The organism is Williamsia sp. Y712, assembly GCF_059445525.1.
In genome coordinates this window covers 967,196-1,197,881 of the sequence record NZ_JCAIUN010000001.1, presented here as the reverse complement: position 1 = coordinate 1,197,881, position 230,686 = coordinate 967,196, and the positions used below count along the sequence as shown (strand labels likewise).

The window sequence follows — 230,686 nt, the reverse complement described above, 5'->3', positions numbered from 1 at the left end:
TATGGTCACCGCAGTCAGCAACGCTGCGGCGCAGATCGACTTCTCGGCGCGCAAGGGACTGCTGTAGGACCGAAAGGCGCGATCCATGGAGACGGTGACGCTGGAAACCGGAGTTGTCCTGGGCTGCAAGCGGGTCGGCGAAGGTCCAACTGTGCTCCTCAACGGCGGGCTCGGGATGCCGTCGATGGTGTGGGACATCTGCGGTCTCGTTGACTCACTGGTCGGTGCCGGATTCAGCGTGATCTCCTACCACGGCCGGGGCCTGGCTCCCTCGTCCGCGCCACCCTCACCGTATTCCGTCGCCGACCTTGCCGAGGACGCCTGCGGACTCCTCGATCACTTCGACGTCCCACAGGCGATGGTGGTCGGATTCTCGATGGGCTGCTACACAACTCAGATGATGTTGCGCACTCGACCCGAATTGATCAGTGCGGCAGTATTTTTCGCCGGCCTACAACCGAGCCCAATCGGCGCCCTGGTCGGCGAGATGGAACTGGCCCTCATCGAGCAGATCGGTGAGATTCCGCGCGCGGTACTGGTTTTCGAACAACTGATGACCACGTTGCACACCACCCTCCTGCAAGATCCGGATACGGTGGCCGGCTGGCGGGACGCGCTCACCAACTCCGACGGCGGCTGGACGAGCCCGGAGGGATTTGCCGGCCAACTCACCGCCTCGCATGCCTGGATCAAGGCCGGTGAACCGCTCGCCGAGCATCTGGCCGCGATCGACATCCCCACCCTGGTGCTCGCTTTCGAACACGACCTGTTCTTCCCACCGGAGCAGAGCGAGGCGACCGCGAGACTGATCCCGGGCGCGCAGTTCGCCCAGATCGACGGGGCCGGTCACGGTGGACTCTTCACCGGACCGGGCGACAGTGTCGAGCGCATCACCGAGTTCTGCACCCACCAACGCTGAGTCAGCTCAGAGCGGCTGACCATCCCACTCGTGGTCGTGCATGAATCCTTCGGCCAGGCCCACCCGGTACCGCACAGAGTTCTGCAGGATGTTTCCCAGGGCAAACGGAATACCCAGAAATGGGCCGATGTCGTCCCTTCGGGTGATGATCTCGTCGGTGTTCCGGAAGTCCCGGATGAAGCCTCGCAACGTGTTGCCTTCGTACGCCGACTTGCGCCAGCCGTAGAGCAGCATTCCAGGGCCGACCATCTTCCGGACACCGGCGTCAGGCGTGATGACCTCCTCGTTCTCACCGAAGAACGCGCGGTCGACGCGGTTGTGCGGCTCGAACATGAGGATCCCGCTGGTGGAACGCGGATTACATTCGATGGTGAACAAACCGCCCGACGAATCTTCGATGAAATCGAATCCGATTTGTCCGGTAAAATTCGTTTCTTTCACCCTTTTTGTCACCCACTCCGTGATTCCCGGGTGCTCAACCGACTCATAGGTAAGACATGAGTGTCCATCGATCGCATAACGAACCGGATAAATCGCGTGCGCGTAAATCCGTCCCTCATGACATATCGAATACGTACAATATTTGTCGCCTTTGAGCCACTCCTGGGCCAACCATGGATTGGCGGGGTCGAATTGGATACCTTCCGGCATCTGCCCCGGTGTCACCTTGTACACCTGTTGCGAACCCCGCGAGTAGACCTGCTTCAGCGCGAAGGGCTTGTCAAAATCCAGCGCCGCGAACTCTTCAGCAGATCCCACCTGTGCGTACTTCAGCGTCGGAACACCGAGGGCATCGAGCATGACCTGATATTCAAACTTGTTGTGTAGCCGGAACTCGGTCTCGAAATCCGACAACAACAGACGGCACTGCGGCGGGAACTGATCACGCGCCATCGCCAGGATGTCGGTCTCCTCGTGCACGGGTATGACCATGTCGATGGATTCAGCTCGAACCAGTCGCGCTATTTCCGCGACATACTCTTTCGGCTCGAACTTCGGCCGCGGCACCCGAAACACTTTTTGCACCGAATTGGAGAAACGAGCAATCGGGAATGGCACCGAATCGGCGATGTACACATCGTGTCCACCGGCATTCATCAACCTGGCGAGATCGAGTGTGAGAAACGACCGACCAAACGTTATGAGGACCTTTTTACCGCTACGATCGGGCATCGAACCTCGCAGGGAAACCGAGAAATGGCTGCACTCGCAGCATGGTAGCTTAAAATTCGCTGCATAACAGTCGCATGGTGTATGCCGCCGTGCCGTGAGGGAGAGGTGTCCGAATGTTCCTGATCGGCGTCCTCTTCGCGAGCGCTGCCGCTGTCGCGTATGGCGTATCGACAGTCCTGCGGGCCTTCGGCGCCCGCAAAGCAGCTGTCGCCGCCCGCGATGCCAACAAGCAAGATCAGCTCACCAGCGAAGGCGGCCCCTCGGTCGCCTCCACCCTGGACACCTTCAAGACACGTGAGTTCATCATCGGAACATCCCTGGTGGTGCTCGGCTTCGGTGCCGGAGCGGTGGCGGCCCGATTCCTCCCGCTGTTCCTGTCTCAGACGATCGTCTCGGCCAACTTGATCGTGACCGCCCTGCTCGGGACCGCCATCCTCGGCATCGGTTTGCACGGCCGCGATTGGGTTGCCATCTGCCTGGTCGTCTTCTCGCTGTGCGCCCTGGGCGTGTCGTCGTCACACCAGAGTGGCGGCGACGAGGAAAACAGCTTCCACTGGGGCCTGTTCGCTGCCACCTGCCTGCTGGCGATCGTGGCATTGCTGGCCGTGTACCGCCTCGGTAAACGCGGAGCCATCGTCGGGGGAGCTGCTGCCGGACTCCTGTTCGGCATCATTGCGATCTCGGTCCGCATCCTGCGCGGGGTCCATCCGTTCGACATCGTCGCACTGCTCACCGATCCGGCCGCCTGGACGATCGCGGTCGCGGGTGCGGTGGGCTTCTACGTCCAGACCGTGGCCCTGCAGCTCGGCCAGGTCAACGGGGTCACCGCCCTTCTGGTGGTCGGCGAGACCGCAGGCCCCGGGATCATCGGCGTGATATTCCTCGACGACACCGCCAAACCCGGCCTCACCTGGCTCGCGTTCCTCGGATTCATCGGTGCCGTGGTCGGGGCCATGTTGGTGGCGCTGTACAGCTCCGTGGACGCCGACCACTTCGGCGAAGCCGAGCCGGACACGGGCGGCTGGAGTCTGCGACGATCCAAACCCGCCGCTTCCTCGGGGTCCGGCAGCACAACCTCGTCTACGGATTCGGGCACCGATGCCCCGGATGCCCTACGCGATCAGGGCACCTGACTCAGGCGCCCGAGAAATTCCTCTTCTTTGTTCATTTTCCGGGCTGCCAGATATTTGTCACCCAAACCGACCACAGCAACTGCGAAAACGGCGAGCCCCCAGCCGAGCAGGATATCGATCACAAAATGCTCGGCCGTGTAGACCAGCGTGAATGCCATCGCAAATGCGTAGCCCACAAACAATGTTCGGGCCAACGCGCCCACCCTTGGCCACATGAACAGTGCGAGAAACATCGTCAGGCCGGCGTGCAGCGAAGGTATGGCCGCCACCAGATTCGCTTTTGCCTGACCGAGTTGCAGCAGCCCGGACGCCGCGTGGATGTCGAGGACGTCCCAGCCCCTGGCCGAGATCCGCTCCACGTACGGCTCTGCGCCCTCGTGTGCGGGCGTCACATCGCCCAGCATGCCGCCACCCTCATACGGGGCGCGGTCCATACAGTCCGGATGCCGAGGATTGTCGGTGACCTCAACTGCCGAGCACTGGGCAGCGGCCCACGGCGGCGCGGCGGGCACCAGCGTGTAGCCGACGAGCGCCAGAAACGTCGTCAGCAGAAATCCCACCGCATACCGTCGCCAGGCGTGACGGTCTCTGAGCCAGAGCAGCGCGGCCGCCGCGTACGGGACGATGAAATACGACATGTAGACAACGCTGGTGATCACCTCCCACCACGGCGGCTCGGCCTGTTTGAGGTGACTCTGCAGAAACGCCGTCGGGTTGACCCCGAACATCCAGTGATCGAAGTCGACGGCCAGCGCCCATTGGGTTGGCATGTCCAGCCACTGGGCGATATTGCGGGTGAAGTCGTAGAGCAGCAGGATCAGCGCAAACGGCAGCCAGTCGATGACCACCGTGATGACGCGCCTGCGTCCGATGCTGGCCGCTGCCAGCCCGGCACACAGAAGCAGCAACAGCCGGGTCCGGTCGAAGGCCAACCCGAGGTAGGCGATGTGCCAGATCACGACCGCCAACCACACCGCCAGCGCAACCGCACGCCACAGCCTCAGATCGCCCAGGCGAATTCGCCTCACCTCGCGCAACCGCGTGCGCCACGACCGTTCGGCGAGCGGACCACGGGCCATTGCCACGTCGGACCGATCGGCCTCCTGCGTGCTCATGAAGCCACGTTGTCACCAGAGGCCGACTGTTGGCCAAGAATTCGCGAAAACGTTCCTGCCCGGAAACAGACGTTCATCTCCAGGATTGGCTCGGCCCAAACCGGCCAACACCAGAAGTGGCGTGAGTCACACTGATTGCACACGCAACCGACTCGACTCCGGAGGCAACGTGCCCAACAAGTATCTGCGATATGGCGACCGGCGCTACATCATCAACAACGAGGCCGAGGCACGCCTGAACCGGACCTTGGAGGCGGTCTACGCCGATGGCAGCCGGGGCCACCAGTGGCTGAGCCTGTACCGCGACTCCGAGGCCCCGTGCCGGCTGCTCATCGCCACCGGCGTTCCCATCACCATCGAAACCGAGATCTGCCTGGACGACTGAACCGGCACAGTGGACGCCTGTTCGATGTGCGAACCGTCCTCGATACGCTCTGCAGTTGTGGACACGGCTGACGCGGAAGACCCCGAAGCCGCCTACCGCACGTCGCAGCTGATCACCTACATCGGCAACAAACGCCAACTCCTGGTCCTCATCGACGAGGCGTTGGCCCAGGTACAGCGGCAGATCGGCAGGCCGCTCGTCACGCTCGACGCGTTCTCCGGCAGTGGTGTGGTCTCGCGGCTCGCGAAGGCACGATCGAGCACGGTGATCGCGAACGACCTGGAGAGCTATGCCCGGGTGATCAGCGACTGCTACCTGACCAATGCCTGCGAGATGGATCCGGAGTTGCTCGCCAAGACCGTCTACGAGATCAATCAGGTCGTCGAATCAGGCCACCGGACAAATGGTTTCATCGCCGAGCACTACGCGCCCGCGGACGACGACCAGATCGCCCCCGGGGAACGGGTTTTCTACACCAGCGACAACGCGCGGCGCCTGGACTCCTACATCCACCTCATCCACGAGCTCGATGAACCGCTGCGCACCTTGCTGCTCGGACCGCTGCTCTCGGCGGCCTCGGTCCACGCCAACACCTCCGGAGTGTTCAAGGGTTTCTACAAGGATCGCGAAACGGGGATCGGACGATTCGGCGGCAGTGGCGCAGACGCACTGGGCCGCATCACCGGAACGATCACGCTGCGCCCGCCCGTCCTGAGCACGCACCACTGCGAGCGCCGGGTACTGCAGACCGACGCCGCGAAGCTACCGGCACTGGTCGGGGGCGTCGACGTCGCATACCTGGACCCGCCGTACAACCAGCATCCCTACGGGTCGAACTACTTCATGCTCAACCTGATCGCCGACAATCGCGTGCCCACGGCCATGAGTCCGGTCTCGGGTATCCCGGGCGACTGGAACCGCTCGGGCTACAACGTGCGTTCGATTGCCGCCGGGCTGTTGCGGTCACTGATCGACGAACTCGACGCCAGGTATCTACTGATCTCGTTCAACGACGAGGGTTTCATCGCACCGGAACAGATGCGCGACATGCTCGAGCCCATCGGAGTCGTCACCGAATTCACCCAGCGCTACAACACCTTTCGTGGCAGCCGCAACCTTCGCGGCAGGAGCGCACACGTCACCGAGCACCTCTACCTCGTGGAGCGGTTCTGAACTACAGCGGATAGCGGGCCCGGTACACCGCGTGATCTCGCCGCGCCTCGATGGCGTGGGTGTGCTCGTCGGAGATCCGCGGAATCGCACGCAACGACACGATCCCCAGCACGACGAGGCCCACCAAACAGATGCCGGCGACAGCACCTTCCACATAGTGTTCACTCGCCATCGCGAGAAGCGTCAGAGCCGCGGCCCCCGCCCCGGCCAAGCCGGAGAAGTAAGCAAGCCAGCCGGCCGGCCAGACCGCAAGCCTGCGGACGTGTAGTGAGGTTCCTGAATGCATGGACATCTCCCATCTCTGCCCGACCGTGATCCACATCACTTTTTTCTGATCCTACGCTTCGTGCAGAAGCGGCGGCAGGACCATTTCCCCCGTACCGTCGAACAGATGGAGAGTTCTTTGGTCAGGGTTCGCAATGCGATCTTGCGCCGGGTCGAGCGCGTCATCGACCCCTATCCGGTCCGCGACCTCCCCGACGGCCGCATGGTCTACCTGCCCGGACGCGGTTCGACGTACGTCACCGACTCCGGGCCGAAGGACAAACCGGCGATATTCCTGCTGCATTCGGTCATGACCAACGGGCTGCTGTGCTGGTATCCGCTGATCCCCGAGCTCAACAAGGAGTTCCGGGTCATCACGCTGGACCAGCGGTGGCACGGGCGCGGCATCCGCGACGGTCGGTTCGATCTCGACGACTGCGCCGACGATGTGGTCGCACTCGCCGACGTCCTGGGTATCGACACCTTCACCGCTGCCGGGTTCTCGATGGGTGGCGGTGTGGCGCAGCTGGCCTGGCGGCGGCACCCGGGCCGCGTCAACGGTCTGATCCTGTGTTCCACCGGCCCGTTCTTCGGCAGCCACGACCCGAAACGCCAGACCAGCATGTCGAACATCGGCCGGATGATGAAGGTCATCCATCCGCCCCATGTGCAACCGAATGCCGCCAAGCTCGACGATCGAACGGTCCCCGACTCGTTGTGGGCTATTCGGCAGTTCCTGGCGACGCCGCTCTCTCGGCTCGGACCGCTCGGCGACGGCATGGGCAGGTTCGATTCACGCCCCTGGCTGTCCGAGATCGACGTGCCCAGCGCGGTCCTGATCTCGGTCAAGGATCGGGTCATCCCCCCGTCGCGCCAGCATCTGCTTGCCGACAACATTCCCGGCATCAAGGTCTTCGAGGTCGACGGGGGCCACGCCTGCTGTGTCCTCGAGGCCCCCAAATTCATCCCGGTCTTCATGGAGGCCGCGCGCGAGGTCTCCGCGCTCGTTCTCGAGCCCGCCGAGAGCTAGTCGCAGGCTTCCAGGAGCGCCTTCACCTCGTCTTCGAAGGCCTGCACCAACGGCCACGGATCGGGGACGAGTTCTTTGCAGCCGATGACGCCGACGTTGAGGTGGCCGTCGAGGGAGAACACCGTGATGTTCATGCCTGCACCGTGGAACACCGGCCCCAGCGGGTACATCCCCTCGATCTTCGCGCCGAGGTAATACATCGGGAAGTCGGGTCCGGCCACGTTGGAGATCACCAGGTTGTAGATCACCGGATGCCGATCTGCCAGCTCCTGTGAGGCATACAGTCGCATCGCCATGCCGATGGTCGCAGGCGGCACGAATTGTGCCCAGCCCCGGAACAGGTTCGAGTCCATCGAACCATGGTGTTCCTTGGACTTTCGAACCTGATCGCCCACCGTGGTGATGCGCTCGACCGGGTCGGCGATATCGGTGGCCAGCTTGGTGAACATGCCGGTGACCTTGTTGGTGCCCTGTGTCACGAGGTCGTCGTCGTTGTCGCCGTGGACCGACACCGGGACCATCGCGACCAGCGGCTGGTCCGGGAGTTCACCCAGATCGTCGAGGTAGCTCCGCAATGCCCCCGCGCAGACGCTCAGGACGACGTCGTTGATCTTGACGCCGTAGTGATCCTTGATGCGTTTGACGTCCGTCAGCGACACCTGCGTGTACGCCAGGCTCCGGTGGCCCGTGATCGACTTGTTGAACGGTGTCCGCGGTGCCCGGAACGGCAGCGGCATCGCCTCGTTGCGGCGGGCCCGCGAGATCCAGTCGAACGGCACCTGGGCAGTCTTGGGGAGCAATCGCGCGAAGCTCAGCGGCCGACGCGCCACCTGAAGCGCACCGTCGACCGCCAGGCCGACGAGCGAGGCGTCCCCGGCGGATTGGGCCAGGTCCTCCTCGTCCAGCTCGGGTTCGTCGGGACCGATGGTGCACAGTTTGGCCAGCAGATCCGCAGCGCTCACCCCGTCGACGCTGGCGTGATGCATCCGGAGCAACACCGCGATCTTCCCGTCGAGCAGCCCTTCGATGACCCACATCTCCCACAGCGGTTTGCTGCGATCGAGCGGCACCCCGGCGATGTGTGCACAGAAATCTGCCAATTCGTGGCGTCCGCCCGGAGGCGGGACGGCCACCCGGTGGACATGACTTTCGATGTCGAAATTCCGGTCTTCCACCCACACCGGATGGTCGATGTTCAGGATCGAATCCCGGAGTTTCCGACGGAATGTCGGGAGTCCGGCGATCCGCCGGTCGAGTACATCGCGCATCTTCTCGAACGAATATCCGCCCTCGACGGTGTCCGGGTCGAGTTCGATCAGCCCGACGATGTGCATCAACTGCGATCGTGATTCGAGATAGAGAAATGAGGCGTCGAGACCGCTCAAACGTTCCACGTTTACTCCCCCAAAAACAGTTCGTCCGACAGAGTCTTACGGATCTCCACTCTGCCCCTAATTGTCGCCAAATACCTCGGGATCGCCGATGAAAAACACTCTGACAGCCCGAGCCTCCTAAGCTGTGTTCATGCGCACAGGTGCCCACGTACGACAAGACAGCGATCCAATCGGCCGCGCCGAGGAGCTCGGCGCCGAATTGCTACAGATGTTTGTGACAGATCCACAGGGTTGGGAAAAGCCGAAACCCCATCCGTTGGCAGAACAAATCCGCAACTCCCCGATCGATGTGGTGGTGCACAGCTCGTACATGATCAACGTGGCCAGCCTCAACAACCGGCTCCGGATGCCGTCACGTCAGGCAGTGATCAACCAGGCCATCGCCGCCGCGGAACTCGGCGCGTTCGGACTGGTGGTGCACGGCGGACACCTCCGAGACGACGAAGACGCCAAGGACGGATACGAGAACTGGCGCAAGCTCTTCGAGCGGGCGAACGACAAGGGCGGCTTCCCCGTCCCGATCCTGATCGAGAACACCGCAGGCGGCGACCATGCGATGGTCCGCACCCTGGAGAACATCGAACGGCTGTGGGAAGCGGTCGGCGACTACGAGAACGCAGGCTTCTGCCTCGACACCTGCCACGCGTGGGCGGGCGGAGAAGATCTCGTCGACATCGTCGAGCGGGTCAAGGCCATCACCGGGCGGATCGACCTGATCCACCTGAACAATTCACGCGACGAGTTCGACTCCGGCCGCGACCGCCACGCCAACCTCACCGATGGCCACATCGACCCCGATGTCCTGGTCGCGGTGGTGAAGGCGGCGGGTGCTCCGGTGATCCTCGAGACGCCCGAGGAAGGTCTCGCCGACGATCTGATTTATCTGCGTAAGGCGCTGGCCTGACACATCGTCAGAGCTCGCGATTTCCGCTGCCGTGGATCTCCCGCCGGATCGCCTGCATCCTCTGATCGAGGATGTTGGCGGTTTCGGCGGCCTCGGTCAGCTCGTCGAGGAGATGGGCGGGCACGGTGCGGTCGTATTTGTAGTAGATCTTGTGCTCGAGGCTGGCCCAGAAGTCCATCGCGATGGTGCGGATCTGTAGTTCGACCTTCACCGGCAACTGGCCGGTGCTCAGGTTGACCGGCGTCTCGACGATGGTGTGCAGTCCGCGGTATCCGTTCGGTTTCGGATGGGCGATGTAGTCCTTTGTGTGCAGGGTTTTCACGTCAGGTTGGGCGCATAACAGCTCGGTGAGCTGATAGGCATCGGCGATGAACGTGCACGACACCCGGACTCCGGCAATGTCGTCGATCTGGCCCTGGAGGGCTTCGGGGTTCACCGGGATGTTGCGGCGACTGGCCTTGGCGAGCAGACTCTCGGGACTCTTGACCCGGGCGCTGATGTGTTCGATCGGGTTGTAGTCGTTGAGGTAGGCGAACTCATCGCGCAAGATCTCCAGCTTGGTGACGATCTCTTTGATCGCGAACTGGAACGGCAGCATGAACTTCTGCATGCTCTGACCGATCCCGACGATGTCGGCGGGCCCGAGATCGCGTTCCGGTCCGGCCTCGGCCAACCATTGCACCAGGGGGCCGGAAGGTTCGCTCTGGACACCTTCACTGCTTTTCACCGCGTCAGACATGCCATCCATGGTGCCCGACCTGCCGGACACGCCACCGGTGAGTCATCACCCCATCCAGCCCCTGAAGTGCTGCGCATCACAATTACTGACTCACCGAGCGTTTGTGCGACGTGGTAAGCGGATGTATATTCGGGTTGTTACTGGTGAGTAACTTACTGTGCAGTCCACCCACCGAGTACTCACCACAATCAAAAGCAGTTCGACGATTGCAAAGGATTCTGCAATGGGGCATTACAAGAGCAATCTCCGCGACCTCCAGTTCAACCTCTTCGAGATGTTCAAGCTCGAGGAAGTCCTGGGTAGTGGAGATTTCGGCGATCTCGACAAAGAGACCGCCATCGACATGCTGCGCGAGGTCAACATCCTCGCCCAGGGCCCGCTGGCGGAGTCCTTCGCGGACGCCGACCGCAACCCGCCCGTCTTCGATCCGGAGACCCACAGCGTCACCGTCCCCGAGTCGTTCAAGAAGTCGTACAAGGCTCTGACCGACGCCGGCTGGGACAAGCTGGGCATCGATGAGGAACTCGGCGGCCTGCCTGCCCCCCGTTCGCTGTACTGGGCGATCGGCGAACTGCTCCTCGGCGCCAACCCGGGCACGTTCATGTACGCCGCCGGAGCCGGTTTCTCCAACATCTTCTACAACAACGGCACCGACGAGCAGAAGAAGTGGGCCGTCATCAGTGCCGAGCGCGGCTGGGGCGCCACCATGGTCCTGACCGAGCCCGACGCCGGTTCCGATGTCGGCGCCGCCCGCACCAAGGCGATCAAGCAGGAAGACGGCACCTGGCACATCGACGGTGTGAAACGCTTCATCACCTCGGCCGACCAGGACATGACCGAGAACATCATCCACCTGGTGCTGGCCCGCCCCGAGGGCGCGCGCCCGGGCACCAAGGGTCTGTCGCTGTTCTTCGTTCCGAAGTTCCACTTCGACCACGAGACCGGCGAACTCGGCGAGCGCAACGGCGCATTTGTCACCAACGTCGAGCACAAGATGGGCCTGAAGGTCTCGTCCACATGTGAGCTGACATTCGGCCAGCACGGCGTCCCGGCCAAGGGCTGGCTCGTCGGCGAGGTCCACGACGGTATCGCGCAGATGTTCGACGTCATCGAGCACGCTCGAATGATGGTGGGCACCAAGGCAATCGCCACGCTGTCGACCGGCTACCTCAATGCGCTGGAATACGCCAAGGAGCGCGTGCAGGGCGCCGACATGACGCAGATGACCGACAAGGCCGCACCGCGCGTGACCATCACCCACCACCCGGATGTACGCCGGTCGCTGATGACCCAGAAGGCTTACACCGAGGGTCTGCGGGCGGTCTACCTGTACACCGCATCGCACCAGGACGCCGCGGCCGCACAGCTCGTGTCCGGTTCGGACAAGGAAATGGCGTACCGCGTCAACGATCTGCTGCTGCCGATCGTCAAGGGTGTCGGCTCCGAGCGGGCCTCCGAGCAGCTCATCGGCTCGCTGCAGACGCTCGGCGGTTCGGGCTTCCTGCAGGACTACCCGATCGAGCAGTACATCCGCGACGCCAAGATCGACTCGCTGTACGAGGGCACCACCGCCATCCAGGCGCAGGACTTCTTCTTCCGCAAGATCATTCGCGACAAGGGCCAGGCCCTGGCTCACGTCGCCAGCCAGATCAGCGCCTTCATCGAGTCCGATTCGGGCGACGGCCGCCTCAAGGCAGAGAAGGCGCTCCTGAAGACCGCCCTCGATGACGTCCAGGTCATGGCCGCCACCCTCACCGGCTTCCTGATGAACGCGCAGGAGCAGCCGACCGAGCTGTACAAGGTCGGCCTCGGCAGTGTCCGCTTCCTGATGAGCGTCGGCGATCTGCTCATCGGCTGGATGCTGCTGCGGCAGGCAGAGGTGGCGCAAGCTGCTCTCGATGCCGGTGCAAGCGAAGCCGACACCGCCTTCTACAACGGCAAGGTCGCCGTGGCGACGTTCTTCGCGAAGAACATGCTGCCCGAGCTCACCGCCGTCCGCGGCATCGTCGAGAAGGTCGACAACGACATCATGGAGCTGGACGAAGCCTCGTTCTAGTCAACTGACGAGAGAGTGGGTCGCTCCACAGGTCAGGGGCGGCCCACTTTTCTGGCAGCGAAACGATGAACGTATTGCACTGACCGCCGGCGTGCTCGATCGGCTACGGCACACTGGGCTCCATGGCACAACCCGATCTGCAGTCCCGCCCTCGCATCGACGCAACTATCGCACGTTCATGGCTCCTGGTGAACGCGTCGGTCCCGGCGGCCTACATGGCCGCCGCCCGCTCGCAGGCCGACCAGATCATCCTCGACATCGAAGATGCCGTGGATCCACGCAGCAAGGACGCGGCCCGCGACAGTGTCACCGCGTGGCTGCGCGCCGCAGAGGCATGGGTGCGGATCAATGACCGGACCACGCCTTTCTGGTCCAACGACGTCGATCACCTCCGGGCGGCACCGGGCCTCGGCGGAGTCATGCTGGCCAAGACCGAATATCCCGACCAGGTCGACGAGACCTACGACCGCCTCGGCGGACGCGTGCCCGTGATCCCGCTCATCGAGTCCGCGATGGGGATCGAGAACGCGGTCGACATCGCCCGGCGCCGCGGCGTCCTGCGTCTGGCCTTCGGAAGCGGTGACTACCGTCGTGACACCGCCACCGACGCAGACGATCTGGTGATGGCCTACCCGCGATCGCGCCTGGTCGTCGCCAGCCGTGTGGCCGGTCTGACCGGACCGATCGATGGACCGGCGGTCACCGACGACGAGACGATCCTCCGCGAAAAGACCGCCACCAGCGTGTCATTCGGACTCACCGGCAAGCTGTGCCTGAATCCGGCCCACACGGGAGTCATCAACACCGTCATCAGTCCGAGCCCGGCCGACGTAGCGTGGGCGACCGGGTTCCTCTCCGACTTCGAAGCCCGTGGTCGCTTGGTGCGGGACGGCAGCGACCTCCCCCGCCTCAAACGCGCCGAGCGAATTGCCGAGCTCGCAGGCGAATTCGGTATCTCACCGGTGTGATGCCCGCGGTTCATCTGGCCGGGATAGATTCCCGCCGTGAGCGACTCTCTCCTGGCAATAGTGTGCGCACTGGGCGCGGCACTGTGTATTGCGATCGGCACTGTGGTGCGCCAACGGTCGGCGTCGGTGATCAGCGACGACGACGTCGGGGCGCTCGGGCCCATCACCACCCTGGTGCGCCGGCCGGAGTGGTGGCTCGGCACCCTGGTCGGGTTCGGCGGCTACGCACTGCAGGCCGCTGCACTCGGACTCGGGTCGCTGTTGCTGGTCCAGCCCGTTCTCGTGCTGTCTCTGTTGTTCGCGCTCCCGCTCAGCGCACGCTTCTCCGGTCGGACGGTTCGCGCCCGCGACTGGGTGTGGGCGGCCGCCTTGACGGTGTCGATCGCGATTCTCGTGGTGGTAGGTGACCCTCGGCCGGGTGTCGAACGCTCGGAGACCACGCACTGGATCATCATCTGCGCCATCGGGCTCCCGTTCGTCGCAGCATGTCTGCTGCTGTCCCGCACCGGTTCGCGGTCGCGCCGCGCACTGCTGCTCGGTCTCACCGGCGGGTCACTTTTCGGTGTCGCAGCGGTACTGACCAAGGGCGTCGTGCACCTGGCCGGCCGCGGGATCGTCCCGCTCCTGACATCGGTCGAGCTGTACGCCCTGATCGTGGTGGCGGTCGTCGCGATCGCCGTGCAGCAGTCGGCCTTTCAGATCGGCGCCTTGCAGGCCTCGCTTCCGGCGACCACCGTCATGGAACCGATGGTCGCCGCCCTGCTCGGATTTGTCGTCCTCGGTGAATACCTCCACGCCGATCACGCCGTCGCTGCCGTCCTGGTGGTGGCCCTTGCCGCCACAGTCGCCGCCGCGGTCGCTCTGGCTCGCAGTACCGCCGACGAGGAAGAGGTTCCCGAGCCGGCAAACGCAGTGTGAGCTGATTTGTCAGCTGGGGATATTCCGTGCGATCGCGCGGCGGCAACGTGCGGATGATGCTGCCCGACAACGTCTCTGTCGACCTGGAGATCGTGCGTCGACTGTGCCGGTCCGTGATCGATCAGCTCGAGCAGGTGGCCTCAGCTGCTACCAAACGCTCCCTTGAGGCCGCCGAGAACATCGTCGAAGAAATCGCCTGGATCAAGACCTTCGCCAAGTGGAGCCGTCACCACCAATTGGCCGCGCAGGTAGAAGTCAACCCACCGGTCACCGGTGGTCGACCCGTTATCGGTGGTCTCCACGTCCAAATACAACTTCTGCGTCACTCGGGCCAAGGTGCCGAACGCCGGGGAATTGAAGCTCGAAATGGTGAAATCGCCCGATCCGCGCGACGGGATGTTGCCCTCCACCACCTCGCCGGCGGTGGTGTAGAACTTCAGGTAGGTCCCACCCTTGCCGTCACTGTCGTAGACAACCCCGCCATTCACATTCCGGAAGCCCACGGGTGAGCTGTCGTCGTAATATCCTGTTGCATCGCAGCGACTGCCGTCGCGCCCGAAAGGCTGATTCTTCACGCAGTGCACTCCGCCGGCACCGCCGTCATTTGAGCGAATGTGGATATTGAACCGTTTCCACTCCGCACCCAGGACGGGTTCCGCCGACGCAGTGGCGGTAGACACAACGAGACCGGTCGATACGGCAGCGCTGATCACAGCGACGACGGCGAGCCGTCGGAGACGAGAAATTATCATGCGCTCACCCTGGCATTGCTCCGCATGACTTCTGCAACTCTCGGGTAGCCACGCACCGATCAGGTTGCGTTGCAAAAAACTTGCACTCCTTTCCTACGGTTCGGAGCAGGTATGGCCGTCGTCATCCCTGCACGCCGTGAAGGAGTCAGACAGTGTTCTCAACCCGCAGCAATCGTGTCCGGGCTCGAACCGGCACGTTGCTACTCGTCGCGGTTATTGCCGTCGCCTCTCTCAGCAATGCGGGGACGGCAAGTGCAGAACCTCCGTTCTCCATCGACCTTCCCGGCGCCGGATCGTCGAACTCTGGGTCATCCGACAGTGGCTCCTCGGACTCGGGTTCCTCCGACAGCGGATCGTCGGAAGGCGGCTCATCCGACGGCGGTTCGTCCGGTCCCACACCGAACCCGAATGAACCCGGCTCCACCGGCCCTGGCGGGTTGCAGTTGTTGTCGCCGAATGCCGGTGAGCCAGTGCTCGGTGTGCCGATCGAGACCCTCTCCGACAACCCTGGAGCCGCGATCATCGTCAACGGCGATGGCATGCCGTTCGCGGCCGATCGCCAGAATCTGCTCATCGCTGTTCTGGACGCCACCACCCGACAGCGCCTCGAGTCGGGGACCCGACCCAACAACGCCGGCGGCGTGCGAGACCTCATCAACATCACGAACGCCTACCGGACCAGGGCTGACACGATCGTGATCGTCAGCGGCTACCGGGGTATCACCAATGCCAGTCGCGACTCCGGTGTCAGCGAACTGTTCCGCACCCTCGGATCGAGTCCGATCACAGCCGGTGACCTCAACCGGATGGAGACCGGAACACCGTTCTCGGTGGTCGGCAAAACCGGTGCGGCCGAGGGCACGGCATACACACGGGTCGGCACCGATACGGGCGACCGCGCCGGGGCCAATATCACCGGACTGCTCCGGTGGAGTGCCGCTGGTCAGCGTTACGACTTCACCCCACCCGCACCCCTGTCGTTCACGACTCGTCAGGAGACCACTGACGGGCCCACAGTGACCATGCGACTCGGGGACGCCACCTACCCGTCGACCGCAAGTGGCCCGGACGGCTTCGTCATTCGCGGCTTCGACGGTCAATCTCTCGAACCCACGTTCAACGCCACCGTTGTCACCAACAACGATGCCGGCGGTAGCGAGTTGACCACCAAACTCGTCGCGGTCGCGAACCAGGTCGACGCGGCCGGGCGACCGTACCTGGTCATGATCCAGAGTTTCGGCCGGCCCAAGCCGTCCGCAGCCTGGCAGGACGGCGCCGCCGCGATCGTCCGACTCGGCGGGTCCAGGCTCGCCTTCCTCAGTCTCGACGGTACGAGCGACTACACCCTCATCGGCGGCGCGGCCGCCGGGTCATCCGTCGTAGAGAGGGGATCGATCCTCGGCAAGCCCGGTCCCGCCATGGGATTGATCGCGCGGAGCCATGACTCGTCGTTCCTGCCTTTACAATCGGGTCCGCTCGGCGGTGTGGACCTTCGACAAAGCGAGATCATGTACCAACCCGCGTACCAGGGCGGGTCCGGTAGTGCCCCGAACTTCCCGACGATCAACAACGCCGCGGAGACCTATATCGGGTGGAAGGCGAACGTTCCCGGGTGCAACTGGCCCACCGGCACCATGTGTAGCGTCCGCGACAAGTACCGAACCAACTACAACGCCGTGTGGACATCCATCAGGCAGGACCTCATCAGCACGGTCACCATGCCGACCGACGGGGCCACATATCCCTTCACAGCAGCGGAGTTCGACGCGACCCTGGTGCAACTCCGCAGGGAAGTCACCTCGTTCGTCTCCGTCAAGAACTACTACGACAACTTGCAGAAATCAATGGGACTCATTCGCGGCGACGCGAAGTTGAGCGTCACCAAGATCGGCAACGACATGGCCAACGAGGTGGCGCCACCGGCGACCAGCACCGCCTTCGCCGACGGGATGAAGCTGACGAATGTGGTCATGAGTGTGGTGACGCTGGCAGCTCCGGCGTTGAAGGCGGTGTGGGGCCCGATATCGACACTCCTCGGACTCGTCTCCTACGCCAGCGGTGAGGCCGACTCGAACACCAATGCGCTGGCGAACAAGACCCGGGTCAGATCCGATCGACTTGCGCAGCAAGTCGAAGATTCACTCGCGGCTGCGACGAACGCATTCTCCACAGTCGCCCTGATCATGGCCTCCGACTACGGCAAACTTGAAGCCGCCAACACGGAGATCGCGACCGAACGCTGGGTCGCGCCAACCGATCCCGGTGAACTGTTGAACAAACTGACGACCGGACTGCGCACGTGGTTCGCCACCACGTTCGTTTCGACGACGTACCCCTGGCTGATCCGAGGCACTCCCCCTCCGGTTGGTCCCGGCGACGTGAACGGTCTGAGCTGTGGCAACTACACGGACTGGGGAGTGAGGATGGAACAGCACCGTCCTTGGAGTTCAATGCCCTCCAACGCTCAGATGCGTGCGACGTGGAGTTTCGGCAGCGACGGAGCCCCAGTGCGGTGGAACATGTTCATCACCGTGGAAAGGCCGACGACCGATAGAGACAATTGGACCCCTCACTTCATCAAGCCGGGTGTCGCCAACACCATGTTCGGTACCGGCTCGAACCAGCTGGGTATGAACTTGTACGAGTTCATGAGCCCCCGGAACTTCGGCCCGACGATGCATCAGGCGAACGATGCCGCCGAGAGTTGCGACCTCTTTCGATCGTGAGCGAACGCCATCTCTGACCGGGTGTTAAATGCGTTGACCGGGCCCCTATTTCGACCGATCAGGCCGTAGGACTACGGTTTCGGGCGATGAAAAGCAATGTCGGACCCCGCATTTAGACTAGGAGCATGTTCGAACCGTGGCCCAGCGTGGACCCCGCTATCACCGGGATACAACCGGCGATGTTGTTGGGCGTCAACGATTTATTGGGTTCGGTGGAGCGTGCGATGGCCGGGCATGGGTATCTGGAGTGGGCCCGGTACGCCTATGCGGCGGAGTTGCATCGGCAAATGGATACCCAGAGCCTCGACGCCTCGGACTTCCTGAAGGACGCCTACACCCAGTGCGCGGCCCGGTTGGCGTTGGCGCAGCGGATGAGTCAGACGGTCGCCGAAAATCATCTGACGTGTGCGTTGGCGTTGCGCGATCGCCTTCCGCACGTGGCCGAAGCTCTCAAGTACGGCCTGGTGGCAGCGCATCACATTGCGGCGATCGTCGCCCGCACGGATTTGATCGACGGCACCGATCACGCCGCCGACATCGATCGGGACATCGCCGAGAACCTGCGTCGTCGCGGATCCTGGTCGTCGAAAGCGTTGCGGGACATGATCGACGCCACCATCTTTCGCCGCGACCCCACCCTGGTCCGCGAGGAACGCGAGGACGCCAACAACAACCGCGGAGTCTGGGCAGACGAGAAACAAAACGGTATGGGTGTCCTGACCGCGACGATGGCAGCTGAACACACCGCGATGATCATGCAACGCCTCGAGAAACTCGCCGCGTCCACCTGTAAACGTGACCCGCGCCGTAAACCGCAACGGATGTCCGACGCCTTGTTCGCGATCACCATGGCCCGCGAGTTCACCTGCCAATGCGAGGAGGATGCGGAACACCCCTGCCTGGCCGAAATCCTTTCCGTACCCAGCAGACACGTCGTCTCCGGGATCGATGTGAAGATCGTGCTGCACGCCATCGTCAATCAATCGACCCTTGACGGCGACGACGAGCAACCCGGCTACCTCGAAGGCCACGGCGTCATCACCGCCGACCACGCCCGCGACCTGGCCGACCACGACGCCACCACCGTCCGACCGCTCGGCAACAAGACCAAACCCGCACCAGCACCTGAGTCGGCACCCGCACCGGCCGGCGATTCCGAAGCCAACGATGCTGTGGCACAGCAGTGCCCGACCCCACCGTCCGGCCCGAACCGCAAGGCTCGCCGCGCAGCGAAGAAGACAGTGCCGATGCAGGGCCCACCCGATCCACGACTGGCCGGGATCGACTCCGACGACTGGGCGCGGGTCAAAGAACCACGGCTGCAAACAATTCCACTACCGGTCGTCAAACCCGGTGACCACTACCGACCGTCCGCAGTCCTTGATGCCTTCATCCGCATCCGTGATTGCTACTGCACCTGGCCCGGCTGCAACAAACCCGCCTGGACCGCTGACCTCGACCACACCACCGAATACAACCACGCCGACCCCGACGCCGGCGGCCGCACCCATCCCACCGGACTCAAAGCGCTGTGCCGTTTTCACCACCTGCTCAAAACCCACACGGCAGAGACGAAGCGCAGCGAAGCTCGACCAATCGACTGGCTCGACGACCAATACGTCGACGACAACGGCCGCACCACCACCGTTGTGATCACCCCCGAAGGCCGCATCTATCACGGACCAGCCTGGACCGGCGACGACCTCTTCCCAGCGATACGACACATCACCTGGGACGAGCCATCACCGTCAGCACCACAGCGGGCACCGGACAGACCTCCGAAAAGAAGACCCCGCACCGAAGCCAAACACAAACGCCGACAACAGGAGCGAGAACGCAACCGGAACCGGGTTCGTTCACGGGCCGATCATGGCGCCGACGAATCGCCGGCGCCATGATCGCAGCGTCCCTTCAGAAGTCCGCTTGCTACTTCGGTGGGAGCCGCACGCCGCCGTCGACGCGGACGACCTCGCCGTTCATGTAGGAGTTCGTGATGAGTTCGATGACCATCGACGCGAGTTCGTCGGGGGTGCCGAGACGGCACGGGTACAGCACGCTCTCACCGAGTTTGGCCTTGAACGCCTCGGACTCGGGCCCGCTGCCGTAGATCGGGGTCTCGATCAGACCCGGGGCGACGGTGTTGTTGCGAATGCCTGCGGCCGCGAGGTCGCGGGCGACGGTCAGGGTCAGGCTGACGATGCCGCCCTTGGACGCCGAGTACGCGGCCTGGCCGATCTGGCCGTCAAACGCGGCAACACTGGCCAGGGACACGATCGCGCCCTTCTCGCCCGTTTCCGTCGGCTCGCCACGGCTCATCGCGGTGGCGGCCAACCTGGTGGCGTCGAAGCTGCCGATCAGGTTGATGTTGATGACCTTCCGGAAGACATCGATGTCATGCGCGGAGGAGAACTCACCGTCGCGCCCGATGGTGCGCTGCGCCGATCCGATACCCGCCGAGTTGACCAGCGCTCGTAGCGGTCCGAGCTCGAGTGCCTTGTTGACCGCCGCTTCGATCTGCTCGGTCTTGGTGACATCGACGCTGACAAAGGCTCCGCCGATCTCTTTGGCCAGGGCCTCCCCCTTGTCCGCCTGCACGTCGGCCACCACCACCTTGGCCCCCAGTGCGGCGAGTTGCCGCGCCACTGCAGCACCGATACCCGATGCCCCACCCGTCACAATTGCGCTTGCTCCGTTGATTTCCATCCTCGCACCCTATGACCGAGCGCTTGTTCGGTTCAAGGGTCAATCGCGATCAGTACAAATACGAGCGGTACAGCTCCTGCCGGCGGGGCTCGTCGGCAGGCACCGTCTCCGCGTGCTGTTCGGCGTAGATGTCGCGGACAGTCGGGACGTCGTCCGGATCGGCGAACCGCTCGGGATTCCACAGATCCGACCGCAGGATCGCCCTGGCGCAGTGGACGTAGACCTCGTCGACGTCGATGACGACGGCGAGTGTCGCCGCCTTGCCCTTGATCGCCATGGCATCCAGCAGATCTGGGTCGGTGCGCAACCTCGCCCGACCGTTGACCCGGACCACCTCGTCGATTCCCGGAACCATGAACAACACCCCGACGTGGGGATTCGCCAGGATGTTGCGGTAGGAGTCGACCCGGCGATTGCCCATCCGATCGGGCAGCACCAGGGTGTGCGGGTCGGGGACGAGTACCGCCGAGTCGACGTCGCCGCGCGGCGAGCAATCACAGTTGCCGTCGGCGTCCGCCGTGGCCAACACGAAAAACCTTGCGCGCTCGAGGTACTCGACGATCAACGGCGTCATCGACGATGTGTGCTTATTCAGGACACCTTCGTGGGCCACTCCGAGCACCCGCTCGAGGTCCGCCGGGGTGGTGATCGCGTGGGTGTCGCCTGAGCTCGATGCTGGATGGGTCGTCACACTCCCATCAGACACCAGGTCTGCCAGTGCCCGGCAGCGGCCCCCACCATCGTGTGAGACACGCGTGAGCGCAATGATGCGGCGAAGGAGTTTCCGACGCGCTGCCGTTTCGAAAGTCGTGAAGTAACCTCACGACATGAATCTGCGCCGCTCATTGTCGACCAATTCGTCCGAGAAGACGCGGCGCGGGAAATGGGTTCCGGCAGCGGTGGCAGTGTGTGCGTCACTGACACTCGGTGGCATCGTCGCACCGGCCGCCAACGCGGTGCCCACCACCTTCAACCCTGGTTCTCGTCCCGGCGACGCCGCAGAAGTGGCGGCGGTCGTCGCCGCTGTCGGTTCGCAATTGACCGACACGACAGGGGCCGCGATCGCGATCGTGAAACCGGCTCCGGGCAACCCGAGCGCATCGATCACGACCACCTACTACTTCGGCGACGCCGACAAGGCACAGTCGTTGCCCGTGGGACCGCAGACTCAATTCGAGATCGGTTCACAGACAAAGACTTTCACTGCCTCGCTACTTGCCTTGCGGGTTCAGTCCGGCGCGGTGGCGCTGAACGACCGCGCTCAGGGTCGCCTACCCGCCACGGCCGACCTGACCCTGCCGGGAGCGGACGGCAAGTTCATCACCATGGGCGAGCTGGTCACCCATCGGTCGGGGTTGAAGCGGGATGCGATGAATCTCGGGCAGGGTTGCTATGCCGAGATGAACTACGACATCACCAAGCTCGCAGCGGGTTTGAACAACAACTACGACGCCCTTGTCCACACCCCGGGTACGGACTGGCTGTATTCGAATTGGGGGTTCGGGCTGCTCGGGTCGATTGTCAGCGGCGGGTTCAAGCCGGGCGCGGGTGAGCCCTACGGACACGTTGTGGCAAACGAACTGACCGGCCCGCTCGGGATGTCCGCCACGGAGTTGGAGCCGGGGCCGAATGCCGATCTGGCCGTGCCGTACAGCGACGGAAAGCCCGTCTGCTACCACAACAACACCGAGGCATACGCCGGCGCCGGCGGTCTGGTCAGCACCGCCGAGGACATGGCGACGTGGGCCGAAGCGACGATGGGCAAAGGCGGGAACCCGCTGGCCGCGACCCTGAACACCACCCTGGATCGGGTGGCGCCCGGAGGTTCCGGCGGCATGCAGATGGGCATGGCCTGGCAGCTGTATCCGACGTCGGATGCCAACCCGCTGCCCTACGCCTACAAGGACGGCACAACCGGCGGGTCCCAGAGTGTCACCGAGCTCGTGCCATCGACGGGGTGGGCGGTCACGGTGTTGACCAATGAGAACTCGGCGAATCCCACCGCCGTTGCCGATCAGTTGCGCCTGGCGTTGGCCGCGGGTACCGCCCCGGCGCCCGGCTCGTCGGTCACCGGGTCGTCGGGCCAGACGCGATAGCGCCGTCACGGTCCCGGGACCAGGCGGACCACAACCGTGCGTAGCGGCCACCGGCCGAGGCCAGGTCCGCGTGGGTCCCGGACTCGACGATGCGACCCTTCTCCATCAGCAGAATCCGGTCGGCCATCGCCGCCTGACTGAGCCGGTGGGCGATGATCAGGGCCGAACGTCCCGCAATGGCGGCCTGCGCGGACCTCTCGAGCGTCTCGGCACCGTAGCTGCCCGCGTCGGCTGTCGCCTCGTCGAGGATCACCACCTCCGGGTCGAGCAGAACCAACCTGGCCAATGCGACCTGCTGAACCTGCACGGGTGTGAGCCTGACCCCGGCCGCGCCGACCACCGTGTCCATACCGTCGTCGAGCGCACTGACCCAGTCCCACGCGAGCACCGCCTCCAGCGCCGACCTCAGCGCCGAATCGCTTGCCTCCGGCGCGACCATCCGCAGATCCGCGGCCAACGGTCCGGCAAAGATGTGGACGTCCTGGGTCACCATCGCGATCCGGCGGGCCCGATCGCAGCCTTCGAGATCGCGAACGTCGGTCCCGCCGAGGCAGATCCGGCCAGAGGTGACCGGATGCACGCCGGCCAGCAACAATGCCAACGTGGTCTTGCCCGCACCGGACGCCCCCACCACCGCCACCTTCTCGCCCGGCACCAGGCGGATGGAGATGTCCTGCAACACCGGATGTTCCGCCGAGTATCCGAAGCTCACCGACTCCGCAGACAATTCGGTACCACCGGTGGCGTTCGGTGCCACCGGCGCCGGTGACACAAATCCTTCGGCCTCCTCGATGACGCCGACGATCCGTCCCAGCGACGCCGCACCGGACTGCAGATCGTCGATCACCAGGAGCAGGGCCGAGATCGGCCCGAACAGCCGCAAAAAGAACAGCATGGCGGTGGTGGTGGCACCCACCGTCGACATCCCGGCACCCACCAGGTTGTAGCCCACGATCAAAATCGTTGCCATTCCCAGGAATTCGCCCAGGTTGATCTTGCCGAAGAACCGGTTCTGAACGATCCGGGCACGCAGTGCCCAGCGCACGACGTCCCATGACCGGTACGCTATCCGCCTGCTGAGCCCGGCCGACAACCCGAAGGCGTACACGGTTTCCAGGCCGCGGATTGCGCCGAGGACGTGATGGGCGCGTTCTGCCATCGCCACCCGTTCGGCCGCGTAGACCTGTGGCGCCTCGCGCAGATACATCCGCACCCCGACCACGTAGACCGGCATCAACACCACAAAGACCACGAGGTAGCGCCAGTCGAGTACGGCAAGACCGATGCCGGTCAGCACGATCGTGAAACCCGAGGTCGACAGTGCGGGAACAGCTCTGGAGATCGCCTCGCTCACCACGCTGACATCGTCGGTGGCCCGGGAGACGACATCGCCGCTACCGGCCGACTCGACCCGGGCCAGCGGCAGGCGGAGCACCGCATCGAGCATCTGTTCACGCAGCCGCGCGAGCATCGTCTCGAAGAGCTGTGACGACAGTGCCACGCCGAGTCCGGTCAGCACCGCATACCCGAATGCGGCAACCAGCATCAATCCACCGAGTTGCCACACCTGACGAAACCCGCTGTCGTCGATGGCGATGTCGACGATTCGACCGAGAGCCCACGGCGTGACGAGACCGAGCGCGGCCGCGCCGATCAGCACCACGACCACTGCCGCCAGGAACCACCATCGGCCCCGCACGGTTGCGGCCATCCGGCCACAGACCGCCTTTGGTCCGGCCACGGTCATCGGCACGGTTGTCGGCGCGCTCATGCCTGCCCACTCTCATCGAGGACGATGATCTGATCGGCGACCGCAAGCAGTGCCGGAGATCGCGTGAAGACGATCGTCGTCTGGTCGGCGCGCGCCTTCACGATGCGTTCGGCGACAAGGGATTCGGTGACGGAATCCACCGCCGTGGTCGGATCGACCAGTACCAGCACCGCCGATTCCGCGGCCAGAGCCCGGGCCAGTCCCACGCGCTGACGCTGACCACCGGACAGTCGGCGGCCTGCCTCACCGACCGGGCTGTGCAGGCCCTGCGGCAGGACCTCGGCGATGTCGTCGCAGGCCGCGGCGAACACCGCCCGCGCGATCGCCGCCTCCCGGTCCGGGGACTCGGAGACATCGGCGGTGATGTTCTCCAGCACCGAGCCCTCGAACAGATCGGTGGCGTGCGGGACGACGCGAATACTGTGCCGTGCGGCAACATCATCAAGGTCGAACAGGTCGACACCACCGACCCATACGGACCCGGCTCGGGGTCGGCGCAGCCGCGCCAGCACCGCGGTCAACGCAGCTGTCGTCTCGTGATCGGCGACCACGGCAACAAGCCCGCGGTCGGGCAGTTCGAGGTCGAGCGCCTTGATCGGATCCACGGTCAGCCCGTCGCAGCGCACCGAGACGCCCTGTGCAACAACCACTTCTCCAGCGGATGACCGGGGTGCAGGTGTCACGGTCGGTGCCTGCAGCACCTTGAGAACGCGTTCGGCCGATGCGATCCCCGCCGACCAGATTTTCCCGAAGCCGGTGCCCAGATCGCTCAGTGGTTCCATCACGAACTGCGTCAGACCGACCACCGTGATCAGCTCGCCCACGCTGAGTGATCCGTCGACCGCCATCAATCCGGCCGCGACGGCGACAGCGACCACGAACAGGCCGGACACCCACTCCATCGCACCGAGGTACCAGCCCTCGGATCGACGGGCCGCCAGAACCCCGGCGAGTGCGCGCGAACTGGCCTCGTCGTACCGGTGCCGCGCCTGCGCCTCGGCGCCGATACCTTTGACGACGCGGAACCCGGCGATGAGATCCTCAGCCGTGGCAGCGGCTTCGCCCGCCAATTCCTGCTGATGCTCGCTCCGCCGGCGCAACGGCCCACCGGACAGGTCCAGGGCCAGCAGGATGACCGGGGCGCCGATCAGGATCGCCAGGCCCAGTGGCCACGAGATCCACAGCAGCACAACGCCACAGAACAGGACCGCGGCGAGCTGTCCGACCGGATATACCGCCACCGCGACCGCCGCCGACAACTTCGCCACGTCCGCGGTCGCGATGGAGAGCAGCATGCCGGACATCGCAGGCGGACCCTCCATCCCGGCCGGATCGAGGATCCGGTCGGTGACCCGGCTGCGCAGCTGATGCTGGATCGATTGCATGCCGAGGAATCCGATCCGGGAACCGAAGCGGAAGGAGAACGACAACATCGCGAAGATGCCACCGAGGACCATCAGCCAGATCACCAGAGCGGTCAGGTCGTGGTCGGTGATCGCCTGATCGATCGCCAGACCCATCACCACCGGGACAAGCGCCTCACCCACCTGGTGACCGATCATCAGCCCGGCTGCGGGCAGGGTGCGCCGTTTCGCCGCGAAGATCGTCCGCAGGGTGAATTGCCGCGGGGTCGTTGTGGCATCGACCTCGATCCAGGTCGAGTCGACCGGTTCAGTTGGCGCATCGAAGAAGACCGGTAACCGGCGCCGAGTGGGTGGTCTGGGGGGCGCGAGGGAGGACACCTATCAAGAACTACATCATTCGGATAGGCTATTTCTACTAGCGTCCGACCGGAAGCACTAGGCTGTTCACAGCCGACAAGCGTTTAAGGGGTTAGTCAGACCATGTCCACCACATCCGCCGGTACACGCTCGAAGCCGGAGGCCACGACCACAAGCGCCACGGCAGAAACCACTCCGGCGTTTGTACTCTCGCGCCCGGGCTATCACCTGCTGGCGACCGGTGTCAGCGCCCACTTCGACAGCATCGCAGCGGCGCGCGAGGCACTCGAACGTGGTGGCCACAACTACATCGTGGGCGCACTCCCCTTCGACACCGACCAGCCCGCCGCCCTGTTGGCGCCTGCCGAGGTGACCCACACCGCACAGCAATGGCAGTCGCGGGCCAAGCCGCTCCCGCCGGTGGAGATCGTCTCCACGGTGCCTGCACCCGAAGAGCACGTCCGACGCGTTCGTCTGGCCCTGCGCGCTCTGACCGATCCGGCCACCGAACTGTCGAAGGTGGTTCTGGCCCGAACACTGTTGTTGCGGGCGAGCGCGCCGATCGACCCCCTCGCACTACTCGGCCGATTGGTCGACGCCGACCCCACCCACAACGGTTTCCTCGCCGACCTGACACCCGCGGGGCCCGCCTACGACGGCCATCTCCTGATCGGATCGAGCCCGGAATTGCTTGTGCGCCGGACGGGTTCAACGGTGACCTGCCATCCGCTCGCCGGCTCGGCACCGCGGTCGGCTGATCCGGACACCGATCGAGAGCAGGCTCAGCGACTGACCGCCTCGGTCAAAGATCAGCACGAGCACGCCTTTGTTGTCGAGGCGCTGGCCGAACGGCTGCGTCCACTGTGCGGCGAGGTCATCGTGCCCGCCACACCCTCACTCACCAAGACGCCTGCGATGTGGCATCTGGGAACGGAGATCTCCGGCCAGATCCGCGATCCGTCCATCACGGCGCTGGACCTGGCCCGCATCCTGCACCCGACGCCCGCCATCTGCGGCACACCCACCGCACAATCTCGCGACCACATCCTGCGCACCGAGGAAGACCGGCGCTTCTACGCAGGCGCTGTCGGCTGGTGCGACGCCACCGGCAACGGAGAATGGCTGGTCAGCATCCGGTGCGCCGAACTCGACGCCGACCGTCGCACCATCCGCGCTTCGGCGGGCGGCGGTATCGTGGCCGATTCCGACCCGGATCAGGAACTGGCCGAGACCTCTGCAAAATTCCGCACCATCCTCTCGGCGTTGGGTGTCGGTTAAACTGCGGTGTCGCGGCTTGAGTTGTCCACTCTGCTCGATATACCCGCTGCACCCGAAAGGTCGTCTTGATGCCCGCCGCGAATGTAGTTCGCCCGCTGGCACACCGCCGTTGGGGTGAGCTCCTGCCGTGGCTCGATGACTATCGGTCCGGTCCGCCGATCCTGTCCGAGAACGAACTGATCCCGAACGCATGGATCGGCACCACTCCGGCGGAGAGCCTGACCAGCGAGAACTTCGACGCGTTCTGCGCCGTTGTTGCGGCCCGATACGTCGCCGACCGGCCCGATCACCGGCTCGCCTCCGACTTCCCGAATGCCGCTCACACCGGCCAACCTCTCGATCGGACAGTGAACCAGCTGCTCGAATCCCCCGGCATCGACCGCGACGCGGCGACCGAGATCGTCCGGAACCTGGTCGCGGCCACAGCGGTTGCCGGCGATCCATCGGCCACCGATGACGTACTGCCGGTCCCGCTGACCGAAGACCGACGCGTCAGGGAGTTCGTCGACGGTCTCGATGACCGCGACCGTCTCATCCTCGGCGAACGCATCGTCGCCTCGCGGCCTCGCACGCAGGCCCACCTGGCCACCCAGATAGGCCTGTCCCGCGAACGGGTCAACCAGCTCGACCGGAGCCTGCGCTTGCAGTTGGCCGAGATGGTCGAGGCATCGGCCACATTGCGCCCGCTGCTCTCGGAGATGATCGCTCGGGCCAACCCGATCGCCGACATCTCCGATGTGATCGCGGACATCCCCGAGCTGGGACTGCCATTCCCCACCCTGGAGATCCCACTGTGGCGCATCCTCGGCGCCGGGTCCGGCGAACTCCACATCACCGACGACTGGATCGTCAAAGGTAGTGTGCAAGAGGCGAATACCCGGGTGCGGGAGATCCTCGACGAACATGCCGGACCGGAGTCGGTGGTACCGCTCGCCCCGGTGGCGAAGGCGTTGATGCTCAGTGCCGAGACCACCGCCCGCTGGTTGGGGCGCAATGGTTTTGCCGTGATCGGCGATCATGTGGTGACCGCGTCGACCGCGACCGGCGATCTGGTCGCGGCCACGTTGTCCATCGCAGGCACCTCGCTGACCTTCGACGAGATCGTCGACTCCATGGCGGACACACCGCGGTCGCGGTCGAGCATCCGCAACGCCATCGCCACCGACGACCGGATCGTGAAAACCGACCGCGCGACGTACGGCCTGGCCCGCTGGGGTGGGGAACGCTACCTTCCCGTCCACCGGCAGATCGGCGCGATACTCGACGAGGTCGGCGGGCAGATCGGCATCGAGGACCTGATCAGCCGGATCATGGCCAAGTACAACGTCACCGAATCATCCATCCGCGCATACGCCGGGGCCGGTGAGTTCATCACGCGCGACGATGTCGTCACCCGGCGTGAAAAGCGTTACGTGAACCGAAAATCGCCGACGAAGACCCGGAATCTGTACCGCGACGGCGACATCGTCCGCTGGCGTTCTGTGGTATCCAAGGCGCACATCAAGGGGTCGGCGTTCAACATCCCGTCCGCACTGGCCGGGCATCTGGGCGTCGGGCCGGGGACGCCGTTGCAGCTACCGTCGAGACTCGGTCCCCAATCGATCATCTGGGTGTCGGTGCAAGGCCGGCTGGGCACCGTCAAACGGTTCATCGACGACCTCGGCCTGACCGAGGGTGACGAGATCTTCCTGGAGTTCGCGCCACAGCACTTCGATATCCGGCCCTACCGGCCCCAAGTCGGAGCCGAACCGGCGCAACAGATCCTGGCCATGCTCGGTCGTGCGGACAGGTCCGCGGACGTTTCGCACCTGCGAGAGACCCTGGTGTCGGCCCTGTGGTTGCCGGAAGACGCGGATATCGCGGCGGTGATCGACACACTCCGGCACCGCAGAGAAGACGCGTTGGCCGACCTGGTGAACATCGCGACCGGGCCCGCGGGCACAGACACTACGAAACCGACCTCAACCTGATCGGGCAGTTCTCCACCTCGTAGATCGCAACGTTCCCGACGCACTGGTGAACCAGCCCGTACCGGCGTTCGACCACCTCCGGCACCGCGTCCCGCAACGCCAGTGCCACCCGAAGGTTGCGCCAAAGCTGTTGTGGTGCTTGCTCGATGAATGCGCACACAGATGCGGACGGCGCAAAAAGGACCGACGTCTGACCGCTACCGATGCCCGGCCAGGTGTTCGCATCCACCGCAGGCGGCGCGATCTGCAGGCAGGATCCGGCGCTGGCACAGGCGAGAATCACCATGACCGCCGCTGCACTCTCGCAACTTCCACAGAGCATCACCTGGGCCTGCGAATCCAGATCGAGCCCCCTGCGGACCTCGTCGACCGCTTCGACACACCGGGGCCAGCTCCACATCGACCGATCGGACCCGCCCAGGACGAATCCGCCGTTTCGGTCGATGGGCCCGTCCCCGACGCCGATCAGTGTGAACTCATCGGCGACGCTGAACATCGGGGCGCAATCGCGTTCACCGACCAGCACGGCCACGTCCTCGACGAGGTCGTCTTCCAGCACATGGGACACGACGTAGTGAAGGTCGAGATCGCGCGCGCCGACAAGCGCTTCGTCGTCGAGAGGATTCAGCGGGACGATGACGGCGTCCATGCGCATCAAGGCGTGCAACGCGAGCACGAATTGCCAGCCCTCGCGGATACAGAGCCCCACCCGATGGCCCGAGCGCATGCCGCATGCGGACAGATCCTCACAGAGCCAGTCGACGGATTCGTCCAGTCGCTCGAAATCCACCACGTCATCACCGCAGACCATGGCCTCCAGCTGCGGATCGTCACATACAACGTGATCGAATATCGCATTCGGCGCAACAGCGAGCATGCGGCAATTTCCTCCCGTCGGTATGGCGTCGGCGCACTCGGCGCCGTGCCAACCGGACACGGGCCACTCACCAACTTCATGAGGGTAGCCTTATCTTATCTGGGGCGCCAGCCTCCCTATTCGATTTGCACGGATGCCTTATCTCTGTTTAGTGACCTCAAAAATCAATATCGGACATATCTGATGTGCGGTTTATGATGGCGGATGCCCACATGTCCAGGAAATGGGCGCCGAATTCCTTCTGATCTCCACAAACCCGGAGGTCAACCGATTCTTCTCGGATGCGATAGCTGAACACCAATTGGTAGAAGAGTTCGTAACTCTCGCGCATATTCGGCCGCGCGCTCGCCCCGTATTTTCTGGTGAGCAATATCGGCAAAGCCGCATATCCCTTCGCCTTCTTGCGACCCTCACGTGTTCCGAAGCGGACCAACGGATCCCAGGCCCGGGCTGCCGGGTCCGCGGGCACGCCGCCGCACGCGGCCGGTCCGGATGCCGTCCACCAGCCGAATGCGTCATGGCACTCCCGGTCGTCGCCATCGACGAGTAGTCGCAGATCGGCATCGACGTCGACTGCCGAACCGAACTCGACCCGGTCCGCCGCCTGCAGGAATGCCGCCTCCACCGCTGCGGCGTCAGCGTTGGCCGGCACCTCGCGGGTAAAGGTCTGCACCCGGTCGCCGGTAGTGATCGACGAAAGGTCCACCACAGCGGCGGACCCGGGGTCGCACAGATCGTCGATCGCCTCTGTGGCCCGCTGTGACCGGGACAGGTCGTTCAACGCAGCAGCCATGTCCACCACGGAGATCCCGGCATCGCCAGGCTCGACCACCCGCGACCCGGTGGCGAGTCTGGTCGCCAGCGTGTGCAAGGACCGGTTGTCGGCGGCCGTCCCGTGCACCGCGACCACCAGGTGGTGTCCGGCAGAGGAGGCGACCACTGCCACCCTGCACATCACGCCCTCGGCGGCGTCGAGTTCGCCACACATCTGATGCGCGACATGGGCGATGGCGGCATCGGCGGACATGTCGAGGGTGTGGAAGGAGATGGCGTCGGCAACGGCAGCGGCAGAGACCGGCAGCACCTCGGCGAGCAATACCCGGCCCCGGGCCCGAATCCGTTGGCGCAGCGCATCATATCGGTGCACCTGATCCAGTAGCGCTGCTTCGAGCTGGCCGCGGCCGGGGGCCTGCGCGAGGTCGATCACCTCGGTGAGGGCGAATCCGGCGACATCCACAGCGGATGCCCGGAGCCGATGCTGATTTGCCGTCGGAACCACGGCCGCCGCGGCTTCATCACGCGCCGCGGGACGCTCGAGATCCGTCACGGAGATCAGCGCCAGGACGGCCTGTTCCCAGAGTTCGGCGATCTCGGTGAGGGCAGATCCGTACTCCACCCGATCGGATTCCAGTGAATAGTGGAACTCCACGCCACCGGCGGTACGGCGGCCCACGATGTTGACCACCAACGGATGCGCCGGCCGTGCCGGATCTGTTGCGATCAGGCGTGGGAGCCCCGGCGGTGTCGTCCATACCTGCGCCTGCGGCGACGCGTTTGTGATCCCGCCATAGTTGAATTGGACCTCTGCAGTGGGCAATTGGTCGAACACCTCCCGGCTCTGATTGTCCAGGTACCGCAGGATGCCGTAACCGAGTCCGTCGTCGGGAACCTGATCCAGAGCCCGGTCGACGGCATCGAGCGCATCCAGTCCCACGATCGGCGAATCGAACAACCGCCCCGACACGTCGTCCGGAACCCGAAGGGCGATCGGCTTGACGGTGGTGAACCACCCCACCGCGCCCTCTGACGGTGGCGCGTCCGGTCGGCTCACCCGGCCGTGTCCTTCGACGTCGACCAGCAGACCGGCCCAGGGCTCCTGCCCGACGCGTTGGCGCCGGATCCCCAGTGCCAGTGCCAAACCCGCCAGGAGCACCGAGTTGACGAACCCGTCGCGCCCGGCCACACCTCCGGCGACCGCAGCCGAGGCCGCCTCGCCGAAGGTTCCGGTATGTGCAACCCTGTCGATCCGGTCCGGTTCTGCCACCGCCTGATTCGAACCGACCGCCCCGACGCACTCGATCCAGTACGGCAGCTGGGGACGAAACTGATCGAGTGTCGATTCGGTGTTGAGGTATTCCATCCACTCGAAATACGACAGATCCACCTCATCTGCGAGCTCTGGACGCTCGTACATCTGAGACAGGTCGGCGACCAAAATTTCCCAGGAGACGAAGTCGACCGCAAAGTGGTTGACCAGCCAGGCCACCACACCCTCGCCTCCGCCACGATCGAAGTGGACCATGGTGGTCAGGGCTCCGCCCCCGAGATCGAGTTCCTGCGACGCCTTCTGCTCTTCCGCACGGATCAGGTCGGTGAACTCGTCCTGCGAAAGACCCCGGGCATCAACGGTTCTGATATCCGGAAGTTCTGGGTACGCATCCCCCGCATGCACCGTGGGACGCCCATCATCACAGGTGACGCGGAGCGACAGTGCCCCGTGGATCGCGATGGTCGCGGACAGTGCCTCCCGCAACCGCACGAGATCGACATCGGTGGGTGCGGTGAGCAGAAGTGTTTGCCGTACCCCCGACTGATCACCTCCGGCACCATCGCCACCGGAGGCAAGCTGCCGGTGCATGATGGGCATCAACGACGTCGGACGGTGGGTCAGGTGCACCCGATCCGTTGCCGCATCGGCACCGTCGACCGGGTCGGCATGTGCTGCAATGTCTTCGACCGTGCGGTGTTCGAACACCTTCCGAAGACTGGTGTGGGCGCCGTGGGTCCGGGCATGACGGACGATTGCCAGCGCAGAGATGCTGTCACCACCGAGATGGAAGAAGTCGGCGTCCACCGCCACGGCGTCGAGTCCGAGGACGGTTTCGAAAGCCTTGGCCACCGCCACCTCCATCGGCCCCTCCGGTCCGCGCGCATCGGTGCCGACCCGCAGCACGTCCTGCGGGTTCGGCAATGCCCGGCGATCGAGCTTTCCGTTGGTGGTGAGCGGCAACGCATCCAGACCGATCACATGACCGGGCACCATGTGCGCCGGAAGTGAGGCCTCCAGGTGTTCGCGCAGCATCCTGCCGATGTCGCCGGTCAAATCGCCTGGGTCCTGATCAGCGCCAACCCAATACGCGGCGAGGTACTTCTCCGGCGCGTATTCCACCGCCGACCCGCCGCGTTCGCGCTCGCCGACAACGACAACCGCCGACTTCACCAGCGGGTGCGCTTCGAGCGCCGCCACGATCTCATGGAGTTCAATGCGGTATCCACGAATTTTGACCTGTTCGTCCGCACGCGAGGCGTATTCGAGTAGTCCGGCGGAATTCCAGCGCATCAGGTCGCCGGTGCGGTACAGACGACTACCTCCGCCATCAAATGGATTGGCGACAAATCTGGTCGCGCTGAGTCCGGGGCGATTCCAATAGCCCTGTGCCACCTGATCACCGGCGACATATAGCTCACCGACAACACCCGGTGGAACCGGGACCATACGGTGATCCAGTACGTACGTGTTCAGGTTGTCGAGCGGTCGGCCGATGACACTGGCCCCGGGTTCGGAGTCACCGCTGAGCCGATGGACGGTGGTGTGCACCGTGGTCTCGGTGATACCGAACATGTTGATCAGGTTCGCTGCGCTCTCCGGATGCGTGTCGTACCATCCCCGGAGCTTCCGGAAATCGAGTGCCTCACCCCCGAAGATGATGGTGCGCAGGGCAAGTGAGGTCTCACCGTCACGTTCGCGCTCGGCGTCGACAAACGCGTAGAAGGCCGAGGGTGTCTGATTGAGTACGGTCACCTGTTCTCGGCGCACGAGATCCCCGAATGCCGCCGGATCCCTGGACGTCTCCTGATCGACCACCACAAGATGCCCGCCGGTGCACAGCGCGCCCCAGATCTCCCAGACCGAGAAGTCGAAGGAGTAGGAGTGGAACAGCGTCCAGACATCCTGCGCGCCGAAGTCCATGTCCCTGGTTGCATCGAGCAGTGCAACCACGTTGCGATGCGGGACCACAACACCTTTGGGCGTGCCGGTGGAACCGGAGGTGTAGATCATGTACGCCGGATCCGTGTTCACGTGCCGGCGACGGCGTTCGGTGTCGGCAACCGGATCCGCCGACCGTTTCTGAAGTTGCTCCGCCACTTCGGTATCGGTCAGAACGATGCACGGTGCTGAGTGATCGGCAACGAGCAGGCGCTCGTCCTCGCCGTGCACCAGTAGTACCGAAGGATCACTGTCGGTGAGCAGGTGATCAATCCGGGCTGCGGGATAGCCCGGATCGACCGGCGCGTATGCGGCGCCTGCCGTCAGCGTCGCCAGCACCATGACCACCAAATCCGGCCGCCGTGGCGCGAGTACGGCCACGCGGTCCCCGGCACCGACGCCCCTGGAGATCAGCAGCCGGGCCAGGCGGTTAGCGGCCTGCGACACCTCGCGATACGTCCACCGGGCCTCCCCTTGTGACAGCGCCACCGCGTCGGGGTGCGCGGCGGCCTGCTCGGCGAACAACCCGTCGATGGTGTGTGCGCGCACGTCTACCTGCGGTGCACGTGACCACTTCTGCACCATCTCGCGCTCGCGATGGTCGACGATGTCGAGGTCGCTGATCCGTTCGGTGGTGGCGCGGGCGAGCTGCTCCAACACCCGCATCAGGGTATCGACGTAGCGCTCGCCGGTACCACGATCGAAGAGGTCCGCGGCAAAGACGACGTCGGCGCTCAACGCACCCGAATCAAGTTCCACCAGTTCGAATTCGAGGTCGAACTTGGCGGTGGTTGCCTGCGTCTGGATCAGCTCGATCGGTACGTCACCGATGTCGGCGGGCAGTCCACGCGCGTTCCGGTAGACGACCATCGTCTGAAACAGCGGGTGGCGCGAGGCGATCCGCTCCGGATTGAGTTGGTCCACCACCCTTTCGAACGGCACATCCTGGTTGTCGAACGCGTCGAGAACGAGCGTTTTTGTCCGCTGCAACAGGTCCTCGACGGTGGGATCACCGTCGAGGTTGTTACGGACGACAAGCGTGTTGACGAAAAAGCCGATCAGATGCTCGACCCCTGGTTGTCCGCGACCGGAGACCGGTGTACCGATGGGGACATCGGCGCCCGCGCCAAAATGGCCGAGCACCAGGGCAACCGCGGTCTGCGCAAACATGTATTCGGTGATCTCGTGCCGACCGCAGGCCGACTTGATCGCGCGCACCACCCTCGGGTCGAGGACCCGGCTGACGGTGAAACCCTCTTGGCCCGCAACGACCGGCCGTGACCGGTCGGTGAGGATCGGCAGTTCATCCGGCAGATCTGACAGGAGCGTTGCCCAGTGGCCCAGTTGGCGCCGGATCATCTGCGCCGGTTCGGTGCCGCTCGCTCCCCCACCGAGCATTGCCTGCTGCCACTGGGCGTAATCCGCGTAGTGAACCGGGAGTTGTTCGGGTTCTCCAACACCCTCACCCCGGGACCGCCGGTAGGCACGGTCGAGGTCGGCGAACAGGATCGGTACCGACCACTGGTCGAAAGCACTGTGGTGCACAACGATGCACAACACCGATTCGCCGTCGGAGCGTTCCAGCACCGACACCCTGATGGGAATCTGCAATCCGAGGTCGAAGCGGTGCCCACGGCAACGATCCACGAAGTCCGGGTCGTCGTCACCGTCGGTGAACGCCACACCCGGATCCGCCTCGTCGACGGTGAGCACCTTCTGAACCGGGCCCGTCTCCGTGTCCAGGAAGATCGTGCGGAGCGGTTCGTGCCGGGACAGCAACTCGCGCAGCCCGGTACGGAGCGCATCGGCATCGAGCCGACCGTGCACCCGTAGCGGGATCACGATGTTGTAGACCGGGCTCGGGCCTTCGAGCTCGTAGAGGAACCACAGGCGCGCCTGCGACGCCGACAACGGCGCCGAGCCCGATTGCGCTCGGGGCAGGATCGGCGGTGCGGCGTCAAAGCCCCCGGCATTGCGCTTGCGCTCGACCACGACGGCCAGGGACCGGATGGTCGGGTTGTCGAAGACATCCCGCAACGACAACGGAACGCCGGTCTGACCCGCGATCCGCGCCAGCACCCGGGTTGCCGACAGCGAGTGACCGCCGAGGGCGAAGAAGTTCTCGGTGGTTCCCGGATCCGCAACACCGAGAGCGTCTGAGAAGTACTCCGACAGCAGTGTTTCCGTCGGGGTGGACGGTGCGGTGGTCTCGGCATGCCGGGGCCGGAAGTCACGGAGCGTCAATGCGGCCCGGTCGAGCTTGCCCGATGCGGTGACCGGCAACTCGTCGAGTACCACCACTGCTGCCGGGACCAGATACGCGGGCAGGGCCGACGACAGGTCGGCGATCATCGCGGCGGGTTCGAGATCTCCGACACCTTCGGCGGTGACGTATCCGACCAGAACACGGCCACCGTCGCTGTGGGGATGTGCGACCACCACTGCGGTCGCCACCCCATCGAGTCCGCCGAGCACCGACTCGATCTCACCGAGTTCGATCCGGAAGCCACGGATCTTCACCTGATGATCGGCGCGCCCCAGATAGACGAGTTCACCCTCGGAGGTCCAGCGCGCGAGGTCACCGGTGCGGTATATCCGGGTGCCGGGGTTCCCGTGCCGCGCGGCAACGAATCGCTCCGCACTCAGGCCGGCACGGCCCCAGTACCCGCGCGCCAACTGCGTGCCGCCGACGTAGACCTCCCCAACGGCATCCGGGGGCACGGGCGCCAGCCAGCGGTCGAGGATTTCGATGGTGGTGTCCGGGACCGGCCTGCCGATCGTCACCGACCCGGACCCGCGGAGTTCGGCGTAGGCCACATCTCCGGCCACCTCCGATGATCCGTACGAATTGATGACCACCGAATCCGGCGCCACCCGAAGAAGATCCACCATCAGCGATTCCGGCAGATCTTCACCGCTGGATATCCATCGCTCGACACCGGCGAGCTTGTCGGCGGCCACATCGACCATCGAGCGCAACAGGGAGGGCACCGCGGTGAGCTGGGTGATCTGATGCGTGTCCACCGCCTCGGCGAGGGCCCGCGGGTCGGATGCGATCTGATCGTCGGCCAGCACCACGGTGGCCCCCGCGACCAACGCGGCAAGCAACTCCGTGGTGCCGTCGATGAAACCGGCCGAACTCTTGGCTATCCGGACGTCGCGGCGACCGGGATCGACCGGCCCCCAGTCCGTGGTCGCCCATCCGATCCGATGGGCCAGCGCTCCGTGTGTTCCGGCGACACCTTTTGGCTGCCCGGTCGAACCCGATGTGTAGATGAGGTAGGCCATGTCGGCGGGTTCCACCGGCCGCCCGAGTTCACCCACCTCGATCCTCTCACCCGCGAATTCCGAGATGCGCGAGAGTGTTTCGGGGTCGTCGAGCACGATGACACGGGTGCTGCGCGAACCCACCAGGTCTGCCCATTGCGCCAACAGCGACCCGCTGGTGACGATCACGTCGGGCTGCGCATCATCGAGCACGTACCCGATCCGGGCTCGGGGATAGGTCGGATCGACCGGGACGATCGCTGATCCGACGGTCAGTGCACCCAGCAGCGCGGTGACGTGTTCGGTTCCTCGGTTCAACAACAACGCAATTCGGCTTTCCGGGCCGGCCCCTTCGGCAGACAGCAGCCGTGCCATCCGGGCGACGTCACGGGCCAGCTCGGAGTAGGTGAGCTCTCCGGTCCTGGTGATCAGTGCCGTGCATACGGAGCACTCGCCGGCGCGTGAGGCGAATTGGTCGGCAACGGCGGAGTGCTCGGTCGTCGGCCGGGGGCCGGTTCCGGACCAGTCTGCGATACAACGGGTTTCCGCCTCGGTGACCGTGGTGACGTCACCGGTTCGGGTCGCCGGACCTGCAGCCGCGATCCGGCTGAAGTAGTCCGCGAACCGGTCGAGCAGGGCTTCGAGTGCTTCCTGTGTGTAGAGGTCCGGGTTCGCGTCACACTCGAACACGAAGCCGTGGATCGGGTCGTTGTACACCGACAACGCCACATCGGTGACCGGTCCGGTGGCTATGCTCTCCGGGACGACGTCGAGGGCGCCGAACTCATATCGATAGTCGAAGGCCTTGATGTTGACGAGCGAGCCGACCGGTTGCATGTCGGTGCCGACGAGTCCGTTGTCGCGGGCGACGTCCTCGACCCGGTACTCCTGGTGTGCCCGTAGCTTCTTGAGCCCTGCCACAACCGCTTTCACCGAATCGGCGATGGTTGCCCCGCCGGGAAGGTCGAGATGCAGGGGCAAGATGTTGGCGGCCAACATCGGCGTGCGCAGCGCGGCCGGGCCACGTCGCCCCATCATCGGCATACCCACGATCACCTGGTCGGACGCCATCAGGTGCCGGGCATGGGCCGCCCAACCGAAGACCACGACCTCCGCCCATGTGGAACGCGTGGCCTTGCAGAGGTTTTCGATGTCGGAGATCACCTTGTCGGCCACCACGCGGCGCGCATGCAGCGGGAATCTCGGGTTGACCGGTGCCAGCGCCACCGATTCACCGGCCAGTGACCGGCCGACACCACGCCCGCCAACCGCCGTCGACCAGAATTCCCGGTCGGCGGCAACAGCATCGGGCGATCGTCGGGCCGCCTCCGCGACCGCGGCCAGAGCAGCGAACGACGAATCCTCCACGGGCTTGCCGGCAACGAGCGCGGTGTACACCTGTGCGACGCGCTTCGACACCAGCGACAGGCCATAGGCGTCGATGAGGATGTGATGGATGCGCAAGAACCAGACCCACCGGTTCTCACCGAGATCGAACAGTATCGAGCCGACCAGGTCGTCACCGTGCAGGTCACGGGCGACCGCCAGTTCTGCCTCCATCGCGCGACGGACCCGGCCGTCGGATGCCTCTGTGCCGGACGGATCGGACGACAGGTCGATGACGGTCCACGGCGCATCCCGATCGGCGGGGTAAGCCATCACGCCGTCCCCGTCGGCAACAAAGCGAGAACGCAGCACTTCTGCGTCGTGCCATGTTCGCCGCCATGCGCCTTCGAGCGCCCGCGCGTCGAGCTCCCCGTGCAACCACATCGCCTGGCCGATGTTGAACACGGCGCTGTCCGGTATCAGCTGCTGTGCAAACCACACACCCTGCTGAGCTCGGAACAGTTCGATTCCGGTGACTGTCGACGTTGACATGTTCATATCTCCTAGATCGAATTACGAGTTCAGCGAAGGTGCTGCGCCCACCACGGCGCCCATTCGGTGACACCGGTGGCTGACACCATGTCCTCGTGGTCGACGTCCACCCAACGCACCTCGACGCCTTCGTGGAAGTGACGGCTCCACTGCTCTGTGGTCTGGCGGGCCGAGTCCGCGTGCTCCCGGCCGAGGACGAGCAGACCCCGGGCCTTGAGCGCACCCCTGGTAGGCAGGGCCTCCATCAACCGCAGGCACCGATCGAAGGAATCCATGAACGCGAATGCCTCGCGGTCACCGAGATTCGAGAGCGGACCGGTTGTTGCGGTGTTGAGCTCCTGGATCTCCGCGCGGGACAGTCCGGTGACATCGGGTAGTTCGGCGAAGCGTGCGAACGAGGTCCGCACCTCGTGTTCCCGTTCCCGCTCGTCCCAGATGATCACGCTCGACCCGGTCACCGGTGGGGTATCCAGGATCGTCACGGTCGCAACCTCTTTGCCCATCGCCTCGAGTTCACGCGCGATACCGAAGGCGATGTGACCTCCGTACGACCAGCCCACCAGGTTGTACGGTCCCTCGGGTGCACACGCCAGCACAGAACCGGTGTAGAAATCGACCAGCTCGTCGAGGGTCTCGAAGTCGCGCTGATCACCCGCATGGGACGGATCCTGCAGCGCCACAAGACCCCTCCCGGGTTCGACGTACGACGCCAGCGTCGAATAGACGGTCCCGAAGCCCGAGCTCGCATGCACGGCGATGACCGGCTGCTGCCCGGCCTCGGTATCGGTCAGGCGCAGGAGCAACGGATCGGTGTCCGACCCGACGCCGCGATCAGGATCGAGGGCCTGCGCCAGAGCCCCGACCGACGGATTGGAGAACACACTCTGCATTGTCAGTGAACTGCCGAGGTCCCGGTTCAGCCGTGTGACGAGGCGCGCGGCCAAGAGTGAATGCCCACCGAGCCGGAAGAAGTCGTCTTCCAGCGAGAGCGTCTGATCGGCATCGAGACCCAGGATCTCCTGCACCACTTGTGCCACAGCCCTTTCGAGATCCGTGGTCGGCTCAGTGCCGCCTTCGTTCGAGGTGCCCGGCTCCGGCAGCGCTTTCACATCGAGCTTGCCGTTGACGGTCACCGGAATGGACTCCAGCGCGACGTATGCCGACGGCACCATATAGTCGGGCAGTCGCGCCGACAGATGCGCTCGCAGTGTGCGTTCGATTGCCACCGGATCAGCGGCGACGAACTCGGGTCCGCCGGATGCCTCGACACAGTAGTACGCGGCCAGGTATCGGTCCGAAGAGCCGACACCGGTCCGGTCACGGGCCACCACAGCCGCCGACCGAATACCCCGATGCTGTTCGAGAACTGTTCTGATCTCGTCGACCTCGACCCGGAACCCACGGATCTTGATCTGATCGTCCACTCGTCCCAGGTACTCCAACGAGCCGAATTTGTTCCACCGCACCAGGTCTCCGGTTCGGTAGATCCTCTTCCCCGTGGCGCCGGGCACCGGGCTCGCCACGAACGCGGTGGCCGTCAGATCAGCTCGGCCATGGTAGCCGCGGGCCAACTGCGGACCGCCCAGGTACAACTCGCCGACCACACCGACCGGGACGGGCGAGAGGTACCGGTCGAGCACCAGGGCCTGCGAATTGTGTGCGGGCACGCCGATCGGCAATCCTCCGCCGAACCGTGCACCCGATTCGAGCAACGACGAACTGACCTTCTGCGAGGTGATTCCCACCGTGGTCTCGGTGGGCCCGTAGAGGTTGAACAAGATGTCACCGAATCTCGCCAATGCCGCGGATGCGGTGGCCACCGAGAGTGCCTCACCACCGCAGAAGATCCGCCGCAGACTCGACATGTCCACGTCGTCGACACCGTATTCGAGGAGGGCGTCGAGCATCGACGGGACGAACTCGATGGTTGTCAATTGCTCGTCGGCGATGATCCGCGCCAGGTAGGCCGGATCCCGATGTCCATCCGGATCCGCCATCACCACCGTCGCACCGATCATCAACGGCACGAAGAACTCCCAGAGGGAAGCGTCGAATGATATCGGGGTCTTCTGAAGCACTCGTTCGTCGGGTTCGATACCGGTGACCTGTTGCTTCCACCGCAGGAAGTTCACGAACCCGTGGTGCTCGATCACCACGCCCTTGGGCCGGCCGGTCGATCCCGATGTGTAGATGACGTAGGCCGCGTCGGATCCCAGTATCCGACGAGGACGCTCTTCGTCTTCGATCGGGGCACTGCCGAACTGCGCGAGTTGCACCTGAACGTCCGGACTTCCGAGGTCGATGACCGTGACGTCGTCTCCGATCGCGACCCCGTCGAGCGCGGAGCGCGTGGCGGATTCGACGAACACGATGGTCGAGCCACTTTGTGTGAGAACGTATTCGATCCGGTCCGCCGGGTTCGACGGGTCGATCGGAACGAATGTCGCACCGGCACGCACGATTCCGCTCAGCACCGATGGAAGTTTCACGGAGCGATGCAGCAGGACAGCCACCCTGGCCTCCGGTCTCACACCCCGCGCCAGCAGGAACCGAGCCAGCCTGTTCACCGCGCCATCGAACTCCGCATAGGACAATTGCTTCCCACCACCGCGAACCGCGGGCACGGCGGCATACGTCCGCGCGGCCTCGGCCAGCAGCACGTCCACGGTCACATCGTGATCAAGGGGTACCACCTCACCGCGCGACCAGCCGTCGATTTGCGCCAACTCTGCGGAACCGATCACCGCGACGTCCGACAGTCGGCGATCCACGTCTCCGGCGAATGCCGCCAGCACCTGACGCATTCCATCGGCCAACCGTTGTGCGGTGACCTCGTCGAACAACGAGGACGCGCACGAGATGGTGCCGACGAGACTGTCACCGGCTTCGCCGATGTCGACCTCGAGGTCGCTCTTGACAGCACCGATCCCCACCCTGTCGGGAAACGGCGAGAAGCCCTCTGCCAGCAGTGACTCCACACTCGAGTCGAGCACTCCGGCAACCCGATACGTCACGAGCGTCTGGAACAACGGGTTGTGGGCGCTACTCCTCCTCACGCCGGAGTCCTGCACGATCTGGCCGAACGGCACGTCCTGATTCGCGAAACCACTCAGGACAACCTCCCGAACGCGGGCCAGCACCGTGGCCAGGGTCGGGTTCCCATCCAGCCGATGACGCAACGGCAGAGTGTTGACAAAATAGCCGACAACGTCATCCAGATCCTCATCACCACGGCCACCTACCGGCGACCCCAGCACCACGTCGTCACCGGCGCCGAATCCGAACATCATCACTGCGACAGCGGCCTGGACCACCATGTACATCGACACGTCCGACGACGCACACAGTTCCCGAAGACCCTGCGTCACAGTGTCATCGACGTCAAACTCGAGCGAGAATCCGTCAAACGCCGCGACCACAGGGCGCGGCCGGTCCGTCGCCACCATCGACACCTCCGGCGCACCGGTGAGATGTTCGCGCCAATGACCCAACTGCTCGTGACCGACTGAGCCCGGATTATCGCAGTCGCCCAACAACTCCCGTTGCCACACCGCGTAGCGTCCGTATGGCACCACCGGACGGTCCCAGACCGGAGCGCGGCCATGGCGACGGGCCGAGTACGCCATACCCAGGTCACGCAGCAATACCGGCAGCGACCACTCGTCAACCGCGACATGGTGGATCGCCAGCGCCACGATGACCACCCAATCATCCGCGCTGCTGTCGACGTTCGCGAACACAGCAGCACGCACTGGGAAGTCGCGACCCACGTCGACGGGGCGCTGCACCCAGGATTCGACCCGCGCATGAGCATCAGTGCTCGCGGCACCGTCGATATCGGAACCCGAAAGAGCCAGCCGTTCAACGCCGAACCATGAACCGAGGCCATCGGTAGGGACAACCCGCTGCACCAACACACCCTCACCGGAGTCGACGAGCAGGGTTCGCAACGCCTCCTGCCGGATCAGCACATCGGTCAACGCCGCCGACCATGCATTCTCGTCGAAATCAGCGCCAACCGTGAGGACCACCGGAATCGTGTAGACCGAGCCCGCACCGGTCACCTGCCCGATCAGCCACAGTGCTTCCTGACCGAAGGACGCAGGCACGACCTCGCCACACGCCACATCGGCGAGCCGAATCCGGCCCGCCCCACCAGCGGTCGAATCGAGGACGCCGGCAAGCCCTGCCACCGACGGACGGTCGAACACATCTCGCAGCGACAACGCCGACCCGAGCGCGCCATTGATCCGCGACACCACCCGCATCGCCAACAGTGAATGACCGCCAAGGCCGAAGAAGTCGTCGTCGGCCGCCACCCGATCCACGCCCAGCACATCAGCGAACGCGGTAGCGATCAGCTGCTCGGTCGGGGTCTCGGGAAGCCGCCCGGTACCCGCTGAATCCTCCGGTGCGGGTAGCGCACTGAGATCGAGTTTTCCGTTTGCGGTGCGCGGCAACGTCTGCACCACGATGACCGCTGCCGGAACCATGTGCGCCGGGATGTGATCGAAGAGTGCGGTCCGGATCGCCGACGGGTCGAGGTCGTGGGTCGTCCGGACCCCGGCCGGGGTCGCGTATGCGATCAGGCGGGACACTCCGTTCGGCGTATCCAGAACGGTCACCGCGCAGTTCGCGACGCCGGCGATGGACCTGAGTGCGCCCTCGACGTCACCGAGTTCGACCCGGGACCCGTTGATCTTCACCTGGTTGTCGGCCCGGCCGACAAAGACCAGATCCCCGGTTTCGGTCCATCGCACGAGATCACCGGTGCGATAGACCCTCTCGCCGTCGGCACCTGCCGGGGAGGCGATAAATCGTGCGGCGGTCAGGTCGGGGCGATCCAGGTAGCCGCGGGCCAGTTGCTCTCCACCCACGTAGAGCTCGCCCGTCACCCCTGGGGCAACCGGCCGCAGGAGATCGTCGAGCACCAGTACGTGGGTGTTCCAGACGGGCGAGCCGATCGGGATCGCACCCCGGCTGTCGGTATCGCCGCTGAAGCTGGTGACCTCCACCGCGGCCTCGGCCGGACCATAGGTGTTCCAGACCGGCACACCCCAGGCCTGTGCGATGCGTTCACGGAGGGCCCCGGACAACGCCTCGCCACCGGCGGACAGGTATTTCAGACCGGAGCCGGACAGGTCGATGCCCTGTTCGAGCATCGCCGCGATCACCGACGGGACGAGTTCGACAAAGGTGATGCCGCCCGAGTTCAGCTCCCGGCCGAGATAGGACAGGTCCTTGTCCCCGCCGTCATCGGCGAGGACAACCGTGCCTCCGACGACCAAGGGCCACAGTATTTCCGGGATCGCCGGATCGAATCCCACCGACGTCTTCTGCAACACACTCTCACCAACGCCGAGGGGGAACTCCGACTGCCGCCACCGGATCAGGTTGATGATCGCCGCATGGTCGACGACGACGCCCTTGGGACGGCCGGTGGACCCGGACGTGTAGATGACGTAGGCGGCGTTGGACGAGCGCAGCGCCGGTAGCCCAGCGCCGAGACCGGCAGTCTCCGAAAAACTCTGGTCGGTTTCATCCAGACAGATCACCCGTGCACCGAGTCTTCCGGTGATCTCCGAGATGGCCTGGGCCAATGCGGATGTGGTCAACACCATCGCCGGACGGCAGTCGTCCAGAATCATCCGGATGCGTTCGGTGGGATACGACGAATCCACCGGCACCACGGCCGCGCCGGCCACAGCCGCACCGACGAACCCGGTCACCATCTCGATCGATCGCGGAACGAACACTGCGACACGGTCTTCGGGTGCGATCCCATCGGCGATCAGGCGTCGCGCCAGGCGCGTGGTGGCCTCACCCAACTCCCGGTAGGACAGCTCCCTGGCGCCGCCGCGAACCGCAGTCGCGTCCGGCTGCGCGCGGACCGCGTCGGCCACCAGGACATCCAGCGTCGCGTCACGATCGGCGGGTACAGCTTCACCCTGCGACCAGCGTTCGATGTGTCCGAGATCCGATGACGTCACCACCGCGAGGTCCGAAAGACGACGGGTGAGATCGCCGGCAAATGCGGCCAGCACTCGCGACAGACCGTCTGCCAATCGCCTGCCCGTCGACTCATCGAACAGCGCTGCCGCACAGGCGATGACACCGGTCAGTCCGTCGACCCCATCTGCGATGTCGATCTCGAGGTCACTCTTGGCCGTGCCGATCTCGACCCGCTCGGCATAAGGTCCGAATCCTGCTGCCGCAAGCGAATCAGCACTCGACCCGACCACACCAGCGGCCCGATAGGTCACCAACGTCTGGAACAGGGGGTTGTGCGCGCTGCTGCGCGTGACCCCGGAGAACTTCACGATCTGGTCGAACGGCACATCCTGGTTCGCGAAGCCGCCGAGTACCACCTCACGCACCCGATCGAGCACCTCGACCAAGGCCGGGTTGCCGTCCAGTCGATGGCGCATCGGCAAGGTGTTGACGAAATAGCCGACCAGATCATCGAGATCCTCGTCACCGCGGCCACCCACCGGCGATCCCAGCACCACGTCATCGCCGGCACCGAAGGCACTCATCGTCACCGCGACAGCCGCCTGCACCAGCATGTACATCGACACATCCGACGACGCTGCCACTGCCCGGAGCCCCTGCGTCACAGCATCATCAACCGAGAACTCCACCGAGAAGCCGTCATAGGACGCCAGTGCCTGCCGGGGCCGGTCCGTCGCCACCATCGTCACATCCGGCGCATCCGCCAGATGTGTCGTCCAGTAGCTCAGTTGCTGCGCGGCAACCGAACCCGCCGCGTCGCCGTCACCCAACAGCTCCCGCTGCCACAGCGCGTACTGCCCGTACGACACCGCCAACGGCTCCCATACCGGATTCCGTCCACGGCTACGTGCCGAGTACGCATCACCGAGGTCACGCAACAACACGGGCAACGACCACTCGTCCATGAACGCGTGATGTATCGCCAGCGCCGCGACCACGGGTGCGCCCACAGTGATTCCATCGGATCCGCCCGAGAACACCGCCGCCCGCACCGGAAAGTCGCGGGCCACGTCCATCGGTTGCCGCACCCAGGCCTGCACCCGCTGCGGCACCGCCGAGCCCGCCGTGCCGGTCACGTCGATGTTCTCGACAACAAGCCACGAATCGATCTCGTCAGCGGTAACAAGCTGCTGTTGCAGGACGCCGTCACCGACATCGACCAGCAAGGTGCGCAACGCCTCTTGGCGTGTCACCACATCCGTCAACGCCGCAGACCACACCGCCTGATCGAAGTCGGGACCAACCGAGAGCAGCACCGGAATCGTGTAGACCGAGCCGGCGCCGGTCACCTGCCCGATCAACCACAGGGCCTGCTGGCCGTACGACGCGGGCACCACATCTGCGCGCGCGACGTCGGCCACCCTGAGCCGTCCGACACCGGAGGTTTCCGAATCGACCACCGCCGCGATGCCAGCCACCGATGGACTGTCGAACACGTCCCGCAACGACAACGCCGAGTTCACTGCCCCGTTGACCCTCGACACCACCCGCATCGCCAACAACGAATGGCCACCCAACGCGAAGAAGTCGTCATCCACCGACACCCGGTCGAGACCCAGGATCGAGGCGATGACCTCGGCGACAACCTCTTCGGTCGCCGTGCGTGGCGCCACATGGACGTCCTCGCCGGTGTCCACTGCCGGTAGCGCCCTGGTATCGACCTTGCCGTTGATGGTCAGCGGTATCTCGGTGATCACGCCGAACGCCGACGGGATCATGTAGTCCGGCAGTCTTTGTGCGACGTGCGAACGAAGGGCATCGGTGTCGATCTGTCGATCATGCTCGGCAGCAACCACATACGCGACCAGGATCGGGCCCGCGGCACCCTCCCGGACAACCACCGTCGCCTGCGCGATCGACGGTGCATCGAGCAGGACGTTGACGATCTCCCCGAGCTCGATGCGATGGCCCCGGATCTTCACCTGGTCATCGACCCGGCCCAGGTATTCGATGCTGCCGTCGGCACGCCACCGCGCCAGATCGCCGGTGCGGTACATCCGCTCACCATCGCCCCAGGGGCAGGCGACAAATCGGTGGCCGGTCATCGACGGCTGTTCGAAGTAGCCACGCGCTGTCCCCGCGCCTGCAAGATACAGTTCACCGGCAACACCGGGCAGAGCCGGATTGAGTCCGGAGTCCAGGATGTGTGCACGCGTGTTGAAGATCGGGTTCCCCACCGACGACACGGTGCTGTCCGCGACGTCGGCCCCCAGTGCGTTGATCGTGTATTCGGTTGGGCCGTAGAGGTTGTAGCCCTCCACCCCGGGTGCGTCCCGCAGCGCGGTCCAGAGCACATCCGGTACCGCTTCGCCGCCGAGTGAGACGAACACGACGCCGGGAGCAGTCTCCGACACGGACAGACCCCGCGGACGATCCCGCTCCAGGAGTCCCTGCTCGATCAGATACATCGCATACGACGGCGTCACGTCGAATCCGTCGATCACCTCGCGGTCGTAGTAGGCCAGCAGTGCGGTCGGATCCCGGCGCATGTCCTCGTCGATCACGTGCACCTCGTGTCCGGCGAGAAGCCAGAACAACTGCTCCCACGACGCATCGAAGGAGAAGGAGGTGGTGTGGGCGATCCGCATTCGGCGTCCACCCTGCCCGGCGACCACACGATCGAAGATGCGCTCGGCATGGTTGAAGTACATGTTGGTCAGGCCGCGGTACGGCACCGCAACACCTTTGGGACGACCGGTCGAGCCCGAGGTGAAGATGATGTAGGCGAGATTGTCCAGATGTACCGGCGTACCGAGTTCGGCGGCCGACAGTGGTCCGGGTGCGTATGCACCGAGTTCGGTGATCACGTCCACATCGTCGAGATCGAGGACGGCGCAGTCCACAGAGCCCAGTCGGGCCGCGAGATCGGTGGTCGTCACGATCAGGGTCGGCGCGGCGGCATCGATCATGTATCCGATCCGTTCGACCGGATAGTCCGAATCGACAGGCACGTATGCCGCCCCGACCGCAAAGGTCGCGAACATCGAGATGATCATCCGTTCGTCCCGCGGAAGCATCAGGATCACCCGGGATTCCGGGGCCACACCGCGGACGCGCAATGCGCGAGCGTATTGGTGGACCCGAGCGCTGAGTTCGGCAAACGTCAGACTCGTCCGGCCGGAGCGCAGAGCGACCTCATCCGGCGTCCGGGCCACACCGGCATCGAAAAGCTCTGCAACCGTGACGGGTTCGACCGCCCGCGTGGTCGCATTCCATTCGGAGGTGACCTGGGCGTATTCGCTGTCGGTGGCCACCGCGATACTGCCCACCGACGACGCGGTGTTCGCGGACATGTCCTGCAGAACTCCCCGCAGCCGATCCACCAGCACGGCAACCTGTTCGGCGGTCAACAGGTCGCCCCGATAGGCGCACCGCACATGGATCTGTTCACCGGGATACAACGCGAAGGAGACGGGATAATGGGTTGAGTCCGTCAGCTCGGCATCGGCGACCCGCACCTCGCCTGCCGGACCGTAGGTCTGTCCCTCGCGGCGTCCCGGATGATTCTGGATGATGAACAGGGTGTCGAACAACGTACGCAGACCCACCATGGCCTGCATGTCACCGAGCCCGATGTACGGGTGTTCGAGGACATCCATGTTGCGCGCGTGAAGGTCAGCCAGCGCCTGGGCCACCGTATGATCCGGCTGCAGCGTCATCCGCACCGGAACAGTGTTGAACAGCAGTCCCACAATCGATTCCGCACCCTCGAGATCTGCGGGGCGACCGGAGACGGTGGTACCGAATACGACGTCATCCTTGCCGACCAGCCGCGACAGGGTGATACCCCAGGCCGCCTGCAGGAACGTGCTCACGGTGACGCCGGTGGCCGCGGCAGCGCTCCGGATGTCATCACTGAGCGATCGGGAGAGGTCCTCGTGGTGGTCTCTGGCCATCGCCGTGGTCGCCGCGATCGCCGCGGCGTCCGGACGCAGCAGGGTCGGCTCATCGAATCCGGACAGTTGACGGCCCCAGATCTCGCGGGCCACCAACAGATCCCGTCCGGCCAACCATTGCAGGTAGGTCCGGAAAGAGACCACCTCGGTCAGCGAACTCCCCGACGGGTCGGTGTAGAGGTCGAGGAGCGTATCCATCATCAGGCCCGCGGACCACCCATCGGCCAGGATGTGCTCGAAAGTCACACACAGAACCGAACTGCGCGGCGCGAGCTCGATCAGCACGAATCGGATCAACGGTGGTGCGGTGGCGGAGAAAGGTTGTGCACGTTCATGTTCGAAGACCTGTGCCACAGTGTCGAAGTCTCGCTTCCACACATCGCAACGCAGGTGGCGGAAGGGGACCTCGATGACGGAAGGGACCACCGACAACGTGCGGTCACCGAGTGTGACGAAGCCTGCTGCCAGGTTCGGGTAACGCAACAACAACGCACGCACTGCGTCCCGCATCCGGGCCGCGTCGATCTGGCCCTCGATGGTCAGATGGAACTGTGACGCATACAGGTCGCCTGCCTGCGAGGCCTGCGCGGACTGCAGGTGAAAGAGCAGACCCTCTTGAAGTGCCGAGACGGGCAGCACATCTCGCGGTTGCCCGAACAATGCCTCGATGCGCGCGCCGGTCTCGTCGTCGACGGACACCAGCGGCGCCGCCGCAGGTTCGGCGGCAAAAGCAGACCCCACGCCTTCCACGTCACCGAGATGTCCGGCACCCCAGACACCCAGCGAAGCCGCCACGGACGTGGCCAGATCGCCTGCACCGGGCTGGGCGTCGGGGCGAACCGCCACGTCGACGACCACCGGTTGTTGCCCGTTGATCGCCGTCGCACCGATCCAGACCGTCACCACCACCGCGTACCGCCCGAACGCCGTCTGATCGCCTTCGGACCGATCTGAGGCAGGCAGTGCGTCACCGAAGCGGATCGAGGCCAGGACGTCGGCTTCGGCAAGGTCGTCGAACATGCCTTCGGCCAAGGGATTCGCGAACCGCAGCGCGCCATGCTCCGAAGCGGTCGGGCCGTCGATGTCCACCACCGCTGCCAGGACGGCGAGGTACTCGGCCGTTGGACCGACCATGGAATCGCCCGTGGGATCAACCGGGGCAAAGACGAGTTCGTCGGGGATCAAGAGCGGGAACCGACGACGGATCCGGCCAGGGATCAGTGCCCAGCGCTGCGTTCGGGCGGGCTCCTCGACGTCGATGAGCACGCCGTCGGCGGTGTCGCCGTCGAGCACGCCGCAATCCACGAGTGCCCGCAGCACCGATCCGACCACCAGAACCCTCGAGGACAACCCGGAATCCGTCACCGGAGCGTGGATTCGGAGGCGATGGCAATCGGCGTGCGCCGCACCGGTCTCACGGGCCGTCGGGTCGTTCCCGATGGTGGCCGGCTCGAGTTCTTCGAGCTCGGTGCCGAATTCGGCCCAGTGATCACGTTCGAGCAGTTCGGGCGACGCTGCTTCGAGGAGGTACTGCGCGAGCACGGCCCGGCCATCGCCGAGAGCAACGGAACTCTCCCGGTTCTCGAGACGGTCGTGGGCGAGTCGACGGATGACGTCGGCGGCGCCTGCGATCCATACCTCGTCGAGATCGTTGGTGGTGACGTCGACAGTCAGTTCCAGGACACCGCCGGTGGCGTCGACCAGACAGGTCATGTCCACGACGGCGCCGGGGTGCGGGGTGCTCAGATCTTCATGGTCGCTGCTCACCCGGTATGCGGGCTGCGGCGAGTCTCCCGACGCGCGCAGCAGGCCCGAGTAGTCACTGAACCACCGCCGAGCGGCCCATTCGACAGCGGATTCCGGCAGACCGCGCACGCCCGGTATTGCGATCGACAGACGGACCGGCGGTTGACCGAGGCCCGCATCGACATCCGCATCGGCGAGCAGATCGACAGTGCCACCGTCATATTCACCGACGGGCGCCGCTGGGCCAACGCCTGCATTGGTTGTTTCGAACGTGTCAGTCATGTGAACCGAACCCTCCGTGACACCCCGGTCGGACTATCTGCACGACCTCACGCATACTCGCCTGTCAGTTTAGGCTATATGAAGTGTCAGGGGTTGTTCGGATGCCCCGAAAACGCCGTGAGCCACCCCGGCAGGGCCGGGGTGGCTCATATGGATTCAGACTGACGCGAATCGCCTATTTGCTTGCAGCAGCTGCCAATTGCGGTGCCAGCTGGTTCACGCCCCACTCGAGGCTGAGCGGCGACGGGAACGCCAGGGCGAACGGCACGCCCTCGGTCTTCGGCACCACGGCCACCGCACCCTTGGACACTGCGGTCAGAGTCGGCCACAGCGGCTGCGACTCGAGGACCTGGACCTGATCGGGGGTATCGGGGATCACCCACAGCAGATCCGCGTCGAGATTGGGCAGGTTCTCCCAGGAGACCTCACCCTTTCCGCCGTCACATTCGACGGTCTGCGCGTAGTCGCTGAGCACGAGCCCGAGGTCGGCCATCGCGCGTGCCATGTTGTCTTCTGTCGAACACAACACGTACACACCATCTTCGGACGGCGAGATGATCGCGTTGTAGGTCTTGCCCGCCAACGCCGGGTTGTCGGACTTGGCGGTCGCGACGGCCGCTTCAGCGGACTTGATGCTCGCCTCGGCCCCGTCGACGCGATCGACGACCTGGCCGACCTTGCGCACGTTGTCCTGCCACGGATCAGCGTTGGCCTCGGTGTCGAAGTGCAGCACCGGAGCGATCTCGGACAGTGCAGCGAAGGACGTCTCGTCGAGGCCCCAGAACCCGGTCGCCACGATGAGATCGGGATCGAGCGCCGCAACGGCCTCGATGCTGAAATCGGTGGCAGGCGCAGCGATCTTCGGTGTATTGGCCGGGTACTTACCCTCTGCCCAGGGGTAGATGCTCGTTCCGTTGGTCGCCGCATCGGTTTGCGGCATGCTCGGGATCGCGATCGGCGTCACGCCGACGGAGAGCAGGAAATCGGCATCGGTGGCCGACATCGCGACCACGCGCTGCGGCGTCTCTTCGACGACGGTCTCGCCGTATGCACCGGTGACCGTCACGGCCGATTCGTCCGACGAACTGGCATCGGAGTCGCTCGAGCATGCGGCCGGGAGCAGGAGAGCGATGGCCAGGATCGCCACCCGCCCCGCCATTCCCGTGGCTCGACTATTGGATTTCACTTTGTGCGACTTCCTTTACTTGCAGGCAGAGCCAGTCGTGCCCTGCGCCATCCAGATGATCCTTGCGATAGTACCTTTTTAGGCACTCTCTGTATAGGTTCAAATGATTGACGCGGGGACGCCGCCGGTTGATCTATGCGTCGTCCGACAGGTACCCGCCACCGTGCGGGAAGAAGTCCAGTGCGTTGTGTTCGACGTCGTCATCGGTGCGGACCCGTTCGAGCACCAGGCCATGGTTCTGGCCCCGATGCGCGTTCGGGCCGGCCACGATCACCATGCCGTCACCCTCCTTGATGAAGATCCGGCCGGGTGTACCCCCGTAGATGCCCCGCGACACCCGTGCCTTGGTGATCCGGATGCGCTGACCACGCGCAAACGTGTACGCGTTCGGGTAGGGGTCGGACAACGCCCGGACGAGCCGATCGAGATCCTCTGCGGGCCAGGACCAATCGATCAGGCTGTCACGCTCGGAGCGCTTGTGGAAGAACGTCCGGTCGTCCAGGTTCTGTGGGCTCCATGTCGCCGTCCCGGACTCGATCTGCGAGAGCGCCTCGAGCAGCACCTCGGGGATCAGATCGATCGTGGCACCGACGAGTTCGGTCGCGGTGTCGGTGGGTCCGATCGGAACCGACCTCTGCACCAGGACATCGCCGGTGTCGAGATCGTCGTCCATCCGGTGTGCCGTCAGCCCGGTTTCGGATGCCCCACTGATCATCGCCCAGATCACCGGGGAAAAGCCGGTGAATCGCGGCAGCAACGAATCGTGGAGATTCAGGGTTCCGTGCGGCGGGAGGTCGAAAAGCTCCCTGGGCAACCAGGTTCGCCAGTTGTTGGCCACGATGATGTCGGGCTCCGCGAGCTTCACGCGCTCGATCAGCTCCGCCGTCGGTCGGGTGGCGAGCTCCACATCGACCCCGTTCGACCGGGCCAGGTCCTCCACGGAATCGGCCCAGATCGACTCGTACCGCTGCTCACTCACCGGGTGGGTCACCACCAGGGCAACCTCGTGATCGGATCCGATCAGCGCCTCGAGGGTCTTGTGCCCCCACGTCTGATATCCGAACATCACGACACGCATCGTTCACCTTCCATAGAGTTCGCCCCGGCCGCTTCGCCGTCGGACGGGTATCACTGCGGGTACCACTGTGTCACCGTGACGAGCGCTGATCAACTGCCCCCGGAACCGGCTGTGCCACATCATTTCCCAGCGCCACAATCGAGTTGTTCCCATCGACGTGGACGACCTTGGTCTCGTGTAGCAGGACCTCGGCCTCGTCGAGTTGCACGTAGGACATGATGATCACCAGATCACCCGGGTCCACCAGGTGGGCCGCCGCACCATTGATACAGACGACCCCGCTGTCGGCAGCGCCGGTGATGACATACGTCTCCAACCGCGATCCGTTGGTGATGTCCACGATGCTGACCATCTCGCCCTCGACGAGATCGGCCGCCTTCAACAGGGTCTCGTCGATGGTGACGGATCCGACGTAGTGCAGATCTGCCTGGGTGACGGTGGCGCGGTGGATTTTTCCGTTCACCAGAGTGCGCAACATCAGATCTCCTGACTCGATGCGACCTGCGCGGGCGCGAGGTCCATGGCGTCCCGAAGACTCTTCGGTCGCATATCGGTCCATTGCTGTTCGACGTGGTCGAGACACGACTGCCTCGACGTCATCCCATCACTCCCGTGCACGATTGCCCAGCCTGTCGGAACCGTCGCGAAAGTCGGCCACAACGAGTACTGCTCCTCGTGGTTCACCAGGACATAGAACTTTCCGTCTTCGTCATCAAAAGGATTTGTCGACAAGAGTGGGCACCCCTTCCGTTTCCAGGTCACCGACACGCGCTCTACCGGCCAGTGAGTTCACCAATTCGCCTGATCGCACAGCAAGATTCGAGAGCAGGGTCGATGTCAGTCCGTGCGTGTGTTCGGTATTGCCCTGAAGGTAGATGTCACCTTCGACCCCATCATTGGTCACGATGCGGTATTCGCGATCGATGAGCGGCCTGCCCTGATCGTCGATATGGCATTCACCCGCCAGCGGTCCGAGTAGGTCCACAAGGGCCACCGGCTGAAATCCGGTTGCGAATATTATCGCATCACAATCGATTTCGGTGTGGTCCCGGGTCGTCCGGTGCCCGATCCGCACGGTGACACCGTCCCCGTAGTCCGCCACGTCGGCAATCTCGGATGCCCCGTGGACGAACAAGCGCCGACTATCGGAGACCCGCTCGGAATACTCCCGCCGATAGAGCTCCTCGATCAGCGGCAGATCCACCGCGGAGTAGTTGGTGGCGCGGTGATAGTCGAGCAGCTGCTGACGGAGTTCGGCCGAGGCACTGTGGAACTCGACCACCGCCTCCGGATCGAAGATGCGATTCGCATAGGGGCTGTCGTCGGCCGGCGTGTACCCGTACTTCCCGAAAACGGCGTGAACTTCCGCCTCCTGATATGAATCATGCAGGTAAGCAGCAACTTCCGCGGCGCTCTGCCCAGCACCGACCACCACGAACCGGTGGTGCGTTGACGTCGGCAGCACGCGCAGATGGTCCAGCAGCCGATGATTGTGGAAGACCCGGGCGCTCGAGGCGATGCCATCCGGGAGCTTGGCCCGCAGGCCGCCCGCGATCACGACGTTGCGTGCGGTGACCGGCGCGCGGTCACTCATGCACACTTCGAACGTGTTCGATATCTGGCGCACGCCCGTCACCTCGGCCCCGTACAGAACCGGGACATCGACCTGCCCCGCCGCCCATTCGAGGTAGTCGTGGAACTCGATCCGAGTGGGAAAGAAGCTCTGCTGGTTGATGAAATGCGTCAACCGGCTGCGCTCGGACAGATAGTTGAGGAAGGAGTAGCGACTCGTGGCATCGCGCTGGGTGACGAGGTCCTTGAGGAACGAGATCTGCATCGTGGTCCCCGGCAACAACATTCCCCGGTGCCACCCGAATCGGCTCTGCTTCTCGATGAAGCACGAGGTGATCCGGTCGGCGGGATCCAGATTTCGGTTGTGCTCCTCGAGCGCGATCGCAAGGGCGAGATTCGAAGGACCGAAACCCACGCCAACGACGTCGAAGTCGGTGGTCATGAACCGGCCACCCATCCCCGCGCGGCCGGCATCTGTTCCCCCCTCGCGAGATCCCGTCGGGTACCGGTGCGTGTGCTGCGCACGTCGTGGACCATGAGCACTCTCCTACCTGTGGCGTCTGCTGATCGATCTACATGGGCCGTATCGGCCAATAGATCTACAAAGTTAGCCTAGCCTGATATTTCTACCAATGGTAATTGAGTTCATATAGGCTTTTTGGTCAACTGGCTTGATCCGCACTCGGAATTCCTAGTTGTTCGACACCCCACGTCCCCGCGACCAGGCATTCCAGAGCTCGCAGTAGCGCCCTCCTCGCGTCACCAGATCTGCGTGCGTGCCCACCTCCACGATCCGGCCGCGCTCCATGAACACGATGCGGTCGGCACGGGCCGCCTGGCTCAGACGGTGCGCGACGATCAGCGCGGTCCGCCCCTTCAGGGCGGCCTGCGCCGACTCCTCGAGTACCCCCGCGCCCACACTGCCCGCGTCGGCGGTCGCCTCGTCGAGGATCGCAACCTTGGGGTCGAGCAGTACGAGTCGCGCGAGCGCGAGTTGTTGCGACTGCATCGGAGTGAGCTGATGTCCCTCCGAGCCCACCTCCGTCCGAATGCCATCGGACAGGTTGCGCACCCACCCGCCCGCACCGACGAGTTCGAGTGCGGCGGACAGCTCCTCGTCGGTGGCATCGGGCGCGGCCATCCGCAGGTCGGCAGCCAAGGTGCCGGCGAAGACGTGGACCTCCTGGGTGACAAGGGCAACCGAACGGGACAGCTCCGACGGTTCCATCGACGCGATGTCCACACCCTCGAGCAGGACCCGGCCTGCCGTCGGCCGATGGACACCGGCCACGATCGTCGCCAATGTGGTCTTTCCGGCACCTGAGGGTCCCACCACCGCGACATGCTCACCGTCGACCAGGGTCAGCGAGATGTCGTGCAGCACCTCGTGTTGGGCCGAATACCCGTGGCTGATGCCCTCCAGCTCCAGCAGCGGTGCCGATGGTTTCGGCGAGCCAGGCGCGATGGGGTCGTCCACCGATTTCGACTCTTCGATCACCCCGACGATCCGGCCGAGCGCTGCCGCACCGGACTGCAGGTCATCGACAACGAACAGCAGCATTCCGATCGGATCGAAGAGCAGCAGGAAGAACAACATCGCCGCGGTGACGGCACCGATGGTCAGGGAGTTCCCGTCGACCAAGAAGAATCCCACGATCAAAATGGTTGTCATGCCGACGAATTCGCCCGTGTTCACCCGGACACCCAGACGACTGAAGAGCACACTCGCCCGAATCGACCAGCGGACCACTTCCCATGAGTGCCGATCTATCCGCCGATTCAGCAGAGCCGACAACCGGAATGCGTGCACGGACTCGAGCCCATGGATCGCACCGAGCACGTGATGCGCCCGGTCCGCGGTGGCCTCGCGCTGCGCCGCATACAGCACAGGGGCGTGCCGCAGATACATCCGGATCCCGTTGACGTACACCGGGATCACCAACAGGATCACGATCAGGAATCGCCAGTCGAGGGCGGCCAATCCGACAAATGTGACGCCGATGGTGAAGACCGCGGTCAGGACCGCGGGCACGGCTTTGCTGATCGCCTCACTGACGGTACTGACGTCCGCCGTTGCCCGCGACACGAGGTCACCACTGCCTGCACCCTCGATCCGCGAGAGCTTCAACGTCAGTGACGCCGCGATCATCTCCTCGCGCAGATCGGCGAGGATCGATTCGAAGATCTTGGCCGACAACAGGACTCCGATTGCCGCGAAGATCGCGGCACCGACCGCGGAGGCCGCCATGATGGCGGCCAGCCGCCAGATCTCGGCAGCGTCACCATTGCCGCTGTCGCCGTTCACGATGTCGATGATCGTGCCAAGCGAGCGCGGGGTGACCAGACCCAGGCCGGCGGCCAGGGTCATGACCACCGCAAGCAGCAGCAGTTGCGCGGTATGCCGGCGCAACTGCGCCCGCAGATACCGCATCGTCATCGAGAAGTCGGTGACCAGGAGTTTCGGGTTCGACATCGGAGTACTCACCGGCCCCCTCCGAGCGCTCCGGCGAGCATCGACTCGGCGTCGGCCAAGACACCCTGATAGCGCAATCGCCCGTCTTCGATGATGATCACCTGATCGGAAACCTCGAGCAATGCAGGCGAATTGGTGAACACCACGGTCGTCCGACCGGCTCGCGCCTGATGCAGGCGGGAGACAACAGTCGCTTCGGTGACCGAATCGACCGCGGTGGTCGGATCGTTGAGCACCAGGATCGCCGAGTCCGCGGCCAGGGCCCGTGCCAGGCTCACCCGCTGGCGCTGACCACCCGACAACATCCGGCCCGCCTCACCGACCGGGGTGTCCAAACCGTTCGGCAGCACGTCCGCGACATCGTCGCAGGCCGCCGCGAAGATCGCCCTTGTGATCCGCGAATCGCGGTCGGGCCCGTCCGGCACCCCGGCGCCGATGTTCTCCAGCACCGTGCCCTCGAACAGGTCCGGGGTGTGCGGCACGGTCCGGATCAGCTCGCCGCTCACGTCGCCGTGCAGATCGAACAGATCGATGTCGCCGACCGCAACCTGCCCGGAGTCGGGATGGGCTTTCCTGGACAGCACCGCACCGATGGCCTCGGTGACCTCGGGAGGACAGACGACAACGACCACACCGTCGGTGGGCAGCGTCAGGTCGAGATCCTCGACCGGACCGATCGTGACGTGGTGGAACGACAGCGCCCCGGCAGCATCGCGGACGTCGCCGGTTCTGGTGGCCGGTTCCGCCTGCAACACCGACAACACCCGCTTTGCGCAGGGAACCGCGCTGTTCCAGACCCGGCCGAAGTTGGTGCCCAAGTTGTTCAGCGGCCCCATCATGAACTGGGTGAGGCCGACCACGGTGATGAGTTCACCCAGACTCATCTTCCCGTCGAGTGCCATCAGCCCCGCCGCGATGCACACACCCACCACGAACAAGGCCGAAACCATCTGCATCACACCGGTATATGCACCCTGTGTGCGTCCGGCACGGATGGCGGCGTCGCGGGCACGCGAGCTGGCTGCCCGGTAGCGGCGTCCGGCCTCGGCCTCGGCGCCGAGACCCTTCACGATGCGCAGGCCTGCCACCAGATCGGTGGCGGTCCCGGCCGCTTCGCCTGCCACCTCCTGTTCCTGCTCGGTCCGCGCGCGCAGCGGGCCTCCGGTGAGATCGAGAATCCACAGCAGCACCGGGGTTCCGACGAGGATCGCCAGGCCGAGCGGCCACGAGATGAACAGGAGTACACCGCCTGCCACCAGCACCGCGGCCATCTCGCCGATCGGGAACACCGCGATGAAGACCGCCATCGACAACCGGTTCACGTCGGAGGTCGCGATGTTGAGTGACACACCCGGCAGGCGGGCCGGGCCCGCCATCCCCTTCGGATTCAGGATGCGATCGGTCACGCGCATCCGGAATTGGTGCTCGACCATCGTCTGCCCATAAACGGCGAGTCGTTCACCGAACCGCCAGGTATAGGACAACAGGACGAAGTCGGCGGCCAACGCGATCAGCCAGATCACCAACGATCCGACGTCGCCGGTGGACACCGCCCGGTCGATGGCGATACCCATGATCACCGGCACGAGCGCCTCACCGACAAAATGACCGACCATCAGGATCGCGGCCGGGATCGTGTACCTACCCGCACCGAAAATCGTGCGGAGGGCAAACTGTCGCGGCGTCGTGTCCGCGTCGACCCGAATCTCTTTGCCCCGAACAGGTTCCGCGGGTGGTACGAGGAACACCGGCAACCTGGTACCGGGGTCATACCTGTCAGAATCCACCCGAAGCCTCCGGCCATTGTCGTCGCGCAGATCGGTCGTCGCGCAGATCAGTCGTTTCGCAGATCGGACAGCAGCGCTGGTGAGTCGTCCGCGCCCGTGAGATGCCGATCTGCACTCGAGGCGACACCCTAGTACCACCCCGCGGCGCACAATCGTGCCGGGGCGCAGGGAGAACGTGCGCTGTTACAGCCCGACCCGCTCGAGCGCATCGTCGTATATCTCGTTGGCCACCTTCGGGCTCTTCCCTTCGGCGAGCGCCTGCGTGTACACCTCGAGCGCCTGCGCACCCTGTTCGGAGAACTTGCGCGCCCATTTCTCACCGTCAAAACGCCAGTAACCGATGATGTCGCACTGCTCGGTCTTCCAGCCGAACCGGCGACGCAGATATTTGCGTACCGCCCTCGACGCCTTTGCCTCTGCGGCGAACCAGCAGTAACCACGGCCTTCGGGATGCTCGAACTTTTCGACGGCCACGTCCAGGCGGCTGTCACCGTTGCCATTGCCGCTGCCGATCAGCGTGATGAGCTCGACGCCGTCGCGCGACGGCAGGTAGTCGAGATCGCTCTCGTCGACCACTTCCACGATTGCCGTGGCTCGCGCGCCGCCGGGCAACTCTTCGATGATGCGTGCCAGCGCGGGCAACCCGGCCAGGTCGGCAACCAACAGTTGCCATTCGGTGGTCGGTTCGGGGCAGTACCACCCGCGGCCATGTGCCATCGCCACCTGGTCACCGACCTGCGCACGCTGCGCCCACGTCGTGGCGACACCGTGGTCGTGAACCACGAAATCGACGGTCATCACGTTGGTACCGGGTTCGATGCCGCGGACCGTGTAGTTGCGTCCCTCGGGCATCGGATCGACGTCGTAGTAGCCCCAGACACCGTCCCGGCACTCCATGTCGGGAGGTGAATCCTGGCCGTCGACCGGGAAATAGATGCCGACGACCTCGTCGGCGAGCCTGGGTAGTTCAATGCCCGCCAGGTTCGGAACATCGAACCGAATCCTGAGCAGTCGAGGATTCAGGATCGTGGTCTCGACCACCATTGCGCGTGAATAACCCATGAAACGAAGGCTAGCCTAAGCAGTGATGGATGCGACAGACCCAAACAACTTCAGGCAGGCTTGGATTCATGGACGCAGACACTCAGCCACGGATCGGGATCATCGGCGGATCCGGCTTCTATTCGTTCTTCGAACCCGGTGCTCGGCAAGTCATTGTCGACACCCCGTACGGCGATCCGAGCGCCGCGGTCACCATCGGTGATGTGGACGGCGTGCCGGTGGCATTTCTACCCAGGCACGGCCTGTCCCACGAATACGCACCGCACACCGTTCCGTACCGGGCCAACGCGTGGGCTCTGCGGTCGGTGGGTGTACGCCGGATCTTCGCGCCCTGCGCGGTCGGTGGGCTGGACCCCGAGCTGGAACCCGGGACCATGGTGATCCCCGACCAACTCGTGGACCGCACCTCCGGCCGGGCGCAGACCTTCTTCGACGGACCTGCCGTCCACGTCGCATTCGCCGACCCCTACTGCCCGGCGTTGCGCCAGGCAGTGGCCACCGCCGCACCCGAAGCCGTTGTCGACGGAACGATGGTCGTGGTCCAGGGGCCGCGCTTCTCGACGCGGGCCGAGAGCCGGGCGTACGCGGGCCAGGGATTCACCCTGATCAACATGACCGGTCAGCCCGAAGCGGTGCTGGCCCGTGAACTACAGATGTGTTACGCCGCGGTCGCCTTGGTCACCGACACCGACGCGGGCGTGGTGGCCGGCGAAGGAGTGATGGCCTCACAGGTGTTCGCCGTCTTCCAGGAGGGGCTGAGCCTGATGCGGGACGTGCTGACCGCAGCGATCGGTGAGGCCGCCCGCCAACCGGAATGCCGTTGTGCGCAAGGCGAACACGAGATCGCGTCCGTGATGAACCCGATCTCCTGACCCCGCGCTGAACGCTCGGGATAAAGCGACGCCGGTTGAGCTACAGGGTCGGGGGTCATGTAGCTCAACCGGAGTCATCAGGTTCATCGCCGGGGTTCTGTGAGGCGTTACACAGTCGTCGAGCAATTCTCAAAGACCCGCTCGCGGGCGTCTGACTACGGGATTTCAGGCCTCGATGATGGCCGTGACGCCCTGTCCGCCGGCGGCGCAGATCGAGATGAGGGCGCGACCGCCACCGTTCTCGCTGATCTGCTTGGCAGCCTGGGCCACGATCCGGCCGCCGGTGGCGGCGAACGGGTGACCCGCGGCCAGCGACGAGCCGTTGACGTTCAGCTTCGACCGGTCGATGCTGCCCAGCGCGCCGTCCAGACCAAGGCGCTCCTTGCAGTACTCGTCGGACTCGAAGGCGGCCAGCGTGCACAGCACCACCGAGGCGAATGCCTCGTGGATCTCGTAGAAATCGAAGTCCTGCAGGGTCAGGCCGTTGCGCTCGAGCAGACGCGGGATGGCGTAGGTCGGGGCCATCAGCAGGCCGTCGGGGCCGTTGACGTAGTCGACCGCAGCCGTCTCGACGTCGACCAGGTGTGCCAGTACCGGCAGCTTCTGCTGTGCGGCCCACTCGTCGGTGCTCAGCAGCACCACCGAGGCGCCGTCGGTCAATGGGGTGGAGTTGCCCGCCGTCATGGTCGCGTCACCGAGCGAGACCCCGAACACGGGCTTGAGGGTGGCCAGCTTCTCCACGGTGCTGCCCGGACGCAGGTTCTGATCGCGGGTCAGGCCCTGGAACGGCGTGATCAGGTCGTCGAAGAACCCGCGGTCGTAGGCGGCGGCCATCTTCTGATGGCTGGCCGCGGCGAGTTCGTCCTGGTCTTCGCGCTTGATGCCGAATTCTTTGGCCGTGATCGCGGCGTGGTCGCCCATCGACATCCCGGTGCGGGGTTCCCCGTTGCGCGGGATCTCGATACCGAGTGAGGTCGGGAGCTTGGCGATCGCCTTGAGCCGTGCGCCCGTGCTGCGGGCCCGGTTCACGGCCAGCATCGCCTGTCGCATGCTCTCGGAGACCCCGATCGGGGCATCCGATGTGGTGTCGACACCGCCACCGATACCGGCGTCGAACTTGCCGGTGGCGATGCCGTCGGCCACCGCCGAGATCGCCTGTAGTCCGGTACCGCAGGCCTGCTGGAGGTCGAACGCCGGCGTGTACGGCGACAGCGCCGATCCCAGGACGGATTCCCGGATCAGGTTGAAGTCGCGGGAGTGTTTGAGCACGGCTCCGCCTGCAACCATGCCGAGACGCTGACCCTGCAGGTTGAAGCGGCTGACCAGCCCGTTCAGCGTTGCGGTGAACATGTCCTGGTTGCTCGCCTTGGCGTAGGCGCCGTCCTGACGGGCAAACGGGATCCGATTGCCGCCGACGATCGCCACCGGCCGCACGCTGCGGGCCTTCCGTGATGTGGCGCCGGCACCACTGGTATCTGCGGAGCCGTTGCTCGCCCCGTTGTTCGTTGCACCGTTGTTCGTTGCCACTGCGGATCTCCCAAGTTGTGGATGGCTCTTATGGCGTATTCTTACTCCCGAGTAAGTTCGTTGTCGACTCCGCCCCGGGGGTTACCCCCGATCGGGTGGCGCAAACAACACCGATGCCGTCTGACACCAAGGAGTGCACGTGCCTTCCAACGGAACCACCGACCTGTATTCGACGTTTGTGAACTCCGGCCCGGGGTCATTCCTCGCCGGAAAGATCGGCTTGCCACAACCACCCCACCTGCGTCGATACCGTGCAGGCGAACCGGCACTCACCGGTCCGGTCCTACTCGGCGGAAACGGCCGGCTGATCGAGCCGCTGCGCGAGATCCTCGGCGACCCGGACAGCGGCTACGAGCTGATCACGAACAACACCGCAGGCCGGGGAGCCGACAAGCTCGGCGCCGTGGTCCTCGACGCCACCGGGATCACCAAGTCGTCCGAGCTGTCGCTGCTCTTCGAGTTCTTCGGTCCGGCGATGCGCGCCAGCGGAAGCTGCGCCCGGTTCGTGGTCATCGGCACCACCCCCGAACTGGCGAAGACACCCGACGAGCACATCGCCCAGCGAGCCCTGGAAGGCTTCACCCGTTCGCTTGGCAAAGAGCTGCGCAAGGGCTCGACCGCCCAGCTCGTCTATGTCTCGCCCGATGCCAAGACCGGACTGTCCGGGCTCGAGTCGACACTGCGCTTCCTGCTCTCCGCCAAGTCCGCGTTCGTCGACGCCCAGGTCATCCGGGTCGATGAGAAGGACGCCGTCGCCCCGGCCAGCTGGGACAAGCCGTTGCAGGGCAAGGTCGCGCTGGTGACCGGAGCCGCCCGTGGCATCGGCGCCACGATCGCCGAGGTCCTCGCCCGCGACGGCGCCCACGTCATCGCCGCCGACATCCCGGCCGCTGGTGATGCCCTCTCGCAAACCGCGAACAAGGTCGGCGGCACATCGCTGCCGCTCGACGTCACCGCCGACGATGCGGGCAAGCGGATCGCCGAGCATGTGCTGGCGCGCCACGGCGGCCTCGACATCATCGTCAACAACGCAGGCATCACCCGCGACAAGTTGCTCGCCAACATGGACGACGCACGCTGGAGCTCGGTCATCGGTGTCAATCTCATTGCGCCACAAAAGCTTGTCGACGATCTCCTGGAAGCCGGCGCGTTGCGCGAAGGCGGCTCGGTCATCGACGTGTCGTCGATCGCCGGTATCGCGGGCAACCGCGGCCAGACCAACTACGGCACCTCCAAGGCCGGTGTCATCGGCCTGGTGGACACCTACGCACCGATCCTGGCCGAGAAGAAGATCACGATCAACGCCGTGGCCCCCGGATTCATCGAGACCGCGATGACCGCCGCGATCCCACTGGCCACCCGCGAGGTGGGACGCCGGATCAGCTCGCTGCAGCAGGGCGGGCAGACCGTCGACGTCGCCGAGACGGTGGCCTACTTCGCCAACCCGGCGTCGAGCGCTGTCACCGGCAACGTGGTTCGCGTCTGCGGTCAGAGCATGCTGGGAGCCTGAGATGCCGAATACCGTTACCCTGCATGAGTTCCCATCCACCGGCGATATCTATCGCCGGGCCGTGACCGCCATGCTCCCGGTGGTCGGCAAGTCCGGCCGGGTGTCCGCTGATGCCGTTCTGCCCGACACCACGCTGCGGTTACCGGACGTGAAGGTCGACCTCGACCAGCTGCGCGACTACTGCGCGTGCACCGGTCAGCAATACGGCGACACCCTGCCGCTGACCTTTCCGTTCGTATTGCAGTTCCCGCTCGTGATGAAACTCCTTGTGGCCAAGGACTTTCCGTTGACCGCAATCGGTTCGGTGCACATGGAGAACAACATCGAGCGGTTCCGCCCGATCAACGTCCGTGAGCCACTGACCATCGAGACCCACGCGGAGAACCTGCGGGAGCATCGCAAGGGCATGCTCGTCGACGTCATCTCCGAGTTCTCGGTGGGCAATGAACTGGTCACCCGACAGACCGCGACGTTCCTGAGCCAGCAGCACACCAGCCTGTCCGATGGTCCGCGTCCACCGGCACCGGCCGAGCACCGGCCACCGCCGCCGGACGCCACCCTGGTGGCCAACCTGGGCCTGATCCGGAAATACGCCGCGGCCAGTGGCGACCGGAACCCGATCCACACCGGCAACCTGAGCGCCAAGGCCTTCGGATTCCCGCGGGCCATCGCCCACGGGATGTGGACGGCGGCGCGGGTGGTGGCGAACACCGAGGGCCAACTCGCCGACCGGGTCACCTACAACGTGAAGTTCGGCAAGCCCCTGATCCTGCCTGCGAAGGTGAACGTCTACACCAAACGGTCAGAGAGCGGCTTCGACATTTCGGTCCTGAACCCGAAAAAGGGCTACCCACACCTCACCGCCACCCTCCGCTAGGTACCGAAATTGGTGGGTTTTGGTGAGCATTTCCCCAGGTGAGACTCACCAAAACCCACCACTTTGGGCTCGCGGGGGGGTTAGGGGCGGTCTCCGGCGAGGCCGCGCCAGCCCATCGAGACCATCAGGTCGGCGGCTGAGTCTAGGTCGATGTCGCCTTCGGAGATCCGGTCGGCAACGGCCTCACCGGCGCCGACGAGCGCCACGGCCATGAGTTCGAAATCGGTGTCACTGGGATGCGGGACGGTGGTGCCGCGGCGGAGAAGGTCGGCGACCATCTCGATCAGCCGAGCCCGGCTCGCGGCGACAAGACCGGCGAACTTGGCCTGTCCGGTGGCCAGGCGATAGAGCACCCGCCACGACTCCCGGTTGTTGTGGACATAGTGCAGAAAGTCGTAGATGACCGTGCGGGCCTGATCGTGCTGCTTGAGATTCGGATCGAAGCCGGCGGTCATCGCCTCGATGAACCGGGCACCCTCACGATTGATGCAGGCGCCGAAGAGTTCATCTTTGGAGCCGTAATAGAGATAGAGCATCGGTTTGCTGATGTCCGCCTCGGCGGCAATCGCATCCATCGACGTCTCTCGGAAACCGTTTGCGGCGAAGACGTGCACCGCGGCGTCGAGCATCTGCTGCTCGCGGACGGCGCGCGGCAAGCGTTTGGTTCCTCCGGCCACGACACCAACTTTCTTAGACCTTCTGATCCCGACCACCTTACCAGCCGGTAAGTTCATTCGCGGTCAGCGCACGCCCGGTCTCAACAGTCGAGGACACCCTTGGCGCGCAACACCCGGACCACCGAGTTGTCCACCTGATCGGCCGAGAGCTCACCACTGTCGACCGCCGCGGTCAACGTGTCCAGGACTGCCGGGACGTCGTTCGTCGAGAGCCACAGGGCGATGTCCGCGCCTGCCGACAACGCCAACGTGGCCGCCTTCTCGATGCCGTACTTCGCCGAGATCGCCGCCATCCCCGACAGATCGTCGGTGAAGATCGGCCCCTCGAAAGGTGGTGCGCCATAACCGGTGCCGTCACGCAGCAGCGAGATCGCGGCCGGGCTGATGCTGGCCGGGGTGTCCGGTCCGGTCAGCCCAGGGACGATGAGGTGTCCCATCATCACACCGGCCCCCGGATCCGTGACCAGGGTGCGGTAGGGCACCAGATCGGTGGTCTGGAGCTCCGCGATCGGCGGTGTGGCCACGGTGCCGGTGTGCGAGTCGCCCGAACCGCTGCCGTGGCCGGGGAAGTGTTTGAACACCGGCATGATGCCCGCGTCCTTCAGTCCCTGCGCGAACGCCTCGGCGTAGATGGTCACCGTCTCCGGGTCATCGCTGAACGAGCGGTCGCCGATCACCTCGTTGGCAGACTGCGCACTGACGTCGACCACCGGGGCGTAGTCGACCGTGATGCCCAGTTCACTCATCGCCTGCCCCTGAGATGTCGCCAGCTCCTGAACCTGCGCCGGGGTCATCGTCTGTGCCATCTCGCGGGCCGAGGGGAAATCGATGCCGAGCGACGACAGCCGTGAGACCCGGCCACCCTCCTGATCCACCGAGACCATCACCGGGAAGTCCGCGGCCTGTTGCATCGCGCTGACGCCGCCGGGAAGAATCGACAAGTCGGTCCAACTACCGATGAATACCCCGCCGATCTGTTCGGTGGTGACCACGTTCACCGCATCGTCGGTGCCGGTGACACCGACCATCAGCAACTGGGCCAGCTTGCGACGCAGCGGCATGGACTCGAGCTCGGATGCCCCGCAGGCGTCCGGGGTCACCATCGGCGTTCCCGACGTCGCCGGGGGCGCGACCGCACTCGTCGGCGACGTCCCGGAATCCGAGCTCAGGAGCTCCTCGGGTTTGTCGTCCGACCCGCTACAGGCGGCCACCATCAGCCCGACGGTGATCGTCAGGGCGGCCAGGGCACGGCGGGGGCGGTGTTCGACATACATAAACCGAGTCTTGCACGGTATTGCTGTGTGATGTCCGTTACATTCAGGCGGTATCCTCGACAGCGGAGGACCTTGCACAGGAGGCAACCATGTCCGGGCAGCAAACCAACGTGAAACCGGGACATACCGGACAAGACACGATCATGATCGCCTACGACGGCAGCGAGAACTCAAATCGGGCGATCGACTACGCAGGCAGATTCCTGCAGTCACACATGGCGTTCGTGGTGACCGCCTGGGAGTCGGGCATACACCAGAGCGCACGGCTCTCGGCACTCTCGGGCGGAATGCAGCCCGTGTTGCACTCCGTGGTCGATCAGGGCATCGACGACGCACTCCACGACGAGGCCCGCGACCGGAACACCCAGGGCGTCCAGCGCGCCATCGCCGCCGGCCTGCAGGCGCAGGGCCGCCTCGCCGAGGTCGACTCGACCGTCTGGGCCGCACTCGTCGACGCCGCCGACACACTCGAGGTCGACATCCTTGTCACCGGCACCAGCGGCGCCTCCGGACTGCGGGCCCTACTGCACAGCAGTGTGTCCGAGCACGTCCTCAAGCATTGCCATCGCCCGGTACTGGTGGTCCCGGCCGGATGCGATCGGCGGAACGAAGATGCACGGGCGCTGCGAAGGTCCAAGGCCAGGATGGTAACTTCGCACACATGATGAACAACCGCCTGATTGCGGGCGCTGTCGCCGGAGTTCTGGGCGTTGTATTTGCCATTGCCGCTGTCTTCCTTGGCGGCGTGCTGTCGTCCGAAGATTCGCCGGCCACTGATGTGAACAGCTTCAACGCAGAAAACGGCTTTGTCGAGGGAACTGTCGACTACGGCACCCGCGACAACGCCGGAGTCACAAACTGACCAAACGAGGACTGCTGTATGCAGCTCTCGTGGCGCTGTTCGCGTCGTTCCTCCAGTCCCCTGGCCTGATATCGGCTGACACCAAGCTCGACCTGACCGGAGATCCACTCGGATTCCTCGGCCGGGCGGCGCATCTGTGGTCGTCGATTGCACCTCTCGGGCAGGTACAGAACCAGGCCTACGGATACTTCTTTCCCCACGGCGCATTTTTTGCTCTCGGCGATCTGCTGTCGCTGCCGGCCTGGGTCACCCAACGGCTGTGGTGGGCACTGCTGCTCTGGGCCGGTTTCGTGGGGTTCGTGCGCCTCGCGGACGCACTCGGGGTCGGCTCGCGGTGGTCCCGGATTTTTGCGGCCCTCGTCTTCGTGACCAGCCCCCGTGTCCTGACCACCATCGGCTCGATCTCTTCCGAGACACTGCCGATGATGTTGGCGCCGTGGGTCCTCGTCCCGGTGGTGATGGCACTCAATCAAGCGGTTCCGACGAAAACGCCACGTCGCCTGGCCTTCGAATCCGCCTGTGCCCTCGCCCTGATGGGCGCGGTCAATGCAGTGGCGACCCTGGCGGCGGCGTCGGTGGCCATCATCTGGTGGCTGTTGCACACACCGTTGCGCACAAACGCCGCGCGCTGGTGGCGTTTCGGACTGTGGTGGCTGCTCGGCAGCGTGATGGCCTGCCTCTGGTGGGTCGTACCGCTTCTCATCCTGTCGCGGGTCAGTCCCCCGTTCCTGGATTTCATCGAATCATCACGTGTGACAACCGAATGGGTGTCACTGACCGAGGTCCTCCGCGGCACCAGCGCCTGGACCCCATTTGTCTCACCGGAACGGGTCGCCGGAGCCGGTCTCGTCTCGCAGCCCGCCGCAGTCGTCGCGACGGGGGTCCTGGCCGCCGCCGGACTCACCGGACTTGCGATGCGGGCGATGCCTGCCCGCGGACGTCTGACCGTCATCCTGCTCATCGGACTGCTGCTGATCTGCCTCGGCTACCCGGGGCAACTCGGATCGCCCATCGGTGAATCGGTCCGCACCTTCCTGGACGGCGCCGGTGCTCCGCTACGCAACATCCACAAGTGGGAACCGCTGATCAGGATCCCGCTGGCCTTGGGTATCGCGCACCTGCTGGCCCGGGTCCCGACCCCGCAGACCGTCGGATGGCGTGGCATGCGGGTGGCGTTCGCGCACCCCGAGCGGTCGAAGCCGGTCGCGGCCGCGGTGGTGCTTCTGGTTGCCTTGCTCGCTGCCGGTTCGATGGTCTGGACCCGATCGCTCGCCGCACCGGGCAGTTACAGCGCCATCCCGTCGTACTGGAAAGACACGGCCGACTGGCTCGACGACAACGGCGCGGACGAAAACCGTCGTGCCCTGGTGGTTCCGGGATCACCATTTGCCAACCAGACCTGGGGGTTGACCCGCGACGAGCCGCTGCAGGTGCTCGCCGACGAGCCCTGGGCCGTCCGCGACGCCATCCCCCTGACCCCACCGGGGGCAATCCGGGCGCTGGATTCGGTGCAGCGGGCGATCGCCGCGGGCAGGCCGATGCCCGGTCTGGCCGCAACCCTGGCGCAGCAGGGGATCTCGTACGTGGTCGTGCGGGCCGACCTCGATCCGTCCACCTCCCGTTCGGCCCGTCCGGTGTTGGCGCAGCACGCAATTGCCGGATCGCCCGGCATGACCCCGGTGGCGACCTTCGGCCCGGAGGTCGGCGCCGCCACCATCGACGACGACATCGTGTCCGACAGCGGCCTGCGACCGAAACTGCCCGCGATCCAGATCTTCGAAGTCGACTCGAGCGTCGCATTCCCGGGTACCCGGGCCGCAACCGTCCCCTCGGACTCGATGCCGCGCGTTTCCGGCGGCCCCGAATCCCTTGCCCAGCTTCAGAACAACGCGGCGATCGCCGACGAGCCGCCTCTGGGTCCGGTTGTCCTGCAGTCCGATGCGCAGGAGGCAGGCCTGCCCGAGGTTCCGATGGTCGTCACCGACACCCCCACCAACCGGGAGGTCGACTTCGGCCGCGTCGACGACCACAGCTCCGGCATCCGTACCCCCGACGATCCCCGTCTGACACAGAACGCCGTTGCCGACTATTCGGTCGACGGTCAGCCCCTGGTGCAAGGCGAATGGCTGCTCGACGGCCAGCCCGATCAACTTTCGGTCAGCGCATCCGGATCGGCCTCCGATGCAACACAATTGGGGCAGAGCTCCCCTGGCAGCTCACCCGCCGCCGCCTTCGACCAGAATCCGAACACCAGCTGGGTCAGCCGCGGCCTGGACTCCGCGGTTGGACAGTGGCTACAACTCGACTTCACCGAGCCCCGCGAGCGACTCGCCCTCGACATCACGCTGGGCACAGCCCTGGGTCCGGGCGTCTCCACGCTACTGATCACCACTGAAGCCGGCAGCACCGTCGCCTCCGGGGTCTCACCCGGAACCGTGACCAGAGTCGTGCCGCCGAGCGGGCCGACCCGATGGATTCAGATCCGTGCCGTCGACACCGAGAACCACACTGCCGGAAATCAATTCGTGATCTCCGAGGTCGAGTTGCGCGATGCCGCGGCCGATCGGGTGCTCCCGATCCGTCACCGCATCGTTCTCCCGGAGTTAATTGCCGGACAACAGGTCTCACAATGGGATCTCGGACCCGAACTACCCGGCCGCGCGGCCTGCGTCCCCGACGGCGATGTGACGGTCTGTTCGGATTCGCTGAGCCTGCCCACCGAAGAGCCGGGCACCTTCGGCCGGGTGCTGTCGGTCCCGTCCCCGGTATCGGTCGAACCGTCGGTGACGGTCACCGCCCGGCCGTCAGAAGCATTGACCGCCTTGCTCTCCGACCCCACCGAGATCACCGCGACCGGCGAATCGTCCATCGTCGATCCACGCGGTGGATCCTCTGCCGCCGTCGACGGCGACCCGGGTACCAGCTGGATCGCCCGCACCGGCGAGAGCGGCGACGCCGACCCCACGCTTCGTTTGCAATTGCCCACACCGCAGGTCGTCGACGGCCTGAAGATCACCGTGCCACCCCGGCAATTCCCCGCCGATCCGCTACTGGTCGGCGTCGACCTCGGCAACGGGCGGCAGGTTCGGGAGGTCGGCGACGACGGCGTCATCCGGCTCGATCCCCATGAGACCTCCGCGATCACCATCGTGATCCTGGAGAAGCAGGAGATCCTCGACGCGAACAGCCTCGGATTCGCCGACCTGGCCCCGACCGGCATCGCAGAGGTCGAGGTCCTGGGCACCGACATACCCCAGGCAGACCCGGACCGGCCGATCGTGGTCGATTGCTTCGACGGCCCCGGTCTGACCATCGCCGGGTCCGCCGCGCGCTTCTCGGTGAAGACCACCGCGGCAGCGCTGCAGTCCGGCGCGCCGATCCCGGCCACACTCTGCGGCTCTGCGGCGTTGGCACTCCCGGCCGGCGAACAGGAGCTCGCGGTCAACCCCGGCGACGCGTTCTCGGTCTCGGCGGTGACGCTGACCGCAACGGGCGCACAGATCCCGCGCGCCGTCCCGCAGCCCACCACCGTCACCCGCTGGGACGCGACCGATCGTCGGGTCGAGGTGGCCGCCGCATCCGAAGAGCGGGTCCTGATCGTTCCCGAGAGCGAGAATTCCGGGTGGGAGGCGCAGGCAGGCGACATCACGCTCAAGCCGCTGACCGTCAACGGCTGGCAACAGGGCTGGATCATCCCGGCCGGGTACGCAGGCGCCATCTCGCTGACGTTCCCGCTCGATCAGCCATATCGGTGGTCGATCGGGATCGGCCTGGCGCTTGTCGCGCTGCTCTTCGTCGCCACGCTTCTGCCGATCCGTCGCCGACCCGCGCCGATTTCCCCTGCGCTCATCCCAGCTGTGGCGCAGCCCATCCGGGCAGGCGTCGCGGCTCCATTGCTGCTGGCCGGCGCCGTCTACCTGCTGACCGGGCCGATCGGGCTGGGCATCTCGGCCGTTGTCGCCGCCGCGGTGACCGCGTCGACGTTACGTGTGCGCCGTCCACGACGGCGGAACAACGGTGCGGCCCTTGTCGCGATCATGATGTTGCTCGCGACCTTTGGTCTGGCTTCGGGCCCGTGGCGGTCGTCGCTGGGTTACACCGGCTGGGACTGGTGGGTTCAGCTACCGGCTCTGCTGGCGGTCGTATTGGTCGCGTGGCTCGCGATCGACGTGCCGCGATGGCTGATCCGCCTGACGTCCCGGCTGCGCCGGTAGCGCCTTGCGCTGGGATTGTGCCAGTGCCGCCCGAGCCTCACTGTCGCGCAACCACTGCCGGGTCGGCTCCTCGATCCAGGCGTAACTGGCCGCCGACACCCCGATGGTCAACAGCACGGTCAGTGTGAACACGACGAACATGGACCCGGAGAACGGGACGATCCCGCCCAGGGGAAAGACCCAGGCGAGCACCACCAGGTGCCAGATGAAGATGGAGTACGACCATCGGCCCAGCGCCTGCATCGGCGCCGAGTCCAGGAACCGGTGGCTCCGGGCGGGATTCAACGTCAGGGGGGCGATCAACGCGAACCCGATGATGACGCCCAACACCATCTTGACCGCGAACTGCCATGGCTCGAGCGGCGCCAACCCGGTAGGTCCGGCGAGTTCTGTGCACGAGAGCGCGAAGGCCACCGCGGCCACACCGGCCATCAGCCACTGCCGACCACCCAGGCGTACGAGTCGCCCGCGGAGCCCGACGGCACTCGTTGTTCCCAATTCGGCCAGGACCAGGCCGCACACGAACCACGGCAGGTGCCCCGGCAGCCAGTTCTTGGCCTCCACCCCGGCAGCCAGTGGCAGCGCATCGGCGACCCAGGCCCAGCCCAGGGCGATCACTCCGGTACTCACGAGCACCGGGATCCGCCATCGCGCCGAACCCCCGCGCAGACGCACCATCAACCAGGCGATCAACGGCAATGCCAGATAGAAGCTGACCTCCACCGACAGGCTCCACATCTGGGTGAGGCCTGCGGTCAGTGTCAACGGCACGTAGACCTGGGTCAGCGTCAGGTTGGCGATCCAGACGGTGAAACTCGCCGGCCGCGCATCGGGCAGCAGGCACAGGACCACCACCACGACCACCACGTAGGCGGGCCAGATCCGGACCACCCGGTGCCGCAGATATCGCCAGGTCGAGGCCACCTTCCGGTGCGGGTCCCCGGCGGCCTCGGCATGCGGACGCCACAGGAGATAGCCCGAGAGCGCAAAGAACAGGGCCACCGCCATGTCGAACCGGCCCCAGACCGCTCCCAACACGCTTCCGTCCACCGAGCCGGTCTGGAAAGCGACGTGCGTGACGATGACACCGACGGCGGCGAGTGCACGCATGCCTTCGAGTGCTCTGTTGAAACCGGCGACCGGCCGCGAAGAGCTCATGATGAGCCCAAAGTACCCGGCGCACCGGCGACCGCGGCTTCGAGGCACTGAAGGTCAGGTCCGCGACTGTTAGTCTCGCTGTGCCGTAAGCGTTGCCGCTCAGATCTGAAGGAGAACCGCCGGATGGCACCTCAGCCACGGATGTCAGCCAAGGACCTCGCCGGTCCGGTCGCGATCTTCTTCGGAGCATTGTTGCTGGTGGCCGCCATCGCGCTGCCGCTCTATTTTGTCGACACGCTCAAGAAGACCCCGATGGACCTCGACATCACCAGCGTCGCGACGAGCCAGCCGCAGCCCACGGTGTCCGGAAGTGACTCCCAACCGGCCAAGATCTTCAACAGCTGTTCGGTCGACGAGGCCCGCGCGGAGGTCTCGGACGCCCGTCTCACGCAACAGCAGCGTGTAATCGTGGTCGATCCGGCCGACAGCAACATCGCCACGTTCCAGGCCGGCCAGTCGACCAGGATCGACTCGTACACCAGCGGCGACGAGACGATCACCCCGTCCGCGGCCGGTGGTGCCGGCGGTTGCATGTCCTCGTTGCTGACCGCGACGCGCGACCTCGTCACCACCAACCGGGAGACTGCCGAACCGGCGATCTCCGGCGGCGGACAATCCGAGGTCAAGGTCGACGCCAGCGACAACAGCGTCAGCCTCCCCGATCGCACCGGCCTGCAGTACCGATTCCCGTTCGGTGTCGAGAAGAGCGACAAGTATCAGTACTTCGATCTGACGACCCGGACCACCAACCCGCTGACCTACGTCGACGACAAGACCGAGATCCACGGCGTGAAGACCTACCACTTCACCCAGGAGGTTCCGGAAGTCGACCTGAGCACGCTCGTCGATGCCAATGACCAGCAGCTGCCCGGTACGTCCCTCGATCAGACGGCGGGTTGGTACGGCGGATTCCCCGACTACCGCAACAATGACAAGTTGCCTGCCTCGCTGGTGCAGTCCAGCACCCGCGACCTCTACGTCGACCCGGCCAGCGGCACGATTCTCAATGAGCAGCAACATATTCGGCAGGACTTCAAGCTGAACGTGAGCGATGATTCGCCGAAGGAAATGCTCGACTACCGCCTTACCGCGCTGGACGTCGTGTTCTCGTACGACCAGGCCACCCAAGAGGAATTGGCTTCGGACGCAAAGAGTTTGAGCGATCCGATCACACTGTGGGGCCGCTGGATCCCGATCATCTTCGGCATCATCGGCGCTGTCCTGCTCGCGCTGGGCGTGTGGCTCCTGTTCCGTTCCGGCGGTGGCCCGAAGCCGGCCGTGGCAACTGACGGACCCACCGATTCAGGTGATCAGCCCTATCAGCCCGGCCCCGGCGATTCCACATACCCGCAATCGACGTACCCGGAGCAGCAGTACGAACAGCAGCCCTACGATCCGGATCAGACCCGGCAGATCCCGGTCGTGCGGGACGACGGTGACGGGTTCACCGACTGGTCCCCGCCCCGCCGCTCCTGAGACAAAACCACACGGCCGCGCCATCTCCAGCTGTTGCAACTGTTGGAAATGACGCGGCCGTGTGGTTTTGCGGGAAGCTCAGTTCACCAAGGGGGACAACGCGTTCCCCGCCAGGGTGATCATCCCCGGGACATGTCCGTTGGAAATCATGTTGATGGTGATGCCGTCGATGCCGACCTCGAGCACCCGGGTCTTGATCTGCACGGCGACTTCTTCGGGTGAGCCGACAAAGAACCGGTCCGTGGCCTCGGCCCACTTTTCGGCGCCGACATCTTCGGCGTCGAGTCCGCGGGCTTTCATCATGTCGACGAGGGACTCGCGGGCCTTGTCGCCGTCCGGGTCGAGGATCACCGTCGCCAAAAAGCTCGTCTTGAGCGTGCTGCGATCACGGCCGACCTCTTCGCAGCGCTTGGCCAGCGCCTCCAGCTTGCGCGGTAGTTCATCTGCAGCCGCAATGATGTTCAGATGCTGGGCATAGCGCGCCGCCAGCCCGAACGTCTTCTTCTCGCCACCACCACCGAGCATGATCGGCAGGTCGGTACGTAGTTGTGGGTGGTTACGGGTGCCGTGGGCCTGGTACCACTTGCCGTCGAGTTCGGGCTTGTCGCCGCGCAGCATCGGCTCGATGATCTGCAGTGCCTCCTCCAGACGCTCGAACCGCTCGGTGAACGTGCCGAACTCGTAACCCATCTCGTGGTGCTCGAGTTCGTACCAGCCGGCACCGATTCCGAGGATCGCGCGGCCGCCGCTGATCACGTCGAGCGTGGTGATCGTCTTGGCGAGCATCGCCGGATTGCGATAGGTGTTGCCGGTGACCAGGGTCGACAGATTGATCTTCGACGTTGCGGTCGCCAGGGCACCCAGGGTGGTGTACGCCTCGAGCATGGGTTCGTCCGGATCTCCGATACCCGGCAATTGGTAAAAATGGTCCATCACCAAAACCGTGTCGAAACCGGCACTTTCGGCTTCCTGGGCCTGCGCGATGACCGTCGGGAACAATTCGTCGACGCCACCGGGGTAGGTGAAATTGGGGATTTGATAACCGAGTCGAATGCTCATGCATCAACAGTACGACTAGCGCCGATCCTCCGATGGGTTACGAGCGCAGCAAAGGTGAGAGCGGTCCCGGCCACCGCGCAGGTCGCGGCGGTCACCGCCAGCGTGGTGATGCTATGGGCCCACACCACGATGATCACGATCTCGGCCACCAGGACCACCCAGCTCAACGCGGCCACCAGGGTGCGGTCGGCGGCGATGGCGGCGAGCAGGCCCACCTGCAGAATCGACAGGGCGCTCCCGGTGAGCGCGAACACCCACAGAATCGGGACCACCGGGCGGTACTCGTCGCCGACGAGGACCGGGACCAGTGGCGCGCAGATGGCGGCGCCTGCCACCACCACCGCCCCGATCCCGGCCAGCCAGATGACCGCGGTCTTCAACGCGTCGCGGGACTTCGCGGAATCGGCGAACTGCGGGAACAGCACCACCCCGATCGCCTGCGGTAGCCAGAATGCAGCTTTGGTCGCGATGGTTCCGAAGGCATAGACACCGGCATCCTGCTCCCCGAGCACCGGCCGGGACAGCAGCAGGTCGGCGGACGACAGTGCGATGAGGACCAGCTGTACCTGGGAGGCCCGCAGCACCATGCTCAGTGCCAGCGCCTGGGCCGACTCGCCAGGTGATGCCGGGACCGCGTCGGTCCGCGTCACCGCAAACCAGACCCCCGCGGCGGCGAGCGCGGCGCCACCGGCGGTGGCGGTCAGCGCTCCGGCAGCGCCACCACCGGCCGCCAGGATCACGATGCCCGGCACGGTCCGCAAGATGCCCACCGCGGCCAGCACCCAGGACAAGATCGAGAAGTGTTGCCGCCCTTGCAGAATCCCCTGGCCGGCGGCGATCAGGACCAGCAGCGGGGCGGTGGCGAACGCGGCGATGGTGGCGGCGAGTCCGGTATCGGCGATCGCCATCATCACCGGAACCGCGATCACAGCTGCGATCAGCACCGCGGCGGTGGTCCGCAGCGTGATCGAGACCAGATCGGCAGTTGCCCGGCCCCGCACCACTTCCCGGGCGATCACCACCTGCAGTGCCAACGCCGGGACACCGAGGATCAGCATCGCCTGGAGCAGGACCGCGAACTCGCCGTAGTCGCTCTCGGTCAGCCAGCGGGCAGCAGGCAGGTGGATGAGGTATCCGCAGATGTTGGCGACCATCGTGCCGACCGCAACACCCCCGACACCAGCCATCCGATTCGCCATGGCGTTCAGTGTCTCAGGACCACCTCGACCCGCGACGAAGGGCCGGTCTCATGCGTCTTCGGAGGAATTCGCGCCACCTGCCTGCATACGCGCCGGTTGCAACGGGCGCGAACGCAGGTAAGTGGCGCGGATTTGCGGTCGAGCCGTGGTCCGCAGCCGGGCCCGCTGGGCGATCCAGACGAGCAGACTCAACACGACTGCGACCAGGTAGATCCAGGCGTCGAGTCGCTCGCCGAGCAGCAATGCCGACCACACGATCGTCAGGAGGGGCTGGATCTGCTGGATCTGCCCGATCCGGGCGATGCCGCCACGGGCCAGACCGCCGTACCAGGCGAAGAATCCGAGGAACTGCGAGATCACCGTGATGTAGACCATCCCGGCGACGACGGACGTCGTCAGCGAGATCGATGCGCTCATCACCGCGACGAGCGCGACGGGTATCGACAACGGCAACAACAGGACGAGCGACCACGAGATGCTCTGCGCGCCACCGATCCGCTTGGCCACCGACCCACCGACCGCATACCCGAATCCGGCGCTGACGGCGGCCAGGAACATCCACAGGTGACCCCAGCCCAGAGCGAATCCGGCCAGGCCAGATGGACTGGTCGCGAGAAGATAGGTGATCAAGACGAGCACGCCGGCACCGGTGGCCGACCAGAACAGCCACGGCAAACGTTCACCACCCAGGAGCGCGGCAAATACCGCGGTGAGCGCGGGCAGCAGGCCGATGATGACCGCGCCGGTGGCCGAATCCATACGTTCCAGTGCCAGCGAGGAGAAGAGCGGGAACCCGACCACCACGCCCAGACCCGAGCAGACCAGCGCGGCCAGATCGCGGCGACCCGGCACGGACGCCCGCACACAGAACAGATAGGCCAACGCCAGTAGTCCGGCGAGGGCCGCGCGCAGCGCGGTCACGGTGAACGCGTCCATGCCGGCAACCGCAAGTTTGTTGGCAGGTAACGAGAAACTGAAGGCCAGAACACCCAGACCGCCGAGCAGCACTCCGGCCGGGAGAACGCCAGGTCGGCGTGCGTTATCCGATATCGCCATATCTGCCGGACTGTTATCCTTGGTTCTCATGTTCAACGATAGCGGAGTATCAGTACTTCGCGATAGTCTGCGCACGCTGATCGCCGGTAGCGGCCCCGGCACACAGTTGCCCTCGGTGCGGTCACTGCAGCAGGAACATCGAGTCTCTCCCAACTCGGTGCAGCGGGTGCTCCGCGAACTGGCTGTTGAAGGTCTGGTCGACGTGCGCCCCGGCGCCGGATCGTTCGTGGCCGCCGCCTCACCACCGCGCGCTCCCGCCGACACCTCCTGGCAGGAATCGGTGCTCGGCAGCCGCATCCCACCGGAACTGACGCGGACGCTCGACCTATGGCGCATCCCCGGCTCCGACGTCATCCGTCTCAAAGGCGGATATCTCGACGACGAGCTGCTCCCCCGTGCCGCGCTCGACGCCGCGATGGCCCGGGCGATCAAACGAACCCCGAGCTGGGGCCGTTATCCGATCGAGGGCAGCGAAGACCTACGCCGATGGTTCGCCTCCGAGATCGACGGCGTGCACGCCTCCGAGGTGATCGTGACCGCGGGCGGGCAGAGCGCGTTGTCGGTCGCCATCCGCGCACTGGTCCGTCCCGGTGAACCCGTCATCGTCGAAAGCCCCACGTACACCGGCACGATCGCCATCGCGCGCAGCCACGGCGCCGAGGTGATCCCGGTGCCGACCGACGCCGACGGGATACGGACCGACCTTCTCGCCGACGCCATCGAACGCACCGGCAGCCGACTTGTGGTGCTGCAGCCCGCCTTTGCCAATCCCAGTGGTGTCACGCTGTCCCGATCCCGGCGCGAGGACGTTCTGGCCCTGGCACAACAACATTCGCTGTTTGTCCTGGAGGACGACTACGCCCGCTACCTGGGCATCGACCACGAGCCACCGCCGCCGCTGATCAGCGCGGATCGGGGCGGCCATGTGGTGCATGTCCGTTCACTGTCCAAACCGGTGGGACCGGGCTTACGGGTTGCCGCACTGTGTGCCCGGGGTCCGGCGCTGGCCCGGCTGCGGGCGGCGAAGACCCTCGACGACTTCTACGTCTCGGGCCCGATCCAGGAGACCGCCGTCGAGTTCCTGAATTCTCCGGCCTGGCCGCGGCACAATCAGCTGGTCCGCCGCACTCTCGGGCAGCGCCGGGACGCCCTGGTCGCGGCCATGACCCGGCTGATCCCGCAGGTCGGCATTCCCGCCGTCCCCCATGGCGGCATCCACCTGTGGGTCCGTCTGCCCGCAGGCATCGACGATCGCGACGTCGCGGCCGCCGCGTACGCCGAGGGTGTCCTGGTCGGCGAGGGAACCCCCTGGTTCCCGGCCGGGTTCGATCACTCCCATCTGCGTCTCACCTATGGCGAGACACCGGCTCCGATGATCGGCGAGGCGGTGACCCGATTGGCCCGGGTGCTGCCCCCGTCCTGATCTGGTGTCACCCGATCCGGTGTCCGCTCATGGGTCCGTTAGGGTCCGTTCATGACCCGCCGGCACTGGATCACGCTGTGGCTGACCAGCGCCACGCTTTCGCTGGCGATCACCGCACCCAGCTTCCGACCCGGCTACCTGTTGATCGCGGACATGGTGAGCACGCCCCGTTCCCATCTCACCGATTCGGCGATGGGTCTCGGTGTCGGTGCCCCGCGGGCGGTGCCGCAGGACTGGTTCATCGCGATGGTCTCCCACGTGGTCGACGGCGGGATCGTCGTGAAGGTGCTGACCACGCTGGCACTGGTACTTGCCGGCGTCGGCTACGGCCGGCTGGTGCGGCTTGCGCTGCCGGGGGCAGGTCTGCCCGGCATGCTGGTCGGCGCCACGATTGCCGTCTGGAATCCCTATGTCGCAGAACGCCTTCTGCAGGGACACTGGAGCTTATTATTCGGCTACGCGGCGGTGGGCTGGATCTTTGTGTGCGCCAACCGGGTTCGTCGTCGCGCAGATTTCACCGGCTGGTCGATGCTTGTCGCCTGGCTGGCCGTTGCGGGGCTGACGCCCACCGGCTCGATGCTCGCCCTGTTCACCCTCGTGGCGGCGTTGGTGGTCCCCACCGCGATCGGTGACCCGGGTCGGCGTGCTCTGCGAACCGGGGCGGTGGCACTGGCACTGTGGGTCTGCTCGGCATTGCCCTGGATCATGGCGTCGCTACTGGGATCCGGCACTGCCACAGCCGATCCGGGATCGGTATCGGTGTTCGCCGCCCGAGCCGAACCCGGCTTGGGCACGGCGGGTTCGGTGCTGGGGCTCGGCGGTATCTGGAATGCGGACGCGGTTCCGGCCAGCCGTACCTCCGCCTGGGCCGCGGTTGCCACGGCACTGCTGTTGATCGTCGTCGCCGCAGGGCTACCGACGCTGTATCGCCGTCGGCGTAATCCGGTGGTGTCAGGCGCTGCCTGGCTCGCCGTGACGTCGATCGTGTTGATCAGCCTGGCCGCGACGGATCCGGGTATTGCGGTTTTGGAGTGGGCGGTCGACACCGTTCCGGGCGCGGGATTGCTCCGCGACACCCAGAAGTGGGTTGCCCTGGCCGTGCCCTTCTATGCGTTGGCCGCAGCGGCAGCGGTACAGGCGTTGGGCCGATGGGTCCCACGGGCTTTCGCGGCGGTGGTGGTCGCAGTGCTCATCATCGCACCGCTGCCCGACCTCGCGTGGGGAGTGGGCGACAAGCTCAGCGTGAGCACCTATCCCGATGATTGGCAGCAGGTCGCCGACCTCATCGGAGCCGACGAGGGTGACGTACTGCTGCTGCCGACCGGCATGAACCGGCTCTACGACTTCACCGGCCACGTCTCGCTCGACCCCGCGCCCCGGCTGCTACGCGCCGACGTGTTGCAGACCGGCGAACTGGTCGTCGGCGGCGCGGTTGTCGACCGCACCGAGTCGCGGGCCACCGACGCGGAATCGGCGTTGCGAGCGGGTGCCCCACCCGAGGAACTCGCAGAACTCGGTGTCGGATGGGTGCTCGTCGAGGGGCAACTCGACGCCGACGCAGCGGCGCAGCGGACACTGGCCGCTGCGACCGAGGTCTTCTCCGGTTCCGACCTGCAGCTCTACCGGATCGACAATCCCCGGACGTTCTCCGCCTCGACCGTGGACCGGCTACTGGTCTGGAGTGCCCACCTGTTGTGGATTGTGCTGATCGCCAATGGCTTTGTGGTGATTGTGTTGCAATGGGCGCACCGATCAAGCCGCCGGAAGAAGGTCAGCCAGTGAACGACATCGAAGCCATCAAGCAGGTCAAGTACCGCTACCTGCGGGCACTGGACACCAAGGCGTGGGACGACTTCGAAAGCACCCTCACCGACGATGTCACCGGCGAATACGGCGAGAGCCTGTCGTTCAGTGACCGCACCACCCTGGTGGACTTCATGCGATCCTCGGTAGGGCCGGCGGTGATCACCGAACATCGCGCCGATCACCCGGAGATCACGGTGGACGGCGACGAGGCGACCGGTCAGTGGTACCTACAAGATCGGGTCATCGTGGCCGACTTCAACTTCATGCTGTTCGGCGCGGCCTTCTACAGCGACCGGTACCGTCGGACCGCGCAGGGCTGGAAGATCTGCGCCACCGGATACAAGCGCACCTACGAGGCGACACTCTCACTCGAAGACATCCCGAGCTTCAACTGCAAACCTGGAGCGGCACTCAATCTTTGACGAGTCCGGAGATCGGCTTGCCTGCCACTGCCGCGGCGAGTACCTGATCGACACCGGCTGCGGCCGCCGCCCACGAGTATCCGCCTGCGCGCTCGCGCGCCTTGTTGCCGAGATCGTGGCACCACGCCGGTTCGTCGAGTAATCGCTTTGTCACAGTGCCGAGTTCGTCGATGTCGTCGACCAGCACCCCGGTGACGCCATCGACGACAGAGTCCGTCAGACCACGCGACGACCGGTAGCCGATGGTCGGGACGCCGTATCCGGCGGCCTCGATCACCGCCAGACCCCAGCCCTCGGTGCGCGAGGGCATCAGGTGCACCGCGGCGCCGGCCAGGAGTTGATGCTTGCGCTCCTCGCTGACATGTCCGTGGAACACCACCCGATCGTCGATACCGAGTTCGGATGCCTTGGCCCGCAGTTCTTCCGACCACCATCCGTCGCCGATCACATCCAGCATCACGTCGGGGTGGGTCACCGAGATCCGGGCCATCACCTCGAGGGCGTGTTCGATCTGCTTGTGCGGCACCAACCGCGACAACACACAGAGGCGGCGCGCATCGGTGTCGACCTGATCATCAGGCACGGCAACGGGCGACGGATCGGTTCCGGCACGCACCACGGCCACCCGGTCGGCGTCCACACCCATCGACACCAGATCTTCCGCCGACGGCAGGGAGACCGTCAGATATTGCGCGTCACGATGGACCCGCGGCGACAACCACGACTCGATGAACCAGCCGACCTTGCCCATCAACGCACCGGCCACCGGCCACTGCCGCTTGTGGCAGTGATGCACCAGCACCACAACCGGCGCCCGGCTCACCAGGCGCGCGAAGAACGGGATCCCGTTCTGGGTGTCGATCACCACGTCAGGGTTGATCCCGGCCAGCGGGCCACGGCCGATACGTGCGGCCAGGATCGCCGCCATCGCGCTCGGGTACACACTCAGGCGCCCACCACCCCGCGACACCGTCATCCCGGCCCGCGACTCGGTGGCCGGAGCCCCCGGATAGCCCGCGGTCCGCAGCGTCACCTTCACGCCGCGACCGGCCAGTTCGGCGCCGACCCGTTCCAGGTAGCGCTCACTGCCCCCACCCTGCGGATGGTCGCTGTCGCGCCAACACAGCAACAGCACCTCACGCAGAGGTGCAACAGGTGTGCTGTCGTCGTTGGTTTTCACTTCAAGACAGGGTAGCGGCCGCGCCCGGCAACCCACCACCCGTATCCTTTGGCCGGTGAACGCTGCCACTTCCCGAGCGCAGAAGCGGGCAACGTTGCCGCGGTCGGCTGCTCTGCTGAATCATTTCCGGTACGAACAGCCCGATCCGGACCGGTTCTACGGTGCACTCGCCGACGACTCCGTCGAGCTCATCGAAGCTCTGCATCAGGACGTCAACCACGCCGGACTCGATGGACTGACCGTGCTCGATGTCGGCGGCGGCCCCGGTTACTTTGCCGAGGTCTTCCGATCACGCGGTGCCGATTACGTATCGGTCGAACCGGACCCCACGGAGATGCACGCGGCCGGGCTCCCCCAGCGGGCCAGTGTCCGGGGCTCGGGCATGGCGTTGCCGATCTTCGACGACAGTGTCGACATCTGCTACTCGTCGAACGTGGCCGAACACGTGCGTGATCCGTGGACGATGGCGCAGGAGATGCTCCGGGTCACCAAACCCGGCGGACTGGTGCTGCTGAGCTACACACTCTGGTACGGCCCGTTCGGCGGCCACGAGATGGGTCTGACCCACTATTTCGGCGGAGCGCGGGCAGCTCGCCGGTACACCCGCAAACACGGGCATCCCCCGAAGAACCTCTACGGCACGTCGCTGTTCAAGGTCACCGCGGCCGACGGCCTGCGCTGGGCCCGGTCGGTTCCGGCCGAGCAGGCCACCCTGCTCGCCGCGTTCCCGCGCTACCTGCCCGGCCGGATGTGGTGGGTGATGCGGGTACCGCTGGTACGAGAGTTGTTGGGCAGCAATCTCGTCCTGATGCTTCGGAAGAACTGACCGGACTGTCGCCGGAAAATGCACCAAGCCCCCGCACCGGGATACGGCACAGGGGCTTGGGCACAGCGGATCAGTGATGACCCACTGCCCGAGATGGCTATTCGGCGATCGCCTCCAGCGGTTTGGTCTTGGCCGCCCGCGACGCCGGCCACAACGCGGCCGCCACACCAACGAAGGCCGCCCCGATCAGGGTGATGATGATCAGACCCGTCGGCAGAACCGGATCTCCCAGGCCCCAGTACCGCAGGGTCCGCACCAGCGCCCAACCGAACGCGACACCGAGCACCACACCGAGTACCGCACCGAAGATCGCGATGAGCAGCGATTCGACGTAGATGGTGCGGCGCACCTGCGAGCGGGCCATACCGATCGCCCGCAACATACCGATCTCCCGTTTGCGTTCGATCACCGACAACGCCAGGGTGTTCACGATGCCGAGCACCGCGATCACCAGCGCGAGGCCGAGCATCGCGTACAGCACGCTCAGCATCTGATCGATCTGCGACGACTGCTCGCCCTTGAACTCCGACGGCGTCTGGACCTTCACCGTCAGGTAATCGGCGGTGACGTCCTCGATCCGATCGCTGATCTGGTCGACGTCGGCGCCCGGCGCTGTCTTGATCGCCGCGAACACGTCCTGCCGCAAGGCTTCCGGGACCAGCCTTTGATAGGCGTCACTACCCATGGCCCACGGATCGATCAGTGGGTTGTCTTCGAAGATGCCGGTGACCGTCACCGGGACAACGGTTCCGTCATAGTTGCTGAACTCTATGACGTCACCGACCTCGAAGCCGTTCTCCTTGGCCACGCGCTCACTGAAGATGATGCCGTCCGGCTCGATCGTGGTCGGACCCTCCACCATCTTGTAGGGCGTCACGGAGTACATGTCACCGATCGGCGAATAGCCGAACACCGAATCGCCGTCGGCCTCCGCCTGGATCGCACCGAACGACACCACGGACTCGACGCCATCGATATCTTGGATCGCCTCACTCACCAAGGGAGAGAAGCCACTTCCCTGCGAACCCGAGACGATCAGGTTTGCGGTCAGTCCGGTGTCGATCGCGTCGTCGATGGTGCCCTTGAAAGTCGAACCGAGGGTACCGATCACCGCAACCAGCATCAGCCCCAGCGTCAGCGCGAAAGCTGTTGCCGCAGTGCGCCTCGGGTTGCGGACCGCATTGGTCCGGGCCAGCTGCCCGATCTTCCCGAACGGCCGGGCGAGCACCGCGCCGAGGACCCCGACCACCGGCCGCGACAGCGCCGGAGACGCGAAGACCACCGCGAAGATCATCACCAAGGCGCCGAGGCCGACCGTGGCGGCCGCATTGCCGCCCTCACGGGAGGCGCCGACGGCCAGCAGCACGATCGCGATGATCCCCAACACTATTCCGATGATCGTGCGCACCTTCAGCGATGCCTGACCGTCGGTCGCGCTCTCCCGCATCGCCTCGACCGGCGACACCTTGGAGGCCCGTCGGGCCGGCGCATAGGCACTCACCATCGTCACACCGATACCCACCACCAGGCAGGCGATGATCGACGACGGGCCGACCTGCAGCGACGTGCTGGGCAGACCGGTGGATGCCGTCAGTGCCCGCAGCAACGCCGCGATACCGATGCCGGCGGCCAACCCGACCAGCGCGCCGATCAAACCGACGACGAACGCCTCGAGCAACACAGACCGCGTGACCTGTTTCCGGCTCGCGCCAATCGCCCGCAGCAGAGCCAACTCTCGCACCCGCTGCGCCACGATCATCGAGAAGGTGTTGTAGATGATGAACGTTCCCACGATCAGACCGATGGCAGCGAACGCCAGCAGGATGTAGTTGAAGACATCGAGGAACTGGTTGACGTTGTCTTTCTCGTCCTGCCGTACCTGGTCGCCGGTACGCAGCTTGTAGTCGTCGCCGAGGAGACCGGCGACCCGCGACTTGAGTTCGTCAGCACTGACCCCTGGCACCGCCTGCAGATCGATCGCCTGCACGTGCGAACCATCCGTGAACAAATCCCGCGCCGTCGACTCGAGGAACTGCACATTCGTGAAACCACTTGTGGCGCCGGGAACATCGAGGATTCCGACGATCGTGACCTCCATCGGCGCATCGCTACCCCGGCTGGTCGCGACCTTGGTGGTCGAACCCACCTCGAGGTCGGCGTCCTCGGCGGACGACTTGTTGAGGGCCACCTCGTTCGGCGCCTCGGGTGCGCGCCCCTCGATGAGGTCGCTCTCGACATCCGACAACCGCTGATCCGGCGGCACGAAGGCGCTGCCGATACTCGGCGCACCTCCGGTCTGCAACGCCTTGCCGTCTTTCTTGGCGATGGTTGCCGGCCCCGAATACGTGGGCAGGATCTTGGCGATACCGAGTTCGGACGTGTTGTCCTGCAACTGGGTCAGCACTGAATCCGGGACGCCGGAGGAGTTGGAATCATTGGGCGAGACCTGGGTGTCCACCCCGAGCGCGACCTTGTCGAAAATGCCGTCGAAGGCCGACGAGATCGTCGCGGTGAAGACCATCGACCCGGCCACGAAGGCGGTACCGAGAACCACCGACAAAACTGTCAGGACGAGTCGGAGCTTATGTGCCGCAAGATTTCTCAACGACACCTTTTGCATGGTGTTCGAGGCCATCACAGCTCCCGGGGAGCTTGCGCGAAGCCTCCGGTCGACGGGGTCTCGTCGAGGTTCTTCATGTATTCGAAGATCTCGTCGGCGTCGGGGTTCCGCAGTTCCTGCACGATCTGACCGTCGGCGAGAAAAATGACGCGATCGGCGTAGGAGGCCGCCCGCGGATCGTGGGTCACGATCACCACGGTCTGGCCGAACTCACTGACCGAGGCCCTCAGGATGCTGAGCACCTCGCCGGACGAACGGGAGTCGAGGTTACCGGTCGGCTCATCACCGAAGATGATCTCCGGGCGGCCGACCAGTGCACGCGCACAGGCGACGCGCTGCTGTTGCCCACCGGACAGTTCGCTGGGACGGTGGTCGAGGCGATCGCCGATGCCGAGGCGACCGATGACGGTGTCGAACCACTCCTGGTCGGGCTTGCGACCGGCGATGTCGATCGGCAGCGTGATGTTCTCCCTGGCGGTCAGGGTGGGCACCAGGTTGAACGACTGGAACACGAATCCGATCCGATCGCGACGCAGCATCGTCATCTGCTTGTCCGAGAGTCCGGACAGATCGGTGTCGCCGATGCTCACCGAGCCGCTGCTCGCGGTGTCGAGGCCGGCCAGGCAGTGCATGAGCGTCGACTTGCCCGAACCCGATGGGCCCATGATCGCGGTGAACTCACCACGTACGAAGTCCACGGAGACGCCCGCGAGCGCGACCACCTGGGTGTCGCCGCTGCCGTACACCTTCCTCAAATCGGTCGCGCGGGCTGCAACTGCAGTCGGTGGGGCAGTCATGTTCTGGCCTTTCTCGATGTCGGTCAGTGGTGCACAAGCTCTGGCGTCGCAGGTGCCGAGACGGGTGGACACGTGCGGAAATGATGCCGGTAGGTCGGGCAGTACAAATAGTGACTGCTGCGGCGCCTCCGAATCATCGGGGACCACCCTGATCTTTCCCCCCACATCCTCACCCGGCCCGCCGTCGCGTCCGACCTCGATGCGTCCTGACAAGTTAAGGACGACCCGATCATCACACGCAACCGATTAACGATCCACCCCAATAATGCACAAGCACCTACAGGCTGTGCCTGTAGGTGCTTGTGCGAAAACAAAAGCGTCTGAGGAATCCTCGGACTACTTGGCGCCCAATCGCTGCTTGAGGGCGTCGAACTCATCTTGGAGACCGGTGGGCAGCTTCTCGCCGACGAACTTGAACCACTCCTCGATCGACGGGATCTCGCCGAGCCATTCGTCGTTGTCGACCGCAAGGGCCTCGGCGACATCGGCCGCGGAAACGTCGAGTCCGTCGAGGTCGAGCGACTCGGGGGTTGCCACGATCCCGATCGGGGTCTCGACACCACCTGCCTTGCCCTCGATGCGTTCGACGATCCACTTCAGCACGCGGCTGTTCTCACCGAATCCTGGCCACAGGAAGCGCTTGTCGTCGCCACGACGGAACCAGTTGACGTAGAAGACCTTCGGCAGCTTGGACTCATCGGCGTTCTTGCCGAGGTTGATCCAGTGATTCAGGTAGTCGCCCACGTTGTAACCGAGGAACGGCAGCATGGCCATCGGATCGCGGCGGATGGCACCGACGGTGCCCTCTGCCGCTGCGGTCTGCTCGGAGCCGACCGTGGCGCCCATGAAGACACCGTGCTGCCAGTTACGGGCCTCGGTGACCAGCGGAACCGTGGTCTTGCGACGACCACCGAACAGAATCGCCGAGATCGGCACACCCTGCGGATCGTCCCACTCGGGAGCCATGATCGGGCACTGCGCCATCGGCGTGCAGTACCGCGAGTTCGGGTGCGCCGCCGGGGTGTCCGAATCCGGGGTCCAGTCGTTGCCGCGCCAGTCGAGGAGGTGCTTGTGCTCGCCTTCGAGACCCTCCCACCAGATGTCACCGTCGTCGGTCAGCGCCACGTTCGTGTAGAGCGTGTTGCCTTCTTCGATGGTCTTCATGGCGTTCGGGTTGGAGCTGTAGTTGGTGCCGGGTGCAACACCGAAGAAACCGAACTCTGGGTTCACGGCGTACAGCTGGCCGTCCTCGCCGAAACGCATCCAGGCGATGTCGTCGCCAAGGGTCTCGGCACGCCAGCCCGGGATCGTCGGCTGGATCATCGCGAGGTTCGTCTTGCCACAGGCGCTCGGGAACGCGGCCGCGATGTAGTAGGCCTTGTTCTCCGGGCTGATCAGCTTGAGGATCAGCATGTGCTCGGCGAGCCAGCCCTCGTCGTGCGCCATCGCCGAGGCGATCCGCAGCGAGTAGCACTTCTTGCCCAGCAATGCGTTGCCGCCGTAACCCGATCCGAAGGACCAGATCTCGCGGTCCTCGGGGAAGTGGGTGATGTACTTTTCCGAGTTGCACGGCCACGGCACATCGTCCTGACCGGCTTCGAGCGGTGCGCCAAGCGAGTGCAGCGCCTTGACGAAGAACCGGTCCTCGCCGAGGGCGGCAACCACGTCGGGGCCGACGCGGGTCATGATCCGCATCGAGAGCACCACGTAAGCGGAGTCGGTGATCTCGACACCGAGCTTCGGGTCGTCCGAGCCGAGCGGGCCCATGCAGAACGGGATGACGTACATGGTGCGACCGCGCATGCTGCCGCGGTAGAGGTCGGTCATCGTGGCGCGCATCTCGGTCGGATCGACCCAGTTGTTCGTCGGGCCGGCGTCGACCTCGTTCTTCGAGCAGATGTACGTCCGGGACTCGACCCGCGCGACGTCAGCGGGGTCCGAGTGGGCCAGGAACGAGTTGGGCTTGCGCTCTTCGTTCAACTTGGTCAGGGTGCCCGCCGCCACCAGCTCTGCGGTGAGGCGATCCCACTCGGCGTCGGAGCCGTCAGACCAGACAACCTGGTCGGGCTGGGTCAGTTCGGCGATCTCCCGCACCCAGGCCAGAAGCTCTGAATGCGAAGTGGGAGCGCTGTCGGGGTCCAAACCAGGAATTGTCGCTGAAGTCATTGTTATCTCTCCTGCTGGTGACCGGCCGGTGTCGGTAACGCCAAGGTGTGCGTCTGCGCCGGTCAGCCCCTCCGTGGGGTGCGTTGTCAGGGTACTTCGACCGCACCCGATCTGGTCAATCGGGTGCGTGCGTTACGGCACATCTCATCACGCGAAGTGATCAAATACTTAGTCGAAGTCCAAGTTACAGCTGTGACAATAATCGCGAAATCGGCTATTCGAGCGTACCGCTGTCCGCAAGAATTCACGGGCCGCTCGGTAATTTCGCACGTTAGGCGTGGTCTCGACCACCTGGCGCCGGTTTTGTCCATCATCACCCCGGCCACTGTCATCTGGTTTTCGTGAGCGGAAGTCGTCAGGTAACCGTCGCACCGACGGTATGCGGGAGTCGCCGCCAGGAGTTGAAAAAAACAGCAATCGGAACTTACTTCATGCAACTAAACTTATTTAGTTTTTATGACCCGGATATCAACTTTTCCGCACACCGAACAATGCCTTTGTTGCACAAATGACCTATTCGAGCCGACCGCTGTCGGTGGCCGTCCATTGGCCGCTGGCCGGATCAAGTCTCGACGTCCGGTAACCACCGTCGCGGTGGACCTCGGTGATCAGATCGACCTGCCCGTCGCGATCGCTGTCGGTGTACACCGTCATCCCCTCGGGTCCGGTGCGCGTCAGCGAGTCGGCCACACCGTCGGCGTCGGTGTCCAGATCAGCGGGACCGAGGTCCCACACCCTGTCGTTTTCGACGATCCACAGGTTGTCGTAGGCGTCGCTACTCACATCGAGGTCGGGTGTGATCGCGGCGACCGGGTGAAACGCCGGTCCCCGATCCACCGGATCGTCACAGAACTCGGATCCGAACTCGCCGTCCATCTCATCCACCCCCGTTGTAGTGGTCTGCGTGTAATCGTCTTGGGGTCCGGACCCTTGGACGTATCTGACCGGTCGCTGGTTCCGTGGCGGTGAAATCAGTGACCGATGGCGACCAGAACCTCGTCGAGCCGGTCGCGAGCATCCACCGCCGCAGCGAGTCGACGCAGGTCACGCTCGCGCGCTTCGGGTGCCGCGCGGCGTCCGGCCCGAATCTGTGCGTCGAGTTCGGACACCCGGTCGGAAACCGTCTGCGCGCGACGCTCGTAGAAACGCGCCAACCGGCCGCCTATCACCGATTCGGCGGCCTGCACCTGCCGCGAGACATCCTGTTCGATACGACCCCGCGTGGTGGCAATCGCTTCACCCGCCCAGCCGGCCATGGACGTGCGTAGCGCCGACAGGCGGCGCAACCGCACCAATCCGACCGCGATCGCCGCCCCGAGCAGCAACGTCAGCGGCATCGCAATCCACTGCAACGTGTGGACGGCAGAGAGCGGCATGACAAGCAGTCGCCCCAGGCCGAGTCCGGCCGAGGCACCGAAGACCACCAACAACGCCTCTTCCACACCGCGGCGCTTCGGAGGAGTCGGTGGCAACTGAAGGGACAGGGGAGGTCGGGCCGGCGGCGGTCCCACCTCTTCGAGTCCGAGAAACGCCCGATGTTCGAGTGCACTGCGGTCCTCGTCGAAGCGCTGTTGTGCCCGATCCCGCAGGGCCGTCAGCCGGCCCGAGAGCCACTGCGCGAAATCTTCGGTTTCCGATCGGCCCAGCGCGGCCGCGCGGGCGGTCGCATCGCTCGACAGGTCGCGGGCGGCTCCATCGAGTTCGGTGAGCACCGCGGCCCGGATCTGATTCGCGCCTCCGCGTACTGCCGCCAACCTGTCGGACCGGCCACGATCGCGGGACGCGATCACACTCGTGCGCTGCACCAGCAGATTCGCGGCCGGATCGGCGCGCTCTGTCGCGAGTTCGGAGATGAGGTGGTCGAGGTGACGTTCGGCTTCGAGGGATTCGAGTCGTTCCGGACGGGCCGGGCCGTTGATCTGGTCGTGCAGCCACTCGATCAATTCGTCGAAACCGGATTCGGCCCGGTACCCCGCCAGCGCCGCGGCCGCCGACACGGCGAAGATCGGCATGCGGCCATCGGGGTCGACGATGCCCCGATTGACCTTCAGCAGGGTCGGCCAATCCCAGTGGGCGTCGATCTTGTTGCAGACCACGGCCACCAACGGCGCGAACTCACCCAACCGGCGCACCACCTCGACCTCTGTGTCCGATACCCCGGACGACGGATCGAGGATCAGCAAAGCCACCGCTGCCCGTCGTCCCGATTCAGACCACTCCCGCGCCGATACACCGTGGTCACCGAGCACCCTCGTCACCGATGTGACCCCGACTTTTCCGGTGCCCCCGACCACCACATCGGTCGCGTCGATGCCGGCAAGGCCGCTTCCCGTCAGCTCGGCGACCTCGGCGATCACAGATCGCATCTGCATCACGTCCATATGAATTCCTCCCCTACCGCACCGGCGAGCACCGACCCCGACAACAGATTCTCGATCTCGTCGCGCAGAACACCCTGCGCGGCAAGGATTTCCAGCTCTGCGGCCACCCGGCGTAACCGCACCGCCGGAGCGGCTGACGCAAAGGCCCCGAGCGGCCCCACCAGCGCGTCGAGCCCGCTGCGCTGTGTGAGCAGCTCGGAGAGTTCTTCAGCCGAGCAGCGCGCGTTGGTCAACACCGCGATCGTGGCGGCGATGCCGTAGGCGTCGAGACGACGCAGCAGCGCCATCCGCTGCAGCCGCTGACCCGGTCCGCCTGCGTCGATGAACGTGGCCTGCATCGGCGGCACCTGTTCGCCCGCCGCGGCCATCGCCGCCAACTGGTCGATCTCCTCGTCACCGAGGTCGGCGATCGCCAGCAGCGGCATCACCGGTATCACCGGCCTGCGCAGTTCCTGTGCGCACTCGGCGGCCCGGGCACGCGCAGCAGGCCACGACCCCAGACTGTCCGCCTTGCCGAGCAGCACCAGGCTGCGTCGGGGATCGTGACCCGCCAGTGCCGCCACATCATCGGCCCGGGGCCAGCCCGCAATCACGTGGAGCCAGGCGTCGGCGTCACCGGCGTCATCGCCGGGGCCGATCGGGCTGACGTCGAAGCGGCGACGCAGCGCCCCGGCGAGCGTGTCGCGGCCGGTACCGAAGCGTCCGGCGACCGCGACCCGCAGCGGACCGCGCAGTTCCGAGACCGCCCGATTCAGGTCATCGGCTCCCGATACCCGCGCAGACAACGCCTCCAGCCGAACCGTCAGATCGGCATACGCCGCATCCCCGACTCGCAGATCTGATTGATCCAATTCACCCTCCCGAGGAAAAACCCGCCGCCAACAGGTCAGACGCGCCCCGCGACGCTATGGTTCCGGTCACTTGCAGATAACAATCAGCAGGTGGTTGGTCAACCCCTGCTGTCACATCCGTGCCGAATGCGGGACTATGGGCCGGTGACCAGCCCACGCTCGAACCCGAATGCGGACACCGACCAGGGCGTCGATACCGAATCCGACGTCGCCGCCCTGACCCGATCGGAGCTCGCCGAGACCTCCGACTCGGCTGCCGATGACGCCCAGCTCCGCGAACGCGCCCGGCTCTATCCCCGCGTGACCAGCTTCCGGACGCGGCGCGGCAGTCTGACTCCGGCACAACAGGCCAACTGGGAGCGTCTGTGGCCAAGCGTGGGTCGTGACGTCAGTGAAACCGACCAGATCGATCCCGTCGCCTGGTTCGGCCGCAGCGCACCCCTCATCCTGGAGATCGGGTGCGGAACCGGCACCTCGACAGCGGCGATGGCGGCGGCGGAACCCGAGAACGACGTCATCGCGGTCGATGTCTACCGACCGGGCATCGCCCAGCTCGTCGGCGCGGTCGGCCGGGATGAACTGGAGAACATCCGGATCATCCGTGGCGACGCCATCATCGTCCTGAAGAACATGCTCGCACCGGCATCGCTGACCGGGGTCCGGGTGTTCTTCCCCGACCCGTGGCCCAAGGCCCGGCATCACAAGCGACGACTACTCCAACCGTCGACCATCGAACTGATCGCCGACGTCCTGAGGGACGGTGGAGCACTGCACATCGCCACCGACCACGCCGATTACGCGGAATCGATCGCCGAGGTCCTCGCCGCGCAGAGCCTGCTTGTCCCGACCGACGAGAAGGTGCCGTTCTCCACGCAGCGCCCGGTCACCAAGTTCGAGGGACGAGCCGCAGTCGAAGGTCGCCCGGTCACTGAGTTCGTTCTCACACGGGTGCCCCGATGAGCCCCGCGTCGTACGGCGATGACGCCGCCCGCGGACCCGACAATTCGGTTGCTCACACCATCTCGGGGGCCAGCCAGGAATCGCGGGTCCTGCTGATCTGGGATGCGCCGAACCTCGACATGGGGCTCGGTTCGATCCTCGGTGGTCGTCCCACCGCAGCTCACCGCCCCCGCTTCGACGCGTTGGGCCGGTGGCTGCTCAATCGAACCGCGGAGATCTCCGCATCGGTGCCACGGATTGCCGCCGAAGGTGAGGACCGCCCCAAGACCGGGTACTCCCCGATCCCCGAAGCAACCGTCTTCACCAATATCGCCCCTGGTACCGCCGAAGTGGTCCGCCCGTGGGTCGAAGCGTTGCGTAATGTTGGTTTTGCTGTTTTTGCCAAGCCCAAGGTCGATGAAGACAGCGACGTGGACTCGGACATGCTCGACCACATCGAGCTGCGTAGGCACACTGTGGGGCTGGCCGGTCTGATCGTCGCATCGGCGGATGGACAGGCCTTTCGGGAGCTGCTGCTCGATGTTGCCTCCGATGGTGTGCCTGTTCAGGTGCTCGGGTTCCGGGAGCACGCCGCGTGGGCACTGACGTCGGAGAGTTTGGAGTTTGTAGACCTAGAGGACATCCCAGGTGTGTTCCGCGAGCCCTTGCCGCGGATCAATCTGGATTCGCTTCCCGAGGAAGGCGCCTGGTTGGCTCCCTTCCGGCCGCTCACAGCGTTGCTGTCCGGCCGCCAGAACTGAAAGCAACTATCCACAGTGGTGTGCAAGCCCGGTCCGCGATGTGACCAACTATGTGCCGATGAGAATCTGCGCGACCACAATGACGGCCTGAGTACAGAAAGGACGCTGCGGTGTTTGGTGCCATAGGCAACTTCGTGTACCGGATGCGCTTTGCGGTCATCGCGGTGATGGTCGCGTTGATGGCCGGTCTCGGTCTCTACGGCCTCGACCTGAACAAGCATCTGAGTCAGTCCGGCTGGTTTGATCCCGGCTCCGAGTCCGTCGCGGGTTCGCAGCTGCGTGACGAGATCCTCGGCCGCGACCACAAGTCGGACGTGATCCTTCTGGTCACGCCGCCTGCCGGGACCACGGTCGACGATCCCGCCTTAGGGGCCAAGGTCGAGCAGATCGTCGAAGATCTGGTGGCGCAGTATCCGGACATCATTGATCGCAACGATCCCGGCATCATCGATCCGTTCACCGCGACGACCAACGAGTTCCAGAAGGGAGCTCAGCAGCAGATCCGGGACCGTCTGTTCGATGATTCTCTGCAGCACGCCTTCGTCAGCATCGGCATCCGCGGTGACGATGACACCACGATCCTGAACAACTACAAGACCGTCGCGCCGTTCTTCGACGATCTTGCGGAAAAGTACGACCTACCGGGCACCACCTTCGAGCTGGCCGGGTTGCAACCGGTTTCCGGCGCGATGTCGGCAGGCATGGACGAGGACATCAAACGGGCGGAGATCATCGCGCTGCCGCTGGTTGCGGTCATGCTGTTCTTCATCTTCGGCGGTGTCATCGCCGCCTGTCTACCGGTGGTGGTCGGCGGTCTGACGATCGCCGGCTCACTCGGCATCATGAAAATCCTGGCCCAGGTCACCGAACTGAACGTCTTCGCCCAATCGGTGGTGACGCTGATCGGGCTCGGCATCGCCATCGACTACGGATTGTTCATAGTCAGCCGGTTCCGGGAGGAACTCGCGGAGGGCTATGACACCCCGAGCGCGATCCGGAGAACCGTGATGACCGCCGGACAGACGGTCGTCTTCTCGGCGACGATCATCGTGGCCGCGCTGGCCTGTCTGCTGATATTCCCGCAGGGCTTCCTGAAGTCGGTGGCCTACGGTGCCATCGCGTCGGTCACCCTCGCCGCGGTCTGTTCCCTCACGGTCCTGCCCGCGATCCTGTCGATCCTCGGTCCGCGGATCGACATGTGGGGCTTCTCCTTCCTGCGCCGGACCAAGACCAAAAAAGAGGTCGAGGACGGTTTCTGGGGCAAGCTCGCCAGTTGGGTCATGCGGCATCCGCTCAAGACCGCGATCCCGGTGGTCTTACTGCTCCTGGCCCTGATCATCCCGTTCGCAGGCATCCAGTTCGGCGGCATCACAGAGAAGTACCTGCCGCCGAACAACGACAACCGCATCGCGCAGCAGCACTTCGACGAGTTCTTCCCCACCGAACGCACCGAAGAGATCAAGCTCGTCGTCCTCTACGACCCCGAGAGCAACGACGACGCGGCCAAACTCCAGTCAATCGCCGACCAGGCCAACGAGATACCGGGATTCACCAAGGAGTTCACCCTCGACGGGGCACTCGCCGAAGGCAATCTCGTCGAGATGTCGGCAGGCCTGATCGACATGAACACCGCCGGTGAGGCCGTCGAAGAACTCCGGGCGATCGACACCCAGGGGCTGCAGATGTACGTCGCCGGAACCCCGGCGCTGACCCAGGATTCGATCAACGCGTTGCTCTCCGATCTGCCGTTGATGGTGGTGATGCTGATCCTTGTGACCAGCCTGCTGATGTTCCTGGCGTTCGGCTCTGTGGTCTTGCCGATCAAGGCAGCGCTGGTCTCGGCATTGGGACTCGGTGCCACGCTGGGCATCCTGACGTGGATCTTCATCGACGGGCACGGTTCATCGCTCGCGAACTTCACTCCTGGGCCGCTGATGTCGGCCGTCCTGGTGTTGATCATCGCGATCATCTACGGCCTGTCCACCGACTACGAGGTGTTCCTGCTCTCCCGCATGGTCGAGGAGAGACAGAAGGGCGCCAGCACCACCGAGGCGATCAGACGGGGCACAGCGCACACCGGGCGCATCATCACCGCTGCCGCCGCGATCCTGGTGGTGGTGACCGGAGCGTTCGGTTTGTCGGAGATCGTGATGATGAAGTACATCGCATTCGGCATGATCGCCGCGCTGATCCTGGATGCCACCATCATTCGCATGCTGCTCGTCCCGGCGATCATGAAGCTGCTGGGCGACGACTGCTGGTGGGCTCCACAGTGGATGAAGAAGGTGCAGGAGAAGATCGGGCTCGGAGAGACGATCCTCGACGACGACATCGGTGCCGGACGGTCGGCTCAAGTCGCCCGCGGCGACCGCAGTGCGGGAACCGTTGTCGCCGAAGCACCGACGTCGGCCTTCCGTTCGCAGTCGACCACCGACCGCAAACAACCGGTCGCGGTTGGTGCCGCTGTCGGCCCCACCCGGGCGTCCGGCCCCATCAATCGGCCACCGCAGAGCCCGCGTCCACCGGTCCCACCGACCGGTGCGGGACGTGGTGGCAGCCAATCCGATCCGGATCGGCCGTCGGGTCCCCGACAGCCGCAGGCACCTGGGTTCAGCACCGTGACACCCATTCGGAGTGGCCCGAATCCGGCGTCGATACCCACCGGCCGGATGCCCGCACCGCGGACCGACTCCGGTCCGGTACACCGCCCCGAGCGGCCGTCGGAGCCTCCGGTCAGCGGACCGATCCGGCGTTCACCGAGTCGTCCGGCACCCAATTCCGATCCGGTGGTCCCCCGGACACCCAGTCGGGGTGATGCCCGCAGGAACGGGCCCGACACCGGCGGCTGGAGTCTGGGTGCAGGCGGTATTCGTTTGGGCGGCACCGATGGCCCGGCCACCAACGGTTCCGGAGCCGGCCCGTCCGTGCCCACAAACGGCACTGCTGTCGGGGGGTCCGAACCGAGCCGTCAGCCGGGTCGTCCACCCCGTCCGCAGCCGATCCAGCCCGGTGGCACGACCGGGCCGAACAGTCGGCCCGTCGAGCCGCGCAACCCGAGTCCGGGTCCGCGCCCGGTTCCGGCAGGCAGGCAGGATCCTTCAGGTCGTGGACCCACCACGACGAGCCCGTACGACGGCGAGCAGAGCAGCCCGTTGCGGCGTCGGCCGGAGCTGGGATCGCAGAGCGGAGCACCACTGATCGCGTCGCTCAATCCGGAGCAGTCGGTACCGCCGAGGAACCCGGAGCAGTCGGCTCGGCCACGGAACCCTGAGCAGCCGGTACCGCCGAGGCGGAACGGACAGCCGCCAACTCCGGCACCGCAACAGCCGCAGCCGCAGCCGGAAGACGCTGAGTCGCAGGACTCTTCATCGAGTGGACGGCGGCGCGCCCGCGGTCGGGGTGACGGACAGATCAGCGTCCGCGATCTTCTCCGTCGCGGCAACGACTCCGACAACTGACCGAAACCCAACGACAGGCCGGCCGTTCATCGAACGGTCGGCCTGTTCTGGTTTTTGCGATGTTCTCCGCCATTCCTACGGCGAGATTCCCTAGTGCGACAGTCGTTTCGGCAGCAGTAACCCAATCAACCCGGCAGTGCCCGCAACAGCGGCGAGGACACCGAAGTTCAAGGCCCAGTTGGTCGACGACTCCGACAGCAACAACCCCATCAGGGTCGCACCGGTGGCCGCAGTCAGTTGGACCGTGATGAACAGCGACGTGGTGGCCTGCGGCACCGCGCTTTCCGGAACCACCCGGTAGACGTTGGAGAAGGTCGGTGAGGCAACCGACCCGAAGGTGACGCCGATCAGCACGTACAGAACCAGCAACACCGGCAGCGCGATCCCGTCGATGGTCAACGCCACCAACAGCATCAGCGCCGCCGTGAGCACACCACCGGCGAACACCAGCGGGCGCGGGCCGATCCGATCGCTCAGTGCGCCGGAGACACTCATGCCGAACAACAGTCCGATGCCAAGGGACGCGACGATGATTCCAGCCATCGCCCCGTCTCGCCCGAACTCGCTGCGGGCCAACTCTGGCAACATCACCAATTGCGAATACATGATGAAGCCCACCATGGCCATCACGCCGAGACTCGCCGCGTAGCCGCGCGATCGGGTGAGCATCCGGAGGTCGATCACCGGCTTGGGTGTACGAAGCGCGTGCCACACGTAACCCGCCAGCAGGACGACCCCCACAAGCGCGGGAACCATTATCCGCCAGGGCGATCCGCTCCCCGACTGCTCTACCGCCAGGAGCAGGGCGGCAAAGCCCGGAGACAACAGCAACAGGCCACGGATATCGGGTCGGCCGGCGGCGCCCACGTCCCCGGGAACCCGTTTCGGAAGCAGCGTGACCGCACCCACCAGGATCACGGCACCGATCGGTACGTTGATCCAGAAGATCCAGTGCCAGGTCTCCGGATCACTCAGGAAGCCACCGAGCAGCGGGCCCGCGATGGGCGCAAAATTGATCACCAGCGAGAGCAAGCCCATCACCTTGCCCATGCGTTCCTTGCCGGCAACCGCCGCCGCCAGGCTCAGCGACGTGGGTTCGAGGAGCCCACCACCGAAACCCTGGATCACCCGGAACGCGATCAGGCTCTCGATCGACCAGGCCGCTGTGGTCAACACCGAACCGGCAACAAAGAGCATCAGCGCACCGACGATCAGCTTTCGCCCGCCGATTCTTTCCAGCAGCCAGCCCGAGATGGGCAGCACCAGCGCGGCCGCCAGCAGGTAGCCCGAGACGACCCACACCACCGACGTCATCGGTGCATCAAAAGACTCGCCGAACTGGTCGAGAAGGGTGGTGACGGCGGAACCGTCGAGTACGGCCATGAAGGCGGCGAGCGCCAACAAACCGATGATCAGCATCGGAGCCTTTTCAGGCGTCCCGACCTCAGGCTTCTCCACGTTGACGGTCATGCCTGCCAAACTAAACTACACCGTTTAGTGTAGTCAAGAGTTCGGTGCAGGTAGAATCTGGAACCATGACATCCACGCAGGTCACCGGCGAGCAGTCCGGGGCCCGGCGGCTGCGCCCAGACAAACGTGAGGCCATCCTGCGGGCTGCGGGTGAGATCTTCGACATCGAGGGATACGAGCGCACCAGCATCGACGCGGTTGCGGCCAAATCAGGGGTATCGAAGCCGACGATCTACAACCATTTCGGCAGCAAAGAACAGCTGTTTCGTGATCACATCGCCTTCACCGCCCAGGTACTGAACGTCCGGGCCACCGAAGCCGTCCACGAGATCGATCCCGACTGCAGGCAGTGGCGGCAGGTCCTGACAAGGGCCGCCCTCCAATTGGCCGAATGCCAGCGCAGCCGCTGTTCCATCTCACTCAACCGACAGCTGCACGCGGCGGTCGGCCGAGACCCGTCGGTTTATCAATACGTTCTCGACAATGCCGCCGCGCCGGTGCTCGCCTTACTGGCGGACAAGCTCGCCCGGCTCGGCGAGGCCGGCCACCTGTCGGTCCCCGACCCTGACCTTGCCGCCCGGCAATTCCTTGCCCTCATCAGCGCCGAACTACCCGAGATGAGCCGACTGGGGACAGCCCCGATCAACGACGACGACTTCACGCGGGCAGTGACTTCCGGCCTCGATGCATTCTTGCGGGCCTACGCGCGCTGACCGGTATCCTCCACCGGGGCAGAGCGATCCCTCGTGCCGAGCAGTTTGTCGGAGAGCCTGGTGATCGGCCCGGCGGCGATCAGGCTCAGGACCGGCCACAGCCCGAGGCGCGGGATCGCGATCGCGACTCCCATCGCCAGGAGAATGACGATGACGGGCAGCACTTTCGACAAGACCTGACTTGCGGTGACACCTGGGCCTGTCAGCAATCCGGCACGCGCCAGAATCATCTCTTCGACGCGCGTCATGATCATCGTGAACGCAACCGTGCCGAGGTAGTAGGCAATCGCCCCCCGATCACCCGAGGATGCGGACACATAGAGAACGGTGGCCAGCGGTATGTTCACCACACCCGCCAGCCACATCAGGTTCACCCGCAGGAGCAACGGCGTGTATCCGGTCGCGCGTTCGAACAAACGGTGGTGATCCCGCCAAAAGGCACCGATCACCGCGAAGCTCACGGCGGCGGCGATGAGCCGGGAATGGTTGTCGGCGAGAAAGTCTGCGACCGACGCCCCGTCGAGGTCGCGCACTTCGTCGACGAGAGGCAGCACCACGAGGGTGATCGCGATGGCCAGGACGGCATCGGTGAAGAACACGAGGCGGTCAAGCCCCTTGTCGGTCCCTACTGGGTCGGCAGTCACCTTCTCGAAGCTAGTCGCTTCTCCGGGCGTTCGCAGGGGGCCTTCTGACCACAAAACCCCACCCGCTCCAACCACATCCACATCCACATGATGCAACGTGTGGTTCGGGCTGGAACGGGTGGATTCACGGATTCCGCAGGATCAGTGTTGCGCACCCACAGGGTTGCGGGGCTGATCGCCCGCAGAGGTCGCAACCTGCCCCAGAGCTCGGGCGTATCCGGAACCCAGCGCCAGCAGGATCAGGCCTACCACGATGAACACGGTGACCCGGAAGATCCCGTTCAGCGTGGCCAGATCGAAGATGAACAACTTTGTCACTGCTGCCGCGGTCAACAGCAACCCGGCCCCGACAACAATGTTTCGACTGATACCACCGAACATCCTGCGGCCCTTCGCAATCGAGATCGACGTGACCAGAAGTCCGGCCGCGACCATCATCCAGCAGATGGTTGCGGCGACGTGGCCGCCGAGGAATCCCCCGGCGGGTCCACCGAGAGCGACGCCGGCGCTCACCGTCAATGCGGTCACGGCGTACAGCGAGGCCAGCGCGCCGAGGATCCCGAAGATCTGAACATTCTCCGGCGAATGGCGTTCGGACGCCTGGTACCACGACAACATCAGGGTTCCGATGGCCGCGACCACCAAGACGCTGGCCACGATCACCGAAAGGGCGTCGGACACAGCCAATTCAGAAGGTTCGAACAGTTGCTCCGGCGGCGAGATGGCCAGATAGTTGACACCTCCGAGAACCCCGATCGTCGTGGCGATCACCCGACCGACCAGATCGCGTCGAGCGGCCATGGCGATCACGATCGACATCGCGAGCAACACCGGCGCGATCACCGGCCCTTCGAAGGCCACCACCACTCCGATGACCGCTACCAGTGCAGCACTCGTCACGTAGATGTACCGGATGGTGTTCTGCTGCCCACGATCAATCAGCGCCACCGCGAGCAACAGTGCCGCCACACCCCAGATCAGGCCCGCGGCGACCGGACGGTCGAACACCATGGGCGACAACAGGACCGGAAGAACCGTTGCACAGCCGAGCAGCGCCGTCAGCGACGGAAGTCTGGTGCCGCGCACCAGGACCACCGACGTGATGACACCGAACGCGGCGTTGACAGCCATTGCGACGGCCCCGAGCACCAAGTGCGTGTCGTCACCGACGACGCTCGCCGCAACCCAGGCGAGCAACACGAACGTGCTTGCGGTGACCCGCACCCCGTGCAACCAGATCCAGTCTCTTCCGAGCTGGATCGGGAACGATCCGATTGCCATGGCCAGCATGAATCCGACCAGCAGCAGCGACGGTCCGGCGGTGAGCACCGGAGCGAGGACAAAGACCGGCACGAGTACCAGCAGCCCCAGATGCTCGGAATCCCAACGACGGGCCAACAACAGACCGGCGAACGTGACCAGGCCGGCAAGCACGAGGCCGCCGTAGTCGGGTAGCCAATCGTAGATCCGGGTGACCGCAACAACATCGAGGTAGGCGGCCGCAATACCCGTGGCGGACAGGGCGATTGCACCGACCCGACCACCAGGACGCTCGGCCATCCGAATCGCGATCACAATGAGCGCGATCGCCAGCGCGCCACCGGCTGCGACCCTGATCTCCGGCCGCAGGATGCCGGCCTGCGCGGCCAGTACCAGCATCATCACAACGCCGATCAGTGTCACCGTGACACCTGCGACAGCGAGGATCTTGCCGATCAGACCGCCCCCGGATTCGGCGGTCATCCGCTGCCACAGTGTCGGTTTGGACGGTGGAGGAGGTCCGGCCCGACGAGGCGCAGCGGCACCGTACTGGGATGGGTAGGGACCGTACGGTGCGTGCTGGGGTGTCGGGGCCTGCTGAGGTTTCGGGGCCTGCTGGGGCTTCGGGGCCTGAGGTGCGCCATATCCATGCGCCGCGGGCCCCATCGGATGCGGTTGCCGGGCCTGTGGCGGCACAGTCGGCGCAGGCATCGGCGGAAACTGTGCCGCAAACGGCGGGACCGGCTGCAGCTGTGGCCGAGGTGGCTGCGGAGTCGGCTGAGGGGTGGTGTGCGGTGGCGGCACTGGGTGCTCTTTGAGCTGCGTGAGCACAGTGTGCAGTTCATTCAGATCGCCCGACACACGAGCAAACTGATTCGACAATGAGTGGAACTCAGTGGACAGCCGGCTGATGACAGCTTCGTTCGGTTGGGTCATGTATCGATCGTCGCGGGACGGGCGTCCTCGCGGATGAGTAGCACTACTCACTTCACCTAGGGACTTACCGCGGGGGGACTTACCGCGAGGGGACTCACCCCGGTTCGGTGTCGAGACCGTGTTCGATGGCGTAGCGGGTCAACTCGACCCGATTGCCCAGCTGCAGCTTGCGCAGTGTCGCCTGGACATGGTTCTCCACGGTGCGGTGACTCAGCGTGAGTTTCGAGGCTATCTGCTTGGCGCTGAGCCCTTTTGCGACATACCGCAACACCTCGGTTTCGCGGTCGGTGAGAGCAGGCGCGTCGATGGCCCGATCGGGGTCGCGGGCAATGCGCCGATACTCGCCGAGCACCAGGCCGGCCAGACCCGGGGTGAACACCGCCTGCCCCGCTGCCGTCGACCTCACTGCCTCCAAAAGTTCTTCCTTCGACGCGCTCTTGACCAGGTAACCGCTGGCGCCCGCCTTGACCGCCTCGAGTACGTCGTCGCGCTCGTCCGACGCCGAGAGCACCAACACCCGGGTGTGGGGCGAGGTCTCGAGGATTTCTGCGGTGGCCTGCGCCCCGTTACCGTCGGGCAGCTGCATGTCCATCAGCACCACGTCCGGTCTAACCGCCCGCCCGCGTGCGATCGCAGCGGCCACGCTGTCGGCGACAGCCACGACGTCGAACCCGGCATCGGCCAGGTCGCGTGCAACACCGTCGCGCCACATCGGATGGTCGTCGACCACCATCACCCGCAGAACTCCCGGATCTCCCACATCGGCCATCAGATCCGCCCCTCATTCTTGTTGCCCGCGCTCTTGTCGAAATCCGGCTTCCCGGAACCCGTCTGCTTTGACACCGTGAGTTCCCATTCGGTTCCCTCACCGGGACCGGTGTCGAGTTTTGCGGTACCGCCGAGTGCCTCGATCCGTTCCACGATCGACCGCGACACACCCATTCGGCCCTGCGCGACGGCCTCACGCAGCCGACCGTCCTCGATGCCGGGGCCGTCGTCACGGATGCTCACCACGACCTCGTCACCGAGATCTTCGACGAGGACGTACGTACGCGCCTTCGGCCCGGCGTGTAACCGTACGTTGTCGAGCGCGTTGACGACCGCGGCTTCGATTTCCATCGCCCGAAAGTGGTCCAGCAGCACCGCCTCCCCCGGTTCGCTGACCGTCACCAGGTCATCGGCGTGGGGGCGTAGCAGCATGCGCAGATCCACTTCGGCCGTCTGCTGGTCGGGCAGGGGCGGTTCGATGTCGGCGATCAGTCGGCGCAGCGAGCGCTCCTGTTCGCCTGCCATCTGCGCGAGCCGGGCTGTCTCTCCGCCGATCTCGGCTCCCCGCCTGCTGATCAAGGCCAAGACCTGCAGTACCCCGTCGTGCACCTGCCTGCTGAGGCGATCCCGTTCCGAGGCCGCCGCAGCCAGACGCAGGGCGCCGGTGATCCGCACATGATTACGACGGGCCGAGTTGGCGGCCAGCCCAACCCCCACACCCACCGCCAACAGCACAACCACGGTCGCGTCGCGGCCGACGTTCAGATCGTAACCACCCTTGGCCACCGCACTGGCCACCCGGACCGCCAGCCCGAAGACCGCGCCCACCACCGGACCACCCAGGATCGCCGCGGAGACAACAGCATTCGTCGCCCACAACGTCGTCGGAAAGGACTGGTTGTCCGCGGCCCACTGCGCCGATGCCAGCCATCGGGTCATGGCGATCAGCCCGCAGGCCACCACCAGGTCGGTGATGACCCAGAACCAGCGGCGCCCAGGACCTTTCAAATAGAGAATGGTGCTGGCACCCGTCCACAGCGTCAGCAGGGCGAAACAGAACCAGCTCCAACCCACACGTTCGTAATCATCGCGGACAGCGAGCTGAAAGCCCAAGGCGTAGAGGTAACTCAGGAGACGAAAGACCTGCGCACCACGCCACAGCGGCGCCACCGGATCGTCGTCGGTGCCGGATGACCTCAGGGGCGCACTCGATGATCGGGTCACGGTCACCCTCAGCTGGGATCGCCGGTATGGTCCTGGTTGTTGTCCGGTATCGGATCAGAGGCGCCGGCATCGAGTTCGTCCCACTTCGGCTTGTCCGGAGCAGCCTCGTACATCCGATCGTGTCCGCCGCCGGTGACGGTGGCGAACTCTGCAAGATCTGGATCGGATTCGACCAGATGCGATTTCGCCACCAACGTGCGAACCGCGGTGTTCACGAATGCGATGACCGGAACGGCCAGCAGACCACCGACGATGCCCGCCGTGATCAGTCCCGCGGCGATACCGAGCACCACTGCCACCGGGTGCAGCCGCACGGACCGTCCGAGCAAGAACGGCTGCAGCACATGACCTTCCAGTTGCATCACGCCAACCACCACAGCGAGTGCGATCAAGGCGGCAACCCAACCCTGCGTGACCAGGGTGACCAGCACCGCGAGGCCGCCGGTCGCCAGCGCACCCACGATCGGGATGAATGCGCCGATGAACACAAGTGAGGCCAGCGGTAATGCCAACGGAACCTGCAGGATTGCGAGTCCAGCGCCGATCGCGATCGCGTCCGTTGCCGCGACAACCACGGTTGCGCGCACATATCCGACCAGTGAACCAAACCCGTTTTGCCCGGCCTCCCAGACCTTTTCGCGAGACTTCACCGGTACTGCCAAAGTCAGAAAACGCCAGATCTGACCACCGCCGTAGAGGAAGAAGATCATCAAGAAGAGCATCAGGAATGCGCCGGTGACGATCTCACCTACCGTGGTGGCGGTCGACAACGCGCCCGAGGTCACCTTGTCCTGGTTGTCTTTGACAACCTTGATCGCATCGTCGCCGAGATGCGCGATCTGATCTTCAGCGAGATTGAGTGGTCCGTCGACCAGCCAACCGCGGCTCTCGTTGATGGTTTTGGTGATCTGCTCGGTCAGTTCCGGAAGCCCGTCGATGAACTGCTCGACGACAAAGGCCATGATCCCGACGAGCAATCCGATGGCCACGAGCAACGTCCCGAGAACCGCGAGCGCGCGTGGGATGCCGCGACGGTTCAGCCAATCGACCACCGGGACAAGGAACGCAGTACCCAACACGGCAAGGCCGATCGGAACGAACACCTCTTCGTATTCCGAGACGACCATCGACAGCACGAACAGCCCGGCCGCAATTGCCAACAGCCGCCAGGCCCATTCGGCCGCTGCGCGGACAACGGGGTGCACATTGAGGCGGTCGGCCGGGTGACTATCGACTACGTCACTACTACTCAAGTTTTTCGCCTCGCTCACCAGCGCAACATTAGACTGAACGTGCCCGGTGCGCGCTCGACAACACCGTCCGCCTGAGTGTCAGTTGAGAACTTCATGCCTCCTGGTCACCAAGTCGGACACTCTGGACCGATAGGCTGCAGACCATGACGGCGACGAACAGGACCCGCCGCCGCTTTTGGTGGGTGCGATGGCTGACACTCGCACTCGTTTTGGTGATCCTGGGCGTCGAGGCCTATCTGGTCTGGCCCAAGCTCAAAGAGACCTGGTTCCACCTCGACGAGATCGAGTGGGAGTGGGTTGCGCTGTGCATTCTGGCCGCCATGCTGTCGATGGACAGTTTCGCCCAGGTTCAGCGCGCTTTGCTGCGATCGGCAGGCCTCAAGATCAAGCAGTGGCAGTCACTGTCGGTGGTACTGGCCGCGAACTCGCTGAGCCAGACCATGCCCGGCGGTCAGGTCCTCTCCCCCGCCTTCACCTACCGCGAAACCCGTAGGTGGGGCGCCTCTCCAGTGGTCGCCTCCTGGCAGGTGGTGATGTCCGGGCTGCTCATGGGCGTCGGGCTCGCCGTCCTCGGCCTCGGTGGCGCGCTGCTCGCCGGAGCCCAGACCAGCCCGTTTTCGATCATCTTCTCGATCAGCGGCTTCCTGGCCTTTGCGGTCGTGGCCCAGTACATCGCCCGCCACCCGCACTCGATCGAGGGCCTCGGTGTCACACTCCTTCGCTGGATCAACAACACACGCGACAAAGCTGCCGACCACGGCGTGGAGCGCTGGCAGGAGATCCTGCGACAGTTGAAGGCCGTCCAGCTCAAACCCAAGGAAACGAGCACAGCCTTCGGTTGGTCGCTGTTCAACTGGGTTGCCGACGTGGCCTGTCTGGCGTTTGCCTGTTACGCCGTGGGAGGTCAGCCGAGTATCTCCGGGCTGATGGTGGCATATGCCGCGTCGAAGGCCGTTGGTACCGCCATCCCGTTGCTCCCCGGGGGCCTGGGCGTGGTGGACGGGGTCCTGGTGCCCGCACTCACCTCGGCGGGCATGGGCGCCGGCGAGGCGGTGACCGCTGTGTTGGTGTACCGGATGATCAGTTATCTGCTGGTGTCGCTGGTCGGCTGGGTGGTGATCTTCGTGAAGTTCCGCACCACGTACCGCTCCCTGGAGAGTCCCGACGAGGTCGAAGAAGTGATCGAGGCCGAGATAGATGCAGAACTCGGCCGCAACAAGTCGGCGTCGCCAGAAGGCGAGAGCTCCGATAAGGGCGATACGCCGCCCGACGCGGTTCGCTGAACGGACCGCGTGACCGCTAACGTGGCGGGTATGCGCCGATTGTTCACCGCCTTTGCAGATCTCTTGGCGGTGGTTGTCTTCGCCTTCATCGGCCGGATGAATCATGATGAAGGACTCTCGGTCCAGGGCGTCTTCAGCACCGCATGGCCATTTGCACTCGGTGCTGCGATCGGCTGGTCGCTGGCCTACCTCTACGCACACATGCGTTCCGACCACGGTCACACCTACGATTTCCGGCCCGAACGCCTGTTTCCGGACGGGGTCCTGGTCTGGATCGGGGCGGTGGCCATCGGCATGCTGTTACGTCAGCAGTTCCATCAGGGTGTGGCGCTGAGCTTCATCATCGTCGCCACCATCGTGCTCGGCATCTTCCTGCTCGGATGGCGCGGTGTCCGGATCAGGATGATCCGCCGGTCCGTCACCGCCTGAATCGGCGGCTTCACACCGATTCCGGGCCTCGTTCTCACCGGATCAGCGTCCGTAACCGTTCGAGCTTGTGCGGATTGCGGACGAACAGCAATCTGCTGATTCCCTCGGGCCCGACCTCGAACGCCAGCAGCGTGTCCGGCGCACCGTCACGCACCGTCAGGACTGCCGGGTTTCCGTTCACCTCCACCAGCATCGGGCGTGAACCCGCTCCGAACTTCGCGATCGTCCCCAGCACAAACCTGGCGACCTTGGCCCGGCCGACCACCGGCACCCTGGCCGCACTGACAACGCCACCGCCGTCACTGACCGAGATGACATCTCGGGTCAACACCGATTCGAGTGCGGTGAGGTCTCCAGAGGTCGCTGCGGCGGCAAATGCCGTCATGATGCGGTTTCGTTCACCCGGATCGATCTCGGTTGCGCGCTCCCGCCCGATATGGCCGCGGGCGCGATGCGCGAGCTGACGGGCGCCCGCCTCGCTGACCGCCAGCACCTCCCCGATCTTCCGGTATGGGTAGTCGAAAGCTTCTCGGAGCACATAGGCCGCCCGCTCGGCGGGTTCGAGCCGCTCGAGCAACATCACCACTGCAAGTTCGAGTGCCTCGGCCCGTTCGGCGCCGAGAGTCGGGTCGTCGGCGGTCGAGACCGGTTCGGGAAGCCACGAGCCGACGTAGGTTTCGCGGGTCGCTCGTGCGGATGTCAGTGCATTGAGCGACAGTCGGGTGACCGTCGTGGTGAGGAACGCCTCCGGACTGCGCACCGAATCCTTATCGGTCCCCTGCCATCGCAACCAGGCGTCCTGCAGCACGTCATCGGCTTCGGTGACCGACCCCATCATCCGGTAGGCGACACCGAACAGTCGTGGGCGGAGCTTTTCGAATGCGATCAATGCCGTGTCCTGCATCACTTCGACCCTATTCTCGTCACATACGCGGTCCGTCTTCGGTCTCAACTATCACCTGGCAACGCAGTCGGCGAGAGGATCGAACGATGACGACCTATTTGATCACCGGGGCCACCGGGACGATCGGAGCCCCCACCACCGCAAAATTACGGGCCGAGGGCCACGATGTCCGGGCGCTGAGCCGCCGGAGCGGGCCGGGACTGGCCACCGGAGACCTCCTGAGCGGCACCGGCATCGCCACTGCGATGTCGGATGTCGACACCGTCATCCACCTGGCGACAACCAACGGCGCCAAAGACATTCAGATCGCCGAGAATCTCTTGACCGCCGCAGCGAACGCTCGGGTCCGGCACGTGGTGCTGCTGTCGATCGTCGGTATCGACAAGATCCCCATGGGCTTCTATCGGCAGCGTCTCGAGATCGAAGCGCTGGCACTGGATTCCGGCGTGCCGTTGACGTTGCAGCGCTCCACCCAGTTCCACCCGTTCGTCGAGCGCCTGTTCAACGCCCAGCGCTTCATGCCGGCGCTGATCACCCCGTCGATCCGGTTTCAGCCGATCGACCCGCACGACGTCGCGGCGCGGCTGGTAGACCTCGCCGCCGAAACGCCGTCAGGCCGGGTCGATGACATCGGCGGACCGGAGAAACGGACTGCCGCCGATCTACACGCCGCATGGAAGGACGCCCGCGGTTCCCGCCGACCTGCAGTACCACTGCGGCTTCCCGGAAAACTCTTCAGAGCAGTTGCCGCAGGCGAAAACCTGGTTCCCGGAACGCCGTTCGGACAGAAGACATTTGAGCAATACCTCAGCGAGAATTATCGCTGACAGGTCGGGTCGGGCCGATGCACCGGCCCGACCCGACCCGCCGTCCGAACTCCTTCAGCGCGCCAGGAACTTCAGCAACACGGCGTTGATCTCATCCGCATGCGTCCACAGCAGACCGTGGGGCGCACCCTCGATCTCGACATACTCCGCCTCGGGCAACAGCCGCGAGAACGGACGTCCGGTGGCGTCGATCGGCAGGATGTTGTCTGCGGTGCCGTGGACGATCAGCGTTGGCACGTCGATTTTCGGGAGGTCCTCGCGGAAATCGGTGAACCACGTCAACGGCGCAGCAGCCGATGCGAAGGCCCCTGATCCGGCGGCGACATTCCAGCTGTTTCGCAGCGCTTCCTCGCTCAACCGGGTACCGAGGAACTCCTCGGTGTTGTAGAAGCCGGCGTAGAACTCGGTGAAGTAGGCGTAACGGTCCTTCTTGATGGACGCGACGATGTCTTCGAAGAACTCACGCGGAGCGGCCCCGTCGGGATTGTCGTCGGTCTTGAGTAGGTAGGGCTCGAGCGAAGCCAAGAACGCGGCCTTGGCGACCCGTCCCGAACCATAACTGCCGATGTAGCGGGCAACCTCCCCGGTACCCATCGAGAATCCCACCAGCACAGCATCTTTGACGTCAAGCGTTTCCAAGACGGTGTTCAGGTCGGAGGCGAACGTGTCGTAGTCGTATCCGACGGTCGGCTGGCTCGACTGCCCGAAGCCGCGACGATCGTAGGTGATCACCCGGTATCCGGCGTCGAGCAGCGCAGCACTCTGCTTCTCCCAGGAGTGCCCGTCGAGGGGAAACCCGTGGATCAGCACAACCGGCTGCCCGGTGCCGTGATCTTCGTAGTAGAGGTCGATGTTCGTGGTGTTCTCGGTTCCAACAGTGATGTACGGCATGTCATCGCCTTTCAGCGTTTCGGTGAGACGAGCAGGGTCGAAGCGGGACAGTCGGTTTGGAGCTCACGCCCAATGGAGAATGCATATTCTCCGGCGTTGTTGCTACTGTAGAGAATATTCGTTCTCCACGCAAGGCGGTACCGATGAAAGACATTGCAGAGTCCCGCGAGCAGATCGTCGAAGCCGCGGACCGGCTCTTCTACAGCCATGGGATCCAGGCTGTGACGATGGCGCAGATCCGGGCGGAAGCCGAGGTCTCACTGAAACGGCTCTACGCCACCTTCCCGTCCAAGGACGATGTGGTGCTTGCGGTCCTCGATCATCGCCGGAAGATGTGGGAGTCCGGCGTTGCCCGGGCAACCGACCAGGTTCCGACTCCCCGCGAAAAGATCCTTGCGATCTACGACTTCTTGTTCGACTGGTTCGGCCAGGACGACTACCGGGGATGCGGTTTCATCAACGCCTTCGGTGAACTCGGTGCGACGTTCCCGGCCGTTGCCGCCGCGGCCCGCGAGCACAAGCAGGCATTTCAACAACTCATGTCAGATCTCGTCGCGCGGGCCGGAGGCGGCGGATCACTCGGCGTCCAACTCACCATCCTTGCCGAAGGGGCCCAGGCGATGTCAGCGATCTGCGGTGATCCCGAAGTCGCACACCACGCTCGCGCCGCCGCCGCGGTCCTCATCGACCAGGCCATACCCGCTTGACGACCGACCCGCGGTAGCCCACCGAACTGTGACGCCGCCACCGGGTTCAGTGTGGTGAACACTCCCGCGCAGAATCCCGTCGTCTCCCGAAATCGTCTGCGGGCGAACCTCGAAACCCGCTACGGTCGCTGGTGAACAATTGTTCACCGGAAGCCGTCAACGGGAAGGATCCAACCATGGACTATGCCGTACCCGAGGCGATCACCACCACCCTGCGCGAGATCGACGACTTCATCGACACTCAGATCCGGCCACTCCAGGAGGCCGACGACAACATCCGCTTCTTCGACCACCGTCGCGAGTGGGCGCGCACCGATTTCGATGGTGGTGGTGTGCCACGTCCCGAGTGGGAAGATCTGCTCGGTCAGATGCGCCGCCTCGCCGACGAGGCCGGCTGGCTGCGGTATGCACTACCCACCGAGATCGGCGGCCGCGGTGGCAGCAACTTCGACATGGCGGTGATCCGCGAACACCTGGCGCACAAGGGACTCGGACTACACAACGACCTGCAGAACGAATCGTCGATCGTGGGCAATTTCCCGTTTGCGCACATGCTGCTCGGCCATGGCACCAAAGAGCAGCAGGACGAGTTCCTCGAGCCGATGATCCGCGGCGAGGCCCGGATCGGCTTCGGGCTGACCGAACCCGATCACGGCAGTGACGCCACCTGGATGGAAACCACCGCCCACCAGGTCGGCGACTCCTGGATCATCAACGGCGGCAAGCGCTTCAACTCTGGTATGCACAACGCCACCCACGACGTGGTGTTCGCTCGGACATCGGGCAAAGACGGCGACGCACGGGGGATCACCGCGTTCTTCGTACCCACCGCCACCCCCGGATTCTCAGTCGACTTCCAGTGGTGGACGTTCAACATGCCCACCGACCACGCCGAGGTCACCATCACCGACGTCGAGGTACCGGAGTCGGCGATTTTCGGCGAAGAGGGCGAAGGGCTCGCCGTCGCGCAGACGTTTGTGCACGAGAACCGGATCCGGCAGGCGGCCTCGGGGGTCGGGGCGGCCCAGTACTGCATCGACCGTAGCGTCGAATACGCCAGGGAAAGGATCACTTTCGGGGCTCCACTGTCGAGCCGACAGGCGATCCAGTTCCCCCTGGTCGAGCTGCACACCGAGGCCGAGATGGTCCGCGGACTGGTCCGCAAGACCGCATGGGAGATGGACCGTACCCCGCATACGGAGATCAGCGACCGCGTGTCCATGTGCAACTATCGCGCCAACCGGCTCGTCTGCGACGCCGCAGACCAGGCCATCCAGGTCCACGGCGGCATGGGTTACACCCGGCACCTGCCCTTCGAACACATCTATCGACACCACCGCCGATACCGGATCACCGAGGGCTCCGACGAGGTACAGATCCGCAAGATCGCGGGCTACCTGTTCGGCTATGCCGGTCCGCGCCGCAACCGACCCGTGAACCAGAGCTGATGTCGGAGAACGATATCGGTGATCTCCTCGCCGCCCGGCTCAGTGTCGTCTTCGACGACGACGTTCGGGTCGAGGATCTGCGCCGGCTGACCGCAGGCGCCAACATGCAGACCTGGTCGCTGACCTGCCATCACGGAACGGATGTGCAACGACTGATCTTGCGACGTCAACCCGATGCCATACATGGACCACTGGGTATGAGCCGGGAATCCGAGGCGATCTCGGCCGCCGCGAAGGCCGGTGTCCCGGTACCCCGGGTGATCGACTTCTCCGACGACACCGAAGCACTCGGCGCGCCCTACCTGGTCTGCGAGTACATCGACGGTGAGACGATTCCACGAAAGTTGTTGCGCGACGAGCGCTACGCGCAGGCGCGCGCGTGCATGGCCACCGAACTCGGCCGCACCCTTGCCCGTATCCACTCGATCCCGCTGTCGACGGTACCGACACTGCAGAGCGGGGTCCGCAGCGGACTCGACGAGCTGCGGCAGTCGTACCTCGACCTCGACACCCCGTCGGCGGTCACCGAGATCGCACTGGCCGCACTGGCGCTGTACCAACCGGATCCGGTGCCGGAGACTGTGGTGCATGGCGATTTCCGCAACGGCAACCTGCTCATCTCCGACACCGGGCTCGAGGCGGTCCTGGACTGGGAACTCACCCATATCGGTGACCCCCGAGAAGATCTCGGCTGGCTGCTGGTCAAGTGCTGGCGATTCGGAACCGCACCGGAGGTCGGTGGATTCGGTACCGTCGACGAACTGCTCGACGGTTACGCGGAAATCGCCGGAACACGACCGGACATCGAGGCGGTGCGGTGGTGGCAGCTCTATCGCACCGTCTGGTGGAGCATCGTCTGTGCGCAGATGGCCGAGAGGCACCTGTCCGGCAGGCAGCGGTCGGTTGAACTCGCGGCCATCGGCAGGCGCGTCTGCGAACAGGAACACGACATCCTGCTCGCGCTCGGCCGTCCTGCCGCCATCCCCGATTCACCCGATCCCACAACACAACCCGGTCTTTACGGGCGTCCCACCGCCGCCGAGTTGGTCAACGCGGTGTCCGAGTTCCTCCGCACCTCCGTGATGGCCGGGGACGACGCCGGGGACGCAACGCGATTTCAGGCCCGCGTTGCCGCGAACGTCCTCGACATCGTCGAACGTGAACTCCATGCCGGCCCTGCCCCTTTCGATCGTCAACGGGCCGCATTGGCAGAGCTGGGATTCGACTCCGAGACCGAGCTGGCACTGGCGATCCGATCAGGTGAGGCCAACCCACAGGACCCGCGGATCGTTGCGGTGGTGCGGACCGCTGTCACCGATCGACTTATGGTCGCCAATCCGCGGTATCTGGAGCTGTGATAGCGGTTCTACTGCGGCTGCGGCCGCGGGGTCAGGAAACGTTGCGCCACAGCAAGTGCGGCACTACCCGACCGCTCGCCTTCGCAGTAGACGACGAACACCCGGTCACCTTGGATCCCGACAAACCAGCCGGGGCCCTGGGGGCCATTGGTTCCCACCAGCGCTCGTAGACCAGGGGCATTCACCAGGTCACTGGCATCGCCGTCGGCGGCGGTGGCCTTCATGGCACCCTCGACCGCAGCGAGAACCTCGGGATCGACGGCACCGAGTTCACCGCCTTCGACCTGTCCGGGAACACCGGCGATGACGGACGGGGCCACCGAGCTCGTGCGGGCCACGGCCACACCAAGTGTCGCCATGTTCAACGCCGACACCCGAAGATCCTCGGACCGGAACGTCATCGGCTTGACGGTCGGCTGCTCATCACCGGTGCCCGCCGGGCGAACACCGGCAACCGTGAAGTCGACGCCAAGACCCAGCGGGCCCAGCAGCTGCCTGGCCTTGGCGTCATCGGACCCGGCTGCCCGGTTGATCACGTCGGCCACCGGGCCAAGGGTTGAGCCCGGGGTGTACTTCTTGTCGATCTTGATGTCCGAGGCTTCGGCCTGGTCGTTGCGCATCGACGCCCGGATCTGTCCGGTGTTCGCATCCACCACCAGAATCGAGGCGGGTTGCGCCACCTCGACCACGGCGTCGAGGGCATCGAGCTGGATCTTCGGATCGATGTGCGTGGTCACGTCGGGTCCGGGTGGTCCCTGCTCTCCGGCGAGCTGCACCGGCGCCTGTCCGGGTGCGACACTCTGGACTGCCCAGCCCGAGGTGGCGTCGAGAATTGCCTGCCAGTAGTCGCGCACACCGTCGAAGACGGGTGAATCGAGTCGCCGGTCGAGCAGGACCAGCTTGGGTTCTTTGCTGATCGTCACCCCCGGGATCGACGCTGGGTCGCCGGCCAGTGCGATCATGTCCGACTCCCGGACCGACACAACCGTCACCGGCTTGTTACCGGCGTCGGCCAGCTGGCGGTTGATGACCTCCGGCGTGACCAGTTGCGCCAGCGGTTCGATCGTCGTCGCCAGCTTCGCGACGGAACCTGCGACATCACCGGTCGCGGCCGGGTCGAGGACGACGTTGTTGATCGTCTGCAGCGTGAGCATCCGCTTGCCGAAACGGTCGAGGACCGCAGGCGCCGGAGTGGCATCGGTGCGGACTTGGCGCAGGCTGCCGCCGGTCGGCAGGTCCTCGGTGAGCAGACCCGGTTCCCATTGCACACGCCAGCCGGGAGTGAGCTTTCGGGCCGAACCCTGCGTGGTCGTCTTGAACTCGCGATCCTCCCCGAGGGTCCAGGTGGTCTCGACCTCAAAGGTGGCGGTGCCGTCGGCGTATTCCTCGGCACGTTGAACGTCGACGTCGACCTTCTCCGCGGCCATCCCGTCGAACGTCGCCTCGTAAGACTTCATGGCCAATTCCGGCGACGATGTCAGCAGGGCGGTTGCACTCGGATCCTGGTCTTCGATCGCCTTGGCAAAGTCACTCAGCATCGCCCCGGCTCCCGTGTCGGTGGACTCGCCGAAGTTGCCACAGGAAGCAACGGCGAGCGCGCATACAAGCGCTAAAACGGAAGTGGCCGCAAAGCGGCCGGGGGAACGACGCATAGTCACAATTTTCACTCCTGTAACAGGGTGAACGTCACCAATGTGGTTTTCAACTTGCTTACGAGGTCGTCACGATCCTGTAACTACCCTTAATCCTTGGCATCCCGGCTGTGTCAGATGCCTTCTGCCATTTTTGCACCATCGCGGATTGGGGGTGGAGTATTGGAAAGGTGAGCTCCAGATATTTTCCTTTTCGCGCGGGCGACCGACCTTCCACCGCTCTCGACTGGCTCGATTCGCGGCACGGATTTTCCTTCGGCGACCACTACGATCCGGACAACACCCACCACGGAGTCCTGATGGTGCACAACGACGAAACCGTTGCGCCACAGCAAGGCTTCGACACCCATCCTCATCGCAACATGGAGATCGTCACCTGGGTGCTGTCGGGGTCACTGGTCCACCAGGATTCGATGGACCACTCCGGCGTGATTTATCCGGGTCTGGCACAACGGATGAGCGCGGGCAGCGGCGTCACACATTCCGAGCGCAACGACACCTGGCGCAGTGGGCTGGTCCGCGCCGGCCGTCCGGTACACACCGGCGCCGACCCCGTGCACTACATCCAGATGTGGGTCCTGCCCGACGACCCCGACACCGAACCCGGCTACGAGCAACGCGACGTCGCCGACGAGTTGCGGTCCGGTTCGCTGGTGACCGTGGCCTCGGGAATGCCCGCCTATGACTCGGCGATCCGGATCGCGAACAGCTCGGTCGCCTTCCACGTCGCCAGGCTCGAGGCCGGGCAATCGGTTACCTTGCCCGATCTCCCCTGGGGTCATGTATTCGTCGCCTCCGGATCAGCCCGGCTCGAAGCCATCTCCGACGACCTCCACCCCGGAGACTCCGTCCGGATCACCGGCGGTGGCGGCGAACGACTCACGGCGATCACCGCCACCGAGGTCCTCATCTGGGAGATGCACCGGACGTTGGGTGGATGACCCGACAGCAACGTCACCGGTGGGGCACAATCTGATCGGCAGATCTCGGCAGGGCTGAAGGGAATCGGCGTGGCGGACGAACTCGTGAATGTCGACAACTTCACGCGGATCGAATCAGATCGGATGTTCGCGGCGATGGCGCACGATGCCGGCGGGGTGAACCAGTGGCTTCACTTCTTGCTGCCCACGCCACTCGAATACCAGCCGATCATCCGGCTCAATCGTGACACCCTGTACAGCGCGAGTGTTGTGGACGCATCGGACGGCTTCTCCCTGACCCTGCCAGATTCGGCGGGCCGTTACATGTCGGCGATGGTCGTGAACCAGGACCACTTCCTGCCCGCGGTCTGGCACGGCGCCGGAACCTATTCGCTGACCCGCGACGAGGCCGGGACCGATCACGTCCTTGTCGGCGTCCGCGCCCTGGTGGATCCGGCCGACGCCGATGACGTGGCCATCGTCAACACCCTGCAGCAACAACTGCGGATCGAGACCCAGGCGACAACCCCGTTCGAGCCGACCGCCGTCGACGAGGCCTCCTATACGACGACGCGAGAAGCGCTGCTCGAACTGTCACGCGGGATGGCCGACTACAGCGCAGCATTCGGCAGGCGCGAAGACGTTAACCCGGTGCATCATCTCCTCGGCACCGCCTCGGGCTGGGGCGGACTCCCCCAGACCGAGGCCTTCTACATCAACGTCGATCCCGGCCTGCCTGTCGGCGACTATGAACTGACCGTCGGCGACGTACCGGTGGACGCATTCTGGTCGGTGTCGGTCTACAACGCCGCCGGATACTTCGAACCCAACGATGCCGGCGTCAACAATGTGAACAGTGTTACCGCACAGCGCAATCCGGATGGCGCCACCACCGTGAGATTCGGCGGCGGCGACGCCCCGAACACCATCCCGATCACCGAGGGCTGGAACTACCTCGTCCGCCTCTATCGTCCCCACGCCGAAGTGCTTTCGGGCGCATGGACATTCCCGGCGGTCCAACCGTCGAACACTAGGCGATGACCGCGGCGGCCTTCACCGCGTGACTGACCTCCGAACGCAGCGCGCCGTACTCACCCGAGTTCCGCAGTTCGTCGAAGTCCACCCGGCCGCGCGGCAGATCTACCCTCAGGTCGAGGGCGACCTTGCCCGGCCGTTTGGTCAGCACCACGATCCGCGACCCCAGGAACACCGCCTCTTCGGCGCTGTGGGTCACGAACACCGACGTCCGGCCGGTGTCCGCGCTGACAGACCGGACGTCTTCTTGCAACCGCTCGCGTGTCAGCGCATCCAAAGCCGCGAACGGCTCGTCGAGGAGGAACAGCGAATTCTCCGCCGCGAGCGCCCTGGCGATCGCGACCCGCTGTTGCTGACCTCCCGAGATCTCCCAGATCCGGCGCCGGGCAGTGCCTTCCAGCCCCACTCGCTCGAGCAATTCGTCTCTACGCGTGGTCCGTTCGGCCTTCGACACACCGGCATATTTCAACGCCAGATCGACGTTCCCGCCGACCGTTCGCCACGGGAACAACCGGGGTTGCTGGAACACGACACCGGCCGATTCCCCAGGGATCGGGGCCCGGCCCAGTACGTCGACCACACCCCCGGTGGGTTGTTCGAAGCCGGCGATCAGTCGCAGCAACGTGCTCTTGCCACATCCCGATGGCCCGACCAGGACCAGGAACTCCCCGGCCGGCACATCCAGCGACACCGGTCCCACCGCGGTCACCGCATCGGAACCGGTGCCATACCGATGCTCGACGTTGTCCAGCCGGATCGCCGGTGCCGCCGATTCATCACTGGTCGAGGGCACCAGGCAGGCCTTCCACGTAGATCGCCTGCTGAAGCTCTTCGAGGGTCGGCGCCTTCTCGATCTGCTTCTGCGCCAACAGGAACTCCGCGGCGCTGAGCAGATTGTTCGCGAGGTTGCCAACCGCTCCGGGTGTACCCAGCCACTGCGGCGACGCGATCTGCGCTGGGGTCAGGAAGACGCCTTGCTTGAGCTGACCGAGCGCCTCGTCGGCGCTGATGCCGAGTTCCTGGCCCACGAACTCCGCGGCGGCCGCGGGATCGGTGTTGATCAGGTCCAGCGCGCGGGCCTGCACCTTGCGCCACGCGTCGACCACCTCGGGGCTGTCACTGATCAGCTGGTTCGAGACCACACCCAGATCCAGTGTCGGATTACCCGATTCGCCGATCGCCCGGCTCGTGACCAGGTCCTTACCGGTCTTGCGAAGCTCATCGAGGGTCGGCAACCAGGTGTAGGCGGCATCGATGTCGCCGCGTTCCCAGGCTGCGAGGATGGCCTGGGGCTGCAGGTCGACGATCTTGACGTCGTCGGCTGACAGTCCGGCCTGCTCCAGCGCGACGAGCAGACTGTAGTGAGCGGTGGACGCCAGCGCCGTGCCGATGGTTTTGCCCTTCAGCTCGGCAACGCTGTTGATATTGGTTCCGTCGCGCGCGACGAGTGCTTCGTTGTCGCCGGCGACGTCGAGCACGAACGCCACCTTGTACTCGATCGGCGAAGTTCCCGACAGGCCACGGGCGACCGGGCTCGATCCGATGGCGCCGATGTCGATCGAGTTGGCGATGAAGGCCTGGTTGATCGTGGCACCGGACTCGAACTTGGTCCATTTGATGGTGTGGTCCGGCAGGGCTTCTTCGAGCCACTTCTGGTTCTTCACGATCAGGTCACCGCTGGGGAACGACTGATAACCGATGGTGATCGTCTTGCCGCCATCGCTGTCATCGTCGGAACAACCGGCCAGACCGAGTGTGAGGGTCAGCGCCGACAGCGCGGCGACAAGTGTCACCAACGGCCGACGCAGGCGAACAGATATAGGGAAGCGACTCATGGGGGCGGTTCTCTCTCTAGTGGGACTTCGTTGTGGAAGAAGTGCAGTGCGCCGGCAGGTGGTGACGATCAGACCCGGCCACGCCAAGGGACGGATTTGCGCTCGATGAGCTGGAGCAAGCCGTCGATGATCAGCCCTGAGACCCCGATGGCGATGATCCCGACCAGAACAACCGGCGTGTTGTTGTAATTGGATGCGTCCCTGACCATCCCGCCGATACCGGGGAGTCCGTTGACGAGTTCGGCCGCGACGAGCGATGAGTATGCAACACCGACCGCGAGCCGGATACCGGTGAACGTCTCCGGCAGCGCCGACGGCACCACCACGTCTTTGATGACATCGAACTTGCTCGCGCCCAGCGCTTTTGCGGCCTCGACCAGACTTTGCGGTGCGGCCAGGACAGCCGATGTGGTCGCCACCGCGACCGGCGGGAAGGCAGCGATCGCCAGCAGCGTGATCTTGGGCTCCTCGTTGATACCGAGCCAGATGATCAACAGGGAGAAATAGGCCAGTGGCGGGAGTGTGCGCAGGAACGTGATCCAGGGTTCGAACAACGCCCGAACCTTGCCGAAGGTGCCCATCAGCAGGCCGAAGGCGATTCCCACCACGATGCCGATGGCTATGCCGTAGCCGATTCGTTCCAGGCTGATCAGCAGGTGCTCCCACAGGTACTTGCCGGAGTATCCCCGCACCCCGTCATTGGTGGTCGAGGTCTTCACAAAGGCGTCCCACACCTCCGACGGCGACGGCACCAGGGTCTCGTTCCACAGTTTCAGGCTGACCACGAGTTGCCAGAGCGCCACGAACACGACCAGGGAGACGATGGGCAATCCGACCCGCGACAGCAGCGGCCGGATCCGCGCCCCACGACGGTGCGAAGATGGCCCATTCGAACCGACCGTTTGCGACGGCTTCTCGATGGCGGGAACTACGGACACTACGAACCCCTGGTGGCTGGTGGAGAAGGAAGAAGATGTCACCGCCAGACGACGGCGCCGAGCCCGACGGTGCGTACCACGGAAGTTCGATCGACCTCCGGCTCACACCGAAGGGCATCGAGCGGGTGACCTACGGAAAGATACTCACGGACAACAGCTCTGCGAGCCGATGCGGCAGAGGTCCACCGAGAGGCGGCGCGCCAGGGTTGTCATGAACACCGCGTCACGTTAGCTCAGCAAATCCGCCCACCGCGGCTTTGGATTTGGTCCAGGTTCAAACCTTTACCGGTAGGTTCATACCTGGTAGGCGGCGGGCCATTGTCTTCTGCAATCGCAGCTTCGTGTTACATAATCCTTGGCCTTCGGGTGCACGGGCGCGTTGCCAGATGGTCCCGTCCGTTGGACGATTGTCAGGTGGCTGACAACCACTGTTATTGGTCACGAGGGAGCAAGTGATGGAGAGCGACAACACCGGCGCCGAGCAGGTTGGGCAAGTGCTCGGGGGTGTCATTCAGCATGCGGGCAGCTTCCGCTTCCTCATCGAACAGCAGCAGTGGTTCTGGTCCGACGAGGTCGCCGCCATTCACGGTTACGGCCCCGGCGAGGTCACCCCGACCACCGAGTTGCTGCTTTCGCACAAACACCCGGAAGACCGTCAACGCGTCGAGCACGTCGTCGAAGAACTACTCGAGGGCAAGGCGTTCAGCAGCCGGCATCGCATCATCGACCGCAGCGGACAGGTTCGGCACGTGCTCGTGATCGGCGACCGGATGACAGACCCATCCGGAAAGCTGATCGGCACCGAAGGATTCTATGTGGACCTCACGGAATCACATAAAACAGAGTTGAAAGAAACGATGGACGCCGCGGTCAGGGACTTCGCAGCGTCCAGGGCGGTGATCGAGCAGGCCAAAGGCATGTTGATGCTGACCTATGGGATCTCGGAGGATCGGGCATTCGAAGTGCTGACCTGGCGTTCCCAGCAAACGAACACCAAACTCCGCGCGTTGGCCCAGAACATCGTCGATGCAGTGGTCGGCGCGGTCCCGATCGGCGACGACAGCCGTCGCGCATTCGACCATCTGCTGCTCACCGCACATCAGGACGAGGGGACTGCGATCAACGGCAGCTGACGAACTCGTCCGAAGATGCCAGGATGGTCTGGTGACTTCATCAACCGAGACCGCTGCCGCCACCGAATCACCGGATCCCCGGTCCGGAATCGACCTGCGCTGGGTCGATGATTCCGTGCGCCCCCAAGACGACCTTTTCGAACATGTGAACGGCGTGTGGTTGCGCGACCACGTGATCCCCGACGACCGCGCCGTGGACGGTGCATTCCACGTGCTCCGTGATCGTGCCGAGGAGAACGTCCGCGACCTGATCACCGAGTGCGCCGAGTCCTCGCCTGCGCCCGGCAGTGACGCCAAGAAGATCGGCGATCTGTACGCCAGCTTCATGGACGAAGAACGGATCAACTCGCTCGGCATCGAACCGATCCGGGCCGATCTCGCGGCACTGTCCGCCGCCGCCGATCGCACCGAGCTCGCCCGCCTGATCGGTGCGCAGCAGCGCCGTGGCATCGGCGGCCTGTTGGGCTACTACGTCGACACCGACGCCAAGGCGTCCGACCGCTATCTCATCCACATCACGCAGTCCGGGCTCGGCTTGCCCGACGAATCGTATTACCGCGAAGAGAACCATGCCGAGTCGCTCACCGCGTACCGCGAGCATGTGGCCAAGATGTTGCAGCTGGCCGGTTTCGACGATCCCGAGGCTGCCGCCGCGACCATCGTCGACCTCGAGACGGCGATCGCGGCCCAGCACTGGGATGTCGTCCGGCGACGCGACGCCGACCTCACCTACAACCTGCGGACGTTGGCCGAATTCAAGTCCGAGGCAAACGGTTTCGATCTCGACGCCTGGACCGCTGGGCTGAGCACCCCGGCCTCCGAAACGTTCGGCGAAGTGGTCGTCGGGCAGCCCTCGTTCATCTCCGGTGTCGCGGCGCTTTTCGCCGAGCGCGATCTGGCCGATTGGAAGCTCTGGGCACAGTGGCGGCTGCTGCATTCGGCCGCACCGTACCTGTCGGATGAATTCGTGGCCGAGAACTTCGCGTTCTACGGCAAGACCCTCACCGGCTCCGAGGTCATCCGCGACCGTTGGAAGCGCGGTGTGGGCCTGGTCGAGCAGGGCCTCGGCTTCGCCGTCGGCAAACTGTATGTCGCCAAACACTTTCCACCGCAGGCGAAGGCCCGGATGGACGAGCTCATCGAGAACCTGGTGAAGGCCTACCGCCGTAACATCAGCGATCTGGACTGGATGAGCCCGCAGACCCGCGAGAAGGCGCTCGTCAAGCTCGAGAAGTTCACGCCAAAGATCGGCTATCCGGCCACCTGGCGGGACTACTCGACGCTGACCATCGAGCGCGATGACTTGTTCGGAAACATCGCCCGCGCAAGCGCTTTCGAAGAGGATCGGGAGTTCGCCAAGATCGGCGAACCGGTGGACCGCGACGAGTGGTTCATGACGCCGCAGACCGTCAACGCCTATTACAACCCGGGCATGAACGAGATCGTCTTCCCGGCCGCGATCCTGCAGCCACCGTTCTTCGACCCGGAGGCCGACGACGCGGCGAACTACGGCGGGATCGGCGCGGTCATCGGCCACGAGATCGGCCATGGCTTCGATGACCAGGGCGCCAAGTACGACGGTGATGGCAACCTGATCGACTGGTGGACCGACGCCGACCGTGCCGAATTCGGCACTCGCACAAAGAAACTCATCGAGCAGTACAGCCATTTCACACCCAAGGGCCTCGACGAGAAATACAAGGTCAACGGCGAGTTCACGATCGGCGAGAACATCGGCGACCTCGGCGGGCTGTCCATTTCACTGGTTGCCTACCAGATCGCACTGGACGGAAAGCCGGCTCCCGAGATCGACGGCCTCACCGGTCTGCAGCGTGTGTTCTACGGGTGGGCGCAGGTGTGGCGCACCAAGACTCGAGACGCAGAGGCGATCCGCCGGCTGTCCATCGATCCGCATTCACCGCCGGAGTTCCGCTGCAACGGTGTGATCAGCAACATCGACGCCTTCTATGAAGCCTTCGATGTCCAGACCGACGACGCCCTCTACCTCCCCGAGCCGGAGCGCGTCCACATCTGGTAGCGCTCCCCCACCCCGATAATGTGCCCTTTTGGCGGTGCCCACCTGCGGGTTTGCTCGCCAAAAGGCCACATCATCGGGGTCAGGGAGCGGTGAAGTCGGTGAGCCCGTCGGCGGGATCGACCGTTCCGCCGACGGTGTTCTGCACGATGACCGGGGCACCCTTGGGTGCGTTCTCGAAGAACCACCTGGCGTCGTCGGTGCTCACGTTGATGCCACCGCGCGTGACGTTGGTGTTGCCCTGCTGGCCGACGGACCACGGCGCCGCGTGCAGGAATATGCCGCTGTTCGACAACCGGGCCGCGTACTCGACGTAGGTGCGGTAGCCACCGGGCGAATCGACCGGCACCCCGTACGTGGAGGAGTCCAGGTACATGTCGGCAAAGCGTTCACCCACCGTGTAGATGCCGTTGGGTGTCGGATTGTCGTTGGCGCCCATCGATGTCGGGATGGTGCGGGCCGTCGCGCCGTCGACTGTCACCGTGATGGTGTGGGTGTTGTCGTCGGCGGTTGCGACCCATTCGTCCCCGATGGTGAAGCCCGAGGCCGCACTTCCGGCCTGCACATTGACTTTGGTTCCGGCCGGCCAGAATCCGGCCGGTTTCCAGCGCAGCTCCCTGTTGCCCACCCAGCGATAGGTGCCGTCGACCTCAGGTTCCGTGGATACCCGGATGGCCTTCTCTGCGGTCTTCCTGTCGCCGATGGCCCCGGTGAACGAGATGATGACCGGCGCTGCGATGCCGACAGTCTCGCCATCGGCGGGATCAAGGTCCGGAGTGGAGAAATTGGCCCGTGCCAGGGGCTGCTCTTCGGACGGTTTCGTACCGGCCGGGTCGGGCACCGGAATGCTCGGCGTGGACAGTCCGGGGATGTCCGGGCCACCCGGCCAGACCGGATCAGCCTGCACCGACACGACGGAACCACCGGCGACCAGGGTGCCGCTGACAACGACCAGCACCAGACGCCCCGCGAGGCGGCCACCGATGATGCCGAGCTGCATGCAACGTCCCTTTGGTCATCCCCTGTGCGACAGAGGGTCCCCACTGCGCCGGAAACGTCGATCGGCGGCGCCAGACTGCCCAACATACGTGAGTGCACAACCATTCACCACGAAGTCACCCAACCACGACGATATCGATCGTCGAACGTCGACGATCCTGCTGAATACGCTCGTGTACCGCCCTTCGGCGGGCGATAAAAGCAGCCGACCTCAGCGCGAGAGGAAATCGAGAACCGCACCTTCGAAGGCCGTCTTCGCCTCGATCATGACCCAGTGCCCGCATTTGGGGAAGACATGTAGCTCGGCGTCAGGGATGAGCCGCATCGGTAGCATCGCCATGTCCGGCGGGCTGACCCGGTCGTCACGTCCCCAGGTCAGCAGGGTCGGACAGGTCACCTTGTGCATCATCGACCAGTACGGAGGGGTGTCGGAGGCAGCCATGAACTGTTGCTGCATCTCGAAAGCCGCCGAGCCGTACATCATCTGCGCGGTCGCCTGCGCATCCGGATTGATCGCTGCCTCCCAGCGCTCTTCGATCAATTCCTCGGTGATCAGATCACGGTTGTAGACCATCCCGGTCAGCCACCGGATCAGCTTTTCGCGGTCGGGCGCATCGGTGAACTCCTGGAGCAACCGTAGGCCTTCGCTCGGACTGGGACTGAAGACATTTGGGCCGACACCGCCGATGGTCACCAGTTTGCTGACCCGGTCCGGCTTCTTGATCGCCAGGTTGATGCCGACGACACCACCCATCGAATTGCCGATGATGGGTGCCGACTCGATCCCCAGGGCGTCCATGAACCGGATCACCGACGAGCCTGCGGTCAGGACCGGATGACCCTTGACCGGATCACTGACCCCGAAACCCGGGAACTCCAAGACGTAGCAATGGTGGGTCTGCGCAAAGACGCCGATGTTGCCCCGGTAGTTGCGCCAACCGGTCACACCCGGACCCGATCCGTGGAGCAGGATCAGCGGCGGTCCCGACCCCGCCTCGTGATAGCGCAGCACCCCGGCATCGGTCTGCAATTCTCGCTTGCTGTTCTCATAGGTCACGTCCACCGAATCAGACTAGAACGTGTTCCTCTTTTATGGGTCACTTGGGTCCAGATTCGCACCACGCCTGACGCACCCGGGACCGCGAAACCGGCAAGCCACGACCGGGGCGGGAGTTTGTCCGTGTCGTGGCCATACCTGATTCATCTATTGGTCGGTAACGCATCGCCTTTCGTCCATCCACGTTGTGTTCAGTAGAGGTGGCGATATCTACGCCCCATTCACAACGGATCGTCGGGCACGTTCCTGCCCGTGAAGGGATTTCCCATGGCCAGTGTTACTTTCGACCGCGCCACCCGTACATACTCCTCGACCGACAGACCAGCGGTGGACCACCTCGACCTGGAGATCGCCGACGGCGAATTCCTGGTGATGGTAGGACCTTCGGGCTGCGGCAAATCCACGTCGCTGCGCATGCTCGCCGGCCTCGAGGATGTCGACTCCGGGCGCATCCTCATCGGCGACCGCGATGTCACCGACGTCGATCCGCAGGACCGCGACATCGCGATGGTGTTCCAGAACTACGCGTTGTACCCCCACATGACGGTGGCCGCGAACATGGGGTTTGCACTCAAGATCGCGGGTGTGTCCAAATCCGAACGTGAGGTGCGGGTACTCGAAGCCGCCAGATTGCTCGACCTCGAAGCGTATCTCGATCGCAAACCGAAAGCCCTGTCGGGAGGCCAACGTCAGCGAGTTGCCATGGGCCGGGCCATTGTTCGTAACCCGCAGGTATTCCTGATGGACGAGCCGCTGTCGAATCTCGATGCGAAGTTGCGGGTACAGACGCGCGCACAGATCGCCTCACTGACCCGGAGACTGGGGGTGACCACCGTGTATGTCACCCACGATCAAGTCGAGGCCATGACGATGGGCGACCGCGTCGCCGTCCTGAAAGATGGAGTGCTGCAGCAGGTTGACACACCTCGCACCCTCTACGCGAAGCCGGCAAATGTGTTCGTCGCCGGATTCATCGGATCTCCGGCGATGAATCTGCTGGAACTGCCGGTGGTCGACGGTGGGGTCCGTCTCGGAGATTCGATCCATCCGGTCGAACGGGAGGTACTCGATTCGGCGCTCTCCGCGACCGTCACCCTCGGGATCCGGCCGGAGGCCTTCGAAAGGGCGCCCGAGACAGAAGGTCTCGCCGTCACTGTTGATGTGGTGGAAGAACTCGGAGCCGACGCCTTCCTCTACGGACACATCGACGACGGGGCCATCCGCCGTGACATCGTCGTCCGGGCAGAGGGCCAGAACACGTCGGCGATCGGTTCCACCGTCTGGGTGCGACCGAAAGATGGGGCCTTCCATCTGTTCGACTCGGTGACGGGTCTGCGGTTGACGCAATCCGATCCGGCCTCTCGCCTGGTTTCCGCCACCGGCCGGTAGTCGTCCCACGCTGCCTGTCCGTCACCCGCGAATCAGGTGGCGGACAGGCAGAGGCGGAAGACCGAGCGGTTCAGGCAGACTCGACGACGCCTACCCGCGCGGCAACCAGGTCGTTCAGATCGTCAATGGTCTTGCCTTGCAACGTCGACCACGTCGTGGTGTGCGGGTGGTCAGGCAAGGCCACCATGTTCGGGACCCCCACGGTGACTGCACCCGATGCCCGTGCTGATTCCACGCCCGGCAGTGAGTCCTCTATGGCGACCACATGATCCATCGAGATCGAACCCACACGCCGTGCCAGTTCCGCGGCGGCCCGCAGGTACGGCTCAGGGTGTGGTTTGCCGTTGATCACCATGTCGCCCGTGACCAGGAACGCGAACGTGCCCTCGGGCAGTTCCCGAGCTATCACCTCGGCCAGTGGCGCTTCACTCATCGTCACCATGACACACGGGATGTCCGCTGCCCGAAGTTCTTCCAGCAGTTCACGTGCTCCCGGTCGCCAGACGATCGACTGGGACACCTCCCCGATCACTGATCGCAGCAATTCGTCCACGATGTCGCGAATCGGAAGGTCGGCGCCCGCGGCTTGCAAGATCGCAGCCGAATCAGGCAGTGCGTTCCCGACGAGGCCGACGGCCTGCTCATCGGTCCACTCGACACCGAAGCGGCTCAACAGTGCGGTCTCCGCAGCGAACCAGCAGGGCTCTGTGTCCACGATCGTTCCATCCATATCCCAGAAGACCGCTTGAAGCATCAGATGTTCCTCTCAATTGTGGAATCGTCCGGGGTGGGGATCGGGACGACGCGTACGTGGACACCTGCATCGCGAATCGCGACGAGAATCCGTTCGGGTGCAGCGGAATCGGTGATCAGTTCGTCGATATGGTCCCAGCCACCGATGTGGTGCAACGACGTCTGCTCGAGCTTGGAGCTGTCCATCAGCATCACCCGGCGACGCGCACACGAGATCATCGCAGATTTGATGGACACTATCTTTTCCTCTTGGTGGTAGATGCCGTCGGCATCGGCGCTCGATGTCGAGAAGAACAGTGTGTCGACCCGCATCGCTCGTACCGCCCGCACCGCCCCTTCACCGAGGTACGACTCATGACTGTGGTCGTAGTCCCCGCCCAACGCAGTGACGGCGAGGCTTCCGTCGACGGCCAGTTCGTTCAGGGTCGGCAGGAAGTTCGTGACCACACGCAGTGCTTCGATGGCCACCAGGTGCGGAAGCATCTGCGCCACTGTGGTCGAGTCGTCGAGCATCACCACCTGGCCCGGTTGCACCGCCTCGGCTGCGGCCGCGGCAAGTGCCTGTTTCTCGGGTACCGCGAGACGACGCCGTAGCGCGGCCGCGATCTCGAAGTTGCTGGTGCGATCGATGTTCACACCACCACGGAACTTGCGTACAACACCTCGTCGCTGCAACTCGTCCAGATCACGGTGAACGGTCATCAGTGAGACACCGAACTGGATGGCAAGACTCTGAGCCGATGCGGTGTCGTCCTCCATCAGGCACTCGAGGATCCCGTCCAGTCGTTCCTGCCGGCTCGAGCTGATCATTCGACGCGTCATGAAACCCCTTCACGCTGACAGGTCTTTGTCGATGACAGTTATATCACTTTGACCGATATGAATAGACAATGAACGACGACGGAAGACTTTCCGACGCAGACCATCATCTTCGGCACCACCACGCATTTCGTCCGATCTACATTCCGCCAGGTTCCGTTGTGGCCCAACCTATTTAGCGATTTTGTGCGGCTGTTTTCATCGCTCATTCAGCGCCGATCGCCCCATTTGACCCCACCCTGGCCACCGTGCAACATGATTCGCGGCTAGCTACTCGTATCACTTCAACTGTTATCTAAGAGAATGGTCCCGACATGTCGCTGACAGCTCAGCGCTCACCCGCGCGTGCTACCCAAGCGCCCGCGGACCGGGGTGAGACTCCGCTACGGTCGCGAAAGAGACGAAAGCGCAAGAGCTACCGACTTTTCGTACTGTTCGCGCTGCCCAACCTCGCCCTGATCGCAGTATTCGCATACTGGCCGGTGATCGGAAACGTCTATCTCAGCCTGACCGAGTGGGACATGATCGCACCCGAACCACTCTTCGTCGGGCTCGACAACTACACACGGCTGTTCAACGACCCGGCATTCATATCGGTATTACGCCTCACCCTGATCTGGGTGGTTGCCATCGTTGTTGTCAGCCTGGTCCTCGGACTCGCTCTGGCCTGCCTGTTCAACCGAAATATCCCCGGGCGGGGCGCAGTGACGGCGCTGGCGTTCTCTCCGCACATCCTGTCGGGTGCTGCCGTGGCAGCGATCTGGTTGTTCATCTTCGACCCCAACTACGGACTGTCCCGCGCTGTGTTCGGTGCGTTCGGCGCCACGTCTCCACATTGGACGACGACGAGTGACTGGGCCCTCCCGGCGCTGATCATCGTCTCGATCTGGAAGGGCGTCGGATTCGTCTCCATCGTGTACCTCGCCGCCCTGCAGAACGTGCCGGAGGACGTCCGGGAGGCAGCCCGACTCGACGGCGCGAGTCAGTGGCAGACGTTCCGGCACATCACCTTCCCGCTGTTGTCGCCCACCACCTTCTTCCTGGTGGTGACGCAGGTGATCAGTGCGTTCCAGTCGTTCGACATCATCGCGATGATGACCGGGGGTGGACCCGCCGAGGCGACCACGACGTTGAGCTGGTTCATCTACCAAGAAGGCTTCAAATCATTCAGCGCGGGTACGGCCGCGGCCGGGTCGATGGTGATGTTCGTGATCCTCATGTTCGTCACCGGCTTTCAGATGCGCTTCATCGAGCGGAAGGTTCACTACTGATGGCACTGCTACCCGCTCCTACCGTTGACCTCGATATCGACAAACCCACACCGCGTCAGAAGGTTCGGCGCAAAGACTGGTGGGCCTGGCCATTGTTGGCCATCGTCGGGTTGATCTTCTTCATTCCGTTCTTCTGGATGATCACGTCGGCGATCAAGCCGGAGAACGAGATCTATCAGTGGCCCCTGCAGTGGCTTCCGAGTGAGATCGTCTGGGACAACTTCTCGCGCGCCTGGAACGCGGTACCGTTCGGCAATTTCTTCGTCAACTCGCTCATCGTGACGTCGATCGGCGCAACCGGAAAAGTGGTGCTGGCCCTCTTCAGCGCCTATGCCTTCGCGTTCCTGGACTTTCCGGGCAAGAAGTGGATCTTCCTCGCGGTTCTCGGTGCCCTGATGGTCCCGGGCCACGTCACATTGCTGATCAACTACATCACCATCGGCAATCTCGGACTGATCAATACGTACGCCGGCATCATCCTGCCCGGGATGGGTAGCGCTTTCGGCACCTTCCTTCTGCGCCAACATTTTCTGTCACTGCCCGAGGAGGTGATGGAAGCCGCAGAACTCGATGGTGCCGGGCACATGCGCCGCCTGTTCTTCTTCGCACTTCCCATGTCACTTCCCGCCGTCATCACTGTTGCGTTGATCGCGGTGATCGACGAATGGAACGACTTCATCTGGCCGTTGTTGGTGACCAACACGGTTCAGATGCGCACACTGCCCATCGGTTTGATGTCGCTCAAAGAGTCCGAGGGCGTCGATCAGTGGGGAACCATCATGGCCGGCACCACTTTTGTGGTCATGCCCATGCTTCTGATCTTTCTTTTCGCACAACGATTCATCATCGCCGGCCTGGCCGGCGCCTCGATGAAGCGTTGAAGAACATCCACCCTGCCAGTCAAGCAGTCACCCGAGGAGTCGGTTCCATGTCCTTGTTCTCTCGTTCGGCGAGTTCACCACTCGCGTCCAACGTCAGTCGCCGCGGATTCCTCAAAGCCGCGGGCGCAGTGGCGGTGGCAGTCCCCGTCCTCTCCGCCTGTGGCGGCGGAGTCTCGTCCGGCTCCTCGCTCGGACAACCGGATGTCAAGCCTCCCAGCCAGTTCGCCGGACGTGTCAACACCGTGATCTGGAGTCCGTGGGCCGGGAACAATCATGAGGTGTTCACCGGGGTCCTGCAGAAATTCAATGAGTCCCAGACGGATATCTACGCCGAGGTACAGCAATTCGACGGCTACGACGGTGTGACCGAGAAGATCGCCGCCGGCCTGCAGGCCCGCCAGGTTCCCGACATCGGCGTGTTCTCCGATGTGTCGTGGAACAAGTTCTTTCTCAATGGAACACTGGAACCACTTGATGGATACTTCGATTCGAGTTTCGGCCCGGCCACATTCAACGAGCGACTCTTCAACGAGGGAGTCGTGCGCGGCGAGAGCTTCTGGGTTCCATTCGGCCGATCGACCCCGCTGTTCTACTACAACAAGGAGATCTTCTCTGCCGCCGGACTTCCCGATCGCGCACCGGCGACGTGGGACGAGTTCCGCTCTTGGGGCAAACAGATCACGGGCCAGAAGTACAAGGGCAACACCCTGCACATGCGCGCCTACACCGGCGCCGACGATTGGTACATGCAGGGCCTGCTGTGGAACTACGGTGCTTCGATCAGCAACGGCCTGGATGTAACCCTCGATTCCCCGGAGGCAATCAGTGCCGCAGAGTTCGATCGCGCCATCGTCAACGACGACAAATCCGGCTATCTGGCACAGGATGTGAACACCGACTTCACCAATGGCCTTGTCGCCACCATCACCAACTCCACCGGGTCTTTGACCGGGCTCATCAAGGGCGCCGAGTTCGAGGTGGGCGCGGGCTTCCTACCCCAGGGTGTTGCCCCCGGCGTTCCGACCGGTGGTGCCGGACTCGGAATCATGAAGGGTGCCTCCGCTGAACGTAAGGAAGCGGCCGCCGAGGTGCTGCGGTATCTGTCGCAGGAAGACGCGTCGTCGACATGGACCGTGGGCACCGGATATCTCCCCGCCACCATCTCCGCCGCGAACTCCGCGAAGGTGAACAAGGTGATTGCCGAAAATCCCAGCTACAAGCTGGCCGTCGACCAGCTCGCAATCGCTCGTCAGCCCGATGCCGTGCGTCGCTATGTGCAGAGCACCATCATCGAGATGCGCACCGTGATCCAGAAGCTGTATGCCGAGAACGCCGATCCGGCGCAGATCCTGAAGGCGACGGCTTCCAAACTCCGCGCCGACACCGAGTCCGTCAAGACCCAGTACGACAAGTTGGTGGCGTGATCATGCAGACGAAGACGTTCAAAGTCGTCGGTCATCGGGGTGCCATGGCACACGCTCCGGAGAACAGTGTCGAGTCTTTTCTCCTCGCCGAAGAACACGGTGCAGACGAAATCGAGCTCGATGTACGACTCACGGCAGACGGTGCCGCGATCGTGCTGCACGACGCGACCCTCGACCGTACGGCCCGCGATGCCTCGGGGAAGAACCTCGGACCGGTCGCGGACCTGAGCCTGGAGCAGATCAAGACGGTGATCACCGAGTCCGGGTTTCCGACGCTGACCTTCGATGAGACACTGGATGCGACGGCGGTCTCCTTGCAGGTGGAGATCAAGGCGACCGAGGTCGTTCCGGAAATCGCGCGGATTCTGCGTGCCCGACCGCGAGACGCCGATCGTGTGCAGATCACCAGCTTCCTGCCTGCGGCCCTGCATGCGGCGGCCCAGCACGCCCCCTCGGTTCCCCGCGGTCTGATCGTGATGGGGTACCCGAGTCTCGAGCGTCATCCGGATGGCATCGAGGCGGTCCTCGTCGCCACCGGATCGAGTTCCTTCTATTGCGGCTGGGAGGGTTTGACCGCCGAACTCGTCGCCCAGATGCACGAGGAAGGATACGACGTGCACGGGTGGCCCATGCGCTCGCCTGCGGATGCCGCGCGCGCTGTCGAATTGGGTCTGGACGGCAGCACTGCCGACGATCCCCGGAATGCCCGCCAATGGTTGGACGCAGCCCGAAGCTGACAGCACTCAACCGGCGCCGAGGTCACCGCTCCGTGTGGCGACCTCGGCGCCGGCGTTGTCGGTGCGATGCCGGTTCCCGAATGATGAAAGGGGCCGACGGCACGGGGCGCTCGCCCCGCTCACGTGCCCTCACGGCCGATCCCGAGCGATTCGTCGATCGCCTGCAATTGCTTCACTTCTACCGAGCGCAACACCGATAGAGCCGAGGCCACCGCCAGTTCACAGGCGGCGTCGACACTCGCCCCCGCGACGATCACCGCGCGATGGGCGACATCGAGGGTCATCCCGATCAGCATCGAGGCCAGGACGTCGACACCGACCCCGACGGTGTGCCCTCGATTGGAGAAGGCGGCGCGGAGACGTTGTGCGAGTCGGGGTTCCAGCGCCGAAGACAGTTGCCGCGCGGATTCGCGATGTTCTTCCCGGTTGGTCAGCAGCACCCGGAAACCTTCCGGATTGCGACGTGCGTATTCGAACAACACCTCGACCGAATAGCGGGTGTGATCGCCGTACGTCATCTCATCGCCCTGGTCGTAGGCGGCAAGCTTCCAGCGGGTCAGGGTCGTCATCTCCCGATCCAGCACCGCATCGACCAGCGAATCCCGAGAACCGAAGTGCGCGTAGAGCGTGACCCGCGATGTGCCCGCCCGATCGGCGATCATGTCCATGGTCGCCCGCCCGGCACCGACATCGGCGATCACCGCCAGCGCAGCATCCATCAGCTCGCTGTCGGTCGGCCGATTCCGGGTGCTCCGAGGGGCCTTGGCCCCAGTTGCGGATGACCGCGGCGTCTTCGACACAATCGGCTCCTCCAGCCCTGGTAGCGATTCGGTCTCAATCGGTGGACACTGCCGCCTCATCGTCAGAGCCACCGACCCGACCGAAGTAAGCGGCCTCAACCGTCTCACGCTGGGCGCTGAGTTCGGAGGCCGGTCCGGCCAATGCCACCCGGCCATGATGCAGCACGATCGCCGAGTCGGCGATCGCAAGCGCAAGGTCGATGTGCTGCTCCACCAACACGATCGCCATCTGCTGTTCGTCGGCGATGGTGCGCAGCCTGGGCAGCAGATCCTTCACCGCGATCGGTGACAGCCCCAGACTGAGTTCATCGATGAGCAGGATCTTGGGCCGCGGCAGTAGCGCCTTGGCCAGGGCCAACATCTGCTGCTCGCCGCCAGAGAGGTTGCCGCACTTCCGTCCCCGCAGGCCGGCCAGCTTCGGGAAGTAGTCGAAGACGACGTCGACATCCGCACCGCCTTTGCGGTGAGCCAGTCGAAGATTGTCGGCGACCGACAATTTGTGGAACACCCCGCGATTGTCCGGCACCAGCGTGATGCCACGTCGGGCATTGCGTTCGACCCGCTTGTCCAACGGCTCTCCAAGCGCTGTGATGGTCCCCGACATCACCGGCAAGGCGCCGACCGCGGCCAACAGGGCGGTGGTCTTGCCCGCCCCGTTCGGACCGAGCAATGCCAGGATCTCCCCCGCACAGACGGCGGCGTCCAGATCCCGGACGGCGGGCACGCCGCCGTATCCGACGGTGAGCCCCTCGATCGTCAGGACCGGTTGCGTGACAACAGCTGTGCTCATCCGGCGTTCCCTTTCTGCAGCCCGGCGCCCGGTGGGACGTCGAGGTCGATGTCGGCGTCGCTGACCTCGGGGCTGCCGAGATAGGCCGCGACCACCTCCGGGTTGTCGCGGATGTCCTGCGGCACACCAGAGGCGATGACGCGTCCGAAGTCCAGGACATACAGGCGATCACACACCTCCAGGACCAGCGACATGTCGTGATCGATCAGCAGGATGCCGATCCCCGTATCGGCGATCCGCCGCAGTTCGGCACCGAATGCCTTGCTCTCGTGGGTGTCGAGTCCGGCCGCCGGTTCGTCGAGCAGCACCAACCGGGTGCCGCCGACGAGCGCGCGGGCCACACCTACCATCTTCTGCTGTCCCAGGGACAGTTCGCCAGGACGTCTATCGGCGACATCGGTGAGTCCGACCATCGCCAGCGCCTCACCGATGGTGGCCGCAGGCGGTTTCGATCCGGTGAAGACATCGGCGACCAGAGCTCGCAACCCTGGACGTTGCACTGCGACGGCGAGGTTTTCGGCGACCGTCAGGTCGACGAACAGTTCGCCGGCCTGCCACGTGCGCGCCATTCCGGCGCCGCGCCTGCGGTGCGGACTCTGCTTCTCGATCCGGGTCCCCGCCAGCGACACCTCACCGGTCGATCTGGTGAACCCGGTGACGGCATCGACAAACGTTGTCTTGCCTGCGCCGTTGGGGCCGATCAGCCCGACGATCTCACCGGCCTCGACCGACAGTGCGATCTTGTCGTTGGCGACCACACCGCCATATCGCACCGAGAGGTCGCGGGCCTGCAACAGCGAGGCGGTGGTTTCAGCCGACATGAGAACTCGCTTTCGGTTCGGAGTTGTCGTTCGGTGGCGCAGGTGGTTCCGTCGGTGATGGCGTACCGAACCTGGCCTTGACGTGGGCCACCGTCTCCTGCACGGCACCGACGACTCCGACCGGATTGAGCACGGCCATCAGCAGCAGGCCGCCGGCGGCGATGAGTTGGTAGTACTGGCCGAGATCGAGTGTCTGGGTGAGGAATACGTATCCGACGCCGAGCGGCCCGATGATGCCGGCGATGAACGCGCCCCAGACCGAGGTGATGCCGCCGACGTATGTCATCGCCAGCAGAACCAGTCCGACGATCACGGTGAACGATGCCGCCGACAGTTGTCCACGGCTGTAGCCGATCAGGCAACCACCGACGCCTGCCAGGAAGGCCGACAGGGCGAACCCGAGCAGCTTGGTCGCCGCGACGTTGATCCCCACCGACGCTGCCGCACGTTCATTGGAGCGGACCGCCAGAAATGCCCGTCCGGTGGAGCCGGCCATGAACCGCATGACGATCAGGGTCAACACCCCGACAACCACCAGCACCATCATCGAGAACTCGACCGTCGTCAGCTCGGCGCCCTGCCGCACCGACAGGTCCCAGCCGAAGAGCTTCGGGTCCTCGATCAGGTTTCCCTCGAACGGCGTGATCGAGGGGTTGTTGAAAACGAAACTCTGAATCGCGAGGGCTGCAGCCAAAGTCACCACTGCGAGTTGAGCACCCCGGATTCGCAAGGCGGGTACTCCCACGATCACACCGAGTGCGGTGGCCAGCAGCGCCGAGATCAGGATGCTGAAGGGAAAGGGCACCCCCCAGTTGGTGGTCACCTTCGACAACGCAAATCCGGCGGTGCCGGCAAAGGCCATGCTGGCCAACGAAATCTGCCCCAGATAGCCCGTGAGCAAAACGAGCGACAATGCGATGAGTGACAGGATCATCGAGGTCACGATTCCGAAACGCCAACTGCCCGAGGTCAACAGGACGGCGATCACCACTGCGACGATCACCGCGACAACCGGGATCGGACGAAGCCTGGGGATCGTCACAGCCGGCATCTTCGCCTCCCCGAGCGAGCCACGGGAAGGGATCTTGCCACCGAGCAGGAACAGGGCCACCACCACGATGACAAACGGGACGGCGTCTCCGAGTCCGGTCTGCGCCCAGCTCGGCCACCAGTCGAGTGTGCCTGCCCACAGGATGACCGCCTGGAACGAACCCAGCACAAGACCTGCAGCGCAAGCGATCCCAAACGACGTCAGGCGACCGACAAGGGCGACCGCCAGCGCCGGGATGATGTAGAACGTGTAGCTCGCCGAGTCCAAGCCGATGGTGTACGCACCCAGGACAACTATCAACCCGGATGCCGCACCGGTGATGACCCAGACGATGGCGGCAAGTCGATCGGGCGAGTATCCGGCGAGCCGGGCGGCGAGTTCGTCCTCGGCCCCTGCCCTGGTGGCCACACCAAGTGTGGTCAGTTGGAAGTACGCCCAGAACAGTCCGGCGATGACGATTGCGGTGGCGGCCAGCAGCAGGTCACTGACGTTGATGACCGCACCGGCGAGTTCAAATGTCTTCTCGGGCAGAACCGGTAGCGCCATCAGCGAATCGGTTTCGAAGCGCAGGGTCACCAGGGCCTGGATGAAGAGCATCAAACCCACCGAGGCGACCACCTGCGCCAGGACCGGGGCCCGCCGCAGTGGCCGGAAGATCAGGAGGTGGGCCAGCAGTCCCCAGAGTGCCGCGGTGGCCACACCGATGATGATCGCCGGGACCATCGCTGTCGGATCATCCTCGCTGCCCAGCGAGATACTGCCGATCGGTAATACAAAAGTGCCATCAGTGCGCAGGGCGGCAACAACATACACCGCCCACAGGGCTATGGACCCCTGTGCGAAGTTGATGACCCCGGTTGCGGCGTAGATCCCGACCAGGGACGTCGCGAACACAGAATAGATTGCGCCGACAGACAGGCCGAGGAAAACGAACTGAAGAAATTGACTCATGAGACCGTGGCCACCTCATTCCCGCTTCTTGGACTCAATGTGTGGGCGGCGGTGCAGAATCTGCACCGAACCGGAAAGCTCTTGCGCCCAAGGATCACTCCCCGCTTCGTATTCGGGGGTTGATACGGGGGTGCACCGCGCGGCTACTACCGCGCAGCACACCCCCGAATCTGTTGTGCGTCAATCCCGCTACTAGCTGGCGCCCGGGATCATTGCCAGCGCCTGCGGGTTCGGCTGGATCAGGCCGCCACCGATGGGTTCGGTCTTCTTGTCACCGGTCACCTCGAAGACGAACATCTCCGTGGTGCAGTTGGGGCTTGTCGCCTTGCCGCAACTGAGCACCGGTCCCAGCCAGCTCTGGTAGCCATCGACAGCCTTCAGCGCGGCCAGAACGGTCGGTCCGGTGACCTCGGTCGGTGCGGCCGCACCCAGCGTCCTGGCAAAGTCGACAAAGGTGGAGAAGGTGCCATAGGCATAGAAGCCTCCGTTGCCACCTTCTTCATCGACGTATTCGGCTGTGATATCGATGTTTTCCTGCATCGGCGCCGGCGCCGAATCCTTGGCGGGCTCGAGCCAGATCGGCGAGTACGTCTGCGCACCGACCGCCTGCGCACCCATCGTGTCGATGAACTCGGTGCAGGCCGCCAGGAACATCGTGTTCTGGAACCCGACGCTGCGCAGCGACTGGGCCAGCTTGGTGCAGTTGGCATCGGTCTGCGACGTCATCAGGCCGCCGACATCGGGGTTGCTCGAATTGATGGTCGAGGCCAGTGCGGTGTAGTTCGGGTTGGTCGCCGAATAGTAGACACTGCTCACCTCGAGCCCGAGCTGTGCGCCGAGGGGTTTGAGAATCCGGTCGAATGTCTGGTGCGCGGCAGCGACGTCGACGTTGGCCAGCGTCAGAGAGTTCTTACCCTGCTGCTTGAGCGACTGCATGACACCGATCAGGAATGAGGCTTGCGGTGGCCCGAAGTAGACCCGGTTGTCGGGCGAGGAGCCGGTGACCGAGTCGAACGGGATCTGGCCGACCAACGGGATGTTGGCCGATTGCAGGATGGGCAGTGCTGCACTCGATGCCGCGTCATAACCGTCGATCACCGCAACCACGCCGGCCTGCGCGAGTTGATTGGCACAACCGATGGTCGATTCCGGGGCCGTGACATCGACGGCGCAATTGACGACCTCGATCGGGCGCCCGGCGATGCCGCCCAGCTCGTTGTTGATGTAGTTGACTGCCGCCTTCTGTCCGGTCTCCACACCCGGCTGGGTGATCGGGCCGTTGGACGGGTTCAAGAAGCCGACCTTGATCGACTCGCCTACCGCCTTGATACCGCTCTCGGACGGAGACGCGCTGGCGTCACCACCGGAATCACTGTCGTCGCTACATGAGACGACGGAGAAGACACACACCGCTGCGACAAATGCTGCCGCTATTCGGCCGGTTTTCTTACGCATTTCAATGCCTTTCCCGGCGGCGTGTGGTCGAGATGGGTATGCGCCGACAACATCGATCCGCACGCGGCGAAATTCGATGTTCGGGCACATTGTTGATCCCGGCCAGATCCTCCGAGTTACACGGGGTTGCAACCGAATAGCGTCTGTGCCATCCGTCGTGCCCAATCCGGGTGTGATCTGGGCCACTCGAAAAGTAGCCCTTGCCTTACAGCCGTGTCAAGGTGCAATTCGGTGTCGGATCAGCCGATGCGTTCAGACCCGAAAACACCGACGGCGTGCATAGAATGCCGTGCTCAGGCACCAGAGATGCGCTATCCGGTCCATTCGCTTTGCGTACTAAATGTCGTAGACCGAAGGCCCTACTCTCGCGCGCCAAACGGTTACCCAAAGCCCACGAATGATACTGATGGCCGTTTTAGCGTCTATATTTTGTCGAGATCGGTTCGGCGCCCGGCGACCTCGGCCGAGGCCGAGCCGATCGGTGTCGTAGAGATAACCCTTCACCCAGATCCCTGGGAGCCGAGGGGACGGCGGTAGACGAAGAACAGTGGAGTTGCCTGACGTGAAGCGAATAGGCGTGGTGGAGGACCACTCGTCGGTTGTGCTGGGACTCAAGGCCATGCTGGCCGACCATCCCGGATTGGTCGTGGCCGCGGCCACCCCGACCGTCTCCGAGCTTCTTGCTCTGCGTACCGAATTGGATTTGGTTCTGCTGGACCTACGCCTGTCCGACGGGTCATCTCCGACAGCCAATGTCGACGAACTCCGTGCCGCCGGCCTACAGGCGTTGGTGTTCACCGGGGCCGAAAACCCCTATCTCGTGCGCCTGGCGGCGAAAGCCGGTGTGCTGGGTGTGATCCGGAAGACCGAGTCGACCGAGGTGGTGGTCGCGGCGATTGCTGCTGCCGCGGAGGGACGCCAGGTGGTGACCACCGAGTGGGCGGCCGCGATCGACGGCGACCCCGGGCTCCCCGACGTCGGCCTGAGCCCTCGCCAGCGCGATGTCCTGAGCCTGTATGCCTCGGGAGAGAAGGCAGATCGGGTCGCCCGGCTGACCGGGCTGACGCCGCACACCGTGAACGACTATCTGGCCCGCATCCGGGCCAAGTATGCCGACGCCGGCCGCCCGGCCGGAACCAAGATCGAGCTCTACAAGCGCGCCGTCGAAGACGGCTTGCTTCCGATGCCGGAGGCACCGGAGCCATGAGCTGCCAGACACTGTTTCACCCCGGCAACCTCGGCGGCGGGGAGAACACCCTTCGTCTCGTCCGAATGTTCGCGCGCTTCATCAGTGTTGGGTATGTCGCCTATCTCGCAATCCTTCTTCCCGCCATCGGCATGCTGGCCCCACGGATGGACCCCTGGTGGACCCCGGTCAACGTGGTGCTGGTCTTCGGGTCGGGGATGCTGCCCGGGGCACTGTCGTTCCGGTCGGACCCCAGGCCCATGCGGATCAGCAGTGGCATTGCCGCAGTGGCGTTTCTGGTCGCGGCGGCAACCTGGCCCATTGCCTGGAACGGACCGACCATACAACCTGGTGACGGTGTCTGGCTCGCATTCTTCCCCGGGGTCGCCAGCCTCGCCGCGGTGATCGTGTGGTCGACCACATTGGTGTTCGCGCACCTGGTGGCCGGATGTGTTGGCGTCCAATTGATCAACTCCGTTGCCAGAGGAGATTCATCGGCCTCGGCGCTCATCCCGGAGATCATGTTCGCGATCATGTTCTGCACCCTGTTCGTGGGTGGCGGAGTGATGGCGATGCGAACCGGCCGTCTACTCGATTCGACCACCGAGACAACATATGCCGCCGCCGCGGTCGCCGCGGCCGGGCACGCGCGCACGGTCGAACGCGAGCGGTTCGACGCCTTGATCCACGACAGCGTGATGTCGACGTTTCTGGTCGCCTCCCGGGGTCAACCATCAGAGGTCATCTCCGCCATGGCGGCAACCACCCTCGACGAACTCGACAACATCCGCGCCGAACCTGTTCCGGATCAGCATTTCTCGCTCGATCAGGCGACAACTCATCTCCGCGCAGCGTGTGTCGAGGCCGACGACAAGGCACTGTTCCGGGTTTCCGAAGAGCCGGCGGAGAAGGTGGCGGATCTGCCCGCCGATGTGGTGCGGACGATGGGATCGGCATTGTCAGAGGCGTTGCGGAACAGCCAAATCCATGCCGGACCGAATACCACCCGCACCGTGGATGTCAACGTGACCGCGACCGGCCTTGGCGTCGTTGTGACCGACAACGGTGCCGGTTTCGATCCCGCCACCGTTGCCCCGCATCGCCTCGGTATCGCGGTCAGCATCCTCGGAAGGATGCGCAATCTCCCCGGCGGGACTGCCCACCTCGACACCCGCCCCGGCGCCGGCACCCGGGTGTACCTGGGCTGGGAGGGCTGATGGCCATCTCCCCGAGCACGATTGACGATCCCCGATCCATCGGCGACGCGGGTTCACTGCTCGGACTCCACACGACCGCCGCACGAATACTGGTGGCCGCGTACGTGCTCACGTTCGCCGTTGTCAGTTGGACGGACCAACCGGCGGGCGGTTTCTGGTACGAGCTCACCGCCTGGCTTGTGGTCAGTGTCGGGGCGATCTGTATGGTCATCATTCCCGGCGATCCCCTGCCGATACCGGCCACACTCGGTCTCACCGCTGTCGGCCCGATTGCCATCAACCTCAATTTCGTGAAGACGGTCCTGCCGCTCGAAGGTCACCTGCAGTTGTGGGCGCTGGGGGCATCGACGGCGATCTACGCCTACATGTGCGTTCGCGGGCGCACGGCCTGGGCCTGGATCGGGATGGCTGTCACCCTGGCCAGTTGCATGGTGTGGACCGGGCTGGCCGGAGAAGGCGCGTTGTACGGGCTGTCCATCTCGGTGATCAACCTCGCGCCGCTGCTGATGGCCACGTTCTTCGCATGGACCATCCGCCCGGCCGCCCGGAGCATCTTCGAACTTCGCAGCCAGGCGACGCTCCGTGTGGCAGCCGAGGCCGCCGGGAAGGCCATCCTCGAAGAGCGCGATGCCAGGCTCGCCGAGCTCGACGAACTGGCCCGGCCCCTCCTCGAACAGATGGCAGGACCCCGGCCGCTCACCGAAGACGAACGGCTCGCCGCAAAACTCGTCGAAGCCCGACTCCGGGACTCGCTGCGGGCACCAGCGCTCGACCGGCCCCGGATCGCCGACGCCGCCCGGCAGGCCCGCTCCCGCGGGGTCGATGTGGTGTTGCTCGACGACCACGGCCTCGACACCACACCCCCGGGGGTCTGCACCGAGATCTACCGCGCCGTCACCGACGCCCTCATGCGCGCGGATACCGGAACCCTGACCATCCGGATACTCCCGCCGCACCGAGATGCCCTGGTCACGGTCTTGCACAGCACACCCGACGACACCACCCGGGTGGAATACGGCCACAACGGCCAAGCGCTGGCACCGCGACTGTGAGTCACCCGCCCCAGGTGTGATGACCAGGGACGTTGACAGCGGCAGTAACCGCGAGAAGGCCCCGCATCGAAAGATGCAGGGCCTCATCGCCGATAGTTCGTCTATCGCACCGCGACCACAGGATTGGGTTCGAACACCTCGTCGGTGACGGTCAGCTTGTCGTGTGCGACAACGTTGTCACCGTCTCGCCACACCTTGGCCCGCAGCAGATAGATGCCGGCGACCAGAGCGACTGCACCCAACGTCGCGAGCCCGCTCTCTCCGGCAACGTAGGCCAAGTCGTCCGGTGACGAGGCGATGACCGCGGTGGCGCCCAGAACGAAGGCGGTGTTGGCGACGTTGTGCGCCACGGCAACCGGCCACACGGTGTGCGAACGATCCCACAGGTAGGCGTAGAACACACCGGCCATGGTGAGGGTGGCGACCACGGCCGGAGCCACGAGCCAGCGGACACCGTCAGCATCGTAGGTGGTGGCAATCAGGACCAGTGGCATGTGAAAGAGACCGTGGATGAACCCGGTCAGCAGTGCGGCGCGGCGCTGCCCGGTCAGTTGTTGAATACGCGGCAACAGGAATCCACGCCAGCCGATTTCCTCCCCGAGGATGAAGAGGGTGCCGATGGCGAGTTCGATGACAAGGTCGGTGACCCAGCTCGCGGTGCCCAGTGGTGTGGCGTGGATGGAGACGAAGTCGGCAACACCGGTCAGGACCGCGGCGCCGTACGCAAGGAACACCAGCACTACCGGGATGAGCAGCGCCGGACGCAGTGCCGAACCGCCGGAGTTATTCAGACCGAAGCTCTTCCAGAGCTCTTTGCGTTTCCCTCGCGGGATGACGGTGAACGTCACGATGGCGACCGAGATCACGGGCACGAACACACTGAGTACGACGTTGATCTCGGCATCGGGCAGTGCGACGGCTATGGCGACGGCCAGCGAGAATGCCACCGCCACAAAAGCGGTGATCTCGCGAATGACTGGGGAGCGGAACATCGGGGGACTCCTGGTTGACGGTGGCCGCGTGGCCACTGGAGGTGGTGCGACCGGTGCGGCCGTGTCCATCAATCTGCTCCAGAAAGGGGTGGTGGGACATCTGGCGCGAGACCTGGCTTTGTCCGCTGTGTCTCTATCCCCAGATAGAGGCGTTGGAGTCAGGTGCCGGGGACGGCGAGACCTGATTCGTAGGCGTACATGACCAGTTGTGCGCGGTCGCGGCTGTCCAGTTTGGTCAGCAGATGGCTCACGTGGGTCTTCACGGTTCCGTATCCCATGTGCAACGCGGACGCGATCTCGTTGTTGGACAGTCCTTGTGCGACCGCGAGTAGCACTTCGCGTTCACGTTCGGTCAGTCCGTCGTCCGAGTGTGAGCGTGGAGTCGAATCCGGCAGGGCGGCAAAGCGTTCGATCATCCGTCGGGTGACACTGGGGGACAGGAGAGACTCTCCGGCCGCGATGACGTTGATGGCGTCGAGCAGCAGGTCGGGCCTCGTGTCTTTGAGGAGGAAACCGCTCGCGCCAGCACGCAGCGCCGCCACGACGAGTTCATCCTCGTCAAAAGTGGTCAGTATCAACACTTTTGTGCCCGCGCAGCCGGGGTCCGCCACGATTCGCCGGGTGGCTTCGATGCCATCCATCTCCGGCATCCGGACATCCATCAGGACGACGTCGGGAGTGGTGCGCAGGCACAGGTCCCAGGCTTGTTGCCCGTTGCCGGCCTCACCGACGATTTCGACCTCGGGCTCAGAATTCAGTAGCACGACGAACCCGGATCGGACCAGGGCCTGATCGTCGACAACTGCCACCGTGATCATCAGGTGCCGTTCTGCTGGATGGGGAGCCTCGCGTGGACACCGAACCCGCCGGCGGGAGTCGGGCCGGACGTCAGGGAGCCGCCGACCAGGTGGGCGCGCTCGCGCAGCCCGGTCAAGCCGTGGCCACCCGTGTCTTCGGAGCCGGATACGACCGAGCGTCCGCCCGGGTCGGTGACCTCGATATCGAGGTGGTCGTCGCGATAGTCCAGACGAATACGCGCTGACGGTCCACCGTGTTTGAGCACGTTGGTCAACGACTCTTGGACGATGCGATAGGTCGCCAACTCGACGGCCGCATCCAACTTCGCTGAGGTGCCGGTGATCTCGAGGGCAACGTCGAGTCCCGCAGATCCGACCACCGCCACCAATGCCGGCAGGTCATCGACCCCTTGGGGTACCGGGCCGCCGACGGGATCGTCTTGTTCGCGAAGGACCCCGAGCATCGACCGCGTTTGGGCCAGCGCCTCCCGGCTCGTGTCGGCGACGACCTGCAGCGCGTGTTCGGCGGCATCGACGTCGGTGCGGATGACGTGGACGCCGACGCCCGCCTGGACCGCGATGAGCGACATGCTGTGCGCCACCACATCGTGCAGTTCACGCGCGATGCGCAGGCGCTCCTCGGCGACCGCTCGCGTGGCCTGTTCGCGCGCCAGAGCGGCATCGTGTTCGGCGGCGTGGATCTCTCCGCGCTGTTGGCCTCTGCGGGCGCGGATCGCGTCGCCAACGGCCCAGGCGGTGATCAACAGGGCCCAGGCCTGGAGGAGGTCTGAGGTGCGCAGGTCGGGAACGTCGGCGGCGGCGAGTGCCCCGAATGTGGCCATGGTCGCGACGAGAGCGATCGCTGCGTTGCGCCGACGTCCGTGCGCTGCCAGCGAGTACAGGCTCAGGAGCAGGATGACCGACAGCGACCCGATGTAGTGGTCGGTGAGCGTGACGACCAGGCATCCGGCCGCGAATATGCAATACGACGTCGTCGGGTATGTGCGTCGCCAGTACAGCGCAGCCGTCGCGACCACGGTGCCGACAACCGCGACGACGTCGGGTTCGCGCAGGCGCGGATCGACGCTTTCGACGTCGGTCGTGAAGAGGGCGCCGAGGGCGAATGCGGTCGCGAGCACCGCGATGGCGATGTCGAGAAACGGAGACAACCTGCGAGCGGCGCCCGCCCAGATGGTGCTGTCGTGCTGCATCACCGGGGCGGGCTGCTTCATCTCGCGGATGCTACGCGGAGGGCCTCGAGTTCGACCGAGTTGTGTCGAATCGCGACTGCGCTGTTCAGGGTGTCGCCGCGTACGCCGCCACGAGGTCGATGCGCAGCCAGCCTCCGTCGGGGCCGGACTTGTCGAGGGGGTAGCCGGACGGAATGGCCGTCTGCTCGAGAATCTCGAGTCGTTGCGCATCGGTCAGATCCGGGAACCTGGTCTCCAGGAGAGCAGCGGCTTGTGCCGGGATCTGGCTCTGCTGGCCGGGGTTGATGAGAGGGAGTCCATACGTCATCAGAGCCCGGTGCTCGTCCACGGCCATCTGCGTGCTCAGGTACGGCGTGTCGGTGGCGATGAAGTCTGCCAGCGGCACGCCGGTGACCTTCTCGAGTTGTTCACGCAACTGGGTGCCTGCTTCGTCGATGAGCCGATCGAACCCGGGGTCGGAAAGGCGGGCCGCGCTGAGGTCCATTGCCATGAGTCGACCGCCCATCACATCGAGCGGGTAGTGGACTCCGAGGATGACCCGGCTGAGCCCGATCTCTCCGGCGCGGGCAATGATCTGCGGGCCGAGCTCCGGCAGCCACGACGCCAGCAGCGCGCCCTTCCAGTAGCCCATGTTGGTGTGGCCTGACGGGTACGACCCGTTGGTCTCGACCTCTGCGTAGAGGTCGCCGCCGGGCCGGTCGTAGCGTTTGATGCTGTCCGGTGCCACGACGAACGGGCGTGGATTGTTGAAGAAGGTCTTCTCGGGCAACGTCGTTCCCGAGGGCAGTCCGGCGCGGGCGAGGTCTCCCTCGGCAAGAGCCGCAACCTTCGGTAGCCGGCCGTCTTCCAGAAGCTTCAGGAACACCGGGCCCAGCTTCTCGCCGAGTGCCACGGAGAGCGAGACCAAACGGTCGTCGTAGTTGACCTCGATCGCGTCCGCCTGCGCTTCCGGGGTGGCCTCGTTGTTGAAGCGCACGACGGTCTGCAGATTCTGTGCGATGAGCGCGGGGTTGTTGTCGCGTAGCGCGGTGAATCCGTCGAGGACCGGCAGATACCACCCGCCTGATGGGAGATCGGACGGGTAAGGACCGATCAGCTGAGCGGGGGTGAAATCTGCCGGCGCGGTGTCGGCGGTGGCGACCCCACTGACCGGGAGAACGAGGGAGACGGCCGCCAGCAGCGTCAAGACGGTGCGGCGTGAGCGAGACAACGACATGACCAGCATGTTTCCGCAACCAGGCAGCATCCACAAGTTCGGTGAACCGCTCATCGCGAGGCGTCCAAGGAGAACTCCGAACGGTCATCTCGAGTTGCCGCTGCGTTCATCTGGCGCCCACCTGGCGCCGCCAGGCGCCGATCGAACGCCGGAGACTGCAAAAGAACCTTTGACTCGGGGCACTAGACTCCTCTGGTGCATTTCTCCCGTTTTGTTGCCATCGGCGACAGTCAGACCGAAGGCATCGGTGACGGCGATGACGTCATCGGCCACCGCGGATGGGCCGATCGCCTCGCCGAGCAGCTCTCGATGATCAACCCCGATCTCCGCTACGCCAACCTCGCCGTGCGTGGACGCCGGACCCGGCAGATCCGAGATACCCAGCTCGAACCCGCGATCGCGTTGTCTCCGGACCTGATCGCCGCTCCACTCGGGATGAACGATGTATTGGCGAGCTCGACGCTCGACGACGTTCATCACGATCTCGACCACATCTACTCACAGCTCGCCGACACCTCGGCAACGGTGATCATCTCGACCTATCCGAACATGGCCAAGACTGTGCCGATCGCCAAACGTCTCGAGCCACGACTGCTCGCGTTGAACGAGATGATGCGCGAGTTCGCCACCACATACGACTTCATCCTCGTCGATCTCCATGCCGCGCCGGTTCTGGTCGACACCCGCTCCTGGTCGATCGACCGGCTGCACGCTTCCCCGTTCGGTCACGAGCGGTTTGCCGCAGGCGCCGCCCACGCACTCGGCTTGCCGGAAAGCGATCCGGATTGGGGCATCTCGATCGCGCCTGCCGACCCGATGTCGTTGGTGCAGAAGTCGATCCGCGAGGCCCAGTGGGCTCGCGCGTTCCTCCTGCCGTGGATGATCCGTCGGCTACGCGGGGTTTCGACGGGCGACGGGATGAGCGCAAAACGCCCGGAGCTGACGCCGGTGATACCACCGCCCCCGAGCTAGAAAAAGAACCGCGGCCCGGCTCCCCTTTCGGAGAACCGGGCCGCGGCCTTGGATCAGTTCACTGAATCAGCGTACTGCTCAGTACTTCTCGCCTTTTGCAGCTTTGTCGACCAGCGACTGCGGCGGCTCGAAGTGGCTGCCGTACTTGCTCGCCAGATCGCGGGCGCGATCGACGAAGCCCTGCAGACCACCTTCGTACCCGTTGATGTACTGGATCACGCCACCGGTCCACGCGGGGAAGCCGATTCCGAAGATCGAGCCGATGTTGGCATCGGGCACCGAGGTCAGGACACCTTCGTCGAAGCACTTGACCGTCTCGATGGCCTCGGCGAAGAGCATGCGCTCTTTCATGTCCTCGAACGGGATCTCGGTGCTGCCCGACTTGAACTCGTCGCGCAGGCCGGGCCAGATCTTGGTGCGCTTGCCTGCCTCGTCGTACTCGTAGAAGCCCTTACCACCGGAGCGGCCCGGACGACCGAGATCGTCAACCATCTTGTCCACGACGGCATTCGAGCCATGTGCGGGAACCGGCTTGCCTTCGGCAGCGAGTGCCTTCTCGGTTTCCTTACGGATCTTCTGCGGGAGCGTGAGGGTGAGCTCGTCCATCAGCTGCAGCGGCGGTGCCGGGTAGCCGGCCTGTGCGCCTGCCTGCTCGATGAATGCCGGCTCGATGCCTTCACCCACGGCGGCGATCGCCTCGTTGATGAAGGTGCCGATGACCCGCGAGGTGAAGAAGCCGCGGCTGTCGTTGACGACGATCGGGGTCTTGCGGATCTGCAGGGTGTAGTCGATGACCTTGGCCAGCACCGCATCAGAGGTCTTGGCGCCCTTGATGATCTCCACCAGCGGCATCTTGTCCACGGGCGAGAAGAAGTGGATTCCGATGAAGTCCTCGGAGCGCTTCACACCTTCGGCCAGGATCGTGATCGGCAGGGTCGAGGTGTTCGAGCCGAGCACCGCGTCGGGTTCGACGATGTCCTCGATCTCGCCGAATACCTGCTTCTTGACCTCGACCGACTCGAATGCCGCCTCGATCACCAGGTCAACACCCTTGAAATCGGCTGCGTCCACGGTCGGGGTGATCCGCGCCAGCAGGGCGTCGGACTTCTCCTTGGTGGTCTTGCCACGCGAGAGCGCCTTCTCCTCGAGCTTGACCGAGTAGGCCTTGCCCTTTTCGGCGGCTTCGATGCTGATGTCCTTGAGGACGACCTCGATGCCGGCCTTGGCCGACACGTACGCGATCGCCGCACCCATCATGCCTGCGCCGATGACGCCGACCTTCTTGGCGGTGAACTTCTCGTACCCGTCGGGGCGCGATCCGCCGCCGTTGATGTAGTTCAGGTCGAAGAAGAACGCCTTGATCATGTTCTGTGCCACCTGCCCGGTGACCAGGGACACGAAGTAGCGGGTCTCGATCAGATCCGCGGAATCGACATCGACGTACGCACCTTCGATGGCTGCGGCCATGATGGCGCGTGGTGCGGGCATCGGTGCGCCCTTGAGCTGCTGACGGAGCAGCGACGGGATGGCAGGCAAGAGCTGTGCCAGAGCCGGACTCGTCGGTGCGCCACCGGGGATCTTGAAACCCTTCTTGTCCCACGGTTGTGCGGCTTCAGGATTCGCGGCGATCCAGGCCTTGGCGGCCGGGATCAGTTCGTCGATGGACGAGACGACCTCGTCGACCAGACCGGTGTCCTTGGCCTTGGTCGGGCTGAAACGGTTGCCCTGCAACAGCACATTCATCAGCGCGCTCTGGATGCCGAGCAGACGCACGGTACGGGTGACGCCACCGCCACCGGGCAGCAGGCCGAGAGTGACCTCGGGCAGGCCGATCTGGGTGCCCTTGACGTCGGCCGCGATGCGGTGGTGGGTGTGCAGCGCGATCTCGAGACCGCCGCCGAGTGCGGCGCCGTTGATGGCCGCGACAACCGGCTTGCCCAGGGTCTCCAGCCGGCGCAGTACGGCTTTGATGCCGTCGGCCTGCGCGGTGACCTGCTTGGCCACCTCGACCTTGTCGACACCGCTCTTGTCAGCGGTCATGTCCTTGAGGTCGCCACCGGCGAAGAAGGTCTTCTTCGCCGAAGTGATGACAACACCGGTGATGCTGTCTTTTTCGGCCTCGAGACGCTCGACGGTGGCAGCCATCGACGAGACGTAGAGGTCATTCATGGTGTTGGCGCCCTGGTTGGGGTCGTCCATGGTGAGAACAACGACGCCGTCGCCGTCTTGCTCCCAGCGGATCATGTTTTCAGTCATAACTTTTGAAGTTCTTTCGTGAAGGTTGGAAGAAGCCTGTCAGTACCAGCGTCAGCTGACTCAGATGCGCTCGATGATGGTTGCGACACCCATGCCGCCGCCGATGCAGAGGGTGACCAGGCCGTAACGGCCACCGGTACGCTCCAGCTCGTCGAGGCAGGTGCCGAGGATCATCGCGCCGGTGGCACCGAGGGGGTGACCCATGGCGATTGCGCCGCCGTTGACGTTGACCTTCTCGTGCGGGATCTTCAGGTCCTTCATCCACTTCATGACGACCGACGCGAACGCTTCGTTGAGCTCGAAGACGTCGATGTCATCGGTGGTCAGACCGGCCTTCTTGAGCACGAGCTCGGTGGCCGGGGTCGGGCCGGTGAGCATGATCGTGGGGTCGCTGCCGGTCTGAGCGGTCGCGACGACGCGAGCGCGCGGGACCATTCCGGCCTTCTTGCCTGCGGCCTCACTGCCGACCAGAACCAGGGCCGATCCATCCACGATGCCCGACGAGTTACCGCCGGTGTGAACGTGATTGATCGTCTCCACGTTGACGTACTTCTGACGTGCGACGTCGTCGAAGCCACCCATTGCGGCCAGACCGGCGAAAGCGGCCTTGAGCTGGCCGAGGCTCTCCACCGTGCTGCCCGGACGACGATGCTCGTCGTGATCGAGCAGGGTGATGCCGTTGATGTCCTTGACCGGGACAACCGACTTCGCGAAGTAGCCGGCCGACCAGGCGGCCTCGGCGCGGCGCTGGGACTCGGCGGCGTAGGCGTCGACGTCTTCACGTGAGAAGCCCTCGAGGGTGGCGATCAGGTCGGCGCCGATGCCCTGCGGGGCGATGTAGAGGTCGAACACGGTGGTGGGGTCGGTGAACATCGCACCACCGTCACTGCCCATCGGAATACGGGACATCGATTCGACGCCACCGGCGATGACCAGGTCATCCCAGCCCGACGCGACCTTCTGTGCGGCGAGGTTGGTGGCTTCCAGGCCGGAGGCGCAGAAGCGGTTGACCTGGGTTCCGGGGACGGTCTCGGGGAGTCCGGCCACCAGTGCTGCGGTACGCGGGAGCACTGCGCCCTGCTCGCCGACCGGCGAGACGATGCCAAGGACCACGTCGTTGATATCGGAGGGATCGAGGTCAGGGAAACGGACCTTGAGTTCGTGGATCAGGCCGACCACGAGGTCGACGGGCTTGACGGTGTGCAGCGAGCCCTTCCGCTGCTTGCCACGAGGCGTACGAATGGCCTCGTAGATGTATGCATCAGTCACGCTGGGTTCCTTTCAGATGAACTGCGCTGTTCTCGCGCCCGCCGAAACTAACGGCACGGCTAACGCGCTGTAACTTATTTGACCATACCCCGAGTACAGACATGCATTCAAGGGTCCAACCATGCGCTAGGGTTGATTCACAATGTCTTCGAATCCCGATGTCGGATCCGGCCGGTCGGCGAGTCGCACTCGCCGGCCTGCCGACCGCAAACGCCAGCTCGTCGACCGCGCCGCCGAGCTGTTCCTCGCGCGCGGATTCGACCATGTCTCGGTGACCGACATCGCCAAGGCGGCCGGGGTGACCGGCCCGTCGATCTATCGGCATTTCAGCGACAAGCAGGCCATCCTCTTCGCCGCGGTGATGGCCGGGATCGAAGAGATCGAGACCTGCACCGACACCGCCCTGTCCCCCGCCGCCGACGGCGAGGTCCCCATCGGCAAGGCCATCGAGAAGCTGTGCGCCCTCGGCGTCACCAACCCGAATGCGGCGGCGCTGTGGCGCTGGTCGTCGGCCCACCTGTCACCGGAGCAGAACGATGAGGTGGCCCGCCGAACCCATAAGGTCCTGCACCGGTGGTCCGGAGCCGTCTTCTCGCATCGAACCGGCCTGTCATCCCGTGACATCGACCAGCTCGCGTGGACCATCCTCAGCGTGAACGGCAGCGTTTCGGTTCACCGGACACGCATCTCCACCTCCCGTGCGGTGGGCCGATTGGTTGTACTGGTCGACCGTGTTGTCGAACTGAGTCCGGGCCTGGCCCGGCCCATCGATCCCCTGCCAAGGGCACTGGCCGAGCCCTCCGGACGACGCGACGAAATCCTGGACGCCGCTGCGGAACTGTTCGCCCAACGCGGTTTCGCCACGGTCGGTGTCGACGAGATCGGTGAGGCGGTCGGAATCTCCGGACCCAGTGTGTACAACCACTTTCCGAGCAAACAGGCCATCCTCATCGGCATCAGTCAGCGCAGTGCGAACCGACTGGAGGCCAGCGCGATCGCCGCCTATTCGGTGGCCCATGACCCGACCGCGCTGCTCGGCCTCCTGATCGATTCCTACGTTCAGGTGCTCACCGCAACACCGGATCTCTCTGTCTCCTTCAACAGTCGTAGCGTGCTCGAGAGCGTCGACAATGGCGATCTGATCACCTATCAGCGCCGGTACGTGGCACGCTGGGTCAACCTGGTCGAACAGATCGAGACCGACCTTCCCACCCCGGAGGCCGCAGTGACCGTGCACGCAGCACTGACAATCGCGAACGACGCCATGCGCTTGCGGCGCAACTGGAATCGTCCCGAGATGCCGGCTTTGCTGGCCTACCTGATGAAAGGCGTCCTCGGACTGCCCCAGGTCCCGGCGGTCGCGGTTCGATCCGCGTCATGACCAAACCGCCGGACGTCGCAGGCCACGCCGGGATCACCGCCGAATCGATCGAGTCGAATCTCCTCGGCGGTGAGCGACTCTTCACACTCGAAGACATGTCCGCGGCTCTGAACATCTCGGAAGAACACGCCCGCCGGGTGTGGACGGCGTTCGGGTTCACCATGGACAACAGCGACGACAAATTGTTCACCGCCGACGATGTGCAGGCCCTGCAACTGGTCCACGCGGTCGACGCGGATCGATCGCTCGAGTTCGAGGTGGCGATGGCACGCACCCTCGGCCAGACGATTTCGCGCCTGACCGATTGGGAGGCACACAACATCGCCGACCGCATCCGGTCCGACGCCGAGGCCGGCCGGGAGAGCCTCGACCTGGCCATCATGGTCAAGGCCGTTCAGCGGGTGCAGACACTCGTCTGGCGGCGACATCTGGCCTCGGCGCTACAGAATGCCCTTGCCACCACCGACGGTGTGAACCGAACCCTCACAATCGGATTCGTCGACATCGTCGGATATACCAGCCTGTCGCGCCAGCTCGACATGAACGAGCTCGACAATCTGCTCGACCGCTTCGAGACCAACGCCTACGAGACGATCACCCTGCGCGGTGGTCATGTGGTCAAGACCATCGGCGACGCGGTCATGTTCGAGGTCGAAGACCCGATCTCCGCCGCCGAGATCGCTCTTGCGCTGCAACAGCTCTCCGCCACGCACGATCTGCCACCGCTCCGCGTCGGGATGGCGCTGGGCACCGTGCTGACCCGCCTCGGCGACATCTTCGGCGAACCGGTCAACATCGCCTCGCGGTTGACCAGTTCAGCTCGCCCCGGCACCATCCTCGTCGACACCACACTGGCGTCGGCCGCCCAGCACGACCGCTATTTCTTCAAATCAATCGGTCCACTCAATGTTCGTGGCTACAAACGACTTCGGGCCCGCACCCTGGAATTGAACAAGAAAACTGCCTCGACCGACTGACCTGCCGTCGAGGCACTTACCCGGATAAGACCTCGGTCGCCACGTCAGCCGTCACAATTCGGCGCCGGTCCGATAGCCCTCCGCGATGGCATGACTCAGGCGACGAGGGGTGACTGCGTCACCGATCACGCTCACCGTGGGACCTGGTGCCAGTCCCAGGGATGAGACCGGAACACGCGGCTGATGCCAGACCGTGAGCACGTCACCCAACACAACATCGCCACCTCCGAAGACCGGCCGCAGGACTAACGGGGCCGAGGGTTCCTCGGAAACCACCAGCGAGCTACCCACCCTGAACTCAACACCTGCCCCGCCGAGACGCCCGAGGAGCGGTGCCGCACTTTCAGCGGGGATCCTGGAGGCCAACGCGGTGAGCGGGGTGGCAAGCGTGACCTGCCAGCCGCGCTGGGCCAATGCCTCGGCCGCACTGTAAGCGGGCCAGAAGCCGTCACCTTCGTCGAAGACCACGGCCCGACGACTCTCGACCTCGGGCACCCGCCCCATCAGCACATCATCAACGGTCGCCGCGGGCCGCCCGTCCAGACCCGCCGGTAGGTCCGCGGGCCGGGAGCCGGTGGATACGATCACGTGATCGGCTGCATCCAGAATGGCGGAAATATCGTCGACATCGATTCCGGCAGAGAGGTTCACGTCGACCTTGAGACGCCTGAGTTCGCGCTGCAGGTAGTCGATGACGTCGATCAAGGTAGCTCGGTGGGGTGCCGCCGCAGCCACTCCGAGCGCGCCTCCGAGCACCGTGTCCCTCTCGAACAGGGTTACCCGATGCCCGCGGCCTGCGGCGACGCGCGCGGCTTCGAGGCCACCGGGACCTCCTCCGATGACATAAATCTCTTTGGTTCTCGGCACCGTGGCGCCCACCCCGGGATGCCGGCCACGACCGACTTCTGCATTGACCGCACAGTGCAGGTGCGGATCGAATGCCCGGCAGTCCTGATTGATACCCAGGCAACCACGGATCTCGTCCAACCGCCCCGTTTGGGATTTGATGGGCAGATCGGGATCGGCAATGAGCGCCCGGGCCATTCCCACCATGTCGACATGCCCGGATTTGATCGCATGGTCAGCGGTGGCCGCATCGCGGATCCGTTGGCCGACAAGGGTGGGAATGCCCGTTGCGGCGCGCACCCGCGATGCCGACGGTATCGCCACGGCATCCGGATTGGTCGAATCCTTCACATACTTGCCACGGGTTCCGTGGGTGATGCTGAAGTAGTCGATGCCCAGCTCGGTCAGATTCTCGGCAACTCGGACACAGTCCTCGATGTTCATCCCGCCGGCGATCTCTTCTTCGCCACTGAGTCGCACACCAAGAAGGAAACCAGGCGGAATCACGGATTGCATCGCCTCGATCACCAAGCGGGTGAAGCGCATTCGGTTTGCGAAGGAACCACCGAAATCATCTGTTCGCTGATTCGACAGCGGTGACATGAACTGGGCCGGGAGATAACCGTGTGCCGCATGGACTTCGACTCCGTCGACGCCGGCCTTCACCAGATTCTGCGTCGAGATCCGCCAGCCCTCCACGATGTCGTCGATCTCGGCCACTGACAACTCGTGCGGCGGATACGCGTCTCGCACGGTCTTGATCGCAGATGGAGCTGAGGGCGGGGCATCCGATTCTCCGCCGATGAACTCTCGGCCGAGGTGACACAGCTGAACCACGAACCGCGCTCCATGCCGATGAATGACTTTCACCTTTTCCGCTGTGGCGGGCACGAATTCGTCGATATAGGCCTCGATGAGCTTCCGCGAGCGAAGCGTTGTCGTCGGGTGGACCACCGTGGCACCACCGATCACCAGGCCGACACCGCCGGCCGCGATTCGTTCAAAGTGCTCCGCATCCCCGTGGGTCGGAACACCTTTCACCGCCATACTCGTCCCGGCCGGCAACGCCACCAATCGATTTTTGAGCGAGACCCCGCCAAGGTCATACGCCGAAAACAGGTGGGGAAACTCGTTGCCCATCTATTCACTCTCTTCTTCTCGTCACCACAACTTGCCGTCACCCACGTCGCACGCCCTCAACTCAGGCGAACGAGATCTCGGGGGTGCGGCAGATGAGCAGGCGCCGAACCTTGCCTTCGCCGTTCAGCTGCGCAGAAGCGTTGAACGATGCCTCGAACTCGCCGCCGCGTACCGTCCGCCCGAGGACCAGTTCCACTTGTCCGACAAGGGAACCCGCGTCGATGTGGTGGATCAGGACACTCTTTTCCCGCTGCGCCAGGTAAGCGATGAGACCGGCGTGGTCGCCCACGAATTCCGCGGCCTGACCACCGCCTTTGGAGAACTGCACCGACATCTCGAAGTCGTCGGTGACCATGGTCAGAACCCGGTCGGGATCGTCGGAATCCATGTACTCGAACCACTGCGCGAGAACCGGTGTCGAGATGGCGGTATCGGTCATGGGTCAGACTCCTTCTGTAGTCAGGGCAGGGTTGGGAAGCAACGAGAACTCGGCGTCGAACGACACCTGGTAGCGGTCGACGAGTCCGTCGGCGCCGACATGCATCACGCCGACGAAATACCCGGTTGTCACACCATCGTCGGTCACCTCACCGTGAGCGAATTGCAAGTCGTTGGCGACCGCAACCCGCTGGACCACGTGTTTGCGTTCCACCGGTGGACGTCCCTGCAGGTAGCCGAGCATGACCGCACGACCCCGGTCGTGCTTGGTGCCGGTCGGCAGCACCATGGCGAACTCGACGTCGTCGGCCAGCATCGCGACCGCATCTTCGAGGCGACCGCTGTCGACGGTGGCGTAATACTTCTCGATCTCAGAACTCATGAAATGAACTTAGTTCGGTTAACCCTTCCTTGTCGAGAGCGCGCCGGGTTACTGTGAAAACTAACCGAACTGAACTCACGTCAATTGGAGCGATATGTCCACGTCCCCAGCCTTCGAGGTACCTTGGCCCCGATCTGAGCCCTCCACACTGACCCCCGGGACCGAACAGGCAGAACTGCGGGACGCGATCCGCGGTCTGTTCGGAAAGCACAGCAGCATCGAGCAGGTTCGCGCCGCGGCCGACTCCCCCAGCGGATATTCACCCGAGCTCTGGCGGCAGCTTGTCGACGACATGTCGGTGACAGCGCTTGCGGTTCCCGAGGAGCGCGGCGGACTGGGCTACGGCATGGTCGAACTCGGGATCATCCTCGAAGAATGTGGTCGCAGCCTGGTCTGCGAGCCGGTCTACACATCGGCGGCCGTGGGGGTTTCCGCTCTTTTGTCGGCCACCGCTGACCAAGATCTCGCCGAGCTGCTCGACAACGTTCTCTCCGGCACCTCGATCGCCACCGTCTCATCACTGACACCCGAGACCGACGACGTAAGGGCGCACGAGAACGGCGAGATCTGGACACTGTCCGGCACAGCGACGCACGTGCTCGGCGGCGCGGGTGCCGACGTGATCATCTTGTCCGCCGAGACCGCAGCCGGCCGCCGCCTGTTCGCCACCACACCGGGCGAGCACCTGTCCGCATCGGACCGCGAGGTCATCGACCCGACCCGGCGGCAAGCAGACCTCACTCTGCGCGAATCTCCGGCGATCCCGCTGACCACCGTGGCCGACCACGACCGGGTCTGCACCCGACTGCAGGACCTCGCGACGCTCGCACTGGCCTGCGAAAACACCGGCATCGTCGACGTATTGCTGGAGATGACCGTTCAGTACGTTCAGACCCGACACCAGTTCGGACGCCCCATCGGATCGTTCCAGGCCGTCAAACACCGATTGGCCGATGTCCTGCGCGAACTCGAACGAGCCCGTTCTGCCTGCCGCTACGCCGCGGCGGTCTACGACGAGGATCCGGCCAGTGCCCGCCTGGCGATCGCCGTGGCCGGGGCCGTCTGCACCGACGCCGCCATCACAGCGGCCGCCGAAGCCGTCCAACTCCATGGCGGTGTCGGTTTCACGTGGGAACACCCCGCCCACTCCTACTTCCGGCGGGCCATGGGAAACGAAGCACTACAGGGAGATTCGCGTGCCCACCGGGCCCGGATCGCCAACCTGATCGGAATCTGAACTCAGTTCAGGTCAGGTATTGACGTGAATCACACCCGTGGTTAATACTGAAGTGAATCCAGTTCAACTTGTAGTCAAACGAAAGGGTCAATCATGATCGACACCGACCACATCCTGTTGGAAAAAGACGGCGAAGTCGCCCGCGTATGGCTGAACCGCCCGCACAAGAAGAACGCGGTCACCGTGGAGCTGCTGCACCGTCTCGACGAGATCATCGTCGAGGTCGACAACGACCCGAACCTCAAGGTTCTGGTCCTGCGCGGCGTCAACAACACCTTCTGCTCGGGCTTCGACCTCGATGAGCTGCTGTCCGACTTCATCGGCAGCACGACCGCGATGGACGTCGCCGTGCTCTCGGCCAAGGTCTGTGACCGCCTCTACTCGATGAACACCCCCTCGGTCGCAGTCCTCGAGGGCTACGTCACCGCCGGCGGCTTCGAGCTGATGATCTCGTGTGACTTCGCAATCGCATCTGACGACGCCAAAATCGGTGACTTCCACATCCGTCGCGCACTGTTCGGTGGCGCCGGCCCGATCTACCGCCTGCCCCGCATGATCGGCATCCGTAAGACCAAGGAGCTCATGCTCACCGGCAAGCTGCTCTCGGGTCAGGAAGCCTCCGCTTTCGACCTGATCAACGATTCGGCACCGGCCGATCAGCTCGACCAGCGCGTCGAGGATTTCATCGCGACTCTGACCGACAAGAGCCCGTTCATGATGAAGCTCACCAAGATGTGCATCGACCGGGGCCTCGACGCCGACATCCAGTCGCTGATGGTCATGGAACACCTCGCTGTGGGCAACGCCCTGCAGTCCGAAGACGGCAAGGAAGGCGTCACCGCATTCCTCGAAAAGCGCGAGCCCAAGTGGGTCGGTCGCTGATCTTCCGTCAGATCTTCAACCCGAAGGGATAGACATGGACGAGGCGTCGACGTCGTCGGAGACCTCCACCGCCGCGGTACTCCGCGGCAGCAAATGCTCGGTCTGTGGCACCGTCGGTTTTCCGGCGAGCACGATGTGCAGCAGATGCGTGACCCCGACCGCAGATCCACTGGATCTGAGCACCGAGGGTGTGGTGTGGGCCTACACGATCCAGCGCTTCCCGCCCAAGTCGCCGCCGTATGTCCCACCGACAGAGGGCTTCTCGCCCTATGCGGTGGGCTACGTCGAACTCCCCGAGGGCATCAAGATCGAGGCACTCCTCGACTGCGATGATTTCACCGAACTGGACCGGGCTCCGGTGAGCTTGATCGCAAGCTCACCGGTGCCCCGGTTCGCAGTCGGACGCTTCACCACGCAAGGAGCTCCCCAGTGACACAGCCCGTTTCCATCGTCGGAGCCGGACTCTCCAAGTTCGGACGGCAGCCCGGTGTCACCGGACGCGACATGGCCGTCACCGCGATCAACCGGGCGCTCGTCGACGCCGGACTGACCTGGCCCGATGTGCAGGTCGCGTTCGGCGGCAGCGACGGATCCGGCCTCGCCGACACCCTCGTCGCCGAATTGGGCTTCACCGGAATCCCTTTCACGAATGTCAAGAACGGTTGCGCGACCGGCGGTAGCGCCCTGTTCTCCGCGGTCAACGCCGTTCGGGCCGGTGCCGCCGACATCGCACTGGCGGTCGGTTTCGACAAGCACCCCCGCGGAGCCTTCGACCCCCGCCCCGAAGAGTGGGGTCTGCCATCCAGCTACGGCGATGCCGGCCTCATGGTCACCACACAGTTCTTCGGCGCCAAGATCTCGCGATACATGCGTCAGTACAACATCTCCGCGGAGACGCTCGCCCGGGTGGCCGAAAAGTCCTATCGCAATGGCACTCTCAATCCCAATGCCTGGCGGCAGGAAGCGATGTCCGCAGAAACCATCGCCAATGCGGACATGGTCAATGATCCGTTGACCCGCTACATGTTCTGCTCTCCAGGAGAAGGTGCCGCCGCGATCGTGGTAGCCAGTGCCGAGGCGCTGAAGCGAATCGATCGCACACCCGTCCACCTCCGGGCGATCACGCACCGCACCAGACGATTCGGCTCCTTCGAGGTCTTCAGCCCCGCCGTGCAGGGCAGTGGAGAGCCCACCAGTGTCAGCGCCGATGCCGCCAAAGCTGCATTCGAACAAGCTGGTTTGTCCCCGTCGGATGTCGACGTCGCCCAGTTGCAGGACACCGAGAGCGGCGCCGAGATCATGCACATGGCCGAATGCGGCTTCTGCGAACCTGGTGAGCAGGAAGAGATGATCGCCAGTGGCGCCACCGAGATCGGTGGACGAATTCCGATCAACACCGACGGTGGATGTATCGCCAACGGTGAGCCGATCGGCGCATCGGGCCTGCGACAGGTCCACGAGATCGTCACCCAACTCCGCGGTGAGGCCGGCGCCCGTCAGGTCCAGGGCACTCCTCGCGTCGGCTTCACGCACGTATACGGCGCACCGGGCATCAGTGCCTGCACCGTTCTGACCGTTTGATAAGACACAGGCGCAGAAGGTAATCCAGTGACAGCACAAACCCACCCCGATCTAGCCACCTTCACCGAAGAAGCGGTCTCGTGGCTGCAGAGCGTGGCGTCGACCCGCACCGAATCGGTCTGGGGTACCGGCTCCGATTCCGTGGCCGTCTTCGAGAACTGGACGGCCGCGCAGGAGCGCGAGCACACCGACGAGATCTCCCGCTACGAGAAGCTCAAATATGACGCCGGGTGGGGCGCCTTGAACTGGCCTGCCGAATACGGCGGCCGTGGCCTCCCGCTCTCCTACGTCCTGGCCTTCCGTCGCGCGGAAGAGGCCTTCGACATCCCGCGCCGCACCGAGATGTTCTCGGTGACACAGCAGTTGGTCGCGCCGACGATTGCCCAGTGGGGCACCGAAGATCAGAAGGAACGCTACGTGCGGGCGATGCTGCGCACCGATCTCATCGCGTGCCAGCTGTTCTCCGAGACCGAGGCCGGTTCCGACCTCGCCGCCGTCCGCACCAAAGCTGTTCAGAAAGACAACGGTTCGTGGCAGATCGACGGACACAAGGTCTGGACCTCTGGCGCACCGGTGTCCGACTTCGGTGTCGCGGTCTGCCGTACCGATCCGACCGTCGCCAAACATGCCGGCCTCACCGTCTTCCTGGTCCCGATGAATGCCGAGGGTGTCACCATCCGGCCGATCCGGCAGATGACCGGCGGCAGCTCATTCAACGAGGTGTACCTCGAAGGCGTCGCCCTCGATGACACCTACCGGCTCGGCCCGGTCGGAAAGGGCTGGCAGGTCGCCCTCACCGTCCTGGCGGCCGAACGTCTCGACGGCGGTAACCTCGGGCTGGCCAACGCCGACCAAGCTGTGGCACTTGCCCAGAACCTCGGTCGCGAGCTGACCGAGATCGAGCGCGACAAGGTCGCCGATCTGGTGACGCGGAGCTATCTGCAGCGCGTCAGCAACATGCGCGTGGCCGGCGCCGTGGTCGCGGGCAACGACCCCGGCCCCGAAGCCTCGCTCGGAAAACTCCTGGCCACCGACACGATGGCCCGGACCTCCGAGGTAGCCCGCATGCTGCTCGGCCGCGACCTCGCCTCCGACTCCGGCCGATGGGGAACGTTCGCCTGGAGTGAGCACGTGCTCGGCGCGCCCGGATACAAGATCGCAGGCGGAACCGACGAGATCCAGCACAACATCATCGCCGAGCGCGTACTCGGCCTACCGAGGGAGCCACGGCCATGACGGGTCAGGACCTGAAATCCCGAGTCTCACAGCGGTTGCAGTCCGACTGCGGACTCACCATGACCGATTTCCAGGTGTTGCCCGGTGGACACTCCGGGCTGACCTATCGTGTCAGCACCTCCGGCCCGGACGTCGTGATCAAGGCGGTTCCCGAGGGTCAGCGCTCGATCGGCCGACATGACATGTTGCGCCAGGCCACAATCCTGAAGGCACTGGAGAACACCGACGTCCCTGTTCCCCGCATCGTAACGGTCGACGAGACCGAACCTGCCTGGTTCGCCATGGAGTTCGTCGCAGGCGAATCCCTCGAACCGGTACTCGACGACCCGGCGGTGGAACCCGAACTCGCCGCCGCGCGAATGCGCCGCGCAGCCGAGGTACTCCCCCTCCTGCACGCGGTCGACCTCGAGACCATTCCCGGTCTGGACGAACCCCTCTCGCCCGCAGACGAATTGGCACGCTGGGCACGCACCTTGGGCGCTGTCCCACCGGAACTCGTGGTCGGCGGCGCCGAGCTGCTCGCGCTCCTCGAAGCCGATATCCCCGAGCCCATCACCCCCACTCTCGTGCACGGCGACTACCGCCTCGGCAACATCATGTCCCGGGGCCTGGAACCGGTCGCCCTGATCGATTGGGAGATCTGGAGTGCCGGCGATCCGCGCGTCGAACTCGGCTGGTTCCTGGTCTTCGCCGACGGCACCAACTTCCCCGACGTGGGACGCGAGGTCCCCGGTCTGCCCAGCGAGGACGAGCTGATGTCGCTCTACACCGGCGGGGCCTCCGATCTGCCGGATCAGAACTGGTTCAACGCCCTTGGTCGTCTGAAGATGGCCGCGATCATGGGGCACAACCTGCGCCGCCATCGCGAGGGCCGCCACCACGACCCCGCTCAAGAGAAACTTCCGGCCACGATCAATCGACTGATCGAGACCGGCACCGCCCTGCTGCGCCGGTAGGCGTACACCTTCAAACCACAGGAGTCATCGTGGATTTCGCCTATTCCGCCCGCACCGAGGAACTGCTCGGCAAACTCGAAACCTTTATGGCCGAGCACGTCTACCCCGCCGAAAAGGTGTATGACGAGCAGATCGCGGCCAACGAGAACCCGCACGAGCAGCCGCAGATCATGCGCGACCTGCAGGCCATCGCCCGCGAACAGGGACTGTGGAACCTGTTCATGTGCCACGACAATCTGGGCGCCGGACTGACCAACCTCGAATACGCACCGCTGGCCGAGATCGTCGGTCGCTCGATCATCGGCAACGAGACCATCAACTGCTCGGCACCCGACACCGGCAACATGGAGATCCTGGCCATGTTCGGCACCGAGGAGCAGAAGTCGCAGTGGCTGAAGCCATTGCTGGACTGCAGCATCCGTTCGGCATTTGCGATGACCGAGCCGTTCGTCGCGAGCTCGGATGCCACCAACATCACCTCGACCATCACCCGTGAGGGCGACGAGTACATCCTGAACGGCCGTAAGTGGTACACCTCCGGCGTCATGGACCCGGACTGCAAGCTCATCATCTTCATGGGCAAGTCCGACCCCGACGGTCCGACGTACCGCCAGCAGAGCATGATCCTGGTGCCCGCGGACGCACCCGGCATCGAGGTCCTTCGCGATCTGCCGATGTTCGGGTTCAAAGACCGTCTCGGACACGGAGAGGTCCAGTTCACCGACGTCCGGGTGCCGGCGAGCAACATGCTCGGCGCCGAGGGCGATGGTTTTGCCATCGCCCAGGGACGACTCGGACCCGGCCGGATGCACTACGCCATGCGGGCGATCGGTATGGCCGAACGCGCGCTGGACATGATGTGCAAGCGGTCGTTGGAGCGCATCGCCTTTGGCGGACCACTGTCCGATCAGGGTGTCGTCCGTGAATGGATTGCCCGCAGCCGCATCGAGATCGACCAGATCAGACTCCTGGTCCTGAAATCGGCATGGTTGATGGACACCAAGGGCAATGCGTCGGCCCGATCGGAGGTCGCCGCGATCAAGGTGTCCGCCATGGAGGTCGCGCACAACGTCGTCAACCGCGCCGTGCAGACCTACGGCGCCGCCGGGGTCAGCGATGACACCATCCTCGCCCGCCTCTACGCCATCACCCGCGCGCTGCAGATTGCGGACGGCCCCAACGAAGTTCACCTGCGGACCATCGCACGCCTGGAAGTGAAGAAGCACAAATGAGCACATCGGACCTGACCGGCAAGGTCGCCCTGGTCACCGGCGCGAGCCGCGGTCTGGGACTGGCCATCGCCAAGGGCCTCCTCGAGGCGGGCGCGACCGTGATCGTGTCCAGCCGCAAGATCGAGGCCTGCGAGGCAGCGGTTGCCACACTCGGCGACAGCGGACCGGGCACCGCACACCCCTTTGCCCTGCATGTCGGCAAATGGGAGAGCATCGAGCCGGCGGTCGATCAGATCATCGAGCAGTTCGGCAGCCTCGACATCGTCGTCAACAACGCCGGTATCGCCCCGCTGGCCGAGAACCTCGTCTCGGTCACCGAAGGCCTGTGGGACAAGACCATCGAGGTCAACCTCAAGGGTCCGTTCCGGCTGATGGCCGTTGCCGGTGAGCGCATGGTCAAAGCCGGTGGCGGATCGATCATCAACATCTCGAGCATCGGCGCCGAACGCCCCAGTCCGCCCGAGGCCATGTACGCCGCTGCCAAGAACGGCCTCAATGCCCTCACTCGGGCGTTCGCGCAGGAATACGGGCCCACCGTGCGGGTGAACTGTGTGATGCCCGGCGGTTTCGCCACCGACATGGCCGAGAATTGGGATGACGAGTTCATCGGCAAGATCGTCGACCGCCTGCCGGCGGGACGTCTGGGATTGCCGGTGGAGATCGCCGGCATGGTGACCCATCTGGCCTCCGACGCAGCCGGTTACACCACCGGAGCCATCATCCCCGTTGATGGTGGCCGAACCGCGGTCTACTGATGTCGACTCCAACTGTGATGTACGGGAGAAGTGATGACTGACAACACCTCTGGATTGAATTCGATGCTGACCTCGATGTTCGGCCTGTCCGGACGCGCCGCGATCGTCACCGGCGCCTCGTCGGGCCTCGGGCTCGGTTTCGCCCGCACCCTGGCGGCTGCCGGTGCGACGGTCTACGCCGCGGCCCGTCGTCTCGATCGGCTCAACGCACTGGCCGACGAGGTACCCGGCATCGTCCCGGTTCGTTGCGACATCACCGACGACAGCGACCGCAGGGCCCTGGTCGACGAGGTCTACACCACCTCCGGTCGCCTCGACATCCTGGTGAACAACGCCGGTATGCCCGGCCCACCGAATGCCGAAGACGAAACGGTCGACGGGTTCAACTCGATCCTCGAGGTCAACCTCGTCGCGGGTTTTCATCTCGCGACGTACGCGTCCACCCGTCTTCCCGAGGACGAAAAGGCCTCGTACATCAACATCTCATCGGTGATCGGGCTGGTGTCCACCGCCCCGATCGGCGGCGCCAGCTACGCCGCGTCGAAGGCGGGCACTCTCGGACTCACCCGGGAACTCGCAGGTCAATGGGGTCGACGGGGCATCCGCGTCAACGCAGTTGTCCCGGGCTGGTTTGATACCGAGATGACCGATGGCCTGTTCAGCAACGACAAGTCCGCCGGCTGGGTCCGCCGCAACACCATGCTCGGCCGCGGTGGCACCGACGGCGAGATCAACGGTGCCGTGCTCTTCCTGGCCTCGGATGCCTCGTCGTACATGACCGGGCAGACCCTGATCGTCGACGGCGGCTGGACCGCACGCTGATGTTGGCCGTTCAGCTCACCGCCTGGCGCCAGTCACCCGTGGTCCGGGAGATCCCCGACCCCGTGCCCGGCGGCGAACAACTCTTGATCGAGGTCGGGGCGGCCGGATTGTGCCGCTCCGACCTCAGCGTGATGGACTCCCCGCCCGGCCGATTCGACTATCCGCTGCCGCTGACCCTCGGACACGAGGTCGCCGGAACAGTCATCGACGCCGGACCGGCGGGCGACCGCAGCCTGATCGGCGAATCCGTGGTGGTACACGGCATCTGGTCCTGCCGAACCTGCCGCAACTGCCGTCGTGGACGGCAGAATTACTGTCTCGAACTCGTGCCCCGACCCGATGGTCGACTTTCGCCGATCGGCAACGGTCTCGGCCATCACGGCGGCCTCGCCGAGCTGATGCTGGTCCCGTCCGCCGATGTACTGGTCCCCACCGGATCTCTGCCCGCCGATCAGGCCGCGCCCCTGGCCGACGCCGGATTGACCGCCTACCACGCGATTGCAACCCACAAAGACCTGATCGACAGCGACACTGTTGCCGTGGTTGTCGGAATCGGCGGACTCGGCCACCTGGCAGTGCAGATCCTGCGGGCGTTCGGTGTGCGGCACATCATCGCCGTCGACAACCGCGCGCAGGGCCACGACCTGGCACTCGAGTTGGGCGCGCAGACAAGCCATCTGAGCTTGGAAGCCGCCACCCCCGACATCACCGCACTCGGCGGCGCCGATGTGGTCTTCGACTTCGTCGGCGCACCTGCCACCGTCGAACCGGCACCTGCGCTGCTCGCCCCCGGCGGACGGATTGTTGTTGTCGGCACCGCGGGTGGCCGCCTGACTGTCGGCAAAGACCTTGGTATGCCCAATGGTTGGCAGGTCAACGCCCCGTTCTGGGGAACAACGGCCGATCTGCGCGACGTGGTCGCGTTGGCCCAGGCGGGCACCCTGCATTCCGAGGTCACGAGATTCGGCTTCGCAGACATCCCCGCGGCCTACCGACAATTACGTTCCGGCGCTTTCGCCGGCCGTGGGGTTCTGGTCCCCGGGGTCTGAGCTCCCACCTGAACGCGACACCGACAGCAACCGAAAGAGACAGCGCAGTGAAAATACTTGCACAGGAAATGGTCGCCCGGGCCCAGACCGATCCGGATTCCATCGCCGTCATCGACGAACTGGGCAACCACAGCCTCAAGACGGTGGTCGACGCTGCTCGCGAACTCGCCGACCGCATCGCCGCCATCGACGAGGCACCGCCGACCGCACTCATCCAGGCCGACAACACCTGGCAGACCCTGGCCACCGCGGTGGCCGTCGGGATGCGGGGCGGTCTGGTCGCCGTCTTCAGCCCGCACGCAACCGAATCCGAGTTCGATCTGGCTCTGGAAGACATCGCACCCGACATCGTTGTCGGCGACCCGGCATCGCTGGCTCATTGGGGCGTGGACACCAAGCGGTTCGGCGACTCGGTTCAGGCCTTCGACAGCCGCCTGCTGCGATTCAACAAGGGCCCGGGCACAGCAGGATTCGGGGACATCGACCGGTGGCGGGGTGGTACCGCAATCGCGATGACCTCCGGATCGACCGGTCGGCCCAAATGTGTTGTGCAGTCCGAAGATGCCATTCGTTACGCCTGTCAGAGCACGATCGACACCGTCGGACTGCGGCCGGGCGAGGCCATCGGCGCATTTGTTCCACTGTCGTCCGTTGCGGCCTTCTGCTTCGGCATGTATCTCCCCGCCTACCTCGGCGGACCTCTGGTCGCCATCGGGAAGTGGTCGCCCGCCGCAGCCGTGGACGCGATGGCGAAACACGCTGTCGCCTGGACGATGCTGGTTCCGACCATGGCACTTCAGCTGTCGGTGACCGACGGTTCACAGGGCCGGCTGTCCAACGTGCGGGCACTGACCGTCGGTGGCGGTCCGATGAACGAGCGCGCACTCGAAAACGCCGAGACCACACTGGGAACCACATTCCTGCGGGTCTTCGGAATGTCGGAGTGCCTCGGCCACACCACACCTGCACTCGATGATCCCCCCGCAATCCGGCTCGGCCGAGACGGCCGTCCGTTCCCGGGCACCACCGTGCGGGCCGTCGACACCAGTGGTGTCCCGGTGCCCACCGGCGAGATCGGTGATGCCCAGGTCAAAGGGCCGTCGATGTTCATCGGTTACGCCCGCGGTGGCGGCCCGGTTGCGCCCGCGCTGTCCCCCGACGGATTCCTGCCCACCGGCGACCTCGTCGAGGTCGGCGACGACGGCACCATCGCGGTGATGGGTCGCCAGAAACAGATCATCATCCGCGGTGGCCGCAACATCGACATCAACGAGATGGAGTCGGCCATCGCCGGGCTACCCGAAGTTGTCCAGGTATGTGTGGTCCCGGTCCCCGATGACATGCTCGGCGAACGCGCTGCGGCACTGGTGGTCACCCGCGGCGAGGAGCTCACCTTGGAAAGCGTGACGCACCAGCTCGCGGCAACCGACTTCCCGAAGTTCAAGTGGCCCGAGTACGTCTTCACGGTCGACGATCTGCCGCAGAATCGCGTGGGCAAGCTATCGCGACCGGACGCGGTGAGCCTGGCCACCGGCCTTGCATCCAGAATTGACCCTAATTCACCTCAGTGAGAGGTAGAGTCGGAACAGCCGTGTACATGCCAGACTCCAGGGGGCCCAATGACCACTGATACCGAGGTTCGTCGCGAGAGCCCGCGATCCAAACGAACCCTCATCCTATCGGTGGCGATCGATCAGTTCGGCAAAGTCGGCTACGAACACACCAAATGGGCATCGATCGCCGACGAGGTAGGTATTGGCCAGACCGCGCTCTACCACTACTTCGAGTCGAAAGCGCACTGCCTTTTGACGATCATGCGCCTCGAATTGGCCGAATCCGCCGAACGGTTCACCGCCGCCACCGCCGGTATCACCGATCCCAAGGAAGCCCTACGTGCCGCGGTCGCCGCGTCACTCGAAGCAACTCCCACCGACGCATCGCAACGGCGAATCCTGCAGAACCACATGGATCTGCTGGCCACCGAGCGCCAGTCCGTCAAAGAAGAAGGCGAACGCCTCCGGTCGCGCGAGCTGGTCGGCGAGATCGAGCAGAACTGGACCGACCTGATCGCCCGCGGGATCAAATCCGGCGACTTCGTCGATTCCGATCCACATCTGCTGGGCCGCCTCGTGCTCGCCCTGGTCATCAGCATCTGGCGCTGGTACCGGCCCGGCGGCAAGATCACGCTCGACGAGATCACCACGCTGGTCACCGACGCGGCCATCCGGGTCGTCAGCAAGTAGATCGCACCTCGACCGCCGCTGCCCCTCGTCGGCCGACCGTAATGAACTGAATTCACTTAGGAGTCTCGATGTACAACCTCATCCTCATCGCAGCGCGTCCGACCGACTGGACCCACGAGCAGTTCATGACGTGGTGGCGGGGAGAACATGCCGACGTGACCTACCCACTACCCGGACTGCTGCGCTGGCAGCACACCGAACTACTCGAATCGTTCGGCGGCCGATCAGAAGGCTGGGATGGACTGTCGGTCTTGAGCTTTGAATCACGCGAGGCGCTTGAAACAGCGCTGGCGAGCCCGCAGTGGCAGGCTGCTGTCGATCACGTCGGCACCATGGGCGGTCGACGGATGATGTGGTACGGCGACGAAAAGACGATGGTTCCGCTCGTCACCAGCGAAGAATGACCACCGCAGCATGACAGCCGACTGGGCGCAGGCCGGGTGGGCACAGCCCGGGTGCACACAGGTCACCGCTGGCGTCCACCGGATCCCACTGCAGATGCCGCAGGACGGGTTGCGGGCGATCAATGTGTACGCCCTGGAGACCAGCAACGGGCTCGCCCTGATCGACGGTGGCTGGCACCGGCCTTCGACCCACGATGAACTCTCCGCCGCACTCGCCCGAATCGGGCGCACACCGTCGGACATCCACGACGTCTATGTCACCCATGTGCACCGCGATCACTACACCTTTGCCGTAGAACTGCGCCGCCGCCACGGATCTCGGGTTCATCTGGGGCGCGCCGAGGCGCCCGGCATCGATGCGATCACCCGGCTGGGCAGCAACGTCCCGGAGAGTTCGATCCGCGAGTTGCACCGAGCCGGTGACACCGCCATCGCCGAGCAGGCCTACCGCAGTTCGATCGACGAACCGTTCTTCGCCGGCGATTGGGAACTGCCGGACAACTGGCTCTCCCCTGGGTCGATCGACATCCCCGGACATTCCATCGTTGCCGTGCACACCCCCGGGCACACCAAGGGCCACCTGGTCTTTCACGACATCGATCGGGGTCTCTGTTACACCGGAGACCACGTTCTGCCGACCATCACACCGTCCATCGGTTTCGAACTCGGCGACTGGGAACTCCCCCTGGGCCGGTATCTGCAGTCGCTGACAATGCTCCTCGACCACCCGGCGTCCACCATGCTCCCCGCGCACGGTCCCGTCGGCAGCGATGTGCACACACGGTGCCTGGAACTGCTGGCCCATCACGACCGCCGCCTCGGCCAAACTCGCAGCACTGTCATCGAATTGGGTCCTAGCACGGGACTTCAGGTCGCCCAGAGTCTGACCTGGACGCGTCGCGACCGACGTTTCGCCGAGCTGGATTCTTTCAATCAGATGGTCGCCACGTGCGAGACCCTCGCCCACCTCGACGTCCTGGTCGACCGCGATCTGCTCTCGGTCACCGAGGACGGCGGGGTTGATACCTTCAGCATCCGCTAAGCGGTTCGCTCATACACGACCTCACCACCAGTCGTCCGCCAATTCCAACGTCCGCTACGGCATCATGTCGATATGAAGATCACGGTTGACCTCGAAGGTCTCGAACTCAAGAACAACGGCATCACAATCCATGTCAAGGACAACAGCGGCAAACACATCGGGGATCTTCGCCTCGGACAAGCAAGTGGCGAGTGGCGACCAACGCGACGGCGTACGGCCGTCAAGTTCGACATGACCGAACTGGTGGACGTACTCGAGCAGTGGTGGGACGACGAATCGTAGTACAGCAGTTAGTTCGCGAGCCCCATCCGAGCAACAAACGGCAATCGGATCGATTTCATTCATGTGCCAGGTTCTTGCCGCCTATGTCGAAACTCGCCCCATATGTAGGCCGCGCTCTCCGACATCAGATTCGTCCACAACTTCAGCCGTTGTTCTGAAATAGGTTTTGACCGCACGCAATCCAGCAATGCCGCCACTTGTCGGTGGGTGCTGATAGAACTGTTTCATGACCGCGGGGGTGGCACATCTCATCGACCGTATCGAGGGCATGGCTCTTGATGCGGAAGAAATCGTTGCTGTCCGTGAAGTGTTGTCCCGCAGACTTGTTGATATCTCGTTGGCGAACCTGTCGGACAAAGAGACCGTCGAACTCGCCCAAGCGATCGAAACCCAAACCCGCCGTGATGAAGCCGTCAAAGTCCGGGTCGCTGTCGAGCTCCGCGAACGATCGGTCGCCGCCAAACAAGGGCTCAAACACAACAAGTTCCTGCGCCATCATTTACGAATTTCCGGGACCCAGGCCAGCGCCCGGTCCAAACGCGCTGAACGCATGGGCCAGTGGCACACCCCATCGGGTGAAGTCACGGCACCGGTGTACCCCAACACGTGGTCGGCGTTGCGTGATGGTGCGATCGGGGTGGCGCATTACAACGTCATCGATGACACATTGCGTAACCTGCCCGGCACGATCCGCAGCAACCTCGAACTGTGGTCCGACGGAGAAAGGCTGATGGCCGAGGCTGCTCGGACGATGGACCCGGACGAGCTGAAAAAGGTGGGTCTGCACCTACATGCCCATCTGAACCCCGACGGCGAATTCGATGACGCCGACCGCGCGCAGAAGCGGGAACTGTCGGTATCCAAGCAGGGCGCAGACCATATGGCCGGGATCAAAGGCACTCTCGACCCGGCGACCAAAGCGCTGTGGGATGCGGTGGCCGCGAAATGGGCAGCCAAGGGCATGAACAATCCGAACGATCCGGACTCACCGACCGGCAACGCCGACAAGGCCGACAAAGACGCCCTCCGCGCCGCGGCCGAGCGCGATACCCGCACACCCGGGCAACGCAACCATGATGCATTCAAGAAGCTGATGGAAATGGTCGTCGGGCAGGGCAAACTCGGCACCCACCGCGGCCTACCCGCGCAGGTCATCATCACGATGACGTTGGAGCAACTCGAACAGGAAACCGGCCTGGCCACCACCGCCTCCGGCGGGGTCCTGGCCGTCAAGGATGCCCTCAAGCTCGCCGGGGTGAGCCGCAAGTTCTTGGCGTTGCTCGATGACAAACACCGCCCGCTGTATCTGGGTCGTGAAGAACGGTTGGCCACCGCAGACCAAAGACTCGCTCTGATTGCCGCCGAGCGGGGCTGTTCGCGTCCGGGCTGTGATGCCCCGGCCTCAGAGTGCGCGGTCCACCACATTCGGGAGTGGGCCAAAGGCGGTCGCACCGATATCACCGTGCTGACCTTGGTCTGTGGACCTGATCATGCCCAAGTCAACGACGGCGATAACGGGTGGATCACCGAGATCATCACCGAAGGTACCGGCCCGCCTGGTTGGCACGGACGGGTTGGGTGGCGCCACCGCGGATCACTGGAACCATTGCAGCCGAACAACACTCATTTCCCGGAGAAATACTTCACCAACCCGGAAATGTGGAACCCGAACAGCGACGCCGACGCCGAATGGTTCCTGCAACGCGCGCGGGCAACATTCGAGGAGAAAGCTGTAACCCCGCGGGAGTTCGCAGTCGATCTCGGCTGGCCCAATACCCCGTGGCGTTACGCTGCCTGAACCCCTGTTCAGTCAGCGGTCCAGCCGCCGTCGACGTACATTTCCGAACCGGTCACGAAGGTCGAGTCGTCGCCGGCCAGGAAAGCCACCATCGCTGCCACCTCCGACGCCCGGCCCAGCCGCCCCATCGGGGTGTGGGCGACCATGGACCGGTACCGATCGCTGCCCGCGTAGCGATCCAGCAGGGGCTGCGTCTCGATGAACCCGGGGTGCAGAGAGTTCACCCGCACCCCCTTCGTGGCCCAGTGCAGCGCAGCGTTTTTCGTCATCGTCCGCACGGCCCCCTTGGCGGCCGCGTAGGCGAAGCTGTTACCCAGTCCGCCGACGCTGCCGAGGATCGAACAGATGTTGACGATGGATCCGCCACCGCTCTGCTCGATGACCGCGCCTGCATGCTTCATCCCCAGCCAGGTCCCGGTCTGGCTGACAGCGATGACCCGGTTGTATCGCTCGAGGTCCTCATCGACCACGGTCTCCAGGCTGCCGATGGCGCCATTGTTCACCAGGGCGTCGATGCGCCCGTAGCGCCCACAGACGGATTCGACGACGCTCTGCCACTGCAATTCCTGAGTGATGTCGAGAGCGATGGGCTGGTGCCGATCAGGTTGCTCCTGAGAAGAAACCAGCGCCTCGCATGCCTGCCCATCCACATCGGTGGCCACCACACGGGCGCCCTCCGCGGCCAGTCGGGCAACGATCTCGATACCGATCCCGCCGGTGGCCCCCGTCACGAGGACAACCTTGTCGAACAGTCGGGTGTTCATCGAAGTCACAGTCCCTGAATCCTTTTGGCTCACAGTTTACTCAGCACGTTACGTCCGCCGAAGAGCATCGCGATCGCAACACCCACCGTGGTCACTGCCGTCATCAGCAGTGCCATCGCAGCGACCAACGGGTACGAACCGTTCTGCCACATGTCATAGAGCAGGGTGCCCATCACCTGGGTGGTCGATGCCCGGACGAGCAGCGAGGCGGCGAACTCATGGGTGAGCAGGATGAACATCAGCGCAACGGCACTGAGGATCGTGGGACGCATGAGCGGCAACATGATTCGCAGTGTGGTCACCATCGGCGAGGCACCACTGGTGGCCGATGCCTCGGTGTAGGTGTTGCCAAGCGCCAGCATTGATGTCATCTGCATGCGGACCGCGAACGGCAGCATCAGCACGATGTAGACCAGGATGATCACTGTCCGGGTGCCGTACAGGATGAACGGCGGCTCGGTGTACACCATCAGGAAGCCCACACCGAAGATCACGGCCGGGATACCGAGCGGTAGGGCCGTCATCAGATCTGCGATCAGTCCGAGGATCTTGAACCTGCGCCCTCGCACAAGGAGATTCGCGATCAGATAACCGATCGGTATACAGACGGCCACGGCCCCGATCGATGTCACGACACTGGTGATGACCGATTCCACGATCGCGTTGGTCGCGAAGAGTTCTCTGTAGTTGGCCAGCGTGAACAGGTCCCAGCTCAGCGAACCCGACCAATACGGAGTGAGCGAGACGATGATCAAGCCGACCAGCGGCAGCACCAAAGCGAACAGCGAGAAGATCGCGATCGTGGCAGCCGCCCACCTTCCGCCGCCGGTCGGATTGACGAAAGACTTTCCACCGTGGGTCACGAACCGTGACTGGTTGCCCAGCAGACCCTTCTGGATCAGGACCACCGCCAGGCCGAAGATCACCAGGGGGGATCCGGCGGCCGCAGCGGCGGCGAAGTCCGAAGGTGATTGCGAGACCCGCAGATACATCTCGGTGGTCAACACCTTCACACCGCTGTTCTGGCCGAGCATCAATGGTCCGGTGAACTGTCCCAGCCCGAGCAGCAACGCAATACCGCCACCGTAGATGAGCGATGGGCGCAGCAGTGGGAGAACGACTTTGAAGAAGATCCCGGCGGTCGACGAGCCGCTGGTCTGCGCTGCCTCGAGATGTTCGGAACTGATGTTCTGCATCCCCGAACTGACGAACAGGTAGACGAACGAGGTGAGTCCGAAGCCGGTGAGGATGATGATCCACGGCACGCTGTACACATCGACAGGCCCTGATTCGAGATCGCTCCACCACGGGAGTTTCCGGAGCAGCACGTTGAGATAGCCGGGCCCGGGCGAGAGCAGAAATGCCCAGCCGACAATGTTGGCGACCGCGGGCATGACGATCGGCAGGATCGGGATGACCTTGAGCCAGGAGAGTTTCTGTGGAAGGCGACTGGCCGCATACGCCAGCAGCGTGCCGAGCACCATCGCGATCACCAGCGAACCGACGGCCAACGCTCCCGTGGTCCAGAGTGTCTTCGCGATGTCATAACGACCGTATTGGGTCTTGTACCCCGCGGCACCGTCTTCGAAGGCCAGGATCTGCAGCCGGACCATCGGAAGCACGACGAGGTACGCCAGCACCGCCAGGATCACGAAGTACCCGATCCGGGCGCGCCAGTGGGAAGGGATCGTGAATGATCGCGCGGGTGCCGCTGCGATGGCAGTTGTCATGACGACATGCTCCCGCTGCCCGCCGCGACCAGGCCGGGTTCGGCTGCCGAGGTACCGGCCGGATCACCATAGACGCGCAAACTGTCCGGTGAGAAGCTGATGACCATCGGCGCACCGGCCGTCGTCTGACGCAGCCGAGCTCCATGATCAGAAGCCCTGGCCCGCAACGAGAGTTGCTCGGTTCCGGTCTTGACCATCACATCGAAGTACCGGCCACCGTATTCGTGATCGACCAACTCGGCGTGCAGTGCGACATTGCCTGCCGGCACATCCGAGAGCGACTCGTGCAGGAAGACGTCGTCCGGACGGAACCTGGCGACCGCACTCTCACCCTGGTCGGCCCGGTCGCGCACCACAGCGCCGCTCAGATCGATGATGTCACCGGCGCTGGTGATCCAGCCATCGTGACCCCGTTTGAGTTCGAGCCGGTTACCCATTCCGATGAACGCGGCCACGTACTCTGAGGCCGGCTTCTCGAAGACGTGTTCCGGGGCGTCGTACTGTTCGATCTTGCCCGACTTCATGATCGCCAACCGGTCACCCAGGGCAAACGCCTCGGCCTGATCGTGGGTGACGAAAACCGCTGTGAAACCCAGCTTCCGGTGTAGTTGGTGAATCTGTGAGCGCACCTGGTCTCGCAGGCGGGCATCGAGGTTGCTGAGCGGTTCGTCGAACAGCACCAGGTCGGGCTGGGCCACCAGCCCACGGGCGACCGCGACGCGTTGCTGCTGGCCACCACTGAGTTGGGACGGGTACCGATCGAGCAGCGCCCCACAATCGACCATGTCGGCCGCGGCCTCGACCGCACCCTCCGAGATCGCCTGCTTCAGCTTGCGGACCTTGAGGGGGTACTTGATGTTCTCGCGGACCGTCATGTGCGGCCACAGCGCGTACGACTGGAACACCATGCCGATATTGCGCTTGTGCGCAGGAACATCGAGCTTCGCGCCGGAATCGAAGACCATCCTGTCCCCGAACGCGATCGACCCACCTTGCGGGGTCTCGAGTCCGGCCAGACAACGCAGCGTGGTGGTCTTGCCACACCCGCTGGGTCCGAGCAGGACCAGGAACTCGCCCTCCTCGATGTCGAGGTCGAGTTCATCGACGACCACATTTGTTCCGTAGGTCTTGTTCAGGCCCGAAACCTTGAATTGAGAGGTCATTTCGCGACTCCTTCTGTCGAGATCTTCGGTGTCCGGACGCCCGCTGCCTGACCACCGTCGATGATCAGGTCGGTTCCGGTGATGTAGGCGCTGTCGTCGGTGGCGAGGAAGCGGATCGACTTCGCCACCTCTTCGGACGATCCCCGCCGCTGCATCGGAATGCTGCGGACGTAGGCCACGGTGTCATCGGCGGCAAAGTCCGGAACCGAGGTGATCTCCGTTTCGATGCTGCCCGGGCAGACCGCGTTGACCCGGATACCCCGGTCGGCGAGTTCCAGTGCCGCAACCTTTGTCAGTGCGCGCACACCCATCTTCGCGGCCCCGTACGCACCCAGTTCCGCGGTAGCCAGGACGCCGCGCAGCGAGGCCAGGTTGACGATCGAACCACCGGCGGTCATCGCTTCGGCCGCGGCCTTGATGCCGAGGAAGGTACCGACCAGGTTGAGGTCGATCATCTTCCGGAACCCGTCCAGCGACGTCTGTTCGAGCGGCGCCTTGATCGCCGCACCGGCACTGTTGACCAGGACGTTGAGCACATGCTTATTCGCAGCCATGGCCGATGTGACCGCCGCCCAATCACTTTCATCGGTCACGTCGAGATGGAGATAGTGGGCGCTGGGCCCCAGCGCATCCGCCCGGGTCTGCCCCGCTGCGTCATCGACATCGGTGAGGTACACCGTTGCACCCTGCGCCGCAAACAGTTCGGCGCTCGCGCCGCCGATGCCGCCGGACGCGCCGGTCACCAATACGTTGATTCCGCGCAGCGAAGCTGCCGTGTCATCCATCTTCGTCGTACCTTTCGGGTTCGTGTCCGCAGGGCGTCAGCTCTGGAAGAGCTTCGACCACTCCTGGGAGTACTGATCAACCTTTTCCGGGGTGAGATCGTCGGTCTCGGGAGAAGCGATGTCCTGCGCCCGGGCAACAGCGCCCGGGATGTCGGGGAGAACCGCGGCATAACCGTCATTCAAGGCAGTCTGGCCTTCCACGGTCACCAAGAAGTCTGCGAGCACCTGGGCAGCGTTCGGATGCGGGGCACCCTTGAGAACCTGTGTGTACCAAGGTGTTCCCCAAGGCTTGGCCGGCAGGGCCCAGTCGACCGGCGCGCCGGCTTTCACCTCGGTCACCAGCGGCTGAACCGAAGGACTGACCACCACCTCACCCGAGGTCAGCGCTTGGGCGACACCGAGGGCACTGGGGTAGACGCGGGGATTCAGGGCAGCGATCTGCTTCCAGTAGTCCTCGCCGTAGTTGGTGGCGAAAAAGCGGTACATGTCGACATACGAGGCGATTCCGGTCGGGTTGACGATGCCGATCTTGCCCTTGTACGCGGGATCGATGATGTCGTCGGGAGTGCTCAACCCACCCGGGACAGCGGTGGTGTTCCACCCCATAGAGAAGACGGCGGCGCTGGTGAGGAAGAACCGATTGTTGATGACACTGCGCTCGGGCTCGAACGCCGGAGCTTCGAGAGCCGGTCCGACGAGCTCTGCGGAGTACGCGCCCGATTCGGCGGCCGTGTTGATCCACGACGCGTCGGTGAGCATATGGACATCGGCGGTGCCTTTGCCGGTCTTGCTCTCGGTCTCGACCCGGGGGTTGATCTCCGGGTCCGTGCCGCGCACGAACTCCATGGTGATCTCGGGATATTTCGCCTCGAAAGCCACCTTGAGCGCTTCGAGGTTCGCGGGCTTCTGGCTGGAGTACAGCATCACGCTGCCCTCGTCGTTCGCCGCCGCCACGACGTCGTCCCAGCTTCCGTCGACGGCTTCGTTCGATGAACCCGACGAGCCACCGCACGCGACGGTGCCGAGCAACGCAAAGGCTGTGGCCGCGGCCCCGATTGCCTTGGAAAGGGTGTTCATGTTCCTGGTCCCTTCGGGCTCGACGACGAGCCCTGAACGTGCGTGGGGAGTTCGGGATTCGCGTAAATCTGCCCTGAACTGATTTCAGTTTGAAAGCTACTGTTCGCCGGCTGTGGTGTCAATCACTTTCGAACAATTGAACTGAATTTGTTTCCAGGCCTTGAACCCGGCCAACCGATCCGCCGATCAGGACGCCGTGGCGGCCGCGGTCAGCCCGAAGACCAGGGCCGATGCGATGCCGCCTGCATACGCCTCGTGCCACAGACCACCGGCATCCGACCCGGCCGCGAGCAGGCCTGGAATCGGAACGCCCGCGGTGTCGAGGACTCGCGCCTGGTCGTCGATCAAGATCCCGTGGAAAGGAAAAGTGACGGCCGGGACCGTCTCGATGACGTAGTACGGGCCCTCCGCGAGCGGTTCGCGATCCCGCTGCCGTCCGGGCGTCAGGTCCTGACCGCTCCCGGCGGCGCGATTGAACTCGGCGATCGCCGCACCGATGGCGACACCGTCGTAGCCCCACTCCTCGGGCAGGTACTCGAGCTCTTCGAGGTCTTCGGCCATACCCACCCGGCCGCCGCGCTTGCCGGCCAACTCGAATTTGTCGAGCGCAACGGCTCCCTCGACATAGGACGCCAGCATCCAGTCGCGGTGCACTCGCGCATCGGCGATCAGCAGCCCACGACTCTCCGGCTGGTCCAGAAGAGCCATCGTCGTCAGATGATCGCCGAGGGTCTCATCCACGAAGCGCTTGCCGTCGAGGTTGAACAACAACGCATGTTCGCTGTAGTAGAGCGACATGTCGACGAAATCGGCCGGGTCCGCGAGTTGCACACCACTCGGGATCAGGTGGCCGTAAAAGCCGACGTTGTCCGGCCCTGCACCTGCACCGACCGCCATCGCCAGTCGATATCCGGCACCACAACTGTTCGGGTTCGAACGCAGCTGCATCTTCCCGGCATCGGGATGGACGTGCTGGGCGAGTAGCTCTTTGTCGCCCTGGAAACCACCGGTGGCCAGCAGTGTGTACGCAGCCGAGATCTCTCGCGACTCACCGGGACCGGTTCGCACGCGGGCACCGGTCACGACTCCATCGACGCTGACAAGACTGTCGGTCTCTGTACGGAGCAAGATCTCACCACCGGCATCGAGGACGATCCGACGGCAGGTGTCGATGTAGTGATTGGTGTCGAACCTGTGGCCCTGTCCCCCGAAACTGAGGATGCGCTGGGCGTCGTCGACATCGATTCCGACCGAGCGGATCCAGTCCACACCGCCCGGAAAGCGGTCGACCAGTGCTCGCTTGAGCGCCTCGTCCCCATGCGGATTCTCGGCGTCCATCACCTCATGGGTGGGGGCGGTCCAGGCATAGCCGGCGAACCGTGCCGAGCCGCCGACGTCGCCGCCGACCTCCAGCAGACAGACCTTCTTGCCGTTCGACGCGGCTTTGGCGCCTGCGGTCAGTCCGGCCATGCCGGCACCGACAACCAGGAGGTCAAAGGCTTCGTTGGACATAGATTCCTCACTTTCGCCGGACTCCGATGCCGGCCATTCATGCACCCCGGCAGCCACCACTTGGCCCCGTAGAAACTCACCGGCGATAAACAGAACTGATTTCGGTTCAATTAGATTTTCACGAACCGTAAGCGGTGTCAATCACCAGTCCATCAGAGGCGAGGTCTATTGCATACAAGGCTTGCGCTGTGGGGCGCATCACTTTATGGTGAACCGAATTAACTTCAGCTTTCAGAAAGAGGACGCCCCGAAATGAATCGCAAATTCATCCGCGCCACGGTCGCGGTCGCCGCGGCTGCCCTGACGCTGACCGCATGCGGCAGCAGTTCATCGGGTACCTCCGGACCCGTCTCCGGTTCCTGGGACGAGGTCGTCGCGGCAGCCAACGAAGAAGGCAAGGTCACGATCTACTCGACGCAGGCCGCCCCTCGGCTCGCAGCGCTCGAGACCGCATTCGAGGCCGAATACCCGGACATCGACCTGGAGATCGTTCGCGGTGTCGACGCCGACCTGCTGTCGAAGATCGACGCCGAGAGCCGCTCCGGCAAGGGCATCGGAGACCTCGCGGTCATCACCGACGTGTCATGGATGAACGCGAACGAAGAGGGCGACGCCGCGGTCCCCCTGGTGGGGCCGAGTTTCGACAACCCCGACTACAACCGCGACACCAGCATCATCGCCGACCGCTACTTCCTCGAAGGCGCGGTGCTCCTCGGATTCGGCTGGAACACCGGTCTGCTGCCCGGTGGCGTCTCAACACCGCAGGACCTGCTGGATCCGGCCCTCAAGGGAAAGATCGGCATCGTCAACCCGGCGACGTCGCCCACCTACCTGGACTACTACTCCCACACCGAGAAGTACTACGGCGGGCGTGAGATCTTGGAGCAACTGGCAGAACAGAATCCGCGGATGTACCCCAGCAACCAGCCACTCGCGCAGGCGATCGCCTCCGGTGAGATCAGCGCCGGCCTGATGGCCGACCCGATGCTGCCCAACAAGGAGGCCGGCGCACCGGTCGAATGGGCTGCGGGCGAGCACATCTGGGGCGCCAAGTGGTACGGGCTCGCGCTGGGCACCGCACCGCACCCGAATGCCGCGCAGGTCCTGGCCGACTTCATGGTCACCGCGGCAGGCCAGGCAGCCACATCCGTCGGATACAGCTCGGTGCTGCCGGACATCGAGGGATCACTCGCTCTGGCACAGGAGATCCCCGACCAGAACACCGACGTGACCTCCGGTGAAGGTGCCGACAAGTACCGCGACGAGCTCGAGCAAGTCTTCAACTGACATACCTCCGGCCCGCGTGCCGCCATCGATTGGCCGCACGCGGGCTTTGTCGTCCCGCGACCTCCCGTCGTCGGACGTATGACCCCAACCGAAAGGCAGAAGATGACCGACAATCAGTTCGCCGGCAAAATCGCTGTGGTGACCGGCGCCGGATCCGGCATCGGTGCGGCAACCGCCAAGGCGCTCGCCGACCGCGGGGCCCGGGCCGTCTACCTCTGTGATGTGAACGCCGTCGCCGCGGAGGCGGTCGCAGCCGAGATCGAGGTCGGGCAGGCCATCGGACTCGACGTCAGTGATTCGGCCGCAGTGGCAACCGCTTTCGCGACCATCGTCGCCGACCAGGGCCGCGTCGACGTCGTTGTCCATGCCGCAGGTGTCGATGACCCCAAGAGCAAACAGCGCATGTACGACGCCGCCGAGAAGGGCGAGCCGATCGACATCCTCGCGCATCTCGACGACGACGATTGGCGCCGGGTCATGTCGATCAATCTCGACGGCACGTTCTTCGTTCTGCGCGAGGCTGTCCGGGCCATGAAGCCTGCCGGAAGCGGCGCGATCGTGACGATCGGATCATCCTCGGGGTTCGACACCCTCATCGGCTACCCGCACTACAGTGCGTCCAAGGCAGGTGTACACGCGCTGAGTCAGTCCGTGGCCAAAGAGGTTGCCCCCTTTGGTATCCGCGTCAACACAGTCGCACCTGGCCCGGTGGACACCGGTATGGCGGCCCGTACCCCTGCGCACCTACGTGAGGCGATGGCCGGCAGCGGTGCCCGCGGCTACGCCTCCCCCCAGGAATTGGCCGACAACATCCTGTATCTGGCATCCGATGCCGCCGTCAACCTGGTGGGCGTCGTCCTACTGAGCAACGGTGGTCGGTTCACGGCCTGAGAAATGCTGTGCGATAACGGTGTTCATGCCCCTCACGGGGTCTTCGGTTCGATCAGTACCCGCGTCCGCGGCTCTGTCACCAGGTACTCCGTGAGGAGCGTGCGCAGCCGGTACTCCGGTACCGTGAGCCGCTCGGTCTCCTGCGACCGATACTCAGACCAGTCCTTGAACATGCAGTACTCAACAAAGGTGCCGGAGGCATCCGCCGGGGTGGCCAGGGTCCATCGTCTGGCGCCGAGTCGCAGGCGCGAGCGCCGCAACTCCTCCATCGCCGCGACGAATCCGCTCGCGCATTCCGGGGCCACCCGGTAGGTGGTCTCGATGATCACCCACTTGCCCTCATGCCCGGGCGGTGGAGCGACCGGCGCCGGAGCCTGGGCGAGATCAGGTGTGATCTGGTGGCTGGGCATGATCCCGCGCCGCACCACCTCAATCGCGGATACGGCCATCATCAACGCCGACAACAGGATTGCCCAGCGCAGACCGACGACGTCGGCGAGTACACCCCACAACACCGAACCCACGGCCTGACTGCCCTGAAACATCAGCATGATGAACGCGATCACTCGCGCCTTGATCCACGGCGGAACGGCCGCGTGAGTGGCGATCATCCATGTGCTCTGCACGCCCACCCACGCCGCCCCGACCACCACCAACAGGACGAACATGACGCTGAACCAGGGCACCACCGCCATTCCGGCGAGCACAACCGCGTAGGCGCCCGAGCCCAGAGCCACAAAGTGATTCCAGCTCAATCGCGCCCGTACGGGCATCAGCGCGACGGTACCGAGCACGGCCCCGACCCCGATCGCTCCGGAAAGCACCCCGAACTCGAATGTGCTCACCTGGAGGCGCTCGTGCGCCACGATCGGAAGCAGTCCCCACAGACAACTGGCCGGTATGCCGAACATGGTCAGCCGCAACAACAACCGTCGCGTCCATCGGGAGTTCCGGATGAACCGCAGGCTGCCGCCGACGGCTGCGGTCACGGGTTGATGCGTGGCGGCCCGTCCGATGTCACCGGGAACGTTCCATGCCGAGATCCCCACGCACAGCGCGAAGAGGACGGCGATGAGCAGGAAAGCCCACGTCGCGCCGAAACCGGCGAGCACCGCGCCGCCGACAACCGGCCCGACCGCCCGGGCGCCGTTGAACACAGCGCCGTCGATGGCCGGGACCACCATCAACATGTCTCGACTGACGATGTGCGGCAATAATGCCTGCCACACAATGGCAACCGAGGCCAACCCCGCGCCGGCGATGAACACCGCGCTCATCAGAACCGGGGTGCCGGCCATGCCGAGTTGCTGCAGAACAGACAGCAGGATCGACGCCGCCAGCAGAACCAGTGAGGTCCCGACGAGAAGTGCCCGATGGCTGACGAATTCGGTGATCGCACCGAGCGGCAGGGCCAGCAAGAAGAACGGCAGGCTGGCCGCGAACTGCACCAGGGACACCGTTGCCGCCGATTCCCCGGCTTCGGCGAGCGTCCACTGCACGGCCAGCACCAGAATCCACACGCCAACACTTGCGCTCAGCGAGAAGCCGAGCATATTGCGCAACCGCCGCACCCGCAGTGGCGCAACCAGGCTCATCGTCTGAGCGTTGCTCATCATGTTCCAACTCCGTCGATCGGTCTGTAGTTGAACTTAGTTCAGTTGATACCGAGTCTGTGCTACTTTCAGCCAAATACCCAAACTGAACTCACCTTTGTTTAGCTGGTAGTGCATCCCACTCATCGGAGGTTCGTCATCGCCACCGCCAACCGTGTCGTGCACCTCGCCTCGGCACCCACCGGAGCCCTCACGCCAGAGCACTTCACGATCGTGGAAGCAGACGTTCCAGCGCTGACGCCGGGACAGGTACTCGTGCAGAACAGCTGGCTGTCAATCGATCCGTCGATCCGAATCCGCCTGGGCAGCAACGCTCCGGCCGGGTACCTACCTGCGCTACGAGCAGGCGATCCTCTCGCGGGCCTGGCACTGGGAGTGGTGGTCGAGTCCCGCAGCCCCGACTTCGCTGTCGGTGACCTGGTCTCCCATATGCACGGCTACCGGGACTATGCGATCGCCGATGCCGGCGCCGAGGGCGCGCTCGGCGGTGCGGGCGCATTGACCAGGATCGAAACCGGAGGCCTTGAGCCACAATGGTTCCTCGGGCCGCTGGGCAGTTCCGGCCTGACCGCGTACGTCGGGCTGTTCGAGATACTCGACCTCACACCGGACGACACGCTGTGGGTCTCGGCGGCTGCCGGAGCCGTCGGGAACATCGCGGTGCAACTGGCCAGGCTCCGCGGGACCAGAGTCGTCGCGTCCGCAGGCGGCGCCGACAAGGTCCGCCACCTCACCACCGACCTCGGTGCCGATCGTGCATTCGACTACCGCAGCGGTGATCTCCGCACACTGTTGTCCGAGGCCGCACCCGACGGGATCGACGCATACTTCGACAACGTCGGAGGTGACCATCTCGCTGCGGCGCTCGATGTCCTGCGCGAGAACGGTCGCGTCGCCATCTGCGGCGCCGTGTCGACATATGACCGCAGCAGCCCGCTGCCCGGTCCATCAAACCTGTTCCAGATCACCGCAAAGAGTCTGCGTCTGCAAGGCTTTCGCGCCGGCTCGTTCAACCACCTCTCGGCGGAGATCCACACCGAGATCGGGCAACACCTCGCCGACGGCACCATGTATCACCAGGAATCGGTGTACCACGGCCTGGATCAGGCACCTGCCGCGCTGGTGGCAATGTTGAACGGTCATACCAGGGGAAAGACGTTGTGCCGCCTCGACTGAGGTCGGGCAGCAGCGAAGCCGCCGCCGGGGGCCGGTTCACGAGAACCTGACCGCGACGACGGCAATTCGCTGATCTCAACCCACAAACATCTTCTCCCACTGCTCCTGATACCTGGCGATGCTCTCCGGCGTCAACGCGGACGTGTCGGGGAACGGAATATCCTGCGCTCGCCCAACGGATCCCGGAATATCGGAAAGCACACTGCCATAACCCTTCGACAGTGCTTCCTGCCCTTTGCTGGTGACCAAGAAGTTCGCCAGCACCTGCGCAGCATTCGGGTGTGGCGCCGATGCCAGAACGTGGGAGTACCACGGTGTCCCCCACGCCTGGTCCGGAAGCACCCAGTCGACCGGCGCCCCGGCCTCCATCTCACGGACCAACGGTTGCACCATCGGCGTGGCGATGATCTCGCCCGAACTCAACGCCTGCGCGATACCGAGAGAGCTGGGGTAGACACGCGGATCAAGGGCCGCCAACTGTTCGTTGAAGCTGCCGTCACCCCAACGCTTCTCGAAGAACTGATATTCATCCACAACGGCAGCGAAGCCAGACGGATTGACCACGCCGACCCGATCGCGCAGAGCCGGATCGAGCAGGTCAGCCGGGGACTGCAAACCTTGCGGAAGTTCATTGACATTCCAACCCAACGCCATGACCGCCGCGCTGGTCAGGAAGAACTTGTTGTTCAGAACGCTGCCCTCGCGGTCGTAGTCCGGATCGTCGAACGCCGGTCCGACGATGTCCACCGAGTACGCACCGGAATCGGCAGCCGTGGTCGCCCACGCCGGGTCGGACAGCATGTGTACGTCAGCAGTGCCCTTCCCTGTTCTCACCTCCGCCTCTACGCGGGGATTCGTCTCGACGTCCGTGCCGCGGGTGAATTCGAGCTTGATCGCTGGATACTCCTGCGCGAAAGCTACTTTCAGCGCCTCCAGATTCTCCGGGTGTTGGGTGGAATACAGGTGGACGACACCTTCCTCCTCAGCGGCGGTGACCACATCCTCCCAACTACCCTCAACTGGCCCGGACGCGGATTTCTCATTTCCGCATGCGGCGGAAAGCAAGAGGACGCCGGCGATGCCGACCGCAAGCGTTGCCCTGGCAGACAATTTCAAAGAGACCTCCAGAATCGCGCGACAGCAACAATTGTCTGCCGCGTGGGGGGAACAGCGGGAACCGAAACTCGAACTGATATCAGTTCAATGAACTTAGCCCGCGTCGAATGGTGATGTCAATCACTCGGCGCCTCTGGGCTCCTGGTCTCAGCGGCGAAGCGGCCGCCCGGAGGCCGTCAGCGCGGGTGGTACAACGTGACCTCGCTGGCCTTGATCACCAGGTAGACCTCGTCGTCTGCAACCAGGTCGAGGTCGGCAACAGCCGACCACGTGATCGCCCCAGCGACCGCCTGGGTGCCAACACCGGTATCCACCCGGGCCAGATCGCCTTGCGGAACAATCCGTGTGACAACGGCTTTCACGACGTTGCGAGGACTTCCACTCGGCGGCGTCCGGTAGATCGCGACCGCGGTCGGCGAAAATGCGGCCATGACCGGGTCGCCGACGGTCAGCGGGGTGTCGGCCATTCCGGTGATGCCGAAGGTCCCGGCATCGAGAGCATTCCCGTCCCAGCGCCCCGCGACGAGGTTTAGTCCGGCCAACTGCGCCGCGAACTGATTCGCCGGACTGGTGAGCAGTTCACGGATCGGACCACGGTCCACGACCTTGCCATCACCCAGGATGATCGCCGAGTCCGCCAGCGTGACCGCATCGGCGATGTCATGGGTCACCAGCATTGTCGTGCGAGCACGATCGGCGAGGATACCTCGCAACAGCACCCGGATACGCTGCGCCACATCGACATCGAGTGCGCTGAACGGTTCGTCGAGTAGCAGGAGCGCCGGATCGGCCGCCAATGCCCGGGCCAGCGACACCCGCTGCGCCTGTCCACCCGACAACTGTGACGGTTTGCGATCTGCCAGGTCGATCGCGTCCACTGCTTCGAGCCACCGCTGCGTTCGCGCGCGCACCTCGGATCGGGGCAGCCGTGCCGCCGCCGGAGCGAACGCGACATTCTGCCGGACGGTCAGATGAGGGAAGAGCATGCCCTGCTGCGAGAGCATCGCGACACCACGCTTATGCGGCGGGACAAACACTTTCGGGCCGACGAGTTCATGCCGGCCGACGTCTATCGTCCCTGATGCGGGTTTGAGCAGACCCGCCAACAGGTTCATCAACGTACTCTTGCCTGCGCCGTTCGGACCGAGGACGGCCACCGTGGCACCGGCCGGGACTGTCAGCTGCAGATCCAGAAACGGGACGTCACTGCGTAATTCGGCAACAAGATCCCCACTCATATCGGCCCGCTCATATCGCAACCGCCCGATGAGAATCGCGCAGGTGCACGGCGATGACCACCAGCAGCGCCACCAGTACCAGCACCATCGAGAGCGGCAAGGCCTGTTCCGGTTCACTGATCGATTCCACGTAGATCGCCAGCGGCGCGGTCTGGGTGACCCCCTGCAGATTGCCCGCAAAAGTGATCGTGGCACCGAATTCACCGAGCGCCCGCGCAAAAGCCAGAACCATCCCCGAGAGCAACGCCGGAAACACCAGCGGCATGGTCACTTTCCACAGGGTGTGCGTCGGCGATGCCCCCAATGTGGCCGCCACCCGTTCATACCGGCTGCCGACGCTGCGCAACGCACCTTCGAGACTGATCACCAGAAAGGGCAGCGCCACGAAGGTCTGAGCGAGCACAACCGCGGTGGTCGAGAATGCGATATCGATACCGATCGCCACCAGATGTTCACCGACGAGACCGAATTTGCCGAAGGCATAGATCAATCCGATACCACCGACCACCGGCGGAAGCACCAGCGGCAACAGCACCACCGAGCGCAGCAGTCGAATGACCACACCGGTGCTCCGGGCGAAAACGATCGCCATCGGCACACCCAGCACGATGCACAACACGGTGCTGATCATCGCGGTCCGAAGGCTCAGCAACAGCGCGTCCCGTGAGACATCAGAGGTGATGTTCTCCCAGAAGTCACTCCACGGCGTGTTGGTGGCAAGTGCGATCGGCGGCAGCATCACCAGGGCCACGCCGATCACGGCCGGAATGTACAGCCAGGCCGGAACAGCTTTCAGTCCACTGGTTTTCACTGCGCAGGACCGAAGCCCATCGCCCCGAGGAGCGCGGCCCCCTGCGTACCGAGCACCATGTCGACGAACTTCTGCGCCGCTTGTTTCCTCTTGCTCGCAGCGACGACACCGATCGGGTACGCGTTGACCACCGAGGCAAAGGCGGGATCGGCTACGGCGGTCACCGTATCGCCGGCACCGGTGGCATCGGTGACGTACACCAGTCCCGCGTCGGCCTGCCTGGTCTGCACTTTGGTGAGCACACCGGTCACCGCTGTTTCCTCACTGACCGGTGTGATGTCGATTCCGGTGTTCTCCTCGACCTTCGCGGTGGCACTGCCACACGGCACGGCGACCGCGCAGATCACTGTGCTGACATCATCTTTCGTGAGATCATCCAGACCCTGAATGTTCTTCGGATTGCCTGGTTGGGTGACGATGGTCAGGGTATTGGTGGCGAATGTCTGCGGATCACTCACCGCCTCACCGAGTTTCGCCATGTTCTTCTCATCGGCGGTCGCGATCACATCCGCATCGGCACCCTGCTGGATCTGGGTGACAAGTACCTGAGATCCGTCGAAGCTGAACTTCACCTCGATATTCGGGTTGTCTTCGGAGAACTGCGTTGCGAGGTCGGTGAAGCTCTTCTTCAGCGACGCCGCGGCAAAGACGGTGAGAGTGACCTTGTCCGCGCCATCGCTGCCGGTGCCACTCGCCGAGTTGTCATCATCGCTCGACGAACATCCCGCCACCGGGAGCGCCGCCGACAGGAACAGTGCGAACACTGCAAAGATTCTCGACCTCATTCGGCGGACCTCGTTTCCACGATGACGTTCGTGGCCTTGACCACCGCTGTTGCCACCGAGCCGGGTTTGAGATCGAGTTCACGCACGGCATCGGTACTCATCAAGGACGTGACCTCGAACGGACCGCATTGCATCGTCACCTGACTCATCACCGGATCCGACTTCACCTCGGTGACCAGACCGACGAAGCGGTTGCGAGCCGACCGCGCGACGGGCGCATCGGATGAGGACAGCACCGGCGCCCGCTCGCTGGCCAGTTTCGCCAGCTCGGCACCGTCGACCACTTGCCGACCCGAGGCGTCGGTGTGGGCCGACAATTCATCGGTGGCGATCATCCGCCGGACAGTGTCGTCACTGATCCCCAGGAGTTCGGCGGCTTGACGGATTCGCAGGTCGGTCACCCACTGAGATTCGTCCGCGGCTGCGGTTCTGTCAAGCCTCGGCAGCCGCATCTGCGGAGTCCCCTCGTCGCGATGAGTTTTCGCGCGCACCCTGGTCTATGCCTGTGAAGCTTTCGAATCCCCCGCCAAGAGGAGACCAACACCATGCCTGCCATCGACTCCCGACCCGACGGCGTGCCCGTCTGGTTCGACCTGTCCAGCTCAGAGCCCGTCGCCGCCGCGAAGTTCTACGGAGAACTCTTCGGCTGGGACTGCACCGAACCCGACGAACAGTTCGGCGGGTACGCCACAGCTACCTACAAAGACAAGCGGATCGCCGGCATCGGCCCGAAAATGGCGCCCGACACACCGGACTTCTGGGGGATGTACTTCCAGACATCCGACATCAATGCCTCCGCCAAAAAGGTCACCGAGGCCGGCGGCAGTCTCCTCTTCGAGCCGATGGAGATCGGAGAACTGGGGCTGATGACGTTTGTGACCGATAGTGGGAGCAATCCCGAGACCTCACCTGGCCTCAATCCCCACGGCGCGGTCTTCGGCTTCTGGGAACCCAAAGAACACAAGGGATTCGAACTCGAGAACGAGGTCGGCGCGCCCTGCTACTTCGAGCTGCAGACCACTGATTACGCCGCCGCGGTGAAGTTCTACAGCACAGTTCTCGAGCGCCCCTTCGTGACCGTCAGCGATACCGACGAGTTCCGCTACGGTCAGCTGGCATTGCCGGGGGCCGGACCCGGCGAGGGATACGCCGGGATCATGGACGCATCGAAGTACCTGCCGCCGGAGGTGCCGTCGCACTGGTCCATCTACATCGGTGTCGAGAGCGCGGACGCAACCGCGGCAAGGGCCACCGAACTCGGCGGCACAGTGATCACCGAACCCGAGGACACCCCCTACGGACGTCTTGCCACCATCGGTGATCCCTGGGGAGCAATGATCAAACTGCATCAAGTCCTCGAATCCTGATCGCACCCGCCGGATTTTCGTCATCCACCACGACATGACCGGTAAGGGATCACGCTTTGCCCTTGACTTCATGTCCACTTGAAGTCGGAGGATCGGCATCAACACCTTGCCAACCAACAACAGGGGGAATCCCAGTGGCAGTACTCGGCAGTAAAACCACGGCGCTCGGCAATAAAACCACTGGCCTTATGTCAGACCACGTCGCTACCGTTGCGGACATGACCTCCACCGCCATAGCAACCGACTACGCCATCGAGGCCATCGATCTGGTCAAAGAGTTCGATGGTGTCCGGGCTGTCGACGAGGTGAGTTTCAACGTTCCCCCCGGCTCGGTCATGGGTCTACTCGGCCCGAACGGTGCCGGAAAGACCACCATCGTGCGAATGATGACCACTCTGAGCACGCCGACGTCGGGCACCGCCAGAATCGCGGGCTACGACGTGATCGAGAACCCCGACCTGGTGCGTAGCCGGATGGGGCTCACCGGCCAGGCCGCCACCGTCGACGAATTGCTGACCGGCCGCGAGAACCTGTGGATGATCGGCAGCCTCTACGGGCTGCCCCGCAAACAGGTCCGGCGGTCGGGCGACGAATTGCTCGAACAGTTCTCCCTGAGTGACGCCGCGGATCGGGTGGTCAAGACCTACTCCGGCGGTATGCGCCGACGACTCGACCTCGCGGTCAGCCTGTTGGCGTCACCGCCGGTCCTGTTCCTCGACGAACCGACCACCGGTCTTGATCCGAGGAGCCGCCAAGAACTCTGGGACGTTCTGCTCTCACTGGTGAAGCAGGGCACCACTTTGCTTCTCACCACGCAATACCTCGAAGAGGCCGACCAACTCGCCGACGACATCGTTGTCATCGACAAGGGCAAGATCATCGCGGCCGGCACTCCGTTGCAACTCAAAGAGCAGGCGGGCAAGGCCAGTCTGGTGCTCACCGTGTCGAGATCCGGCGACCTGCCCGAAGCGACACGCCTCCTCCGTGAGAACAGCGGGGAGGTATTCGTGGATGAGTCGGCCAGGCAACTGACAGCCGCCGCCAACGGGATCGCCGACCTGACCAAGATCGCCGGGATCTTCGAACGCAGCGAAATCGAGGTCGACGACATCGGACTGACCCGCCCCAGCCTCGACGACGTCTTCCTCTCACTCACCGGGCATCGCGCAGAAGATGCCGACACCGAGGAGACCAACTGATGACCACCACCGCTGCAGGCACAACCGGCAAGCAGGCCACCCGCGATTTCACAGTAGGACGCCCCGACCTACTGCGGGAATCGCTGGTCATGGTGCGACGCAACCTGATTCACACCAAACGCCAACCCGAGATGCTGTCGGATGTGACGGTGCAGCCGATCATGTTCGTGTTGCTGTTCGCATACGTCTTCGGGGCATCGATCAATCCCGGTTCGGGCTTCGACTACAAGGAGTGGTTGCTGCCCGGGATCATGGGCCAAACGATCGCATTCTCCGCATTCATCGTGGCACTCGGTCTCACGAACGATTTGGAGAAGGGCATCATCGACCGGTTCCGGTCGCTACCGATGTCGCGATCATCGGTGCTCGTCGGCCGATCGGTGGCGGCGCTGATCCACTCATCGATCGGCATCGTGGTCATGGCCATCACCGGCCTGTTGATCGGGTGGAGCATCAACGAGGGATTCCTCAAGGCAGTCTTGGCATTTGCGCTGGTACTACTGTTCGGCTTCTCGATGATCTGGTTCGGGATCCTCATCGGATCGATCATGCGATCACCCGAAGCGGTCAACGGTGTCATGTTCACATTGCTGTTCCCGATCACGTTCCTGTCCAACGCATTCGTGCCGACTGCCCCGATGCCGTCATGGTTGCGGACCATCGCCGAGTGGAATCCCATCTCGGCACTGGTGCAGGCCATGCGTGAACTATGGGGCAACGGCCCGACTGCTCCGGCCGGGGCACCCTGGCCACTGCAGAATCCTGAACTCGCAACGGTCCTGTGGTCAGTGGCTTTGACCCTGATCTTCGCCCCATTCGCCTTGTTCGCGTACCACAAGCGCACCACCGACTGACCAACCAAATCGTCGGGTCAAAGCCGTCGAGCGTGTCCTGATCACCGTTGACCGTGCCAATAATGCGGTTACGCAGGTGATTTCGGCCCGGTCGGCGGTTTTCGGGCTGTTCGGCGAAAGGTTTACGCGGTACGTGCGAGGGCTTCGATGGGATCGCTGTAGATCGCATCGAGTGAGACCGCGCCTGCTGCCTGCTGCTGAACTGTTGCGCCGGAACGTGACACGCGAACGTCGCGCCGCGGAGCGACAGACGTTTCACGAACGGCCTGGGCGACCATCGGAAGCGTCGAGGGAGCATCGGTGAATGCCTGGCCGCCGAGGACAACGTGGTCGGGATTGAAGATGTCCCCGATCAGACCGACCGCACGGCCCAAGACCGCTGCGCGCTCGGCCAGGATCGCGCGAGCGAGTTCGTGTCCCTCGGCCGCCAACTGGTGCACCTCGTCGACGTTGGCGATCGCAAGGCCCGCAGCGATCGCGGCATCGACGATGCCGGTGTCGCTGACCGTCGACTCGAGTTGTCCGGTCCCCGTGGGGTCGAGCAGTGCGGTCTTCCCGACCGGGAAGTGACCGATCTCCGGCGGTCCGCCTGCCGGTGTGTAGACGCTGCCGCCGACGGTGAACGCGATACCCACCGATTCACGGGCGTAGAAGTAGACAAAGCTGCCGCCCTCTTCAGCCGGGTCCACCAGCAGTTCGGCCTGGGGGTTGAGCAGCAGTTCCGCGGCGGCCATGGCTTCCACGTGCGAGGCCACCGAGATCGGCAGACCGATGACCGACGCGAGTACCTCGCCGACCGGGGCAGATTCCCAGACGAGTCGCGGGTGGGTGTTACGGCCGGCCTTGTCGACCCGGCCGGCAAGCGCAACGCCGGTCCACAGCATCTTCTTGTTCGGCCAGCGAGACAAGAAACGCTTGGTGCTCAGACCAATCGACGTCAGAGCCTGTTCCGGTGTGTCCGCAACCGGCGTCGGGATCTGAATGGCACCGACAACACGATGGAAGAGGTCGTGGGTGGTGATCGAGGTGACCTTGAGGCCGATGTGGATGCCAACGGTCAAGAAATCAGCGGTGTTCAGCTCGAAGGGCAACCGTGGGCGCCCGATGGCACCTGCCGGTGCCAGGTCGGCCCGCTCCCGCAACAGACCGGACTTCAACAACGCGCTGACCTGCCGGTTCACGGTCGAGATACTCAGTCCTGAGGCACTTGATGCCGCGTCCCGGAACACCGGTCCGTGAAGACGCGCAGCCCGCAGCACAACCGCTGCAGGCTTGGTCGACAGATGCAGCTGCGGGTTCGCGATGTGAATCTTGGGTGCCTTCTTCGGGCCGGGAACACCCAGCGGACGGGCAGGACGCCCTGGCGCGGTGACGCGGGAACCGACCAGAGGTCGCGAACCGCTTCGCTCGGACGGACGTGTGACGGTGGAGCGAGTGGGGGTGGAGCCAGAAGTGATGCGGTGATCAAGTGTTGCAGTCATCGGATGTCCTCGTCGAATGATCGCACCTGGAGAACCGATGGGTTCTCCAGCGCGGGAAGTTGTCAGATTCGGAAAATGCCGCGAGCGCGGCGAGATCAGATCAGGACATTCGACAACAGAGGACGCGAGCAAACGGCAGACGACATCCCAGTGCGGTGGTCATATAAGTGACCTCCGGGATGTGGTGACCTGCGCTCGACATAGGCGCAAACATAGCAGTGACACAACCGGGCTGCAAACGATCCACCGATGGGCACCAGGTAACGCGAACTGATTGCGGCGACCTGTCGAACCCCGGCTGCAGCGCAGCTCACCGGCGACAATAGCCCCGGCGCCGACCTCCACGTCGACTTGAAATCACGACGAACGAAATTGTGGAAACGAATCCCGAATACAGCCCACACTGAGTTGCGTTCCTCGTTTCCAAGAGACGTTCCCCGTTTCCAAGAGAAAGGCACCTATCGTGTCCCTGCATTTCCATTGGTTCCTGCCGACATATGGCGACTCCCGGAATCTGATGGCAGGTGGTCACGGTTCGGACATGTCAGGCGATCGCCCGGCAACCCTGCGTTATCTGAACCAAATTGCCGGCGCTGCCGAGGTCAACGGTTTCGAAGCCGTCCTCACCCCGACCGGCCTGTGGTGTGAGGATGCCTGGCTGTCGACGGCGATGCTCTTGGAGACCACCGACACCCTCAAGTTCCTGGTCGCTATGCGTCCAGGGCTGACCAGCCCGACCCTCGCGGCGCAGATGGCTGCCACCTACCAGTGGCAATCCAAGGGACGGTTGCTCCTCAACGTCGTGACCGGCGGTGAAGCGTCGGAGCAGCGCGCCTTCGGCGACTTCCTCTCCAAAGACGCCCGCTACGAGCGTTGCGGCGAGTTCCTCGACATCGTCCGACGTCTGTGGACCGAGGACGCACCCGTCGACTTCACCGGCAAGCACCTCCGAGTACAGGGCGCACAGCTCGCCCGGCGCCCCGATCCGCTGCCCCCTGTCTTCTTCGGCGGGTCTTCGCCTGCTGCGGGTGCTGTGGCCTCGAAGTTCGCCGATACCTACCTGACCTGGGGCGAAAAGCCCGACGCCGTCGCCGCCAAGCTCAACTGGATCCGCGGACTCGCCGCCGCCGAAGGCCGCGAACCGACGTACGGGATCCGGCTGCACGTCATCTCCCGCGACACCTCCGAACAGGCATGGGCCGAGGCAGATCGACTCCTCGGAGCCCTCGATCCGGCGGTGGTGGCCGGCGCGCAGAAGAACCTCGCGCAGTCCGAGTCCGAAGGACAGAAGCGGATGCTCGAACTCCACAGCGGTGGAGCCGCTTTCAACTCGACCACCGACGCCCGCTCATTGGAGATCTATCCCAACCTCTGGACCGGGGTGGGCCTGGTCCGCGGTGGCGCCGGAACCGCACTTGTCGGGTCGCACGATGAGGTTGCCGACCGGATCGAAGAATATGCCGCACTCGGCCTCGACCACTTCATCCTCTCCGGATATCCGCACGTCGAAGAGGCCTACCACTTCGGTGAAGGCGTACGTCCGCGTCTGATCCGGCGCGGATTGCTCGATGGCGACGATCACGCACGCGAACCAGTGCGTGGCGCGTTCCTGAGCTCGTACGAGCCGGCCAGCGCCTCGTAAACCCTGCTTCCGCCACAACATCCGGAGAAGAGCCCATGACCACCGAGAAAATTTCCGACCAGATCAAGTTCGCGTACTGGGTGCCCAACGTCAGTGGCGGCCTGGTCACCAGCGACATCGAACAGCGCACCGGCTGGGACTTCGAATACAACAAGAAGCTCGCCCGGACCGCCGAGAACAACGGCTTCGAGTACGCCCTGTCACAGGTGCGCTACATGGCCTCGTACGGTGCCGAGTTCCAGCACGAATCAACATCTTTCAGCCTTGCACTGCTCGGTGCGACCGAGAAGCTGAAGGTGATCGCGGCGGTCCATCCCGGACTGTGGCATCCCGCAGTGCTCGCCAAGTTCGGTGCCACTGCCGATCACCTGTCGAACGGCCGCTTCGCGATCAACGTGGTGTCCGGATGGTTCTCCGGTGAGTTCAAGGCGCTCGGCGAACCGTGGCTCGAACATGATGAACGCTATCGACGCAGTGCCGAGTTCCTCGAGGTGATCCGGAAGATCTGGACCGAGGACAACGTCGAATACGCCGGCGACTTCTACCGGATCCGCGACTTCACCCTCAAACCGAAACCGCTCAACACCCCGCAGCGCCCGAATCCCGAACTGTTCCAGGGCGGTAACTCCACCGCGGCCCGCAACAACGGTGGCCGGTACGCCGATTGGTACTTCTCCAACGGCAAGGACTTCGACGGTGTGACCGAGCAGGTCGAGGATCTGCGGGCCGTGGCCCGGGCGCACAACCGCGAGGTCAAGTTCGGCCTCAACGGATTCATCATCGCCAGGGACACCGAGGCCGAAGCACACGACACCCTCCGCGAGATCATCTCGAAGGCCAATCGTCCTGCGGTTGAGGGCTTCCGTGACGCGGTACAGCAGGCAGGCGCTTCCACCTCTGACCACAAGGGCATGTGGGCAGATTCCTCGTTCGAGGATCTCGTGCAGTACAACGACGGTTTCAAGACCAAGCTCATCGGCACCCCCGAGCAGGTCGCCGAACGAATCGTCGCCTACAAGCGTCTCGGGGTCGACCTGGTACTCGGCGGCTTCCTGCACTTCCAGGAAGAGATCGAGTACTTCGGTGCCAAGGTGCTCCCGCTGGTTCGTGAAATCGAAGCGGCGGACGAAGCAGCCGGTGTCAACGCGTCGTGAGCAGTACCGCGATCGCAACCCGCATCGACTCTGCGGAACAGGCACTTTCAACCGCACACACCCTGGCGGCACATTTTGCCACCGGGGCCGCCGGCCGTGACCGTGACCGCAAGCTCCCCCACCGTGAGATCGACGAGCTCTCGGCCAGCGGACTGTTGGCGATCACCGTGCCAACGCAGTTCGGTGGCGCCGACCTGACGCCCGGCGTCGTGGCCGAGATCGTCCGGATCCTGGCCACGGCCGATCCGAATATCGCGCAGATCCCACACAGCCATTTCGTGTATCTGAATCTGTTGCGGCTGGCCGGTACTCCGACCCAGCAGCGGGACATCTTCTCGGATGTCCTCGGCGGTGGTCGCATCGCCAACGCGCAGTCCGAGCGCGGTGGCAAAACGATTGCCGACATCTCGACAACGATCAAACCCGTTTCGGGAAGCCTGCAGCTCGATGGTTCGAAGTTCTACTGCACGGGTTCCCTGTACGCCCACACGCTGGCGGTGCTCGCACGGCTGGACGACCCGAACGGTGAATCAGGGCTGGAGACCGGCGAATACGTGGCGTTCATACCCGCCGATATCGCCGGGGTCCGCATCGTGGACGACTGGAACGGCATCGGACAGCGCACCACGGGTAGTGGCACGATCTCCTTCGAAGCCGTGACCGTGCAACCGCAGCAGCTGGTGGCCCGGGCGAAGGTGATCGATGTCCCGGCCGGCTACGGCGCGTTTGCCCAGTTGCTGCATGTTGCGATCGACGCCGGTATCGCACGTGGCGCCCTGCGCGCCGCAACCGATTTCGCGCGGACAAAGAGCAGGCCATGGTTCGAGGCTGGCGTTGATCGGGCGATCGACGATCCGCTGCTGATCCAGCGCTTCGGCGAACTCGCCGTCGAAGTCCGCACGGCCGAAGCAACATTGGCTGTGGCCGGAAACGCCGTGGACGAGACGTTCTCGGCGACCGCGGAGAACGCGGTCGAGCGTGCGGCCGAGGCGTCGATCGCGGTCGCGACGGCCAAGATCGTCGCGGACCGGGCCGCCAACGACGTGTCGTCGGCCCTGTTCGAGGTATCGGGAACACGCAGCGCGGCAGCTGATCTCGGACTCGACCACTTCTGGCGCAACGCCCGGACCCACACCCTGCACGACCCTGTGCGTTGGAAGTATCAGCACATCGGACGCACCCTGCTCCACGGCGAACCACCGCCGCTACACGGAGTCATCTGATCGCCGAATACCACTCATGCCCATGCGCACCGCGGTGTGCATGGGCATGAGCTGTTTGTAGGTTCGCCCGAAGGTTCCGGTCTAGCTGCTCGCTGCCTGCCGGAGCATGGAGGTGGCGGCGCCGTCTGTGTTGGTCTTCAGATCCACCGTCAGGGTGTTGCCGGGGCCCGAGACCAGTGAGTTGAGCACGGGGCCGACGAGGTTGCCGCAGCCGGTGAACGCCGGGATCTCGTAGGTGCCACTGAGGACGGTGTCGAGACCCTCGTTGAGGTTGGCCGTGCCGCTCAGGTTGGCCGTGGTCACCGACGTCACACAGTTCGCTTTCGGGGAGAGCAGGTTCAGATTTGCCGAACCGGTGCTGATGCCCAGCGGCTGAATGCTGTCGATCTTGATCTTGAAACTCTGCTGAGCCTTCAGGCTCACGTCGAATGTCTCCAGGTCGATCGCCGCGGTGCCGGTGACCTCGGAGGGATCAACGATCGACATCGTGATCGTTGCCAGGTTCAGTGGTCCGAGTTTGAGGTCGGTGCTGGTGGTGGGGAGATTCAGCTGGCCACTGAGCGTGCCTTTTTCGAGACTGGGGTAATCCAGGCTCAGCGTCGTGACGAGCGGGGTCGCCGGGAAGTCGACCTTCTGATTCAGCTTCTTGATGACGGTCGAGGTGTTGGCGGTGTAATCGACCTCGAGATCGATGGTCTCGGCAGCGGCCGGGCCGGCCAGTGCGACACCGAGGGTGAGTGTGGCGGCTATCGCTGCGGCCGAAGAAACAACACGGGTCTTCATCCCCATTTTTCGTGGAGCCTTTCTGATCACTAACACTGATGCGTGGTGCATAAGAACTTACTGCAGCGTAAGTTCCTGCATCAGACTTTATTGCTTTTGCTAACCTTCATGTTTCTCGTCCGCCTGATTAGGCTTCTCAAAAGTGACCGTGACCTGCTCAAATCCCTTGGCCCGCTGGGCCTTCGCCTGCCGCGTGTAGGTCTTTCGATCGCCCCGGGTCAGATCGACGTTGTCGGTGAACGGGGTCAGCAATGCCCGGGGATACAGCCGGTGTTTGCGCACCACGTTGATCTCGGCGGATATGACAACGGCGATTGCCGCCAGATAGAAGTACGCAAGTAGACCCAACACCACCGCGAAGACGCTGTTCGTGGTGCTGGCGTTCCTGACCACACCCGTCACATAGACCGCTCCAAAGGTCTGCAACAGCTGCCACACCACGCCCATGACAATTGCGCCCGGCAACACATCGCGATAGCTCACGCTCTTGGATGTTGTGCTCAGCCGGAAGCCAACGGCAAAGATCATCGAGTTGGTCAGTACCGCACCCAAACCCACCACGATGCTCTGCCACATGTTCAGCGGACCCGAGAGCCCACCGAATGTCGAAAGGACCGTCGTCGCGACGAGCGCCAGCGCAATGAGTGTGAGCAACAGCAGACTTCGCGCCCGCGACAGGATCGGATTCGGCCGGCTGTTTCGCGGCACCTGCCACGCCGTGTTCATCGCATTCTGGGTGGCCTGCCCGATGCCGGAGGCACCGTAGAGGGCGCCGATCAGACCGATGACGATGCCGGCGACACCGCCGCTCAGTTCCTGCGGTGTTCCGAGTTGATCACCGATGACCGGGAACTGACTCAGTGCCGAATCGATCACCGTTCGTTGGAGTTCGGGATTGCCCTCCAGGACGATGCCGACCGTGGTGGTGAGCACCAGCAGCAGCGGGAACAACGACAGGAAAGCGTAATAGGTGATCAAGACCGCGAGATAGCCACCTTGATCATCGACGAACTTGTAGATGACAGCGATGCCGAAGCCCAGGACCGGATGCCGTCTTTGCAGCCTGTCGAGTCGGTCGATCATCAGAGCACCTCAAGTCATACCGACATCCTGAAAAAATTGGCGCCGTTCACAAACCGAGTGCGCTGACCGACAACGCTACCCGGTGCCTCACCCGAGCCGGTCGAGCAGTGCCCGCGCGTCGTGGGGTGCGCGCACCTTGGCGTCGTTGTCGAAATAGACGTAGACGTCACTGCCTGCCGCACGTTCCCGAAAACGCGACGCCCACCGGTCGAGGGCATCGTCGGTGTATCCACTGGTGTACAACTCGTGCTCACCGTGCAGCCGGGCGTACACGAAGTCCGCGGTCACCTCGTCGATCACCGGGAACTTGCCCGCCGAATCCGCCAAGACCAGTGCGATGTTCTTCTCCCGCAACAGTTCTGGAACCGCAGGGGTGTCGAAGCTCGGGTGCCGAACCTCCATCGCGTGCCGCAACGCGCGATCGGCATCGGTTGTCGTCCAGGCGCGTCCGTCGACCTTGTCGCTATGGCCCTGCGACATCGTCGCGGCCTCCGCGGTGGTCCGGGGCAACAGATCGGCAAACGCGGCGATCACCTCCGGGTCGAACGGCAGATTCGGGGGCAGTTGCCAGAGCACCGGTCCGAGCTTGGGTCCCAACGCCAGGACGCCCGAGGCCAGAAACGTCGCAAGTGGTTGATCGACATCGACAAGGCGCTTCATATGCGTGATGAATCGGGGCCCCTTCACCGCGAACACGAAGTCGTCGGGAACCTGCTGCGCCCATTTCTGATAGCTCGTTGGGCGTTGTAACGAGTAGAAGGAACCGTTGATCTCGACCGAATTCAAGGTGCGGGAGAGGTACTCGAGTTCACGACGCTGCGCCAGGCCCGGCGGGTAGAACTCACCGCGCCAAGGCGGATACACCCACCCGGAAGTCCCTACTCGAATCACCCCTCAACCACTACACCAATGGCCACACCCGGCACACTGATATCCATGAGCGATATCGACGACCACCTGTTGCGCCGCGCTGTTGCGGTGGCCCGACTCTCCCGTGAATCCGGGAATCACCCATTTGGTGCATTGCTGGCCACCAGCACGGGAGAAGTTGTCTTCGAAGCACAGAACACGGTGGAAACCGGACGGGACGCCACCGGACATGCGGAAACCAATCTCGCCCGGATGGCTTCTGGCCGGTTCACGCCCGCCGAACTCGCCACGATGACCATGTACACCTCGGCCGAGCCCTGTGCGATGTGCTCGGGAGCGGTCTATTGGGCCGGGATCGGCACCGTCGTCTACGCCCTGTCGGAGGCCGACCTGGCCACCATCACCGGGGCCGATGAGCACAATCCGACGATGGCGCTGCCCTGTCGCGAGGTCTTTGCGGCCGGCCAGCGTCCCACGGCGGTGCACGGTCCGATCCCGATGCCCGAGGCCGCCGAAATACATGAAGGATTCTGGAACAACTGACCGATCGTGCCCTTTTGGGCTGTTCGGTGTCCGACTGCTCCCGTAATCTGTGCCACATGACTGTTGAGACGTCAGCGGACTCCGACTTTCTGGAAGTCACCGAACCGTTCCGTCGTGAGTTGCTGGCGCATTGCTATCGGATGATGGGCTCGCACCACGACGCCGAGGACCTGCTCCAGGAGACCTTCATCCGGGCCTGGCGTGGGTACTCCAACTTCGACGGCCGCGCCTCGGTCCGCACCTGGCTCTACAAGATCGCCACCAACACCTGCCTGACCGCGTTGGGTTCCAAGCAGCGTCGGCCATTGCCATCCGGCCTCGGTGGTGATTCGTACGATCCAGAGGCTCCTCTACTGCAAGACAACGAGGTGCCCTGGCTCGAGCCGTTCGCCGACTCCGATGAGACGCTCTCCGAGACCGCGGACCCGGCCACCATCGTCGGGGCCCGCGAATCGATTCGACTCGCTTTCATCGCCGCGCTCCAGCATCTGCCCGAGCGCCAGCGGGCCGTGTTGATCCTGCGTGATGTGTTGCAGTGGCGGGCGGCAGAGGTCGCCGAAACCCTCGACCTGACCACCGCAACGGTCAACAGTCTCCTGCAGCGGGCGCGAGCCCAGCTCAAAGAGGTGTCACCCGAACGCGATTCCATCACCGAACCCGATGACCAGGCGCAACGGGAAATGCTGCAGAAGTGGGTCGAGGCCTTCGAGACCTACAACATCGACGCCATCGTGGCACTCTTCACCGACAAGGCGATCTGGGAGATGCCGCCCTTCACCGGTTGGTACCAGGGCCCGGCTGTCATCGGCAGGCTCATCGAACACAACTGCCCGGCCGAGAAAGCCGACGACATGGTGCTCCTCCCCACCACCGCCAATGGCCAGCCTGCTTTCGGGCTGTACATGCGCGATCCAGAGGACGGCGTACATCGCCCTTTTCAGCTACAGGTTCTCGACATCACCCGGGGCGGTGTCGCGCATGTCGTGGTTTTCTTCTCTCAAACGATGGTCGAAGACTTTGCCCGGTTCGGGTTGCCGGCCACCGCATCACCGACAACCCGGACGGCTGACACTCAGCCCTCGATCGCCGATTGATCCATCCAGCTGACCTCCCACACGTGACCGTCCAGGTCGAGGAAGCTGCGGCCGTACATGAAGCCGTGATCCTGCGGGTCCATCCAGGCTGAACCTCCGGTCGCGAGTGCCTTGTCGGCCAAGGCGTCAACGGCTTCGCGCGATTCGGCAGAGACCGCGATCAACACCTCACGATCCTTGCTCGTGTCGCTGATCCCACCGGTGATGAAGTCCTCGAACCGGGCCGGGGTCAAGAACATCACAAAGGTCAGGTCGTTGATGATCAAACACAGCGTGTTCTCGTCGCAGAACGTGTCGTTGAACTCGAATCCCAGCCCGGCGAAAAACGTTCGGGTCGCAGGGATGTCGGTGGCCGTGGTGTTCAGGAACATCATGCGGGACATTGGCGGGTACTCCGTATCTGGGTGTTCTGGTCGACAATTCTGAAAGTGCAGACCCTTACCCGTCCGAAAAGTAATCGCGGGCACCGCTTCGCGGCGACTGTTCAGACTTTCGCCTGATGCGTCGCCGAGCGTGACCGTAGAACATCGAGAGATGAGTCGCGCCGATGCACCACCGGAGATCAACGGCTGGGAAAGCCTGCCCGCACGTCCGGCATGGGTGCCCGGTGCAGTGCGCGAAACCCTCGAGGCCGACCCTCATCCGCTGATGGGTCGGCGCACCAACCGCGACATCACGATCGATGTGATCATGGTGCTACTCGCCGCGGGGATCGGCAGTCTCACCATTGGTGGTCGTGTCGAAAATTGGGGTCCGCTCCTCCTTGCCGACATCGCTGTCGGTCTACTCGGCTGCATCGCCTTGGCCTGGCGCCGTCGGTGGCCAGTCGCGATCGCACTGATCCTCACCATCGCATCCGGGTTTGCCACGTTCATCACCGGACCTGCGTTCCTGGCCCTCTTCTCGCTCGCTGTGCACCGACCGTTGCGCTATTCCCTGGCGATCGGCGCACTTGGCATCGGTGCCGCGATGTCGAACTATGCTCTGTACCCCGATGCCGAGCAGGACTCCTGGCCCGTGGTCCTGGCGTTCTCGGTGTTGCTCACTGTCGCGGCGCTCGGCTGGGGAACGATGGTGCGCAATCGTCGTCAGCTGCTCATCTCGCTCGCCGAACTCGCCCGCAACGTCGAGTCCGAGCAACGCGAGCGGATCGCACACGCCCGCGCCACCGAACGTGAACGTTTGGCCAGGGAGATGCACGACGTGCTCGCGCATCGGATGAGTCTGCTATCGGTTCACGCGGGCGCACTCGAGTTTCGGCCAGACGCCTCGCCGGATGAGATCAGCCGCGCCGCCGGTGTGATCCGCGCCGGAGTCCATCAGATGCTGGTCGATCTGCGGGATGTGATCGGCATGCTCCGCGAGGAGACCGACGACGATCTCGCCGCGCCGACCAGGGCCCTGGCCACGATCGGCGAGCTCTTCGACGAGGCAGAACTGGCCGGAAGTCCGGTGAAGGCGACCGTCGACATAGCGGATGTGGACATGGTGCCCGGTGTGGTGAGTCGCGCTGCCTACCGCATCGTCCAGGAAGGTCTGACGAATGCCCGCAAGCATGCCGGAGCCGTGCCGGTGACCGTGCGGATCGGTGGGTCACCCGGGTTCGGGCTGACGGTCACCATCTCGCAGCCGCTGAACGCGGACCTGCACCCGCATCCATCGATCCCGGGGACCGGGTCGGGGCTGGTCGGCTTGAATGAACGCGTGACATTGGCCGGGGGGACGCTCGGGCACAGCATCATCGACCGGAACTTCGTGCTGACTGCACGGCTGCCCTGGGAGGAAGAATGCCCGAGGTGATCGACGGGTTGGACACGGACATCCGGCTCCTGTTGATCGACGACGAGTGGCTGGTTCGTGCGGGACTGCGGACGATGCTGACCGGTCAGCCCGACATCACGATCGTCGGTGAGGCCGCAGACGGAGTCGGTGTGACCGAGCTCGTCCGCGAGACCGCCGCGACCTTGGTCCTCATGGACATCCGGATGCCAAAGGTCAACGGGCTCGATGCCACCGCGGCACTGCGCGCACTGCCCCGCCCTCCGCACGTCATCATGCTGACCACCTTCAGCGCCGACGATCTGGTGCTGCGGTCGCTACGGGCCGGCGCCAGTGGATTCCTGTTGAAGGACACTCCACCGCGCGATGTGATCGCGGCACTGCGCAAAGTGGCCGCAGGCGAGCCGATATTCTCGCCCGCAATCACCCGAAAACTGATCCAGCGCTATACCCAGCACGACACGCGGAACAGACGGGGCACCCGACAGTTCGACCAGTTGACGGCCGGAGAACAACGGGTGGCGATCGCTGTGGCCCGCGGTATGTCCAACGCCGAGATCGCCGCCGACCTGCACGTTTCCGTCGCCACCGTCAAGACACACATCTCCCACATTCTCGAGAAACTCGGATTCAACAACCGAGTTCAGATCGCACTACTCGTGCACGACGCAATGCCCGACCAGGTGCTGTAGCGCCGGTAGTAGTGGAATGATCCGGCGACCGGACGGGTTGAACCATCGCGAATCGTCTATCAACGCAAGGAGCAGCTGTGAAAATCGGGATCATCGGTGCAGGTTTCATCGGCGGAACGCTGACACGTCGCCTGACGCAGTTGGGTCACGAGGTGCGCGTCGCCAATTCGCGGGATCCGCAGACCCTTGCCGAACTGGCCGCCGAAACCGGTGCTGAAGCGGTATGGGCGAAGGACGCCGCCCAGGACGCAGATCTGGTGATCGTCAGTATTCCCCAGAAGAACACACCCGACCTGGCACCGGGAATCGTGGCGAACCGCAAACCCGGAGCGCCGGTGATCGAGACCAACAACTATTACCCACAGCAACGCGATGGGAAAATCGCTGCCATCGAAGACGGAACCCCTGAAAGCGTGTGGGTCTCGGAGGTTCTGAAGGAGCCCGTCATCAAGGTCTTCAACGGCATCTACTGGAAGCACCTGTTGGAGAAGGGGACCCCGCCCGGAACGAAGGGCCGGATCGCACTACCCATCGCCGGTGATGACGCCGAGGCCAAGAAGATCGTGTCGGCCATCGTCGACGAACTCGGTTTCAATCCGGTCGACGCCGGATCCTTGGCGCAGTCGTGGCGCCAGCAGCCCGGAACCCCGGTGTACGGCAAAGATTTCGACGCCGAAGCCACCAAAGAAGCACTCGCGCAGGCAACCCCGGAACGCACGGCCGACTGGCGCGCCTGATCCCACAAAAGCACACCGTTCGGTCAAGGCACACATTCCAACGTGTGCTTTTGACCGAACGGTGTGCTTTTGTCGACTCGCGGTACTAGGTGAGGACCGGCTCGACGCTCTCGACGAGCACCGTCACCAAGTCCTCGAGAGAATCCGCCCCCAGCGCGCCGACCATCTCGTCGGACCGCATGCTGATCACCGACTCGACGAGCCGGAACGGCAAGTGCCTACGAGGATCGGTCTGGTTGCCAAGCACCTCGCCGGCCAGTTGGGCGTAAATCCGCGCCAAGTCGCTTCGGGCACTGCGGAACTCGGCGAACCGCTCAGTCCGCAGCTCTGGCAACAGGTAGAGCGCACCGAGGTTCCAGCGCGAGCGGGCAAGTTGTCCGGCATCGAAGCGGGCCAACTGCTGCAGCCGATCCAGCGCTGATCCGTCGGCATCGAGTAGTACCGTCGCCTGTTCGAGCGGCGCGAGCACAGTGTCCTGCAGGAGCGCCTCGAGGATGTCGTCCTTGGTCTTGAAGTGATGGTAGAGCGAAGCCTGCCGGATTCCGACCGCCTCGGCGATCATGCGGGTGGACGTACCCGAGTACCCGCGCGTCGTGAAGAACTCAGCTGCGGCGTCGAGGATCTCATCGCGGGCGGTTGCCCCACGGCGGCGCTGTTCCACCAACCTCGGGCGCCCCGGCCCTGCCGCAATCTGACTCACAAGCACTTACCCTACTGTCGCCCGGGCTCTTTCGGACAGCACGAATCACCAGCGTAAGCCCCCTACCTGCAGCTCAGTGTGGTTTGCGAAACCTAATTGTTTCACGTGGTAGCACCCCGGTAACAAACCTGTCACCCGACAGAAATCGCTTCACGATTATCTATCACTCGACAGGTTCATCGGGCTCCAGCGCCCACGACCAGGAAGACCCCGCCATGACCGCAACAGCGCAACCACCCTCGGCGCCGACAACCGGGAGTGCCTCGCAGATCGGCGACTCCGACGATCTCTCTGCCTTCGGTTACACCCAACAGTTGCACCGGTCATTGGGGACCTTCGCATCCTTCGCGGCAGGATTCTCGTTCGTATCGATCCTGACGACGATCTTCCAACTCTTCGGCCTCGGCTTCTCCTTCGGTGGGCCGGCATTCTTCTGGACGTGGCCCATCGTCTACGTCGGCCAGTTCCTTGTCGCACTCTGTTTTGCCGAAATCGCTGCCAGATACCCGATTTCCGGTGCCATCTACCAGTGGGCGCGGCGCATGGGCGGTGAGGTCATCGGATGGTTCGGTGGCTGGTTCATGATGCTCGCGCAGATCGTCACCGCTTCTGCCGCGGCGATCGCGTTGCAGGTGGTCATGCCGTCGATCTGGGAAGGTTTCCAGATCATCGGCGACGACTCCGCCCTGACCAGCACCAGCGGAGCGTCCAACGCGGTCCTGCTTGGGTCGATCCTGCTCGTGGTCACGACCTTCATCAACTGCATCGGCGTCAACTGGATGAGCCGTATCAACAGCATCGGCGTCACCTGCGAGATCATCGGCGTGATCGCGGTGATCCTGGCGTTGTTCACCCACGCCGAGCGTGGCCCCGACGTCGTCTTCGACACCGGCATCCCCGGCGAACAGCCCGGCTACATCTGGGCGTTCATCGTCTCCGGCCTGATGGCCGCCTACGTGATGGTCGGATTCGGTTCCGCCGGCGAACTCGCCGAAGAAACCAAGAACCCGCGCCGCGTCGCTCCACGCACCATCCGCCTGGCACTGACCGTGTCGGCGATCGGCGGCGGCCTGATGTTGCTCGGCGCCCTGATGGCCGCACCCAGCCTGGGCGAAGAACTCGCCGTCGGCGGTCTCCCCTACGTCCTCGACTCGGTCCTCGGATCGTTCTGGGGCAAGGTCCTGCTCTGCGATGTGGTGATCGCGATCTTCATCTGCACCTTGGCAATTCAGACCGCATGCTCACGACTGATGTTCTCGATGGCACGCGACGACCGGCTGCCGGCCTCCAAGATCCTGTCGCATGTGAACCCGAAGACCGGAACCCCGATCGCACCGTCGATCCTGATCGGAGTCCTGTGCATCGGCGTACTGGTGGTCAACGTCGGCAACTCCGCCATCTTCGCGACCCTGGCCAGCGTCTGCATCATCCTGATCTACCTCGCCTACCTGTCCGTCACCGGTCCGATGCTCTGGCGCCGCATCAAGGGCTGGCCCGGCGAAGACGTGCCCGTGGATTCCGAGGGCAAGAAGCTGTTCACGTTGGGACGGTTCGGGATTCCGATCAACATCTTGGCTGTCGTCTACGGGTTCCTGATGGTGATCAACCTCGCCTGGCCCCGGGAAGAGATCTTCGATCCGGCCGGTGACATGCCGATCCTGAAGTGGGCAGGCCCGATCTGCATCGTGGTCACGATCATCGTCGGTATCGCCTGCTTCCCGCACGGCAAGAAGCATCCGATGCCGGTCCCGGCGCCGTCAGCTGCAGCTTCCAAGTAGCAGAACATCCAATTCACCTACTGCACAAGGATATTCACCATGACCACAACCGGAGCCACCACCGGAACCACGTCAGGCGCCCGCGAGCATGCCCGCGCTCAGGCCCGGGCCATCACCGACTCCATGCCGGTTGTTCCCGCGTCGGCCTGGCCGGCGATCCCGGACCAGATCGCACCGCAGGATATGACGTGGGCCGAGACCATCCCCGGCGGGCGTTACAGCGTCAAGGTACTGGCACGGGGTACACGGCTGCGACTGCGCGACGTGACCGGTACCGGATGTGCGCATCTGTTGCTGTGGCGTTCCGACGCCCCGTGGGAGCGACTCAATGTCGCCGACACGGTAAAGGTGCCGTGGCAGGCGTACCTCGGCACCGGCCATCCCTTGCTCAGTGATCAGGGTCGGGCTCTGGCCACCATCGTCGAGGACACCTCGGGCCACCACGACGCCCTGTGCGGCACCACCACGTTGACGACCAATACCGAGAAATACGGTGCCGGAGAGGTCCATTCGCACTCCCCCGCCGGCCGGGAGCTGTTCACGCTGGCCGCGGCCAAACAGGGACTCACCCCCACCGACGTGGTGCCATCGATCTCCTTCTTCCACAGTGTTGTGGTCGAGGCCGATGGTTCGCTCACGTCCAAAGGTTCTGCCGGGCAGGACAAGTACGTCGATCTCCTGCTCCATCTGCCCTGCACCGTTGCCATTGTCAACACCGCCCACCCCCTCGACCCGTCCGTCACGTTCGACGTCGGGCCCGTGGAGGTGCTGGCCTGGAAGGCGCCCGCCGACCTCGACGCCGCCGTGGCCGGGCTCGATGACACCGACCCCGAATACCAGCGTGCGGTCCTCAACTCCGAAGACGCCTGGAACGCCGCCCACTTCGAAAGGACCATCTGATGTCCACCACCGCAACAGCTTCCGCCGCCACGACGTCGGCCGCAGAGCTGGCACTGGTCACCGGCGAGGTGATCTTCGACCACGTGATCGGAGATCGCGCACCCTGGTCGGGCGTCGTGGCAGCAGGCGACGTGCTGACCATCGTGGACCTGCACGGCAATCAGGCCGTCGACACCCTGTTCTACGGTGCCGACGATCACGCGGTCAGATACTCCGCCCAGGCGACGATCGCCGCGCAGGGCAACCTCTTCCTGACCACCGGCAGCGTCATCAGGGATCATGAAGGGGCCCCGATGATGACGATCGTGGCGGATGAGGTCGGCAATCACGACACGGTTGGCGGCGCCTGTTCACAAGAATCGAACACGCTGCGGTACGGGCACCACACCAAACATCAGCACGCCTGCGTCGAGAACTTCCTCATCGGCGGTGCGCCACACGGTTTGGGCAAGGCCGACCTGGTCGGCAACATCAACTTCTTCATGAATGTGCCGGTCGACGCCGATGGTTCGCTCGGCATCGTCGACGGATTGTCCGCGCCGGGACGACGACTGGCCCTCCGCGCCGAGATCGACACCCTCGTCCTGATCTCCAACTGCCCGCAGATCAACAACCCGTGCAACGGATTCGACCCCACCGCAGTCCGGGTCATCGTGACCCGGCCGGCCGCAGTTTCGAAGGGCGCCTGAAGCAATGTCGACGATCTCGGTGCTGCGGGCGGGTCCGCAGACCACCATCCAGGATTGGCCCGGACGTATCCGGCACTGGCAGGTCGGTGTCCCACCGTCGGGACCGATGGACGACCTGTCCTTCCGCCTCGCCAACGTCGCGGTCGGAAACCCCGAGGGCGCAGCAGGACTCGAATGCACGCTGATGGGTCCGCGGCTGACCTTCGCCGAGGACACCGTCGTCGCGGTGACCGGCGCACCGGTGGTTGTCACCGTGGGTTCGACCCCGGTGCCGCAGTGGGCCCCGATCCCGGTCAAGGCAGGCGAGGTCCTCGACATCGGTGCGGCCGGGCCGGTCGGGATGAGGGTCTATCTGGCCGTCGCAGGCGGTGTGGAGGCGCAGGAGTATCTGGGGAGCCGTTCCACGTTCACTCTCGGCAAGTTCGGCGGAAAAGACGGCCGTCCACTGATCGAGGGCGATACGCTCACCTGCGCCGGCGCCGATCTGGTCAGTGCACCCCGGCGCATCCTGAACGAGGAAAAGCCGGCCCTCACCGACAACTGGCATCTCGCGGTGACCGTCGGCCCGCACAGCGCACCCGAGTTCTTCACCGTCGAAGACATCGAAGACCTCTACAACACGCCCTACGAAGTCCATTTCAACTCCGATCGGACCGGCGTCCGACTCATCGGACCACAGCCCCGCTGGGCGCGGACCGATGGCGGCGAGGCCGGACTGCATCCCTCGAACATCCACGACAACGCCTACTCCGTCGGCGCCCTCGACTTCACCGGCGACACCCCGATCCTGCTCGGCCCCGACGGCCCCAGCCTCGGCGGATTCGTCTGCCCGGTCACCATCACCACCGCCGATCGCTGGAAGATGGGCCAACTCAAGCCGGGCAACACCGTGCGCTTCGTCCCCGTCCGTTCGGCCGAGACCGCCAGCCCGGCCGACCTCGGTTCGGCCCGCCGCTCCGACATCAGCATCGTCTTGTCATCCGGCGGCGACCTCGACAACGGTGTCCTGGGCTCCACCATGACCGCCGACGGCAGCACCCTGGTCACCTACCGGCGCAGCGGCGACGACAACATCCTGGTCGAGTACGGCGAGATGACCCTCGACCTGGCACTGCGCGCACGGGTGCACGCGCTCGCGCAACGGATCGACGCGGACCGGCCGGCCGGACTGATCGACCTCACCCCGGGCATCCGATCGCTACAGGTCAAAGTCGATCCGACCAAGTTGCGGCAGTCGGTTCTTCTGGACTGGCTGATCGAGTGCGAGGCCCAGCTTCCGGCCGCATCGGAGTTGGTGGTCCCGAGCCGGACCGTCCATCTGCCCCTTTCGTGGGATGACCCGGCAACACGGGAAGCCATCGAGCGCTACATGCTCGGGGTCCGTTCTGATGCCCCGTGGTGCCCGTGGAACATCGAGTTCATCCGGCGTATGAACGGACTGGGTTCTGTCGACGACGTGCACCGCATCGTCTTCGACGCCGAGTACCTCGTGCTCGGGCTCGGCGATGTGTATCTCGGTGCCCCGGTTGCGGTGCCACTGGATCCCCGCCACCGGCTGGTCACCACCAAGTACAACCCGGCACGCACGTGGACACCGGAGAACGCGGTCGGGATCGGTGGCGCCTATATGTGCATCTACGGCATGGAGGGACCAGGCGGCTACCAGTTCGTCGGACGCACCACCCAGGTGTGGAATCATCGACATCCTCTGGAGGCAGCGGGATTCGACCCCGAGCACCCGTGGTTGCTGCGCTTCTTCGACAAGATCAGGTGGTATCCGGTGAGTGCGGACGAACTGCTCGACCTACGGGCCGACACCGCGGCCGGACGCGGCCGGGTGGAGATCGAGCATGGAACGTTCTCGCTCGCCGAACACCAGAAGTATCTCGACGAGAACGCCGACGACATCGCCGCCGAGCGAACAGCGATGGAGATCGCCCGAAACGAAGAACGTCGACGCTGGTCCGACAGTGGCGAGTTCGCCATCAAAACAGGAAGGGTGGCATGAGCCGCATCACCGAGATCTACGCCGCCATCGCCGCGGCAGATCGCCCCGAAGTCTTCATCACACTGCGCGATGAAGCCGACGTAACCCGGGAACACACCGCATCTTTGGCCGCCGGAGGTCCGCTTGCCGGTGTTGTCCTGGCAGTGAAAGACAACGTGGATGTGGCCGGGCTCCCGACCACCGCCGCCTGCCCGGGATACGAGTACCTGCCCGACGTCGACGCCGATGCGGTCGCCGCGCTCAAGGCAGCAGGCGCGGTCGTCATCGGCAAGACCAACCTCGACCAGTTCGCGACCGGCCTTGTCGGCACCCGCAGCCCCTATGGTGCGGTGCGGGATTCGCGCCGCGACGATCGGATCTCCGGCGGTTCCAGTTCCGGATCCTCCGTCGCAGTCGCACTGGGTTTCGCCGACATCGCAATCGGCACCGACACAGCCGGATCCGGCCGCGTGCCTGCCGGATTGCAGGGCATCGTCGGCATCAAGCCGACACTGGGCGTGGTCAGCACCACCGGCGTCGTGCCTGCGTGTGCGAGCTATGACTGTGTCACCATCCTGGCCGCCGACCTCGATCTCGCCAACCTGGCGATGGGCGTGATGTCCGACGTCGGAACATGGCCCGCCAACACGAATTTCGCGGCGAGTGAGGGACCTGTGGTTGCGGTTCCGGACACACTGCCCGCATTGGACGAACGCTGGCAGGCCGCCTTCGAAGCGGCCGTTGAACAGGCCGAGGCTGCGGGTATCACGGTCAAGCGCATCAGCATCGACGACTTCCTCGCCGCCGCCAAGCTCCTGTACGAGGGCGCTCTGGTGGCTGAACGGTATGACGCAGTCGGCGAGTTCATCTCGGCCGCCGAGGATTCGGATGGCCTCGATCCCACGGTGGCCGGGATCATCAGTAGTGCCGATCGCTTCAAGGCGACTGAACTACTCGCCGACCGGCGGCGGGTCGAGGACCTTCGCGTCCGCGCACTCGAGGCACTCGGCAACGCCGCGGCTCTGCTGGTTCCGACCGCCCCGATGCATCCGACGCTGGCGCAGGTGGCGGCCGATCCGATCGGGGTGAACGCGACAATGGGCACGTACACCAACTTCTGCAACCTGTTCGACATGTGCGCCGTGGCGGTCCCCGCCGGAGAAGTTGTCGAATCCGATGGCAGTACAGCCCAGTTCGGGATCACCGTGATCGGTCGCGCATACGACGACGCCGTTGCACTCGACATCGCCGGGCGTATCGGCAGCAGCCTGCCTGCCACCGGTCCGTCATGGCCGGAGCGGGCGGGCGCCGACGTCGCCGAGGTGTTTGTTGTCGGGGCTCATCTTCGTGGGCAGCCACTGGATCGGCAGCTGACCAGGCGCGGCGCCCGGTGGTCGGGTGAGGCCGCCACCGCACCGGACTATCGCCTGGTCGCACTCGATACACAACCTGCCAAGCCCGGACTGGTGCGAGACAGCGAACACGGGAAGTCCATCCGCGGCGAACTCTGGACTCTGTCACCGGCGGCCCTCGGCGAGTTCCTCGCAGAGCTGCCGGCACCGATGACACTGGGACCGGTCGAACTGTCCGATGGTCGTTGGACCGTCGGCTTCGGCTGTAGCCACGACTCGGTGGCCGACGCCGAACCACTCACCGCGACACACTGGCTGGAGCGGTAGCTCTCGGACCTGCCACCGGTCTGTCAATGACGGAGGCGATGCCGTCGAGGTCGATGCGGCCGATGACTGGACGACGAACTGCCGGTCGGTGCGGCAATCGAACTGGCGCCGGCAGAACTGCGCGAACTCGAGCGTGGCATGCAAGCGCCGTGCCCACGATCATCGACCGTGCACCGGAAGAGTTCGACAACGTCGACTTGTCGAACCGGTGGCACGTCCGAGCCCGAGCACCGTCAGCCGGGCGGCACCGTCAGTTCGCCGCTTACGTGGACACCACGCTGGTGCGCTCGTAATGCTTCATCTCCTCGATGTCGCCGATGTAGGCCCGAATGTGCCCGAGGAACTGTCGAAACAGGGAACTGGAGCGGAAGCCGCCCAGATGGTCCTCCACGGACGTCCATTCGATCCGCAAGATGTAGCGCTCTGGTTCCTCCACGCCGTTGCACAGCTCCCACCCGAGGCACTGGGGAGCGGCGGCCAGCTGTTCGGCGGCCGCGGCATAGTCCTTCTCGAACTCGTCGCGGCGCTGCGGATCTTCGATCCGGTAGCGGATGTACTCGACTGTCATTTCGTCTCCTGCCATCATGTGTGGAACGCAGGTAAGCGCCACCTGATCGGCCAGCGGCGATCGGTCGACGGCATGACCGCCTCCCTCTCGGGCACCGACCGTCTACTGCTGGTGACCATTAACCTAGCCGCTTTCGTTTCGTTCGGCGTTTTACGGTTCGCGCCCCAGGTAGCGCAGCAGTTCATCGGTAGCGGTGTCGCCCGGTTCGGAGGCCACGACAGTAGCGAAGGTGCCCCACTGGCGCAGCGGTTCCACCAAACTCTGTGCGACGACGAGTAAGTGAGCGGCCAGTTCGTCGTTCAGCACAGCCCGGCGAGTTGCTCGGCCGATCGGGGCAGGACAGCAGTGGCTTGTGCCGACCACGACGACGGTCTGCTCGCCTGGCGCCTGACTAATTTCTTCGGCGAGGCGGCGTCCGATCCGGGTGCGCGTTTGACTGGTCGCCTCGCAATTCCGAGATGACCCGCCCGTACGCCTGCATATCGGCGGCGGGCGGGTCGATCGGCGTGATGTAGCTGACCCCGAACCTGTCCCTCAGTTCCCGGATACGCGCAACGACCTCACTGTGGCTGCCGTGCAATCCGTTTGGCAGCGCCAGGAGTTCGGCGTCGGTATCCTTCGGCCGATGGCTGCGAAGGACGTCGAGGTCGGGGTCACGATCGATGGCGAGATCAAAAATGATCAGATTGATCTCCAATTGGTCAAACCGGCTGCCTGCCTTGGATCGAACGAACTCGACCCGTTCGGCCAGCGCCTCGTCGTCGGCGACTGCGGCGATGGCAACGATGTTGGCATGCTCCGCCGCGAGGGTGAGGACCTTGTCCCCCGTCCCGGCGATCATGATCGGCGGCGGAGTCTGCACCGACGGAGGCTCATGGTCAGCGCGGCCGAGGAGGTCCTTGAGTGCCAACACCGTCTCCCGCAAGTGCTGCACGCGCTGCCCAGGTGTACCGAAAGGTATTCCAGCAGCTGCGAACTCACTCTCCACATAGCCCGCACCGAGCCCGATCTCGAACCGTCCACCACTGAGTTGATCAACACTGGCGATGTCCCGGGCCAACAATGCCGGGCGATAGAACCCGGCATTGAGCACAAACGTGCCGACCCGGACGCCGGGCGCGGCCGCCGCTGCGGCGGCCAGCATGGGGAAGGGCGCCCCGAGTTCCAGGTGGTCTGGCAACAAGATGACATCGACGCCACATCGTTCGGCATCACGCACCTGTGCCAGAAAATCATCCACGCTGCCACGACCCAGCAGATTGACACCGAAACGGAAGTCACGCGTTGTGGCCATGAAGTCCACCATATCGAAGGATCCCACGTCCGATGCGGAAGATGCCGCCTGGGCAATGGAGACATTCTGCGCCGCGGGGGTTCTCGAGACCTCGAACAGTTTCCACATATGCTCATGGGGTGACGTCAGCGGTTCCCGATATGCCCATTCCTGAGGTGCTCGCCAGATTTGTCGCGGTGGACGAGCCCGTCGAAGCCGTGTGGATGAACGGTGTCGGCGGAGTGACATACCGCTTGGGAACCGGTCCGGCGACCCGCTATTTCAAGTGGCAGCCCCCACATGCGGAGGTGTCGTTGGAACGCGAAGTGCGCAAGCTGACTTGGACGAATCCGCACACCCTATCGCCTCGCGTCATCGCAGCCGGTCAGTCCGAGCAGGCGGAATGGCTTCTCACCCAAGCTCTCCCCGGGAGCAGCGCTGTGTCGCCGCGCTGGCTCGCCCGACCCGATGTTGCAGTCCGGGCCGTCGGGCGTGGTTTACGGGAGCTCCATGACCGTTTGCCGGTCGAGCAGTGCCCATGGCAATGGGATCCATCATCACGCATCGCCGACGCGGCCTCCAGGAACATTCACGTGGACCAAGTTCTGCATGACCCGCCTACGGTCGATCATCTCGTCGTCTGCCACGGGGATGCATGCTGCCCCAACACCATCCTCACCGACGCCGGGGAGCTCTCTGGTCACGTCGACTTCGGTTCCCTTGGCATCGGCGATCGTTGGGCAGATATCGCAGTTGCCGCCATGAGCACCCGATGGAACTACGGGCCCGGCTGGGAGCATGAATTGGTCAGCGCGTACGGACTCCCCGTTGATCACGTTCGGTTGGACTACTACCAACGGCTGTGGAACGCCACCTGACACTTGTCAGACCCCCTCGATAGACTATCTCGTCGCGAACCTGAGTATCGCGAAACATATTGCAGCCCAACTTGATTAATTCGTTCGAAAGCTTGTGCGAACGGAATCTGCGTCGTATTGTTGATCCATGGACCTCGGGGGAATGTTCGCCAGGTTGTCAGATCTGGCAGGGGATGCGGCTTTGGTCGCCGGTGATGATGCGCAGGTATCTTCACGAACGGTGGCAGTTATTCGACTCAATCATGTTGTGGAGCAGATACTTTTCCGTTTGGTCGGCGAGGTCGATGAGCGCCGGATCGCACAGAAGAATCGTGTGGGGTCCACAGCCAAGCTACTGCGGGACGCAGGTGTCGCGCCGGCGGTCGCGCACCGGTACGTGCGAGTGGGTAAGGCGCTCAGTGACATTCCGTCGATTGCCGACTATGGAATCGACGGACAACTATCTGGTGAGCATGTGGATTCGATTGTGAAGGGGCTACATCATATTGCGCGTCGCAATCCAGAACTCCCGGCTACGGACCGGTCTGACTGTGAGCGTGGACTGCTGACCGAAGCGTTGATGGGGACGCCGGCGGCGGTGTCGCTACGGGCACGGCATATGGCGTTGATGTTATCGCCGCCTGACAAGGAGATCCCGGACGCCGAAAACCATGATTTGAACGAGTTGTCATTCGGGACCGGTGATGACGGCCGCACCCACGGCACCCTGGACTTGGATAGTTTGCTCGGCGAAAAGCTGGCGGTGGCACTCGATCCACTGTGCAGGCCTGTACCCGAACCCGACGGCTCGCCGGATCCGCGGAGCACAGGCCAAATCCGGGCTGATGCTCTGGAACGATTGCTGGATTCGTATTTCGATCAGGAAGACCGACCTACCCGCGGCGGGGCAAAACCACATGTGACGGTGACAGTCTCGCCGGAATATCTGCAACAGCTGCAGCTGCGGGGTATCCCGGGTCCTACGCCGCCGGCCATGGCGCCGAAGTTCGAATGGACCGGCCCCGCCTCAGCACCCACCGCCCAGATGGTGGCCTGTGATTCGGTGATCACCAAGATTCTACTGGACAGTGAGTCGGTGCCGCTCAATGTCGGACGCGACCAACGCACCGTCACCCCCGCGATCCGCAAAGCGTTGATCGCCCGCGATCAGGGGTGCGCTTTCCCTGGATGTGGCTGCGCCCCGGTGTACACCGATGCCCATCACATCGACTTCTGGCGCAACGGCGGCACCACCAGCCTGACCAACATGGTCCTACTCTGCCGGCGCCATCATCGCTACATCCACCACCACGGGTGGACCGTGTTCCCGGGTCGCGACGGCCATCCCTGGTTCATCGCACCCGGCACCACCACCGAACTACGATCCCACGCCCGCCGCACACTGACCACCGACCTCGCCGCCGCATAAGAGGGCGGGACACCAATCCGCAAGACCGAGCAACACAGGCTGAACCCTGTGTACTGCATGACCTTTGAGAACTGAATAGTGAACCCCCGGGGCCATCAGATCCCGGCCCGGCCTGGCAAACGCGCACTGGCGCGATTCTCACCAGGCCGGCCGGGACATGGTGGTACAGCTCCGCATGACAGCGCAGTGGTCGACCACGGTTTCGCGAGCAAACCATCCTGCTGCTGAGGCATTCTCGCACGGGCGGCCACCACGCGGCACGGTCCTACCGCGAAGGTCTACCACGAGTGACACCACGTACCCCTCGCACTGCTTTCCGCGCGGCACGTCGGGTCACGTTGCGGATCGAGATGGGTGGGTTGGCCCGCAGTGCAGCCAGTTCTTCGTCGTGTCGGCGCTGGAGGTCGGCGATTTCGTCACTCTGCTGCGCACGCTGTTGCTCGAGCTGGTGTACGAGTTCGTCGCGATTGACGGCGGCCTCGGCCATCTCGTATTGCATGGCGAGAACGCGGGTGTACAGCGCAATACGATTGTTCTCCATCGCCGCCAGTAACGGCGAATTGTCATAGGGTTCGAGCGCCTCACGTATGCGCTCCGCCCGCTCCGCGTCTCCGGTTGGGTAGATGATCCCGAGTCCGAAAATCGCCGGTACCAAAGCGAACTCGTGCGTACCCGGCGGTTGCGCGGCCAGGGCGTCTTCGACCGCGGTCAGCACGCCGTTACGCTCACCCCCGGCCTCGACGGCAACCGTGAACTGACCGAGACCGACAAAACCCGCCGGAGTGACCTCGTCGTGCCACACCGTCGATCCCTCGTCACCGTGCTCGTGGACGCCACCGGGCTCCAGTGCGTCCGCGTTGTAGTACTGATCGCGCCGACCGCAGGGCCACAAGACGTCGTGCAGTATGACGATCGCATCGGGCGCCTTGGACAGAATCCAGTCGAGTTCGGCACGGACGGTGGCGTAGTTGTGGTCACCGTCCAGTATGTAGACATCGCCGATCGGGAGATCGCTGAGGATGTCCGGCGAAAACCCTTCTACCAAATGCAGATTGGCATGCTTCGCCAACGTGTTGCGCATCTGCTCGGTGGGTGTCGGTTCGATGCAGTACACCTCGCCGGCGCCGTGATCGAGATAGATCGAACTCGCTCCGCCGGACTCGACGCCCACCTCCACCACGATCGCCGGACGCGCCGCCGCGAAGACGCGGCCGATCACCTCGGAGAACAGGGTCAATGAGTGCAGAAGCAGCGGAGCCCGGCGCGCATTCCGCGCCTGGGCGTGTGGATCGCCTCGATCCCCGAACTCAGGTGTCGTCACGGTCGTCGTCCGCTTCCTTCGGTGGAGGTGGCGGACTCCCGGCGCGAGTGACGATACGGGCCACACCGGCAGCCAATGCCAGCGCTCCACCCGCCCGGAATTCTTCCTTGGCGCGAGCGGTCAACCTGGTCAGTCGTGGCCCAGATGGGGGCCGATGCTGCAGACCCGACAATGATTGCGGGAGAACAGCAAACGCGATGGTGACCTGAGCTGTGCTGACCGGGGCACCGGCCCGCGCGGCCAGCGGTATCCACAACGCCGAATGCGGGGCGTGGAACTCGACGAGATTGCCGCCCAGCCACGTCGATTCCGCATACACCAGGCCGGAGAAGTCCCCGGGATGCTCCCAGCGCAGCGGTTCCGGCAACCGATGTCCACCGGCGGTGACGGTGGCCTCGATCCAGTCCACCCGTACAAGCGCCGGACGCCCCGGGATCGCCAGTGAGATGTCCGTCGCGTCGAACGCTTCGAAGTTCAAGCGCGCGAACGACAATCCGTTGCGGTTGATCCGCAACGGGACCTTCGGTCCGTCATGCCACTTACCGTCGCCGGTCCGGAAACGCAGGACGGTCTCGCTCCCCGGGGCGTCCGGCTCGAAGACCTCGGCCGGTACGGCCCCCGAGTTCACGGCCTCGGCAGCGGCGGCCAGCTTCGGATCCGTCGCCGCCAGAACCTGCGGCCAGAACGAATCCCGCATCAAGAGGTCGGTGACATCCCCCGGCGACATGTATCCGACGGCTGGTAGGAGATCCACCGGGACAACATGACTCACCAGATCGGAGCCGAAATTGTCCTCGTGCTCCCAGGCGCCGAAGACCGCGGCCTCGTCAGGGGTGGGCGAGATGATGGAGGACGCCAAGATGTTGCCGAGCAGCGGTACCTCACCGCCGTTGAACGCCGGCCACTCCGACAACGCCGAGGCATAACGAATCCACTCGCCCTGGAACGCGTGAACACCCTCATGCAGTGCTGCGCGCGCGTGGATCTGGGTTGCCGTGCCCGCAATCGGTCCGAGGATCGGTTCGCCCTCGGGGGTGAAGTCGAGCAGCGAGCCGCACAGGCTGCTCACGCCCTGTTCCAGAACCTCCGGACTTCGGATGAGGGGGCTGACGATCTCGACGGGTTCACCGGCGGAACCGAGATAGCCTTCCAGACGCAGTCCACGCAGCGCGGCCGCGGTACTGCGTGTGTCTGTCGCGAGGTACAGGCCGGCCGGAGTGATCGGAATCCCGGCCAGCTCCAGGGCTGTTGCCAGCTGGCTCTGGATGGTGGCGCCCCACCCCAGATCCACCAGCGTGAGATCGGCCGAGTCGAGAGCACCAAGCGACCGCAGATGTGCCAGGAGTCGTTCGCGGGTGGCTGTTGCCGTGGTGGCGATCCGGTTGCGAATCGCCGGAGACTCGGTCAGGGCGGTGGCCACGTCGTCGGCGATGATCCCGTTGTCGAGCACCGTGCCGAGCCGCGCCGACAACGCCGGAACATCACCGGGCCGCAACTGGAGAATGCCCAGCAACCCGCCGATGGTCATACCGTGACGGCGCCGCATGAACTTGTGGATGCTGTCCTGGTCGATGAACCCCAGCGCCGCAACCGATGTCAGATGCCGCGACAACCACACCGGCTTCGCGGTGACATCAAGGCCATGTTGGCGGGCAGCATTGTTGATGAGTGTCGAGAGCATCTCTCCTTCCCGCATCGGACACCAGAGCACCGAGGTGCCTTCTTCGTGAGCCCGGCGCGCGGCCCATTCGGCAAAGCCGGTGAGTACCGGTCCGAGCACCGATGCGCCGTAACGCCACGTGCAGGCCACATCCGGCGCGACGGCATCGAGCTGCGCATCCTCGATCAATTTGGCGCGCAGGCTCGTGATGCCGAAGTCGCCCTCTGTCAGGTCCAGACGAGGCGCAGTGGCACCAAACGGTCCGAGTGGACTGCGCTCGCGGCGCAGGATCGGCTCGTATCGCTCGCTGATTCGAGTGAAGTGCACGGTCCGGACACCCAACTTGCCGGGCACCGTGACATCCGGGCGCTTGTTGTCGCCGATGTGCACGATCTGGCTGGGCACCACACCCAGTGCCTTGACCACGATCTTCCACAGACCTTCAGCCTTGTCCACACCGTGCTCATGCGAGCGGAAGAACCTCGCTGACTTGAGCGGTTCAAGGCCTGGCTGGTCGAGGAAGCGGTCGAGATGTTCCTGCAGGAAGTAGGTATCGGACACCAGAACGATCGGAATCGAGTGCGTGTGAGCGGTGTTGATCACCGACGCGATGTCGAGGTCCGGCACCAGGGTCCGGTATTCCTCGGCGATCTCGGCCTCGACGTAGAAGTCGATGTCGCCTGCCGACATGATCGCGGTGGGCATCTCCCGCCAGATGTCATAGATCGACACCTCGGGGCCGAGTGCTCCCCGTCGCTCCCGCGAATCTGATTCGGCCACGATCCGCATCCGGCGGAATGTGGCGGCGTCGACCCACGACGGTAAGGCGCCCTCGCGCGCCAGCCGCTCACCCAATACGGCGAACAGATCGGTCGGCCGCGGAACCCGCCGCCACAACACCGTGTCGAAGATGTCCAGTGAGAGGACAGAACACGATCCGTCCTGCAGCATCTGCTGTACGTCTGAGAGGGTGGTCCGGCCGCGACGCACCACCTGGTTGTCGGATTCCATCACTTGGTTGATCAGGGCTCTGTCCAATCGTGTTCGTCAGGGTCCAGCCCATCCTAGTGACGCAACCCACTCATGGCGCGAATGACCGATTGGCCGGTCTTGAAACGTGGCGGTCCAGGCACAACGTCTTGCAATCCAACATCGCGGGCTGCGGATATTTCACCGGAACTCACGTGGGCCAGCACGTTGATCACCAACCGTTACCTGCAAGATGAGTGCCATGGGTGTCATCTATCTGGTTCGGCACGGTCAGGCCGGCGTCGACGAAAACGGGTACGGCAGTTTGACGGAACTCGGCCGCAGGCAGGCCCGCAACGTCGGCAGGACGCTTGCCGCCCGCGCCGGCAAGGTGAACTTCACGGTGTCGGGAAACCTTGCGCGCCAACTCGAGACGATCGAGGAGATCGTCGCGCAGTTCCCGAGCGGCGCGGCGCCGGAACCGGTGGTGAACCCGGGCTGGAACGAGTACGACCTCGAACGTCTCGCCCAGACCCACGTGCCGCCCACCGGCAACGCACCCGAGGCCGCCTCCGCACAGCGCGGGTTCCAGCGCAATCTCGACGGCGCGTTGATCGAGTGGGCGAATGCGACTGACGGTTCGTATGCGAAGTACCGCGACGGTGTTCGAGAGGCCCTGGCCCAGATCGCCGAACACGCCGGACCCGGCCAGGTGGCGATCGCGGCGTCGTCCGCCGGAACCATCGGCGCGGTGATCGCGGATCTCTGGGGCATCAGCCCGGAAAACTGGCCCGCGGTTTCCCGGACGATGGTGAACGCATCGATCACCAAACTCCTCGTGGGCAGCTCGGGCATCAACGTCATGTCGGTGAACGATCATGCCCACGCCGACATCGACGACGACACCGAAGGCACCCGGCCGATGATGACCATGCGCTGACCGGCAGCCCGGGTGATTGCTGATCAACGTTTGCCTGCGGCTGCGCTGGGCACACTGCGGATATGCAGCCGCAACCGACGCAGGCCCGCAACATCCTGGTCACCGGCGCCACCGGATACATCGGCGGGCGCCTGGCACCACGATTGATCGAACGCGGGCACGATGTCCGGGTGCTGGCGCGAACACCGGACAAGCTCCAGGGTGCGCCGTGGGCTGAGCGCGCAACGGTGCTCAAGGGAGACCTGTCCGATCCGGCGTCACTGGCCGAGGCGTTCGATGGCACCGACGTGATCTATCACCTGGTTCACTCCATGGGCGGGACCAAAGATTTCAAGGCCGAAGAGCAGCGCGCGGCCCGCAACGTGGTCGCGGCGGCCGAGGTCGCCGGAGTGAGTCGCATCGTCTACCTCAGCGGATTACATCCCGCCGACGTCGAGCTCTCAGAGCACCTCAGTTCACGCTCCGAGGTCGGCGAGATCCTGATGGACTCCGGCATCGAGACGATCGTGCTGCAGGCCGGCGTGGTGATCGGCTCGGGTTCGGCGTCGTTCGAGATGATCCGGCACCTGACCGAGCGCCTACCGGCGATGACCACGCCCCGGTGGGTGCACAACAAGATCCAGCCGATCGCGGTGAACGACGTCCTCCATTACCTCGTCGAAGCCGCAACCGCCCCGGTGCCGGAATCCCGGACCTGGGATATCGGCGGCCCCGACGTCCTCGAATACGGCGACATGATGCACGTATACGCCGAGGTGGCGGGCCTCGCCAAACGACGCATCCTCGTATTGCCGCTGCTCACACCAACACTCGCGAGTCGATGGGTGGGCACCGTGACACCGATTCCCGGCGGGCTGGCCCGCCCTCTCGTCGAATCCCTGGAGCATGACGCGGTGGCTTCCGAGCACGACATCGACTCGGTCATCCCGCCACCGAACGACGGACTCACACCGTATCGGACTGCGGTCGAGCTGGCGCTGGCCCGCGTCAACCGCGGCGAAGTCGAAGTCGAGTGGTCGAATGCCTCATCGAAAACGCCTCCATCAGAACCGATTCCGTCTGATCCCACGTGGGCGGGCGAACAGGTATGCACAGACACGCGTTCCGGCAACACCGCCACCGACCCGGCGACACTCTGGAAAGCTGCCGAATCCGTCGGCGGCGACCTGAAACAGTGGAAGGTCGAATCAACCGTGCCCGGAACGCTTGTGCGGCTCACCTCGCAGATGCCGGTGCCCGGGAAGGCCTGGCTCGACATACGCGTCCGCGCCGCCGATGACGGATCGCGCCTCGAGCTGCGGACGGTGTTCTATCCGCGGGGCCTGGTGGGCCGTGGCTATTGGTATGCGATGTTGCCGGTCCGCCGAAAGTATTACGACGCCACGGCGACCAAGATCATCCGGCAAGCCGAGGCCGTTACCCAAGCTGATCCACACCGGCCCTGACCGACGCAGGCTTTTCGTTCCTGCGCGACACTGTGGCGGCCGTTCACTCGGCAAGAAAATCAGTCACGAGGCGGTTGAAGTCGTCGGGGCGCTCGATCGGCACCACATGCGAGGATCCGTCGCCTCGAATGACCTCGAACCGTGCTCCGGGGATCGCGTCGGCAACCTCGCGCGCTATCCAAGGTGGGGTCAACAAGTCCTGCTCGCCCACAACGACCAGGGTCGGGGCGGTGATTTCGCCCAACCGATCGAGGGCATCGAACTTAAGGTAGGCATCGGACTGGCGCGCGTACGCCTCAGGACTCATCGGGTACGGATTGCCAGCCAACAGTGCGACGGTGTCCTGGACCGCGTCGTGATTACGCAGGAAGGCCGTGGAGAACAACGCGGCCAACTGTTGTCCGCCGAAGACCTCCCCGGTCGCGTCGTTCGCCTTGACCCAGCGCCAGATGCAGATCGGATCGACCGCACTTCGTGCCGGCGCTGCACCGGTCCCGGTGAGCACCAGCCGATCCAGCCGGTCCGCATGCCGGAGGGCGAACTCTTGGGCAATCATCCCGCCCATGGACAACCCCAACACATGGGTTCGCGCGATCTGCAACGCGTCGAGCAGACCGGCGAGGTCATCGGCCATGTCTGCAACGTTGTACGGGTTGTCCGCTTGTGAGCTGCGGCCGGCGTCGCGATTGTCGACGGTCACCACCGTGAACTCGGTGGACAGGGCCGGAACCTGTGCCAGCGTCCAGAGCGACGAGTCGTATCCGATTCCCATCACCAAAAGGAGCGCAGGTCCGCTGCCATGGGTCTCGTAGTACAGCTCCTGCCCGTTGGTGTGCACCGTGCCTGATCGTGGCAGTTGCGTCATGTTGGTGTTCATCGCTCTCTCCTTGGTTTCCACGGCCGGATGGGGTGTGTTGGGACTGTCGTCCGATTGGCCGGATCGGACGTGTCAACCTCCATGCGTGAGGAAGACTGTTACCGCGGTAGCCCTCGGTGTTACGGCAGGCCGGCGGACAAACGGGCAGGCCTGCGGGCAGGTGAGCGATGGACGACACGGCTGATGCGGCGCAGATCGAGCAGGCGCGAGAGGCAGCCTCGTGCGGTGACTGGATACGGGCCTACGACCTGTTCCTCGGCGCGGACGCGCGCTCCAGACTTTCGGTGGACGACCTCGGGTTGCTCGCCGAAGTCGCGTACGCCACCGGCCATCTGGACGTGACGATCGCGGCTTGGGAGCGTGCGCATGCGGAGGCTGTGCGCATCGGCGACCCCATCGCGGCTGCAGGCGCGGCGGCGCGTATCGCCCTGCACCTGCTGATGGACACCGCGCTGATGGCGCCGATCCGTGGGTGGGTCAGGCGAGCGGAGCGACTCCTCGTGGGTCACGACGAGACGCCGATCCACGCATGGCTGGCGGTCATCAAGAGTTACGAGCGTCTCATGATCGGCGACGTCCACGCCGCCCACGAATGGGCAGGCCGGGCTGTCATCGTGGGATCGATCTGCAACCCGGTCGCGGCCGCTATCGGCAGGGTGGCGGAGGCACACGCCGTGATCCTGGAGGGTGACGTCCGCCGGGGCCTCGAACTCGTCGACGAAGCAGCGGTGGCCACTATTTCTGGCGAACTCGATGCCATATCGACAGGGATGGTCTACTGCGAGTTGGTGTGCATGCTCCAAGGGCTCGCTCAGCACGACCTCGCCGAGGAGTGGACGGAGGCAATGGAGCGGTGGCTCCCCGGGAACGGTATCGGCAGTGTCCATGGTCGCTGCCGCGTCCACCGTGCCGAAATCCTCCGACTGCGTGGGGATAGCCACGAAGCCGAGCGTGAGGCCCTGGCGGCCTGCGCGGAACTCCGTCCATACCTTCAACGGGAATTCGGTTGGCCCCTCACTGAATTGGGCCTCATACGCTTCCAGATGAAAGATCTCCGAGGTGCCGAAGACGCATTTCTCGCAGCTCGTGAGGCCGGGTGGGATCCGGAGCCGGGACTCGCCCTGGTGCGATTGGCTCAGGGCGACGTGGTTTTGGCAGCAGCATCCATCCGAGAGGCACTGGATCATCCGCTGACCGTCCCCTCCAAGGAACTGCCCCCGAACACCGACCTGCGCCGGGCACCACTGCTGGCCGCGCGGGTGGAGATCGAGGTGGCGGCCGGAGACCTCGTCGGTGCACGCGACGCGGCCGACGAACTTGCGCACGTGGCCGCATTGTTCGAGAGCAGGGCATTGGCGGCCAGTGCGGCAATGGCAGACGGCCGGGTGCGGCTACCGAGCGGCGACGTGGCGGGTGCCCGGCAGGCCTTCGAAGCCGCCGTCCAGTTGTGGACCGTCGTGGGGGCTCCTCACGAGACGGCTCTGGCGCGCACAGAGCTCGCACACGCACATCGCGAAGCGCCGTCGCCGGCGTTTTCGCAAGTCCAGGCGCGTCAGGTCAGCGATCATCTGCAAGACCCCAATGTCTTTCGCCGGCAAGGCGATTACTGGTCCATCTCGTTCGGAGAACACACCGTTACGCTGCGTGACCTGAAAGGTCTGCACTATCTCGCGCGGCTCCTCGCCCATCCCGGTCGGGAGTTCCACGTGCTCGACCTCGTGACGAATGAGATGCAGGTGTCCGCGATCGGTACGCCGGATCCCGAGCTGACGCCTTCCGGGTGGGGCGACGCGGGTGTACTGCTCGACGCCCAGGCCAAGAACGCCTACCGTCGGCGGTTGGTTGAGATCGATGACGATCTAGATGAGGCGCGACTCCTGAATGACAGCGGACGCGTCGTCCAGGCCGAGGCGGAACGCGACTTCCTCATCCGCGAACTGTCGCGCGCAGTGGGTTTGGGCGGGCGTAGCCGGCGTGCCGGTTCCGCATCGGAACGCGCCCGAGTCGGCGTGACCCGGGCGGTCCGCTATGCGATGCGCCGCATTCATCAACACCACCCAGCACTCGGGGAGCACTTCGATCGTGCCATTCGGACAGGCACCTACTGTGTCTACTTGCCTGACTCACGCATTGCCACCTCCTGGATGCTTTGACAGTTGTCCCGCATCAGGCGTCTGCGAGTATGCGAGCGGTCCATACTGAAGTGATGGTGGGCGTCGGGAATCCTGGCGGTGAAGCATTCGGCCGGCTCGCTTGGGAGACGGCGTACAAGTACCTGTCCGCGGCTGCCGATGACGCGCCGCCTGGCGTCGATGATCTCGAACGCCTCGCTGTCGCCGCGTATCTCACGGGGCGATACGAGGAGAGCACGGGCGTGTGGGAGCGTGCGCATCAGAGCGCGCTCGCCTCCGGGGATGTTGTCCGGGCGGTGCGCTGTGCGGCGTGGCTGGCGTTTGGTTTGATAAATCGCGGCGAGTTGGCCCGCGGTGGCGGCTGGGTCGCGCACGCGCAGAGGCTGCTCGACGATGCGGACATCCACAGTGTGGAGCGGGGCTTCCTGCGTTATCTCGCCGCGGTGAGAATGTATTTCGAAGGCGACACCGACGGTGCTCATCGCGGCTTTCTCGAGGCCTGCGCGAGCGGCGAAAATTTCGACGATCCCGAGCTGGTCGCACTCGCGCGGGTCTGTGTGGCACGATGCCTGATCAATCACGGCGAGGTCGCCGAAGGGGTCACTCTGCTCGACGAGGTAATCGTTACGATTGCCGCACAGCAGGTTTCACCGATCGCCGTTGGCGACATCTACTGCACAGCCATCGACGGTTGTCATGAACTCTTCGACCTCCGACGCGTGCAGGAATGGACGTCGGCATTTCACCGCTGGTGCGAGAACCAACCCGAACTGGTGCTCTACCACGGTCAGTGCCTCGTCCACCGCGCCGAGATGATGATGCTGCACGGCGAGTGGTCCGACGCCGCCGACGAGGCCGAGAGAGCATTCGACCGGTTGTTCAGTCACCCGGCTGTCGGCGAATCGCTGTATCTGCGGGCCGAGTTGCACCGACTGCGCGGAGAGTCGGCCGCCGCAGAGGTCGCCTACCGGCAGGCGAACCGCCAGGGTCGGCAACCGCATCCGGGGCTGGCGCTGCTGCGCCTGGCCCAAGGTGACGTGTACGGGGCAGGTGCGGCGATCCGGAGGGCACTGGCCGAGGCCACGCAACCGCCCGAGCGGGCGGCCTTACTCGCCGGCTACGTCGAGATCGTCCTGGCCGGTGGTGATGCGCTCGCCGCCCGCGCCGGCGCCGACGAACTGGCGTCGCTCGCCGCCATGTGGAGCACAGCCTTCCTGCGCGCCGCCGCCGACCACGCGACCGGCGCCGTACTCCTCGCCGACGGGTCGCCTGAAGCGGCCCTGATCGCCCTGCGTCGCGCCGTCGCGGGCTGGCGCGATCTGGGCGTGCCGTACGAACGGGCCCGGGCCATCGTGCTGATCGGGCGTGCCTGTCACCGGCTCGGTGACTCCGAGGGCGCCGAGATGGAGTTCGCGGTGGCCCACGCCATCTTCGCCGAGCTTCGTGCGGCCACCGACCTCGTCCGACTCGAGGTGACCGCGACGTCGGCGCGGCAGGGGTCGGCGTGCGGACTGAGCCCCCGCGAACTGGAGGTACTCGCGCTCGTGGCCACCGGCGCGACGAACCGAGCGATCGCCGCCGACCTCGTGATCAGCGAGAAGACCGTGGCCTCCCATCTGAGCAGCATCTTCACCAAGCTGGACCTGTCGTCGCGGGCGGCCGCCACGGCCTACGCGTATCGGCACGACCTCATCTGACCGGCCTCCACGCGGTGACTGCGTTCCTCCGCAGAATCACCTAGTCGCACCGGGGTCAAAAATCAGTGATTTGTCCGATGTGGACGAGCTGCGGGCTTCGTACGGTTGGTTCACACCACCAACCCACGGGAGACATCATGAGTGACGCGGACATCGCCGTCGTACGGCGTTTCACCACACAGGGATGCGTCGGCGGCCGGCTCGGCGTCATCGACGAGATCTTCGCCGAGGACTTCGTCAACCACGACCCGATGCCGGGGCATGACACCGGTCGGGAGGGCATGCGGCAGACGATCGCCTTGCTGAATGACGGGCTTTCCGACCGGAAGATGCTGCTCGACGAGTACCGATCGGCCGGCGACACGGTCGTCGAGAATGCCGCGGTCGGCGCGATCCATACCGGCGAGATGCTCGGTGTTCCCGCATCCGGTACCGAGGTGATGGTGCGCAGTATCGAGATCTGGCGCGTGGCCGACGGCAAGATTGCCGAACGCTGGGGTGTGGTCGACGTCGCCGGGTTGCTGGCGCAACTCAGTGCCGCCACCGCCTCGGCCGGCGCGGTGTCGTGATGTCCGCCATCGACGCCGCCCGGCCGCCGTCGCTCGAGGCGGCCGCAATCCTCGACGGCGTACGGGCAATGACGCCGTCCATAACCGATCGTGCCCGCGAGATCGAGACGGCCCGACGATTGCCCGACGACCTGCGTGCGTCGCTCGAGTCCCTGGGATGCTTTCGAATGCTGTTGCCCCACAGCCACGGTGGTCTCGACATCGGGTTGCCTTCGGCGTTGAAAGTCCTCGACGCACTCGCGCAAGCCGACGGGTCGACGAGTTGGACGGTGGCGATCGCCTCGAGCGGCTGGCTCGACGTGAGTCACCTCTCGCGGGCCGCCTTCGACGCCCTCTACGCCGACGGACCGCAGGTCATCGTCGGCGTTTTCAACCCGAGCGGGACGGCGGTGCGCGAGGGTGACGACTATCGGGTCGGCGGTCGTTGGTCCTTCGCCAGTGGTTGCCAGGACGCCCGTTGGCTGTTCGGCAACTGCATGGAGGGCGACGGCTCGCAGGGCTCGGTTCCGCAGATCCGTCTGGTTGTGTTCTCGCCCGAACAGGTCGAGATCGAGGACACCTGGACCGCGTCCGGGCTCTGCGGCACGGGCAGCCACCATTTCTCGGTACGAGACGCGCTCGTCCCTGCCGAGCGTACCGGCCTCATCATGGTCGACGAGCCGTGTCTCGACGAACCGCTGCTGCGCCTTCCCCCACCAGCAGTGTTCGCACTGGAAATCGCCAGTGTCGCAGTCGGTATCGCCGCCGGGGCACTGTCCGACATCGTCGACCTGGCCACGACGAAGGTGCCGCTGCTCGGCCCGACTGCGCTGGCCGCCAACCCACTGTTCCAGCACCAACTGGGCGTCGCCGATGCCAAGCTACGCGCGGCGCGGACCCTGTTGTATTCCGATGCCGACGCCGCCTGGGCGAGCGCGCTGGCCGACGACGAGCTCACGCCCGAGTTCCGGGCACACCTGCGCGCCGCATGCACGTGGGTGGTGGCCAGTGCGGTCGAGGTGGTCGACACCGCTTACACGGCCGGGGGCGGCACCTCGCTGTACTCCGAACATCCACTCCAGCGCAGGCTGCGCGACGTTCATGCGATCACTCAGCATTTCCTCGTAAAGCTCGACAGCCTCACGACGGCGGGTGCGATACTTGTCGGACAAGACGTCGACCTCACCGTTTTCTGACGAACCGGGTCCCGGTGTGCTGATGCGGTGACGGAGGTGGTCACCATGCACGGTGGCGGAGTACGTGTCCTGATCGTCGGCGCCGGTATCGCCGGTCCTGCCACCGCACGCTTGTTGCATGACTGGGGCGCGGCCGTCGAGATCATCGAGCGAGCCCCGATCCCCGTACCCGAAGGCACCGGAATCTACTTGCTGGGCAACACCGTTCGCGCACTCGAGACCATCGGACTTGCGCGCCAGGTGGCCGGCCTCTCCGTTCGTATCTATCGCCAGCGCACCGCCGATCACCGTGGCCGTCTGCTGTTCGACGTCGATGTCGGCGAACTCTGGGACGGGATCGGGTCGTGCCTGGCCATGCCCCGGGCCGACCTTCACCGAGTGTTGATCGACAGGGTCGCCGATGTGCCGATTCGCTGGGGTGACTCACCACAGACGATTGATTCGGACGGAACCGACATCACGGTGCGAACGACAGCGGGCCATGTCGGCCACTACGACCTCGTCGTGGGCGCCGACGGTGTGCACTCCACCGTTCGCAGGCAAGTTTTCGATGTCGACGCGGTAGCGCCGATCGGCCAGTATGCATACCGCTTCCTGACGGAGTGGGACGGCCCGCCCGGACTGTGGTCGGTGCGGCTCGGGCCGGGTTCGGCATTCCTGATGATCCCGATCGGCCAGGGTCAGGTGTACTGCTACTGCGACGGGCCGATCAGCGATCCGGTGGTTCCGTTGCGAAATGTGCTGTCGGACTATGCCGAACCGGTCCCGACCCTGCTCGATGCGCTGGACAAAAGGGGCCCGGAAGCGTTGCATGCCGGGCCGGTCGAGGAGGTCGTGCTCGACCGGTGGTCGCGCGGCAACGTCCTGCTCATCGGCGACGCCGCCCACGGGACCTCCCCCAACATGGCCCAGGGTGTCGCGATGGCTCTCGAAGACGCCATCGTCCTGACCGAATCCCTGACGGCAGCAACGAATATCACCGAGGCACTGGCGGCATTCGAACAGCGCCGCCGACCGCGGACGGACTGGGTTCTGGCGCAGACCCACCGCCGCGACCACGCACGCAACCTGCCGCCGGTGATTCGCAATGTCGTGCTCCGCCGGTTCGGGAAACGCATCTTCCACGCAAACTACCGCCCTCTGCGCGATGCTCCCTGAGCCACAGAGGGTTTCGAAGGTCAGGCCCGGCCCAGGCTGGTACCCGGCCGGGTCAACACCACACCGGGAAGTACCGCGTACCGAGACAACTGGGTCACCGCCATCGCGATCGTCGCGACATCGGCCGCGGTGATCATCTCCTGCGGCGGGATCGCGGTCCAGGACGACATGTCGGTGTTCACGTACCCGGGAGAGATGGTCGATGCGGAGACACCCCGCCCCGACTCCTCCAGATTGAAGGTCTCGCACAACGAGATCAGCGCGGCCTTGGTCGCGCCGTATGCCGCGAGTTCCGGTTCGGGATGAACTCCGGTGATCGATGCGATGGCGATGACCTTTGCGGCACCGGCCAATTCGGCGGTGTTGCGCAACGTCGGGAGCAGCGTCTGCAGCAGCACATACGCCGATCGCACGTTCACCTGATACAACTTGTCGAAACGGCGGGCGGGTAGGTCGCCGATCGGACCCTTCTGGCCCATACCGGCATTGAGTACCAGCGCATCGAGACGACCGTATTCGGTGACGTGCATCGCGGCCAGGTGCGTCAGCTGCTCTTCGTCAGCGGCGTCCGCGGTCACCACTTCAACGCGTCCACCAAATGTATTGGTCAGCCGGGTTGCCATCTCCCGCAACGGCTCCGGACTACGCGCGCTGATCGTCAGATCCCAGCCGTCGGCCGCGAACCTCGACGCGATCTCGGCGCCGATACCCCGTGAGGCACCGGTCACCAAAGCGACTTTACGACCCTTGTCCCGCTCGACCACCGAAACCCCCCTCAGCTCTTGTTGTTGATCGCCCGCAGGCCGGCAGCCATGAACTCGCCCGTTGCGGCAGCGGCACTCTCGGCACCGTCACCGGACGACGACCCGCTGCGCGCCCGGTGGGTGATGCCCTCACCGATCACACCGAGTTTGAAGTTGGCCAGCGCCAGATAGAAGTTCCAGTCGAACAATTCGCGACCGGATACCTTTGCGTACCGCTCGGCGAGGTCATCCGGCGACGGATAGCGGTCGCTCGTCCATGCCGCATCCATGCCGAG

Annotated in this window: 186 protein-coding genes (2 of these 186 cut by a window edge); 95 read left to right on the top strand and 91 right to left on the bottom strand. The window is 64.4% G+C overall.

Features of this window, described 5'->3' with window-relative positions; all coding sequences use genetic code 11:
• A protein-coding gene (locus AC1D75_RS05675) for an acyl-CoA thioesterase domain-containing protein (protein WP_495514312.1) crosses the window boundary here: on the top strand, positions 1 to 67 show its end. The gene continues 746 nt to the left of window position 1, outside the view; only the last 67 of its 813 coding nucleotides appear in the window; its start codon lies off the left edge, out of view; it ends in the stop codon at positions 65 to 67.
• An 18-nt stretch (positions 68 to 85) separates the two neighbouring features.
• Entirely contained in the window at positions 86 to 919 is an 834-nt protein-coding gene (locus tag AC1D75_RS05670) for an alpha/beta fold hydrolase (RefSeq protein WP_495514311.1), read from the top strand.
• 6 nt (positions 920 to 925) lie between these two features.
• Here the strand turns inward: AC1D75_RS05670 and AC1D75_RS05665 are convergent, their stop codons facing one another.
• Positions 926 to 2,092, bottom strand: a complete 1,167-nt coding sequence (locus AC1D75_RS05665) for an ATP-grasp domain-containing protein (protein ID WP_495514310.1) — start codon at positions 2,090 to 2,092, stop codon at positions 926 to 928.
• 113 nt (positions 2,093 to 2,205) lie between these two features.
• Here AC1D75_RS05665 and AC1D75_RS05660 point away from each other — a divergent pair, with 113 nt between their 5' ends.
• Positions 2,206 to 3,225, top strand: coding sequence for a DMT family transporter (locus tag AC1D75_RS05660; RefSeq protein WP_495514309.1), 1,020 nt, complete (start codon positions 2,206 to 2,208; stop codon positions 3,223 to 3,225).
• On the opposite strand, the gene AC1D75_RS05655 is transcribed toward AC1D75_RS05660, so the two are convergent.
• A complete protein-coding gene (locus AC1D75_RS05655; RefSeq protein ID WP_495514308.1) occupies positions 3,213 to 4,340 on the bottom strand; it encodes a phosphatase PAP2 family protein in 1,128 nt (375 codons plus the stop codon). The two genes, AC1D75_RS05660 and AC1D75_RS05655, sit on opposite strands and share 13 nt — an antisense overlap.
• Before the next feature lie 169 nt (positions 4,341 to 4,509).
• On the opposite strand from AC1D75_RS05655, the gene AC1D75_RS05650 reads away from it, so the two are divergent.
• Complete coding sequence (locus tag AC1D75_RS05650; protein ID WP_482136089.1) at positions 4,510 to 4,725, top strand: hypothetical protein; 216 nt, start codon at positions 4,510 to 4,512, stop codon at positions 4,723 to 4,725.
• Positions 4,726 to 4,782: 57 nt separating this feature from the next.
• Positions 4,783 to 5,898: a DNA adenine methylase gene (locus AC1D75_RS05645; RefSeq protein ID WP_495514307.1), complete on the top strand. Its 1,116-nt coding sequence runs from the start codon at positions 4,783 to 4,785 to the stop codon at positions 5,896 to 5,898.
• A gap of 1 nt (position 5,899) precedes the next feature.
• Here AC1D75_RS05645 and AC1D75_RS05640 read toward each other — a convergent pair whose 3' ends face one another.
• Positions 5,900 to 6,190, bottom strand: a complete 291-nt coding sequence (locus AC1D75_RS05640; RefSeq protein ID WP_495514306.1) for a hypothetical protein — start codon at positions 6,188 to 6,190, stop codon at positions 5,900 to 5,902.
• Positions 6,191 to 6,289: 99 nt separating this feature from the next.
• On the opposite strand from AC1D75_RS05640, the gene AC1D75_RS05635 reads away from it, so the two are divergent.
• Complete coding sequence (locus AC1D75_RS05635) at positions 6,290 to 7,192, top strand: alpha/beta fold hydrolase (protein WP_495514305.1); 903 nt, start codon at positions 6,290 to 6,292, stop codon at positions 7,190 to 7,192.
• Here the strand turns inward: AC1D75_RS05635 and AC1D75_RS05630 are convergent.
• Positions 7,189 to 8,586, bottom strand: coding sequence for a WS/DGAT/MGAT family O-acyltransferase (locus AC1D75_RS05630; protein WP_495514304.1), 1,398 nt, complete (start codon positions 8,584 to 8,586; stop codon positions 7,189 to 7,191). The genes AC1D75_RS05635 and AC1D75_RS05630 overlap by 4 nt on opposite strands.
• 130 nt (positions 8,587 to 8,716) lie before the next feature.
• Between AC1D75_RS05630 and AC1D75_RS05625 the strand changes: the two genes are divergently transcribed.
• Entirely contained in the window at positions 8,717 to 9,490 is a 774-nt protein-coding gene (locus AC1D75_RS05625; RefSeq protein WP_495514303.1) for a deoxyribonuclease IV, read from the top strand.
• A 7-nt stretch (positions 9,491 to 9,497) separates the two neighbouring features.
• On the opposite strand, the gene AC1D75_RS05620 is transcribed toward AC1D75_RS05625, so the two are convergent.
• Complete coding sequence (locus AC1D75_RS05620; RefSeq protein ID WP_495514302.1) at positions 9,498 to 10,229, bottom strand: GTP pyrophosphokinase; 732 nt, start codon at positions 10,227 to 10,229, stop codon at positions 9,498 to 9,500.
• A 223-nt stretch (positions 10,230 to 10,452) separates the two neighbouring features.
• On the opposite strand from AC1D75_RS05620, the gene AC1D75_RS05615 reads away from it, so the two are divergent.
• From AC1D75_RS05615 to AC1D75_RS05605, 3 genes are all read left to right on the top strand, one after another.
• Positions 10,453 to 12,285, top strand: coding sequence for an acyl-CoA dehydrogenase (locus tag AC1D75_RS05615; RefSeq protein ID WP_495514301.1), 1,833 nt, complete (start codon positions 10,453 to 10,455; stop codon positions 12,283 to 12,285).
• A gap of 122 nt (positions 12,286 to 12,407) precedes the next feature.
• Positions 12,408 to 13,253 carry an HpcH/HpaI aldolase/citrate lyase family protein gene (locus AC1D75_RS05610; RefSeq protein ID WP_495514300.1) on the top strand — a complete coding sequence of 282 codons (846 nt, stop codon included), beginning with the start codon at positions 12,408 to 12,410 and terminating at the stop codon, positions 13,251 to 13,253.
• Between the two features lie 36 nt (positions 13,254 to 13,289).
• Positions 13,290 to 14,171, top strand: coding sequence for a DMT family transporter (locus AC1D75_RS05605; protein WP_495514299.1), 882 nt, complete (start codon positions 13,290 to 13,292; stop codon positions 14,169 to 14,171).
• A gap of 140 nt (positions 14,172 to 14,311) precedes the next feature.
• Here the strand turns inward: AC1D75_RS05605 and AC1D75_RS05600 are convergent, their stop codons facing one another.
• Positions 14,312 to 14,884: a hypothetical protein gene (locus AC1D75_RS05600; RefSeq protein ID WP_495514298.1), complete on the bottom strand. Its 573-nt coding sequence runs from the start codon at positions 14,882 to 14,884 to the stop codon at positions 14,312 to 14,314.
• 191 nt (positions 14,885 to 15,075) lie between these two features.
• On the opposite strand from AC1D75_RS05600, the gene AC1D75_RS05595 reads away from it, so the two are divergent.
• Positions 15,076 to 17,649, top strand: a complete 2,574-nt coding sequence (locus AC1D75_RS05595) for a hypothetical protein (RefSeq protein ID WP_495514297.1) — start codon at positions 15,076 to 15,078, stop codon at positions 17,647 to 17,649.
• A 125-nt stretch (positions 17,650 to 17,774) separates the two neighbouring features.
• On the top strand, positions 17,775 to 19,547 hold the full coding sequence (locus tag AC1D75_RS05590; protein WP_495514296.1) for an HNH endonuclease signature motif containing protein: 1,773 nt from the start codon (positions 17,775 to 17,777) through the stop codon (positions 19,545 to 19,547).
• A gap of 28 nt (positions 19,548 to 19,575) precedes the next feature.
• On the opposite strand, the gene AC1D75_RS05585 is transcribed toward AC1D75_RS05590, so the two are convergent.
• Positions 19,576 to 20,352, bottom strand: a complete 777-nt coding sequence (locus tag AC1D75_RS05585; protein ID WP_495514295.1) for an SDR family NAD(P)-dependent oxidoreductase — start codon at positions 20,350 to 20,352, stop codon at positions 19,576 to 19,578.
• A gap of 49 nt (positions 20,353 to 20,401) precedes the next feature.
• The gene (locus AC1D75_RS05580) at positions 20,402 to 21,043 is read right to left on the bottom strand and encodes an MSMEG_1061 family FMN-dependent PPOX-type flavoprotein (RefSeq protein ID WP_495514294.1); all 642 of its coding nucleotides are present in this window, start codon (positions 21,041 to 21,043) and stop codon (positions 20,402 to 20,404) included.
• 136 nt (positions 21,044 to 21,179) lie between these two features.
• On the opposite strand from AC1D75_RS05580, the gene AC1D75_RS05575 reads away from it, so the two are divergent.
• Positions 21,180 to 22,448, top strand: a complete 1,269-nt coding sequence (locus AC1D75_RS05575; RefSeq protein WP_495514293.1) for a serine hydrolase domain-containing protein — start codon at positions 21,180 to 21,182, stop codon at positions 22,446 to 22,448.
• Here AC1D75_RS05575 and AC1D75_RS05570 read toward each other — a convergent pair.
• Both AC1D75_RS05570 and AC1D75_RS05565 read right to left on the bottom strand, forming a co-directional pair.
• Positions 22,420 to 24,219: an ABC transporter ATP-binding protein gene (locus AC1D75_RS05570; RefSeq protein WP_495514292.1), complete on the bottom strand. Its 1,800-nt coding sequence runs from the start codon at positions 24,217 to 24,219 to the stop codon at positions 22,420 to 22,422. The two genes, AC1D75_RS05575 and AC1D75_RS05570, sit on opposite strands and share 29 nt — an antisense overlap.
• Positions 24,216 to 25,961: an ABC transporter ATP-binding protein gene (locus tag AC1D75_RS05565; RefSeq protein WP_495514291.1), complete on the bottom strand. Its 1,746-nt coding sequence runs from the start codon at positions 25,959 to 25,961 to the stop codon at positions 24,216 to 24,218. The genes AC1D75_RS05570 and AC1D75_RS05565 overlap by 4 nt, the downstream gene beginning before the upstream one ends.
• A 102-nt stretch (positions 25,962 to 26,063) precedes the next feature.
• Here AC1D75_RS05565 and AC1D75_RS05560 point away from each other — a divergent pair, with 102 nt between their 5' ends.
• Complete coding sequence (locus tag AC1D75_RS05560) at positions 26,064 to 27,218, top strand: isochorismate synthase (protein ID WP_495514290.1); 1,155 nt, start codon at positions 26,064 to 26,066, stop codon at positions 27,216 to 27,218.
• A gap of 68 nt (positions 27,219 to 27,286) precedes the next feature.
• A complete protein-coding gene (locus AC1D75_RS05555) occupies positions 27,287 to 29,188 on the top strand; it encodes a hypothetical protein (RefSeq protein ID WP_495514289.1) in 1,902 nt (633 codons plus the stop codon).
• Here the strand turns inward: AC1D75_RS05555 and AC1D75_RS05550 are convergent.
• The 11 genes from AC1D75_RS05550 to AC1D75_RS05500 all read right to left on the bottom strand — a co-directional run bounded on the left by AC1D75_RS05550 (position 29,166) and on the right by AC1D75_RS05500 (position 60,292).
• Positions 29,166 to 30,065: an AMP-binding protein gene (locus tag AC1D75_RS05550; RefSeq protein WP_495514288.1), complete on the bottom strand. Its 900-nt coding sequence runs from the start codon at positions 30,063 to 30,065 to the stop codon at positions 29,166 to 29,168. The two genes, AC1D75_RS05555 and AC1D75_RS05550, sit on opposite strands and share 23 nt — an antisense overlap.
• A 157-nt stretch (positions 30,066 to 30,222) precedes the next feature.
• A complete protein-coding gene (locus AC1D75_RS05545; RefSeq protein WP_495514287.1) occupies positions 30,223 to 39,198 on the bottom strand; it encodes an amino acid adenylation domain-containing protein in 8,976 nt (2,991 codons plus the stop codon).
• Between the two features lie 29 nt (positions 39,199 to 39,227).
• Positions 39,228 to 51,134, bottom strand: a complete 11,907-nt coding sequence (locus AC1D75_RS05540; protein ID WP_495514286.1) for a non-ribosomal peptide synthetase — start codon at positions 51,132 to 51,134, stop codon at positions 39,228 to 39,230.
• 175 nt (positions 51,135 to 51,309) lie between these two features.
• Complete coding sequence (locus tag AC1D75_RS05535) at positions 51,310 to 52,320, bottom strand: ABC transporter substrate-binding protein (RefSeq protein ID WP_495514285.1); 1,011 nt, start codon at positions 52,318 to 52,320, stop codon at positions 51,310 to 51,312.
• A gap of 133 nt (positions 52,321 to 52,453) precedes the next feature.
• Complete coding sequence (locus tag AC1D75_RS05530; protein WP_495514284.1) at positions 52,454 to 53,398, bottom strand: methionyl-tRNA formyltransferase; 945 nt, start codon at positions 53,396 to 53,398, stop codon at positions 52,454 to 52,456.
• A 70-nt stretch (positions 53,399 to 53,468) separates the two neighbouring features.
• Positions 53,469 to 53,876: an aspartate 1-decarboxylase gene (panD, locus tag AC1D75_RS05525; RefSeq protein ID WP_495514283.1), complete on the bottom strand. Its 408-nt coding sequence runs from the start codon at positions 53,874 to 53,876 to the stop codon at positions 53,469 to 53,471.
• Positions 53,876 to 54,130 (bottom strand): MbtH family protein, encoded by a 255-nt coding sequence (locus AC1D75_RS05520; RefSeq protein ID WP_495514282.1) that lies wholly within the window; start codon positions 54,128 to 54,130, stop codon positions 53,876 to 53,878. The genes panD and AC1D75_RS05520 overlap by 1 nt, the downstream gene beginning before the upstream one ends.
• On the bottom strand, positions 54,111 to 55,412 hold the full coding sequence (locus AC1D75_RS05515) for a lysine N(6)-hydroxylase/L-ornithine N(5)-oxygenase family protein (protein ID WP_495514281.1): 1,302 nt from the start codon (positions 55,410 to 55,412) through the stop codon (positions 54,111 to 54,113). Before AC1D75_RS05515 ends, AC1D75_RS05520 begins: the two co-directional genes overlap by 20 nt.
• 249 nt (positions 55,413 to 55,661) lie before the next feature.
• Positions 55,662 to 57,455: an ABC transporter ATP-binding protein gene (locus AC1D75_RS05510; protein WP_495514280.1), complete on the bottom strand. Its 1,794-nt coding sequence runs from the start codon at positions 57,453 to 57,455 to the stop codon at positions 55,662 to 55,664.
• Positions 57,452 to 59,230: an ABC transporter ATP-binding protein gene (locus AC1D75_RS05505; RefSeq protein WP_495514279.1), complete on the bottom strand. Its 1,779-nt coding sequence runs from the start codon at positions 59,228 to 59,230 to the stop codon at positions 57,452 to 57,454. Before AC1D75_RS05505 ends, AC1D75_RS05510 begins: the two co-directional genes overlap by 4 nt.
• A 183-nt stretch (positions 59,231 to 59,413) precedes the next feature.
• A complete protein-coding gene (locus AC1D75_RS05500) occupies positions 59,414 to 60,292 on the bottom strand; it encodes a siderophore-interacting protein (protein WP_495514278.1) in 879 nt (292 codons plus the stop codon).
• A gap of 68 nt (positions 60,293 to 60,360) precedes the next feature.
• On the opposite strand from AC1D75_RS05500, the gene AC1D75_RS05495 reads away from it, so the two are divergent.
• Positions 60,361 to 61,164, top strand: coding sequence for an S-methyl-5'-thioadenosine phosphorylase (locus AC1D75_RS05495; protein WP_495514277.1), 804 nt, complete (start codon positions 60,361 to 60,363; stop codon positions 61,162 to 61,164).
• 165 nt (positions 61,165 to 61,329) lie between these two features.
• On the opposite strand, the gene AC1D75_RS05490 is transcribed toward AC1D75_RS05495, so the two are convergent.
• Positions 61,330 to 62,691 carry an acetyl-CoA C-acetyltransferase gene (locus tag AC1D75_RS05490; protein ID WP_495514276.1) on the bottom strand — a complete coding sequence of 454 codons (1,362 nt, stop codon included), beginning with the start codon at positions 62,689 to 62,691 and terminating at the stop codon, positions 61,330 to 61,332.
• A gap of 139 nt (positions 62,692 to 62,830) precedes the next feature.
• Between AC1D75_RS05490 and AC1D75_RS05485 the strand changes: the two genes are divergently transcribed.
• The gene (locus tag AC1D75_RS05485) at positions 62,831 to 64,201 is read left to right on the top strand and encodes a 3-oxoacyl-ACP reductase (protein WP_495514275.1); all 1,371 of its coding nucleotides are present in this window, start codon (positions 62,831 to 62,833) and stop codon (positions 64,199 to 64,201) included.
• Position 64,202: 1 nt separating this feature from the next.
• The gene (locus AC1D75_RS05480) at positions 64,203 to 65,078 is read left to right on the top strand and encodes a MaoC/PaaZ C-terminal domain-containing protein (RefSeq protein ID WP_495514274.1); all 876 of its coding nucleotides are present in this window, start codon (positions 64,203 to 64,205) and stop codon (positions 65,076 to 65,078) included.
• Positions 65,079 to 65,158: 80 nt separating this feature from the next.
• Here AC1D75_RS05480 and AC1D75_RS05475 read toward each other — a convergent pair whose 3' ends face one another.
• On the bottom strand, positions 65,159 to 65,755 hold the full coding sequence (locus AC1D75_RS05475) for a TetR/AcrR family transcriptional regulator (RefSeq protein WP_482136122.1): 597 nt from the start codon (positions 65,753 to 65,755) through the stop codon (positions 65,159 to 65,161).
• 80 nt (positions 65,756 to 65,835) lie between these two features.
• Positions 65,836 to 67,029 carry a glycoside hydrolase family 3 N-terminal domain-containing protein gene (locus tag AC1D75_RS05470; protein WP_495514273.1) on the bottom strand — a complete coding sequence of 398 codons (1,194 nt, stop codon included), beginning with the start codon at positions 67,027 to 67,029 and terminating at the stop codon, positions 65,836 to 65,838.
• Between the two features lie 89 nt (positions 67,030 to 67,118).
• On the opposite strand from AC1D75_RS05470, the gene AC1D75_RS05465 reads away from it, so the two are divergent.
• From AC1D75_RS05465 to AC1D75_RS05455, 3 genes are read left to right on the top strand one after another with little or no spacing between them, the layout of a single operon-like run.
• A complete protein-coding gene (locus tag AC1D75_RS05465) occupies positions 67,119 to 67,694 on the top strand; it encodes a universal stress protein (RefSeq protein WP_495514272.1) in 576 nt (191 codons plus the stop codon).
• A complete protein-coding gene (locus AC1D75_RS05460) occupies positions 67,691 to 67,891 on the top strand; it encodes a DUF2613 domain-containing protein (RefSeq protein WP_482136125.1) in 201 nt (66 codons plus the stop codon). Before AC1D75_RS05465 ends, AC1D75_RS05460 begins: the two co-directional genes overlap by 4 nt.
• Before the next feature lie 29 nt (positions 67,892 to 67,920).
• On the top strand, positions 67,921 to 72,105 hold the full coding sequence (locus AC1D75_RS05455) for an alpha-(1->3)-arabinofuranosyltransferase domain-containing protein (RefSeq protein WP_495514271.1): 4,185 nt from the start codon (positions 67,921 to 67,923) through the stop codon (positions 72,103 to 72,105).
• Here the strand turns inward: AC1D75_RS05455 and AC1D75_RS05450 are convergent.
• The gene (locus AC1D75_RS05450) at positions 72,013 to 73,263 is read right to left on the bottom strand and encodes an acyltransferase family protein (protein ID WP_495514270.1); all 1,251 of its coding nucleotides are present in this window, start codon (positions 73,261 to 73,263) and stop codon (positions 72,013 to 72,015) included. The genes AC1D75_RS05455 and AC1D75_RS05450 overlap by 93 nt on opposite strands.
• 123 nt (positions 73,264 to 73,386) lie before the next feature.
• Between AC1D75_RS05450 and pgfA the strand changes: the two genes are divergently transcribed.
• Entirely contained in the window at positions 73,387 to 74,739 is a 1,353-nt protein-coding gene (gene pgfA, locus AC1D75_RS05445; RefSeq protein WP_495514269.1) for a cell envelope lipid trafficking protein PgfA, read from the top strand.
• Positions 74,740 to 74,817: 78 nt separating this feature from the next.
• Here pgfA and AC1D75_RS05440 read toward each other — a convergent pair whose 3' ends face one another.
• Genes AC1D75_RS05440 through AC1D75_RS05430 form a run of 3 tightly spaced genes read right to left on the bottom strand, consistent with a single transcriptional unit; the run spans position 74,818 to position 78,083 of the window.
• Positions 74,818 to 75,798, bottom strand: a complete 981-nt coding sequence (locus AC1D75_RS05440; RefSeq protein WP_495514268.1) for an LLM class F420-dependent oxidoreductase — start codon at positions 75,796 to 75,798, stop codon at positions 74,818 to 74,820.
• Positions 75,795 to 76,985: a polysaccharide biosynthesis protein gene (locus AC1D75_RS05435; RefSeq protein ID WP_495514267.1), complete on the bottom strand. Its 1,191-nt coding sequence runs from the start codon at positions 76,983 to 76,985 to the stop codon at positions 75,795 to 75,797. Before AC1D75_RS05435 ends, AC1D75_RS05440 begins: the two co-directional genes overlap by 4 nt.
• Positions 76,986 to 77,045: 60 nt before the next feature.
• Positions 77,046 to 78,083 carry a DMT family transporter gene (locus AC1D75_RS05430; protein WP_495514266.1) on the bottom strand — a complete coding sequence of 346 codons (1,038 nt, stop codon included), beginning with the start codon at positions 78,081 to 78,083 and terminating at the stop codon, positions 77,046 to 77,048.
• Between AC1D75_RS05430 and AC1D75_RS05425 the strand changes: the two genes are divergently transcribed.
• Genes AC1D75_RS05425 through AC1D75_RS05415 form a run of 3 tightly spaced genes read left to right on the top strand, consistent with a single transcriptional unit; the run spans position 78,082 to position 81,704 of the window.
• Positions 78,082 to 79,476, top strand: a complete 1,395-nt coding sequence (locus AC1D75_RS05425) for an aminotransferase-like domain-containing protein (protein ID WP_495514265.1) — start codon at positions 78,082 to 78,084, stop codon at positions 79,474 to 79,476. The two genes, AC1D75_RS05430 and AC1D75_RS05425, sit on opposite strands and share 2 nt — an antisense overlap.
• A gap of 51 nt (positions 79,477 to 79,527) precedes the next feature.
• A complete protein-coding gene (locus tag AC1D75_RS05420) occupies positions 79,528 to 81,258 on the top strand; it encodes an MmpA family trehalose lipid delivery protein (protein ID WP_495514264.1) in 1,731 nt (576 codons plus the stop codon).
• On the top strand, positions 81,255 to 81,704 hold the full coding sequence (locus AC1D75_RS05415; RefSeq protein WP_495514263.1) for a nuclear transport factor 2 family protein: 450 nt from the start codon (positions 81,255 to 81,257) through the stop codon (positions 81,702 to 81,704). The genes AC1D75_RS05420 and AC1D75_RS05415 overlap by 4 nt, the downstream gene beginning before the upstream one ends.
• On the opposite strand, the gene AC1D75_RS05410 is transcribed toward AC1D75_RS05415, so the two are convergent.
• Positions 81,694 to 82,848 carry a glycosyltransferase family 4 protein gene (locus tag AC1D75_RS05410; RefSeq protein WP_495515989.1) on the bottom strand — a complete coding sequence of 385 codons (1,155 nt, stop codon included), beginning with the start codon at positions 82,846 to 82,848 and terminating at the stop codon, positions 81,694 to 81,696. The genes AC1D75_RS05415 and AC1D75_RS05410 overlap by 11 nt on opposite strands.
• A gap of 91 nt (positions 82,849 to 82,939) precedes the next feature.
• Between AC1D75_RS05410 and AC1D75_RS05405 the strand changes: the two genes are divergently transcribed.
• Positions 82,940 to 83,710 (top strand): class I SAM-dependent methyltransferase, encoded by a 771-nt coding sequence (locus tag AC1D75_RS05405; RefSeq protein WP_495514262.1) that lies wholly within the window; start codon positions 82,940 to 82,942, stop codon positions 83,708 to 83,710.
• 97 nt (positions 83,711 to 83,807) lie between these two features.
• Here AC1D75_RS05405 and AC1D75_RS05400 read toward each other — a convergent pair whose 3' ends face one another.
• The 6 genes from AC1D75_RS05400 to AC1D75_RS05375 form a co-directional block, all read right to left on the bottom strand.
• Complete coding sequence (locus AC1D75_RS05400; protein ID WP_495514261.1) at positions 83,808 to 86,345, bottom strand: ABC transporter permease; 2,538 nt, start codon at positions 86,343 to 86,345, stop codon at positions 83,808 to 83,810.
• Positions 86,345 to 87,127 (bottom strand): ABC transporter ATP-binding protein, encoded by a 783-nt coding sequence (locus tag AC1D75_RS05395; RefSeq protein WP_495515988.1) that lies wholly within the window; start codon positions 87,125 to 87,127, stop codon positions 86,345 to 86,347. The genes AC1D75_RS05400 and AC1D75_RS05395 overlap by 1 nt, the downstream gene beginning before the upstream one ends.
• Positions 87,128 to 87,463: 336 nt before the next feature.
• On the bottom strand, positions 87,464 to 89,293 hold the full coding sequence (locus AC1D75_RS05390) for a phosphoenolpyruvate carboxykinase (GTP) (RefSeq protein WP_495514260.1): 1,830 nt from the start codon (positions 89,291 to 89,293) through the stop codon (positions 87,464 to 87,466).
• A 513-nt stretch (positions 89,294 to 89,806) separates the two neighbouring features.
• A complete protein-coding gene (locus AC1D75_RS05385; RefSeq protein ID WP_495514259.1) occupies positions 89,807 to 90,169 on the bottom strand; it encodes a DUF6802 family protein in 363 nt (120 codons plus the stop codon).
• A gap of 95 nt (positions 90,170 to 90,264) precedes the next feature.
• On the bottom strand, positions 90,265 to 91,674 hold the full coding sequence (locus tag AC1D75_RS05380) for a hypothetical protein (RefSeq protein WP_495514258.1): 1,410 nt from the start codon (positions 91,672 to 91,674) through the stop codon (positions 90,265 to 90,267).
• Positions 91,665 to 92,525, bottom strand: a complete 861-nt coding sequence (locus AC1D75_RS05375) for a hypothetical protein (RefSeq protein WP_495514257.1) — start codon at positions 92,523 to 92,525, stop codon at positions 91,665 to 91,667. Before AC1D75_RS05375 ends, AC1D75_RS05380 begins: the two co-directional genes overlap by 10 nt.
• Before the next feature lie 126 nt (positions 92,526 to 92,651).
• Between AC1D75_RS05375 and trmB the strand changes: the two genes are divergently transcribed.
• From trmB to AC1D75_RS05360, 3 genes are all read left to right on the top strand, one after another.
• A complete protein-coding gene (gene trmB, locus AC1D75_RS05370) occupies positions 92,652 to 93,485 on the top strand; it encodes a tRNA (guanosine(46)-N7)-methyltransferase TrmB (protein ID WP_495515987.1) in 834 nt (277 codons plus the stop codon).
• Positions 93,482 to 94,225, top strand: a complete 744-nt coding sequence (locus AC1D75_RS05365) for an NYN domain-containing protein (RefSeq protein ID WP_495514256.1) — start codon at positions 93,482 to 93,484, stop codon at positions 94,223 to 94,225. Before trmB ends, AC1D75_RS05365 begins: the two co-directional genes overlap by 4 nt.
• A 110-nt stretch (positions 94,226 to 94,335) precedes the next feature.
• Positions 94,336 to 97,683, top strand: a complete 3,348-nt coding sequence (locus AC1D75_RS05360) for an MMPL family transporter (protein WP_495514255.1) — start codon at positions 94,336 to 94,338, stop codon at positions 97,681 to 97,683.
• Positions 97,684 to 97,773: 90 nt separating this feature from the next.
• On the opposite strand, the gene AC1D75_RS05355 is transcribed toward AC1D75_RS05360, so the two are convergent.
• Entirely contained in the window at positions 97,774 to 99,153 is a 1,380-nt protein-coding gene (locus tag AC1D75_RS05355) for a DHA2 family efflux MFS transporter permease subunit (protein ID WP_495514254.1), read from the bottom strand.
• Between the two features lie 65 nt (positions 99,154 to 99,218).
• Here AC1D75_RS05355 and AC1D75_RS05350 point away from each other — a divergent pair, with 65 nt between their 5' ends.
• Positions 99,219 to 99,866, top strand: a complete 648-nt coding sequence (locus AC1D75_RS05350) for a TetR/AcrR family transcriptional regulator (RefSeq protein ID WP_495514253.1) — start codon at positions 99,219 to 99,221, stop codon at positions 99,864 to 99,866.
• Here the strand turns inward: AC1D75_RS05350 and AC1D75_RS05345 are convergent.
• The 5 genes from AC1D75_RS05345 to AC1D75_RS05325 form a co-directional block, all read right to left on the bottom strand.
• Entirely contained in the window at positions 99,854 to 100,510 is a 657-nt protein-coding gene (locus tag AC1D75_RS05345) for a TMEM175 family protein (RefSeq protein ID WP_495514252.1), read from the bottom strand. The two genes, AC1D75_RS05350 and AC1D75_RS05345, sit on opposite strands and share 13 nt — an antisense overlap.
• A 141-nt stretch (positions 100,511 to 100,651) precedes the next feature.
• Positions 100,652 to 102,481: a DUF2339 domain-containing protein gene (locus AC1D75_RS05340; protein WP_495514251.1), complete on the bottom strand. Its 1,830-nt coding sequence runs from the start codon at positions 102,479 to 102,481 to the stop codon at positions 100,652 to 100,654.
• A gap of 319 nt (positions 102,482 to 102,800) precedes the next feature.
• The gene (locus tag AC1D75_RS05335) at positions 102,801 to 103,475 is read right to left on the bottom strand and encodes a response regulator (protein ID WP_495514250.1); all 675 of its coding nucleotides are present in this window, start codon (positions 103,473 to 103,475) and stop codon (positions 102,801 to 102,803) included.
• Entirely contained in the window at positions 103,475 to 104,698 is a 1,224-nt protein-coding gene (macS, locus tag AC1D75_RS05330; RefSeq protein ID WP_495514249.1) for a MacS family sensor histidine kinase, read from the bottom strand. Before macS ends, AC1D75_RS05335 begins: the two co-directional genes overlap by 1 nt.
• An 8-nt stretch (positions 104,699 to 104,706) precedes the next feature.
• Complete coding sequence (locus AC1D75_RS05325) at positions 104,707 to 105,969, bottom strand: AI-2E family transporter (protein WP_495514248.1); 1,263 nt, start codon at positions 105,967 to 105,969, stop codon at positions 104,707 to 104,709.
• A gap of 125 nt (positions 105,970 to 106,094) precedes the next feature.
• Between AC1D75_RS05325 and AC1D75_RS05320 the strand changes: the two genes are divergently transcribed.
• The gene (locus AC1D75_RS05320) at positions 106,095 to 107,234 is read left to right on the top strand and encodes a lysylphosphatidylglycerol synthase transmembrane domain-containing protein (protein WP_495514247.1); all 1,140 of its coding nucleotides are present in this window, start codon (positions 106,095 to 106,097) and stop codon (positions 107,232 to 107,234) included.
• Positions 107,235 to 107,243: 9 nt separating this feature from the next.
• Positions 107,244 to 107,663: a DUF3054 domain-containing protein gene (locus AC1D75_RS05315; protein WP_495514246.1), complete on the top strand. Its 420-nt coding sequence runs from the start codon at positions 107,244 to 107,246 to the stop codon at positions 107,661 to 107,663.
• A gap of 34 nt (positions 107,664 to 107,697) precedes the next feature.
• On the opposite strand, the gene AC1D75_RS05310 is transcribed toward AC1D75_RS05315, so the two are convergent.
• Positions 107,698 to 108,567 (bottom strand): RNA polymerase sigma-70 factor, encoded by an 870-nt coding sequence (locus AC1D75_RS05310; protein WP_495514245.1) that lies wholly within the window; start codon positions 108,565 to 108,567, stop codon positions 107,698 to 107,700.
• A gap of 86 nt (positions 108,568 to 108,653) precedes the next feature.
• On the opposite strand from AC1D75_RS05310, the gene AC1D75_RS05305 reads away from it, so the two are divergent.
• Positions 108,654 to 109,394 (top strand): SDR family oxidoreductase, encoded by a 741-nt coding sequence (locus AC1D75_RS05305; protein WP_495514244.1) that lies wholly within the window; start codon positions 108,654 to 108,656, stop codon positions 109,392 to 109,394.
• A gap of 54 nt (positions 109,395 to 109,448) precedes the next feature.
• Here AC1D75_RS05305 and AC1D75_RS05300 read toward each other — a convergent pair whose 3' ends face one another.
• Complete coding sequence (locus AC1D75_RS05300) at positions 109,449 to 110,285, bottom strand: alpha/beta fold hydrolase (protein WP_495514243.1); 837 nt, start codon at positions 110,283 to 110,285, stop codon at positions 109,449 to 109,451.
• A gap of 143 nt (positions 110,286 to 110,428) precedes the next feature.
• On the opposite strand from AC1D75_RS05300, the gene AC1D75_RS05295 reads away from it, so the two are divergent.
• From AC1D75_RS05295 to AC1D75_RS05285, 3 genes are all read left to right on the top strand, one after another.
• Complete coding sequence (locus AC1D75_RS05295; RefSeq protein ID WP_495514242.1) at positions 110,429 to 110,992, top strand: TetR/AcrR family transcriptional regulator; 564 nt, start codon at positions 110,429 to 110,431, stop codon at positions 110,990 to 110,992.
• A 176-nt stretch (positions 110,993 to 111,168) separates the two neighbouring features.
• Positions 111,169 to 112,440, top strand: a complete 1,272-nt coding sequence (locus AC1D75_RS05290) for an acyl-CoA dehydrogenase family protein (RefSeq protein WP_495514241.1) — start codon at positions 111,169 to 111,171, stop codon at positions 112,438 to 112,440.
• Positions 112,440 to 113,798, top strand: a complete 1,359-nt coding sequence (locus AC1D75_RS05285) for a phosphotransferase family protein (protein ID WP_495514240.1) — start codon at positions 112,440 to 112,442, stop codon at positions 113,796 to 113,798. Before AC1D75_RS05290 ends, AC1D75_RS05285 begins: the two co-directional genes overlap by 1 nt.
• An 8-nt stretch (positions 113,799 to 113,806) precedes the next feature.
• On the opposite strand, the gene AC1D75_RS05280 is transcribed toward AC1D75_RS05285, so the two are convergent.
• A complete protein-coding gene (locus tag AC1D75_RS05280) occupies positions 113,807 to 115,336 on the bottom strand; it encodes an NTF2-like N-terminal transpeptidase domain-containing protein (RefSeq protein WP_495514239.1) in 1,530 nt (509 codons plus the stop codon).
• A 284-nt stretch (positions 115,337 to 115,620) separates the two neighbouring features.
• Here AC1D75_RS05280 and AC1D75_RS05275 point away from each other — a divergent pair, with 284 nt between their 5' ends.
• Positions 115,621 to 116,391, top strand: a complete 771-nt coding sequence (locus AC1D75_RS05275; protein WP_495514238.1) for a pirin family protein — start codon at positions 115,621 to 115,623, stop codon at positions 116,389 to 116,391.
• 69 nt (positions 116,392 to 116,460) lie between these two features.
• A complete protein-coding gene (locus AC1D75_RS05270) occupies positions 116,461 to 117,411 on the top strand; it encodes a DUF1214 domain-containing protein (protein ID WP_495514237.1) in 951 nt (316 codons plus the stop codon).
• Here AC1D75_RS05270 and AC1D75_RS05265 read toward each other — a convergent pair.
• The 3 genes from AC1D75_RS05265 to AC1D75_RS05255 all read right to left on the bottom strand — a co-directional run bounded on the left by AC1D75_RS05265 (position 117,401) and on the right by AC1D75_RS05255 (position 120,178).
• Positions 117,401 to 118,198 carry an ABC transporter ATP-binding protein gene (locus tag AC1D75_RS05265; RefSeq protein WP_495514236.1) on the bottom strand — a complete coding sequence of 266 codons (798 nt, stop codon included), beginning with the start codon at positions 118,196 to 118,198 and terminating at the stop codon, positions 117,401 to 117,403. The genes AC1D75_RS05270 and AC1D75_RS05265 overlap by 11 nt on opposite strands.
• Complete coding sequence (locus tag AC1D75_RS05260; protein WP_495514235.1) at positions 118,182 to 119,240, bottom strand: taurine ABC transporter substrate-binding protein; 1,059 nt, start codon at positions 119,238 to 119,240, stop codon at positions 118,182 to 118,184. Before AC1D75_RS05260 ends, AC1D75_RS05265 begins: the two co-directional genes overlap by 17 nt.
• A 68-nt stretch (positions 119,241 to 119,308) precedes the next feature.
• Positions 119,309 to 120,178: an ABC transporter permease gene (locus AC1D75_RS05255; protein ID WP_495514234.1), complete on the bottom strand. Its 870-nt coding sequence runs from the start codon at positions 120,176 to 120,178 to the stop codon at positions 119,309 to 119,311.
• A 455-nt stretch (positions 120,179 to 120,633) separates the two neighbouring features.
• Between AC1D75_RS05255 and AC1D75_RS05250 the strand changes: the two genes are divergently transcribed.
• Positions 120,634 to 121,311, top strand: coding sequence for a PAS and ANTAR domain-containing protein (locus tag AC1D75_RS05250; protein ID WP_495514233.1), 678 nt, complete (start codon positions 120,634 to 120,636; stop codon positions 121,309 to 121,311).
• A 31-nt stretch (positions 121,312 to 121,342) separates the two neighbouring features.
• A complete protein-coding gene (locus tag AC1D75_RS05245) occupies positions 121,343 to 123,349 on the top strand; it encodes a M13 family metallopeptidase (RefSeq protein WP_495514232.1) in 2,007 nt (668 codons plus the stop codon).
• Positions 123,350 to 123,428: 79 nt separating this feature from the next.
• On the opposite strand, the gene AC1D75_RS05240 is transcribed toward AC1D75_RS05245, so the two are convergent.
• Positions 123,429 to 124,346 (bottom strand): L,D-transpeptidase, encoded by a 918-nt coding sequence (locus AC1D75_RS05240; protein WP_495514231.1) that lies wholly within the window; start codon positions 124,344 to 124,346, stop codon positions 123,429 to 123,431.
• Positions 124,347 to 124,556: 210 nt separating this feature from the next.
• A complete protein-coding gene (locus AC1D75_RS05235; protein WP_495514230.1) occupies positions 124,557 to 125,408 on the bottom strand; it encodes an alpha/beta fold hydrolase in 852 nt (283 codons plus the stop codon).
• A gap of 261 nt (positions 125,409 to 125,669) precedes the next feature.
• On the opposite strand from AC1D75_RS05235, the gene AC1D75_RS05230 reads away from it, so the two are divergent.
• Entirely contained in the window at positions 125,670 to 126,791 is a 1,122-nt protein-coding gene (locus tag AC1D75_RS05230; RefSeq protein ID WP_495514229.1) for an ABC transporter ATP-binding protein, read from the top strand.
• Between the two features lie 70 nt (positions 126,792 to 126,861).
• Here the strand turns inward: AC1D75_RS05230 and AC1D75_RS05225 are convergent, their stop codons facing one another.
• Together AC1D75_RS05225 and AC1D75_RS05220 are read right to left on the bottom strand one after the other, a co-directional pair.
• On the bottom strand, positions 126,862 to 127,545 hold the full coding sequence (locus tag AC1D75_RS05225) for an HAD family hydrolase (RefSeq protein WP_495514228.1): 684 nt from the start codon (positions 127,543 to 127,545) through the stop codon (positions 126,862 to 126,864).
• Complete coding sequence (locus AC1D75_RS05220) at positions 127,545 to 128,366, bottom strand: DeoR/GlpR family DNA-binding transcription regulator (protein ID WP_495514227.1); 822 nt, start codon at positions 128,364 to 128,366, stop codon at positions 127,545 to 127,547. The genes AC1D75_RS05225 and AC1D75_RS05220 overlap by 1 nt, the downstream gene beginning before the upstream one ends.
• A 311-nt stretch (positions 128,367 to 128,677) precedes the next feature.
• On the opposite strand from AC1D75_RS05220, the gene AC1D75_RS05215 reads away from it, so the two are divergent.
• From AC1D75_RS05215 to AC1D75_RS05200, 4 genes are read left to right on the top strand one after another with little or no spacing between them, the layout of a single operon-like run.
• Positions 128,678 to 129,634 (top strand): carbohydrate ABC transporter permease, encoded by a 957-nt coding sequence (locus tag AC1D75_RS05215; protein ID WP_495514226.1) that lies wholly within the window; start codon positions 128,678 to 128,680, stop codon positions 129,632 to 129,634.
• Positions 129,634 to 130,515, top strand: a complete 882-nt coding sequence (locus tag AC1D75_RS05210; protein WP_495514225.1) for a carbohydrate ABC transporter permease — start codon at positions 129,634 to 129,636, stop codon at positions 130,513 to 130,515. Before AC1D75_RS05215 ends, AC1D75_RS05210 begins: the two co-directional genes overlap by 1 nt.
• A gap of 47 nt (positions 130,516 to 130,562) precedes the next feature.
• Positions 130,563 to 131,939, top strand: a complete 1,377-nt coding sequence (locus AC1D75_RS05205) for an ABC transporter substrate-binding protein (RefSeq protein ID WP_495514224.1) — start codon at positions 130,563 to 130,565, stop codon at positions 131,937 to 131,939.
• Positions 131,940 to 131,941: 2 nt separating this feature from the next.
• Positions 131,942 to 132,676, top strand: a complete 735-nt coding sequence (locus AC1D75_RS05200; RefSeq protein WP_495515986.1) for a glycerophosphodiester phosphodiesterase — start codon at positions 131,942 to 131,944, stop codon at positions 132,674 to 132,676.
• A gap of 119 nt (positions 132,677 to 132,795) precedes the next feature.
• Here the strand turns inward: AC1D75_RS05200 and AC1D75_RS05195 are convergent, their stop codons facing one another.
• The 5 genes from AC1D75_RS05195 to AC1D75_RS05175 form a co-directional block, all read right to left on the bottom strand.
• Positions 132,796 to 133,476, bottom strand: coding sequence for a TetR/AcrR family transcriptional regulator (locus tag AC1D75_RS05195; RefSeq protein ID WP_495514223.1), 681 nt, complete (start codon positions 133,474 to 133,476; stop codon positions 132,796 to 132,798).
• Between the two features lie 34 nt (positions 133,477 to 133,510).
• Complete coding sequence (locus AC1D75_RS05190; protein WP_495514222.1) at positions 133,511 to 134,266, bottom strand: ABC transporter ATP-binding protein; 756 nt, start codon at positions 134,264 to 134,266, stop codon at positions 133,511 to 133,513.
• Complete coding sequence (locus tag AC1D75_RS05185) at positions 134,263 to 135,087, bottom strand: ABC transporter ATP-binding protein (protein WP_495514221.1); 825 nt, start codon at positions 135,085 to 135,087, stop codon at positions 134,263 to 134,265. Before AC1D75_RS05185 ends, AC1D75_RS05190 begins: the two co-directional genes overlap by 4 nt.
• A complete protein-coding gene (locus AC1D75_RS05180; protein WP_495514220.1) occupies positions 135,077 to 137,089 on the bottom strand; it encodes an ABC transporter permease in 2,013 nt (670 codons plus the stop codon). Before AC1D75_RS05180 ends, AC1D75_RS05185 begins: the two co-directional genes overlap by 11 nt.
• Before the next feature lie 192 nt (positions 137,090 to 137,281).
• Positions 137,282 to 138,544, bottom strand: a complete 1,263-nt coding sequence (locus AC1D75_RS05175; RefSeq protein ID WP_495514219.1) for an ABC transporter substrate-binding protein — start codon at positions 138,542 to 138,544, stop codon at positions 137,282 to 137,284.
• Positions 138,545 to 139,106: 562 nt separating this feature from the next.
• Between AC1D75_RS05175 and AC1D75_RS05170 the strand changes: the two genes are divergently transcribed.
• The 3 genes from AC1D75_RS05170 to AC1D75_RS05160 are packed head-to-tail and all read left to right on the top strand — an operon-like array spanning position 139,107 to position 141,999.
• Positions 139,107 to 139,751 carry a helix-turn-helix transcriptional regulator gene (locus AC1D75_RS05170; RefSeq protein WP_495514218.1) on the top strand — a complete coding sequence of 215 codons (645 nt, stop codon included), beginning with the start codon at positions 139,107 to 139,109 and terminating at the stop codon, positions 139,749 to 139,751.
• Positions 139,748 to 140,947, top strand: coding sequence for a sensor histidine kinase (locus tag AC1D75_RS05165; RefSeq protein ID WP_495514217.1), 1,200 nt, complete (start codon positions 139,748 to 139,750; stop codon positions 140,945 to 140,947). The genes AC1D75_RS05170 and AC1D75_RS05165 overlap by 4 nt, the downstream gene beginning before the upstream one ends.
• On the top strand, positions 140,947 to 141,999 hold the full coding sequence (locus tag AC1D75_RS05160) for a DUF8320 family protein (RefSeq protein WP_495514216.1): 1,053 nt from the start codon (positions 140,947 to 140,949) through the stop codon (positions 141,997 to 141,999). The genes AC1D75_RS05165 and AC1D75_RS05160 overlap by 1 nt, the downstream gene beginning before the upstream one ends.
• A 101-nt stretch (positions 142,000 to 142,100) precedes the next feature.
• Here AC1D75_RS05160 and AC1D75_RS05155 read toward each other — a convergent pair whose 3' ends face one another.
• The 4 genes from AC1D75_RS05155 to AC1D75_RS05140 all read right to left on the bottom strand — a co-directional run bounded on the left by AC1D75_RS05155 (position 142,101) and on the right by AC1D75_RS05140 (position 146,215).
• A complete protein-coding gene (locus tag AC1D75_RS05155; RefSeq protein ID WP_495514215.1) occupies positions 142,101 to 142,991 on the bottom strand; it encodes a CPBP family intramembrane glutamic endopeptidase in 891 nt (296 codons plus the stop codon).
• Positions 142,992 to 143,149: 158 nt separating this feature from the next.
• Positions 143,150 to 143,809, bottom strand: a complete 660-nt coding sequence (locus tag AC1D75_RS05150) for a response regulator (RefSeq protein ID WP_495514214.1) — start codon at positions 143,807 to 143,809, stop codon at positions 143,150 to 143,152.
• Positions 143,809 to 145,020 (bottom strand): sensor histidine kinase, encoded by a 1,212-nt coding sequence (locus tag AC1D75_RS05145; RefSeq protein ID WP_495514213.1) that lies wholly within the window; start codon positions 145,018 to 145,020, stop codon positions 143,809 to 143,811. Before AC1D75_RS05145 ends, AC1D75_RS05150 begins: the two co-directional genes overlap by 1 nt.
• A 64-nt stretch (positions 145,021 to 145,084) precedes the next feature.
• The gene (locus AC1D75_RS05140) at positions 145,085 to 146,215 is read right to left on the bottom strand and encodes an acid phosphatase (protein WP_495514212.1); all 1,131 of its coding nucleotides are present in this window, start codon (positions 146,213 to 146,215) and stop codon (positions 145,085 to 145,087) included.
• Positions 146,216 to 146,410: 195 nt separating this feature from the next.
• Here AC1D75_RS05140 and AC1D75_RS05135 point away from each other — a divergent pair, with 195 nt between their 5' ends.
• A complete protein-coding gene (locus tag AC1D75_RS05135; RefSeq protein ID WP_495514211.1) occupies positions 146,411 to 147,187 on the top strand; it encodes an SGNH/GDSL hydrolase family protein in 777 nt (258 codons plus the stop codon).
• Positions 147,188 to 147,265: 78 nt separating this feature from the next.
• On the opposite strand, the gene AC1D75_RS05130 is transcribed toward AC1D75_RS05135, so the two are convergent.
• Both AC1D75_RS05130 and AC1D75_RS05125 read right to left on the bottom strand, forming a co-directional pair.
• The gene (locus AC1D75_RS05130; RefSeq protein WP_495514210.1) at positions 147,266 to 149,443 is read right to left on the bottom strand and encodes a 3-hydroxyacyl-CoA dehydrogenase NAD-binding domain-containing protein; all 2,178 of its coding nucleotides are present in this window, start codon (positions 149,441 to 149,443) and stop codon (positions 147,266 to 147,268) included.
• A gap of 60 nt (positions 149,444 to 149,503) precedes the next feature.
• The gene (locus AC1D75_RS05125; RefSeq protein WP_495514209.1) at positions 149,504 to 150,712 is read right to left on the bottom strand and encodes an acetyl-CoA C-acetyltransferase; all 1,209 of its coding nucleotides are present in this window, start codon (positions 150,710 to 150,712) and stop codon (positions 149,504 to 149,506) included.
• 142 nt (positions 150,713 to 150,854) lie between these two features.
• On the opposite strand from AC1D75_RS05125, the gene AC1D75_RS05120 reads away from it, so the two are divergent.
• Together AC1D75_RS05120 and AC1D75_RS05115 are read left to right on the top strand one after the other, a co-directional pair.
• Complete coding sequence (locus tag AC1D75_RS05120; protein WP_495514208.1) at positions 150,855 to 152,093, top strand: TetR/AcrR family transcriptional regulator; 1,239 nt, start codon at positions 150,855 to 150,857, stop codon at positions 152,091 to 152,093.
• Entirely contained in the window at positions 152,090 to 153,070 is a 981-nt protein-coding gene (locus AC1D75_RS05115) for an adenylate/guanylate cyclase domain-containing protein (protein WP_495514207.1), read from the top strand. The genes AC1D75_RS05120 and AC1D75_RS05115 overlap by 4 nt, the downstream gene beginning before the upstream one ends.
• A 51-nt stretch (positions 153,071 to 153,121) precedes the next feature.
• On the opposite strand, the gene AC1D75_RS05110 is transcribed toward AC1D75_RS05115, so the two are convergent.
• The 3 genes from AC1D75_RS05110 to AC1D75_RS05100 all read right to left on the bottom strand — a co-directional run bounded on the left by AC1D75_RS05110 (position 153,122) and on the right by AC1D75_RS05100 (position 155,876).
• Positions 153,122 to 155,056 carry an oxidoreductase gene (locus tag AC1D75_RS05110; RefSeq protein WP_495514206.1) on the bottom strand — a complete coding sequence of 645 codons (1,935 nt, stop codon included), beginning with the start codon at positions 155,054 to 155,056 and terminating at the stop codon, positions 153,122 to 153,124.
• A gap of 61 nt (positions 155,057 to 155,117) precedes the next feature.
• Positions 155,118 to 155,495 (bottom strand): hypothetical protein, encoded by a 378-nt coding sequence (locus AC1D75_RS05105; protein WP_495514205.1) that lies wholly within the window; start codon positions 155,493 to 155,495, stop codon positions 155,118 to 155,120.
• Positions 155,496 to 155,498: 3 nt separating this feature from the next.
• Positions 155,499 to 155,876, bottom strand: a complete 378-nt coding sequence (locus AC1D75_RS05100) for a nuclear transport factor 2 family protein (RefSeq protein ID WP_495514204.1) — start codon at positions 155,874 to 155,876, stop codon at positions 155,499 to 155,501.
• A 94-nt stretch (positions 155,877 to 155,970) separates the two neighbouring features.
• Between AC1D75_RS05100 and AC1D75_RS05095 the strand changes: the two genes are divergently transcribed.
• The 16 genes from AC1D75_RS05095 (at position 155,971) to AC1D75_RS05020 (ending at position 171,395) form a co-directional block, all read left to right on the top strand.
• Positions 155,971 to 157,113: an acyl-CoA dehydrogenase family protein gene (locus tag AC1D75_RS05095; protein WP_495514203.1), complete on the top strand. Its 1,143-nt coding sequence runs from the start codon at positions 155,971 to 155,973 to the stop codon at positions 157,111 to 157,113.
• A gap of 93 nt (positions 157,114 to 157,206) precedes the next feature.
• Positions 157,207 to 157,995, top strand: a complete 789-nt coding sequence (locus tag AC1D75_RS05090; protein WP_495514202.1) for an enoyl-CoA hydratase/isomerase family protein — start codon at positions 157,207 to 157,209, stop codon at positions 157,993 to 157,995.
• Positions 157,996 to 158,029: 34 nt separating this feature from the next.
• Positions 158,030 to 158,428 (top strand): Zn-ribbon domain-containing OB-fold protein, encoded by a 399-nt coding sequence (locus AC1D75_RS05085; protein ID WP_495514201.1) that lies wholly within the window; start codon positions 158,030 to 158,032, stop codon positions 158,426 to 158,428.
• Entirely contained in the window at positions 158,425 to 159,576 is a 1,152-nt protein-coding gene (locus tag AC1D75_RS05080; protein ID WP_495514200.1) for a thiolase family protein, read from the top strand. The genes AC1D75_RS05085 and AC1D75_RS05080 overlap by 4 nt, the downstream gene beginning before the upstream one ends.
• A 27-nt stretch (positions 159,577 to 159,603) precedes the next feature.
• A complete protein-coding gene (locus AC1D75_RS05075) occupies positions 159,604 to 160,812 on the top strand; it encodes an acyl-CoA dehydrogenase family protein (RefSeq protein WP_495514199.1) in 1,209 nt (402 codons plus the stop codon).
• Complete coding sequence (locus AC1D75_RS05070) at positions 160,809 to 161,768, top strand: phosphotransferase family protein (protein ID WP_495514198.1); 960 nt, start codon at positions 160,809 to 160,811, stop codon at positions 161,766 to 161,768. The genes AC1D75_RS05075 and AC1D75_RS05070 overlap by 4 nt, the downstream gene beginning before the upstream one ends.
• A 29-nt stretch (positions 161,769 to 161,797) precedes the next feature.
• A complete protein-coding gene (locus AC1D75_RS05065) occupies positions 161,798 to 163,000 on the top strand; it encodes an acyl-CoA dehydrogenase family protein (protein WP_495514197.1) in 1,203 nt (400 codons plus the stop codon).
• Positions 162,997 to 163,755 carry an SDR family NAD(P)-dependent oxidoreductase gene (locus tag AC1D75_RS05060; protein WP_495514196.1) on the top strand — a complete coding sequence of 253 codons (759 nt, stop codon included), beginning with the start codon at positions 162,997 to 162,999 and terminating at the stop codon, positions 163,753 to 163,755. The genes AC1D75_RS05065 and AC1D75_RS05060 overlap by 4 nt, the downstream gene beginning before the upstream one ends.
• 33 nt (positions 163,756 to 163,788) lie before the next feature.
• On the top strand, positions 163,789 to 164,577 hold the full coding sequence (locus AC1D75_RS05055) for an SDR family NAD(P)-dependent oxidoreductase (RefSeq protein ID WP_495514195.1): 789 nt from the start codon (positions 163,789 to 163,791) through the stop codon (positions 164,575 to 164,577).
• Entirely contained in the window at positions 164,577 to 165,626 is a 1,050-nt protein-coding gene (locus AC1D75_RS05050; protein ID WP_495514194.1) for an NAD(P)-dependent alcohol dehydrogenase, read from the top strand. Before AC1D75_RS05055 ends, AC1D75_RS05050 begins: the two co-directional genes overlap by 1 nt.
• A 68-nt stretch (positions 165,627 to 165,694) precedes the next feature.
• Positions 165,695 to 167,197: a class I adenylate-forming enzyme family protein gene (locus tag AC1D75_RS05045; RefSeq protein ID WP_495515985.1), complete on the top strand. Its 1,503-nt coding sequence runs from the start codon at positions 165,695 to 165,697 to the stop codon at positions 167,195 to 167,197.
• A 48-nt stretch (positions 167,198 to 167,245) separates the two neighbouring features.
• On the top strand, positions 167,246 to 167,869 hold the full coding sequence (locus tag AC1D75_RS05040; protein WP_495514193.1) for a TetR/AcrR family transcriptional regulator: 624 nt from the start codon (positions 167,246 to 167,248) through the stop codon (positions 167,867 to 167,869).
• A 68-nt stretch (positions 167,870 to 167,937) separates the two neighbouring features.
• On the top strand, positions 167,938 to 168,273 hold the full coding sequence (locus AC1D75_RS05035; protein ID WP_495514192.1) for an EthD family reductase: 336 nt from the start codon (positions 167,938 to 167,940) through the stop codon (positions 168,271 to 168,273).
• A 10-nt stretch (positions 168,274 to 168,283) separates the two neighbouring features.
• Positions 168,284 to 169,315 (top strand): MBL fold metallo-hydrolase, encoded by a 1,032-nt coding sequence (locus AC1D75_RS05030; protein WP_495514191.1) that lies wholly within the window; start codon positions 168,284 to 168,286, stop codon positions 169,313 to 169,315.
• Positions 169,316 to 169,387: 72 nt separating this feature from the next.
• Positions 169,388 to 169,597, top strand: coding sequence for a hypothetical protein (locus tag AC1D75_RS05025; protein ID WP_495514190.1), 210 nt, complete (start codon positions 169,388 to 169,390; stop codon positions 169,595 to 169,597).
• A 226-nt stretch (positions 169,598 to 169,823) separates the two neighbouring features.
• Positions 169,824 to 171,395 (top strand): HNH endonuclease signature motif containing protein, encoded by a 1,572-nt coding sequence (locus AC1D75_RS05020; RefSeq protein ID WP_495514189.1) that lies wholly within the window; start codon positions 169,824 to 169,826, stop codon positions 171,393 to 171,395.
• Between the two features lie 8 nt (positions 171,396 to 171,403).
• Here the strand turns inward: AC1D75_RS05020 and AC1D75_RS05015 are convergent, their stop codons facing one another.
• The 6 genes from AC1D75_RS05015 to AC1D75_RS04990 form a co-directional block, all read right to left on the bottom strand.
• Positions 171,404 to 172,159, bottom strand: a complete 756-nt coding sequence (locus tag AC1D75_RS05015; protein ID WP_495514188.1) for an SDR family NAD(P)-dependent oxidoreductase — start codon at positions 172,157 to 172,159, stop codon at positions 171,404 to 171,406.
• Between the two features lie 29 nt (positions 172,160 to 172,188).
• The gene (locus AC1D75_RS05010) at positions 172,189 to 173,889 is read right to left on the bottom strand and encodes an ABC transporter permease (protein WP_495514187.1); all 1,701 of its coding nucleotides are present in this window, start codon (positions 173,887 to 173,889) and stop codon (positions 172,189 to 172,191) included.
• Complete coding sequence (locus AC1D75_RS05005) at positions 173,886 to 175,052, bottom strand: ABC transporter ATP-binding protein (protein ID WP_495514186.1); 1,167 nt, start codon at positions 175,050 to 175,052, stop codon at positions 173,886 to 173,888. Before AC1D75_RS05005 ends, AC1D75_RS05010 begins: the two co-directional genes overlap by 4 nt.
• On the bottom strand, positions 175,049 to 175,837 hold the full coding sequence (locus AC1D75_RS05000) for an SDR family NAD(P)-dependent oxidoreductase (RefSeq protein WP_495514185.1): 789 nt from the start codon (positions 175,835 to 175,837) through the stop codon (positions 175,049 to 175,051). Before AC1D75_RS05000 ends, AC1D75_RS05005 begins: the two co-directional genes overlap by 4 nt.
• A gap of 36 nt (positions 175,838 to 175,873) precedes the next feature.
• Positions 175,874 to 176,914, bottom strand: coding sequence for an ABC transporter substrate-binding protein (locus tag AC1D75_RS04995; RefSeq protein WP_495514184.1), 1,041 nt, complete (start codon positions 176,912 to 176,914; stop codon positions 175,874 to 175,876).
• Positions 176,915 to 177,100: 186 nt separating this feature from the next.
• The gene (locus tag AC1D75_RS04990; RefSeq protein WP_495514183.1) at positions 177,101 to 178,426 is read right to left on the bottom strand and encodes an FAD-dependent oxidoreductase; all 1,326 of its coding nucleotides are present in this window, start codon (positions 178,424 to 178,426) and stop codon (positions 177,101 to 177,103) included.
• 252 nt (positions 178,427 to 178,678) lie between these two features.
• Between AC1D75_RS04990 and AC1D75_RS04985 the strand changes: the two genes are divergently transcribed.
• On the top strand, positions 178,679 to 179,713 hold the full coding sequence (locus AC1D75_RS04985) for an ABC transporter substrate-binding protein (RefSeq protein ID WP_495514182.1): 1,035 nt from the start codon (positions 178,679 to 178,681) through the stop codon (positions 179,711 to 179,713).
• Between the two features lie 102 nt (positions 179,714 to 179,815).
• Positions 179,816 to 180,604 carry an SDR family NAD(P)-dependent oxidoreductase gene (locus AC1D75_RS04980; protein WP_495514181.1) on the top strand — a complete coding sequence of 263 codons (789 nt, stop codon included), beginning with the start codon at positions 179,816 to 179,818 and terminating at the stop codon, positions 180,602 to 180,604.
• A gap of 32 nt (positions 180,605 to 180,636) precedes the next feature.
• On the opposite strand, the gene AC1D75_RS04975 is transcribed toward AC1D75_RS04980, so the two are convergent.
• Positions 180,637 to 182,220, bottom strand: a complete 1,584-nt coding sequence (locus tag AC1D75_RS04975) for an MFS transporter (RefSeq protein WP_495514180.1) — start codon at positions 182,218 to 182,220, stop codon at positions 180,637 to 180,639.
• A gap of 108 nt (positions 182,221 to 182,328) precedes the next feature.
• On the opposite strand from AC1D75_RS04975, the gene AC1D75_RS04970 reads away from it, so the two are divergent.
• Positions 182,329 to 183,393, top strand: a complete 1,065-nt coding sequence (locus AC1D75_RS04970) for an NADP-dependent oxidoreductase (protein WP_495514179.1) — start codon at positions 182,329 to 182,331, stop codon at positions 183,391 to 183,393.
• 75 nt (positions 183,394 to 183,468) lie between these two features.
• Here AC1D75_RS04970 and AC1D75_RS04965 read toward each other — a convergent pair whose 3' ends face one another.
• The 5 genes from AC1D75_RS04965 to AC1D75_RS04945 form a co-directional block, all read right to left on the bottom strand.
• Positions 183,469 to 184,392: an ABC transporter substrate-binding protein gene (locus AC1D75_RS04965; protein ID WP_495514178.1), complete on the bottom strand. Its 924-nt coding sequence runs from the start codon at positions 184,390 to 184,392 to the stop codon at positions 183,469 to 183,471.
• 293 nt (positions 184,393 to 184,685) lie between these two features.
• Positions 184,686 to 185,747 carry a sulfate/molybdate ABC transporter ATP-binding protein gene (locus AC1D75_RS04960; RefSeq protein ID WP_495514177.1) on the bottom strand — a complete coding sequence of 354 codons (1,062 nt, stop codon included), beginning with the start codon at positions 185,745 to 185,747 and terminating at the stop codon, positions 184,686 to 184,688.
• 10 nt (positions 185,748 to 185,757) lie between these two features.
• The gene (locus AC1D75_RS04955; protein WP_495514176.1) at positions 185,758 to 186,558 is read right to left on the bottom strand and encodes an ABC transporter permease; all 801 of its coding nucleotides are present in this window, start codon (positions 186,556 to 186,558) and stop codon (positions 185,758 to 185,760) included.
• Positions 186,555 to 187,343: a molybdate ABC transporter substrate-binding protein gene (modA, locus tag AC1D75_RS04950; protein ID WP_495514175.1), complete on the bottom strand. Its 789-nt coding sequence runs from the start codon at positions 187,341 to 187,343 to the stop codon at positions 186,555 to 186,557. The genes AC1D75_RS04955 and modA overlap by 4 nt, the downstream gene beginning before the upstream one ends.
• Entirely contained in the window at positions 187,340 to 187,744 is a 405-nt protein-coding gene (locus AC1D75_RS04945) for a TOBE domain-containing protein (protein ID WP_495514174.1), read from the bottom strand. Before AC1D75_RS04945 ends, modA begins: the two co-directional genes overlap by 4 nt.
• A gap of 144 nt (positions 187,745 to 187,888) precedes the next feature.
• On the opposite strand from AC1D75_RS04945, the gene AC1D75_RS04940 reads away from it, so the two are divergent.
• The 3 genes from AC1D75_RS04940 to AC1D75_RS04930 all read left to right on the top strand — a co-directional run bounded on the left by AC1D75_RS04940 (position 187,889) and on the right by AC1D75_RS04930 (position 190,763).
• Positions 187,889 to 188,710 carry a VOC family protein gene (locus AC1D75_RS04940; protein WP_495514173.1) on the top strand — a complete coding sequence of 274 codons (822 nt, stop codon included), beginning with the start codon at positions 187,889 to 187,891 and terminating at the stop codon, positions 188,708 to 188,710.
• 218 nt (positions 188,711 to 188,928) lie between these two features.
• On the top strand, positions 188,929 to 189,909 hold the full coding sequence (locus AC1D75_RS04935; RefSeq protein WP_495514172.1) for an ATP-binding cassette domain-containing protein: 981 nt from the start codon (positions 188,929 to 188,931) through the stop codon (positions 189,907 to 189,909).
• Complete coding sequence (locus AC1D75_RS04930) at positions 189,909 to 190,763, top strand: ABC transporter permease (protein WP_495514171.1); 855 nt, start codon at positions 189,909 to 189,911, stop codon at positions 190,761 to 190,763. The genes AC1D75_RS04935 and AC1D75_RS04930 overlap by 1 nt, the downstream gene beginning before the upstream one ends.
• Positions 190,764 to 190,885: 122 nt before the next feature.
• Here AC1D75_RS04930 and AC1D75_RS04925 read toward each other — a convergent pair whose 3' ends face one another.
• Positions 190,886 to 192,244, bottom strand: coding sequence for an ROK family protein (locus tag AC1D75_RS04925; RefSeq protein ID WP_495514170.1), 1,359 nt, complete (start codon positions 192,242 to 192,244; stop codon positions 190,886 to 190,888).
• Between the two features lie 463 nt (positions 192,245 to 192,707).
• Between AC1D75_RS04925 and AC1D75_RS04920 the strand changes: the two genes are divergently transcribed.
• Genes AC1D75_RS04920 through AC1D75_RS04910 form a run of 3 tightly spaced genes read left to right on the top strand, consistent with a single transcriptional unit; the run spans position 192,708 to position 196,263 of the window.
• Complete coding sequence (locus tag AC1D75_RS04920) at positions 192,708 to 193,886, top strand: LLM class flavin-dependent oxidoreductase (protein WP_495514169.1); 1,179 nt, start codon at positions 192,708 to 192,710, stop codon at positions 193,884 to 193,886.
• Between the two features lie 35 nt (positions 193,887 to 193,921).
• Positions 193,922 to 195,040: a dimethylsulfone monooxygenase SfnG gene (sfnG, locus tag AC1D75_RS04915; RefSeq protein WP_495514168.1), complete on the top strand. Its 1,119-nt coding sequence runs from the start codon at positions 193,922 to 193,924 to the stop codon at positions 195,038 to 195,040.
• Positions 195,037 to 196,263, top strand: coding sequence for an SfnB family sulfur acquisition oxidoreductase (locus AC1D75_RS04910; protein ID WP_495514167.1), 1,227 nt, complete (start codon positions 195,037 to 195,039; stop codon positions 196,261 to 196,263). The genes sfnG and AC1D75_RS04910 overlap by 4 nt, the downstream gene beginning before the upstream one ends.
• Positions 196,264 to 196,344: 81 nt before the next feature.
• Here AC1D75_RS04910 and AC1D75_RS04905 read toward each other — a convergent pair whose 3' ends face one another.
• The 3 genes from AC1D75_RS04905 to AC1D75_RS04895 all read right to left on the bottom strand — a co-directional run bounded on the left by AC1D75_RS04905 (position 196,345) and on the right by AC1D75_RS04895 (position 199,020).
• Complete coding sequence (locus tag AC1D75_RS04905; RefSeq protein ID WP_495514166.1) at positions 196,345 to 197,046, bottom strand: hypothetical protein; 702 nt, start codon at positions 197,044 to 197,046, stop codon at positions 196,345 to 196,347.
• 99 nt (positions 197,047 to 197,145) lie between these two features.
• Positions 197,146 to 198,129, bottom strand: a complete 984-nt coding sequence (locus tag AC1D75_RS04900) for a YihY/virulence factor BrkB family protein (RefSeq protein WP_495514165.1) — start codon at positions 198,127 to 198,129, stop codon at positions 197,146 to 197,148.
• A gap of 87 nt (positions 198,130 to 198,216) precedes the next feature.
• Positions 198,217 to 199,020 carry a DUF72 domain-containing protein gene (locus tag AC1D75_RS04895; RefSeq protein WP_495514164.1) on the bottom strand — a complete coding sequence of 268 codons (804 nt, stop codon included), beginning with the start codon at positions 199,018 to 199,020 and terminating at the stop codon, positions 198,217 to 198,219.
• A 45-nt stretch (positions 199,021 to 199,065) separates the two neighbouring features.
• Here AC1D75_RS04895 and AC1D75_RS04890 point away from each other — a divergent pair, with 45 nt between their 5' ends.
• Both AC1D75_RS04890 and AC1D75_RS04885 read left to right on the top strand, forming a co-directional pair.
• Entirely contained in the window at positions 199,066 to 199,542 is a 477-nt protein-coding gene (locus AC1D75_RS04890) for a nucleoside deaminase (RefSeq protein ID WP_495514163.1), read from the top strand.
• 56 nt (positions 199,543 to 199,598) lie between these two features.
• Positions 199,599 to 200,636 (top strand): sigma-70 family RNA polymerase sigma factor, encoded by a 1,038-nt coding sequence (locus tag AC1D75_RS04885; RefSeq protein ID WP_495514162.1) that lies wholly within the window; start codon positions 199,599 to 199,601, stop codon positions 200,634 to 200,636.
• Here AC1D75_RS04885 and AC1D75_RS04880 read toward each other — a convergent pair.
• The gene (locus AC1D75_RS04880; protein ID WP_495514161.1) at positions 200,615 to 201,019 is read right to left on the bottom strand and encodes a VOC family protein; all 405 of its coding nucleotides are present in this window, start codon (positions 201,017 to 201,019) and stop codon (positions 200,615 to 200,617) included. The two genes, AC1D75_RS04885 and AC1D75_RS04880, sit on opposite strands and share 22 nt — an antisense overlap.
• 151 nt (positions 201,020 to 201,170) lie before the next feature.
• Between AC1D75_RS04880 and AC1D75_RS04875 the strand changes: the two genes are divergently transcribed.
• The 3 genes from AC1D75_RS04875 (at position 201,171) to AC1D75_RS04865 (ending at position 203,844) form a co-directional block, all read left to right on the top strand.
• The gene (locus AC1D75_RS04875) at positions 201,171 to 202,436 is read left to right on the top strand and encodes a sensor histidine kinase (protein WP_495514160.1); all 1,266 of its coding nucleotides are present in this window, start codon (positions 201,171 to 201,173) and stop codon (positions 202,434 to 202,436) included.
• The gene (locus tag AC1D75_RS04870) at positions 202,424 to 203,107 is read left to right on the top strand and encodes a response regulator (RefSeq protein WP_495514159.1); all 684 of its coding nucleotides are present in this window, start codon (positions 202,424 to 202,426) and stop codon (positions 203,105 to 203,107) included. The genes AC1D75_RS04875 and AC1D75_RS04870 overlap by 13 nt, the downstream gene beginning before the upstream one ends.
• Positions 203,108 to 203,184: 77 nt before the next feature.
• Positions 203,185 to 203,844 carry an NADPH-dependent F420 reductase gene (locus AC1D75_RS04865; RefSeq protein WP_495514158.1) on the top strand — a complete coding sequence of 220 codons (660 nt, stop codon included), beginning with the start codon at positions 203,185 to 203,187 and terminating at the stop codon, positions 203,842 to 203,844.
• A gap of 85 nt (positions 203,845 to 203,929) precedes the next feature.
• Here AC1D75_RS04865 and AC1D75_RS04860 read toward each other — a convergent pair whose 3' ends face one another.
• Positions 203,930 to 204,544 (bottom strand): TetR/AcrR family transcriptional regulator, encoded by a 615-nt coding sequence (locus tag AC1D75_RS04860; RefSeq protein WP_495514157.1) that lies wholly within the window; start codon positions 204,542 to 204,544, stop codon positions 203,930 to 203,932.
• 215 nt (positions 204,545 to 204,759) lie between these two features.
• Here AC1D75_RS04860 and AC1D75_RS04855 point away from each other — a divergent pair, with 215 nt between their 5' ends.
• From AC1D75_RS04855 to atzF, 5 genes are read left to right on the top strand one after another with little or no spacing between them, the layout of a single operon-like run.
• A complete protein-coding gene (locus AC1D75_RS04855) occupies positions 204,760 to 206,322 on the top strand; it encodes an amino acid permease (protein WP_495514156.1) in 1,563 nt (520 codons plus the stop codon).
• Between the two features lie 39 nt (positions 206,323 to 206,361).
• A complete protein-coding gene (locus AC1D75_RS04850) occupies positions 206,362 to 207,222 on the top strand; it encodes an urea amidolyase associated protein UAAP1 (protein ID WP_495514155.1) in 861 nt (286 codons plus the stop codon).
• Positions 207,222 to 207,911, top strand: a complete 690-nt coding sequence (locus AC1D75_RS04845; RefSeq protein ID WP_495514154.1) for an urea amidolyase associated protein UAAP2 — start codon at positions 207,222 to 207,224, stop codon at positions 207,909 to 207,911. The genes AC1D75_RS04850 and AC1D75_RS04845 overlap by 1 nt, the downstream gene beginning before the upstream one ends.
• 4 nt (positions 207,912 to 207,915) lie before the next feature.
• Positions 207,916 to 209,919 (top strand): 5-oxoprolinase/urea amidolyase family protein, encoded by a 2,004-nt coding sequence (locus tag AC1D75_RS04840; protein ID WP_495514153.1) that lies wholly within the window; start codon positions 207,916 to 207,918, stop codon positions 209,917 to 209,919.
• Positions 209,916 to 211,577: an allophanate hydrolase gene (atzF, locus tag AC1D75_RS04835; RefSeq protein WP_495514152.1), complete on the top strand. Its 1,662-nt coding sequence runs from the start codon at positions 209,916 to 209,918 to the stop codon at positions 211,575 to 211,577. The genes AC1D75_RS04840 and atzF overlap by 4 nt, the downstream gene beginning before the upstream one ends.
• Positions 211,578 to 211,839: 262 nt before the next feature.
• Here the strand turns inward: atzF and AC1D75_RS04830 are convergent, their stop codons facing one another.
• The 3 genes from AC1D75_RS04830 to AC1D75_RS04820 all read right to left on the bottom strand — a co-directional run bounded on the left by AC1D75_RS04830 (position 211,840) and on the right by AC1D75_RS04820 (position 213,439).
• Entirely contained in the window at positions 211,840 to 212,145 is a 306-nt protein-coding gene (locus AC1D75_RS04830) for an antibiotic biosynthesis monooxygenase family protein (RefSeq protein WP_495514151.1), read from the bottom strand.
• Between the two features lie 150 nt (positions 212,146 to 212,295).
• Positions 212,296 to 212,451: a hypothetical protein gene (locus tag AC1D75_RS04825; RefSeq protein WP_495514150.1), complete on the bottom strand. Its 156-nt coding sequence runs from the start codon at positions 212,449 to 212,451 to the stop codon at positions 212,296 to 212,298.
• A gap of 85 nt (positions 212,452 to 212,536) precedes the next feature.
• Positions 212,537 to 213,439: a TIGR03621 family F420-dependent LLM class oxidoreductase gene (locus tag AC1D75_RS04820; RefSeq protein ID WP_495514149.1), complete on the bottom strand. Its 903-nt coding sequence runs from the start codon at positions 213,437 to 213,439 to the stop codon at positions 212,537 to 212,539.
• Positions 213,440 to 213,579: 140 nt separating this feature from the next.
• On the opposite strand from AC1D75_RS04820, the gene AC1D75_RS04815 reads away from it, so the two are divergent.
• Complete coding sequence (locus tag AC1D75_RS04815) at positions 213,580 to 214,296, top strand: phosphotransferase (RefSeq protein WP_495515984.1); 717 nt, start codon at positions 213,580 to 213,582, stop codon at positions 214,294 to 214,296.
• Between the two features lie 127 nt (positions 214,297 to 214,423).
• Positions 214,424 to 215,704, top strand: coding sequence for an HNH endonuclease signature motif containing protein (locus AC1D75_RS04810; RefSeq protein WP_495514148.1), 1,281 nt, complete (start codon positions 214,424 to 214,426; stop codon positions 215,702 to 215,704).
• 265 nt (positions 215,705 to 215,969) lie between these two features.
• On the opposite strand, the gene AC1D75_RS04805 is transcribed toward AC1D75_RS04810, so the two are convergent.
• Positions 215,970 to 217,025: a class I SAM-dependent methyltransferase gene (locus AC1D75_RS04805; protein ID WP_495514147.1), complete on the bottom strand. Its 1,056-nt coding sequence runs from the start codon at positions 217,023 to 217,025 to the stop codon at positions 215,970 to 215,972.
• The gene (locus AC1D75_RS04800) at positions 217,012 to 219,696 is read right to left on the bottom strand and encodes an HAD family hydrolase (RefSeq protein ID WP_495514146.1); all 2,685 of its coding nucleotides are present in this window, start codon (positions 219,694 to 219,696) and stop codon (positions 217,012 to 217,014) included. The genes AC1D75_RS04805 and AC1D75_RS04800 overlap by 14 nt, the downstream gene beginning before the upstream one ends.
• A 220-nt stretch (positions 219,697 to 219,916) precedes the next feature.
• Here AC1D75_RS04800 and AC1D75_RS04795 point away from each other — a divergent pair, with 220 nt between their 5' ends.
• Together AC1D75_RS04795 and AC1D75_RS04790 are read left to right on the top strand one after the other, a co-directional pair.
• The gene (locus AC1D75_RS04795) at positions 219,917 to 220,594 is read left to right on the top strand and encodes a histidine phosphatase family protein (RefSeq protein ID WP_495514145.1); all 678 of its coding nucleotides are present in this window, start codon (positions 219,917 to 219,919) and stop codon (positions 220,592 to 220,594) included.
• A 62-nt stretch (positions 220,595 to 220,656) separates the two neighbouring features.
• Positions 220,657 to 222,039 carry a DUF2867 domain-containing protein gene (locus tag AC1D75_RS04790; protein WP_495514144.1) on the top strand — a complete coding sequence of 461 codons (1,383 nt, stop codon included), beginning with the start codon at positions 220,657 to 220,659 and terminating at the stop codon, positions 222,037 to 222,039.
• Positions 222,040 to 222,082: 43 nt separating this feature from the next.
• Here the strand turns inward: AC1D75_RS04790 and AC1D75_RS04785 are convergent, their stop codons facing one another.
• A complete protein-coding gene (locus tag AC1D75_RS04785) occupies positions 222,083 to 222,916 on the bottom strand; it encodes an alpha/beta fold hydrolase (protein ID WP_495514143.1) in 834 nt (277 codons plus the stop codon).
• Between the two features lie 167 nt (positions 222,917 to 223,083).
• Between AC1D75_RS04785 and AC1D75_RS04780 the strand changes: the two genes are divergently transcribed.
• The 5 genes from AC1D75_RS04780 (at position 223,084) to AC1D75_RS04760 (ending at position 229,647) form a co-directional block, all read left to right on the top strand.
• Entirely contained in the window at positions 223,084 to 225,069 is a 1,986-nt protein-coding gene (locus AC1D75_RS04780) for a hypothetical protein (RefSeq protein WP_495514142.1), read from the top strand.
• Between the two features lie 53 nt (positions 225,070 to 225,122).
• On the top strand, positions 225,123 to 226,745 hold the full coding sequence (locus AC1D75_RS04775; RefSeq protein WP_495514141.1) for a LuxR C-terminal-related transcriptional regulator: 1,623 nt from the start codon (positions 225,123 to 225,125) through the stop codon (positions 226,743 to 226,745).
• Positions 226,746 to 226,882: 137 nt separating this feature from the next.
• Positions 226,883 to 227,314: an ester cyclase gene (locus AC1D75_RS04770; protein ID WP_495514140.1), complete on the top strand. Its 432-nt coding sequence runs from the start codon at positions 226,883 to 226,885 to the stop codon at positions 227,312 to 227,314.
• Positions 227,314 to 228,489 (top strand): acyl-CoA dehydrogenase family protein, encoded by a 1,176-nt coding sequence (locus AC1D75_RS04765; RefSeq protein WP_495514139.1) that lies wholly within the window; start codon positions 227,314 to 227,316, stop codon positions 228,487 to 228,489. Before AC1D75_RS04770 ends, AC1D75_RS04765 begins: the two co-directional genes overlap by 1 nt.
• Before the next feature lie 27 nt (positions 228,490 to 228,516).
• On the top strand, positions 228,517 to 229,647 hold the full coding sequence (locus AC1D75_RS04760; RefSeq protein WP_495514138.1) for an FAD-dependent monooxygenase: 1,131 nt from the start codon (positions 228,517 to 228,519) through the stop codon (positions 229,645 to 229,647).
• Positions 229,648 to 229,667: 20 nt separating this feature from the next.
• Here the strand turns inward: AC1D75_RS04760 and AC1D75_RS04755 are convergent, their stop codons facing one another.
• Together AC1D75_RS04755 and AC1D75_RS04750 are read right to left on the bottom strand one after the other, a co-directional pair.
• Positions 229,668 to 230,411, bottom strand: a complete 744-nt coding sequence (locus tag AC1D75_RS04755; RefSeq protein WP_495514137.1) for an SDR family NAD(P)-dependent oxidoreductase — start codon at positions 230,409 to 230,411, stop codon at positions 229,668 to 229,670.
• Between the two features lie 11 nt (positions 230,412 to 230,422).
• Positions 230,423 to 230,686 carry the end of a phosphotransferase family protein gene (locus AC1D75_RS04750; protein ID WP_495514136.1) on the bottom strand. Its footprint extends 759 nt past the window's final position, so only the last 264 of its 1,023 coding nucleotides appear in the window; its start codon lies off the right edge, out of view; its stop codon occupies positions 230,423 to 230,425.

Coding starts and splice junctions, on each gene's coding strand:
- AC1D75_RS05670 (WP_495514311.1), top strand. CDS start 86: ATGGAGACGGTGACGCTGGAAACCGGAGTTGTCCTGGGCTGCAAGCGG.
- AC1D75_RS05665 (WP_495514310.1), bottom strand. CDS start 2,092: ATGCCCGATCGTAGCGGTAAAAAGGTCCTCATAACGTTTGGTCGGTCG.
- AC1D75_RS05660 (WP_495514309.1), top strand. CDS start 2,206: ATGTTCCTGATCGGCGTCCTCTTCGCGAGCGCTGCCGCTGTCGCGTAT.
- AC1D75_RS05655 (WP_495514308.1), bottom strand. CDS start 4,340: ATGAGCACGCAGGAGGCCGATCGGTCCGACGTGGCAATGGCCCGTGGT.
- AC1D75_RS05640 (WP_495514306.1), bottom strand. CDS start 6,190: ATGTCCATGCATTCAGGAACCTCACTACACGTCCGCAGGCTTGCGGTC.
- AC1D75_RS05635 (WP_495514305.1), top strand. CDS start 6,290: ATGGAGAGTTCTTTGGTCAGGGTTCGCAATGCGATCTTGCGCCGGGTC.
- AC1D75_RS05625 (WP_495514303.1), top strand. CDS start 8,717: ATGCGCACAGGTGCCCACGTACGACAAGACAGCGATCCAATCGGCCGC.
- AC1D75_RS05620 (WP_495514302.1), bottom strand. CDS start 10,229: ATGTCTGACGCGGTGAAAAGCAGTGAAGGTGTCCAGAGCGAACCTTCC.
- AC1D75_RS05615 (WP_495514301.1), top strand. CDS start 10,453: ATGGGGCATTACAAGAGCAATCTCCGCGACCTCCAGTTCAACCTCTTC.
- AC1D75_RS05610 (WP_495514300.1), top strand. CDS start 12,408: ATGGCACAACCCGATCTGCAGTCCCGCCCTCGCATCGACGCAACTATC.
- AC1D75_RS05590 (WP_495514296.1), top strand. CDS start 17,775: ATGTTCGAACCGTGGCCCAGCGTGGACCCCGCTATCACCGGGATACAA.
- AC1D75_RS05585 (WP_495514295.1), bottom strand. CDS start 20,352: ATGGAAATCAACGGAGCAAGCGCAATTGTGACGGGTGGGGCATCGGGT.
- AC1D75_RS05575 (WP_495514293.1), top strand. CDS start 21,180: ATGAATCTGCGCCGCTCATTGTCGACCAATTCGTCCGAGAAGACGCGG.
- AC1D75_RS05570 (WP_495514292.1), bottom strand. CDS start 24,219: ATGAGCGCGCCGACAACCGTGCCGATGACCGTGGCCGGACCAAAGGCG.
- AC1D75_RS05560 (WP_495514290.1), top strand. CDS start 26,064: ATGTCCACCACATCCGCCGGTACACGCTCGAAGCCGGAGGCCACGACC.
- AC1D75_RS05555 (WP_495514289.1), top strand. CDS start 27,287: ATGCCCGCCGCGAATGTAGTTCGCCCGCTGGCACACCGCCGTTGGGGT.
- AC1D75_RS05550 (WP_495514288.1), bottom strand. CDS start 30,065: ATGCTCGCTGTTGCGCCGAATGCGATATTCGATCACGTTGTATGTGAC.
- AC1D75_RS05545 (WP_495514287.1), bottom strand. CDS start 39,198: ATGTCAACGTCGACAGTCACCGGAATCGAACTGTTCCGAGCTCAGCAG.
- AC1D75_RS05540 (WP_495514286.1), bottom strand. CDS start 51,134: ATGACTGACACGTTCGAAACAACCAATGCAGGCGTTGGCCCAGCGGCG.
- AC1D75_RS05530 (WP_495514284.1), bottom strand. CDS start 53,398: ATGCGTGTCGTGATGTTCGGATATCAGACGTGGGGGCACAAGACCCTC.
- panD (WP_495514283.1), bottom strand. CDS start 53,876: ATGTTGCGCACTCTGGTGAACGGAAAAATCCACCGCGCCACCGTCACC.
- AC1D75_RS05515 (WP_495514281.1), bottom strand. CDS start 55,412: ATGACCACCGACTTCGACGTCGTTGGCGTGGGTTTCGGTCCTTCGAAT.
- AC1D75_RS05500 (WP_495514278.1), bottom strand. CDS start 60,292: ATGGGTTATTCACGCGCAATGGTGGTCGAGACCACGATCCTGAATCCT.
- AC1D75_RS05495 (WP_495514277.1), top strand. CDS start 60,361: ATGGACGCAGACACTCAGCCACGGATCGGGATCATCGGCGGATCCGGC.
- AC1D75_RS05480 (WP_495514274.1), top strand. CDS start 64,203: ATGCCGAATACCGTTACCCTGCATGAGTTCCCATCCACCGGCGATATC.
- AC1D75_RS05470 (WP_495514273.1), bottom strand. CDS start 67,029: ATGTATGTCGAACACCGCCCCCGCCGTGCCCTGGCCGCCCTGACGATC.
- AC1D75_RS05465 (WP_495514272.1), top strand. CDS start 67,119: ATGTCCGGGCAGCAAACCAACGTGAAACCGGGACATACCGGACAAGAC.
- AC1D75_RS05460 (WP_482136125.1), top strand. CDS start 67,691: ATGATGAACAACCGCCTGATTGCGGGCGCTGTCGCCGGAGTTCTGGGC.
- AC1D75_RS05450 (WP_495514270.1), bottom strand. CDS start 73,263: ATGAGCTCTTCGCGGCCGGTCGCCGGTTTCAACAGAGCACTCGAAGGC.
- pgfA (WP_495514269.1), top strand. CDS start 73,387: ATGGCACCTCAGCCACGGATGTCAGCCAAGGACCTCGCCGGTCCGGTC.
- AC1D75_RS05440 (WP_495514268.1), bottom strand. CDS start 75,798: ATGAGCATTCGACTCGGTTATCAAATCCCCAATTTCACCTACCCCGGT.
- AC1D75_RS05435 (WP_495514267.1), bottom strand. CDS start 76,985: ATGGCTGGTGTCGGGGGTGTTGCGGTCGGCACGATGGTCGCCAACATC.
- AC1D75_RS05425 (WP_495514265.1), top strand. CDS start 78,082: ATGTTCAACGATAGCGGAGTATCAGTACTTCGCGATAGTCTGCGCACG.
- AC1D75_RS05430 (WP_495514266.1), bottom strand. CDS start 78,083: ATGAGAACCAAGGATAACAGTCCGGCAGATATGGCGATATCGGATAAC.
- AC1D75_RS05420 (WP_495514264.1), top strand. CDS start 79,528: ATGACCCGCCGGCACTGGATCACGCTGTGGCTGACCAGCGCCACGCTT.
- AC1D75_RS05400 (WP_495514261.1), bottom strand. CDS start 86,345: ATGGCCTCGAACACCATGCAAAAGGTGTCGTTGAGAAATCTTGCGGCA.
- AC1D75_RS05395 (WP_495515988.1), bottom strand. CDS start 87,127: ATGACTGCCCCACCGACTGCAGTTGCAGCCCGCGCGACCGATTTGAGG.
- AC1D75_RS05390 (WP_495514260.1), bottom strand. CDS start 89,293: ATGACTTCAGCGACAATTCCTGGTTTGGACCCCGACAGCGCTCCCACT.
- AC1D75_RS05385 (WP_495514259.1), bottom strand. CDS start 90,169: ATGGACGGCGAGTTCGGATCCGAGTTCTGTGACGATCCGGTGGATCGG.
- AC1D75_RS05380 (WP_495514258.1), bottom strand. CDS start 91,674: ATGGACGTGATGCAGATGCGATCTGTGATCGCCGAGGTCGCCGAGCTG.
- trmB (WP_495515987.1), top strand. CDS start 92,652: ATGCGGGACTATGGGCCGGTGACCAGCCCACGCTCGAACCCGAATGCG.
- AC1D75_RS05365 (WP_495514256.1), top strand. CDS start 93,482: ATGAGCCCCGCGTCGTACGGCGATGACGCCGCCCGCGGACCCGACAAT.
- AC1D75_RS05355 (WP_495514254.1), bottom strand. CDS start 99,153: ATGACCGTCAACGTGGAGAAGCCTGAGGTCGGGACGCCTGAAAAGGCT.
- AC1D75_RS05350 (WP_495514253.1), top strand. CDS start 99,219: ATGACATCCACGCAGGTCACCGGCGAGCAGTCCGGGGCCCGGCGGCTG.
- AC1D75_RS05340 (WP_495514251.1), bottom strand. CDS start 102,481: ATGCCTGCGCCGACTGTGCCGCCACAGGCCCGGCAACCGCATCCGATG.
- AC1D75_RS05335 (WP_495514250.1), bottom strand. CDS start 103,475: ATGGCCGATGTGGGAGATCCGGGAGTTCTGCGGGTGATGGTGGTCGAC.
- AC1D75_RS05320 (WP_495514247.1), top strand. CDS start 106,095: ATGACGGCGACGAACAGGACCCGCCGCCGCTTTTGGTGGGTGCGATGG.
- AC1D75_RS05310 (WP_495514245.1), bottom strand. CDS start 108,567: ATGCAGGACACGGCATTGATCGCATTCGAAAAGCTCCGCCCACGACTG.
- AC1D75_RS05305 (WP_495514244.1), top strand. CDS start 108,654: ATGACGACCTATTTGATCACCGGGGCCACCGGGACGATCGGAGCCCCC.
- AC1D75_RS05300 (WP_495514243.1), bottom strand. CDS start 110,285: ATGCCGTACATCACTGTTGGAACCGAGAACACCACGAACATCGACCTC.
- AC1D75_RS05295 (WP_495514242.1), top strand. CDS start 110,429: ATGAAAGACATTGCAGAGTCCCGCGAGCAGATCGTCGAAGCCGCGGAC.
- AC1D75_RS05290 (WP_495514241.1), top strand. CDS start 111,169: ATGGACTATGCCGTACCCGAGGCGATCACCACCACCCTGCGCGAGATC.
- AC1D75_RS05285 (WP_495514240.1), top strand. CDS start 112,440: ATGTCGGAGAACGATATCGGTGATCTCCTCGCCGCCCGGCTCAGTGTC.
- AC1D75_RS05280 (WP_495514239.1), bottom strand. CDS start 115,336: ATGCTGAGTGACTTTGCCAAGGCGATCGAAGACCAGGATCCGAGTGCA.
- AC1D75_RS05260 (WP_495514235.1), bottom strand. CDS start 119,240: ATGAGTCGCTTCCCTATATCTGTTCGCCTGCGTCGGCCGTTGGTGACA.
- AC1D75_RS05250 (WP_495514233.1), top strand. CDS start 120,634: ATGGAGAGCGACAACACCGGCGCCGAGCAGGTTGGGCAAGTGCTCGGG.
- AC1D75_RS05240 (WP_495514231.1), bottom strand. CDS start 124,346: ATGCAGCTCGGCATCATCGGTGGCCGCCTCGCGGGGCGTCTGGTGCTG.
- AC1D75_RS05230 (WP_495514229.1), top strand. CDS start 125,670: ATGGCCAGTGTTACTTTCGACCGCGCCACCCGTACATACTCCTCGACC.
- AC1D75_RS05225 (WP_495514228.1), bottom strand. CDS start 127,545: ATGCTTCAAGCGGTCTTCTGGGATATGGATGGAACGATCGTGGACACA.
- AC1D75_RS05220 (WP_495514227.1), bottom strand. CDS start 128,366: ATGACGCGTCGAATGATCAGCTCGAGCCGGCAGGAACGACTGGACGGG.
- AC1D75_RS05215 (WP_495514226.1), top strand. CDS start 128,678: ATGTCGCTGACAGCTCAGCGCTCACCCGCGCGTGCTACCCAAGCGCCC.
- AC1D75_RS05210 (WP_495514225.1), top strand. CDS start 129,634: ATGGCACTGCTACCCGCTCCTACCGTTGACCTCGATATCGACAAACCC.
- AC1D75_RS05205 (WP_495514224.1), top strand. CDS start 130,563: ATGTCCTTGTTCTCTCGTTCGGCGAGTTCACCACTCGCGTCCAACGTC.
- AC1D75_RS05200 (WP_495515986.1), top strand. CDS start 131,942: ATGCAGACGAAGACGTTCAAAGTCGTCGGTCATCGGGGTGCCATGGCA.
- AC1D75_RS05190 (WP_495514222.1), bottom strand. CDS start 134,266: ATGAGCACAGCTGTTGTCACGCAACCGGTCCTGACGATCGAGGGGCTC.
- AC1D75_RS05185 (WP_495514221.1), bottom strand. CDS start 135,087: ATGTCGGCTGAAACCACCGCCTCGCTGTTGCAGGCCCGCGACCTCTCG.
- AC1D75_RS05180 (WP_495514220.1), bottom strand. CDS start 137,089: ATGAGTCAATTTCTTCAGTTCGTTTTCCTCGGCCTGTCTGTCGGCGCA.
- AC1D75_RS05175 (WP_495514219.1), bottom strand. CDS start 138,544: ATGCGTAAGAAAACCGGCCGAATAGCGGCAGCATTTGTCGCAGCGGTG.
- AC1D75_RS05165 (WP_495514217.1), top strand. CDS start 139,748: ATGAGCTGCCAGACACTGTTTCACCCCGGCAACCTCGGCGGCGGGGAG.
- AC1D75_RS05160 (WP_495514216.1), top strand. CDS start 140,947: ATGGCCATCTCCCCGAGCACGATTGACGATCCCCGATCCATCGGCGAC.
- AC1D75_RS05155 (WP_495514215.1), bottom strand. CDS start 142,991: ATGTTCCGCTCCCCAGTCATTCGCGAGATCACCGCTTTTGTGGCGGTG.
- AC1D75_RS05150 (WP_495514214.1), bottom strand. CDS start 143,809: ATGATCACGGTGGCAGTTGTCGACGATCAGGCCCTGGTCCGATCCGGG.
- AC1D75_RS05145 (WP_495514213.1), bottom strand. CDS start 145,020: ATGAAGCAGCCCGCCCCGGTGATGCAGCACGACAGCACCATCTGGGCG.
- AC1D75_RS05140 (WP_495514212.1), bottom strand. CDS start 146,215: ATGTCGTTGTCTCGCTCACGCCGCACCGTCTTGACGCTGCTGGCGGCC.
- AC1D75_RS05130 (WP_495514210.1), bottom strand. CDS start 149,443: ATGACTGAAAACATGATCCGCTGGGAGCAAGACGGCGACGGCGTCGTT.
- AC1D75_RS05120 (WP_495514208.1), top strand. CDS start 150,855: ATGTCTTCGAATCCCGATGTCGGATCCGGCCGGTCGGCGAGTCGCACT.
- AC1D75_RS05115 (WP_495514207.1), top strand. CDS start 152,090: ATGACCAAACCGCCGGACGTCGCAGGCCACGCCGGGATCACCGCCGAA.
- AC1D75_RS05110 (WP_495514206.1), bottom strand. CDS start 155,056: ATGGGCAACGAGTTTCCCCACCTGTTTTCGGCGTATGACCTTGGCGGG.
- AC1D75_RS05105 (WP_495514205.1), bottom strand. CDS start 155,495: ATGACCGATACCGCCATCTCGACACCGGTTCTCGCGCAGTGGTTCGAG.
- AC1D75_RS05100 (WP_495514204.1), bottom strand. CDS start 155,876: ATGAGTTCTGAGATCGAGAAGTATTACGCCACCGTCGACAGCGGTCGC.
- AC1D75_RS05095 (WP_495514203.1), top strand. CDS start 155,971: ATGTCCACGTCCCCAGCCTTCGAGGTACCTTGGCCCCGATCTGAGCCC.
- AC1D75_RS05090 (WP_495514202.1), top strand. CDS start 157,207: ATGATCGACACCGACCACATCCTGTTGGAAAAAGACGGCGAAGTCGCC.
- AC1D75_RS05085 (WP_495514201.1), top strand. CDS start 158,030: ATGGACGAGGCGTCGACGTCGTCGGAGACCTCCACCGCCGCGGTACTC.
- AC1D75_RS05070 (WP_495514198.1), top strand. CDS start 160,809: ATGACGGGTCAGGACCTGAAATCCCGAGTCTCACAGCGGTTGCAGTCC.
- AC1D75_RS05060 (WP_495514196.1), top strand. CDS start 162,997: ATGAGCACATCGGACCTGACCGGCAAGGTCGCCCTGGTCACCGGCGCG.
- AC1D75_RS05055 (WP_495514195.1), top strand. CDS start 163,789: ATGACTGACAACACCTCTGGATTGAATTCGATGCTGACCTCGATGTTC.
- AC1D75_RS05050 (WP_495514194.1), top strand. CDS start 164,577: ATGTTGGCCGTTCAGCTCACCGCCTGGCGCCAGTCACCCGTGGTCCGG.
- AC1D75_RS05045 (WP_495515985.1), top strand. CDS start 165,695: ATGGTCGCCCGGGCCCAGACCGATCCGGATTCCATCGCCGTCATCGAC.
- AC1D75_RS05040 (WP_495514193.1), top strand. CDS start 167,246: ATGACCACTGATACCGAGGTTCGTCGCGAGAGCCCGCGATCCAAACGA.
- AC1D75_RS05035 (WP_495514192.1), top strand. CDS start 167,938: ATGTACAACCTCATCCTCATCGCAGCGCGTCCGACCGACTGGACCCAC.
- AC1D75_RS05030 (WP_495514191.1), top strand. CDS start 168,284: ATGACAGCCGACTGGGCGCAGGCCGGGTGGGCACAGCCCGGGTGCACA.
- AC1D75_RS05025 (WP_495514190.1), top strand. CDS start 169,388: ATGAAGATCACGGTTGACCTCGAAGGTCTCGAACTCAAGAACAACGGC.
- AC1D75_RS05020 (WP_495514189.1), top strand. CDS start 169,824: ATGACCGCGGGGGTGGCACATCTCATCGACCGTATCGAGGGCATGGCT.
- AC1D75_RS05015 (WP_495514188.1), bottom strand. CDS start 172,159: ATGAACACCCGACTGTTCGACAAGGTTGTCCTCGTGACGGGGGCCACC.
- AC1D75_RS05010 (WP_495514187.1), bottom strand. CDS start 173,889: ATGACAACTGCCATCGCAGCGGCACCCGCGCGATCATTCACGATCCCT.
- AC1D75_RS05005 (WP_495514186.1), bottom strand. CDS start 175,052: ATGACCTCTCAATTCAAGGTTTCGGGCCTGAACAAGACCTACGGAACA.
- AC1D75_RS05000 (WP_495514185.1), bottom strand. CDS start 175,837: ATGGATGACACGGCAGCTTCGCTGCGCGGAATCAACGTATTGGTGACC.
- AC1D75_RS04995 (WP_495514184.1), bottom strand. CDS start 176,914: ATGAACACCCTTTCCAAGGCAATCGGGGCCGCGGCCACAGCCTTTGCG.
- AC1D75_RS04990 (WP_495514183.1), bottom strand. CDS start 178,426: ATGTCCAACGAAGCCTTTGACCTCCTGGTTGTCGGTGCCGGCATGGCC.
- AC1D75_RS04985 (WP_495514182.1), top strand. CDS start 178,679: ATGAATCGCAAATTCATCCGCGCCACGGTCGCGGTCGCCGCGGCTGCC.
- AC1D75_RS04980 (WP_495514181.1), top strand. CDS start 179,816: ATGACCGACAATCAGTTCGCCGGCAAAATCGCTGTGGTGACCGGCGCC.
- AC1D75_RS04975 (WP_495514180.1), bottom strand. CDS start 182,220: ATGATGAGCAACGCTCAGACGATGAGCCTGGTTGCGCCACTGCGGGTG.
- AC1D75_RS04960 (WP_495514177.1), bottom strand. CDS start 185,747: ATGAGTGGGGATCTTGTTGCCGAATTACGCAGTGACGTCCCGTTTCTG.
- modA (WP_495514175.1), bottom strand. CDS start 187,343: ATGAGGTCGAGAATCTTTGCAGTGTTCGCACTGTTCCTGTCGGCGGCG.
- AC1D75_RS04940 (WP_495514173.1), top strand. CDS start 187,889: ATGCCTGCCATCGACTCCCGACCCGACGGCGTGCCCGTCTGGTTCGAC.
- AC1D75_RS04935 (WP_495514172.1), top strand. CDS start 188,929: ATGACCTCCACCGCCATAGCAACCGACTACGCCATCGAGGCCATCGAT.
- AC1D75_RS04930 (WP_495514171.1), top strand. CDS start 189,909: ATGACCACCACCGCTGCAGGCACAACCGGCAAGCAGGCCACCCGCGAT.
- AC1D75_RS04925 (WP_495514170.1), bottom strand. CDS start 192,244: ATGACTGCAACACTTGATCACCGCATCACTTCTGGCTCCACCCCCACT.
- sfnG (WP_495514168.1), top strand. CDS start 193,922: ATGACCACCGAGAAAATTTCCGACCAGATCAAGTTCGCGTACTGGGTG.
- AC1D75_RS04905 (WP_495514166.1), bottom strand. CDS start 197,046: ATGAAGACCCGTGTTGTTTCTTCGGCCGCAGCGATAGCCGCCACACTC.
- AC1D75_RS04900 (WP_495514165.1), bottom strand. CDS start 198,129: ATGATCGACCGACTCGACAGGCTGCAAAGACGGCATCCGGTCCTGGGC.
- AC1D75_RS04890 (WP_495514163.1), top strand. CDS start 199,066: ATGAGCGATATCGACGACCACCTGTTGCGCCGCGCTGTTGCGGTGGCC.
- AC1D75_RS04885 (WP_495514162.1), top strand. CDS start 199,599: ATGACTGTTGAGACGTCAGCGGACTCCGACTTTCTGGAAGTCACCGAA.
- AC1D75_RS04880 (WP_495514161.1), bottom strand. CDS start 201,019: ATGTCCCGCATGATGTTCCTGAACACCACGGCCACCGACATCCCTGCG.
- AC1D75_RS04875 (WP_495514160.1), top strand. CDS start 201,171: ATGAGTCGCGCCGATGCACCACCGGAGATCAACGGCTGGGAAAGCCTG.
- AC1D75_RS04870 (WP_495514159.1), top strand. CDS start 202,424: ATGCCCGAGGTGATCGACGGGTTGGACACGGACATCCGGCTCCTGTTG.
- AC1D75_RS04855 (WP_495514156.1), top strand. CDS start 204,760: ATGACCGCAACAGCGCAACCACCCTCGGCGCCGACAACCGGGAGTGCC.
- AC1D75_RS04850 (WP_495514155.1), top strand. CDS start 206,362: ATGACCACAACCGGAGCCACCACCGGAACCACGTCAGGCGCCCGCGAG.
- AC1D75_RS04845 (WP_495514154.1), top strand. CDS start 207,222: ATGTCCACCACCGCAACAGCTTCCGCCGCCACGACGTCGGCCGCAGAG.
- AC1D75_RS04840 (WP_495514153.1), top strand. CDS start 207,916: ATGTCGACGATCTCGGTGCTGCGGGCGGGTCCGCAGACCACCATCCAG.
- atzF (WP_495514152.1), top strand. CDS start 209,916: ATGAGCCGCATCACCGAGATCTACGCCGCCATCGCCGCGGCAGATCGC.
- AC1D75_RS04830 (WP_495514151.1), bottom strand. CDS start 212,145: ATGACAGTCGAGTACATCCGCTACCGGATCGAAGATCCGCAGCGCCGC.
- AC1D75_RS04820 (WP_495514149.1), bottom strand. CDS start 213,439: ATGGCCACAACGCGTGACTTCCGTTTCGGTGTCAATCTGCTGGGTCGT.
- AC1D75_RS04815 (WP_495515984.1), top strand. CDS start 213,580: ATGCCCATTCCTGAGGTGCTCGCCAGATTTGTCGCGGTGGACGAGCCC.
- AC1D75_RS04810 (WP_495514148.1), top strand. CDS start 214,424: ATGGACCTCGGGGGAATGTTCGCCAGGTTGTCAGATCTGGCAGGGGAT.
- AC1D75_RS04800 (WP_495514146.1), bottom strand. CDS start 219,696: ATGGAATCCGACAACCAGGTGGTGCGTCGCGGCCGGACCACCCTCTCA.
- AC1D75_RS04795 (WP_495514145.1), top strand. CDS start 219,917: ATGGGTGTCATCTATCTGGTTCGGCACGGTCAGGCCGGCGTCGACGAA.
- AC1D75_RS04790 (WP_495514144.1), top strand. CDS start 220,657: ATGCAGCCGCAACCGACGCAGGCCCGCAACATCCTGGTCACCGGCGCC.
- AC1D75_RS04785 (WP_495514143.1), bottom strand. CDS start 222,916: ATGAACACCAACATGACGCAACTGCCACGATCAGGCACGGTGCACACC.
- AC1D75_RS04780 (WP_495514142.1), top strand. CDS start 223,084: ATGGACGACACGGCTGATGCGGCGCAGATCGAGCAGGCGCGAGAGGCA.
- AC1D75_RS04775 (WP_495514141.1), top strand. CDS start 225,123: ATGGTGGGCGTCGGGAATCCTGGCGGTGAAGCATTCGGCCGGCTCGCT.
- AC1D75_RS04770 (WP_495514140.1), top strand. CDS start 226,883: ATGAGTGACGCGGACATCGCCGTCGTACGGCGTTTCACCACACAGGGA.
- AC1D75_RS04765 (WP_495514139.1), top strand. CDS start 227,314: ATGTCCGCCATCGACGCCGCCCGGCCGCCGTCGCTCGAGGCGGCCGCA.